Below are 228914 nucleotides of genomic sequence, written 5' to 3'. Positions count from 1 at the left end.
GCATACCATGCAGCGGCGGCCTTGCTGGAAAGCCAGCTGGACGCAGTGTTGCCATCATTCGAGGCATTCACCCGCCAGACGCTCGCGGCTCGGATCAAGGACGATCTGGGCATCGATGTCGACGCCGATCAGGTCTTTATCGACCTGCCCGAAAGCGCGACTCGGGATTTCGATATCGATCCGCAGTACGGCGTGCTCCTCCATGGCAACAGCTGGAGTGCAAGCGCTGAGCGGGTTCGGTTCTCCGTGTCTGAGTGGGCTCGTTACAACATAGATCCCAAGGATGAAGAGCTGGCGGCGCGGCTGACCTTTGCCCGGATCGATTTGCCCGCCGGTGACCTTGCAGCTGCTGTTGGCCTGACAGTCGATTACATCGCCCGAACCCTACCCCTGGTCGATATCGCTGATCGGTACCGGGCGTTGTTGGGCCGCGTGTTCCAGGCGCGTCCGGAGATGTCGCAGCTGATCGCGCCCGACGTTCTGCTCAAACCCTATGAACTGGAAATTTTGCTGGAAGGTTTTGCTGCCCTGCAAAACAAACGCTTGAGCGTTCATGGTTACCGCGTGCTTGAGTGGGCTGTGCAAGCGCGTTCCAATGCGGACCTGCGCGCAACCCAACTGCAAATGAGCTGGGTTGTTCTCAACCCGGGTCATGCGGTAAGCGGTGAAACCAAAAGCGCGACGCTTTCAGGTCTCTGCGTGATCCATCACGAGACGACAGGGACCACCCTGGTGTATTTGCCTCAAGCGCCTGATGGGTTTTCGCTGATAGAGGCCGGAAGTTTAAAAGAGGCCAAGGAGCGCTTGATCAATCGGCTCATGGGTAAACCTGCCCTTATTGAATACTTGGTGTCGCGCACAGTTCAAGAGGAGCGCCAGGCGGCTGATACGCGCTATATCGAAGAAGCGTTGCTACGTAGGTTCGACGGTTTCATCACCTTCACTCCCGCCCTTTTTCTAAAAATAGCGGCTCAGCAGGTGGATGCGCGTGCCTGGCTGATCCATGCACATATCAAGCGCGAGGCGCGTAGCAACGCAGACATCCACAGTGGACACGAGTTGCGTAAAAGCCAGGCATATATGGCGTACTTCAAGGCAATCCTGTCGTTCCTGCCGGGTTTGGGGACCCTGTTCAGCGTGCATGATGGCTGGAATGACGGCCACTCCGCAGTTGCAGCCTTCAGAGAGGGCAGAAAGTTCGAGGGCGAGGTGCTGACGGCAAGCGCATCCCTGAGCGTACTGGACATCCTGCTCTCAGTGGTGCCGGGCGTCGCCACGGTTGCCGCCTTCGCCAAGGTCGCCCGCCGCGCGACAAAATTGCGCCAGGCTGCCCGGTTGACGGGCACGTTGACCTCGGTCACGCGCAAGCGCTACGTGCTCACGTCATTCAAAGGGTATGAGGCCGACGTTTCACCGGTCGGTGCGAGCAAGCAAAACGGGGTAAACGCGGGCGCGGTGTTGAAAGACGGGCAGCTCTGGATACAACGGCAAGGCAAGTTTTACAAGGTCTACAGACGCAAAGGCGAGCAGTCACTTCGTCTGCAAAAGACGGCGGGGCAAGGGTATGAACCACCGGTGCGTCTCGACTCACAGGGGGACTGGGTTTATCACACGGATGTCGGCCTCAAGGGCGGGGTGAAATCGAGTATCGCCGAGACGCTGATTAGCGATGCTCATCCCGATGGCAGCTTTACGCGCAAGCAGGCGCGCGAGTTGCTTGATCAGTTTGCGTTTCCCGTCGATCAACAACGACGGCTTGAACTGGACGTGGCCGTACATTACCAAAGCCACAGAGCAGTTCCCGGCTGGGCAGAGGCCCATCGACGCCAACCACAAGGTCAGACAGTCGCGCCCCTGCCCATTCCCGTTGCAAACAAACGCAAGCAACCAGCACCCTCAACCAGCGAAACCAATCGCCAGCCGACGCAGCCGGTTCCGGGCACCAGCCGGAGCATCGCTGTGCCAGCAGACAATTGGAAAGGCTGGGGCCTGGAGCTGGACGAGCTGACTGTGCTGGAGCCCATTGGGCAACAGCCGCCGATCTTCCGGGTGACCGGTGCGCCTGAGCGCGAAGTCGTTGTCATGGGCCGCGAATGTTTCGATATCCTGCCTGCCGGTTCGACACAAAACCCGAGCATCGTATTTCTACGCAACCCGGCAGCGGGGAGCTCCAGAGGCAGCTTCGCAGAGTTGAACGAGGCCATCAGGCTCAACCCGTTCGATCAACCTGTGATGGCGTCTTTCAAGGCAGGCCAATGGACCGTTCACGGGCCTTTGTTTTCGAAAAAAATCCAGAGCCTCATTGCTGATATTCGCCCGGCATTTACCCCCATCTCCCAGCGAGTACTGGCGGAGAAGCTTTACGAGTTGGCCGACAGTGCCGGCCTGAGCATGACTGCCACCCGGTTGATAAATATGAAAGCGACGCTCAATGCCTGGAGGAAGGGGCATGCTGCGCCGTTGGCAAAACTCAACGATCCGCTGGCCATGCTTGATGGGGCAAGGCCTACAGGCAGCACCTATCAAAGCATGAACATCAGTTATGAAAGTTCGCTCGACACGTTTCATCGGCTGGACTTCCTGCCGGGCGATCCGTCAGACATGGCAAAGCTCAGAGGGGGGGCGGATGCGATGAGTGCCCAGGAACTGAGTCAGTTGATGGCCCGCCAGTTGACTTCGAGCGGTTACGAGCTATTACCCGGCGGGCACTTGATGCATTTCACGCCCACGTTGACGTTTCAGCGGCCCGGACTGGATCAGTTGTACATGATGAGTGTGCGCCGAGCCCACAACAGTCAGGTGACGCATGATCTACAACCTCTATCGTTGGGATTTCCGCTGTCCAGCACGTGGCTTGATGCCTTTTTGGACCGCTATGCCGGTACGTCGGTAGCGACAAGAATCGCGGCCGCCCAAGAGCAGGGGAGTCTGATCAGGCTGGTGGGCGGGACAAACACCACTCGGGTGTCGGGTGTTAGAACACAATTGTTTGTTGTCAGGGTCGCCGATGATATTTGACGGCGGCTGATGTTCAATACGCTTTTGTGGGAACGCATGGGCCGGGTTTGCTTCGCCATAACGCGCTGAACTGTCGGTTTGTTTAACCGCCAAGTCAGCGCCTCGCAAGAAGCGAACTCGTGATTTTGTGTACAAAAAAACAAAGTAATGTTTTTAGAGTTGTACGTAATGTGTTCGATGTTGTGTGCGTAAAGCTGTCGATAAGACCGTACCTATTCACCCCCCATGCACTGTGTACAATGTGTCGGTACTTTATCTGTGACTTGCACACGAGCGCCCATGAACGAACAGTTGCAGCCCCTCAAGAAACAGCCGCGAACCGTCAAGGCCGGCCGTGTCGGCACGCAGGACGACAGGGTCTACGCGCATATTTTCGAGGCGATTCTCGAACAGCGTCTGGCCCCCGGTACGAAGCTGAGCGAGGAGGCTCTCGGGGAGATTTTCGGCGTCAGCCGCACGATCATTCGTCGTGCCTTGTCTCGCCTGGCCCACGAAGGGGTTGTGTTGCTGCGGCCCAACCGTGGCGCGGTGGTTGCCAGCCCGAGCGTCGAGGAGGCGCGGCAGGTATTTTTTGCCAGACGCATGGTGGAAAAAGCGATCACTGAGTTGGCGGTCGAACACGCCACGCCTGATCAGCTTGCCCAATTGCGGCAAATGGTCAGTGATGAGCGCGACAGTTTTTCACGTGGAGACCGGGGTGCCGGGATTCGCTTGTCGGGCGAGTTTCACCTCACGCTGGCGGTGGCTGCGCAGAACGCGCCGCTGATCAGCTTCCAACGCAGCCTCGTTTCCCAGACATCGTTGATCATCGCCCAGTACGAAAACGGCAACCGTTCGCACTGCTCCTATGATGAACACACCCAGTTGATCGACGCCATCGAGGCGCGTAACACTGAGTTGGCCGTGAGCCTGATGATGCGTCACATGGATCACATCGACAGCAAGCTCAACCTCGACGAAGAGAGCGCCTCAGACGACCTGCACGCAGTGTTCTCGCACCTGCTGCAAAGCAAGAAAAAGCCGGGGCGCAGTCCGGCGGTTTAAGCAGCGGGACTTCAAGATCGCCGATGCACCAACTGCCCCGCCGAGTAGGTCTCCAGTACCGCGCGGTCGTCCCCCAGCGTGGTCAGCACAAATAATGTCTCTTCGATATCCTTGGTCTGTTTCAGGCGATAGGAGAGCAGCGGGGTGGCGTTGTAGTCGAGGACCAGAAAGTCAGCCTCATTGCCAGGGTGCAAGCTGCCAATCTTGTCTTCCAGGCGCAGTGCTCGCGCGCCGCCCAATGTCGCCAGGTACAGCGACTTGAACGGGCTCAGCTTCGCCCCCTGCAACTGCATCACTTTGTAGGCTTCGTTCAGCGTTTGCAGGATCGAGAAGCTGGTGCCTGCGCCGACGTCAGTGCCCAGGCCTACGTTGAGTTTGTGCTTCTCGGCCATCGGCAGATTGAACAGGCCGCTGCCCAGAAACAGGTTCGACGTCGGGCAGAACGCCACAGCGGAACCGGTCTCTGCCAGCCGCTGACATTCGTCGTCACACAGGTGCACGCCGTGGGCGAATACCGAGCGCTCGCCGAGCAGCTTGAAGTGGTCGTAAACGTCCAGGTAATTGCTGCGCTCAGGGAACAGCGCCTTGACCCATTCGATTTCTTTCAGGTTCTCGCTGATGTGAGTCTGCAGGTACACGTCGGGGTATTCGCTGAGCAACTGCCCGGCCAATGCCAGCTGTTCCGGGGTGCTGGTCGGAGCGAAACGTGGGGTCACCGCGTAGTGCAGGCGCCCTTTGCCATGCCAGCGCTCGATCAACGCCTTGCTGTCGACGTAGCTCGATTCGGCGGTGTCGGTCAGGTAGTCCGGCGCATTGCGATCCATCATCACCTTGCCGGCAATCATGCGCAGATTGAGCTTTTCGGCTGCTGTGAAAAACGCCTCAACCGACGCCTTGTGCACACTGCCGAACACCAGCGCGGTGGTCGTGCCGTTACGCAGTAATTCTTTAAGGAAAATGTCCGAGACTTCAGCTGCATGGGCTGGATCAGCGAACTGTTTCTCGCACGGGAAGGTGTAGGTGTTCAGCCAATCCAGCAGTTGTTCTCCATAGGAACCGACCATGCCGGTTTGTGGCAAATGGATGTGCGTGTCGATGAAGCCGGGCGTGATCAGGGCGTCAGGGTATTCGGTAATCTCGACATCGGCACCGAGCTGGCCCAGCAGGTCCGCGGCATGCCCAAGGGCGATAATCTTGCCATTTTCGACTACCAGCAAACCGTCTTCGAAATACTCATAGGACGCCTCGATCACCACCTCGGCGGGGTCGGCGATGCTGTGCAGGATGGCGGCGCGGTAGGCTTTCGTGGCGGTGTGGCTACCGGTTCTTGCAGATGCAGACGTCATAGAAGTCTCATTGAGCTTGGCTGCGGCGTGAAACCGGCAACAGGTGTGCAACAGGTTCGGCATTGCTGCTGTGATGGCCGAAGCTGGCGTTGTAGGTGGCGATCACTTCAGCGGCAATGGACACGGCGATCTCGATGGGCAATTTGCCTTTGACCTCAGCCAGGCCCATCGGGCAACGCATGCGTTGCAGCAGCGCCGCATCGAAACCGCGCTCACGCAGACGATGCTCGAACTTGACCCGTTTGGTCTTCGAACCGATCAAGCCGAAATAAGTGAAATCATTGCGCGTGAGAATGGCCGCCGTCAGCTCCAGATCCAGCTGATGGTTGTGGGTCATGACGATGCAATAACTGCCGGCGGGTAATTGCTCGACTTCATCCACAGGCTCTTCGTTGACGATCCGTGTGACGCCCTCCGGGATCAGCGCGGGGAACTCATGCTCCCGCGAATCGATCCAGCGCACCCGACAGGGCAGGCTGGCGAGCAGCGGCACCAGCGCCCGGCCGACATGCCCGGCACCGAATACCGCAATATGCGCCTGAGGCTGGCCCATGGGCTCGAACAGCAAGACGTTCACCCCACCGCAGCACTGGCCCAGGCTGGCGCCCAGGCTGAAGCGCTCCAGGCGCGTGCCCAGATGGCCATTGGCGAGCATCTCGCGGGCGATCTGCATCGCTTTGTATTCCAGGTGCCCGCCACCGACGGTGTCAAAGATCCGCTCGGCAGTGACGACCATCTTCGAACCGGCATTGCGCGGCGTCGAGCCGCGCTCGTCGATGATGGTCACCAGCACGCAGGGTTCGCCCTGGTTTTGCAGCTCGGCGAGAGCGCTGATCCAGTTGTTCATGTGCGGTCTCCTAAGCTCTTGTAGGCGCGGGCTTGCCCGCGATCAGCCCGGGGTCGCGCTCGGTCGCAGCCGTCGCGCCATGCAACGTGCGCATTTGCTCACACCCCCACAACACTCGTTCCGGGGTCGCGGGTGCGTCGATCTTCGGTTGATGTCGATAGTCGCCAAGGCTGGCAACGGCGTCCTTGATCGCGCACCAGGCGGCGATGCCGAGCATGAACGGCGGCTCGCCCACAGCCTTGGAATGGAACACCGTGTCTTCCGGGTTTTTGCGGTTCTCCACCAGCTTGATCCGCAGGTCCAGGGGCATGTCGGCGACCGCTGGAATTTTGTAACTGGCCGGGCCGTTGGTCATCAATTTGCCTTTGGCATTCCACACCAACTCTTCCATGGTCAGCCAGCCCATGCCCTGGATGAAGCCACCTTCGACCTGGCCCATATCGATGGCCGGGTTCAGCGAGGCGCCCACGTCATGCAGAATATCGGTGCGCAGCATCTTGTATTCGCCGGTCAGGGTATCGATCACCACTTCAACGCAGGCCACGCCGTAAGCGAAGTAGTAGAACGGATGCCCCCGCGCCTGGCTGCGGTCGTAATAGATTTTAGGTGTTTTGTAATAGCCGGTGCTCGACAGCGATACCTGGCCGATCCATGCCTGTTGCGCCAGGGATTCGAACGACAAAATCTGCTCGCCAACCCGCACGTGGCCATTGCGAAATTGCACCTGATCTTCGCTGACCTTGTACTGCCGTGCAGCGAATTCCACCAGCCGTTGTTTGAGAATTTCAGCGGCGTTCTGCGCAGCTTTGCCATTCAGGTCGGAACCGCTGGAGGCGGCTGTTGGCGAGGTGTTCGGCACTTTGTCGGTATTGGTCGCAGTGATCTGGATCCGGTCGATATCAACCTGGAACACCTCGGCCACCACCTGCGCAACCTTGATGTTCAGGCCCTGGCCCATCTCGGTGCCGCCATGGTTCAGGTGGATGCTGCCATCGGTGTAGATATGGATCAGTGCACCGGCTTGATTGAGGAAGCTGGCGGTGAAGGAAATGCCGAATTTCACCGGGGTCAGCGCCAGACCTTTTTTCAGCACCGGGCTGTGTGCGTTGTAAGCACGAATCGATTTTCGCCGTTCTGCGTACTGGCTGCTGGCTTCCAGTTCCGCGGTCATTTCTTCGAGCATGTTGTGCTCGACCGTCTGGTAGTAATGGGTAACGTTGCGCTCGGTCTTGCCGTAGTAGTTGGCTTTGCGCACGTCCAGCGGGTCTTTGCCCAAGTGACGGGCGATGGTGTCCATCACTTCTTCGATCGCGACCATGCCTTGCGGGCCGCCGAAGCCGCGATAGGCAGTGTTTGAGGCGATATTGGTCTTGCAACGATGGCCATTGATGGTGGCATCGCCCAGGTAGTACGCGTTATCGGCATGGAACATCGCCCGGTCAACGATGGCATTGGACAGGTCCGGCGAACAGCCGCAGTTGCCAGCCAGCTCCAGCTGAATCCCGTGCAGGCGTCCGCTGTCATCGAAGCCGACGTCGTACTCGATATAGAAGGGGTGGCGCTTGCCGGTCATCAGCATGTCTTCGACCCGGGGCAGACGCATTTTGGTCGGCTGTCCGGTCAATACGGCGATCACCGCGCACAGGCACGCAGGGCTTGCCGCCTGGGTTTCCTTGCCGCCAAACCCACCGCCCATGCGGCGCATATCGACCACGATTTTGTTCATCGACACGCCGAGTACTTCCGCCACCAGCTTTTGTACTTCGGTGGGGTTCTGCGTCGAGCAATAGACAATCATGCCCCCGTCTTCGGTGGGCATCACCGACGAGACCTGGGTTTCCAGATAGAAGTGTTCCTGCCCGCCGATGTGCAAGTTGCCCTGCAGGCGATGCGGCGCACTGGCGAGAGCACCGGTCGAATCACCGCGTTGATGAGTATGGCTGTCGAAGACGAAATGTTTTTTGCGCAAGGCCTCCACCACGTCCAGAACGGGCTCGAGGTCCTCGTATTCGATGATCGCGGCCATTGCTGCTTTGCGTGCGGTTTCCATATCCCGTGCGGCAACCGCGATCACCGGTTGGCCGACAAATTCGACGACATCAATGGCCAGCAACGGATCGCCCGGCAGCAATGGACCAATGTCCTTGAGGCCCGGAATGTCTTCATGGGTGATGGCGATGCGCACGCCTTCAAAGGCATAGCACGGTGATGTGTCGACGCTGATGATCCGCGCGTGTGCGCGGTCGGACAGGCGTGCATACACGTGCAATTGATTAGGGAATTCCAGGCGGTCATCGATGTACACCGCCTCGCCGGACACATGCTTGTCGGCGCTGTCGTGCTTGACGCTACGACCCACGCCCGTGGTCAGGTCCTGCTGAAACAGCGCGGTCATCTCGGCCTGGCTGTCTTCCAAGGTAGGGTCCGGGGCATGGTCAGACATAAGAGGTCACCCGCGTTTCAATGTGAGGCGTTTGCAACTCGATAAAATATTTGCGTAGTAGGTTTTGTGCACTCAGCAGGCGGTATTCCTTGCTCGCGCGGAAGTCTGACAGCGGGGTGAAATCCTCAGCCAGGGCTGCGCAGGCGCGCTCCACGGTGGCGGAGGTCCAGGGCGCGCCGATCAGCGCGTGTTCACAGGCAGCGGCCCGTTTAGGGATCGCCGCCATGCCGCCGAACGCAACGCGTGCATCGACGATGGCGTCATTCTCGATGTGCAAGCGGAAGGCCGCGCACACCGCAGAAATATCGTCGTCCAGTCGTTTCGACACTTTGTAGGCGCGGAATGCGTGTCTGGCGTTGGCCTTGGGCACGATGATTTTTTCGATGAACTCGCTTTCCTGACGTGCCGTCACCCGGTAGTCGATGAAGTAGTCTTCCAGCGCGAGGGTGCGGCGGATGTCGCCTTTGCACAGGACAATCTGCGCACCGAGAGCGATCAGCAGAGGCGGGGAATCACCAATGGGCGAGGCGTTGCCGATGTTGCCACCCAAGGTGCCCTGATTGCGGATCTGCAGGGAGGCGAAGCGCTGAAGCAACTCGCCGAAGTCCGGGTATTCAGCGGTCAGTGCTGCGTAGCAATCGGTCAACGAGGTGGCGGCGCCGATCTCTAGGCGGTCCTCGAAATGCTCAATACGCTTCATTTCTTCAATGTTGCCGACGTAGATCATCACTGGCAGTGTGCGATGGAGTTGAGTGACTTCCAGCGCCAGATCGGTGCCGCCCGCCAGCAGGCGCGCGTGCGGATAGGCGTCATACAGATCGGCCAGGTCGCTGACAGTCAGCGGTATCAGGCAGCGCTTGTCGCCGCTATTGAGTTCGCCGGTTTCTTTTGGTGCGATGGCCCGCAAGCGGGCGATGGTCTCTGTCTGGCGCTGATCGAACTGGTCTGGCCCGCGTTGAGTGCAGGCTTGCTCGGCGGCGGCAAGAATCGGGCGATAACCCGTGCAGCGGCACAGATTGCCGGCCAATGCTTCGTGCGCTTGATGGGCGTTGGCTTCGTTGCTGTTCTTCTGCAGCGCGAACAGCGACATGACAAAACCGGGTGTGCAGAAACCACATTGCGAACCGTGACACTCGACCATGGCTTTTTGCACGCTGTGCAGTTGGCCTTGATGCTTGAGGTCTTCGACGCTGATCAATTGTTTGCCGTGCAGCGAGGCGACGAAGGTCAGGCAGGCATTGAGGCTGCGATAACGCAGGTGCTCGGCGCCATCGTTATCGGTGCTCAATTCGCCGATCACCACGGTGCAGGCGCCACAATCGCCGCTGGCACAGCCCTCTTTGGTACCGGGCTTACCCAGATGTTCGCGCAGATAATTGAGCACGGTCAGATTGGGGTCCAGGGCATGCTCGGTGCGCAGCACCTGATTGAGTAAGAATTGGATCACGGAAGGCCCCCTCTGCACGTTATTTTTTTAATCGGCACATGAGCTGAATTTATCAGCTCTGACTTTTCGGTCAATAATGTTCTGACCTTTAAGTCAGGAAATATTGATTTCTCCGGTTTTGCCGATTAACGGTGTGTCTGATTGGTAACAAAATCGTCGAACAGTGCTCAAAGAATTGCTTATTTCGTGCCAGATTCAACCCTCATGGCCCTGCGCCATGGCTGCCCATTGCGATACACTGCGCGGCTTGTATGATTTAGCCGAAGTTGAAGGAAAACCATGACGTTCAAGGCGCCGGATAGCCTCGCCGAGCAAATCGCTCACCACCTCGCAGAACGGATCATTCGTGGCGAACTCAAGCCAGGTGAGCGCATTCAAGAGCAAAAAGTCACTCAAGCATTGAGTGTCAGTCGTGGTTCGGTGCGTGAAGCCTTGTTGATTCTTGAACGCCGCCACCTGATCGTGATCCTGCCGCGTCGTGGCGCCCAAGTGACCGAACTCAACGCGCACAACGTTGAGAGCCTGTGCGCGCTGATGAGCGAGCTGTACATCCTGCTTGCCAATGCCGTGGCCAATCGTTGGGAAACGCATGCTGATCTTGCGCCGTTTTTGCAGGTTCAGCAGCGCCTGACCGCCAGCTACGAGCGTCAGGACGTGAAAATGTTCGTTGAAGAGAGCTTCAACGTGATGCGCGCGGCCTATCCTTTCGCCAATAACCCGTACCTGCAAGAAACCGTCGAAAACCTGCAGCCGTCCATGAGCCGTAACTATTACTTGGCGCTGGACCAACGCAAGGCGGAAATGAGCGAGTACCTGACCCTGTTCGCGCAACTGCTCGACGCTGTGGTGGCACGCGACCAAACGCAGATTCGTAGCGTCCTGGGCAGCTATGCCGAGCGCAGTTGCAAGTTGGTACTGTCCGCCCTGGCTGCAGGCTAACCCTATGCGGCTCAAGTGCATCAGGCTGGCCGGGTTCAAATCCTTCGTGGACCCGACCACCGTCAACTTCCCGAGCAACATGGCGGCGGTGGTAGGCCCCAACGGCTGCGGAAAATCCAACATCATCGACGCCGTGCGCTGGGTGATGGGCGAAAGTTCGGCGAAGAACCTGCGTGGTGAGTCGATGACCGACGTCATCTTCAACGGCTCCACCAGCCGCAAGCCTGTCAGTCAGGCCAGCATCGAGCTGGTATTCGACAACTCCGATGGCACCCTGGTGGGCGAATACGCCAGCTACGCGGAAATCTCTATTCGTCGCAAAGTCACCCGCGACAGCCAGAACACGTACTTCCTCAACGGCACCAAATGCCGTCGTCGTGACATCACCGACATCTTCCTCGGCACGGGCCTGGGCCCGCGCAGCTACTCGATCATCGAGCAGGGGATGATCTCCAAGCTGATCGAGTCCAAGCCTGAAGAACTGCGTAACTTCATCGAAGAAGCCGCCGGTATCTCCAAGTACAAAGAGCGTCGCCGCGAGACTGAAAACCGTATCCGCCGCACCCATGAAAACCTGGCACGCCTGACCGACCTGCGCGACGAACTGGAACGCCAGCTCGACCGTTTGCACCGTCAGGCGCAGGCGGCCGAGAAGTACCAGGAATACAAAGGCGAAGAGCGTCAACTCAAGGCACAACTGTCGGCCCTGCGCTGGCAGGCGTTGAATGAACAAGTCGGCCAGCGCGAAGCAGTGATCGGTAATCAGGAAGTCGGTTTCGAAGCGCTGGTCGCTGAGCAGCGCAATGCAGACGCCAGCATTGAGCGTCTGCGCGATGGTCATCACGACCTGTCCGAGCGCTTCAATCTGGTGCAGGGCCGCTTCTATTCCGTGGGCGGCGACATTGCCAGGGTCGAGCAAAGTATCCAGCACGGTCAGCAGCGTTTGCGCCAATTGCAGGACGACCTGCGCGAGTCGGAACGCGCGCGACTGGAAACCGAGTCGCATCTGGGCCACGACCGCACCTTGCTGGCGACTTTAGGCGAAGAGCTGGAAATGCTTGAGCCCGAACAGGAAATCACCAGCGCAGCCGCCGAAGAGTCCGCCGCAGCATTGGAGGACTCCGAAAGCACCATGCACGGCTGGCAGGAAAAGTGGGACGCTTTCAATCTGGACTCCGCCGAGCCACGGCGTCAGGCCGAAGTGCAGCAGTCGCGCATTCAGCAGCTGGAAAGCAGCATGGAGCGATTGGGCGAACGGCAACGGCGTTTGGGCGAAGAGCGACAGTTGCTCGCCGCAGACCCCGAAGACGCGGCGATTCTCGAACTCAGCGAAGAACTCGCCACCCGCGAAATGACCCTGGAAGAGCTGCACGCCAGCGAAGAACAGTTGGTCGAGCGCCTGGAACAACTGCGCGGCGAGCTGCATCAAGCCAATCAGGCACAGCAGCAAGCCCAAGGCGATCTGCAACGCCTGAACGGCCGGCTGGCATCGTTGGAAGCCCTGCAACAAGCCGCGCTCGATCCGGGCACAGGTGCTGCCGAGTGGCTGCGCAAACAGCAACTGGCCGAGCGCCCGCGACTGGCTGAAGGCCTGCGGGTCGAGCCGGGTTGGGAGCTGGCGGTAGAAACCGTACTCGGTGCCGACCTGCAAGCGGTGCTGGTGGATGACTTCGCTGGACTGGATCTGGCCAGTTTCGAACAGGGCGACTTGCGCTTGCTCAGCCCGTCGGCCGACGTGACGCGAATCCCTGGCAGTTTGCTGGACAAGGTTGAAGCGTCAGTCGATCTGTCGGCGTGGCTGGGTCAGGTCAAGCCGGTCGACAGTCTTGAAGACGCTTTGGCCATGCGCAGTCAGCTCGGGGCAGGGCAGAGCCTGATCAGCCGCGACGGTTACTGGGTCGGTCGGCACTTTCTAAGGGTGCGCCGCGCCAGTGAGGCAGAAAGCGGGGTACTCGCTCGCGGTCAGGAGCTGCAACGCCTGGGGCTGGAGCGTGAGGAGCGCGAAGCCACCCTGGGCGCCCTTGAAGAGCAGCTTGTCACCCTGCGCGAGCAGCAGTTGCAGCAGGAAGACGCCCGTGAGCAACTGCGTCGGCGTTTGCAGGATGAGGCGCGTCAGCAAGGCGAACTCAAGGCGCAGCTGTCTGCTGGCAAGGCCAAGGTCGAACAATTGACCCTGCGCCGCACGCGTCTGGACGAAGAGCTGGGCGAACTGGGCGAGCAACGTGCCATCGAACACGAACAACTCGGCGAGTCCCGCCTGCAATTGCAGGACGCGCTGGACAGCATGGCCATCGACACCGAACAGCGTGAATTGCTCCTGGCTCAGCGCGACAGCCTGCGCGAGCGCCTCGACCGGGTGCGTCAGGAAGCCCGTCAGCATAAGGACCACGCCCATCAATTGGCGGTGCGTCTGGGCTCGCTCAAGGCGCAGCACGATTCCACCCGTCAGGCCCTTGAGCGGCTGGAGTTGCAATCCGAGCGTCTGAACGAAAAACGCGAGCAACTGAGCCTTAATCTGGAAGAGGGCGAGGCACCGCTCGAAGAATTACGCCTCAAGCTCGAAGAGTTTCTGGAAAAACGCATGGCTGTCGACGACGAGATGCGTCTGGCAAAAATGGCGCTGGAAGACGCCGACCGCGAACTGCGCGATGCTGAAAAACGCCGTACCCAGGCCGAGCAGCAATCGCAATTGGTGCGCGGCCAGCTCGAGCAACAGCGTATGGAGTGGCAGGCGCTCACGGTGCGGCGCAAAACCCTGCAGGACCAATTGCTCGAAGACGGCTACGACCTGCATGGCGTGTTGGCTACGCTGACCAGCGAGGCCAATGAAAAAGACGCGGAAGAAGAATTGGAGCGCATCGCCCAGCGCATTCAACGGCTCGGTGCGATCAATCTCGCGGCCATCGACGAATACCAGCAACAATCCGAGCGTAAACGTTATCTGGATGCGCAGAATGCCGATTTGGTCGAAGCGCTGGATACCCTGGAAAACGTCATTCGCAAGATCGATAAGGAAACGCGTAATCGTTTCAAAGAGACCTTTGATCAGATAAATAGCGGTTTACAGGCACTTTTCCCAAAAGTTTTCGGTGGGGGCAGCGCTTATTTGGAACTGACGGGCGAAGATTTACTCGATACAGGTGTGACTATCATGGCGCGGCCACCTGGCAAGAAGAACAGCACCATTCATTTGCTGTCCGGTGGTGAAAAAGCCCTGACTGCCTTGGCGCTGGTTTTTGCCATTTTCAAGTTGAACCCGGCGCCGTTTTGCATGCTCGACGAGGTTGACGCACCGCTGGATGACGCTAACGTAGGACGTTACGCCCGACTCGTGAAGGATATGTCGCAGACGGTGCAATTTATCTACATCACCCACAACAAGATTGCCATGGAGATGGCAGACCAGTTGATGGGTGTAACCATGCACGAGCCTGGGTGCTCGCGTTTGGTTGCGGTGGACGTGGAGGAAGCGATGGCGCTGGTGGATGCCTAGCGTGCAGGCCTTGTACAGCAAGGGAAATGGCGCTTTAGTGGCCCCTTTGCTATGGGAATGCGTGGTGTTATCAAGCGTCTGAAGCCGTTTGACCACTTTTGAGCGGCCGGCCCTTTGCAACAGACGGTGTAAAGTTATCTTTGGTCGTGCTAGTTTAATCACTACTTTTTCTTTTGCGTGGGTAAAACGCCTGTCAGAACATAGAGTTGGCGCCACGTTTTAAAGGGGTTTCGGCCCTTATTTTTCAGCATTTTTATTAGAGGCACTGGATTACATGGAAATCGGTCTGCGCGAGTGGCTGATCGTCATCGGCATTATTGTCATTGCCGGTATTCTCTTTGATGGCTGGCGCCGGATGCGCGGTGGCAAGGGTAAATTGAAATTCAGGCTGGACCGAAGCTTCTCCAATCTGCCGGATGACGACGAAGCCACGTCCGCCGAGCTCTTGGGGCCGCCGCGTGTGCTGGACAACCAGAAAGAGCCGCAATTGGACGAGCACGACCTGCCGTCGGTGAACGTCACTCCGCGTGATGCCAAGCGCAAACGCAAGGACGAACCACATCAGGGCGACCTGAATCTGAATCTCGATCTGGACGGGCCAAGCCTGCACGCCGGTCGCGACGATGATTTTCCGGACGAGAACAAGCCTGGGCGACGTGCAGACGATACGACGCGCCGTGCCGAAGATCTGCCGCCCGTTGAAGAAGTGCTGGTGATCAGTGTGATCTGCCGCGACGAAAGTGGCTTCAAGGGCCCTGCGTTGCTGCAGAACATTTTGGAAAGTGGTTTGCGTTTCGGCGAGATGGATATTTTCCATCGCCACGAGAGCATGGCCGGCAACGGCGAAGTACTGTTCTCCATGGCCAACGCGGTCAAGCCAGGCGTGTTCGATCTCGACGATATCGATCACTTCAGCACCCGCGCCGTGAGCTTCTTCCTTGGCTTGCCCGGCCCGCGTCATCCGAAACAGGCTTTCGACGTCATGGTGGCCGCTGCTCGCAAACTGGCCCACGAGCTCAACGGCGAATTGAAAGATGATCAGCGCAGCGTCATGACCGCGCAGACCATTGAGCATTACCGCCAGCGCATCGCCGAATTCGAACGCCGTGCATTGACCCAGCGCCGCTAAACACGCGCCGCTTAACCTGTAGGCGCACGCTTTCCCGCGAGAGGGTCGGAATGACCTTCCTGCGGTGGCGAATCAACATTGAGCAGCTTCGGCTGCTTTTTTGCTTTTCGAGAGAACACGTATGACCGCCGTCGAAACCCGAATCCTAAAGTTGCGAGCTGAACTAGATCAGCATAATTTTCGCTACCACGTCTTGGATGATCCCAGCGTTCCGGATATTGAGTACGATCGTTTATACGATGAACTCAAGACTCTAGAAGCTGAGCACCCAGAGTTAGTGACGCGCGATTCGCCCACTCAGCGGGTTGGAAGTACGGCACTTTCGGTGTTCACCCAAGTGCGTCACGAAATCCCCATGCTCAGCCTGGGTAACGCCTTCGACGAAAACGACATGCGCGAGTTCGACCGCCGTGTCGTCGTAGGCCTGGACCTGTCGGTGGGCAATGGTGGCCACGTGCAGTACAGCTGTGAGCCGAAACTCGACGGCCTGGCGGTCAGCCTGTTGTACCAGGATGGCTCTCTGGTTCGCGGTGCGACCCGTGGCGATGGCACCACCGGCGAAGACATCAGCGTCAACGTGCGCACCGTGCGTAACATTCCGCTCAAGCTTCACGGCAGCGGCTGGCCGCAAACCCTCGAGGTACGCGGCGAAGTGTTCATGTCTAAAGCAGGCTTTGAACGGCTGAATGCCAGCCAGCTGGAAGTCGGCGGCAAGACCTTTGCTAACCCGCGCAACGCAGCGGCGGGAAGCTTGCGTCAATTGGATTCAAGGGTTACAGCTAATCGGCCGCTGGAATTCTGCTGCTACGGTTTGGGTCGGGTGTCGGAAGAGTTCGCCGACACCCATATCGGCAACATGCAAAAGCTCAAGCAATGGGGGATGCCCGTTAGCCACGAGTTGAAACTGGCCAACGGTATTGACGAATGCCTGGATTACTACCGCAATATCGGCGAACGACGCTTGTCGCTGCCCTATGAAATCGACGGTGTGGTGTTCAAGGCCAACAACCTGGCCTCTCAGCGTGAACTGGGCTTCCGTGCCCGCGAACCGCGTTGGGCCATCGCCCACAAATTCCCGGCCATGGAAGAACTCACCGAACTGCTCGACGTGGAATTCCAGGTTGGCCGCACCGGAGCAGTCACGCCAGTCGCACGCCTCAAGCCAGTCAAGGTTGCGGGTGTCACCGTCGCCAACGCCACGCTGCACAACATGGACGAAGTGGCACGGCTGGGCTTGATGATCGGCGACACGGTAATCATTCGCCGTGCCGGTGACGTCATCCCGCAAGTCGTGCAAGTCATCCTCGACCGTCGCCCGGACAATGCACGTCCGGTGCATATTCCGGAAACCTGCCCGGTCTGTGGTTCCCGCGTTGAACGTACGCAACTGGTCAAGCGCAGCAAAGGCAAGGAAACCATCAGCGAGGGCGCCGTGTACCGTTGCGTCGGTCGATTGGCCTGCGGCGCGCAACTCAAGCAAGCGATCATCCACTTCGTGTCCCGTCGGGCGATGGACATCGACGGGCTGGGCGACAAGAGCGTCGAGCAGTTGGTGGATGAAGGGCTGGTGGCATCCCCGGCGGACCTCTATACCCTGAAGTTCGAACAGATCGTCGACCTCGAAGGGTTTGCCGAGGTCTCGAGCAACAAGCTGCTAAAGGCCATTCGCGACAGCAAAAAGCCAACCCTGGCGCGTTTCATCTACGCCTTGGGCATTCCCGACGTTGGCGAAGAGACCGCCAAGGTGCTGGCGCGTTCGTTGGCCTCGCTGGAGCGCATTAAACAGGCGCTGCCGGAAGTGTTGACGTATTTGCCGGATGTCGGGCTGGAAGTCGCCTATGAGATCCACAGCTTCTTCAGGGATGACCACAACATCAAGGTCATCGAGCAATTGCTTGCACGCGGCCTGGAATTGCAGGATCAGGGCGAGTTGGGCGCTGAATTCGCCGCCAGCACGACCTTGGGTGGCATGATCGACAAGCTGCACATCCCTGCGATCGGGCCGGGTGCGGCGCAAAAACTGGCGGACAAATTCGGTTCGCTGCAAGGCATCATCGACGCTGACTGGCTGGACATGCGCCAGGCCCTGGCCGAGAAACAAGCGAAAGCCGTGCGTGATTTCTTCGACATCGAAGAACACGTCCAGCGTGCACTGGAGATCGAGGCGCAACTCAACGACTTCGGCATGCACTGGCAGAGCGAGAAGAAAGTCGTCGAAGGCCTGCCGCTGGCTGGGCAAACCTGGGTCCTGACCGGGTCCCTGGAACTGATGAGCCGCGACATCGCCAAGGAAAAACTCGAAAGCCTCGGCGCCAAAGTCTCAGGCTCAGTCTCAGCAAAAACCCACACCATCGTCGCCGGGCCTGGCGCGGGCTCGAAATTGACCAAGGCCAATGAGCTTGGGCTAAAAGTGCTGGATGAAGAAGCGTTTGTGGTGTTTTTGAAGAAGCACGGTATTGCTGTGGAGTAATGGTGTTCGATCTAACGTCATCGCGGGCAAGCCCGCTCCTGCACCACATACCTGTAGGAGCGGGCTTGCCCGCGATCCAGGCGACGCGGTCTGCCTGACGCATCGCTAGTACGCCAAAAGGAGATCGTCATGTACCGCTTCTTCGAACAACTCAGCTCCCGCATTGCCGCGCCGTTTGTGGGCGAGACCAAACGTAACAGCAAAGTCTGGCTGTGCCACTGTGGACAGTCGATCTTCTTCCCTAATAGCCGGTGCCTGGCCTGTTCGGCAGCGCTGGGCTATTTGCCGGAGCAGGGTAGGTTGGTCACGCTCGAGCCGGGGCCTGATCAAAGCACTTGGTGCTTGAGCGACGAACCCGGCCTGGAGCTTTATCGACGCTGCGCCAACCTGGACACGCCTGCTGCCTGCAACTGGCTGTTTTCGGCGCACGATCAGGGTGAATTCTGTATCGCGTGCAGCCTCAATCGAACCATTCCCGACCTGTCTATTCCGGAAAACGCGGAGCGCTGGTGCAAAGTCGAAACCGCCAAGCGCCGCCTTGTCGCACAATTGATCGCGCTGGGTTTGCAGGTGATTCCGAAAGCCCAGGACGAAGATACCGGTCTGGCATTTGATTTCGTCGGCGTCGACCTGGAAGGCAAGTGCCCCTCCACCGGCCACGCCAATGGCCTGATAACCCTCAACATCGAAGAGGCCGACGACGCCCTTCGCGAAGCCATGCGCGTGCAGATGCACGAACCGTATCGGACTTTGCTCGGGCATTTTCGGCACGAAGTGGGTCACTACTATTGGGATCGTCTGATCCCCGACAGTCCCTGGGAAAGCGCTTATCGCACCCTGTTCGGCGACGAGCGCGCCAGCTATGCCGATGCCCTTGAGCACCACTACCAGAACGGCGCGCCAGTTGGCTGGCAACAGGGCTTCGTCAGCGGCTATGCCACCATGCACCCGTGGGAAGACTGGGCTGAAACCTGGGCCCACTACCTGCACATGATGGACGCCGTCGACACCGCCCTGGGTTTTGGCATGAGCGCCCGGGACATGGACTTCGACTACCCGCCATTTACGCTGGAAACCCTCTACGACCCCCAGCACCCCGGTGGTCCTGCGTTCCTTTCATTCGTCAACGCCTGGATCGAACTGGCCGGGATGCTCAACGAGCTGTCTAGGAGCATGGGCCAACCCGACTTCTACCCGTTCGTCCTGTCGCCAGCCGTCATCACCAAGCTGCACTTCATTCACTTGGTTATTCAGCAATCCGGGGGTCGGGCGGACGAGGTGCTGCAGGCGCAGTGAGGGCGTACGCACGACCCTTACCGAAGGTCGGTAGCGTCATCCTGCAATGCCAATGACAGCCGCCGCTCATAACCAATCCGTCCCCGATACGCTTCCCCCGTATCGACCCAGCCCTGACCAAGATACAGGCCAAGCGCCGCCTGATTGTCCGTATCCACTGAGAGCATCAACTGCGCCACATCAGGCCACACCGAGCGTGCCATGTCCGGGACAGCCTGCAAACAGACCTTCCCCAGACCATGGCCCTGCATCCTGCGGTCTATCTGCAAGGCATGCAGGGTGGCGGCATCCTGATCGGCCCAGTGCGGTAAAAACGGCCCGCGCTTGAGCATAAAAAAGCCGATGGGATAATCGTCGGCAATCAGTACAAAACCTTTGATATCGTCATTCGGTTTACCCTGCAGGGCATTCAGTGCGCTGTAGATGTCCCCGGAAAAGGCCTTCTGCTCTGACAACACTTCAAGGTGTTGCAATTGCTGGCGTTGAACATCCGACAGGTCTTCATAACAGACCAATTTAGTTTGCATCGATCGAATCCTGCGAGGACGCATCGCGTCACGGCCGAATAGGGTAACGCAAAAGTCCCAACGCCGGGCCCGCCGTACACAGCCGCCAGCCCCTGCCACACAAGTGCTTGAGCTCCCTCAGATTTTTAATCCAAAACCAACGGTTGTAACTTCTCGCCAGACCGGTACAATGGCGCCGTTCGCCGTCAGGTGAGCGTCGTTATGGTGACCCCATCGGTCCCCCCGCAACGATTACCCGTGAACCTGGTCAGATCCGGAAGGAAGCAGCCACAGCGGGAACATTGTGTGCCGGGGTGTGGCTGGTGGGGTTGCCTCCATAACGCTGAATTCCTCGATTAAAACAGCTAACCACTCTTTCGCTATAAGGCGATTCAAAGGGTGTTTTTTCACGTGCGGAATTCCTTCCTCGAATCGCACTCGCTGCGCAGGTCAGCGTATTGATCCGGGGGGTGTCGCTGGGACTGTGCGCCACGGTTCAGGGCACTGGCGTACGTAGGGGTAGTAGCCTTTGGCCGAGTCGCAGTAGTACCAATTGGGTGCGGGCGGAGGGCTTGATGGCGCGCCCGTCGTTATCCTTTCGGGCGGCATCGGCGGTGTCGGCTCAATCACCACCGTGGACGGCCTGTAAGGGTAGTAATAAACCGGGGCGGGGTAGTAGTAGACCGGGTAAGCGGGGTAGTAATAGGGGCTGGCAATGTGCGCGGCTTCCCAGCCCAGGCCCAAGCCAATTCCTACGCCCCACCATGCGGGGCCACCGCTGTGCCAGCCGCCGCCATGACCGCCGCCATGCGAATCGGCGGTGGCCGGTAATGAAAGACTCGTACCGATCAGAACCACGCCAATAAGCGCGCAACGTTTTATCGAGTCGATGTTCATGATGTCTACCTGATAGACGGTGTCATACCGCTTATTCTTTGCGTGTTCGGTTTTGGTTTTCTTCCATCATGGGGCTCGACATGGGCATGTGCGTGCCCCAGCCGCCGTACCCGTGCATTTTGCGGTGCATCCCGTTCCAGAACAGGTCGAATATGGTTTTTTGGTCAGTGCTCAATGTGTCATAAAATGTTTTGGTGCGAACCTGAGCCGCTTCCAGACGAGCTACATGCGCCTGCATCCAGGTGATTTGTGCGTGTAAACGCTCTATTCCGTGTGCCATTCTTTCCGGCGTTGTTTCGTCAACCATCGGTTTCGCCGCGCTCCCTTTTCCCTCATGTCCGGGGTTGTCTTTTCCCAGTTGCTGATGGGCATCTGTTATCAAGCCAGCGGACCATGTCTCCCACGCCGGCATTTGCGCTGGCGTTAGATTCAGCTTGCCCTTTAGGTCGTCCAGAGTCTGTTGTGTGTGCTTGACCCAGTCGAAATCCTGACGGTATTCGGCCGTGCCCCCTGATGGTGGCGTTTCCGGGTTAGCAAAGACGTTGGCCGATGGCAGCAGTAAAGCACTTGCTGCAATCAGTATGTATTGGCCGATCAGGCCTGCTTTTTTCATCTTCAGCTCCTAACAACGTGAGTGCTGTCTCAAGAATAGGAGTTGGTGTAAAGGGGGATTTGATCTACATCAGAAAGTAAGCACATAGAAGGGGCAGGTAGGCAGGTTCTGATCTTAGTTCGTTCTCGACTAGCGACGGTGCCGCATAGTCTTAACTGTTACTGCCTTCCAATCGCCGTCACGCCGTGCGCTGCCTAAACTTGAAGTTAAAGATATCTGCTCTGCCGTTCCGTGCAGGGCGTGGAGGTGCATCATGCGTATGGCAAAAACAGTGCAACGTAGCCTGGAACAGGCGCGCTGTGATTATGACATCGTGGCCCACCCGCACTCGGCGACAAGCCTGGAGTCCGCGCGGGTGGCCAGCGTTCCGGCAGAGCGCTTGGCTAAATCGGTGATTCTCGATGATCAACATGGGCATTACATGATGGCTGTGTTGCCCGCTGATCGGCATTTGGATTTGAGCAAAATACAAACCAGTGGGGATTGGCAGCTCACTCGCGAAAGTGGTTTGCCGCACCTGTTCGGTGACTGTGAGCGTGGCGCGATCCCGGCACTGGGTGAGGCCTATGGAATCAAGATGCTGCTCGATCCGATGTTGACCCGCCAGGAGGACATCTACCTGGAAGCCGGTAACCACCACTATCTGGTCCACATGCGCATGGACCAATACCTGAAACTGGTGCCGCATGCCGAGGTGCGTGAGGTCTGCCAGTAATGAACGCCAATGACCGCGCCAGGTTGTGCCGCTTGCGCTCAACCTGGCCCAAGGAGTGATTCATGGAATTACCTGTACATAGTCTGCCGGCTCTTTTTCAACAGCTGGGGCTTGCGGCCGACCCGGTCAGCATTGACGCCTTCCTCGCTACACATGCCCCTCTCAAGGCAGACCTTGCGTTAGAGGACGCTTTTTTCTGGAGCCCCGCACAGGCCTCTTTTCTGCGCGAGGAGATCCTTGAAGACGCCGACTGGGCCGAGGTGGTCGATCAACTTAACCTCATGCTGCGAAAGAGGGGCTGACGGCCGCCGATCATTCGGTGCGGGCCTTGCTATGCCTCGAAAAACTGCAACGCTTTGGTCAAATCCCCCATCGGCTCCTGGCCTCGGGTCAGCATTTCTTCATCCCGCTCTTTCAGCCCGTCCAGCTTCTCCAGGCCGTGCACCCGAGTGATCAGGCGCAGGATTGAGGCGGTGTCATAGACGGTGTGGTCAACAACCCCTTTGCGGGCAAAGGGCGAGACAACCAGCGCCGGAATACGTGTGCCGGGGCCCCAGCGGTCGCCTTTTGGCGGCGCGACGTGGTCCCACCAGCCGCCGTTTTCGTCGACCGCGATGACGATGACCATGTTTTTCCATTGCGGGCTGTTGCGCAGGACTTTGATGGCGCGAGTGATGTGGCGGTCTCCTGAGGCGACGTCGGCATAACCGGCGTGCATGTTGAGGTTGCCTTGGGGTTTGTAGAAGGTGACGGCGGGCAGCTTGCCCGCTTCGGCGTCGGCAAAGAATTTGTTGGTTCTGGACTCTTCACCCAAACCGCCGTCGCGCAGGCGTTTGCTGCGTTCTACGGGGTTATCGGGGCCTAGTTTTTTGAAGTAGTTGAGCGGTTGGTGGTGATACTGGAAATTCGGAATTTTCGGGATGCCGGGAGAGTCCTTGAACTGATCGATGGTGGCCTGCCATCCGCCGGCGTACCACGCCCAGTCGATGTTCTTCTTCGACAGTTTGTCGCCGATGTGGTCATGGGTCTGCGGCACCAATACGTTGGCCAGACCCGGTTTTGAGTAGTCCGGGCGCTCGGGGTCACGCAGCCAGGTCGGCCAGTACGGCGGGGCCAGGGTGTTGACCGCATAGCCGTCGGGCGTCAATGCGCTTGGACCGAATTGCGGTGGGCCGGTCATGGCGCTGGCGGGAGATTTCTCCAGAGGCTTGAGCCGCGTATCGTGCGGATTATCACTCTGCAGTGTGGCGATTTGCTGTTTGGCCGGTGAGTTCGCGGCGTCAGGGTAAAACGGCACGGTGGCGGACACCAGGTACTGGTGATTGAGAAACGAGCCGCCGAAAGCGCCCTGAAAGAAGTTGTCACACAGCACGAATTCCGTCGCCACGTCCCACAGGCGCAGGGAGTATTGGGTTTGCGCGTAATGGCCCATGGTCAGGCCACCCGAGTCTGCCCAGGCAACGAAGCTATCGTTCTTGCCACCATTGATTTGCATCTGGTTCTGATAAAACACATGCCACAGGTCGCGGGTGACCAGGCCCAACGGCAGGTCTTCGCCGTTGGGGCCCTCAAGGGCGAAAGGCGCGTTGATCAGGTGCTCTTGAAACTGGGTGTCGGCGGGGTAAGTCACGCCGTCTACGGTTTGCGGGCCTATCTGCAATATACCGCCCCATACCGGGGGCAGGGTTTCCAGAATGCTGCCGTCGCGGTCGCGTTGTTGATAGTCGTTTGTGGTGAGCGCCGCCAGCGGTTTTTCGACACCCGGGAAGTCACCGAACAAATTGTTGAAACTACGGTTTTCGGCGTAGATGACGACCACCGTTTTCACGTTATCGCGCAGTGCCTGATCCAGCGCAGCGCCGGTTAAAGGCTTGTCGTCGGGCTTGGGTGGCGGTTCGTTGCCGGACACGTAAGCGCTGAGGGTCGCGCCGACGCCAAGCGCCGCGACGCCGCCAAGGAAGCGCCGTCTGCCGGCATCGGGTAGGTTATCGCCAGCAGGCGGCTGTAACGCGTCGTCGTCTTTGTCGTTCATGGCGGTTACCTGCGTGTTTGGCTGGGTTCGTAACAAATGATTTCGGAGGAGGGTAGTCAGGCAGTGTGACGCTGATGCTACAAGGCAGGTGTGAGGGTTTTAGCGATGAACGCCGCGGTGGTCTGGGTCAGCACTTGCGGGTACTAGCGGCCCGCTGACGAACTCTGTTCGGGCTGGAGTGGTGCCTGAGTGCCATAGCGTCCAATGATCTGATCAATCTCTCCCGACATCTTCATGCGCAATAACGCACGCAGAATGGTCTGTACCGGCAGGTTCGGGTCGTTACGCACGATGCAGCCTACCGCTTGTTCTTCGACGATGGAAACACTGCGCAATTGTTTGTCCGGTGGCAGTTGACGGTTGTACCAGTTCAGCGACCATTCATCGGCCACGGCATAGTGATAACGGCCTGCCACCAGTTTTTGCAGGACTTGCTCCTGGCTGCGGGCGTCTTCACGGTGCAATTGGTGGTTGTCGAGCAGGGGTTGCAGGCGCGGATAGGTATAGCCCAGAACGGTGCCAATCATTTGTTCATTCAGCTGATCGGTGCGGATCGGGGCTGCGTTGTCAGCGGTACTGATCAATAGGTTGCGTTGGGTCATCAGCGGCAGGCTCCAGGTGTAGTCGCCGGAGAAGTTGGGTACCCAGGATTGCGCGGCGTAACAGCGAACATCGACCTCGCCGCGATCCAGCGCGCTTTGCACGCGCAGGCGGGCCAGCACATGGTATTCCGCGGGGCGGCCGACCTGTCGGGCCAGGCTCTGCATGATATCGAACAGGAAACCGGCAGTTGGCTGAGCGCCGTCGATCTGCACCAATGGCATCGACCAGCTGTCGGCAATCGAAAAGCGCAAAGGTGCCTCAGCGGCGTAGCTGAAGCACGAGCATAAGCAGGTGAGTGACAACAAAGCGCTCAATAACAGCCGCATTCGGTTCCTTTGCGTGAGCAATACGATGCGATTCAGGATGAATCCGATGCCGAAGTTTCCTCCATTTCAGCAGCGTAGTCATATTAGAGAATGACACCGGATGCAATTTTGCCCTTGCTCCGCTAGCATTGGCGGTCTTCCGCTTCCCAGTTGCGACGGTTTTCGATGAGTTATCAGGTTCTTGCACGTAAATGGCGTCCGCGCTCGTTCCGCGAAATGGTCGGCCAGACCCATGTGCTCAAGGCCCTGATCAACGCGCTGGACAGCCAACGGCTGCACCATGCTTATTTGTTTACCGGCACCCGTGGCGTGGGCAAAACCACGATTGCGCGGATTATCGCCAAATGCCTGAATTGTGAGACGGGTATCACGTCGACGCCTTGCGGGACCTGTTCGGTCTGCCGGGAGATCGACGAAGGGCGTTTCGTCGACCTGATAGAGATCGACGCCGCGAGCCGGACCAAGGTCGAAGACACCCGTGAGCTGCTTGATAACGTGCAGTACGCACCAAGCCGCGGGCGCTTCAAGGTCTACCTGATCGACGAAGTGCACATGCTGTCCACTCACTCGTTCAACGCCCTGTTGAAGACCCTGGAAGAGCCTCCGCCCTACGTCAAGTTCATCCTTGCGACCACCGATCCGCAAAAGTTGCCGGCGACCATTTTGTCGCGCTGCCTGCAGTTCTCCCTGAAGAACATGACGCCGGAGCGTGTGGTCGAGCATTTGACCCACGTGCTCACGGTCGAAAATGTACCGTTCGAAGACGACGCGCTGTGGCTCTTGGGCCGCGCTGCCGATGGGTCTATGCGCGATGCCATGAGCCTGACCGATCAGGCGATTGCGTTCGGCGAAGGCAAGGTCATGGCGGCGGATGTTCGCGCCATGCTGGGCACGCTGGATCATGGTCAGGTGTACGACGTGCTGCATGCGCTGCTGGATGGCGATGCGCGCGGGGTGCTTGAAGCTGTGCGTCATCTGGCTGAGCAAGGGCCGGACTGGAATGGCGTGCTCTCGGAAATTCTCAACGTGTTGCACCGCGTGGCCATTGCCCAGGCGTTGCCCGAAGGTGTCGATAACGGTCATGGCGACCGGGATCGGGTGCTGGCACTGGCTCAGGCGTTACCCGCCGAAGACGTGCAGTTCTACTACCAGATGGGCCTGATCGGCCGCCGTGATTTACCGCTGGCTCCAGACCCTCGGGGTGGCTTCGAGATGGTTCTGCTACGGATGCTGGCCTTCCGCCCCGCTGACAGCAGCGATGCACCGAGGCAGCCGCTAAAGCCAGTGGGGATCAACCAGGCCACAGTTGATTCCAGGCAACCAGTGGCCGGCGCGACTACCGTTGCGCCGGTAGTTGCAGCCGCCCCGGTAGCTGCCGTTGCTCCCGCTCCTGCCGAGCCTGTTGCAGCGCCGATCGTGCCTGAACCTGCTCTGGCAGAAGAAGTCGATTTGCCCTGGAATGAGCCCAAGGCCGTGCAGCCGGTAATTAAATCTGAGCCAGAGCCACAAGCCGACGTCGAGTCGATGCCTGAGCCGGAATCCGATTCCGAGCCCGTCGTCGAAACCGTTCCCGAGCCGATGCTCGACACCGTTGCCGAACAGCCGGACTTGACGCCCATGCCGATACCGGCACCCGCAAGCCCGGTTCCCGACGCGCCTGACGTGGTTGAGCCTGAGGACGTGCAGGCCGCTGCCGAGGTGGCGACGCCGGCCATGCTTGAGCCGATTCCGGAGTCAGTGGCATTCGTTCCTGCGCCCATGGAGCGTGATGACGAGCCGCCGGACGACGATGACTTCTTCGATGTGGAGGTAGACATTGACCCGGCGTCTTACAGCTACCTGGACGAACTGGCCCACGACAGTGTGACCGAGGTCGTTGAGCCCGAGCCGTTACCGGCCTTGATGCCTGCGACAGGGCTGGCGCTGGAGTGGCTGAACCTGTTTCCGAAGCTGCCGGTGTCGGGCATGACTGGCAGTATCGCTGCCAACTGCACCTTGATGGCCGTGGAGGGCGATAACTGGCTGCTGCACCTGGACCCGGCCCACAGCGCGCTGTTCAATACAACGCAACTACGCCGACTCAACGATGCCCTGAATCAATACCACGGGCGGACCTTGAACCTGAGCATCGAGCTGATCAAGCCAGAACAGGAAACCCCGGCTCAGGCGGGTTCGCGCCGCCGTGCCGAGCGCCAGAGCGAAGCAGAAGCATCGATCCACGCTGATCCGTTCATCCAACAAATGCTGCAACAGTTTGGCGCGGTGATTCGAGAGGATACGATTGAACCTGTTGATGCTCCGGCGGCTCAGACTCTTTAACTGACGTGCGTGGTGCCTGTGTGGCACTACGCAAAAATGACCCATCAATACTTGAGGTGAATTCCCATGATGAAAGGTGGCATGGCCGGCCTGATGAAGCAGGCACAGCAGATGCAAGAGAAAATGGCCAAGGCGCAGGAAGAACTGGCCAATGCCGAAGTCACCGGGCAGTCGGGCGCAGGCCTGGTCAGTGTCGTGATGACCGGTCGTCATGACGTCAAGCGCATCAGCCTGGATGACAGTCTGATGCAGGAAGACAAGGAAATCCTTGAAGACCTGATCGCGGCCGCAGTGAACGACGCTGTGCGCAAGATCGAGCAGAACAGCCAGGAAAAGATGTCTGGCATGACGGCGGGCATGCAATTGCCACCGGGCATGAAACTGCCGTTCTAAACCGTTTCAGCGTGACCCGAAGCCAGGCCCCGTGCCTGGCTTTTTTGTGGCTGCGAGGAAGGTCCGGCATGCCGAGCGCGTCCCCGGCTAATCGTGGGCAAGCCTGCGCCTGCACAGGTTGCTTTATTGGATATCGACCGAACGCCTGCCGAGCAAAGCGGTCTGCTCTGTATTAGCCTGAATTTATCGATTAAGGAACTGCTCTGATGGCGCAAGAATTGATCCTCAACCAACGCATCGTTCTGGCCTCTCGTCCCAAAGGCGCACCCACGCCAGAGAATTTTCGTCTGGAGCGTGAGGCGCTGCCTGATCTGGAGGAAGGTCAGGTGTTGCTGCGTACGCTCTATCTGTCCCTAGACCCCTATATGCGTGGGCGCATGAGCGACGCGCCGTCCTATGCCGAACCGGTGCAGGTCAATGACGTCATGACGGGCGGGGCGGTGAGCCGCGTCGAGCAGTCACGCAATGCCCATTTCAAGCCGGGCGATCTGGTCGTAGGCATGACCGGTTGGCAAACCCACAGCATCTGCGATGGTACGCAAGTGGTGTCGGTACCCAAGGATCTGCCGAGCCCTTCGATGGCCGTCGGCGTGCTGGGTATGCCTGGGATGACCGCCTACATGGGCCTGATGGACATCGGCAAGCCTAAGGCCGGGGAGACCCTGGTGGTGGCTGCGGCGTCCGGTGCGGTCGGGTCGGTGGTAGGGCAGGTGGCCAAACTCAAGGGCTTGCGTGTGGTGGGCATCGCAGGCGGTGCCAAAAAATGCCGGTACGTGGTCGATGAGTTGGGGTTTGACGCGTGCATCGATCACAAAAGTGAGCATTTCGCTGATGAGCTGGCGAAGGCCTGCGGCAATGGCATCGACATCTACTTTGAATTGGTCGGCGGTAAGGTGTTCGACGCAGTGCTGCCACTGCTCAATACCCGTGCACGGATCCCTTTATGCGGTTTGATCGCCCAATACAACGCGCAGTCGCTGCCGGAAGGGACTGATCATTTGCCGCTGCTGATGCGCATGTTGTTGACCAAGCGCGCACGGATTCAGGGTTTTATCGTGTTCGAGGAGTATGGCGATCGCCACGCGGAGTTTCTCGCCGCCATGGTCCCGTTGGTTAAAGAGGGCAAGATCAAGTTTCGTGAGGATATAGTCGAAGGGCTCGAGCAGGCGCCCGAGGCCTTTATCGGTCTGCTGGAAGGACGCAACTTTGGCAAGCTGGTCGTCCGGGTCGCTGACGCTTGAATTGACGCTAACCGGAGGCGCGGGTATAAACCGCGTCTCGTTGTTTTGTCGGACCTTTCTCATGAGCTTCAGCCCCCTGATTCGCCAATTGATCGATGCCTTGCGTACATTGCCCGGCGTCGGGCAAAAAACTGCCCAACGCATGGCCCTGCAATTGCTTGAGCGTGATCGCAGCGGCGGTTCGCGCCTCGCGCTGGCACTGAGTCAGGCCATGGAGGGCGTCGGCCATTGCCGGCTTTGCCGCACCCTTACCGAAGACGATCTTTGCCCGCAATGTTCGGATGTTCGTCGTGACGATACGCTGCTGTGCGTGGTCGAAGGGCCGATGGATGTCTATGCAGTGGAGCAGACGGGCTACCGTGGTCGCTACTTTGTACTCAAGGGGCACTTGTCGCCGCTGGACGGTCTCGGGCCGGAAGCCATTGGCATTCCGCAATTGGTGACGCGCATCGAGCAGCAGGGCACCTTCATCGAAATTATTCTCGCCACCAACCCGACGGTCGAAGGTGAAGCCACCGCACATTACATCGCCCAGTTGCTCAGCAACAAAGGCCTGATCACCTCCCGCATCGCCCACGGCGTACCGCTGGGTGGTGAACTGGAGTTGGTGGACGGCGGTACATTGGCGCATTCGTTTGCAGGACGTAAGCCAATAGCGTTGTGACAGGTCGTTCCTCGGCGCCGGTTCGAGGCGTCGGCGTGAGGACCGATTGGCGCTTGTAAACCAAGCAAGCGCTCGGTAAGTTCGCTGGACCTTCAGTGGAGCGCGCCGATGTCCGACTTTCAGGAATACTTCGACCCCAACCACCAATTGATCCGCGACGCCGTGCGGCGTTTTGTCGAGCGAGAGATACTGCCTTTCGTCGATGAGTGGGAGGAGGCCGAAGGCTTTCCGCGTGAGCTCTACCTGAAGGCGGGCGCTGCCGGGATTTTGGGCATGGGTTATCCCGAAGCGCTGGGCGGCAGTCATGAGGGTGATGTATTTGCCAAGGTCGCGGCCAGCGAAGAGCTGATGCGTTGTGGGTCTGCCGGGTTGGTTGCGGGTTTGGGTTCGCTGGATATTGGTTTGCCGCCGGTGGTCAAGTGGGGGCAACCGGCGCTACGCGAACGTGTTGCCCCGCAGGTGCTGAGCGGGGAAAAGATCATGGCGCTGGCGATCACTGAGCCAGGGGGTGGCTCTGATGTGGCGAACCTGCAAACCCGTGCGGTGCGAGACGGTGACTGCTATCGGGTCAACGGCAGCAAAACATTTATCACCAGCGGCGTACGCGCCGACTTTTATACCGTCGCAGTGCGCACCGGTGAGCCTGGGTTTGCGGGCATCAGTCTGTTGCTGATAGAGAAGGGGACGCCAGGTTTTAGCGTCGGTAGGCAGTTGAAGAAGATGGGCTGGTGGGCGTCGGACACGGCTGAGCTGTTTTTCGAGGACTGTCGGGTGCCGATGGCCAATTTGATTGGCGCGGAGAACATGGGGTTTGCCTGCATCATGGGCAACTTTCAGAATGAGCGCCTGGCACTGGCGCTGATGGCGAACATGACCTCACAACTGGCGCTTGAGCAGAGCCTGAGCTGGGCCAGGCAGCGTGAGGCATTTGGCAAACCGATCGGCAAGTTCCAGGTGCTCAAGCATCGGCTGGCAGAAATGGCCACGCAGTTGGAAGTGTCCCGCGAATTCACCTACCGCCAGGCGGCAAAAATGGCGGCGGGGCAGAGCGTGATCAAAGAAATCTCCATGGCGAAGAACTTCGCCACCGACACCGCCGACCGCATCACTTACGACGCGGTGCAGATCCTCGGCGGTTCGGGTTATATGCGCGATAGCCTGGTAGAACGCCTGTACCGCGATAACCGCATCCTTTCAATCGGAGGCGGTACGCGTGAAGTCATGAATGAGATCATCGCCAAGCAGATGGGGCTTTGATTGTGAAATTTCGGAAATCTGCAGGCGCTTGATGCACCCCTGTCGCTATCTATCGCTCAACGCAAAGTTGGTCAGACAGAAGGTCGGGATGGACATGTCTTCCAGGCGCTGAGAGCCGCCGAGTTCCGGGAGGTCGATGATTGCTGCGGCTTCGTAGACATGGGCGCCCATGCGGCGTACCAGATTGGCGGCCGCGACCAGCGTGCCACCGGTGGCAATCAGATCATCGAACATCACAATGGCGTCGCCTTCACACAGGCTGTCGGCATGCACTTCCAGCCAGGCTTCGCCGTACTCGGTCTGGTAGGCCTCGGACAACACGTCTGCGGGCAGTTTGCCTTGCTTGCGGAACAGGATCAGTGGCTTGTTCAGCTCATAAGCGACGATTGAACCGATCAAAAAGCCGCGAGCATCCATGGCGCCAATGTGGCTGAATTCGGCATCGATGTAGCGCTGCACGAAGGTGTCGATCACCAGGCGCAGGGCCTTTGGCGATTGAAACAGTGGGGTAATATCGCGAAAAACAACGCCGGGCTTAGGAAAGTTCATGACCGGGCGAATAAGGGATTTGAAACTGAATTCGTCGTAAATCATCAAGAGGATCCTGAGGCATATTGGCTGACGCTAGTCTACAGCGCAGCCGCCATGGATAGCATGCCTCAGCCTTCGATTGAGCCGCCCGCCAAGGCACAGAGCTGGATCGGATCGAGGATCTGGATTTCCTTGCCTTCGGCTGCGATCAGTTCGCTCGACTGAAAACGGGTGAACACCCGCGATACTGTCTCCACGGCCAAGCCCAGGAAGTTGCCGATTTCATTGCGCGACATGCTCAAGCGAAACTGGTTGGCCGAGAAGCCGCGAGCGCGGAAACGGGCCGACAGGTTGACCAGGAACGTGGCGATGCGTTCGTCGGCGGTCTTTTTCGAGAGCAGCAGCATCATTTGCTGATCGTCACGAATTTCCCGGCTCATGATTCGCATCAGTTGCCGACGCAATTGTGGGAGTTGAACCGACAGGTCATCGAGGCGCTCAAACGGGATTTCACACACGGAGGTGGTTTCCAGTGCCTGAGCCGATACCGGGTAGGCTTCGCTGTCCATGCCAGACAGACCCACCAACTCGCTCGGCAGATGGAAGCCGGTGAGCTGTTCTTCGCCGCCATCGCTGAGGTTGAAGGTTTTCAGCGCGCCGGAACGCACCGCATACACCGAACCAAATGGGTCGCCCTGTCGAAACAGAAACTCGCCCTTTTTCAGCGGACGACCGCGCTTGACGATGTCATCGAGTGCATTCATGTCTTCCAGATTCAAAGAAAGCGGTAGGCACAACGGGGCCAGACTGCAATCCTTGCAATGGGCCTGGTTAGGTGCGCGCAGTTTGACTGGCTCAGACATGACTTCAATCCTTGTGGGAAAACACACAGAAGCCATAAGGGTAACCCAGCGCAAGCCGTTCCGGCCAGTGCCAGCAGATTTAACGCGAGACGATAAAGCTCTCGGTACTATTGCCGATAACAAGTGATGGCCTAACTGAATCAGGAGCGCCGTTCATGTTGTCCGTCAATCTCAGTGCTTCCAGCGGCACTGGCTTTCAAGCCACCACCCCGCAAACCAGAGCCGCTACTGCAGCCGCCTCGCCCGACGAAGAGGGCACAGGCAAAGTGCCTGTGAGTGTGAAGGTCAATCTGTCCACTGCAGCGGTAGAAAAGGCCAAGGCCGCCGCTAGCGACAGCACTGACAGCACTGATCCCATCAAAATGCTGCAAAAGCGGATCAAAGAACTGCAAAAACAAATCGCCGAGGCGCAGGCACGATTGCAGGCGGTGATGTCGAACAAAAGCCTGAGCCCGGAGCAGAAGCAGACACAGGTGAGCAGTATTCAGTCGGAGTTGGCGCAATTGACGGCGGCACTGTTTACGGTCTCCGCCAGCTTGATCAAGCTTATGGATAAAAACGCCACAGCCGCTGCAAAGTAACTGATGTGTAATGCGCCCCCGTCAATCGGCAGGGGCAGCTGTATCGGGTTAGATCACCCGTGAAAAGCGTTGGCGATTTTGGTGGTTCAGGTAGGCATCAAAGACCATGCACACTGAGCGCACCAACAGACGGCCCGCTGGCAGCACGGTTATCCCCGTCTCATCGATTTCGATCAGGCCGTCGCTGACCATCGTCAGGAGTTGCGGCCATTCCTCTTTGAAATAGCCCCTGAAATCAATATTGAATGCGTATTCGATACCGGCGAAGTTCACGCTGAAATGACAGATCAGTTGCTGGATCACTGCTCGGCGCACGCGGTCGTCGGCATTGCACAGCAGGCCGCGCTTGGTGGCGAGCTGGTCGCCGGCCAGTAAGGTCTGGTAGTCATTCAGGTCGCTGCTGTTCTGGCTGTACAGGTCGCCAATCTGGCTGATTGCCGAGACGCCGAGGCCGATCAGATCGCAATGGCCATGGGTGGTATAACCCTGGAAATTGCGTTGCAACGTTGATTCTTCCTGAGCGATGGCCAACTCGTCATCGGGCAGGGCAAAGTGGTCCATACCGATGTAGCGGTAACCGGCATCCGTCAGTTGTTCGATGGTGCGTTCGAGCATTTCAAGCTTTTGCTCCGGCGCAGGCAGTTCATCCGCATTGATCCGCCGCTGGGGCATAAAGCGCTCCGGCAGGTGGGCGTAGTTGAACACGGACAGGCGATCCGGTTGCAGCGTGATGATTTCATCTACGGTGCGGGCGAAGGACTCAGGCGTTTGCTTGGGCAGACCGTAGATCAGGTCGATATTCACCGAGCGAAACTGCAGGGTATGTGCCGCTTCGATGATGGCGCGGGTTTCTTCAAGGCTTTGCAGGCGATTGACGGCGCGCTGTACCTGCGGGTCGAGATCCTGAACACCGATGCTGATCCGATTGAAGCCCAGCTCGCGAAGCAGGCCCATGGTCGACCAGTCAGCTTCGCGGGGATCGATCTCGATGCCATAGTCACCGGAGTCGTCGTCAAGCAAATTGAAATGCTTGCGCAGATGCGCCATCAGCTGGCGCAATTCGTCATGGCTGAGGAACGTCGGGGTGCCGCCGCCCAGGTGCAGCTGTTCGACCTGTTGCTTAGGGTCGAGGTGGCAGGCAATCATCTGGATTTCTTGCTCCAGACGCTGCAGGTAGGGCAGGGCCCGCCCTCGATCCTTGGTGATGACCTTGTTGCAGGCGCAGTAGTAGCAAATGTTCGCGCAGAACGGTATATGCACATACAGCGACAGAGGCCGTAGAGCCTTGCGGCTGTCGCGCAGAGCATGCAGCAGGTCAAACGCCCCTGTCTTGGTCTGGAATTGCACCGCAGTGGGGTATGAGGTGTAGCGCGGTCCCGCCAGGTCATAGCGGCGGATGAGATCGGAATCCCAACGAATGGCGTCGAGCATGCGGGTATTTCCCGAATAGGCTGGCAATGACGTCGAGTCTAGGGAGGTGTGCTCAGGGCAGTGTTGATTTGCATCAACGGCCTGCGTTCTGGCGGCAAATCGTTGACGGAGGGTCAGTTTTTTCCTGGCAGGAAGGGGGCTTAATGCCCCATCAACCAATGCTGGTGAGGCCCAGGCATCGTCCAGATTCCGAACAGGATAACCAGCAGGCCGCCGGCCATGCGCACACCGCGTTTGCGCAGCAGGGCAGTGGTGCGTTCGGCGGCAAGCCCGGTGGCGAGTAGCACAGGCCAGGTGCCCAAGCCAAAGGCGAGCATCAGCAGCGCGCTGTCGAGGGCGTTGCCCTGGCTGGCCGACCACAGCAGGGTGCTGTAGACCAGGCCACACGGCAGCCAGCCCCAGAGCGCGCCAAGCAGCAATGCGCGAGGCATGCTCGACACCGGGAGCAAGCGGCTGGCGAACGGCTGTATATGCCGCCACAGGCCGCGCCCCAGGCTTTCGATACGGGTCAGGCCGCTCCACCATCCGGCGAGATACAGGCCCATCGCAATTAATAGCAGCGATGCGATCACGCGCATGATCATCGCGCCCGGACTGTTGGCCACCGCCCAGCCCGCGAGGCCGATCAGCAAGCCAGCGGTGGCGTAGCTGAGAATTCGCCCGAGGTTGTACGCCAGCAGCAGGCGAAAGCGCCGGCTACGTTGTTCTTTGGGGATCGCCAGGGTCAGCGCGCCCATCAAGCCGCCGCACATGCCCAGGCAATGCCCGCCGCCAAGCAGGCCGAGGATAATCGCCGACACCAGCAGAGGGGCCAGTTCAAGCATGGGGCGGGGCCTGGTCTTTGTTTTCGGCCTGAGGTACCGGCTTGTGACCAGTGGCTTCTTCCATGGCGGCCAGGTGTTGAGGGTCCTGATCATCGAACAGGACGCTGTGTGCCGGACCATCGAGGTCATCGTACTGGCCGCTGTCCACCGCCCAGAAGAAGATGTAGATGGCGATTGCGACGATCAACAGCGCCGCTGGAATCATTATGTATAGAGCCGGCATGGAGCCTCCGAAGCCGGCCGCCGACTCATGTTGGCAGCGGGCGGGTGTTGAGAAGGGTGGCGTCTTGCAGGCCTTTCATGCGGGTCAGACGCAAGGCGTTCAGCACCACAGTCAACGAACTGATGGACATGCCGATCGCTGCCCAGATGGGGGTGATCCAGCCGAGCGCCGCGAAGGGCAACATAAGGCCATTGTACAGGCCTGCCCACAGCAGGTTCTCAATGATTACCCGGCGGGTGCGCCGCGCCAGGCTGAACGCATGCACCAGCGCTTGCAGGCGGTTCGACAGCAGTACCGCGTCGGCGGTGGTCTTGGCCAGGTCGGTGGCTGAGCCCATGGCGACACTGATGTCTGCTGCGGCCAGCACCGGTACGTCGTTGACCCCGTCACCGAGCATCAACACTTTGCGACCTTGCTGGTGCAGCGCTTGCAGCACCTGAAGTTTATCGTCCGGGCGCAGACCGCCATGGGCTTCGTCGATTCCCAACTCGGCCGCTACGCTGGCGACCATCGGCGAGGTATCGCCGGAGAGCAGCAGGGTCTTCCAGCCGCGCGCCTTGCACGCTTGCAGCAGCGCGGGGGCATCGGCGCGCAGGCGATCATCGAGGACGAACCATGCAAGGGCACCCTGGGTGTCGCCAAGCAGCAGCCACTGGCCGGCTTCGTCGGGCGTCGGTGGCAGCGCGCAGGCGCTGAGCTCGCAGACAAATCTCGGCTGGCCGATGCGCAAGCGCTGTTCGCCGACCAGGCCTTCCAGGCCAAGGCCCGGCGTGCTGTGGACGTCTTCTGCAGCCACCGGCGCGCGCCCGAATGCGCGGGCAATGGGGTGTTCGGAGCGATTTTCCAGGGCTGCGGCCAGACTCAGGCAACGATCGGCATCCAGTTCTCCCAGGGGGCGGATGGTGCGCAGTGCCAATCGACCCTCGGTGAGCGTACCGGTCTTGTCGAAAATCACGGTGTCGATCTGGTTCAGGCCTTCCAGTACATGGCCGCGGGTCAACAACAGGCCAAGTTTGTGCAGAGTGCCGGTGGCGGCGGTCAGCGCTGTGGGCGTTGCCAGCGACAGTGCACACGGACAGGTAGCGACCAACATTGCCAGCACGATCCAGAAGGCCCGCGATGAGTCGAGTTCCCACCAGATCAGACCGATAACGGCGGCAGCAATCAGCGACAGCAGCAGAAACCATTGCGCGGCGCGGTCGGCAATTTCCGCTAAACGGGGTTTCTCAGCTTGGGCGCGTTCCAGCAGGCGGACAATAGCTGACAGGCGTGTGTCATGGCCCAAGGCCAGAACTTGCACGGTCAGCGCGCCTTCGACATTGAGTGTGCCCGCGGTGACAGCGTCGCCTACGGTTCGCGGCTGCGGCAGATACTCGCCGGTCAGCAGTGATTCATCGATGCTGGACTGGCCCTCGAGAATCTTGCCATCAGCCGGCAATATGGCGCCGGGATGCACCAGCACCCTGTCGGTCAGGCGCAGTTCGCTGAGCAGGATTCGTTCGCTTTGACCGTCGGCGCTGAGCCTCAGGCAGGAGGCGGGCAGTAAATTGACCAACTGTGCCGTGGCCGCCGCCGTGCGTTCGCGCGCGCGGCGTTCCAGGTAGCGGCCGGCCAGGAGGAAGAGAGCGAACATGCCGACCGCATCGAAGTACAGTTCGCCAACGCCCGTGATCGACGTCCATATACCGGCGACATAGGCGCTGCCGATAGCGAGGGACACCGAAACATCCATGGTCAAGTGGCGTGTACGTAGATCGCGCACGGCGCCTTTAAAGAATGGTGTGCAGCTGTAAAACACAATGGGTGTGGTGAGAAACATCGCGACCCAGCGCAGGATGGTGTGCATCTGCGGGCTGAGATCGATATTGAATTCCGGCCAGGTGGCCATGGTTGCCATCATCGCCTGGAACCACAGCAACCCGGCAACGCCGAGTTGGCGCAAGGCCAGACGGTTTTCGCTGGCCAATTGCTCGGCGGCGCGGTCGGACTGATAAGGGTGTGCGGCATAGCCAATGCTGCGTAATTCGCTGAGCACCTGGCTCAGCGCCAACTGGCTGTCAGCCCATCGCACGAGCAAGCGATGGTTGGACAGGTTCAGTCGGGCTTCGGTCACGGCGGGTAAGCTGCGCAGGTGACGCTCGATCAGCCAGCCACAGGCGGCACAGCTGATGCCTTCCATGAGCAAGGTCGCTTCGGCCTGTTCGCCTTCATGGCGCACAAAGGGCGCCTGTATGTCGGGGCGATCGTACAGGGCCAGCTCGTCGACCAGTTGCACGGGCAACGTTTCCGGGTTGGCCGACGCTTCACTGCGATGGCTGTAATAGCTTTCCAGGCCGCCGGCGACGATAGCTTCCGCCACTGCCTGGCAACCCGGGCAGCACAGCTCGCGGGTTTCCCCGAGCACGACAGCAGTGAAACGGCTGCCGGCAGGAACCGGCAGCGCGCAGTGGTAGCAGGGGGTTGGCGTGGTCATTGCGTCAGATCAGTTTTTCAGGTCTTCCGCGCCCTGGAGTGGCTCGTCGCCCAGTTGCAGCTCTTTGCCGTTGAGGACTTGCTCTTCTTCGAACAGGCGCCAGGTTTGGCCGTTCTGCTCGCCGAGGAGTTCGACAAAGCGCCGACCTTCGACCTTGTCACTCAACTGGCCGATGTAGCGGCCAGGCTCGGACGCGCTGCGGGCCAGGGTGATCTTGCGATCCTTTTCCGGTTGCGTCGGCGAGATCAGGTTGAGCTCCACGGTTTCCGGCTGGCTGTTACCCGTCAAGCGCACGTCGGTTTCGCCGGTCAGCTCATCCAGATGCACCGAGGCGCGCAGGTTGAGGCTCTTGGCTAACAGTTCACGGTCCAGCGAGCGGTTGATGCCTTTGCCTGCCTCGTAATAATTGTCGTTGACCAGGTTGTCCGGGTTCTTGATGGCGATCGTCACCATCGACAAGGTCAGCGTCACCGAGCAGGCGAGGATGCCGATGATGATCCATGGCCAAAGGTGCTTGTACCAAGGGCTAGAGGCGTTTGCTGCGGACATGACTAACTTCTCTTAGCGAATTTGTGGGCCGATGAAACGGCTCTTGGCTTGAACGTGGGTGCCACTGTTATCGGCATCCTTGAGGGTGAAAGTCACCTCGTTGGTACTCGACGGCAGTTGCTCTGGTGCGCTCGACAATTCAACCGGCACGCTGATGATCTCACCCGCCTGCACCTTGAACTCGCGACGACCTTGCAGTTTCAGGTCAGGCAAGCCAGAGGCATCGAGAATGTAGGTGTGATCGACCTGATCCTTGTTCATGACCTTGAGGCTATAAACGTTTTCGATCCGGCCTTCGGCGTTCTCGCGATACAACACACGGTCCTTGCTGACGTCGAAACCAACCAGCGGACGCATGAAAAAGGCGGTCGCCAGCAAACTCATCATTACCAGCAGCACCAAGGCATAACCAATCAGGCGCGGGCGCAGTTTGTGCGTCGTCTGCCCGGACAGGTTGTGTTCAGTGGTGTAGCTGATCAGCCCGCGTGGGTAGTTCATCTTGTCCATGATGGTGTCGCAGGCATCGATACAGGCTGCACAGCCAATGCATTCGATTTGCAGGCCGTCGCGGATGTCGATACCGGTCGGGCAGACTTGTACGCACATCGTACAGTCGATGCAATCCCCCAGACCCTGCGCTTTGTAATCGATGTCCTTTTTCCGGGTGCCGCGTTTTTCGCCGCGACGTGGGTCGTAGGACACGATCAGGGTATCTTTGTCGAACATCACGCTTTGGAAACGCGCATACGGGCACATGTAAATGCACACTTGTTCGCGCAGCCAGCCTGCGTTGCCATACGTGGCGAGGGTGAAGAAGCCGACCCAGAAATAGGCCCAGCCATCAGCCTGTCCAGTGAAAAAATCAATGGTCAGGTCACGGATCGGGGCGAAGTAGCCGACGAAGGTCAGGCCCGTGACGAAGCCAATGATCAGCCACAAGCTGTGCTTGCTTAACTTGCGCAGGAACTTGTTGCCGGACATCGGCGCTTTGTCGAGCTTGATGCGCTGGTTGCGATCACCTTCGGTGACTTTCTCGCACCACATGAAAATCCAGGTCCAGACACTTTGCGGGCAGGTATACCCACACCACACGCGCCCGGCGAATACGGTAATGAAGAACAGGCCAAAGGCGCTGACGATCAAAATGCCGGAGAGCAGGATGAAATCCTGCGGCCAGAAGGTGGCGCCGAAAATGTAGAACTTACGCTCTGGCAGGTTCCACCAGACAGCCTGATGCCCAGCCCAGTTCAGCCAGACCGTACCGAAGTACAACAGGAACAGCCCGGCACCGCCCATCATCCGCAAATTGCGAAACAGACCGGTGAATGCTCGGGTATAGATTTTTTCACGGGAAGCGTAGAGATCGACACCACCGCTGTCTTTTTTAGGCGGCGGAGTGACATTGTGTACCGGAATCTGGTTGCTCATTAGTGCGTCCCACGGCAGTGGAAAAAGCCTCAGCCAGTGCGTGCCGACTGCGGTCAAAAGAGTGTTGCCAAGGCGCCAATGATACGCCTCTCGCTCTGGCCTAGGGGTGCGACCTTTGGTCGCGTTGGGTGAAAGCGAATGTTGGTGTAATGACCTGAATCAATTGACTTATGAATTATGGTCGATTTTTGACGGGTAGAGCGTAATGGGGGTGGCAAAAATACTGCGCTTTCGCCAATGAGTTCGCGAAGAGGCCCGTATGGATAAATCATCATTCAGCAGAAACCAAAACGGCCCCGCCAGTTTTCACTGGCGGGGCCGTTTTGTGTTGCGGTCACGCGTTCGCTTTACTCAGCGGCGGCAGCCTTGTCTCCATGGGAGAGGCTGTAGACGTAAGCAGCCAGCAGGTGAACCTTGTCATTGCCTTGCAGCAACGCCTGAGCAGGCATCTGGCCCTGACGGCCGTAACGGATGGTCTGCTGCAGTTGTGCGAAGCTCGAACCGTAGATGAACGCGCCTGGGTGAGTCAGGTTAGGTGCGCCCATTGCTGCGGTGCCTTTACCTTCTGCACCGTGGCATGCCACGCAGTTGGTAGCGAAGAGCTTCTGACCGGCAACCGGGTCGGCATTAGCGTCTTCAGGCAGCTTGCGGCCATCCAGTTGAGTGGTTACGAATGCCGCGACGTCACGTACGCCTTGGTCGCCAATCACAGTACCCCATGCTGGCATGACCGCATGACGGCCTCCCATGATGGTGGTCTTGATGGTTTCCGGCTCGCCGCCCCAACGCCAGTCGGCGTCGGTCAGGTTAGGGAAGCCATAAGCGCCCTTGGCGTCGGAACCGTGGCAAACCGAGCAGTTGGAGGCGAACAGACGGCCACCCATCTTCAGGGCTTGCGGGTCTTTGGCGACGTCTTCAATCGGCATGGACGCGAATTTGGCGAAGATCGGACCGAATCGAGCATCCGATTTAGCCATTTCCTTTTCCCATTCGTGAACGCCAGTCCAACCGGATTGGCCATTGGCGAATTCGGTTTTCTTGTCGTTGTCCAGGTAGGAATAGCCTGGCAGCAGGCCTTTCCAGTTACCCAGACCCGGGTACAGCACCAGATAGCCCAGCGCGAAGATGATGGTGCCCACGAACAGCATGAACCACCATTTTGGCAGTGGGTTGTCGTATTCCTCGATACCGTCGAAGGAATGGCCCACTGTCTCTTCCGTTGCTTCGCTGCGCTGGCCCTTGCGGGTGGACAGCAGCAGCCAGGTCAGGGCGAAGATGGTACCCAAACTGAGGACTGTGACGTACAGACTCCAGAAAGTAGTCATTCTTTGTTACTCCTAGAAGCTTGCTCTTGCTCAACGTGTTTGATGGCTTCGGGGTCATCCGCGAAGGGCAGCAAAGTTGCTTCGTCGAACTCTGCCTTGCGTCGTCCGCTGAATACCCACAATGCCAGGCCGATAAAAGCCACCATCACTACGACGGTGCCCAGGCCGCGAATCATCCCCATATCCATCAATATCACCGTTTGCTTTTGATGATGGTGCCCAGACCTTGCAGGTAGGCGACCAACGCATCCATTTCAGTTTTGCCTTTCACAGCAGCACTCGCACCGGCGATGTCTTCGTCGGTGTAAGGGACGCCGAGCGTACGCAAGACTTCCATTTTTTTCGGGGTGGCCTTGCCGTCGAGCTTGTTTTCTACCAGGAACGGGTAGGCAGGCATTTTCGACTCGGGCACTACGTTGCGCGGGTTGTACAAATGCGCGCGCTGCCAGTCATCGGAGTAACGACCGCCGACGCGGGCCAGGTCCGGACCGGTACGCTTGGAGCCCCACAGGAACGGGTGGTCCCAGACGCTTTCACCAGCGACCGAGTAGTGGCCGTAGCGTTCGGTTTCAGCACGGAACGGACGAATCATCTGCGAGTGGCAGCCGACACAACCGTTGGCGATGAAAATATCGCGGCCTTCGAGTTCCAGTGCCGGGCGAGGCTTCATGCCTTCGACCGGTTTGTTGGTCACGTCCTGAAAAAACAGGGGGACGATCTGGGTCAGGCCGCCGATGCTGACGGCGATAACCATGAAGAAGGCCAGCAGGCCGATATTCTTCTCGACTACTTCGTGTCTCATCAGTGAGCTCCAACTACAGCGATCTGAGCGGCGGCTTCAGCTTCAGCCGGGTTCGAGGCGCGTACGGTGCGGAACACGTTGTAAGCCATGAACAGCATGCCGCTGGCGAAGAATGCACCACCCAGTGCGCGGACGATGAAGCCCGGATGGCTGGCTTGCAGTGCTTCGACGAAGGAGTAAGTGAGGGTGCCGTCGTCGTTGATCGCACGCCACATCAAACCCTGGGTGATGCCGTTGACCCACATCGAAGCGATGTAAAGAACGGTACCGATGGTAGCCAGCCAGAAGTGGGTGTTGATCAAGCCAACACTGTGCATCTGAGGACGACCGAAGATTTTCGGGATCATGTGGTACAGCGAACCGATCGAGATCATCGCTACCCAGCCGAGAGCGCCGGCGTGTACGTGGCCGATGGTCCAGTCAGTGTAGTGAGACAGCGAGTTGACGGTCTTGATGGCCATCATCGGGCCTTCGAAGGTCGACATGCCGTAGAACGCCAGCGATACGACCAGGAACCGCAGAATCGGGTCGGTACGCAGTTTGTGCCATGCACCTGACAGCGTCATCATGCCGTTGATCATGCCGCCCCAGCTTGGCGCCAGCAGAATCATCGACATCGCCATGCCCAGCGACTGAGCCCAGTCTGGCAGAGCGGTGTAGTGCAAGTGGTGCGGGCCTGCCCAGATGTACAGGGTGATCAGTGCCCAGAAGTGCACGATCGACAGGCGATAGGAGTAGATCGGACGCTCGGCCTGCTTCGGAACGAAGTAGTACATCATCCCCAGGAAGCCGGTGGTCAGGAAGAAACCTACCGCGTTGTGGCCGTACCACCACTGGATCATCGCGTCAGTCGCACCGGAGTAGGCCGAGTAGGACTTGAAGAGGGTCACGGGCAGCGAGGCGTGGTTGACGATATGCAGCATCGCCGTCACGAGGATGAAGGCGCCATAGAACCAGAGGCCCACATAAATGTGCTTGGTTTTGCGCTTCATGATGGTGCCAAAGAACACCACAGCGTAGGTTATCCAAACGATGGCAAGCAAAATGGCGAGAGGCCATTCCAGTTCGGCGTATTCCTTACTCGTGGTGTAGCCCAGCGGCAACGTAACGCCTGCACCAACGATTACTGCTTGCCATCCCCAGAAGTGGAAGGCAGCCATGCTGTCGGAGATCAGTCGCGTTTGGCAGGTTCGCTGCACGACATAGTAAGAGGTGGCAAACAGCGCACAACCGCCGAAGGCGAAAATCACCAGGTTTGTGTGCAATGGGCGTAAGCGTCCAAAAGTCGTCCACTCGAGGCCGAGGTTTAACTCGGGCCAAACAAGCTGTGAGGCGATAAAGACACCAAGCCCCATGCCAAGGATCCCCCAGACCACCGTCATGATGGCGAACTGGCGGACTACCTTATAGTTATAAGCAGTCGGACTGATTGCTGTGCTCATTCTAAGGTTCCACGGTTTGGGTGTTTTTTAGGGATAAAAAAGCGGCCGCAGTATGGAGAAAGCGAGTTGCCATTGCAATGCGATCAACGCCTTGCAACTGCTTCCTGAAGCTGACTCTGCGGTCATTTCAGCATGGTCAGGGAGCCGTTAGGCGCAGTGACGAAATGCCGCAGTGGACGAAAAAAAGTGAGGGTTCCAGGCTGGCGGAATGCTGCGGGCAAAGGACGAAACAAAACGCAAAACCAACAACCCACGGACCATAGCCGCTGTAGATGAGCCTTTTTGCGCAAGTTATCGAGCACCATCGCCGAAAACATTCGTATCACTTGACCTGTGGCCCACTGTTGGCAGTCCACTATGCGGGCAAGCTTAGTCCTGAATGTCGGGAGTGGGAAGGTGTACTAACGACGGGTGCGACACTTGGTCGCGGAGGGGAAGGGGGTTGCCGCTCCTGTAACAGGAGCGGCATTCACGCACAGCCCAGAGATTGTCCGGGTTGCTGAATCGTTATTGTGCCTTGGCTACGGGCGCCTCTTGCTGAGCATTACCTTGAGACAGGCTATACACATAGGCGGCTAACAACTGCACCTTGTCGTTGCCCAACTGCTCGTTCTGCGCAGGCATCTGACCTTGACGGCCATAACGGATAGTCTGCTGCAACTGGGTCAGACTGCTGCCGTAGATGAAGCCGGCCGGTTGCGTCAGGTTCGGCGCCCCCATTGCTTGCGTGCCTTGACCTGTTGCGCCGTGGCAGGCTACGCAATTGGTGTTGAACACTTGCTGTCCGGCTTCGACATTGGCGGTTTCATCCGCTGGCAATGGCAGTCCTGCGAGGGAGTGGCGTACATACGCTGCGACGTTTTTCACCCCTTCCTCACCGAGAATCGGACCCCAGGCTGGCATGCCGGCTATACGGCCACCCATGATGGTGGTCTTGATAGTGTCGGCGCTACCGCCCCATCGCCAAATGGTATCTGTCAGGTTGGGAAAGCCATAGGCACCCCGGGCATCCGAACCGTGGCAGACGGCGCAGTTGGAGGCGAACAGGCGTCCGCCCATCTTCAGCGCTTGTGGATCTTTGGCGACTGCTTCCACGGGCATGGCAGCAAATTTGGCGAAGATCGGCCCAAACTTGGTGTCAGCCTTGTCCATTTCTTTTTGCCATTCATTGACACTGGTCCAGCCATTCGCATAGCCGGGCAGCACGCCTTTCCAGTTGCCCAGACCCGGGTAGAGGATCAGGTAGCCGACCGCAAACACCAGGGTTGCGGCAAACAACATGAACCACCATTGGGGCAGTGGGTTGTCGTACTCCTCAATGCCGTCGAAGCTGTGACCCATGGTCTGATCGGTACTGCCTTTGGTTTCGCCCTTACGGGTGCCGATCAGCAGCCACGTAAGGCCGATCAGGCTGCCGATGGTCAGTACACAGATGTAGGTACTCCAAAATGTGGTCATCGCTGGGTACTCCGCTCAACAGGGTGCTCTACAACAGATTGTTCTTCAGCGTGAGATGGCAGCGGTTCGTCCGCGAAAGGCGCCATGCGCGCTTCAGCGAACCCCGGATTGCGTTTACTGTTGAAGACCCAAAAGGCCAACCCGATAAATGCGATTGCCACCACCAACGTGCCAAGACCGCGTAAGTCTCCGATATCCATGGCTTACCTCTTGCTCTTGATCGAGGTGCCGAGTACCTGCAAGTAGGCAATCAGTGCATCCATCTGGGTTTTGCCCTTGAGCGTTGCAACGGCTCCGGCAATGTCGTCGTCGGTGTAAGGCACGCCGAGGCTACGCATGGTTTTGAGCTTGGCTTCGGTATGGCTGCTGTCGACAGGTTCGTTCACCATCCATGGATAGCCAGGCATCTTCGACTCAGGCACTACGTTGCGCGGGTTGTACAAATGCGCGCGCTGCCAGTCATCGGAGTAACGACCGCCGACACGGGCCAGATCAGGCCCGGTGCGCTTGGAACCCCACAGGAACGGGTGGTCCCAGACGCTTTCGCCGGCGACCGAGTAGTGCCCGTAGCGTTCTGTTTCAGCACGGAACGGACGGATCATCTGCGAGTGACAACCCACGCAGCCGTTGGCGATGTAGACATCGCGACCTTCCAGTTGCAGCGCGGTGTAGGGCTTCATGCCTTCAACCGGCTTGTTGGTCACGTCCTGAAAGAACAGCGGCACGATTTGTGTCAGGCCACCGATGCTCACAGCCAAGACCATCAACAGCATCAGCAGGCCGACGTTTTTCTCGATTGTTTCGTGTTTCATGGCGAACTCCTCAGGCCATCTGCGCTGCGGCGGCAGCTTCGGCAGGCACGGAGGCCCGTACGGTGCGCCAGGTGTTGTAGGCCATCAGCAACATGCCGCTGAAGAAGATCGCGCCGCCCACCAGCCGCACGATAAAGCCGGGATGGCTGGCCACCAGGGTTTCGACGAACGAGTAAGTCAGCGTGCCGTCTTCGTTGACTGCGCGCCACATAAGGCCTTGAGCGATACCGTTGACCCACATCGAGGCGATGTACAGCACGGTGCCGATAGTTGCCAGCCAGAAGTGGGCGTTGATCAAGCCGACGCTGTGCATCTTTGGCCGGCCGAAGATTTTCGGAATCATGTGGTACAGCGCACCGATGGAAATCATCGCTACCCAACCCAAAGCGCCCGCGTGGACGTGACCGATGGTCCAGTCGGTGTAGTGGGAGAGGGCGTTGACGGTCTTGATCGCCATCATCGGACCTTCAAAGGTCGACATGCCGTAGAACGCCAGTGACACGACCAGGAACCGCAGGATCGGGTCGTCGCGCAATTTATGCCAGGCGCCCGAGAGCGTCATCATGCCGTTGATCATGCCGCCCCAGCTTGGCGCCAGCAGAATCAGTGACATAACCATACCCAGTGACTGAGCCCAGTCCGGCAGCGCGGTGTAGTGCAGGTGGTGCGGGCCAGCCCAGATGTACAGGGTGATCAGCGCCCAAAAGTGCACGATCGACAGGCGATAGGAATACACCGGCCGTTCAGCTTGCTTAGGAACGAAGTAGTACATCATCCCCAAAAAGCCTGCGGTCAGGAAAAAGCCTACGGCGTTGTGTCCGTACCACCACTGCACCATCGCATCAGTCGCCCCGCCATACACGGAGTAGGACTTGGTCAGGCTGATGGGGATCTCCATGTTGTTGACGAGATGCAGAATCGCCACAGTGATGATAAAGGCCCCAAAAAACCAGTTACCGACATAGATGTGCTTGGTGGTGCGCTTCTTCAACGTGCCGAAGAAGACGATGGCGTAGCTGACCCAGACGATGGTGATCAGAATGTCGATCGGCCATTCCAGTTCGGCGTATTCCTTGGAGCTGGTATAACCCAGCGGCAAGGTAATGGCGGCCAACAGAATCACCAACTGCCAACCCCAGAACGTAAACGCCGCCAGTCGGGGCGCGAACAGTTGGGTCTGGCAGGTACGTTGCACCGCGTAGTAAGAGCTGGCAAACAGCGCACAGCCGCCGAACGCGAAAATCACCGCATTGGTGTGCAGTGGGCGCAAACGACCAAACGTGGTCCAGGGTAAGTTGAAGTTAAGTTCAGGCCATACCAATTGCGCGGCGATAAAAACGCCGAGCCCCATTCCGACGATGCCCCACACCACCGTCATAATGGCAAATTGGCGGACCACCTTATAGTTGTAGGCGGTACTGTTAGTTGTGTTCATTTAGGTGTGTTCCCATCTTCTTTGGTCCGGATCAGAGGTCCGAGTCATAGCACCGAGTTATAGGCAGACTAATCAAAAGCGAGGTAAGCATGAGAGAAGGGCTAAGTGCCGGTATTGACGGGGATCAATGCGAACTACTGGCGCGAACTAATGGCTGGTTATGGAGTCCCGCTCCTCAGAGGGTTTTTGACACGTCGCCGACCCTGATCCTGGCCCATGGCGCAGGCGCACCCATGGACAGCGAATTCATGACCGACATGGCCGCACGCCTTGCCGTGCGGGGCGTCAACGTCATGCGCTTCGAATTTCCCTACATGGCCCAACGACGTCTCGATGGTCGCAAACGCCCGCCCAATCCGCAGGCGCAGCTGCTCGACTGTTGGCGCCAGGTCTATGCCCAGGTGCGACCTCACGTCGCGGGTCGCCTGGCTATCGGGGGGAAGTCCATGGGCGGGCGGATGGCCAGTCTGGTGGCCGACGAGCTGGGCGCAGATGCGCTGGTGTGTCTGGGTTACCCGTTCTATGCCGTGGGCAAACCGGAAAAACCTCGGGTGGCGCATTTGGCGGCGATAAAAACGCAGACATTGATCGCGCAAGGAGAAAGGGATGCGCTGGGGAATCGGGACGCGGTAGAGGGATATGAATTGTCCAACGCTATCGACATGTATTGGGTGCCGACAGGCAATCACGATCTTAAACCCTTGAAGTCGTTGGGTGTGAGTGGCGATGCGGTGTTGGATCAAGTGGCCGATAAGCTGGTAGATTTTTTGATGAAGTAGTCCGTTAAAGTGTTAGGCCTGCGGCATGGCAGGCTTAACACTTGGAACTTGGCCGTTCAATCAGCCCTTCATGCCGAACGCGTGAGCCGCTTCCCCGCCAAAACCGACGTCTTTAAGTACTATCTTTCGGCCATCCCGGGGAAAGATCGCCCAGCGTTTACCTAAACCGGCAGCGTCCGCAGCCCAAGCGCGGCTATCTCGGCCTGCTTCGTAGCTTAGCCCCGGATCACCGCCATAATTGGCACGTAATGTATTCCAGTCGGCCAACGAAGGCATGCGCGCACCCGCGCCGTTTACCGGTTTCATAGCTTCGGTGTAGGTGTGGAAGATGAAGAACACAAACGTCAGGACATTCGAGGTTTTCACGTTATAGCTGACGCGTTGACCCGCGCTGTCAGTGACGATGATAGCGGCAGCGCCATTGCCGACCGAGATGACTCGTCCCGTCGCGTCGACCTCCGCAATCGTTGGTGCGCTGGACTGGTAATGGTAAGGCGCGACCCCACCCGAAGCCACTCGCTGGGCGAACGCTCCGGCAGGTGGAAACTTCGGCGTGGCCGCCGTTCGCAAGTGCCGAGCGCTCAGCACCAGTTCAGAGGTGTCGATGATCAACGGAGGCTTGGTAGCGGCCACGACTTTGAACGCAGTCGCCGGCGAAACCAGCGGCAAAGCATTGTTACGAGTCGCCTCGTAAGTGACCTGAACTGCGCCATCGGCACTGCCGATCACAACGGATTTTGGCACGACGAATTCAATCTTGGCCGCGGTGCCGGCCTCTTTCGCAGGGGTTGCGTGGTTTTGAGGACCGGCCCATTTAACGACGATGCTGTCTTTTCCATCGATGCCGGTGTAACGGGGGACTGTTACCAGCACGCCGTAACCAGGTACGTTTTCCAGGTGCATGATGTTATTAACGTCTACACCTGCGACAGCCGGCTTGGGAAGGTGCGAGAGGGCTGTGTCGATCAGCAAATCAAGGACGTTTGACTGTTCGATCGTGCCGTCGACGCGGGTGACTACATAATAAATCTGCACCTTATTGCCGAGGTCATTGGCAACTATCGTTCCCGGAAAAATCACCAACAACTCTTGCCCTGCTTGACTGGCGGAGATGCTTTTATCTTTAGCGTAACTTCCGCCTGGCGATTGCCATGACACGGTCACGAAATCGCCTTCCTTCAGATTCGCGCTGGCGTCAATGGCCACTGTCGCGCCTTTGAACGTATCGACAGGGTCAAGGGTGCCATCTTCTTTGGCTTCCTTAACTGTTGGATCGGGCAGATGAGTGATGACCGCGGTGCTGATTGTGAGTGGCAGAGTTTCCGAGGCAAGCGTGCGATTGCCACGTACCACCTCATACCGCACAGCAACGCTGCCGTTGAGGTTAGCGTCCACGTAGTGCTTCTTGACCCGGAAAATGACGTCCTTGCCCGACGTGCCGCTGTTGAGTGTTGTGCTGGCGCTGTAACTGGCGTCCGGCGCGCTGCCATCCCAATACAGCGTGACATTATCCAGCGGCGCCATACCTGTGTAGGGCCGAATACGGACCACGGCCTCAAGCACGATGTCCGTTGGATCAAGCACGCCATCGGCACTTGCGCCATCGACAGAAGGGGACGGTAACAACGCGCCCCCACCAGCGCTGACCTGCACCTGCAGCGAAGGCGACTTGAAAAACGCCCGGGCGAACGTAGTCACTGTGTAATAAAGCTCAAGCGTACCGCCCGCCAGCGCGCTGACTTTATCGTCAGGGATCAAAAACGCTACTGTCTCGCCCACATCATCGCTATTGAGGTTTTTCACCTCTTCATGAATCACATTGGCACCGCCAGCCGTCTTGCCCATCCACACCAGAGTGACGTCATTGCCATCGGCCATGAAGTAATACGCTGGCACTTGGGCGATGACATTGTGCGCCGTCGGGTCGAGCACACCGTTATTCTCCTCCGCGGCAGGCAACTTCGGTGGCGCCAGCACCTGAGCCTCACCCACGATGGTCAGCGGCAGGCTCTTGGAGCGCTGCTCCTCGCCGGACACTTTCCTGACCTTGTACTTGAGCCGCGCCCGGCCTTGGGCAATCGGCTCGAATTGTTCATTGGGAATCAGGAACTGCACAAACCCGATGGACGTGCCCACCGGTTTCATCTCGACATAAGGGTCCAGCCCCAACCCTTCCGCCGTGTTGCGCTCGACGGTGAAAGTGATTTCGTCCGTGGCATTGATCCCCGGATAAGACAGCACCAGCGCCTGCACATCGGCCCCGGCGAGGGTTGCAAGGTTCAGCTCCATATTGGCCGCTTGTGGCGCAACCGGGGCGGGGAGAGTGGCGTTGCCGACTTCGACTTCGACATGCGTCGGGAGTGACCAGCGCGACCAGTTGTTTACGACGTCTCGAACTTCGTACATCACCACCAGTGTGTCGGAGTCGCCCGCGCCAATAATGGTTTCTCGGGGGATCGACACGCTGATGAGTTGACCCGCCGCTGGAAGCTCATCCAGCGAGTGCCTTACGGGTGTCCCGTGCCAGAAAACGGTGATCGCATCGTGGATCTCCATGTTTTGATAGGCTGCAATGTTGACCGTCACCTGATCGAGGTCTCCGTTACCGATAGTGCCCTCGGGCGTTATCGTGCACAGGCTCAGGTTCTCATTGGTGTAAGGCGTGTCAGGCGTGTTATCAATGCCGCCGGGGACCGTCAGTTTTACGGTTATTGGCAGGCGTTCGGATTCATTGCGCGTGCCGCCCACCAGTCTTTTTACCGTATACCAAGTGTCTACCCTATAGTGTGGATTACTGTCCGCAGGGGGCACGATGTACCGTTGATCCACCGGTAGCGTGACAAAAGAGCCCGTCCCTTCGGCAGTATCGCCAGGTTTAACCGTGTAATTGGCAATCGATCCTTCCTGATCGCCCCAAAACAACTCGATGTAGTCACTGTCCATCATGCCAATATAAGGACCGATTCGGATCAGCACAGGGACCGAAGGATCTAGCGTGTCGAGGTGACCGATACCGCTGGGATCGTTAGTGCTGTGCAGCTTTGGTTTTGCCAGCAATGTTGCTTGTTTTAAAGAAGCCATATTGTTACTCACTGGGTAAGTGTTAGTCACAATAAAAGTGGGCCGCTGTTCGGCGGCCCACGCGAGATCAAGGCTTTGCACAGCCTTCGCCAGGGGTGACCATATCAATAAAGACTTTTGCAATACCGGAAGTGGCAGGGCCGGTAATACTGCTGACTTTAAACATGGCTTCGGCGCGACCGAAACAAATAAGACGCAGGTTCGCATCCGGCACGGTGAACTCGTAATCTTCGCGAGTTTGTTGTTCGGTCAGTGGCTCGGTGGTAAAGGTGTACGTTGCTTCTGGTACTTGCGGGCCTTCGAACAAACCTTTCCATCCCAGGAATGTAAAGTTTAATACGTCGCCCGTTTTAATATTCTCGTAAGGCTTGACCAATAAAGTGGCGCCATCGGGGTTGAGGATCGCCCCAATACCGCCGTTTTCAGTCACTCGCTGGAACTCCGGTGGCTGCAGACCGTTTTCGCCGCCTGGCAACTCGCCCTTGCGTCTCACAATCACGCTTTGAGACGCCGAATAGGTTGTGTTGGGATTACCCGTATGCGTCACGGTGTAATTGACCCGAATGTCCGTGCCGGTGCCTTCGTTAGAGATCAACGCGTTAGGAACCGTCAACGACAGGTCTGCTGCCGCCGTGACATCGGAAAGCTTGATCCGGTATAGCACCGGCACCGGCTGCTGCCCCCAGAACAGGCTGATTTGATCGTCTTCAATAAACCCGCTTTTCCAGGCGATGATGGCAGTGGCCGGTTGCAGATAGTCGTTTTCGTCGATCACGTTGTCGGTATCGTCGGGGTTGGCGCTCGCCCCACGGATGATCGGTTTTTCAGGACTCACAGGACCTGGAAGATCCAGCACGACATTGACGGTCTTCACTGCGGAAGTGCCAAACAACAGGGTGTTGCGACGCACTTCGTAGTACACGTCTACGTCGCCATCAGGTGTTAATGCGACGGTGGCGTAGTTCACCAGCAGGGTGAAAATAGGGTCTTCGTTTTCGTCTCCTGCCTCAACAGACTGCATCGGCAGGCTATTGGCACCCCAATATAGCGTAACCTCATCACCCGGTTGCACACCGTCGTACGCAGGAATGTCTACGCTCACAGACTGCTTCGCGTCGGCATCGCTGATAACACCGTCATCGGCTTGAGCGATAATCGGCGCGGGCAGATCGACTGCGGATTCATGCAGTGCAAGTTGGAACGCCACCGGTTCTGAATCCACTGAAATGTTACCGGCACGATCAGTGATGACGTAGTACACGTCCTCTTTGATGTCGCCCAACGCTTCCAGAAAGGCGCGGGTAAACCCGATCATGATCCGCTCAGGCTGCGTGCCACCGCCGGGTACTTCGGCCTGTTGCACGGTATGCTCCGGACCTTTCTGGCCTGCCCAGTAAGTCTGGATGACATCACCCAGTTTGATGTCGAAGTAGGCAGGCACCTCACCGACCAACACATCCGCCATCGCGGTCAATTCGTCCGAGGTCAGGCCATCGTTAACGGCCCTAGGGAAAATCAGCGGCGACAGCAGCGACCCGCCTGGCGCTTGTCGGTCGAACACGATCGGAATCGCTGCTGACATATTGGGCGTACCGCCAATAAAACGCTGAGAGTGGTACGCCACTGTGTGGTTACCATCCTGCGCACTGGTCAAAGTATCAACTGGAATATCCAGGGACAGTTCAGTGCCAGGGACCGGGTTAGCGCGAAGTTGCTCACGCCCACCGATGAGTGAGTTGTCCAACAGCAATTGGTAGTAGTCACCCTCGACAGCATCGTCCCATACAGGGAATGTTACAGGGACTGGTGCGGTCAATAGTGCAACGGGTAAAAGGCCGTCGACCAATGCAGTGGGCAGTACCGGTGGAACTAATGCACGCGGTGCGCGATGTGAATGACGGCGAATCAAAGCATTTGAAGTACACATGGTTACTCTCCTGAGTGAGTGCGCGGTGTTCTGCTGAAGAGCAGTTTTCCGCGTTTTTTGGGCAATAAAAGCCCGACAACTTTTAGGGTTAAAGTTGCGTGGTTAACAATGTATAGGGCCCGTTATCACACGGGATAATGGCGGTTAGATAAAGGCTATAAAGTCTTTATCTGTCATCGAACTAATAGAGGTTTCCGTGAGCTGTCAACAATGGGTGGTAAATAAATAGTTTTTTCTGATCTGCCGAACAGCAAATTCGTTCAGCACCCAGGCGCAGGCGTACGCATATCGACATAAGTGCCCGCCTTTAATGAACTCGCCTGCCCATGGGTATTGATCACCTCATAACGCGCTTCCGCTCGGCCCCGCTGGTATGTCTGTTTAACAATAGCGTTTTTGTGTTCTTGGTTTTGCATGTCGCTTCTCCTGATGTTTGAGCCAACAGTCGCTGTCGCGTTATCGATAGCGGCTCATAAGTGTTCGTCTGAAAACATTGCGTTGGGAACAGGTCCCACAGCCATCGGGTGGTACATAGTTATGGGTGTGCTGCCTAAAATCGAACCAATAGCAATTGAGTGTGATTGTCAAGTGCTCGAATTTTATTTTTGGAACTCGTAGCAGGCGCTCACGCGGAATACCCGCTGTCTGTAAGACTCATATTTCAACTTCTTCAGATGTGTCCTACAGGAATAATATCCATAACGCTCTTCAGGGCTGAATGCGAACTCTAAAATAGGGTGAATTCATTTTTTGAGGAGTTGTATATTGAAAAGGATTGGTTCGTGCCACCCGATTTTCCGGATAGGGTTGAGCGCGGCAGGCGTTTCGTTGGGGGCTTCGTTGAGCCTGTACGCTGTCGCTGAGGACGCTACTGTTAGCGCTGCGTTAGTCCGGTTTTCCAGTGCGCCTAGTGGAAACCAAGTGTTGGCGAGAGATCCTAAAACATTGAGGCTCGTAGTTGATGGCATTATATGGAATGTGGATGGGGCGACACCGCAAGATTCATATGAGGTTATAAATGAAGGAACGTTGAACGTTGATGGCGCCGCTGTGGCTGGTGTGAAAACTACAGAATCGACAGTTAATTTAAATAACAGTGTCGTTGAAGGGGAGCTCAAAGCATATGGCAGTACGGTCAATATAAATAATTCCAGGCTTGTAAGTGAGACTGAAGCTTTAATAATGTCTAGAGGCGCGCCTGAAGTCCCTGATAGGTCAGTGGTCTCGGTTAAAAATAGTCTCCTCTCCGGAACTAGCGCTGGTGCGTCAGTCGGCGGGCATAGCATTTTGTTTCTCGATAATTCATCTGTCCTTGGTGTTGGAGTGGGGGGTGATAGCTTTGGTATTAGGTTGGGCGGTTCAACTTTGGACGCGAGGTCCGAGAGTATTATTAGTGGGGGGGGGTAATGGGCTCTACATTGGCACGGATTATGGAGTTCCTGGTTCTGGTTCTGGTGAAATCATACACATCGGGGAAAGCACGGTGTTAATTGATAACTCAACCGTTCAAGGTGTCAATGGCGCAGCTATTAGAGTTTGGGCGCCTAGACTACCTTTTACTATCGCCGACATCACTATTCAAAACCACTCAACCCTCTTGTCCGGTAACGGCAATCTGTTGGAAGTCGACGGTGGCAGCACCGCCAACTTCACCGTCGACAACAGCACCCTCACCGGCAATCTCGTTGCTGATGACACCAGCACGCTGAATGTAACCCTGCAAAACAACGCGCAACTCACCGGCGACGTGATCAACGGCAATAATCTGTCGATCAATTCCGGCGCGCAGTGGCAGATGGTGGGTGATAACGCAGTCAAAACGCTGAACCTCAACGGCGGCGGGGTGAGCTTTGGTGCGGACGGGTTTCATACGTTGTCGCTGGGGCAGTTGTCCGGTAGCGGTACATTTGCCATGAACATCGATCTGGATGCTGGTGTCGGTGACTTATTGGAGGTCAATGGGCAGGCCAATGGCGACTTCACGCTCAAAGTGAAGAACACGGGTGTTGAACCGGTGTCGCCCGACATTCAGCCCTTGCAGGTGGTCCATACCGAAGGTGGCGATGCGCAATTCAACTTGCTGGGCAATCGGGTGGATTTGGGTGTCTTTTCCTACGAACTGGAAAAGCAGGGCACCGACTGGTTCATTGTTGGTGATGGCAGAACCATCAGCCCCTCAACGCAGAGTGTGCTGGCCTTGTTCAACGCTGCACCAAATATCTGGATGAGCGAGCTGTCGACGTTGCGCAGTCGCATGGGTGAAGTGCGCACCAGCGGCGAGGGTGGCGGCTGGATTCGGGCGTATGGCAATCGTTTCAACGCCACGACCGGGGCAGGTGTCGATTATGAACAGCGGCAGAGCGGTATGTCGTTCGGTGCGGATGCGCCGATTCCGGTGAGTAACGGTCAGTTGCTGATCGGTTTGCTCGGTGGGTACAGCAAGTCTGATCTGGATTTGAGCCGTGGCACCTCGGGCAATGTCGACAGCTACTACGTCGGCGCTTACGGTACCTGGCTGTCGGAGGAGGGCTATTACGTTGATGGTGTGCTCAAGCTCAATACGTTCCGCAACGAGTCTGAAGTGGCAATGAGCGACCAGACCAAATCCAAGGGCAATTACACAAACACGGGTATCGGTGGATCGGTGGAAGTCGGCAAGCACATCAAGCTGGCCGATGACTTCTTCCTTGAGCCTTTTGCACAGATGGCGGCGGTGGTGATTCAAGGCGATCACTACACCCTGGACAACGGTCTGGAAGCGAAGAACAACCGCACTCAGTCGGTACTGGGCAAGGTGGGTACCTCGGTCGGTCGTAACATCGCGCTCAAGGATGGTGGGGTACTCCAGCCCTATGTGCGTGTTGCTGTCGCTCACGAGTTTGCGCGCAGCAACGAGGTGAAGGTTAATGACACCCGTTTCAACAATGACCTGTTTGGCTCGCGTGCCGAGTTGGGCGCCGGGGTTGCGGTATCGCTGTCGAAGAACCTGCAAGTGCATGCCGACTTCGACTACATGAAGGGTAATAATGTTGAGCAGCCGTGGGGGGCGAATGTGGGGGTGCGGTTTGCTTTTTGATGGGGTGAGCCCAAGCGCTTCGTGGTTCTGAAGCCCTGCGTGTAAAAACCCCCGATGATCGCTCACCGGGGGTTTTTCTTTACATCGTCAATGCTGCGGCGGCGGGCGTCGCTGCTGTTTACGTCTGATGGATCGCCCTCTGTTGCGTTGTTTGACGCTGGATCGGTAACAGCTATGCACGTTCAGATGGAGGATCGCGGAGGTGCCGATTCGTTGCCCGTCGCGATTGATGTCGTAACACACTTCGACTTTGCCCTGCGGGGCAACGTTATCGGTACTGTACGAGACCCATTGCATCCCAATGATCGGATCGTTGATGTGTTCTTCATCCAGCGTCTGGATGGGGTAGGTTCTGCTGCCCCACAGCAGGTGGAATTCATCCCCGGGTTTCAAATAGGAAGAGCCAGGTATCAGTACGTTGATCCCTGCTTTCATCTGCGCTTCCGAGACTGACTTGGGGTTGATCCCTTCCAGCGAGGGTGGCTCCAGGTGGGTGGAGATGAGGACGGCAAGCTCGCCCGACGAGCTATCTTCAGCCCGAAGCACGTGGGCGTATGTAAAGGCCATTTCCCCGGTTGATGAGGTCTTCGGGGCGCCGTCCGAATGCTCAGTCGGCAGGTGCGTCCCGAGAGGAAGGCCTGGTTTAGTGGGGCTGTCTCGTCGAGCCGGACGCGTACCCTGCGTCGTAGGCTTTTTAGGCTTGAAGGGAGGAGGGCCAGGCGGCTTTTGATCATCCATATTCAATGCTCCTTACAGTGCGGACATAAACGTTGATAGTGCTGCGACACAATATTTATAAGCTGCAATGGCGATTTATTCCTGGAGAATTACATTGCTTCGTGTAACGAAACTCGGGTTTGGTTAGAAGACTACACGGTTGTTGCTTGGTTTTCCGCCATTGATTTCATATTATGAACAATTGATGCCATGTGTGACTCGTTAGTATTAATTAGGTGCGTGCCGACGTAATAGGATGTTCGCCGGACTGTCAAGCGAAGTAGCCCATTCGGATAACCAGTTAGTTTGAGCGGCGTGAAGAGTGTAGGACGTAACCTACACGTGCGGATTAATTCCTACGCGTACAAAGGAAGATACTTATTTTTAGTAAAAATAAACCCCTGAGTGATAATCCGCCAGGGTTTTGTTGGTGCGTGAAAAAAGAGAGGAGGAAGGAGTGTCTTATAGTTGCAGCGTTAAGGTTACACAGTGCGAGGCGATGGATGTATTGTTTGCTCGGTCAGTGACGAAGTAGTCAATTGTTACTTCGTCATCGTTCTGCGCTTGCAGGAATGGACGATCAAACTGGATTGTTAGTGTCGCGCTGTTCTACGCCTCGCCAAACTGGGAAGCGAACGAGGATATCACTTTCAAGATCCACCGTTTTAATAAGACCATCGTTACCTGCGACAGGCACGACGGGTGCACTCAATCCATAGTTACTTTCGTTGTTCATTGTTGATCTCCTTGCAGTATGGGTAGCCAATAAATCTGCTTCTACCGTCGATAATTGATTGTTCAGGCAGCGATACCTAATGGCCTACTCTGGGGTGGTAATTAGTTATTGCTTTCGCTAACTTTGAATCAACTAATAGAGGTGGCAAGGTTCTGTCAAGCTGTTCGAGTGGGCCTGTCGTGTTGTTGTGGTCTACAAGCCGTTCAAATGCCGTATTTCAGAAACGTCCTGCATTTCCTAAACGCCACCCAATAAAAAACCCCAACAAACAAAGTCTGTCAGGGTCTTTTTACAACACATGACCTATTACCGATTAAAGCGTTCCACCAGCGAATACTGAGACCGCGCGGTGCTGGTCAGCTCTTCGCTCAGCACGGCCGAGCGGCGGGCTTCGTCGGAGGTTTTATCGGCCAGTTCGGCGATGGTGGTGATCTTGCGGCTGATTTCCTCGGCGACGGCACTTTGCTCTTCGGTGGCGGCGGCGATTTGGGTGGTCATGTCCGTGATGTTGGCCACCGCGTCGCTGATGCCCACCAGCGCCTTGTCTGCTTCCATAACCCTGGCAACGCCTTCTTCGGCCTGGCGATGCCCGGCGTCCATGGTTTGCACGGCATTATTGGCGGTTTTTTGCAGTTTGGCGATCAGGCTGTGAATCTGCCCGGTGGACTCGGTGGTGCGTTGCGCCAGTTGGCGAACTTCATCGGCGACCACCGCAAAGCCCCGGCCCATTTCCCCGGCGCGTGCCGCTTCAATGGCGGCGTTGAGCGCCAGCAGGTTGGTCTGGTCGGCGATGCCTTTGATGACATCGACCACGCTCCCGATTTCGTTGCTGTCTTTGGCCAGTTGCGTCACGGTCAGGCCGGTTTCACCGACCGCGGTGGACAGGCGCTGAATCGCTTCGCGGGTTTCACCTGCGATATCACGGCCTCGACGGGTCAGTTCGTTGGCTTGTTGGGTGGCATCGGCCGTGCGCTGCACGTGGCTGGCGACTTCCTGGGTGGTGGCGGCCATCTGGTTGACGGCGGTGGCCACTTGCTCGGTCTCGACACGCTGACGCTCAAGCCCATCGGAGCTGGCGTGAGCGAGGGTGTCGGATTGACGGGCCTGGTCGTTGAGGTCTTCGGCGGAGGCCTGCAAGCGGGTCAGGCAGGTTTTCAGGCGAGCTTGCTGGCTGAGGATCGACATTTCCAGGCGCGCTTGTGGCCCACGGCTGTCGGTGTACATTTGGGCAATCAGCGGGTCGGAGGTGGTTTGTTCGGCCAACTTCAACAATCGCTTGATACCGCGCTGCTGCCAGCTCAAACCGAGCAACCCCAAGGGAACCGACAATGCAGCGGCGAGGGCGAAGCCCCAATTGGAGTTAAGCCAGGCGCCGATCATGAAGCTTAATTGGCTGACCAGGATGAACGGTATCCAGTCCTGAAGGACGGGTAGCCATTTGTCCCGACGAGGAATAGCCGATTTTCCGTTATTGATACGTGAGTACAAGGCTTCAGCGCGACGGATCTGCTCGGCGGTCGGTTTGACCCGAACCGATTCATAGCCCACCACCTGATCTTTTTCAAATATCGGTGTTACGTAGGCGTTAACCCAGTAGTGGTCGCCGTTTTTGCTGCGGTTTTTGACGATCCCCATCCATGGCTGACCCTGCTTGAGGGTGTTCCACATGTGGGCGAAAACTGCCGAGGGCACGTCTGGGTGACGGACGATATTGTGCGGTGCTCGAACCAGTTCCTCGGCGGTGTAACCACTGATTTCAACGAAAGCGTCGTTGCAATAGGTGATTACGCCCTTGGCGTCGGTGGTGGAGATCAACCGCTGTTGAGCGGGAAACGTCCGTTCGCGCTGGGTGATGGGCTGGTTATTACGCATGAGCTTTCGAGTCCGCTGGGCTTTGGCGGGTTATCGGCCAAGGCGCTGGTAAATTGAGCAGGTTTTTGAGTGACCGACGAGTCGCAGGTTTTGACATGAACCGGCCTTTGATCGCGACGCTCATTATCGATCAAACATCGGGTAGGTAAACAGGCTGAAATGCACCAGATTCAAACCAAAGTGAGTGATGACCGCCGCCTGTAGACCGCCAAAACGGTAGGCCAGGCCATAGCCTATGCCAGCAAACCCTGACATTAGCACCCATTGCCAGCCTGCGCCCATGTGAGCCAGACCAAACACTGTCGCTGCTGCGGCGATGGCCAGCGCGCTGCCATAGGGCAGTTGTTTGAACAGACGGTGAAAGTTGCCCTGGATATAGCCGCGAAACAGCAGCTCTTCGGTCAAGGTCACCAACAACAGATTATTGGCGATCCACAGCCCGCTTTGCGCCGGCCATTTCGGTGCCCACGTGATCATGCCCAGCGAGACTGCGGCCAGCATGCAGGCCGTGCTGGTGGCAACCAGCGCGATGGCACTGACGGTGGCTGATCGGGTGAAACCTGTGCGGGTCAGCACCCACGGGCATATCCATAGAATCCAGAAGCCGATGAGCGGCTTGTCGAGGTTCAGGTACATCGAAAAGGGTGCAGCCTCGGGCGTGAACCGCACGCCGGCTATCACGCGCGCACTGTAAAAACCCGGCAACCAATGGGTGGCCAGCGCCAACGCCAGCAGAAGAAACAGCCCGTGGCCGAACGTGCGGACATAGGTGTCGCTGAACTGCGAGACGCACAGGCCCGCCATGATCAGCAGGGCGATGGACAACGAGGCGAACAGGCTCAGATAACCGTAGGCCAGCGCCATGCCGTACCCGAGGGTGAGTAACGTTAATCCTGTCCAGCGCAATGCAGGCATGGGGAAGCTCCTTGTGACCATTCAAAATCCGTTTAGGCGCGGATTCTACCGTTGAATGGTGCGCAAGCCTGTCAGACGCAGCAAGGATATTTCCGATGATCAGGGGAGGGAGATTCCAGTTTTTTCGTAAGGGGCTTCTGAAAGACGGATTACTGCGTGGTTGCGCCCCAGTGAAGGCGGGGCGCAATCATTCATGTGATGTGTTCTATAGGCAGGGTTACCGCCAGGCGTCCTCCTGCTAACAGGACTGTTCAGCTACGAAGCAATCAGCTGGCGCAGCACGTAGTGCAAAATCCCTCCGGCCTTGAAGTACTCAACCTCATTCAATGTGTCGATCCGGCACAGCACGTCGAAGGTTTCCTGGCTGCCGTCGTTACGGGTGATGTTCAGTTTCAAACTCATTCCCGGATGCAGTTCGGTCTTGGTCAGGCCGGTGATGTCGATTTTTTCGTTGCCGGTCAGTTTCAGCGTTTTGCGGCTCTGGCCGTTCTTGAACTGCAGCGGCAATACGCCCATGCCCACCAGATTGGAGCGATGAATCCGCTCGAAGCTTTCGGCAATCACGGCTTTGACCCCCAACAGGTTGGTGCCTTTGGCCGCCCAGTCACGGCTTGAGCCCGTGCCGTACTCTTGCCCGGCGATCACCACCAGCGGCGTGCCGTCGGCTTGATAACGCATGGCTGCATCGTAAATCGGCAGTTTTTCGCCGGTCGGCACATAGAGGGTATTACCCCCTTCTTCGCCCCCGAGCATTTCGTTGCGGATGCGGATGTTGGCGAACGTGCCGCGCATCATGACTTCATGGTTGCCGCGACGGGAGCCGTAGGAGTTGTAGTCCCGTGGCTCTATGCCTTTTTCGCTCAGGTAGTGGCCTGCGGGGCTGTCGGCTTTGATATTGCCTGCGGGGGAGATGTGGTCGGTGGTCACCGAGTCGCCGAGTAGCGCCAGGATGCGTGCGCCCGATACATCCTCGACCACGGGCGGAGGGCCGTCGATATCGTCAAAGAAAGGTGGGTGCTTGATGTAGGTAGAGTCATCCTGCCAGACATACGTCGCCGCCTGCGGTACTGCAATGGCTTGCCATTGCGCGTCACCGGCGAATACCTCGGCGTACTCCTTATGGAACATGGCGGTGTTGACGTTTTCTACCGCTGCGGCGATTTCCTTCTGGCTTGGCCAGATATCGCGCAAGTAAACCGGCTTGCCATCCGAGCCGTTGCCCAGCGGTTCGCTGCTGATATCGATGCGCACGGTGCCGGCCAAGGCGTAAGCCACTACCAGCGGCGGGGAGGCCAGCCAGTTGGTTTTTACCAGCGGATGCACGCGGCCTTCAAAGTTACGGTTGCCGGACAGGACCGAAGCCACGGTCAGGTCTGATTGTTGAATGGCTTTCTCAATCGGCTCGCGCAGTGGCCCGGAGTTACCGATGCAGGTGGTGCAACCATAACCGACTAGGTCAAAGCCCAGTTTATCGAGGTACTGGTTCAGGCCAGCGGCCTTATAGTAGTCAGTGACCACTTTCGAGCCGGGTGCCAACGAGGTCTTGACCCAAGGTTTGCAGGTCAGTCCCTTTTCTACCGCTTTTTTCGCCACCAGCCCGGCAGCCATCATCACGCTGGGGTTCGAGGTGTTGGTGCAGGAGGTAATCGCGGCGATCACCACGGCGCCATTTTTTAGCCGATAGGTCTGACCTTCGTGTTCGTAGTCCGCTTCGCCGATCAGGTCTGCGCTGCCCACGGCAACACCACCACCGCCCTCGCTTTCCAGGCGGCCTACTTCCTTGCCGGTGGGTTTGACTTGCAGGCCGAGGAAATCGGTGAATGCTTGCGCGACATTCGGCAGTGAAACTCGGTCCTGTGGACGCTTCGGCCCGGCGAGGCTGGCTTCGACGCTGCCCATGTCCAACGCCAGGCTGTCGGTGAATACCGGTTCCTGACCGGCCAGGCGCCACAAACCCTGGGCTTTGCTGTAGGCCTCCACCAGTTTTACGGTCTCGGTCGAACGTCCTGACAGGCGCAGGTAATCCAGGGTTACATCGTCTACAGGAAAGAAGCCGCAGGTGGCGCCGTATTCCGGGGCCATGTTGGCGATAGTGGCACGGTCAGCCAATGGCAGGTCCGCCAGGCCGTCGCCATAAAACTCGACGAATTTGCCGACCACGCCTTTCTTACGCAGCATTTGCGTGACGGTCAGCACCAGGTCAGTGGCGGTGATGCCTTCCTTGAGCTTGCCAATCAGCTTGAAGCCGATCACTTCAGGAATCAGCATCGACACCGGTTGGCCGAGCATCGCGGCCTCCGCCTCGATCCCGCCGACGCCCCAGCCGAGAATGCCGAGGCCGTTGATCATGGTGGTGTGGGAATCAGTGCCGACCAGCGTGTCGGGGAAGGCGTAGGTGTGGCCATCTTCATCCTTGGTCCAGACCGTGCGCCCGAGGTATTCCAGATTGACCTGGTGACAGATCCCGGTGCCCGGCGGCACCACGCTAAAGTTGTCGAACGCGTTTTGGCCCCAACGTAGAAAGGCATAACGCTCGCCGTTGCGCTGCATTTCGATGTCGACGTTCTGGCCGAAAGCGCTGGCATCGCCGAATTTGTCGACCATTACCGAGTGGTCAATCACCAGGTCTACCGGGGACAGCGGGTTGATGCGCTGGGGATCGCCACCGGCCTTGGCGACGGCCGCGCGCATCGCGGCCAGATCGACCACTGCAGGCACACCGGTAAAGTCTTGCATCAGCACCCGCGCCGGGCGGTATTGAATCTCGCGATCCGAGCGTCGCTCGGTGAGCCAGGCGGCCATGGCCTTGAGGTCGTCGCCGGTGACAGTCTTGTTGTCTTCCCAGCGCAGCAGGTTTTCCAGCAGCACCTTGAGTGACATCGGTAGCTTGCTCAGGTCGCCGAGGGATTTAGCGGCTTCCGGCAGGCTGAAATAGTGGTAGGTCTTAGTGTCGATTTCTAGTGTTTTGAGGCTTTTCAGGCTATCGAGGGAGGGCATGAAATAACTCCTTTACGAGTCCGCACGGTGCGGACCAGGGAATCGAGCAGAGTCTTAAACTAGCTCTGATGGGGCGTTCTGGCTAATGACATGAGTATTACTGGACCGCAGAGCGGAGCCAGTGGTTCCTGATTCCGCTATCATGCGCCGGTTTTAAGCGTTGGGGCTGACCCCGAGCGCCGCGCAGCGGCTGAATGTTTCGCCGCTGCCCAGGAGAATTGAATGAACACCCTGTTTATGCACTGCCGGCCTGGCTTCGAAGGTGAAGTCTGTTCCGAGATCGCCGAGCACGCTGCCCGTCTGAACGTGGCGGGTTACGCCAAAGCCAAAACCAACGCCGCCTGTGCCGAGTTTGTATGCACTGAGGAAGATGGCGCCGAGCGCTTGATGAAAGGGCAGCGCTTCGCTCAGTTGATCTTTCCCCGGCAATGGGCGCGTGGCGTTTTTCTCGATTTGCCGGAAACAGACCGCATCAGCGTGATTCTGGCTCAGCTCGCGAACTTCCCGACCTGTGGCAGTCTGTGGCTGGAGGTGGTCGATACCAATGATGGCAAAGAGTTGTCGAACTTCTGTCGCAAATTCGAAGCGCCTTTGCGCAAGGCGTTGACCCAGGCCGGCAAGCTGGTGGAAGACGCGAGCAAACCGCGCCTGCTGCTGACCTTTAAAAGTGGACGCGAAGTATTTCTCGGGATGGCGGACGCGGACAACTCGGCGATGTGGCCCATGGGCATTCCTCGCCTGAAGTTCCCCCGGGAGTCGCCTAGCCGTTCGACGTTGAAACTGGAAGAAGCCTGGCACCATTTCATCCCTCGCGATCAATGGGATGAGCGCTTGTCTGGCGAGATGACTGCCGTCGATCTGGGGGCCGCACCGGGTGGCTGGACCTATCAATTAGTCAGGCGCGGCATGCTGGTGACGGCCATCGACAACGGTCCCATGGCCGAAAGCTTGATGGACACCGGGCTCGTGCAGCATTTGATGGCCGACGGTTTTACCTTCAAACCGCGTCATCCGGTGGACTGGATGGTCTGCGATATCGTCGAGAAGCCTGCGCGCAACGCTGCGTTGCTGGAAACCTGGCTGGGCGAAGGCTTGTGTCGGGAGGCGGTGGTTAACTTGAAGTTGCCGATGAAGCAGCGTTATTCGGAAGTGCGGCGTTTGTTGCAGCGCATTGAAGAAGGCTTCGAGGCCCGGGGCATCCGGGTCGAAATCGGCTGCAAGCAGCTGTACCACGATCGTGAGGAAGTGACGTGCCATCTGCGGCGCCTGGATGGCAAGCGGCGTTGAATTAACCCTGTGGGTTTCCACGGGGTTTGGCTGAATCAAATGAATTGAGCGACAATGCCCGCCTGTTTTTGGAGTGTTTTATGTCTGAACCCATCGATACCTTGCCGGTTGACGCCATCCTCGACGCCAGCGGCCTTAATTGCCCGGAACCGGTGATGATGTTGCACCAAAAGGTTCGGGACCTGCAGGCGGGTGGTTTGCTCAAAGTCATCGCCACGGACCCGTCGACCCGTCGCGACATCCCCAAGTTTTGCGTGTTCCTCGGGCATGAACTGGTCGAGCAACAGGCAGACGGCGGCACCTATCTGTACTGGATTCGCAAAAAGCTGGATTGATGCGCAACCGCCTGCAATTACTTGTAGGAGCGGGCTTGCCCGCGATCCACTTGATTCGCAGTGCCAGACATACCCCTATCGCAGGCAAGCCAGCTCCTACAAAAGTCGGTCGGTGGCTAAGCTTTTGAACTGATCCGAATCCGCTTGCGCGCGCTGCCGGTCAGGCGGATCGAGAGCATCAGCGCTGCGCAGGTCAGTCCGACGATCAGTCCTTGCCACAGTCCGGCTGGACCGCTGGCGGCACCGAGCAGGTCGGTCAGGCCCAAGGCATAACCCACCGGCAAACCAATCCCCCAGTACGCGAACAAGGTCAGGATCATCGTCACGCGAGTGTCCTGATAACCGCGCAGGGCGCCCGCGGCGGTGACTTGGATCGCGTCTGAAAACTGGAACAACGCCGCAAACACAATCAGCGACGCCGCCATCTTGATCACCACCGGGTCGGCGGTATAGATCGTCGCGATGTATTCACGCGAGAGCATCATCAAGCTGGCCGAAAAGCACGCATAGGCCAAGGCTGTCGCCATCCCGACCCCGGCCGTGAAGCGCGCTTCCCGAGGCTGGTTACGCCCTAATGCCTGACCGACGCGCACGGTCACGGCCATGCCCAGCGAGAAGGGGATCATGAACACCAGCGAGCTGAAGTTCAGGGCGATTTGATGCCCTGCCACCACGTTGGAGCCGAGGCTGCCGATCAGCAGTGCGATCACCGCAAAGATGCTCGATTCCGCGAACACAGCGATGCCGATGGGCAGGCCGATATCGATCAGGCGCTTGATCGCGGCCCATTGCGGCCACTCGAAACGGCTGAACACTTCGCTGGCTTTATAGACCACTGCGCGCCGCACCCAGCCAGTCATGCCCAGTAAAATGGCCCACATCACAATGGCCGTGGCCCAACCACAGCCGACACCGCCCAAGGCTGGCATGCCGAAATGGCCATAGATGAAGATGTAATTCAGCGGAATATTCAGCGCTAGACCACACAAGCCGAGCACCATGCTTGGGCGGGTTCGGCCCAGTCCGTCGCTGAAGCAGCGCAGCACGTAAAACAGTGCCGTGGCGGGAAGACCGCTGGCAATCCCCCGGAGGTATTGCATGCAGGGCTCGATCAGCACCGGGTCGACTTTCATCAGGTGCAGCACCGGTTCGGCGCTCAACAACAACGTCGACGCGATCAGCCCGACCGCCAACGCCAGCCACAATGCCTGACGCACCAACGCGCCGATTTCTGCGGTATGACCGGCCCCATGATGTTGTGCAACCTTGGGCGTGGTCGCCAGCAGGATTCCGGTCATCAACAGGTAAACCGGCACCCAGATTGAGTTGCCCAAGGCCACGGCTGCCAGATCCCGTGGGCCGACACTGCCCGCCATCACCGCATCGACGAAGCCCATGGCGGTGTAGGCCAACTGTCCGATCATGATCGGTAGCGCCAATGCCAGCAGCGTGCGCAGTTCCAGGCGTACCCTCGCCGGACGGGTCAGGGGGGGTGTAAGCATTGTTGCAGAGTTCACAATAAATCCAGAAGCTGACGCAGAAAGCCGGTCATTCTACACTCTTGACGCAAGAGTCAGGAATCGAAGTTGTGCAAGACGATGGCTGGCCTAGTGAGGGGCCTAGCGCCTACACTGCCGCCGACCTCAGGGAGCTCATCATGCGAATTGTTGCCGACGAAAATATACCGCTGCTCGATGCCTTTTTTGCCCAGTACGGTGACATCCGCCGTCTGCCAGGACGCTCACTCGACCGCGCCGCCGTTGCGGATGCCGACGTATTGCTGGTGCGCTCGGTGACCCAGGTTGATCGGGCACTGCTCGAGGGCAGCCCGGTACGCTTTGTCGGTACATGTACCATCGGTACCGATCACCTGGATCTGGATTACTTTCAGGAGGCCGGAATTCAATGGTCCAGCGCCCCCGGTTGCAACGCGCGCGGGGTAGTCGACTACGTGCTGGGCAGTTTGCTGACCCTGGCGGAGATCGAAGGCGTTGATCTGACTCAGCGCACCTATGGCGTGGTCGGTGCCGGAGAGGTCGGCGGGCGACTGGTCAAGGTGTTGCGCGGGCTAGGCTGGAATGTGCGGGTCTGCGATCCACCCCGTCAGGCGGCAGAAGGCGGCGACTTTGTCAGCCTTGAGCAGGTGCTCGAGCACTGCGATGTCATCAGCTTGCACACGCCGTTGAGCAAGGCCGGTGATCAACCGACCTGGCACCTGTTCGATCACTCGCGTTTGCAGAAGCTCAAGCCCGGCAGCTGGTTGATCAACGCCAGCCGGGGTGCGGTCGTGGACAACGCAGCCTTGCGTGAGGTCTTGCTTGAGCGCGAAGACCTGCAAGCGGTGCTTGATGTCTGGGAAGGCGAGCCGCAGGTGGATGTCGCGCTGGCCGATTTGTGTGTTTTGGCCACGCCGCACATCGCCGGTTACAGCCTTGATGGCAGGCAGCGCGGAACGGCGCAGATCTATCAGGCGTTTTGCGCATACCTGGGGCAAACACCACGGATTAGCCTGGACGACCTGTTGCCAAAACCCTGGCTGGCGCAGGTCAGCCTGAATGCCAACAGCGATCCAGCCTGGGCGCTGGCCATGCTGTGTCGTGGGGTCTATGACCTGCGCCGCGACGACGCAGACTTTCGCCGCAGCCTGATCGGCGATACAAACAGTCGCCGCCTGGCGTTTGATGCGTTACGCAAACACTACCCTGCTCGCCGTGAAATCGAAGGGCTGGCCGTGAATATCCAGGGTGAGTCGGCGCAATTGCAGCGGATCGTGACAGCGTTGGGTGCGGTGCTGGTTTAAATCACACACCCTGCGGAGATACCTATATCGCAGGCAGAAAAAACCCGGCATCAAGGCCGGGTTTAAAAAACTGTGCAGCATCAATCTTGTTTTACGGGTTTGACCCAATGTTTGTCGCATTCTTGACACGCGACCTGAACCATCTCTTCGGTGATCAGTATCTCGCGTCCATCCTTGTCAAGAATGGCGCCCCCGACAGGCAAGGTCGGGGTGGCTCGAACGACCGGTACGTGATTGGTGCTGTTTTGCAAGCTCATGGCCTGTCTCCTCATCAGGTTGTGCGCTTCAAAGTAAACCCGCTTGATGACCGCGCTGTGACATTCCTTCAGCGCATTCAAACGGCAGCCCAAGTCCAGCAGAAATGATTAAAAACTGCCAGCAGTGCGTTAGACCAAAACTGTCTAACCCTTATAGAGCAACGACATATCAACGTTGACCCGGCGTGACTGCCCAGGCTCATTTCAGCGCAGGCAACGTTATCGAGGGATTCGCCCGCGCCGCAGGTGTAGGCTCTCTGACTCAAGTCTTTTCGGCAGGCAGGTCACCTCCATGGTTTCAGTGTTTTCCAGTCGCCAGCGCAATGCCATTCGTCTGGCCGTGCGTTTTATCGCGCCGTATCGCTGGCAGTCGCTTGGCGCTTTGCTGGCCTTGATCGTGACTGCCGGTATCACCTTGTCCATGGGCCAAGGCATTCGCCTGTTGGTGGATCAGGGATTCATGACCCAGTCGCCGCAGTTGCTCAACCGTTCGATCGAGTTCTTTCTGCTGCTGGTGGTGGGGCTCGCGGTTGGCACCTTTGCCCGTTTTTATCTGGTGTCATGGATTGGCGAGCGGGTGGTGGCCGATATCCGCAAGCAGGTGTTCAATCACCTGATCAACCTGCACCCAGGCTTTTATGAAAACAACCGTAGCTCGGAAATTCAGTCGCGGCTGACCGCCGACACCACGTTATTGCAGTCGGTGATTGGTTCGTCGTTATCGATGTTCCTGCGCAACCTGCTGATGGTCATCGGCGGCATTGTCCTGTTGTTTTTCACCAACCCCAAGCTCACCAGTATCGTGGTCGTGGCCCTGCCGCTGGTGGTCGCACCGATTCTGATTTTCGGCCGTCGGGTGCGCAGTTTGTCGCGCTTGAGCCAGGACCGGATTGCCGATGTCGGCAGTTATGTCGCCGAAGCGTTGGGCCAGATCAAAACCGTGCAGGCCTACAACCATCAGCAGCAGGACAAACAACGCTTCGCGGTGACTGCGGAAGAGGCGTTCGACACCGCGCGCAAACGCATTTTGCAGCGTTCATGGCTGATCACCCTGGTCATCGTTCTGGTATTGGGCGCCGTGGGGGTGATGCTCTGGGTGGGCGGTATGGACGTGATTGCCGGGCGTATTTCAGGGGGAGAACTGGCTGCGTTCGTCTTTTATAGCCTGATCGTCGGCAGCGCCTTTGGCACCCTGAGTGAAGTCATTGGCGAATTACAGCGCGCGGCGGGTGCGGCTGAGCGGATTGCCGAGCTGCTGCAGGCCCCCAGTGAGATCGAGCCGCCGGTCAGTGATCTGCTGCATCTGCCGGAACGGGTCAGTGGGCGCCTGACCCTGGAAGACGTGAGTTTTGCGTACCCGTCACGGCCCGAGCGTAATGCGATCGATGGTTTTAGCCTGAGTATCGAGCCAGGCGAAACCCTGGCACTGGTGGGGCCTTCGGGTGCGGGAAAGTCGACATTGTTCGATCTGCTGCTGCGTTTTTACGACCCGCAAACCGGACGTATTCTGGTCGAAGGGTTGCCGATTACCCAGCTTGATCCACTGGACTTGCGACGCTGTTTTGCCATGGTTTCGCAAACGCCCGCGCTGTTTTTTGGCAGTGTCGAAGAGAACATCCGCTACGGCAATCCCGACGCAACCGACGAGCACGTTCAGGCCGCCGCGAGGATTGCCCACGCTCATGAGTTCATTTTGCAGATGCCCGAAGGCTATCAGACCCATCTGGGCGATGGCGGGCTTGGGCTGTCTGGCGGCCAACGTCAACGTCTGGCGATTGCCCGAGCGTTGTTGGTCGATGCGCCGATTCTGTTGCTGGATGAGGCAACCAGCGCGCTGGATGCCCAGAGCGAACACCTGATTCAGCAAGCCCTGCCGAGTCTGATGAAAGGCCGCACGACGCTGGTGATTGCCCACCGCCTGGCCACGGTACAAAACGCCGACCGTATTGCAGTGATCGATCAGGGGCGTTTGATTGCGGTCGGCACCCACCACCAACTGATCGCCAGCAACCCGCTGTATGCACGGCTGGCGGCGTTGCAGTTCAATGCGCATCAGGAGGCGGTGGTTTGAAAAGGTGACGCGTAGCGTCACTCGATCACGCGTGACTCAGCGGTATTCACACAGGTAAGCGCTGTCTTCAAGCACTTCCAGATTGAATTTGCTGTTGGCCGGTACATTGAACTGGCTGCCGGACGTGAAGGTTTCCCACACGTCGCTGTCCGGCAGTTTGACTTTCAAGGCGCCGGAGATGACGTGCATGATTTCACGCTTGCTGGTACCGAACTCGTATTTGCCCGCCGCCATGACGCCGATCGTGGCATCGCCTTCCGCCTGACGGAACGCAATCGATTTCACAGTGCCGTCGAAGTATTCGTTGACTTTAAACATGGGCGATTCCTCGAAGATAAGGGTTACAAAAGATCGCTCAGTATGCCGAACGTATAAAAGGCCGTCATCCGCTTTAAAAAAGGCGTCACGTCGGCAGGCTATTCATCACGTGGGAAGTATCAGTGGCAGGAGTCGTGCTGTATTGCGTGCGTCCACCAGCGCCCGGTGCTGCTGCCCGTTGAATTGCATGCCAGCCAGTTGTAACGCGCCGTTCAAGCCCAGTGGGCGTTGCAGTTTGCGGGCCTCGATAAAACGTTGTTTGAGGTTGATGTGGGGCAGGGTGCTCAAGGCGCTGGTCAGCTGTTGCTGCTGCCATTCCTGCTCCAGTTGCCGTCGATCGTACTCGCCCCAGCTGGCCCACCCTTCCAGGCGTGGCAGGTGATGGCTTAGCCAGCGTTCGAACTGCGGCCAGACGCTGGTCAATGGCGCGGCGTTGTCGATATTGACCTGGCTGATGTGCGTCAGCTCCCGGCAAAAGCGGGTCAACTGCGGGCGGCGTAAAGGTCGCACGAAACGCTCGAAGTGATCCAGCTCGCGGCCGTCCTGGTTGACCAGGCTCACACCGATCTCAATGATCTCCATCTCGGCCAATGGCCAGCCGCCGTCCTCTGTTGTGGCTTCCAGATCAATCACCAGCCAGTGCGGCATATCAAACTCCGATCAAAAAGCGCTAAGGTGAGTTGAGCGTAGACACAATCAGCCTGCTACGTCCAATGGCGCAACCTCCAGCAATACCTGGCGGTTTTTTACCTGATCACCTTGAGTCACGTGCAGGCGACGAATAATCCCGTCGATTCCGGCTTTGAGCGGGTGTTCCATCTTCATGGCTTCGAGCACCAGTAACAATTGGCCCTGGCTGACGGTCGTCCCTTCGCTGACCAGTACATCGACAATCGCTCCGTCCATGGGGGCTTTCAGGGTGCCTGAGTGAACGTTGATCTGGCTTTTGACAAGGGCGTGGGTCAGGTCGAGTACGTGTAGATTGCCTGAGTTGCTGTGCAGCCAGAGCGTGTCGGCGTCCAGATGATAGGCATGCCGACGACGCACACCGTCAATCTCGATATTCGCCCGGCGGCCGTCGGTATCCAGCACGTGCAGGCTGATCAGCGTTTCCGCCACCCGCACGTCCAGGCGCTCACCGTTCTGACTTAGCGCCACGGCGAATGTGTGTTCGCCGTGTCCCAATTGATAGTGTGACGGGCCCGTGGCGTTGTTGCGCCAGCCTGCACGCTGGGCGGGATGTGTCTTGGCCGAAGCGAGATAAAACAAGGCCGCGGCCACCGCCAGTTCAATGGCGGTGGGCGAATGAGGGTGCAGGCAAGGGGCGTCGGTGAAGTGATCGCCGATAAACCCGGTGCTGACAGCGCCCGCGACGAACTGCGGGTGTTGCAGCAAAGTGGCCAGCAGTTGTTGGTTGCTGTTGATGCCCAACAGCACGCAATCTTCCACCGCTCGCAACAGCTTGCGTCGGGCCTCTTCACGTGTGGCGCCGTGGGCGATGATTTTGCCCAGCATCGGGTCATAGAACGGGCTGATGTGCTGACCTTCCAGTACCCCATGATCGACCCGCACACCGTCACCCTGCGCGGGTTGCCAGTGCACGATCTGCCCGGTCTGGGGCATGAACCCCTGCGCCGGGTCCTCGGCGTAAAGCCGCACTTCCATCGCGTGACCCTGGGGTTGAATCTGCTCCTGACGCAGCGGTAAAGGATCGCCTGCCGCCACTTGAATCTGCCAGGCCACCAGATCCTGGCCGGTGACCATTTCGGTCACCGGGTGTTCGACCTGCAAGCGCGTGTTCATTTCCAGAAAATAGAACCGCCCACGTTGATCAAGCAAAAACTCCACAGTGCCCGCGCCGACGTAATGCACTGCGCTGGCGGCCTGTAACGCCGCTGCGCCCATGGCGGCACGCAGCTCCGGGGTCATGATCGGGCAAGGCGCTTCTTCGATGATCTTCTGATGCCGACGTTGCACCGAGCAGTCACGTTCGCCGAGGTGAACCAGATTGCCGTGGCTGTCGCCGAAGATCTGCATTTCCACGTGACGCGGTCTGATCAGCGCCTGTTCGAGAATCAGTTCGCTGGAGCCGAAAGCGTTGTGCGCTTCCGACCGTGCGGTGCGCAGGTGTTCGAGCAGGTGTTCGGCTTTTTCCACCAGGCGCATGCCCCGGCCACCACCACCGGCACTGGCCTTGATCATCAGTGGGTAGCCAATCCGTTCAGCTTCGCGGCCGAGGCTGGCATCGTCCTGCGCGGCGCCTTGATAGCCCGCGATGCATGGCACGCCAGCCTCGATCATCGCCAGTTTGGACAGGCGTTTGCTGCCCATCAGCGTGATTGCTTCCACGCTGGGGCCGATGAAGACCAGACCCGCCGCCGCGCAGGCCAGGGCAAAATCAGCGTTCTCCGACAAAAAACCATAACCGGGATGAATCGCATCGGCACCCGTGCGTCTGGCGGCGTCGATGATCGCTTCGATGTTCAGGTACGACTGCTGCACGTGCGCCGGGCCGATGCACACCGCTTCATCTGCCAACTGCACGTGGCGTGCGTGCGCATCCGCTTCGCTGAACACTGCCACGCTGCGATAGCCCAGACGGTGTGCGGTGTGCAGAACACGGCAGGCAATTTCGCCGCGGTTGGCGATGAGGATTTTGTTGAAGGCTGGCATTCGTGGCGTCCTTTTTCCGGGTGTCTAGAAGCTGCTTTTCGCCCACGCGGGTTCGCGTTTTTGCATGAAAGCCAGCGTGCCTTCCACACCTTCGGTGCTGACGATTGCAGTGCTGAACGCTTCAGCCGCCTGATCCAGCAGGGAGCCGAGCGGCACATCAGCGGTGGCCAGCAACAAGGCTTTGGTGGCGGCATTCGCACCGGGTGCACAGCGCAAGACCTGCTCCAACACATCGCTCAAGCGTTCGGCCATGGCTTGCGCGTCGCGTTCGACAAAGTGCACCAGCCCCAGGCGTCCGGCTTCTTCGCCATCAAAGCGCGCGGCGGTCAGCGCCAGGCGCCGGGTCTGAGTCAGGCCGATGCGCTTGACCACGAACGGGGCGATTTGCGCCGGGATCAGACCGAGGCTGGTTTCTGGCAGACCGAATTGCGCCTGATGATGGGCAATGGCGACGTCGCTGACGCAGGCCAGGCCAAGGCCGCCACCCAGCACCGCGCCTTCCAGCACCGCGACCACCACCTGCGGGGCTTTTTCCACTTCTTCCAGCAGCGCGCCAAATGCGCGGTTCAAATCCTTGTAAACCTCGGCGCCCTGGCCTCGGGCGTTGGCCATGTCCTTGATGTCGCCACCGGCGCAGAAGTGCCCGCCGGCACCGCACAGCACCAGCGCCCGCACCTGTGGGTCTTCGCGCACCCCGGCCAGCACAGCGCGCAGTTCGCCGACCATGTGCAGGCTCATGGCGTTGCGGCTTTCAGGCCGATTAAGGGTGATGTGCAGCACGCCGCCGTGGCTGTTCAGCAGCAGGGTGTGGCACGTGGGCAACAGGCTCATGCTTTTTTACCGGGCAGGATGCTCATCAGTTTGCAGATAATCCCGAGCATGATTTCGTCGGCGCCGCCGCCAATCGATACCAGGCGCACATCGCGATAAGCGCGGGAAACCGGGTTGTCCCACATAAAGCCCATGCCGCCCCAATATTGCAGGCAACTGTCGCTGACTTCGCGGCCCAGTCGTCCGGCCTTGAGTTTGGCCATTGATGCCAGTTTGGTCACATCGCGGCCCTTCACGTACTGCTCGGTCGCCTGATAGACCAGGGCCCGCAGGCATTCGATTTCGGTTTGAAGTTCGGCCAGGCGGAAGTGGATCACCTGATTGTCGATCAGCGCGTTGCCGAAGGTTTTGCGCTCGCGGCAGTACTCGATGGTGCTGTCGATGCAGTACTCCAGGCCCTTGATCATGTTGGCGGCACCGAACAGACGCTCTTCCTGGAACTGCAGCATCTGCATCATGAACCCTGCGCCTTCGTGGCCGATGCGATTGCGTTGGGGGACGCGTACGTTATCGAAAAACACCTGGGCGGTTTCCGAGCTGCGCATGCCGAGCTTGTCCAGGTGTGGGCTGAGGCTGATGCCGGGGCTGTTCATAGGCACCATGATCAGCGATTTATTCACATGGGCTTTGTCGTCCGAAGTGTTGGCCAGCAAGCAAATGAAGTCGGCGCTCGGAGCGTTGGTGATCCACATTTTGCTGCCATTGATCACGTAGTCGGTGCCGTCTTTTTTCGCACAGGTCTTGAGCCCCGCGACATCGGAACCAGCGCCGACTTCGGATACGCCAATACAGCCGACCTGTTCGCCGGTGATGGCCGGGCGCAGGAATTCTTCGCGCAACTCATCGGAGCCAAAGCGCGCCAGCGCGGGGGTGCACATGTCGGTCTGCACGCCGATGGACATCGGGATGCCGCCGCAGTGGATGGTGCCAAACTCTTCGGCGGCGACGATGGAGTAGCTGTAATCCAGGCCCATGCCACCAAACTGTTCGGGTTTTGAAATGCCCAACAGACCCAGTTGGCCGGCTTTCTTGAACAGCTCATGGATCGGGAAACGGCCCGCTTTTTCCCATTCGTCGACGTGCGGATTGATCTCCTTGTCGACAAAATTACGCACGGTACGCCGCAGTGCTTCGTGTTCCTGGGTGAAGATCATTTTTATTGTTCTCCTTTGGAAATCGCCTACGGGTTCAACATTAAAATCGCGCCACGCCGAAGCTATTCGGTTGCAGCGGTCTCACCGCCGCTTCCTGACAAATATCCAGCAGATAACCGAGCAAGGTTCGGGTATCGCGAGGGTCGATCAGGCCGTCATCCCACAGGCTGGCCGTGCCGTACAGCGCCCCGGACTGACTGTCGAGCTTCTGTGCGGTCACCTGTTCCAGCATGTCGAGCATCTTCGGGTCCGGGTCGAGTCCGGCTTTGATGTGTTTGGCCTCGGTGACGATGCGCAACACCTTGCCGGCCTGGGCGCCGCCCATCACTGCGGTTCGGCTGTTGGGCCAGGCAAAGATGAAGCGCGGGTCCAGACCTCGGCCGCACATAGCGTAGTTGCCCGCGCCGTAGGAACCACCGACCACAATGGTCAGTTTCGGCACCCTGGCATTGGCCACCGCCTGAATCATCTTCGCCCCATGCTTGATCACACCGTGTTGTTCGGACTCGGTACCGACCATGAAACCGGTGGTGTTGTGGAAGAACAGTAGCGGCGTCTGGCTTTGGTCGCACAGCTGAATGAATTGCGCGGCCTTGCTCGCGCCTTTGGGCGTGATCGGCCCGTTGTTGCCGATAAATCCGCAGGGCTGGCCTTCAATCTGCAAATGGCCGCAGACGGTTTGCTGGTCGTATTCGCCTTTGAATTCGAGGAACACCGAACCATCGGCCAGGCGGGCAATGATTTCACGCACGTCGTAGGGCTTTTTCGGATCGTGGGGGATCAGCCCGAGCAACTCGTCGATGGGGTAGCGCGGTGCTTGGTAAGCCGGACGTGCGCGCATTGGCAACTGGGCATTCCACGGCAACAAGGCGATGATTTCGCGCACGATGCGCAACCCATCGGCGTCGTTTTCCGCCAGATACTCTGCGGTACCGGCAATTTGCGCATGCATCTCTGCGCCACCCAGCGCTTCATCGGTCGCAATTTCACCGGTCGCCGCCTTGAGCAACGGCGGACCGGCGAGAAACAGTTTTGCCTTGCCGCGCACCACCACCACGTAATCCGACAGTCCCGGCTGATAAGCGCCGCCAGCCGTGGAGGAACCATGCACCACGGTGATTTGCGGCAAGCCCATGGCCGACATCCGCGCCTGATTGGCAAACCCTCGCGCGCCCTCGACGAAAATCTCCGCCGCGTAGTTGAGGTTGGCGCCGCCGCTTTCGGCCAGGGTCACCACTGGCAGTTTGTTTTCCATGGCGATTTGTTGCAGGCGCAGGGATTTTTTCAGACCGCTGGGGGAAATCGTGCCTCCCCGGATAGCGCTGTTATTGGCGACCACCAGCACACGCACCCCGGACACATAACCGATGCCGGCAATCAGCCCGCCACCGGCCTGGCTGCCGTCCTTGTCGTCATGCAGTTTGTAGCCGGCCAGTGACGCCAGTTCGAGAAACGGCGCGCCGGGGTCGAGCAACAGGTTCAGGCGCTCGCGGGGCAACAGCTGGCCGCGTTTGTCGAATTTGGGCTTGGCCTCAAGGGCTTTGTCCAACAGCACCCGTTCAAGCTGGCGCACCTGCGCGATACTCGCCAGCATGGCCTCGCGGTTCTGCGCAAAGCTCGTGCTGTGGCAATCGAGCTGCGATTCAATCACCGGCATGCGCTACTCCTTGTCCTTCAAGACATCGGGCAGACAGGCGCGATGAAAGCCGTTATACGACGTGCTGTTCTGCGCCTTGTGCAATGGCCAGGCGCGACTGCCAAGGCTGGCGGCACCATCAATGCGCAGGGTGCTGCCGCTGATGAACGCCGCCCCGGGACTGAGCAGAAACACAATCGCCGCGCTGACCTCGGATTCGGTGCCAATACGCTTGAGCGGTACATGCTCGCGCAAGGTGGGAATCACTGCCTTGAACGCACCTTCATACGTATCCATGCCGCTGGAGGCTATCCATCCCGGTGCCACTGCGTTGACGCGTACTCCGGCATAGGCCCATTCAACCGCAGCGGTTTTGGTGAGGTTTTCCATGCCTGAACGGGCGGCACCGGAATGGCCCATGCCGGGCATTCCGCCCCACATGTCGGCGAGCATGTTGACGATGGCGCCACCGTGCCGGCTCATGGATTGATTGAATACCTCGCGCGCCATCAGGAAACCACCGACCAGATTGGTGCGCATCACGGTTTCGAAACCCTTCTGATTGATTGAGGCCAGTGGGGCGGGGTATTGGCCGCCGGCGTTGTTGACCAGCCCATGAATCGGCCCGCGCTCGGCAATCACCTGGGTGACCAGCGCCTTGACCCGATCTTCTTCGCGGATGTCGCACACCTGCCAGCTGACCTGACCGCCGTCTTCGCTGATCTCGGCGCTCACCTGCTCGAGTTTCGCCTGCTTGCGCCCGACCAACACCACATGGGCGCCAAGGGCTGCCAACTCGTGGGCGGTGCAACGGCCGATACCGCTGCCGCCACCGGTGACCACATGGGTCTGGCCGCGGAACAGGTCGGGTCTGAAGACCGAATCGTATGCCATGCATCACCCCTTCTTATTGAGTGTCCGGATCGCTTTCCGGAAATTGCTGGCCATCGACCTGATCGGCAATGCTTTGCGGCACCGGGATCTGGATTTCCAGCAGTTGCTGAGCGAACGCTTTGCCCTGCGGGTCGATACGCAGGCTGGCGACTCCGCCACCGCCGAGGGCGTTTTCCAGGAGGAAATTCAGGCTGTGGCTGCCGGGGAGATACCAGCGCTCGACCCGACCATGAATCGGGTCGAGGACATGGCTCATCCAGTCCACGACCACCGCGCTGCTCAGGGTTTCGGCGATCCACGGCAGGTACTCAGGGCGTCGCGCCATGACCCCGATATTGCTGTGGTTGCCTTTGTCACCGGAGCGCGCTACCGCCAGTTTTACCAAGGGCACGCTGGCATCGGCACGGCCATGAGGTTGCGGCGGTTGCAGGTCCAGGGGCAGTGCGCTTGGGTCGAACCTCTGCTGGGGCGGCAGCTCGAAAGGACTGCGCTGGCCATCGATGTCGATTTCCAGGCGGCAGGCGGACTTGTCGATCAGGAATGAGAACAGGCGAATGACCGGGTACACCGTGGGCCGGCCGCCAACGATGCCCGTGAGCCCCGGCGCCATGCCTGTGGCGGCCTGCGCGATCTCGCGGGAGAACAGGATCAATGCTTGTTTTTCGGGGTGACGCACCGCCAGTTTGATCACCACTTCGCGAGTGTCGTGCCGTTGGCCGTGGGGGCCATAGGTGGCTTCGCTGCCCAGCAGTTCGATGTTCACTTCGCTATAGGGTGGCCAGCCGCGTTGGCTGAACAGCTCATTGGTTTTGTTGATAATTGCCTGGCCGACGCGCTCGGCTTTTTTTACCGCATCGATTCCGGCGATCAAGCAACTGGCCGTGCAGCGGAAACCGTCCGGGTACGTCGCGCAAACCTTGTATTGGCCGCTGGGCGCCAAGCCGCGAGCGCCCTCGACGCTGACCCGGTTGTCGCCCACTTGCTTGAGTCGGACGTGGGTGAAGTCGCACACCACATCAGGCAGCAGGTAGGCCCGTGGGTCGCCGATTTCGTAGAGCAACTGTTCACCGACACTCAGCGGTGAGATCAACCCCCCGGAGCCGGCGGGTTTACTGACGATGAAGTGACTGTCAGCGCTGACTTCAATGATCGGGAAGCCGATATGTTCGTAGTCCGGCACGTCCTGCCAGTCAGTGAAGTTGCCGCCAGTGCACTGCGCGCCACACTCGATGATGTGGCCGGCGAGGGCGGCGTGGGCCAGTTTGTCATGATCCTGCCAGGACCAGCCGAACTCATGGACCAGCGCTGCACTGACCACTGCGCTGTCGACCACTCTGCCGGTGATGACGATATCAGCGCCCAGTCGCAGCGCTTCGACAATGCCAGGTGCACCGAGATACGCATTGATGGACACGCACATCGGCGGCAGGGGCGCGCCAGTGAACATTTCGTGAACGCCCGCGCCGCTCAAGTGCTTGAACTGCGGCTGCAGATCATCGCCGAGCAGGACAGCGATCTTCAGGTTGACCCCCGCGCGCAGGCAGGCTGCGTGCAAGGCTGCTGCACAGGCAAGGGGATTGACCCCGCCCGCGTTGCTGATGATCCTGATCTTTTGCTCGGCGATCTTTGGCAGAAGCGGGGCGAGCACTTCGATGAAGTCGGTGGCGAAACCCGCGTCCGGATTTTTCATCCGGGCCCCGGCCAGCAGCGACATGGTGATCTCGGCCAGGTAGTCGAACACCAGATAGTCCAGTCTGCCGCCATCCACCAGCTGCGCGGCCGCCGTGCAGGTATCCCCCCAGAAGGCGCTGGCGCAACCGATACGCACGGTTTTGGACATGACAGACCTCGTAGACGATTGACTGTGCATCAGAGACTACCAAGCAAGCGCTTGGTTTTGAAAGCCCCAACTTAAAATAATTGCTTTACGTGGCACCCGAGCGCTTGCTTGGTGTGCCGCACAGGCATAAATTGCGCGCGCCATATGCCAACTTCCAAGAGGAACCTCACCGTGGACGAGCAAAAAGCCTTGAAGGTGATGCGCGAGTTGGTGGACGGTGGGCACATCACCGATCCCGATAGCGCCCGTGGCAAACTGCTGCAGGTGGCCGCTCACCTGTTTCGCAACAAAGGCTATGAACGCACCACCGTGCGGGACTTGGCTGGCGCTGTAGGCATTCAGTCCGGAAGTATTTTTCATCACTTCAAAAGCAAGGACGAAATCCTGCGCTCAGTGATGGAAGAGACCATCCGCTATAACACCGCCTTGATGCATGCGGCGCTCGCCGACGCGGGCACTGTGCGCCAGCGGGTGCTAGCGCTGATTCGCTGTGAGCTGCAATCGATTATGGGGGGCAGTGGCGAGGCCATGGCAGTACTGGTCTACGAGTGGCGATCGTTGTCGGAAGAAGGGCAGGTTCACGTGCTGGCCTTGCGCGACCTCTACGAGCAGCTCTGGCTGCAAGTACTGGGAGAGGCGAAAGAGGTCGGTTATATCAAGGGCGATGTGTTTATCACGCGGCGCTTTCTAACGGGCGCCTTGTCGTGGACCACCACCTGGTTTCGCGCTGAAGGCAGCATGACTCTTGATCAGTTGGCGGATGAAGCACTGATCATGGTTTTAAAATAACGGTGAAACCTGCCAGCGAGTGCGATTTGAAAGCACTTTGACATTGTCTAACAGGCCGAAAACGCATAGCTTATCCACATCCAGTTACCTGAGGTGTGCCGTGTTGATGTCTTCGCCTTCGCGGACGGCTTACCGAACTTTGTTTTTGGCTATCAGTACGTTATGGGCCAGCGAGGCGTGTGCCGTACAGCAGGTCCGTATCGGTGCGGCGCATTTTCCGCCTTACACTGTTCGCCCCGAAAAAGGCGAAGACACCGGTTTGTTGCCGCAGTTGGTCATTGCCTTGAATGCAGCGCAAAGCGACTTTCAGTTTTTGCTCGTGCCGACGTCCATTCCGCGGCGCTTTCGTGATTTTCAGGACGGCCGGATCGACATGGCTATCTTCGAAAATCCGGATTGGGGCTGGAAGAGTATTGCGCACGTCAATGTCGATATGGGCCTTGAAGACGCTGAAATCTTCGTCGCCAAGCGTGAAGAAGGGCGCACACAAAACTACTTCGATGACTTGCAGGGCAAGCGCCTGGCCTTGTTTAGCGGCTATCACTATGCGTTTGCCCGCTTCAACGCCGACCCCAAATTCCTGGCCGAACACTACAACGCGACGCTGACGTACTCCCATGACAGCAACTTGCTGATGGTGCTGCGCGAACGGGCTGACATTGCCCTGGTGACGCGCTCGTACCTGAGCGATTTCATGGCGCGTAATCATGATAAGGCCCGCCAGTTTTTGGTGTCCGAGCGGGTCGATCAGGTTTATCGGCATTACGCCTTGCTGCGTCCGCAGGCGCCTATTACGGGGGAGCAGTTCAGCCAGTTATTGCAGCAGCTTCGTGATAACGGGCAGATGTTCAAGATCTTCCAGCCGTACCGAATCGCGGTCACATCGCTACAAAACAATCACTCAATCGCTGCGGACGGAATGCATTAATCCCGCTATCAGATGGGTAGAGCGTTGTTTTCGCAGGCAAGCCTGCGAAAACGGTCACGTGGGTCAACGATCCTTCGCGTCTTTGGCATCCATCTCGGCGTTGCGTTCATGAACGCGCTTGAGCTGCTCATCGGTCAAATCAACCTTTGTAGCGGTATCGCGCAGCATCAACAGACCACCGACGATCGAGCCAATGGCAACGATCAGAATTAACCAGGCATACCAGGGCATAGGGCTCTCCTTGAAGTGATATCACTTTGAGCAATCTATATTGCCAGTGGTTCAATTCTAGGCGCCCTGTGCCCGGTTTGTTAGCGGCATGCGCGTTGTCAGCGACTTATAGACCGGTCAACATTGCATCGGCTGACGCATCGGCGCGCAGTTGGCTGGTGAGCAGGAAATATCTATTACCGATCACCGGGTCCCGAAAATCGACCGGTTCGGCTACAATGCGCGCCGATTTCGACTTGCCTGAGAGCCTACTCATGTCCGCCTGCCAGACTCCTATCATCGTCGCCCTGGATTTCCCTAACCGTGACGCCGCGTTGAAACTGGCCGATCAGTTGGACCCGAAGCTGTGCCGGGTCAAAGTCGGTAAAGAACTGTTCACCAGTTGTGCGTCGGACATCGTCGAAACCCTGCGTAACAAGGGCTTCGAGGTGTTTCTCGACCTGAAATTTCACGACATCCCCAACACCACGGCGATGGCAGTGAAGGCCGCTGCGGAAATGGGCGTGTGGATGGTCAATGTCCATTGTTCCGGTGGTTTGCGCATGATGGCGGCCTGCCGTGAAGTGCTTGATCAGCGCAGCGGGCCAAAACCGTTGCTGATTGGGGTCACTGTGCTGACCAGCATGGAACGTGAAGATCTCGCGGCTATTGGTCTGGACGTCGAACCGCAGGTGCAGGTGCTGCGTCTGGCCGCGTTGGCGGAAAAAGCCGGTATGGACGGTCTGGTGTGCTCGGCACTCGAAGCCCGAGCCCTGAAAACTGCCCATCCTTCTTTGCAACTGGTCACGCCCGGCATTCGTCCGGCAGGCAGCGCCCAGGATGACCAACGCCGCATCCTGACCCCGCGTCAGGCGCTGGACGCCGGCTCTGACTACCTGGTCATCGGCCGTCCCATCAGCCAGGCCGCCGACCCGGCAAAAGCGCTGGCGGCGGTCGTGGCTGAGTTGGCGTAAAAGCTATTCGCGAGGCGTCTGTTCAGGCGCCTCCGATCACACCTTCAACACCAGTTTTCCGAAGTTTTCACCCTTGAACAGCTTCATCAGGGTTTCGGGGAACGTTTCCAGACCCTCGACGATGTCTTCCTTGCTTTTGAGTTTGCCTGAAGCGAGCCAGCCGGCGATTTCCTGACCGGCTGCGGCGAATTTGGGGGCGTAGTCCATGACCACGAAGCCTTCCATGCGCGCACGGTTAACCAGCAATGACAGGTAGTTGGTCGGGCCTTTGACCGCTTCCTTGTTGTTGTACTGGCTGATGGCACCGCAGATGATCACCCGTGCTTTGGGCGCCAGGCGGGAAAGAACGGCGTCGAGGATATCGCCACCGACGTTGTCGAAATACACGTCGACGCCTTTCGGGCATTCACGTTTGAGGCCCGCGTTGACGTCTTCATTCTTGTAGTCGATGGCGCCGTCGAAACCCAGTTCATCAATCAGCGACTGGCATTTTTCTTTGCCCCCGGCGATGCCGATTACGCGGCAGCCTTTGATTTTGGCAATTTGTCCTGCAACGCTGCCCACCGCACCTGCGGCCCCGGAAATCACCACGGTCTCACCGGCTTTCGGCGCGCCTACGTCCAGCAGGGCGAAATAAGCGGTCATGCCGGTCATGCCCAGCGCGGACAGATAACGCGGCAGTGGTGCCAGTTTCGGGTCTATTTTGTAGAACCCCTTGGGCTCACCGAGAAAATAGTCCTGCACCCCCAGCGCGCCCTGCACGTAATCACCGACGGCAAATTCAGGGGCCTGTGAAGCGATCACTTTGCCTACGCCCAGCGCGCGCATCACGTCACCCAGATTGACGGGTGCAATGTAGGACTTGCCTTCATTCATCCAGCCGCGCATGGCCGGGTCCAGCGACAGGTATTCGTTCTTGACCAGAACCTGACCTGCCGCCACTTCGCCGACAGGCACTTGCTGGAAGGTAAAGTCGTCGCGACTCGCGGCCCCGGAAGGGCGCTTGGCGAGCAGGAATTGGCGGTTGGTCTGGGCAGTCATGGCAGGCACTCTTTTAGACAGGAAGGAGAGAGAACACGCCTACGTGATAGTCGTTGACCGCCGTTCCGGCAAGGTTTGTCTGTCTGGCGAATGCAGGCTGATCCAGTTGGGTGATGAGCCCTCGCTGGCTTAATCACTCTGGCGCATACGTGCATAACCGGGTCTCTGATAGTGCTGACGTGCGCCTGCGGGGGATGGCTAGACTGCGTCACTATTCAACCGTCAGAGGACAATTACATGAGCATGACTTTTTCCGGTCAGGTGGCCTTGGTCACGGGCGCTGCTGCGGGCATTGGTCGCGCGACCGCATTGGCCTTCGCTGAGCAGGGCTTGAAAGTGGTGGTGGCAGACCTGGACAGTGAGGGCGGGGAAGGCACGGTTGAATTGATTCGTGCCGCGGGCGGCGATGCAGTGTTTGTGCGCTGCAATGTCACGAAGGAAACTGAAGTGCGCCAGTTGATGGAGCAGGCCGTGAGTACGTATGGCCGCGTCGATTATGCCTTCAATAATGCCGGCATCGAGATCGAAAAGGGCCGCTTGGCCGAGGGCAGCGAAGCCGAGTTCGATGCAATCATGGGCGTCAACGTCAAAGGCGTCTGGTGGTGCATGAAGTACCAATTGCCGCTGATGCTCGCCCAAGGCGGCGGGGCCATCGTCAACACAGCGTCAGTGGCCGGCCTTGGCGCTGCGCCAAAGATGAGCATCTACAGTGCGTCGAAGCATGCCGTGATCGGCCTGACCAAGTCGGCCGCGATTGAGTACGCGAAGAAGAAAATCCGCGTCAACGCCGTCTGCCCGGCAGTGATCGACACCGACATGTACCGTCGCGCCTATGAAACCGACCCGAAAAAAGCCGAATACGTGGCCGTCATGCACCCGGTCGGTCGTGTCGGCACTGTCGAAGAAATCGCCAGCGCTGTGCTGTACCTGTGCAGCGATGGCGCGGCCTTCACCACTGGCCACGCGTTGGCGGTGGACGGTGGGGTGACCGCGATTTAGGACCCACCAATCCTTGGTAGTACGCGCTCACGCTTGCGCGCGCTGATCGGCTAAGCTCGCCTCCTGTAGTGGTCTATGTGTCAGGAGTGAGTCGATGGATTTCATGTGGTTTGCCTACCCACTGGTCAGTGCCTTGGTGCTGATCATTATCGACCTGACCCTTTGGCAGTGGGTTGACCCACGGTATGTTCGCTGGAAGATGGCGGTGCGGCTGGGCCTGTTTCTGTTGTTCAGCATGGCATTGCTGGATGCCGGGTTAAGCCCTCTGTTTCCGGTGCCGGATGCGGTCCTGCCACCCCGGCACACGCTGGCGACCGTGCTTGCGATTGCCTGGTGGCTTTATGGCGCGCGAACCCTGACCGTATTGGCGGTGGTGATTCTGGAGCCCCGGATCGGTGGCAAGGGGCATTTGCTGCAAGACCTGATGGGCGCGATTATCTTTCTGGTCGCCGTCGTCGCGGCTGCCGCGTATATCCTCGATTTGCCAGTCAAAGGCTTGCTGGCGACGTCGGGCGCGGTGGCGATCATCCTCGGTCTGGCTGTGCAGAGCACGCTGGGCGACGTATTTTCCGGGATCGTGCTCAACGCAACCAAACCCTTTCGGGTCGATGACTGGATTCGCGTCGACGACATAGAAGGCAAGGTAATCGAAATTGATTGGCGCTCAACCCATCTGCTGACGTCCGAAGGCAGCATGGCGGTGATTCCCAACGCGATGGCGGCCAAGACCCGGATCGTCAATTTCAGCCGTCCCGATCACTTCCATTCCGTGACCCTGACCGTGGAGTTACCGGTACGCTTGCGCCCCAGCCTGGTGCTGGACTCGCTGGAGAAAGCCTTGCAGGGCTGCCGCGAACTGCTGGCAAAACCGAAAGCCGGGGCCGTAATCAAGGCGTCCGGTCTGCGCTCCGTGGAGTATGAAATCACCGGCTACGTCAAATCCAGGGACCGTCGCAGCGCGGTGAGTAATCAGCTCTATGACTTGATTTATCGCCAGTTGGCGGCGTCCGAAACCCTGCGTCAGGATCAGATCAAGCCTGCGACGCGGCAGTCGGCGGTGCTCAACACCGTCGGGGTGTTGCGCATGCTCAGCGATGAAGACCGTGCCGAACTCGAGCGCCACATGCACTTGCGCTCGTACCCTGTCGGCGCGGTGATTCTCGCTCAGGGTGTCGTCCCCGATGCGCTGTTGATCATTGAGTCCGGGGTAGTGACGGCGGCCGTTGAGCGGCCCGATGGCTGGCTTGAGGTTGGGCGCATGGGGCCGGGCGAACTGATCGGTGAAACCGGTATTGTCGACCAGTCGGTCAGCCTGGCGCGGTTCAGCGCGATGACCGACTGCATGGTCTATCGCATCGAAAGCAAAGACCTTGAGCCCTGGCTGGATGAGCACGGTGAATTGCGCGGCGCTCTGGCGGGGTTGGTACGCTTCCGCGCGCAGGCTCGGGCGACGATGATTCAGCACAAGCCCGTGGATGTAGGGCCGAACGGTTTCCTGCAATGGTTGCGCAAAAGCGTCACTCGCTTTCAGCCGGGTAACGAGCGCGGGCCGACGGACAAACTCAGTTGAATCGCCACAGCACAAACGTTCAATTCTCAAACCGCTGACTGACGCATATTGAAGCCTCGCCCTGCTAATCGACAGCGACGAGGTATGCACAATGTCCAACGCCGCCCCGGATGATGTGGTGACGCTGGTGGTTCGCCATCGGATCAAAGCTGGCGCCGAAGCGCAATATGAAGCTTGGCTGCGCCGGACAGTCAGCATTGCGGGCCGTTACGACGGCCATTTGGGTGTCGATATCATTCGCGGGCATGGCGCGGGCCTGCGTCTGTTCACCTGTGTTCTGCGCTTTCGCGACACCGACTCGTTGCAACGCTGGCTCGATTCCAGCGAGCGGCGCGGTTTGATCGAGGAGGTCAGCCCGCTCTTGGCTGACGGCGATCAGACTGAGATCAATCGACAGAGTGAGTTCTGGTTCACACCCGCTGATGTTGCCAGCCCGCCGCCGCGCTGGAAGCAAGCCGCGGTGACGTTTTTGGTGATCCTGCCGCTGAGCATGCTGGTGCCCTTGTTCTGGAAGCCGATTCTGGGAAGGCTGCCGGCGCTGGACGCCCTGTTGAGTTATCTGATCGGCAACGTGGTGATCACTCTGAGCATCGTCCTGCTGGTGGTTTACCTGTTCATGCCGTGGGCCACGCGCATGTTCGCGCCCTGGTTGCGCGCTGCTTCAAACCCTCCTGACGTCGATGCCAAGCACCCGTCAAGCGAGGTCAAACCATGAGCACTACGGCCTTCCATGTTGACGATGAGGGGGACACGAATGAACGCTGATCTGATTCTGTACAACGGCCATTTCCACACGGTTGATCGCGACCTGCCCACGGCCAGTGCGGTGGCCATTCATGGCGGGCGCTTCGTCGCGGTGGGCGATGAGGCTCAGGCCATGGCCCTGCGCGGCACAGGCACTCAGGTGATTGACCTCAAAGGCCGCTCGGTGATTCCCGGCCTGAACGACTCGCACCTGCACCTGATTCGGGGCGGTCTGAACTACAACCTGGAACTGCGTTGGGAAGGCGTGCCGTCGCTGGTCGACGCGCTGCGGATGCTCAAGACCCAGGCCGAACGCACGCCCGCGCCGCAATGGGTGCGCGTGGTGGGTGGCTGGACCGAATTCCAGTTCGCCGAAAAACGTATGCCCACTCTCGATGAGCTGAATAAGGCCGCGCCGGACACACCGGTTTTCGTCCTGCACTTGTACGACCGTGCCTTGCTCAACCGCGCGGCCTTGCAGGTGGTGGGTTACACCCGTGATACGCCGAACCCGCCGGGTGGGGAAATCATGCGTGATGCCAAAGGTGAACCGACGGGCATGCTGGTGGCGCGGCCCAACGCGATGATCCTGTATTCGACCTTGGCCAAGGGGCCCAGGCTGCCCCTTGAATATCAGGTCAATTCGACCCGCCAGTTCATGCATGAACTCAATCGATTGGGCGTGACCAGCGCTATTGATGCGGGCGGCGGTTATCAGAATTACCCTGACGACTATGCGGTGATCCAGCAGTTGGCCAAGGACCGGCAGCTTACGGTGCGCATTGCTTACAACCTGTTCACCCAGAAGCCCAAAGAAGAACTGAGCGATTTCAAGAACTGGACCAGCACTTCGCACTACGGCCAGGGTGACGATTTTTTGCGGCACAACGGGGCAGGGGAGATGCTGGCGTTCAGCGCCGCCGATTTCGAAGACTTTCTCGAACCACGGCCAGAACTGCCCGTGGGGATGGAGCAGGATCTGGAGCCGGTGGTGCGGCATTTAGTGGAGCAACGCTGGCCGTTTAGGCTGCACGCCACCTATAACGAGTCCATTTCGCGAATGCTCGACGTCTTTGAACGGGTCAATCGCGACATTCCTTTTGATGGCTTGCCCTGGTTTTTCGACCATGCCGAAACCATTACTCCGAAAAATATTGAACGCGTGCGGGCCTTGGGTGGCGGGATCGCGATTCAGGATCGCATGGCCTTTCAGGGTGAGTACTTCGTTGACCGCTACGGTGCCAAGGCGGCCGAAAACACGCCGCCGATCCAGCGCATGCTTAGCGAAGGCATTCCGGTAGGTGCGGGCACCGATGCCACGCGGGTGTCGAGCTACAACCCCTGGACTTCGCTGTACTGGCTGGTCAGCGGGCGCACCGTGGGCGGGCTTGAGCTGCACCCCCAAGGTTTGTCTCGGGAGATCGCGCTGGAACTGTTTACCCATGGCAGCGCCTGGTTTTCGGCTGACCAGGGCCAGAAAGGCCAGATCAAGGTCGGGCAACTGGCGGACCTGGTGGCGCTTTCGGCGGACTATTTCAGCGTCGACGAAGAGGCGATCAAGTGGATCGAGTCGGTGCTGACCGTGGTCAATGGCGAGGTCGTGTATGCCGTTGGCGACTTCAGCACGTTGGCGCCGCCCAGCCTGCCGGTGATGCCGGACTGGTCGCCGGTGGTCAAGGTGCCGGGTCACTGGCGTCCCGCATCACCACTACTGGCTCAGGTGCATCAGTGTGCCGGCCCTTGTGCAGTGCATGTTCACAGCCACCAGCAGGCACGTCTGTCGTCGGCGCCGGTCAGTGACTTCCAGGGCTTCTGGGGGGCTTTTGGCTGCTCATGCTTTGCGTTTTGAGTCGCCGTGTTCTAACGCGCCGCGCGCTGAAATGGAATGAAGAAAAGGTGACAACCCTGTGCCGTGGCTGGCTGCGGCGCTGATCGATAAGCCACACTGGAGTAACCCCATGAGCAACGTGACCCCCTACAAGCGCCTGGACAAGGATGATGCCGTTGTCCTGATGGTCGATCATCAGACGGGCCTGATTTCACTGGTTCAGGATTTTTCCCCTAACGAGTTCAAGAACAACGTATTGGCGTTGGCCGACATTGCCAGGTTCTTCAAATTGCCGACCATTCTGACCACCAGTTTTGAGCAGGGCCCCAACGGCCCGCTGGTGCCGGAACTTAAAGCGATGTTCCCGGACGCGCCCTATATTCCGCGTCCCGGGCAGATCAATGCCTGGGACAACGCTGATTTCGTCAAGGCCATCAAGGACACCGGACGCAAGCAGCTGATCATTGCCGGGGTGGTGACGGATGTCTGCGTGGCGTTTCCGACCTTGTCAGCCATCGCCGAGGGCTTTGATGTGTTCGTGGTCACCGACGCGTCGGGAACGTTCAACGAAACCGTGCAGCAAGCGGCCTGGCAGCGAATGACGGCGGCCGGCGCGCAACTGATGAACTGGTTCTCGGTGGCCTGCGAACTGCATCGCGACTGGCGCAATGACATCGAAGGCCTGGGTCATCTGCTGTCCGAGCGTCTGCCCAACTACCGCAACTTGATGAACAGCTACGCGGCCAAGAAGTAAGCCCGAAGCGTCTTGTTTCAGGGCTGACCATGCTCACGCGCTGAGTGGGCATGGTCAGGCTACCGATCGTCCCCTGAGCCCACCCTCACGGTTCAAGCAGCTACCCTCAGGTTTCCGTGAATACTGGAGGCTCAGGCATGACCCTTAAGCAAGGCAGTGAGCCTGTCCCTGATCTCGTGTCGCCGCACCTGTACTCCGAACGGCTATCGGTGCGTCGTGCCAAGGAGTTGATCGCCAACCATCTGTCTGAAGGGTTGTCAGTGGCGCGCATCGCAGAGGCGTGCGCGTTGTCACGCAGCCATTTCTCCCGCGCCTTCAAGCAAAGCACCGGCATGGCGCCCCATGCCTGGCTATTGCAGATGCGTATAGAAAAGGCCAAAGAAATGCTGGCGAGCGGACAGCATTGTCTGTCGCACATCGCGCTGGACTGTGGTTTCGCCGATCAGGCGCATTTCACCCGGGTTTTTTCACGACGGGAGGGTACGACACCAAGTGCCTGGTGTCGCATGCGCCCTTGATGGGACCTTAGCTGGCAGCGGCCGAGGCTGTATCGCGAGACACATACCGTTCCAGTTCGGAGATCCCGGTTGGCAGGTCCAGAGAAGCGCCGGCATGGCGCATGCTCGACCCCAGGGCGTGCAAGGTGCGGAACAGGTTGTGCACGCGGCTTTGCTCACCCATCTGGCCGATACGCACGATATTGAGGCCGAACGAACCGGAGATTTCGACCCGGTGTACGGCTGTCATGTGGCTTCTGACCAGGTCAGCGGAAACGCCTTTGGGAACGTTGATGCCGATCACCGAGTTGAGGCGCACTTCTTCCGGGACCAGGAGTTCCAGTCCCATGGCTTCCATCCCTCTTTGCAGGGCTTTGGAGCACAGCTCATGCCGGTGGAATCGACGCGGCAGGGTTTCTTCGCACACCAGGTGCAACGCTTCATGCAGCGCCAGAATGCCGGAAACCGGTGCGGTGTAGTGATAGGAGCGCTGGTTCCAGAACTTGTCTGCCAGCAGTGCGTCGAGGCACCAGTGGGCAATCGGCTGTTTGCGCGCTTCAATTCGCGCCCAGGCGTAGTCGGAAAAGGCCAGCAGCGAAACGCCGGGAATGGACGACAAGCCTTTTTGTCCGCCGGTGATGACTGCGTCGACTTGCCACTCATCCATGTCGAACGGCATGGTGCTCAAGGTGCAAACCGCGTCGACAATCACTGCGCAGTCGTAGGAATGCGCCAGTCGCGAAATCGTTTCCAGATGGCGGTTATAAACGGTATTCGAGGTCTCACCCTGGACAATGGTCAGCGTGCGGAAATCACCCTGCTTCAAGTATTGCTCAACGATATCGGGGTCGGCCGCCTGATTGTCCGGGACCTCCATGATGGTGACTGCACCGCCGACACGGGATGCCATCTCGGACATACGACGGCTGAAGTAGCCATTGCAGATCGACAGCACCTTGCTGCCCGGGGTCACCAGGTTGCAGATCGCCATTTCCATTGCCGCTGAACCGGGACCGGCTACACCCAATACATGCTTGGACGCGGTCTGAAAGACGTAGGCGCCCATGTCCTTGACCTGGTCGATCACCTGATTCATCACATCGCCCAGGTGATTGATGACGATGGAGTTCGCATAGGCCACTTTGTGCGGCAGCGGTACAGGGCCCGCGCCCATCATCAGCAACGGTTCCTGGGGTAGAATTTGATCGAGCGCGATGATGGAAGCCGGGATTTTAATGTTCATGAACGTTCTTTATGGGTCGATGAAATAGGGGCGCTACCTAAGCAATCTAGCGCTGTATCGGACGCTGCTGAGCATACCTCAACGAGGGTGGTGAGTTCATGCCCTGGGTTTTGGGTGACAAGAAACGGCGGTTCGATTTGTGGTTAACTGTTTTTTTCAAATCAGGGAGCGGTGAATAGCAATGGATTTTCATCACACTCAAGAACACAGCGGTTTACCGACACTGCACCCGCAACGGCTTCGAGTCGGGGATGCGGTTGCGCTGGTGTCGCCTGCCGGGCCGGTGGCTCAGGCGCGCGTCGAGATGGCGGTCAAGGTGCTCAGCGATTGGGGCCTGCGACCACGCATCTATCCCCATGCGCTGGAGAAATACTCGTTTCATGCGGGCAAGGATGAGCACCGTGCTGCGGACTTGAACGACGCGTTGGCCGACCCCGAGATCCGTGCGGTCATCTGCAACCGCGGTGGTTATGGTGTGCAGCGCATTATTGAACACCTGGACTTCGATGCGGTAAGGCGAGACCCCAAGCTGGTGCTGGGATTTTCCGATATCACGGCCTTGCATGCAGCGCTCTGGCGTAACGCGCGGTTGGCCAGTATCCATGGTCCGGTGGCTGCGCAGCTTGAGCGGGGCGGCCTGACGAATAGCAGCGTAAAACATACGTTGATGAGCGCCGAACCGGTGCTGGTCAGGGCCGATCCTGCCGAAGCCACGGTGAGTGTGCGCAGCACGGGTGTGGCTCAAGGGATTTTGTTGGGCGGTAACCTGAGCATGCTCAGTACCTCCATTGGTACGCCATTTATGCCCGACCTGAACGGCGCGATCCTGCTGGTCGAGGACGTGGCCGAAGCGGCGTACCGTGTCGATCGAATGCTCACGCATCTGCGCAATTGCGGCATCCTGCAGCGTCTGGCGGGCGTGGCGGTGGGGCAGTTCAGCGAGCCCGCAGGCGCGGCAGGGCAGATCAGTCTGGCGGATGTGCTCAACGAGCGTCTGGGCGATCTCGGCATTCCGCTGCTGGGTGGGCTGTCCATCGGCCACGGCGACCCCAACATTGCGGTGCCACTGGGCACGCACGCCATCCTCGACGCTGATGCCGGCACCTTGCTGGTGGCAGCGGCCTGCCGTTAAAGAAAGGCGCGGCGTGAAGTCGAAGATCGTTGTCAGGGGTGAGTACCTTGCCAAAGGGTGACGATCAGCCGATAAAGTTCACGTGCCAGCCGACACTAAGCGTCCTGAAAACGACTTGCACGTAGCTTTTTGCCATTATTCAGGCGCCAAAGGCTTGTGCTGAGTCGGGTCCGTTGCGAATCTGCATGATTCCAGGATGGCTTAATGAATGGCCTGAACGCCTTTTGGTATTCGAACGGGGATTGAGCGCTATGATTTCGGCCGTGCAAGCACGTTTTGCCAACCTCGGGATGGCGAAAAAACTGGGGGTGGGTTTTATCCTCGTATTGCTGCTGACCGCCCTGGTCGCTGCCATTGGCGTTTGGTCGCTGCAGAGCATCAGCCTGCGTTTCAATGGCCTCAAGCAAATGTCGACCCTCAATAGCGGGCTGCTCAAGGTGCGCTTGCAGGAACAGGATTACGCCCTGCACAGCGACCCGAAAGTGGCGGATGATTTACGTGCGGGCGTCGACGCATTGCAGGCCCTGGCTGAGCAGCTCAAGGGTGAGTCGGCCGCCAACCAGACCATGATGAGCCAGGTGCAAACTGCGCTCACGGCCTACCGCAAATCCTTCGATCAATTTGTCGAGATCAGCCAGAGCAAGGACCTTTCCCTGGAAATGGCTAGTTGGTCGGTGTCCAGCGTTGCTAATAATCTGGATGTATTGCAAGCCGGGCTGGCCGATGACGGCACCTACGCGCTGAAGGACTCCCAAGGTCAGCAGGGTGCAGAGTTCATTGCGCAAGCCAATCAGGTCAGCCAGGTGTCACGGTTGATGTTGCAGGCGATGGATGAAGCGCGGGTGCGTCTGGACCAGAGTCGTAAAACAGGCTCGGGTGAGACCCCCAAAGAAGGCAAGATCGAACAGGCTGACCAGGCACTTGCGTTGGCCGAACAGCTCAAAGGCGTGGTCAAGGACTCCGGTTACCTGACCGTGCTGGGCGAAGTCAGCACGCACATTGGCAACTTCACCGAAAAACTCACCGAATACACCGGTCTGCTTGCCAACGAAGCGCAGGTCTATCAGCAACTTGCCGACAATGCCAAACAGGTCGTGCAGCGGGTCAATGAGGCATACAGCGCCGAAGATCAGGCGATGCAGGCGGAGCTCAAAGCCAGCTCGCTGCTGATTATCGGCTCCTCGATGCTGGCGTTATTGGTCGGTTTGATCGCCGCCTGGGTCATTACTCGCCTGATCGTGGCACCGTTGCGCAGCGTGATCCGCGTCGCCCAGCAGATTGCGTCCGGCGATTTGAGCGCGACGGTGGAGGTTAAACGCCGCGATGAAATCGGCCAATTGATGCTGGCCATGCAGCAGATGGGCGCGGGTCTGAGCGGCATTGTCAGCGGCCTGCAAGCCGGTATCGAGCAATTGGCGACGTCGGCTCATTCGCTGTCGGCAGTCACCGAACAGACCAACCTGGAGGTCAGTAGCCAGCGGGAAGAAACCGAGCAGGTCGCCACGGCCATGAATCAGATGACGGCGACGGTGCATGACGTGGCACGCAATGCTGAGGAGGCCGCACAGGCCGCGCAGACTGCCGACGACAAAGTCGAAAGCGGTCAGCAGGTGGTTCGCCAGAGCATGCAACGAATCGAAGCGCTTGCCAGTTCCGCCAGCTCCGCCAGCCACAGCATCGAGAACCTCAGTGCAGAGATCCAGAACATCGGCAAAGTCCTGGGTGTGATCAAGAGCGTCGCCGAGCAAACCAACCTGCTGGCGCTGAATGCCGCCATTGAGGCCGCGCGGGCCGGGGAGCAGGGACGGGGTTTTGCGGTGGTCGCCGATGAGGTGCGCGCGCTGGCCAAACGGACTCAGCAATCAACCGAAGAAATCGAGCGACTGGTCGGTAGCCTGCAGAGCGGGGCGCAGTCGTCCGTGGCGCAGATTAAAAACAGCGGCGAGTTGGTGAAAATGGCCGTCAGCGATGCGTTGCAGACCGAAAGTGCCCTGGGCAGCATCGCCGTCGCGGTGTCCTTGATCCAGCAAATGAACCAGCAGATCGCCGCCGCTGCCGAGCAGCAAAGCTCGGTCGCCGAAGAGATCAATCGCAGCGTCACCAGCATCCGTGCCAGTGCCGATCAATCAGCCCTTGCGATGCAGGGGAATGCGGCGTCAAGTATCGAGCTGGCGCAATTGGGGACTGAACTGAAAGGCATGGTCGGACACTTCCGGCTTTAAATAGGCGAAGGGTTGATGCGGAACACCTGAGTTACCGCATCAGCCCTTACGGCTATTCAGGATCATCAGCGTCAGCACCCCGGCCACAATCCCCCAGAATGCCGAACCGATGGAGAACAGTGTCAGGCCTGATGCGGTGACCATAAAGGTGATCAGCGCTGCCTCACGCTCCTTGGGTTCGTTCATGGCGACGGTCAGGCCATTCATGATCGAACCAAACAGGGCCAGCGCGGCAATCGATAACACCAACTCTTTAGGCAAGGCCGCAAACAACGCCGCCACGGTTGCGCCAAAGACGCCAGCGATGGCATAAAAAACGCCGCACCAGACCGCCGCGGTGTAGCGCTTGTCACGGTCTTCGTGGGCATGCGGGCCGGTGCAGATGGCGGCGCTGATCGCGGCCAGGTTGATGCCGTGCGAGCCAAACGGCGCCAGTAGCAACGATGCAATGCCGGTAACCGAGATCAGCGGGGAGGCCGGTACGGTGTAGCCATCGGCGCGTAGAACAGCGATGCCGGGCATGTTTTGCGAGGTCATCGCCACCACGAACAGCGGGATACCAATACTGATGGTCGCCGCCAGCGAGAACGATGGTGTGGTCCACACAGGTGTCGCCACTTCCAGCGCAAAACCACTGAAATCAAGAAGCCCCAGTAAACCCGATATCACCGTGCCGGCAATCAGCGCTGCAAGGACCGCGTAGCGCGGTGACACGCGCTTGATCAGCAGATAGCTGAAAAACATGCACAGCACCAGGCCAGTACGGTGTTGCGCGGCGACGAAAATTTCACTGCCGATCTTGAATAAAATCCCCGCCAACAACGCCGCTGCGAGTGACGCAGGTATGCGCTTGACCAGCCGCTCGAAACTGCCGGTAATGCCGCACAGGGTGACCAGTACCGCGCACGTGATGAAGGCCCCGATGGCTTCGCCGTACGACACCCCGCCCAGGCTGGTGACCAGCAGCGCTGCGCCGGGCGTCGACCAGGCGACGGTGATGGGTGTGCGGTAGCGCAGAGACAGACCAATGCTGCAAATCGCCATGCCGATAAACAGGGCCCAGATCCAGGAAGAAATCTGGGCGCTGGTCAAGCCCGCGGCTTGCCCTGCCTGGAACATCAGGACCAATGAACTGGTGCAGCCAGTCATCATCGCAATGAAGCCCGCGACCACGGCAGAAGGTGAGCTGTCGGCCAATGGCCGCAGGCGGGTAGGGGTGATGGCGTCGGTCATGCTGGTTTTCCTTAACGGCGTCCGGTCAAGCCATAAGCCTAAACGCAGTCGTTACCCGGTGTTGCAATACAGCAATCGTCACAATTAGCCGTACAGTCGCAATTGATACCATCAAATGCGTCAGCTGTATCACTCGGATGTTAGACGCTCGACAGGGATTATCGCCCCTGTCTGGCGGGCTTGCCCCAGTGCTTTGTTCACGGCCAGCCAACCATCAACCGCCGCTTCGCCCGCTTCAGCAAACACCCGTTGCAGGAGCTCCACCTGTTCGTGACGCAAGGCCTGCTCGAATGCAATGCCTTCATCCGTCAGGCCCAGCAAGCGTTTGCGCTTATCGACGTCAGGCGCGACGCTGTGCACCAGGCTCATGTCGATCAATTGGCGCAAGGGCGTATTGAGTGCCTGCTTGCTGACACCGAGCACCGACAGCAACTCTTTCACGCTCAAACCCGGATAGCGGGCGATGAAAAATACGATGCGTTGGTGCACGCGACTGAGGCCGCGTTGCGCGAGCATTTCGTCGGCTTTGGCGGTGAACGCCTGATAGCCGAAAAAGAAGGCTTCCATCGCCGATTGCTGAGTTATTTTATTTTTAAGGTCAATCATATTGACGTATCTAGGCCCGGTATCGTAATTTCGGTCAAGCAGTTTGACGTATTTCTATTTAACTTCGCTACGGGTGACCTCCATGGCTTTCTCCGAACGTGTCTCGCGCCTTAAAAGTTCTTTGATTCGTGAAATTCTGGCTGCGGCCCAACGTCCGGAAGTGATGTCGTTCGCCGGCGGGCTGCCCGCAGAAGCCATGCTGCCCCGCGTTGAATGGGCTGACATGCCACTGGCTATGGGTCAATACGGCATGAGCGAAGGAGAGCCCGCTTTGCGCGAAGCGCTGGCCGCTGAAGCCCGCGCCTTGGGCGTGCCGTGCGAAGCCAGCCAGGTGCTGATTGTCAGCGGCTCGCAGCAGACCCTCGACCTGGCGGCCAAGCTGTATATCGACAAGGGCACCGAGATCCTCCTCGAAGCACCGACCTACCTGGCCGCCCTGCAGATTTTTCAGCTGTTCGGTGCCGATTGCATCACCGTGCCCTTGCAGGCCGATGGCCCGGACCTGGTCGCTATGCGCGAGCGTCTTGAGCAGCACAAGCCTGCATTCGCTTACCTGATTCCGACCTTCCAGAACCCGTCAGCCGTACGCTACAGCGAAGCCCGTCGCGATGCCGTGGCGGCCTTGCTTGATGAATTTGATGTCACCCTGATCGAAGACGAACCCTATCGCGAACTGAATTTCGACGGCGGCAGCGCGACCCCTATCGTCAGCCGCCTGAAAAAGGCCAGTTGGATTTACACCGGCACCATGTCCAAAACCCTGCTGCCTGGGCTGCGCGTGGGTTACCTGATCGCGACGCCGGACTTGTTTCCGCACTTGCTTCGGCTGAAACAATCGGCCGATCTGCACACCAACCGGATGGGTCAGTGGCAGGCTCTGCAATGGATAGGTACAGACCATTACCGCAACCATTTGGCGGAATTGCGCGACTTTTATCGCGTGCGGCGTGATGCTTTCGAGGCAGCCCTGCAAGAGCATTTCAGCGACCTGGCCGATTGGAACAGTCCGCAGGGCGGCCTGTTTTTCTGGTTGACCCTTAAAACGCCTTTGGACACCCGTTCTCTGCTCAAACCAGCGCTGGCCCAGGATGTGGCGTTTATGCCGGGTGAGCCGTTTTTCGCCGATCCGGACGCCAACCCCGGTTATCTGCGATTGAACTTCAGTCATATCGACCCCCTGCGTCTGGGTGAGGGTCTCAAGCGGCTGGCCGCAGTGGTTCGCCAGGCACAGGTCGCTGAAGCGGCGTGATGCATTCATGAATACGCAGCAAGGGAGAAGGGTGATGTACACAGTTTACGGCGACTACAACTCAGGCAATTGCTACAAGATCAAATTGATGCTCAACCTGTTGGGCATCGAGTACCAATGGGTGGCAGTGGACATCCTTAACGGTGAAACCCAGACCCCCGAGTTTTTGGCAAAGAATCCCAACGGCAAGATCCCGGTCCTGGAGCTTGAGGATGGCACTTGCCTGTGGGAATCCAATGCGATTCTCAACTTCCTGGCCGACGGCAGCGCCTATCTGCCCAGCGAACCACGCTTGCGCACGCAGGTATTGCAGTGGCAGTTTTTCGAACAGTACAGCCATGAACCTTGCATCGCGGTGGCTCGCTTCATCCAGTTTTACCTCGGGCTACCAGAAGAACGCCTGGCGGAATACCACGCCATGCAAAAAGCGGGATACCGAGCACTCGCTGTCATGGAACAGCAACTCAAGCGCACGCCGTTCCTGGTAGGAGAAACCTTCTCCATCGCTGACATCGCGCTTTATGCCTACACCCACGTCGCTTACCAGGGCGGTTTCGACCTTGCCCCGTACCCGGCGATCCAGCAATGGTTGGGCCGAGTGGCCGAGCAACCCGGCTATATAGGGATGCTGGATTAATCTGAGCCTGGGTTAAAGACAAAAAAGCCGGTCTGCAACGAGCGACCGGCTTTTTTATGTCTGGAGTTTTCGGTGGCGATATAGGCCTTTGTCTGGGCATTGATACTGTTCTAGTCTGCGCGGCCGTTTGGCTCAGGCTGAACGTTATTTCTGGAAGAAGGAGTATCGATTTTGCGTTATTTGATAACGGCCGCCATGGCGATGGGGCTTGGGTGGACAAGTGTGCAGGTTGTGTTGGCTGACGACTGCAATGCGAATCAGGCAGCCATGAACGCGTGTGCGGGCACTGACTTGTCCAGACTTGATGCGGACCTGAATACCCAATACCAGGCGCAAATGGCTTACTTGAACACGTCGACGCAAAAGCAGGCGCTCAAGGACGCGCAGCGCAAGTGGGTCGCGTTTCGTGATGCCGATTGTATGTATCAAGTGGGCAAGCCAGAGGACTCTGGTTCGATCTGGCCGTTGCTTCAGTCGCAGTGTCTGGCTGCACATACCCAATTGCGAGTGGAACAGTTGAAAGCCTACGTGGCCTGTCGGGCTGAGGGTTGCCCGAAATAAGCCTCCGCAGGCTGGCCTGCGAAGGCTCCAGCGCAGTGCGTCTCAAACCTCGGCTTCAAACCGCCGCGAAGCGCTGCTGCAAGTAGTCGATGATGACCTTGGATTCATACATCCATACGGTCTTGCCGCCTTCTTCGATGCGCAGGCACGGTACTTTGATCTTGCCGCCTTCTGCGAGCAGGGTCTGGCGATCGACTTCGTTGTTTTTCGCATCACGCAAGGCCACGGGAACGTTCAGGCGGCGCAAGGTGCGACGGGTCTTTACGCAGAACGGGCAGGCGTTGAACTGATACAAGGTCAGGTCTTGAGCCGACAGATCGACGGAGGCCTGGGCGGCAGGCGTGCGCTTTTTCTTGCTTGGGCGAGTCAGGAAATCAATGAAAATGATGAGTTGGCCCAGACCAACCCTTAATGCCTTGATGAACACGGTGACGCCTCGCAGTAGGGGGATGAAACGGAGGTGAGATCGCTCAGGCGCCGCAGACAAGAAATCTGGACGGCCCCTGCACAGCGAATCACTTGATCAAGCTGAGAAATTCACTGCGGGTCGCCGCATTTTCGCGGAATTCACCGAGCATCACCGAGGTGATCATCGACGAGTTCTGTTTCTCGACGCCGCGCATCATCATGCACATATGCTTGGCTTCAATGACGACTGCGACACCCAGAGCACCGGTCACTTGCTGAATCGCATCGGCGATCTGGCGGCTGAGGTTTTCCTGGATTTGCAGGCGGCGGGCATACATGTCGACGATCCGCGCGACTTTCGAAAGGCCGAGTACTTTACCGTTCGGGATGTAAGCGACATGAGCCTTGCCGATAAAAGGCAGCAAATGGTGTTCGCACAACGAGTACAACTCGATGTCCTTGACCATGACCATTTCACTGTTGTCGGAGCTGAAGAGGGCACCGTTGGTGACTTCTTCGAGACTTTGCTCATAGCCTCGACATAGATACTGCATGGCTTTGGCAGCACGTTTTGGCGTATCGATCAAACCTTCGCGGGACACGTCCTCGCCGAGCTGACCCAGTATCGCGGTGTAATTCTGTTCCAGTGTCACAGGGCTGTTTTTCCGTACGGGTTTCAGGGCGGTACATTTTGTGTCTGTACCAGATGTGTACCAATCAGGCTTGTTTCGAGCTTTCCGAGTTCGCGCCAGTCGGTGCTGGCGTTTATCCATCGGGCGTACGTGGATAGTAACATTTGCACGCTGCGGCCGAGCTGATTGGCGATGAATGCAGGGTCCATGCCCGCCATGAGGCACATGGTAGCGTAGGTGTGACAGCAGTTGCACGGTCGACGCGATCTGTACGCCGACGGCACAGAGCCCGGCGCCAGGCCTGGCGGAATGGAAGACAGTGCCGTCAGTCTGCTTTGGACGCAGGTGCCTGTCAGGCACAGGATGGATTGTTGATAAAACTCAATAACGCTCCAGCCTCGGGGCGTAAAACCACCATAGCAGTGGGAGGCTCGCTGTCAGATGCGAGAAATCAATGAGTCCATAAAGAACGCGAGGAACCGCCATGAACGATTTAAATCTACGCCAGGATATTTTGGATGAGCTTGAATTCCAGCCGAACATCGATGCCGTCCACATCGGTGTAGCCGTAGAGAACGGCGTCGTGACACTGACAGGTCATGTCACAAACTATGCACAGAAAATCGCGGCAGAGCGGGCCGTCAAGAGCGTCAAGGGTGTTCGAGCCATTGCCGAGGAAATCGAAGTGCGTTTTCCGAGCGACTTCGTCGTCGCGGACGACACCATCGCCTCCAGGACGCTGGATGTCATCAGTTGGAACACCGAAGTTCCGGATGACCGGATCAAGGTCAGGGTTCAGGCGGGCTGGGTGACGCTGGAAGGCGAAGTGGACTGGCAATTCCAGAAAGAAGCCACTGAACGTGCAGTGCGCAAACTGTCCGGTGTGAAGGGCGTCACCAATCTGCTCACGCTCAAAGCACGGGTAAATGCTGCGGACGTTCAACGCAAGATCGAAGATGCACTGAAGCGCAATGCTGCCGTCGAGGCTCACGGTATTCACGTCAAGGTCACTGGCGGCACCGTGAGACTCGAAGGCAAGGTTCATCTCTGGCTTGAACGCCAGGCAGCTGAACAGGCGGCATGGTCCGTCCCTGGCGTGTACAAAGTTGAAGATAAGCTAACGATTGGTTGATGCTCGGGGGGCCAGACGACGCTCTCCCTGTTCGTCCGGCCCCACGCTATCGAAAGGAGTACGTTAATGAGCGAGAGAAGGCGAGAGCATCTTCGGCGTATTGCACTGGAGTTAGAGACGCTGCGCGCGAGCATTCATCAGCTAAAGGCGGAAGAAGACGCCGGTTCCGAGCTTTTGCCCGGCAATAACACGGTCAATCGCCATCACGCGCTTGAACACGCTTTTGAAGATTTGCGCGATTCCATTAATCACATGGAGGAAGTCTTGGCGGCCCTGGCCGAGGCCACGGGGGAAGTTTAAAGCCGCCTTCAGCCACCAGGCATTTACCTAACCTTTACAGTCATCGGTTGGCGATACGCGTGCCGTTGATGTCTGAAGTATCAGGTAACAAATACCTGTCGTGAAGAGAGTGAATGTATGGTGAGTCGAGTAGTGAAGCTGGCGATTGTGGTGGCGGTATTGTCGTCCATGTCAGGCTGTTTCTTTGGACCTTGGCATGACGGTCATGGACACGGTCACCGTTACTATGAGGGCGACCGGCGTTGATCGGATCGGATCTGATTCAGTCAGGCTGTGACACTCAAGCAGCCTGACAGGTCCGCAATCACTGAAGGCTGCGACTCAAGGAGTTACTCGTCGCGGCCTTCCATCATGGTTCGTTTGAGCATGACGTAAACGGCACCCGCGCCGCCGTGTTTAGCCAGGCAAGAGGCAAAGCCCAGCACCTGCGAATGCTGGCGCAGCCATGTGTTGACGTGGCTTTTGATCATCGGGCGTTTGCCATCCAGGCGCACCGCCTTGCCATGGGTCAGGCGCACGCAACGAACTTCCAGCTTGGTCGCTTCGGCCAAAAACTCCCAGAGTGTTTCCCGCGCCACTTCGACGCTCATGCCGTGCAGGTCCAGGCCACCCTCGAAACTGATCTGCCCGAGTTTAAGCTTGCGCATCTGACCTTCCTGGACGCCATCACGAGCCCAGCTCAACACGTCCTCCGGGCCAACGTCGATCACGAATTGGTCTGACAGGCCGTCTACGGTCACCGAGTCAGTGCGCACAGTGGCAGCCTGACGCAGTTTGGCCAGGTGCTTACGGTCGGCTTTGGGTTTGCCGACGTCTGCGTGATCGTGCTTGATCGGCTTTACGCCGCGGATCTCGTTTTTAAACAGGGAAAAATCGTCGTCTTGCATCTAAGCCTCCGCGCAGGAGGGCTAGTTTACCTGCGTCACGCCTTGCTCGGCGTGACTAAAACGTTATCGCTGTGCCCGGTTGCGTTTTCAATGAGCGATACGAAGAGGGTTCATGAGCCTCAGTCGTGCTTCTTCATCAGGTGCGGCGCCATGTTCAGCTCGCTGGGGCGACGCAAGCGACGACGGCAGCGACGCCATATCGAGACGCCGACATACAGCAGGAACAACCCGATCGCCACCACGAGACTCGCTCCGCCCGGGCTGGCATTGAGCTCGCCCAGTGCTGGCGGGTGACCGATCAGGCTGGCAATGCCGGCCATCACCAGTAAGACGCCACTGGTGGCCAACAGTGCTGCAAATGCGGCGCCGAAGCGCATCCGCCAGTTGCTTGGGCCTTTTGGGCGCAAGCGACGAGCATCGAAACCATCGGATATCTTCATTCCGATTTCCTCTCAGGGTATCGGCGCTCTGACCAGTATATGACCTGGTGGTTCCCGTTTTAGCGGGAATCAAGGGCTATGGGGGTGATTAATGGATGGGCGGTTACATCAAGTTCGTCACCTTGGCAGAGGTAACGCAGGTGTTTTTCAGGAACTGCCGAAGCGATGAGGCCGGGTCAGCTCCTGATGAATCAAGCCGGAGTCAGATCAAATCCTTGGTCAGTGCAAGCGTGGCGAAGTTGTCCGCCATGATCGCCATCTCGGTCTGATGAACCATTTTGGCGCTGATCACGCCCTGCTTGCTGGGCAAGTCGCGGGTTGCGCAGGCGTCTTCCACCAAGGTGCAGCGATAACCATAGTCTTTGGCTGCGCGTACGGTGGTGCTGATGCTTGAATGGCTCATGAAGCCACACACGATCAGGTCCAGAGGCCCCAGGCGCTGCAACAGTTCGTGCAGGCCGGTGCCGTGGAAGGCGTTTGGCAGGAGTTTCTCGATGACCGGCTCTTCGCCTTGAGGCAAGAGCTGGGGAAGGAACTTGCCGCGCTCACCTTGCGGATCGAACAGACCGCCCACGGTGCCAAGATGGCGCACATGCACGATAGGTCGACCTGCGGCACGGGCAGCGTCCACCAGTTGGCAGATATTGGCCACGGCCTCATCAACGCCTGTCAGCGCCAGCGGACCACTGACGTACTCCTTCTGCGCATCGATAATGATCAGGCTGGCATTGCTCAGATTAGCCGGCGCGTAACCACGGCCACTGAGTTGAAACATCGTTTTTGGGTCGGACATCTGGGGCTCCTGGATGTGGGGCTTTTGTGACATTGTCCTCTGGCTGAGCGGTTCTGTGAATGGCAACGATTGGAAGTGGCGTGGTTATTGGGCTGCAAGCCATCGGACTGTTTGCGATTCATGTCATTTTGCCTTCAAAGTGGCTGCGAAGGCCTCGCAGGTCGCCTGCTGTCGAGGGGCGATCAATCGTCTTCAGGGCATCGTTTGTTCAGGCCATGGCTGATAGAATCGCCCGTCGTTTTTTCAAGGAGCATGCCCCCGTGATCACTTCCCGCCTGCGCACCCTGCGCGACCATATCCGTTGGGCCGTCAGCCGTTTCCATGGGGAAGATCTGTTTTTTGGTCACGGTACCGACAATGCCTGGGACGAAGCCCGTCAGTTGGTGCTGGGGGCTGTGCATCTGCCGTGGGAAATTGCCGACAGCTACCTGGATTGCCGTCTGGAGGACGACGAGCTGGTTAATCTGCAACGCTTGCTCAAACGCCGCATCGACGAACGCATCCCAACCGCTTACCTGCTGGGGGAAGCGTGGTTCTGTAGCCTGTCGTTCATCGTGGACGAAAGGGTTCTGATCCCTCGCTCACCGATTGGTGAGTTGATTGAAAAACGTTTCGAGCCGTGGCTGCCAGTAGACCCGGCACGCATTCTTGACCTGTGCACGGGCTCCGGTTGTATCGGCATTGCCTGTGCATTTGAATTCCCCAACGCTGAAGTGGTGTTGGCCGACCTTTCTTTCGAAGCGCTGGAAGTGGCGAATCAGAACATCGAGCGTCACGGCGTGGATGAGCGCGTCTACACCGTGCAAGGTGATGGTTTCGACGGTTTGCCGGGGCAGCGTTTCGACCTGATCGTCTCCAACCCGCCTTATGTCGATGCCGAAGATTTCGCCGACATGCCGGATGAATATCAACATGAGCCGGAGCTGGCGCTGGCCTGTGGCGACGACGGACTGAACCTGGTGCGACGCATGCTCAGTCAGGCGGCGGATCATTTGACCGAGAAGGGCTTGCTGATCATCGAAGTCGGCAACAGCCAGATCCATGTCGAGGCGCTGTACCCGGAAGTCGACTTCGCCTGGCTGGAGTTCGAGCGGGGAGGGCATGGCGTGTTCATGTTATCGGCCGAGCAATGCCGCGAACATCAAGCGTTGTTCGCTTCACGGGTTTGATCGTAATGAGGGGGGGCGTGATACGGCGCCTTCGAGAAAGTGAGAACCCCGGTAAGTTTAGATTTATCGGGGCATCGTCGACCTCAATCCCCAAGTATCTGACGGTGCTTTCAAGTTTCATGTGACCCAGCGGGAGTTGGACGGCCCTTAGATTCTTCGTTCTACGATAGATCAGGGAGACCTTCGTTCGCCGTAGCGTGTGGGTGCCGTACATGGCTGGGTCAAGACCAATGTTTGTTACCCAGGCTTTGACTGTTCGAGCGTATTGCCTGGTGGAGAGATGATCTGAGCCGTGGATCCAGCTCTGAAACAGGCAGTCCTCGTTAGTGGTTTTCATGGCTTGTCCTCCACCTTGAGGGAGTACAAGAATGGATCAGTTGCGGTACACGGTCGCTAACCGGCCAGAAGCGGCTCCTCGACATCCGCGCTTACGGTCTGCCAAAGTATCAACCGCATGCCTCGCCCCTCGCAAAAGAGACCTTCATGATCCGGCCAGCTCAAGCAAAAGATGAGCCTACTATCAGACATTGCGCTGAACAGGCCTATGCTCGCTATGTTCCCGAAATAGGTCGCAAACCCGCTCCAATGACTGCCGACTTTACGGCGCAGATCGCGGCAGGCATCGTCTACGTGGCCACTGATGAAGACGCCACCTTCCAGGGTTTCGTGGTGTTTTATGCCCAGGAGGAACATGTCCTTCTGGAAAATGTGGCCGTCCTGCCCAGCGCAGCTGGACGTGGGGTAGGTAAATCACTGATCAGCTTCTGTGAAAACGCCGGCCGACAGCTCGGAATGAATGCGGTGCATCTTTATACCAACGAGATGATGACCGACAACCTCTCGATTTACCCCAAGCTTGGGTATGTTCAAGTGGCGCTACGCACCGAGCACGGTTTCAAGCGCGTCTATTTCGAAAAAAGCTTGGTCTCATGAAGCTTGACGGTGCATCACGTCCAGCTAATTGCGACCGAGCCGTAGCGTTGGGTTATAGGACCGCTAGGGCAGCAATCGACCCAGGCTGTGTAAAAACGCATGCGCCGTTTTGAAGTGTGCGTTGCTACGTAAAATCTGCCAGCGTTTGGTTAATCTGCAGACCGAAAATTTGCGTAGGAACGCGGTTTTCGCTCCTGTCCTGACTGTCAAACCTGCTCTAAAACGTTTTCACACAGTCTGGACCCATGGCGGACGTTAGCGAAAGGCTGCTTTCGCCAGTTTCAGCCACTCGATACCGCTATCCAATCTCCCGGCAATCGAGTCCTTCCGATCGCATACAAGATCAATTTGTTGGTCATCTTCTTGAGTGACCTTTACGGATGCCATGCGACACGCGGTATGATCGGCGACCAAGTGCCCCAAACGAGGCGCCTTATCAGCGGCCAATCAACCGAACCATGGAAAAAACCTTTAGCGTCTCCGATTACCTTTCCTATTTGGCGGAAGGGCTAGTGCACAATTTCAATCGAGCCGGCGCCGCGACAACGCCTGGGCTGGTGGGAGGGGCGCGCGAGACTGAAGTACGCCGACAATTGACCGCTCTTCTCCCAGAAAAGGTCACCGTTGCGACGGGATGCGTGATTGATACATATGGCGCGACTTCGGCACAAACGGACGTGATCATCCACGAGAAAGACAACTGTCCGGTTTTTTCAATCAATCAATCCCCTGAAGCTACTTACATCCCGTGTGAAAGTGTCGCTTCGATCGGCGAGATCAAAAGTGACCTTGGGACCAAAGAGCTCGAAGACGCAGTCTGGAAGATCAGGTCAGTCAAGCAACTCCGAAGAGCGGTAAATGATCCAACCTGCTTTCGACAATTCGGGAGCTCGCTAAAGATGCAGGGCGCGCCGCAAGAGATGTTTGACCCGGATAACAAGACCTCCGATGCGCCGTATGGGTTCATCCTTTGTAAGAGCTTCGCACTCAAGCCGGAAACGTTGGTGAAAAACTATTGGACGGCTTGCTCGAATGGGGCGCCGCAACACTCACCAAACGTCTTGGTTTCGCTCGCTGACGGCGTCGTAATGTTTGTAAATGCACAAGGTCAATTTTTGCGCAATGCGCAGGGTGCGACACGCGCCGCGATGTTTCGTCATCCAGGAGGTGACTTCCAATATCTACTCAGCGAGCTTATCCATGCTTGCCAAAACGGACGTACCAGCGACGTTCTGCCTCACTATCGCTATGTGTTAGGTGCGCATGCGAATTCTGGCGTTGAGTGCCAATACTATCCGCTCAGCTAGCATTGCCGACTTACCTAACGACCGCTTCGGGCTGAAAGGATTTTGCTGCGAGCGACCGCTTTTGATGGAAGGTGACTTGTCGCCTCGCGCAGCATATGCCCATATGCCCATATGCCCATATGCCCATATGCCCATATGCCCGTAAGCCCGTAGCCGCGCCCCCCAACATGAGGTGCTCTGCGCCCACCTTTATGGTGATAGCCGATGTCCGCCTTGATCTACGACTTTAACGATTCCTTCAGCGATTCGTAGTCCTTATCAATTTGTTTCAAGTGCACTCTGGCGTTAGCTTGTAAAACTGAAAACCCCGTAGCGCCCAACTTTAGACGCAGCGCATGATCTTTCTGATCGATGCTTTCTAGTGTTTTCACAATCTCCGGATGCTTGTGTGGGCCTTGTAGAAGGGTTTCGACCGCGGAGCCAAGAAACACCATCTGATCAGTTAGGCTGAGCATGGCAAGAACCCCCTTGCTTGACCCAAGTTCATGCATGGGAACCCCTTGGAGAGCCTTGACGACGCCCTCAATTACGACTTTGTTATACACCTTGTAAATCTGATAGTTATTGCCTGTAGGCCATTCCATCGCGTCTATCGCGTTACGAATATTACACGCATGCGTATGGGCGGCCTCCACAATGGCAAAAATGGTTTTACGCTTTACCGATGCAGCGTGATTGACCGGAGTTTTCGAAACCAAGATCACAATCACTAATGCCAAAATTGATCCAATTGCCTGAATCCATGCAGGGGCTCCCTCCTTGGACAAAATCTCGCAAGTCTTCTCCCAGAATAGGTGCCAGTCAAAGCTCATCTCTCATCTCCATATGGGCTGCCAGGCAGACTACCACCTAAGCAGGAATGGTTTTAGGTGCGAAGTCGCATGCTGTGATAGTTAGTTCGCTGTGGGGTGAAATCAGAGCCGCGCTAACTGTCTGCTTTTGGCCGATTTCTGCCTGTCGCCACCTCAGCTATGGGTCGATTGCAATCCTTCATGATAGGAAAAATGAAAAGCTGGATTATTATCAAATCCAGAATTTTCAACCCATTTAGTCCTGTTTTTCGTCTGAAATGGTATCGACAGAGTAAACAGCAGGTTCGACAGCTGCTCAGGGATATGCCAGAAAGTACTCGCAAGACATTGCTTTTCTGGCGCGTGAGATAGTTATAAATAGAAAGCTTTCCTCAGCGAGGCCTTTTCCTAGCTAGTGGCTACAAGCTATCATGAACGATCCAAGGACTGTCATGCGTTCGTACGCATGAATGCAGCATGAAGCAAAGGTATATCTTGCAATGAGCCAAAATCCGCGTGAAGAAAAAATTCTGCTGAGCCGAGCGCAATCAGCTGTCGAGAAGAGACGACGTCAGCGAATCGTTAGCATGGCTGTGCCAGGTGTTGTAGGGGTGCTGACTTACTTAGCAAACTCTGCATTCGGTTATGACCGTATCATGTATGCTGTCTTAAATTTAGCTGCAATTATGATGATTGGTATTTCCGCAACTTATGCTATATATAACTATTTGCAGACTGGTTTCAAATTTTCTAACGAAGACGATGTTGCATTTGAACTGGAGAAGCTCAATTCCGAGGATTCGCTGGTCGAAAAAAATTCCAGCTTGGCAGATGAGGTTGCATCTCTCAAAAAAGAATTTGAGACTCTTAAGCATTCGCAGCCGGCAATAGATGAAAACTCTAGAGCCGAAATTCTACAGATGCTGCGAACAAGCATCATGGAGCAGGCCAACTCTGATTTAGCGAAAGAGCACTACGCTAAACTTAAGCTAGAAGCTACGGAGAGCTTAAAACTTCGCAGGGTAGATCATGGTTTTGAGCTAAGCCGTGAAAGGCTGTTAAAGGAAATTGACTCTTTGGGACGTCGCGGAAGTCTCAACTTGGGGGTTGGCGGCGCGGTAACTATGATTGGCCTGATACTGCTCGGAATGACAGTATTCTATGAGGTTTCAGATGTAAAAGATCTATTAGGCATGGCGTCGCATTATGTGCCAAGATTGTCTTTGATTATTCTTATAGAAATTTTTGCATATTTCTTCTTGAGTTTATACAAGGCGGGCTTGAGCGAAATAAAATATTTCCAGAACGAATTGACGAACCTAGAAGCCAAACAACTGGCGTTGCAGGCTGCTTTGGAAACTAACGAAAGCGCCACAATAAGTTCCGTGATCTTCAAGCTTTCGGAAACCGAACGAAACCACATTTTGAACAAAGATCAAACCACAATAGAACTTGAAAAGGCTAAGCTGGATAGTGAGTCCAAGGTGGCCTTTGGTAAGTTTGTGGCCGACTTTTTTCAAAAGGTTAAGCCATCAAGCTGATTGGCCTCGCTGCATTGAAAGTGGCCGCGTAGTTTTGGTGGCCTTTCTATACCCAAGTCGGCTGCGCCCCTCGTGAGAGGCAGCAATCGACCCAGGCTGTGTAAAAACGCATGCGCCGTTTTGAAGTGTGCGTTGCTACGTAAAATCTGCCAGCGTTTGGTTAATCTGCAGACCGAAAATTTGCGTAGGAACGCGGTTTTCGCTCCTGTCCTGACTGTCAAACCTGCTCTAAAACGTTTTCACACAGTCTGGACCGGGAGCGGACAAGCACGCAAAATAAAGCTGTCCCCTTTTCCGCTAGCCAAGTGTTTTTTTTCGGGCGCTACGGTACTGTGCGCCTGTTTTTACCCACGCTCAGGGAATGAATATGAAAGTAGGGATTGCTGTAGCTCTTGTGGTCGTTGCAACCGCTTGCTCCGCAGAAGATTTGAAGGAATTCAGGTTCGATGCGCCGCCGCCAGTTGCTCAGGAAGGTACCCCAGTTACCTGCGCTTTCAAGGATTTCAAGACACCTGCCGGAATGGTTGTGTACGCGGCGGGCGGCTATTCGGGGCGCGAGCTGCCGTTTCAGATTGACCAAAGCGGCCATCAGGCCACTCAGTTCGACATCGCCGTTAACAGCCCTGAGCAACCGGTTGCGTTAATACTCGGTGCATACGAACCGACGGTGTGGAATATCGGCTGGACCAAGGGCACGAAGATCGCGGCGGTTTACGTCTCGGGGTATCACCGCCAAGGCGTGGCTGGATTAGATTCCAAGGTACCCGTGCTCAACAGCAGTTACGACAACAAAGGCCCCTGCGCTTATTTCTACATGGGCAAAGAGCAAAACACTGCGCTGAATCCATTGTCGCGCCAGTTGTTCGGTCAGCCGGTAGAGCTCGTTTATCCAGCCAATAAGTCAGGCAATATTTTGATCGGCCAGCCACTCAGCACGGACTCCAAACTCGTAACCTCGACGGCAACATCCCCCGATTCCTTTCAAGACAAGAACGCGCCGCTGGCCGGCAAGGCGGGTATCGAGGATGCGATCGCCAATGGCTTGCTCCGCGCTGCCACCAATGAGGATGCCGAGGCATGGGTGAATGCTAAGATCGCCAACATGCCCGAACGTGATGTACCGCCGGTGGCGGGAGTAGGGACACCGCGCCCGACAGCGCCTACCTTGTTCAACGCCTATGTCGTCCTTAAGGCCTTTGCCTACCCGGCCGGCTTGTACGGCGGAAATGCCGCGACGTTTTTTATTCCCAAGGGCGTTCCAATGCCGAAAGGGCAGCCCGGCCATTCAGCTGTGTATGACTTCAATTCGCTGCGTTGTATTGGGGCGCTGTGCCGGTAAAACTGAGTCGGTAGAAAAACCCTGTAGATGCCTGCTTCTGGGCCGTTCTCTGCCGGTCGTCACTACGGCGCCTGCTGGTCAAGTCCATGCAATTACGCAATCTGACGCACCACCACCGATAACAACACACAATCGCAACCTGGTTTTCTGTGCGACAGCGCGGCGTCGAAGACTCGGTGGGGCCTCCTGACGCAAGGGAAACCTAACGGTGCGTAGCGATCCAGATCAGTAGCCCAGCCTGGAATACCGCGAACGCCACCAGGCAAGCGATGGTGAAGCGCAAGCTGCTGTCTTCGCGTTTGAACCGGGTGACGGCCTCATCCTGCTTGCGCAGTTTGACGTCTTGCTCCTGCAAGTTCTGTTCTGCTTGTTGGAGCATATTGGCGGCGTCGAGAATCTCGACCATCTGGACTTTTTCGCTGTTCCAGGTATTAAGCAGTTCGCCGACGTTCACCGCTTTGACGCTGCCCTTCATGTGTTGGGCATCCTCGTACGTAACGTCGAAGCCCTGAGTGCGCAGGAAGTTATCCCGGCGCAGGCGCGTGTCTTCGTTAAGGGCGTCTTTACTGGCGAGTGCACTTTCGTCGATCTGGTAGTGCGACCATCTTTTTTGTGCCCAGTGAATGCCCTGAGCCATCAGAAAGCGCCCGAGGCCACGATTCCACGGTTCTATCTGCAACCCCGGCTCGGGGCTGAAACGCACCCGATGAGTGGCATGATCGACCCAGACGTCCAGGTGATTTTGCTCTTTGCGTACGCGTTGCGCAGGTAATTGGACGTCCATGCGCAACAGGCTGTGTTCTCTATCGTGGCGCTCGGCACGGCCAAACTGCACGAAGCGCAATGGGCGGCCACCGGTGGCCCGGTCGGTCGGCAGTGGCGCCAGACGCAGCATTTGAAAATGTTCCGGTTGAACGTCCGCCCACGGCAAGCTCGCAGGATCCGGCGCAACGGCTGCGTTTTCGGCTTCAACTTCAGCGTCGGGTGTGGCTTGAGTGTCGGTCATGTCAGCAATCCTGTGGCCCAGGCACCAAGCAGCAAACTCAGTGCCAGCCATCCGCTATCGGCCGTTTTTTACAGGACTGAAGGCGATTGGCCGGTTTGGTTTACAGGCAAGCGTATTACGCGGCAGGCAATGCGCCTATAAAACGCAGGATCCGCGTTGAAAGCTCGCTGGCGAGTGGTAACTGCGGGTCTTTGTAGGAGGCCAACTGGCGTTCAATGTCGTTGGGGACAATGCGCAATACATGGTTCATGCCGTCGATCAGCGCGAGCTCCGCGTCGGGTTTGGCCGCCTGGAGACGCTCGGCATCACCCACCCCCACCTGAATGTCGTTACGACCCTGAATGATCAGCGCCGGAACCTGCAGTTTTCCGAAGGCGGCGGCGGGGTCCTGGCGGAACAACGAAATCAGATACGGCTGCACGCTTGGGCGGAACACCACGTCGAGAGCGGGGGGCACGTTGTCATCGGTGTGGCCGGCCTTAAGCGAGTCGATCAGCTGTTCGCTACGCTGCAGCAAGGGCGGGGGCAATCGGTATTGCAGTTGTTCGCGCAACACTTGATCCACCGGGCGCCCGGTGCCCGCGACAGAAATGACTGCCGCAGCCCCAGCTTGCTCTGCGGCGAGGGCGGCGACCAGTGCGCCTTCGCTATGCCCCAGGAGAACCAGGCGCCCGAGGCGTGGGTCGGTCTTGAGCATTTTCCCCCAGGCCGCTGCGTCGGCGACATAGGCTTCGATGCTCAGGTTGCGCTCATCGGGCGTGGCCGCTTTGCTCGCGGCGACGCCCCGTTTGTCGTAGCGCACGCTGGCGATATTGTGTTTGGCGAGGACTCTCGCCAGAAGCTTCATGCTGTCGTTACGACCGCCGTCGGTATTGTTGCCATCACGGTCGGTGGGACCGGAGCCGGCGATGATCAATACCACGGGGACAGGGGCGTCGGATCTGGGCAGCAACAAGGTGCCAAACAGCTCGCCGGTTCCGGTGTCGAGACTGATGGGACGTTGCAATACGCTGGGTGTGGCTGCCTGGGCAAGGCCTGTCAGCAGGGGCAGGGTCACGGTAATAGCACGAATTAAAGTGGTGACTCGTAACATCGGTAGGCCATCATCTGTTCAAGTGCCGATTGGACGCGTCAACGCGGATAAGGTTCGGCAATACGCTTGAAGGATGAACTACTCAGGCAGCCTGCGTATACTGGCGTGCTTGCGGTTTTTGATTGATAAACAGACCGTTTGATTGTTTTGGCTTATTTTCGCGGAGCGTCCTGCATGTCCGGCAATACCTACGGCAAGCTGTTCACTGTTACCACTGCTGGTGAAAGCCACGGCCCGGCACTGGTCGCTATCGTTGACGGCTGCCCGCCAGGGCTTGAGCTCTCGCTGGAAGACTTGCAGTTCGATCTGGATCGCCGCAAGCCCGGCACGAGCCGCCACACCACGCAACGCCAGGAGGCCGATGAAGTCGAGATCCTCTCTGGTGTGTTCGAAGGCAAGACCACGGGTTGCCCCATCGGCCTGTTGATCCGCAATACGGATCAGAAGTCCAAGGACTACTCGGCAATTCAGGACCTGTTTCGCCCGGCGCACGCCGATTACACCTACCACCACAAGTACGGCCTGCGCGATTACCGCGGCGGCGGTCGCAGTTCGGCCCGTGAAACGGCGATGCGCGTGGCGGCGGGTGCCATCGCCAAGAAGTACCTGGCTAGCCAGGGCATTCAGATTCGCGGTTACATGAGCCAGTTGGGCCCGATTGAAATCCCGTTCAAGACCTGGGAGTCGGTGGACCAGAACGCGTTTTTCTGCCCGGACCCGGACAAAGTGCCGGAGCTTGAGACCTACATGGACCAGCTTCGTCGGGATCAGGACTCAGTCGGCGCCAAGATTACTGTGGTTGCAGAAGGCGTTAAACCGGGGTTGGGCGAGCCGATTTTCGACCGCCTGGACGCCGAACTGGCCCACGCGATGATGAGTATCAATGCGGTCAAGGGTGTGGAGATTGGCGCCGGTTTCGCCAGTGTCGCCCAGCGCGGCACCGAGCATCGCGACGAAATGACGCCACAGGGTTTCCTGTCGAACAACGCCGGCGGCATTCTGGGCGGGATTTCGTCGGGGCAGCCAATTGTCGTCCATCTGGCGCTCAAGCCGACCTCAAGCATTACCACGCCAGGACATTCGATCGATGCCCATGGCAACCCGGTCGACGTCATTACCAAAGGTCGTCACGACCCCTGCGTCGGTATCCGCGCCACGCCCATCGCTGAAGCCATGATGGCCATCGTGTTGATGGACCATTTCCTGCGCAATCGCGGGCAGAACGCCGATGTTCAGGTGTCGACGCCTGTTCTGGGCCAACTGTAATGCTCGACGACGGTGATGCAGCCACGGCGGTTTAGCCGTGGTTTCACTTCCCCAAGGGCAGATACCTTACTGGCGATTGTCCAGTTTCTATCTGTTCTACTTCGCGTTGCTGGGTTCGACGGCGCCGTTTCTGGCGCTGTACTTCGATCATCTGGGGTTTTCCAGCGCACGCATCGGTGAGCTGGTGGCCATCCCCATGCTGATGCGCTGCGTTGCCCCCAATATTTGGGGCTGGCTGGGGGATTACACCGGGCGCCGTCTGGCGATTGTGCGCTTTGGGGCGATCTGTACGCTGCTGACGTTTTCCCTGATCCTGTTCGACAAGAGCTACGCCTGGCTGGCAATGGTCATGGCGTTGCATGCGTTCTTCTGGCACGCCGTATTGCCGCAGTTCGAAGTCATCACCCTGGCCCATCTACAGGGACAGACCGCCCGCTACAGCCAGGTCCGGCTATGGGGTTCCATCGGTTTTATCCTCACGGTGGTGGCGCTGGGCCGGCTGTTCGAGTGGTTCAGCCTGGACGTTTACCCGCAGGCGCTGCTGTTGATCATGGTCGGTATTGTCGCCAGCAGTTGGTGGGTGCCCAACGCGCAACCCGCGCCGTCGACGCACAGGCTGGCCGGTGGTGGCTTTCTCAGACAACTCGCCAGTCCTGGCGTTCTGGCTTTTTACGCCAGCGTTGCATTGATGCAGTTGAGCCACGGCCCTTATTACACCTTCCTGACCCTGCATCTTGAGCATTTGGGCTACAGTCGCGGCCTCATCGGTCTACTCTGGGCATTGGGCGTCGTGGCCGAAGTACTGATGTTTTTGTCGATGAGCCGGATTCTGACGCGGTTTACCCTTCGCCATGTGCTCATGGCGAGCTTTTTACTGGCTGCGTTACGTTGGTTGCTGCTGGGCAATTTCGCCGAACATTTGTCTGTATTGTTGTTTGCCCAGATCCTGCACGCCGCGACGTTCGGCAGTTTTCACGCGGCGGCCATCCATTTTGTACAGCGCAGTTTCGGCCCTGACCAACAGGGCCAAGGCCAGGCGCTGTATGCCGCGCTTGCCGGCACTGGCGGTGCCTTGGGTGCTTTGTATTCTGGTTATAGCTGGAATGTCTTGGGGCCGAACTGGACCTTCAGCATTGCCAGTCTTGCGGCGCTCGCCGCCGCCGTCATGATTGCGACACGAATGAAAGAGGACAGGGCATGACCCGCGAACAACTCGCTCAGGAAATCATCGACGCCGGGCGTTTTTTGTATGGCCGTGGCTGGTCGCCAGCCACCAGCAGTAATTATTCGACACGGCTGTCGGCGACCACCGCGTTACTGACGGTGTCAGGCAAGCATAAAGGTCAGTTGGGCCAGGATGACGTGCTGGTCACCGACCTGTCCGGCAACAGCCTGGAGCCGGGAAAAAAGCCTTCTGCCGAAACCTTGCTGCACACCCAGTTGTATCGCTGTAAGCCTCAGGTAGGCGCAGTGCTGCATACCCATTCAGTCAATGCGACCGTGTTGTCGCGCCTGACGACGGGTGATCGGGTGGTGTTCGAAAATTATGAACTGCAGAAAGCATTTGCGGGCGTGGTGACCCATGAATCAAAGGTTATCGTGCCGATTTTCGAAAATGATCAGGACATTGCCCGATTGGCGGCAAAGGTCCAACCTTGGCTCGACGCCCATCCCGATTGCCCCGGCTACCTGATTCGTGGTCACGGCCTGTACACCTGGGGCGCGCGAATGAGCGATGCATTACGTCAGATCGAAGCGTTTGAATTTTTGTTCGAGTGCGAGCTCAAGACTCGCGCTCTACTGAACCGTTAAGGAATTGCCGTCATGAGCAGCTTGTCCGTTTATCACGTTTCCACTCCTGATTTGCCGAACAAAGTATTGACCCATCTGGAAGACATCGCTTCAACCCTGGCTGAACATGGCGTCGGCTTCGATCGCTGGCAAGCGACGGCACCCGTCACGCCGGGTGCGTCCCAGGAAGAAGTGATTGCTGCGTATCAGGTACAGATCGATAAATTGATGACCGAGCGCGGTTACGTCACGGTGGATGTGATCAGTCTTGACCGCGACCATCCAAAGAAAGCCGAACTGCGCGCGAAGTTTCTTGATGAGCACCAACATGCCGAAGACGAGGTACGGTTCTTCGTGGCCGGACGTGGTTTGTTCACGCTGCACATCGACGACTTTGTGTATGCCGTGCTGTGCGAGAAGAACGATCTGATCTCTGTCCCGGCGGGCACTCGTCATTGGTTCGACATGGGTGAGCATCCGCATTTCGTGGCGATCAGGTTGTTCAACAACCCTGAGGGCTGGGTGGCAACGTTCACCGGCGAACAGATAGCCGACCATTTCCCAAGGCTTGAAGACTAAAGTCCCGGAGTTTCCATGCCCATTAAAGCTGTTCTTACCGATATCGAAGGCACCACCAGCGCGGTAAGTTTCGTGTTTGAGGTGTTGTTCCCTTACGCAGCCAGGCACTTGCCGGACTTTATTCGTCAAGAGGCCACTCAGCCTGCGGTGGCTTTGCAGTTGCAAGCGGTGCGCCAGGAGATCGACGAACCCCAGGCTGATGTCGAGCGTGTGATCGAAGTTTTGCTGGAATGGATTGCTGAAGACCGTAAAGCCACGCCGCTCAAGGCGCTGCAAGGCATGGTCTGGGAGCAGGGCTATCGAGCTGGCCAGTTGAAAGGCCATGTTTACCCGGATGCGGTCGAGGCGCTCAAGCGCTGGCATCAGGAAGGTTATGAGCTGTATGTCTACTCGTCTGGCTCGATTCAGGCTCAACAGCTGATTTTTGGCTGCTCTGAAGCGGGTGATCTGTCGGCGCTTTTCAGCGGCTATTTCGATACGACGTCCGGGCCCAAGCGTGAGCCGCAGTCGTATCGCAGCATTGCTGCAGCAATAGGTCGACCGGCGGATGAGATCCTGTTTCTGTCCGATATCGTCGAAGAACTCGACGCTGCGCAACAAGCGGGCATGCCCACCTGTGGGCTGGTTCGCAATGGCGGCGAGTTGGTTGGACACGCCAATGTCGCCAGTTTTGCGGTGATTGACCTGTCGGCTTTCTAAAAAGCTTTGCTTGACGTCTGCCTGGCTTCCTTGCAAGCCCTTTGACTGCAATTGCCCAGAGTAGAGGGTGATTGCAGTCGATCATACGTCATGACTTTTATTATGATTGTGCGAAGTGTCTGTAGGCGTTTTCTTATTGTCTTGTAAGAAGTGGCTTGTTGGTAAGTAAGTAAACCCTGTTTGTAATGTCTTATATTTTTTAATGCCTTTTACTGTGCAACTCTTTGTCGATCGACTCCCGAATGTTTTATGTCGGGGGTAAAGGGAGATGACCATGGGAAGTGCAGTATCAGTAAACGCCGATTTGACCCAACTCATTCAACAGATGGTGGTCAGCATTACAGAACTCAATGGCGACAAAGCCATCGAAAATGCCTTGGGTTGGTTAAGGTGCCAATGCTCTTGTGATCGGGCCATGCTGTATCAGTTCAAAGGGACAGTGTTGCTGACCTGCATTACTTCTAATGTGGACAGTGTCTGGAGCGACCTCTACCGTCATGGGCGATTGATGATGGACGATCCAGTGATCCGCAATTATCGCGAGCACTTGGGCTTCATGGACTGGGACAATGCGTTCGAACGTCATCCACCGACACCAACCTACAAAGAGGTGGTCCAGGATTACCGACTGATGCCCGGCGCCTCCTACGGCTATTCCAATGAGGCCAGCGTCCAGCAAGGTGTTGTCACCGTGTGTTCACTCAACGCGATGAGCCGCCCGCTCAACGATGAAGACAAGTACCTGTTGAGCAGTCTTGTCCCCATTCTGCATATGGCCGGCAAAGGCCGAAAGCTGCACGCCAAGGCGCTCACCGAAAAAGAGCTGGAAGTACTCAAGTGGGCGCGCGCAGGCAAGACAGCGTGGGAGATCAGCGTTATCCGTGCTATTTCCGAAGCCACGGTGAAGTACCACTTCAAGAGTATTTATTCCAAGTTAGGCGTTTCCAATCGAGCGCAGGCGGTGGGCGAGGCGCTTTGCCAAGGCATTATTAAATGACTCAGCCCAAAGGGGTGGCGACCACGCCCGGCATCAGCATGTCGATGTGATAGCCCTGACGGCCATCCCCCACCGCAATGTGCAGGCCTTCGATGCCTTCGTTGAGTTGGGAGTTGATGCGGTAGTCGATCTTGTCGGCAATGCTGGCGTTGACCCCGAATGCACACTCGGTCAAGTGCAGCCCACGGGGGCCAGTGGCTTCGGTCAGCAATGCACAGTAGTCGCGAGCGTTGACGGTAAAGGACCTGACCTGACTGTCGACGATGATCGCCGTGGCGCCATGGGCAGCGACAGCCTGGGCCAGGCTGACCAACGATTCGATCAATCGGGGTGGGATGGACGGATCATGGTAGCCGCGAGCGCAAAGGATGCCGGAGACATTGAATTCGCCATCAAGGATGAAGGTTCGAGGTTCATCCGGGTCCATGTGGGTGTAATGGACTTCCAGCAACTCAGCCAGCGGGAATATATAAAAGCCCCTGGACGCCTGAATGTCTTCCTCGATCATCGCGTACGGCGCGGCCTCATTAACGATGCGCAATGTACCGCGTGTGTTGTCCCCGGTCAGGCGCAACACGTGATGCTCATCGAGCAGCGACAGCAATTGCTCCTGCTTGCGCATGGCCAGGCGATAGTCGCTGGAACAGATTAGGTCGAGGGTGTAGATCCCGCTTTTCAGCGAGGGGTCGAATGCATGAGCCTGGGTATACAGCGTCTGCCCTGATTGGCAGCGGGCCGCCAGTTGTTGCAGCGATTCGGTTGCTTCTCTGCTGAACGTGATGCACACACTGTTGGCAGGCAGACTGCTGAGTTCGTTGATCAACAGGGCATTGATTGATTGATGTTGTGCGTGGGCAATCAGTGCGCTGGAGTCTGTCAGTAAACTGATATCGTGTGAGCCAAAAAAGTGTTCGAGGTGTTTTAAGTTATTCATTGTTATGTACTCGGCCGTTAAAAAAAACATGCCATGGCGATAGCGTCATGGCATGCCTGATTGCGTTAAGCGGTTATACACATCACCACTTGGTCAGCGGGTAATAGCCGAAGGTGTTCTGTTGAGTGGGTTTGATGCGCTTGAGTGTTTGCGTGTTCATACGGTTTACCTGTTAGTTAAGTATCAGGTACGTCATGTACCTGGCAGGGAAACCTTATGATGAATGTGACACGAATAAAACTATCCGGTCGGGCAGGTGCGCAGTGTTCAGGAAGGGTATTAACTGTTGCGGTGGGCCTCTATGGGTGCGCACATGCAACAAGGCCGTGGACGCTGAATGTGCGCCTACGGCCTTGTTCGCTAATGCTTATGCCGCGCTGAATGGACTCAGCGTGCGTAGTAGGTCGGCAGATCGAAGCGGTGCTGACTCTGCAGCATGGAGAGTGCTGGCAATTCACTGGCTTGTGCAGCCAGGTCTCGGCGAATCGCGCTGATCACCCACTGCAGCTGCACGGCGGTGTGCAGTTGAGCGTAGGACACCGAACGACGGATCTGCTTGCCTTCGCTGTTGCGCAAACTCAGCAACACTCCGCCATCTGGACGGGCTTGGGTGGTGACTTCGAACTCGGAAAATACGGATGCAAATTTTTCTTGAATGAAAGTCATGTCTAGCGGCTCCATTGCTCATGGGATAACAAGCGTGGAGTGATTAGTGCAGTGTCTGTGCCAGTCTCGGACTTTGTATAATACTCAACAAAATCAATAGCTTAAAAAAACTCATGTTTTTTTGAATCGTGCAAAGTGCATGAATGGCTATCGAGCATCCTGCATTTTGCCGGGAATACAGGGGCGATGAAGTTTGGCGGAGGTTCTAACGATCAGCAGTTTTATGAGGCGTGCTGAGGCTAGGACAGCGGTCAGGTGGATTAATCCCATCCATGCGCCAACGCTTTATGTAGGGAGATACAAAACTTTTCAAATTCATCGTGTACACCCTTTGAACGGCTGACGTACTTTCTTTGAAGTTGCGGCAGGGATGTCACCGCAACGCTCGCGCCTAAAACAAAAAATAGAATCACGCGGCTACGAAGGGGCAACCATGAGTCATAGCGACATGATCACGTGGGCCATGATGGCCCGTAAGCTTCCTTCGATTGCCAGGGCGCTGCCACGGGTGATCAAGGGCATGAAAATGTCCAATGTCACCAGGGCCGATCAGCCGTGTGGCCTGGGCTGGACTTTTGAACGCGCGGTGTTGCGCAACCCGCAGGGCCCGGCACTCCTTTATAAAGACTGCGTATTCACTTACGAGCAGGTCAATCAATGGGCCAATCGCATCGCCCATCACCTGATCGGTCAAGGCCTCTGCAAGGGGGATGTGGTCGGGATTTTCATCGAAAATCGTCCTGAGCTATTGGTGCATGTGCTGGCCGTGGCCAAAATCGGTGGCGTGTGCGCGATGCTCAACACCTCGCAAACTCAGGGTGTGTTGGTGCACAGCCTGAATCTGGTGAAGCCGCTGGCGATTATCGTCGGCGAGGAATTGGTGGCGGTTTACGATGCCGTGCGCACCGAGGTCGCCATCGACGCGGGTAAAACCTTCTTCGTCGCCGATCAGGACACCAGCAGGGATGCAGGGCAGGCCCCGGAGGGCTACATCAATCTGGCGCGGGTCAGCGCTGAGGAATCCCCGGCAAACCCGATAACCACCCAGCGCATCTACTTCAATGATGCGTGCTTTTATATCTACACGTCCGGCACCACCGGTTTGCCCAAGGCCGGAATCTTCAAGCACGGTCGCTGGATGAAAACTTACGGTGGTTTCGGCATGATCGCGTTGGATATGCAACCTGACGACATTGTTTATTGCACCTTGCCGCTGTATCACGCTACCGGCCTGAATGTGTGCTGGGGCTCGGCGGTGTGCGGTGCGTCGGGTTTTGCGATTCGGCGCAAGTTCAGTGCGAGTCAATTCTGGAGTGATACGCGAAAGTTCAAGGCGACCACGATTGGTTATGTTGGCGAACTGTGCCGCTATCTGATGGACCACCCGGAGCAAAATAACGACGCGGACAATCCAGTGCGCAAGATGATCGGTAATGGTCTGCGTCCCGGGGTCTGGGCCTCGTTCAAAAATCGCTTCGCTGTCGACCATGTCTGCGAGCTGTACGCGGCCAGTGATGGCAATATCGGCTTCACCAATGTCCTCAACTTCGACAACACCGTTGGCTTTTCCCTTCAAGCCTGGACGTTGGTGGAGTACGCCCATGAAAGTGGCGCGCCCATCCGTAACGCTGATGGCTTCATGCAGAGGATCGGGAAGGGAGGGCAGGGGTTGCTGCTGGCGAAGATCGATGAAAAAGCACCGCTGGATGGCTACACCGATCCTGAGAAAAACCAGAAAGTGATCCTCTGTGACGTGTTCGAAAAGGGTGATCGGTACTTCGACACCGGGGATCTGCTGCGTGATATCGGTTTTGGTCATGTGCAATTTGTCGACCGGCTGGGCGATACCTATCGCTGGAAGGGCGAAAACGTATCGACCACCGAGGTCGAGAACATCATGCTTCAACACCCTAAAATTTCTGAAGTCGTGGCGTACGGTGTCGAGATCATGAACACCAATGGTCGCGCCGGAATGGCGGCGATCACCCCGGCAGAGTCGCTGGCGACCCTGGACTTTCAGGAGTTGCTGCAGTTCGCGAAAAGTCAGATGCCGTCCTACGCAGTACCCGTGTTCCTGCGCGTGAAGGTCAAGATGGAAACCACGGGTACCTTCAAGTACCAGAAGACCCGACTGAAGAACGAGGCCTTTGACCCCAGCAAAACCGGGGATGATCCGGTTTACGCCTGGTTACCGGGTTCAGACACCTATGTGCCGGTAACGCCCGATGTGCTGCGGGATATCCATGCTGGCAAGTTCCGCTATTGAATTTGGCTATGGACCACATACCTTGACCCTGGGCGGGCAGCTCTGGAAACTGGCTGGCATTAGTTGATTCCAACTGCCTGCGCCGTTCAAGGAGTACACCATGTCAGATCATTCCAAACCGGCTGTCGATGCCACATTAATGACCGATGACGAGGCCCTGGAGTTTGCCGAGCAGGTATTTGATGTTGCACGCAAAGGCGACGCATTGATGCTTGGGCGTCTACTGGAAAAAGGTCTTACCCCCAATTTGCGCAACCACAAGGGCGACACCTTGTTGATGCTGGCCAGCTACCACGGTCATCTGGACAGCGTTCGGGTGTTATTGGACTTTAAGGCTGATCCTGAAATTCGTAACGACAACGGTCAGAGCCCCATTGCCGGTGCGGCGTTCAAGGGTGACCTGCCTGTGGTCAAACTGCTGGTCGAAAATGGCGCCGACGTCGAAGGCGCTTCTGCGGACGGGCGTACCGCACTCATGATGGCGGCCATGTTCAACCGCACCGCAATCGTCGATTACCTGCTTTCTAAAGGCGCCAACCCTCATGCGCAGGATGCCAACGGCGTCACCCCATTGGCCGCTGCGCAAACCATGGGCGCCGTGGACACTGCCGAGCAATTGAGCAAGCTCAACGGCTGATCGTTCCGGGGGAGCGTTAATCAAGGCCTTACCAATAGAGCCCCGACGGATTTCCAGCTATCCTTCGCGCCTTGTTTTCGCGCCCCCTATTCGCCTATTGTCAGGACAGCCCATGAAGAACCAACTCATAGAATTAATCAGCAAAATCAGTTCGGGTTGCATGGGCGAGGAAGAAATCGCGCACATCGCCGCTGAGGCCGCCCAGGCCTACGCCGATCCCCAAGCGTTTCTCGCGGCCAACCCTGACATCAACTACGACGACAGCTTCCCCATCCCGTTGGGCGAATGGGTCGTGGTTGGCAGCTTGCCGGAGACCGTATTGTTTCAGGCCGACAGTTACATGGACCTGTTCGCACAGATCGTTGAATCCTTCGGTCAGGAAGTGACCTTCAACATCAAACCCAAGCAATTGGCCAAGACCGAAGCATTGACCGCTCTCAACCGTATTCAGATTCAACTGAGCAGCATGAATAGGGAGAAGGGCGGTTACGTACTGATGAACCTCAGCCAGCCATTGGACGATGAACTGCAAGCGGTGCTGGTCTATGGTCAGGATCAGGATCGGGTGATCGAGTTGTCGGCGGCGGTGGGCATCACGGCAGCGCCTTCACTGGAAGCCCTGCGCATTGCCTTGCATGTTTGATCGGCGCATGACTGTGGTCCGTGGGCGCGAAAAATAAGATGCTGGCGAAATGGAACCCTCTCTGCGCGCAACTATCCTAAGCAGAGAAGTATTCAATTAGGAGCAACACCATGGGTTCCACGTTTAATGGTCTGGTCGGTCTGATCATCCTTGCCCTGGATATCTGGGCAATCCTCAATGTATTGAAAAGCGGCGCCGAAACAGGGATGAAGATCCTGTGGGTATTGCTGATTGTGCTGCTACCGGTTTTGGGCTTGATCATCTGGGCGATTGCCGGGCCGCGCGGTAACGTGCGCCTCTGACCCGTTTGACCTGACGCTGACGTACCCATAAAGCGCCTGACTGCTGATTGCAGTCAGGCGCTTTTTGTTTTTCAGGCCCTGGCAGCATGGGCTGATCAATAGAGGTTCGACCTGTCATCTTCTGCGACGTAGAATGCCCGCCTTTCTCAGGGGCAGCGCTTTTACTAAAAGCGGCTCACTGTCCGTTGCTATCAGCATCCACCAGGGGGTTACCCATGAGCGATTACCAAGAGACGTTGTATGAAGGTTACGGCCAGCGCTTCCGTATGGAAAAACTGCTGCACGAAGTGCGCACCGAGCATCAACATCTGGTGATCTTCGAGAACCCGCGCATGGGCCGGGTCATGGCGCTCGACGGCGTTATCCAGACCACTGAAGCCGATGAGTTCATCTACCACGAGATGCTCACTCACGTACCGATCCTCGCCCACGGCGCCGCCAAACGCGTGCTGATTATTGGTGGCGGCGATGGCGGCATGTTGCGCGAAGTTGCCAAGCATCGCAGCATCGAACACATCACCATGGTTGAAATCGATGGCACCGTGGTCGAGATGTGCAAGCAGTTCTTGCCGAACCACTCGAAAGGCGCTTTTGAAGATTCGCGCCTGAATCTGGTGATCGATGACGGTATGCGCTTCGTGGCGACCACCGAAGAAAAGTTCGACATCATCATTTCCGACTCCACCGATCCGATTGGCCCGGGCGAAGTGTTGTTCTCCGAAAACTTCTACGAGGCCTGCCGCCGCTGCCTGAACGAAGGCGGCATTCTGGTCACCCAGAACGGCACGCCTTTCATGCAGTTGACCGAAGTGCAGACCACCGCCGGTCGCCTGCGCAGCCTGTTCCCGGACTGGCACTTCTACCAGGCCGCGATCCCGACTTACATCGGCGGCGCCATGACCTTCGCGTGGGGCGCAACCAATACTGACTACCGCAAACTGCCTTTGGAGACGTTACGTCAGCGTTTCGCCGGCAGCGGTATCGTGACGCGCTATTACAATCCTGAAATCCATATCGGTGCCTTTGCATTGCCGCAGTATGTTTTGCAGGCAGTCAACAAGCCAAGCAACGACTGAGTCGCTACGCCGTCTGACAGCAGTGCTGTTGATGGCGATAGAGGTGCGACGGGGCACTGTCAGGCAAAACGTCAGTGCCTTTCGTCCCAGAACTGCCGGGTCAGTTCACGGAGAGTGGATGCCCTCCATTACGTGACTGACCTGCAGGCCCAGACGTTCCAACAAGCAGGTTCTTGGCATCTCTGCTTACATATCTGCAGGGTCAAGCGACGAAATTTTCACGCCTTGTCACAGAAAATCACGCGCGCTTATCTGTCCTGCCGTCGCGCCAACCCTTGTCGCAGCGTGGCAGCGACTCAATATTTTACAGGCGCCGCCGTCGACGATGAGGCGCGCGTGCATTTGAACTTCAACCTGAATCCAACGGATCCTAGAACACCATGGCCAAACCGGACGCCCTGAGTCATCAGCACGCCTCGTCGCGCTTGCTGCAACCCACCGTCAAATCACATCTGGCTTACACGCTGCTGAGCGGTTTGGTCTTGATGGTGATGTACAGCCTGCTGCGAGTCGCGCTGCTGGTTTATAACCGCGAAATGATTGGCGAAACCCCGGCGTCGACGTTTATCGAGGCCATGGGCAACGGCCTGCGCTTCGACTTGCGCCTGACGGTGTACCTGATTATCCCGATGCTGCTGGTCCTGTTCAGCTCCAGGCTGATGGCTGTGCGTTGGCTGTTTCGTACCTGGTTGACGCTTGCGGCCAGTGCCACGATGTTCCTCGGCCTGATGGAAATGGACTTCTACCGTGAATTCCATCAACGCCTGAACGGGCTGGTGTTCCAGTACGTCAAGGAAGACCCGAAAACAGTACTAAGCATGCTTTGGTATGGTTTTCCGGTGGGGCGCTACCTGTTGGCGTGGGCCGCAGCCACCTGGCTCCTGAGCCAGGCCTTCAAGGGTGTGGACCGTCTGACTCGCACACGTCGCCAGCTTGATGTCAGCACGAGCAGCAACCGCTCGGTCGCACCGTGGTACCTGCGTATCGGCGTACTGATGGTCTGCCTGATGATTACGGTCGTCGCCGCCCGCGGCACCCTGCGTCAGGGACCGCCGTTGCGTTGGGGCGATGCTTACACCACTAATTCGAACTTCGCTAACCAGTTGGGCCTCAATGGCACCTTATCGCTGATCGCTGCGGCCAAGAGCCTGACGTCCGATCAACGCGCCAATATCTGGAAGGCCACGCTGCCGCAACCGTTGGCGCAACAGACTGTGCGCGACATGTTGCTGACCCCGAGTGACAAGCTGGTTGATCCCGACACGGCTGTTGTACGCCGCGACTCCTTGCCGCCAGTGGAAAAAACACTGCCGATTCGCAACGTGGTGGTGATTCTGATGGAAAGCTTCGCCGGTCATTCGGTGGGGGCTTTGGGCAGCGATGCCAACATCACGCCATACTTCGACAAGCTGTCCAAGGAAGGCCTGCTGTTCGACCGCTTCTTCTCCAATGGCACGCACACCCACCAGGGCATGTTCGCGACCATGGCCTGCTTCCCTAATCTGCCAGGCTTTGAATACCTGATGCAGACCCCGGAAGGCAGCCACAAACTGTCGGGTCTGCCGCAGCTTCTAAGCGCCCGCAAATACGATGATGTCTACGTCTACAACGGCGATTTCGCCTGGGACAACCAGTCTGGTTTCTTCAGCAACCAGGGCATGACCACGTTCATCGGCCGTAATGACTTCGTCAATCCAGTGTTCTCGGATCCGACGTGGGGTGTGTCCGACCAGGACATGTTCGACAGAGGCGCTCAGGAGCTGAAAGCGCGCGAGGGTGGAAAGCCTTTCTATGCGTTGTTGCAAACCCTGTCCAACCACACACCTTACGCTTTGCCGGCAGAGTTGCCAGTCGAGCGGGTTACCGGGCATGGCACGCTGGATGAGCATTTGACGGCCATGCGTTATGCCGACTGGGCGCTGGGGCAATTCTTCGAGAAAGCGCGTAAAGAGCCTTACTTCAAGGACACTCTGTTCATTGTTGTCGGGGATCATGGCTTCGGCAACGATCAGCAAGTCACCGAAATGGACCTTGGGCGCTTTAACGTACCTATGTTGATGATCGGTCCTGGTGTCCAGGAAAAATTCGGTCAACGCAGCAGTATTGTTGGTACCCAGATCGATATCGTGCCGACCATCATGGGTCGTTTGGGCGGCGAATCGCGTAACCAATGCTGGGGTCGTGACTTGCTGAACCTGCCTGAAGGCGATAAAGGTTTTGGCGTGATCAAACCATCGGGAGGAGAGTTGACCGTCGCGCTGGTGACCGGCGATCGCATCCTGATCGAGCCCAAAGAGATGGAACCTCGCGTGTATCAATATGAGCTGGGCGCCAAGCCCCACGCGGAGCTGATGCCTCAACAAGCTGATTTGCCACAGCTAAGGCTGAAGCTGGAAAGCTTCCTGCAAACCGCAACCAAAAGCCTGATGGACAATACCGCGGGCGTGGTCGACAACAAGCCGCACTAAGCGAGCGGCGCACTAAAAAAGAGGCCCTTACCGGCCTCTTTTTTTGTCCGCTCGGCAGCCAAAACAGTGGAACGAATACTGGATTTTCAGGGTCCAGATTATGTAAGCCGCTTTCTTCGGCTTCGCTGAGGAGACATAGATGAAACAGTGGACCATTACTTATCTTGATAAAGACGGCGTCCGACAAAGCCTTGAGTTTGGCAGTGAGCAACGGCCAGATCTGGAGACAGCGGCAGACTACCTGCGCGAGGTTTTGTACCCCGTGGTCGATAAACTTGATCTGAACGACCTTGACGGCCGGGCACCCGAGCCGACGGTAAAATCCCTGAAGGCACTGAACAGCGTGCAAATTATCTCGGTCACTGAAACTCCTTGAATTATACCTTTGGCCATTGCTTGATCTGCCATTTGGCACAGACGGCCGATAGGGTTACTCTGCAAATGAGGCCGAAGCAGAATTGCCTTGGCTTCCTCCATGTCGATGCCCGGTCTACCTGATAGATCCGGCCTTGTCAGCTACATGCTTGGCTCCTGGCGACAGAGTATCTGTTGCGGAGCGACCACCAATCGGCGGGTCGCGTTGGGAGTGTTGAAACTCTATCTATCGTTGCATAGGAGGACGTTTCATGAGCACAGCCTATCAAGAGGACATCAGCAGTAACGTACTGCGCCGCATGAAAGAGGGCGGTTTTGATTTCGCACGTATCCATCCCATCGAGTTTTATGCCGTTTTCCCGGATGAGGAACGGGCACGGCAAGCGGCAGGGCAGTTTCGTGGGGAATCCTTGAACGCGCAGGTCAGCGTCCGTGATGACGGGGCATGGCATCTTCAATTGAGCAAAGTGATGTACGCCACGTATGGCGGGATCGATGATTTCGAGCAAGACTTTCAAACGGTGATTACGCCGCTGGACGGTGAGGTCGAGGGGTGGGGCGTGACTCAGGAAATCAAGCGCTTTAATTAACGCCTGAGGATGTCCGCGTTTTAACCCCCTTACCGGCTGACCTTTTGTCAGCCGGTTTTAGTTTGTGGGTTCTAACTGTTAGAGGCACTATCGGGTGTGTTGTGAAACAAAACCCACCTGTGAAATCAACTCTGGCTATGCTGGTAATAGACAGTGATATTGAAGGACGCTTCGCAATGAGGCGTAGGTGAATATGTTGGGGCGGTTACTGCACAGGAATGGTGCGGTTGCGTTAGGGGATTTATCCAACTGTTTGATATTTAAGCGTTTATGCCGATGGCACGGGCCTTGCGAAGGCCCTTGGTGTCCGTGGTGACAAGGAGTACGGCATGATCCGCACCTTTTATGATGAGATGTACGATGCTGGCGGCCTGGTCCGTCCGCATTATCGGGAGTTTGCCCGTTGGCTGGGTGAGACGCCGCCGGAGCTTTTGGCTCAGCGCAGGCGCGAAGCCGACCTTTTGTTTCATCGTGCCGGGATTACGTTCACGCTGTATGGGGACGACCAAGGCACTGAGCGGTTGATTCCGTTCGATACGATTCCGCGCAGTATTCCGGCCAGCGAATGGCGGATTGTGGAACGCGGCTGCATTCAGCGGGTCAAGGCGTTGAACATGTTTCTCGCCGACCTGTATCACGATCAACGGATTATCAAAGCCGGGATTATTCCCGCCGAACAGGTGTTGGCCAACGAGCAATATCAGTTGGCAATGCAGGGCCTGAATCTGCACCGTGATATCTATTCGCATATTTCCGGTGTTGATCTGGTGCGTGATGGCGACGGCACTTACTACGTGCTCGAAGACAACTTGCGCACGCCCAGCGGCGTCAGTTACATGCTCGAAGATCGCAAGATGATGATGCGCCTGTTCCCGGAGCTGTTCGCCGCTCAGCGCATTGCGCCCATCGATCATTATCCGAACATGCTCCTCGACACCCTGAAAAGCTCCAGCCCCATCGACAATCCGAGCGTGGTGGTCCTGACTCCCGGACGCTTTAACAGTGCCTTTTTCGAACACGCCTTTCTGGCGCGGGAGATGGGTGTCGAGTTGGTGGAAGGGGCTGATCTGTTCGTGCGCGATGATCGCGTCTTCATGCGTACGACTGACGGGCCTAAAGCCGTCGATGTGATCTACCGGCGCCTGGATGATGCATTTCTCGACCCGCTGGCGTTTAACCCCGACTCGATGCTCGGCGTCCCGGGCCTGCTTTCGGCCTATCGCTCGGGCAATGTGGTGCTGGCCAATGCCATCGGGACCGGCGTGGCAGACGACAAGTCGATCTATCCCTATGTGACGGACATGATCCGTTTCTATCTGGATGAAGAGCCGATTCTGCAAAACGTGCCAACCTGGCAGTGCCGCAAACCGGAAGAGTTGTCCCACGTGCTGGCGCATCTGCCGGAACTGGTGGTCAAGGAAACTCAAGGCTCGGGTGGTTACGGCATGTTGGTCGGCCCGGCGGCTTCGGCAGCTGAAATCGAAGTGTTCCGTGCCCGTCTGAAAGCCAAGCCCCACGCGTATATCGCACAACCCACTTTATGCCTGTCGACCTGTCCGACCTTTGTCGAGAACGGCATCGCCCCGCGCCATATCGACTTGCGCCCATTTGTTCTTTCCGGCCGTGAAACCCGGGTAGTCCCGGGCGGCCTTACCCGAGTAGCCCTGCGCGAAGGCTCCCTTGTGGTGAACTCGTCCCAAGGCGGTGGAACCAAAGACACCTGGGTGGTTGAGGATTAAGGATGCCTGCCAATGCTAAGTAGAACTGCCTCGGATTTGTATTGGATGTCGCGTTATCTGGAACGAGCGGAAAACCTCGCGCGGATGCTCGACGTCAGCTATTCGCTGTCGCTGATGCCCCAGGATGGGCGCGGCGATGGTCTGGATGAAATAGCCATGCCGCTGTTGATTACCGGCACGCTGGACGATTATCTGGAGCGCTACGGTGAGTTGCACGCCGAACGCTTGCTGCATTTTTTCGCCCTGGATGCGACCAACCCGGCCAGCATTTACAGCTGCCTGGGCGCCGCTCGGGCCAGCGCTCATGCGGTGCGCGGACGAATCACGGCGGACATGTGGGAAAACATCAACGCCACGTGGCTTGAAATACGCGGTATCGCCGAACAGGGCTTGAGTCGTTACGGCATGAGCCGTTTTTGTGAGTGGGTCAAAGAGCGTTCGCACCTGTTTCGGGGGGCGACCTACGGCACCATCATGCGTCACGATGCGTTCCGCTTTATCCGTCTGGGGACGTTTATCGAGCGCGCCGATAACACCCTGCGCATGCTCGACGCCCGTTACGAGATGCTCGAAGTGCTCGGGAAAAACACCGAAGCGATCTCTGACAGTTCGGCGCACGGCTACTATCAGTGGAGCGCCTTGTTGCGCGCCTTGTCGTCGTTCGAGGCGTACACCGAGCTGTATCGGGATGCGCCGGGTGCGCGTCAGGTCGCCGAATTACTGCTGTTGCGTGCCGACATTCCGCGCTCGTTGCGCGCCTGTCTGGAAGAACTCGATCAGATCCTCGCGAGCCTGCCGGGCGCCAATGGCCGTCCGGCGCAGCGCTTGGCCGCCGAATTGGACGCACGTCTGCGCTATACCAGCATCGATGAAATTCTGGGTGAAGGCCTGCATGAATGGCTGAATGAATTCATTCCGTTAGTGGCCCAATTGGGTAACGCTATCCACACTTCATACCTGGAGGCTGCATGAGACTCTCAATTAGCCACGAGACCACTTATCACTACGAAGATCAGGTCCGCGCCAGCATCCAGTATTTGCGTCTGACGCCTCACGACAGCGAACGTCAGCATGTGCTCAGCTGGCAGCTCACCTTGCCGCGCCCGGTGCGCGCGCAGATCGATCCGTTCGGCAATATCCTTCATGTGTTGACGCTGGATGAGCCCCACGAAGCGATCATTATCGGTGCCCGTGGTCAGGTTGAAATCGACGAGAAGCGGGAGGCTGAGCATGAAAGCCAGTCAGCGCTGCCGTTTCTGCGTTTTACCCGCCTGACTGAAGCCGATGAAGCCATACGTGCCTTTGCGCTCAAGCAGTGCCACACACGCAAAGACCGCAATGCCTTGATCGACTTGATGCACGGTCTTAACCAACACATGACTTACAGCCCCGGTTCGACAGAAGTCGATACCAGCGCCGCTGAAGCGTTTGCCGGCCGTTCAGGCGTTTGCCAGGACCACACCCACGCGTTCCTGGCGTGCGCCCGTAGCCTGGGGGTGCCAGCGCGTTATGTGTCAGGTTATCTCTACAGCGAAAACAGCGAGCACCTGGCCAGTCATGCCTGGGCGGAAGCCTGGATCGACGACGCCTGGTACAGCTTCGATGTGACCAATCAACTGTCCCGGCCTGAGCGTCACCTCAAGCTGGCGGTGGGCCTGGATTACCTCGACGCCTGCCCGGTACGGGGTATGCGTCGCGGCGGTGGCTGCGAGCAGATGCACGCCAAAGTGTTCGTCTCGCCGATGTTGCTGGTGCAGCAGCAGTAACCACCCTGAGCGCGGTGTGCCAGCCACACCGCGTCAGCTTCTTCGCCAGTACGTCAGCGCCTACAGCGTGGATGCCGCCGTTCTGCGTTGCGCCATGTGCCTGAGATACCCAATCAGTTGATCCAGCTCACCATCGGACAGCACCGCTGTCGAGATGGCGGGCATTTTTGCCTGTGGCCATTGGCGCAGGCTTTGCGGGTCACGGATGTAGCGTTTGAGGTAGTCCCCCGCGAAGTACTCAATGGGGCTGTGCGGCTGATTCAGGTCAGGACCTAGTTGCGAGTCGCCAGCACCGTTGAGGCGATGGCAGGCAAGGCAGTTTTTCTGAAACAGCGCAAACCCTTGATTGATCGGATCATTGGCAGCCAATGCCCGGTCCGGCAGCATCATTGGGAAGCGTTCAGCCACGGACGCTAATATTCGGACTTTATTGACCGCGAAGGGCCATTGTTCGGGGCTGATGTTGCCGGCTTTCGGTTCGGTCCACACCAGATAAAACGGACCGGGGCTTTGCTGGTTTTCGCCCAGCGTGGGCCACGGGGCTGTCGGGTCTTCGATGGCCAGCCACGCGCGTGCGCCAGTGCTCTCAAGCAAAGGCCCGGCCGGCATCTCGGCGGCAAATCCATCCGTGGCCACGGCCTGAAGATGATCCTTTGCAGTAATGCCCCCAAGCAACGCCGCCATTGGCACTGCGCGATAGGTCATGGCGCGTTTGTAGGAAACATCCTCGGTGATTTGGATCTGTTGCGCCTGCGGATGCTTCAGCAACTGTGCGGTGTCCCAAATATGGACCCCGTCTGGGAGTTCGACGATCAATTGAGCGGCTTGAACGACGCCCACGTGACTGATAGCAAAGCAGCAGAACAACGGTATGAACGCTAACCACTGACGCATAAACCCATCTCCATCAATTCAGGCTGGAAGATTGGCACAGATGCGCTTTACTCGACAGCGTATCGAACACCTTGCGTTGGCAGGGCAAAGACACGCTCAACCGAACAGACGGGTCATGTTCGGCACAATCAATAAAAGGGTAGTGGCGAACACAATAAGCCCCGCCTGACGAACTTTCGAATGTTTAAACATGGCTGACTGCCTTTTGTTGTTATTCCTGAGCTACTAAAGCTCTCCGATTTCCTAATGCATGAACCGGGCAGCTGGCAAAGGTGATACACGCGAACAGGTGTCCCGGCAGACCCGGCAACTCAGACGCCTACTGTATTTTTTTGGCGTCCGCCTGTTACAGGGTTAACCTTAGGACCCGCGTCACGTATGGCTTAGATCAATTTCGTATCACTTCAAAAACGATATTGATTAAACGTACTAAGGCTCATCGCCAGCTTCCGAATACCGCCTCTGCTAGACGCTTTGAATGCCTGTGATACAGGTTTGTTAGTCAGCTACCGTTCGTCTGAGCGAGGCGGTCAAGGCTAATGAGCGCTTCGGTCATTGAATCAGCTCGGGTGACGTTTAAGGTGTCGGTACAGGAATCCACTTTCCACCGCGCTCCGAGGACCTCATGACTGAAGCTTTGATTTTCGATGCGGTACGCACGCCCCGTGGCAAAGGCAAGCCGGGTGGTGGGCTGTACAGTGTCAAGCCGGTGAACTTGATGGCCGGGTTGCTGGTTGCCCTGCAGCAACGCAACCAACTGGACACCCGTCAGGTCGATGACATTGTTCTGGGGTGCGTAACGCCGGTGGGGGATCAGGGCGCGGATATTGCCAAGACGGCTGCACTGGTCGCCGATTGGGACGTCAGCGTGGCGGGGGTGCAGATCAACCGGTTTTGCGCCTCGGGCCTGGAAGCGGTCAACCTGGGCGCGATGAAAATTCGCTCTGGCTTTGAAAACCTTGTGGTGGTGGGCGGGGTCGAGTCGATGTCACGCGTACCGATGGGCAGCGACGGCGGTGCCTGGGCGTTGGACCCGCAGACCAACATGCACTGCCATTTCACCCCGCAAGGGATCGGTGCCGACTTGATTGCGACGATGGAAGGCTTCAGTCGCGGCGATGTCGATGCTTATGCCTTGTACTCACAGCAAAAAGCCGCCCGTGCTCGCGCCGATGGCTCGTTCAACAAATCCCTGGTGCCGGTAAGAGACCAGAACGGCACGCTGCTGCTTGATCACGATGAGTTCATTCGCGCCGACTCGACCCTGGAAGGGCTGGGCAAGCTCAAGTCGAGCTTCGAAATGATCGGCCAGATGGGATTCGATGCCACCGCGCTCCGCGTCTACAGCCATGTCGAGCGTATCAACCATGTTCATACCCCCGGCAATAGCTCCGGGATCGTTGATGGTGCGGCAGCCATGCTTATCGGTTCCGCAGCCAAGGGCCTGGCGTTGGGTCTGCGCCCTCGAGCACGCATCGTCGCGACTGCGGTGACCAGTGCCGACCCGACCATCATGCTTACCGGTCCCGCGCCAGCGACTCGCAAGGCCTTGGGTCGCGCCGGATTGAAGGTCGAGGATATCGACCTGTTCGAAGTCAACGAAGCGTTCGCCTCTGTGGTGCTCAAGTTCATCAAAGACATGGACATCAGCGCCGACAAGGTCAACGTCAATGGCGGCTCCATCGCCATGGGCCACCCGCTGGGAGCAACGGGGTGCGCGATCCTCGGCACGCTGCTCGATGAGCTGGAAGCTCGCCAACTGCGCTATGGCCTGGCGACACTGTGTGTCGGCGGCGGCATGGGCATTGCCACCATCATCGAACGTTATTAAGCCTGTCTCCCGACTTCACCAGGATTTCTCTATGACCTCCGCCATGACTGACGCCATCCATTATGAGAAGGGCCAGGATCAGATTGTCGTCCTGACCATCGATATGCCCGGCCAGACCGCCAACACCATGAACGCGGTGTACCGCGATGCAATGGCCAGCATCGTCACCCGACTGAACGCCGAGAAAGACACGATTGCCGGGGTGGTCATCACCTCTGCGAAGAAAACCTTTTTCGCCGGTGGCGACCTCAACGAACTGATCCAGGTCGACAAGGCCCGTGCGCAGTGGTTCTACGAGATGGTCCTGGACCTGAAGGCGCAGCTGCGCACGCTCGAAACCTTGGGCAAGCCGGTGGTGGCCGCCATTAATGGTGCCGCGCTGGGCGGCGGTTGGGAGATCTGCCTGGCTTGCCATCATCGCATTGCCCTGGACAGCAACAGTGTTCAGATCGGCCTGCCGGAAGTCACCCTCGGCCTCCTGCCGGGGGGCGGCGGGGTCGTGCGGATGGTGCGCATGCTCGGTCTGGAAAAAGCCCTGCCATATTTGCTTGAAGGTAAAAAAATCGGTCCGCAACAGGCACTGCAAGCAGGCCTGATTGACCAGATCGCCAGCGACCGCGACGACATGCTGGCCAAGGCCCGCGCGTGGATCGTCGCCAATCCGTCCGCGAAGCAACCTTGGGATGTGGCCGGGTACCAGATACCCGGTGGCACGCCCTCACACCCGAAAGTCGCGCAAATGCTCGCCATTGCGCCGGCGATCCTGCAAAGCCGTACTCAGGGATGTTTCCCTGCACCTGAGAAAATTCTGTGTGCTGCTGTAGAAGGCGCACAGGTGGATTTCGATACGGCGCAGATCATCGAAACACGCTACTTCACCGAACTCACCACCGGTCAGGTCGCGAAAAACATGATCGGCACCTTCTGGTTTCAGCTCAATGAAATCAATGCCGGTGGATCACGCCCCACAGGTATTCCGGTTAATCAGACCAAAAAAGTTGGCGTGTTAGGCGCCGGCATGATGGGCGCGGGCATTGCTTACGTGAGCGCGTCGGCAGGTATCGAGGTGGTACTCAAAGACGTCAGTCAGGCCGCTGCTGAGAAGGGCAAAAGCCATTCTGCCACATTGCTGGACAAGAAGGTCTCCAGTGGGCGAATGACCGCCGAGCAGCGGGATGTGATTCTGGCCCGCATCCTGCCCACGGAACTGGATGCCGATCTGCACGGTTGTGACCTGATCATCGAAGCCGTGTTCGAGGACCGTGCGCTCAAAGGCACTGTCACGGCGGCAGCGGAACGGGTTGCCTTGCGTGACGCTGTCATGGCGTCCAATACCTCGACCTTGCCTATCAGCGGCCTGGCGAAGGCGATTGTGCAAGAGAACCGGTTTATCGGCCTGCATTTCTTCAGCCCGGTGGACAAGATGCAACTGGTGGAGATCATCAAGGGTGCCAACACCAGCGATGAAACCCTGGCCCGGGGTTTCGATTACGTCCTGCAAATCAAGAAAACCCCAATCGTGGTCAACGACAGTCGGGGCTTCTTCACCTCGCGGGTGTTCGGAACCTTTACCAATGAAGGCATTGCCATGCTTGGCGAAGGCGTATCGGCGGCGATGATTGAAACCGAAGCGCGCAAGGCCGGTATGCCCGTAGGGCCGCTGGCAGTGTCCGATGAAGTGTCGTTGAGCCTGATGAGCCACATTCGCCAACAGGCGCGCAAGGATCTTGAGGCCGAGGGTAAACCCGTGCCGCAACACCCTTCGTTCGCGGTGGTCGACCTGATGCTCAATGAGTACAAACGCCCAGGCAAGGCCGCAGGCGGTGGATTTTATGACTACCCACAAGGCGCGCCCAAGCATTTGTGGCCGGAACTGAAATTACGCTTCGAAAAAAACGATGGGCAGATTGCCGCGCAGGATGTGCGCGATCGCTTGCTGTTCATTCAGGCCATCGAAACCGTGCGTTGCCTGGAGGAGGGCGTGCTGTTGTCCACCGCCGACGCCAACATTGGGTCGATCTTCGGCATCGGCTTTGCCGCCTGGAGCGGTGGCGCGCTGCAATTCATCAACCAGTACGGGCTCAAGGATTTTGTTGCTCGCGCGCAGTATCTGGTCGAGCAGTACGGTGAGCGTTTCGAGCCACCGGCGCTGTTGCTGGATAAAGCTGCGCAGAACCAATTGTTTTAAGAGCACGCGCGAAACTGGAGTGGACGAATAGTGCGTGGGCACTTGCCTTGATGTGGTTATTCAAGGCAGGCTTTGCCCGTGCACTATTGCCTTTACCGTGTCAGGTACTTTTTATGTCGTTACGCATCTGCATTCTGGAAACCGACGTCCTGCGTCCGGAGTTGGTCGATCAATATCAGGGTTATGGGCAGATGTTTGAACGGTTGTTTTCGCGTCAGCCGATTCCGGCAGAATTTAGCGTCTACAACGTGATGCACGGTGATTACCCTGCTGCTGATGAGCGTTTTGACGCGTATCTGATCACCGGCAGCAAAGCCGACTCATTCGGCAGCGACCCATGGATTCAAACCCTGAAAACCTACCTGCTGCAGCGGTTCGAGCAAGGCGACAAGCTGCTGGGTATCTGCTTCGGCCATCAATTGTTGGCGCTGCTGTTGGGTGGCAAAAGCGAACGTGCCCACCAAGGCTGGGGCGTTGGTACGCACCGTTATAAATTGGCCCCGGCGACACCGTGGATGAGTCCGGCTATCGACGAACTGACGTTGCTCATCAGCCATCAGGATCAAGTCACGGTACTCCCGGAAAGCGCTACCGTAATCGCCTTCAGCGAATTCTGCCCGTTCGCCGCGTTCCACATCAATGATCAAGTGCTGTGCTTCCAGGGTCACCCGGAGTTCATCCACGATTACTCTCGCACCTTGCTGGAAATCCGCCAGCAGCACCTGGGTGAGCAGATCTACAACAGCGGCATCGCCAGCCTGGAACACGACCACCACGGCACGACAGTGGCCGAATGGATGATGCGTTTTGTGGCGCACAAGCCTGAAACACAGGTGGATTGAGAGGTAATCGCACCTGCTCTGTTGCTGTCGAGCAGGTGCGCTACAACCATCCCGAGCGCTTGAAGCTGGCATATAACCCCACGCAACCCGTCGAGATAAACCCGAGCACCGCGAAATAGCCGTAATGCCAACCGAGTTCCGGCATGTTCTGGAAGTTCATCCCGTAGATCCCCGCAACCGCCGTCGGAAACGCCAAAATCGCCGCCCAGGCTGCGAACTTGCGCTGCACGATGCTTTGCCGCGAGGACTCCAGCAATAGACCGATTTCGATGGTCTGGCTGGCGATGTCGCGCAGGTTGGCCAAATCTTCCATTTGCCGGGTGACGTGAATTTCCACGTCGCGAAAGTACGGGCGCATGTTCTTGTCGATAAACGGGAAGCTCAGTTTTTGCAGTTCTTCACCAATCTCCACCATGGGCGCCACGTACCTGCGTAACCGCAGCAGATCGCGGCGCAGACTGTGAATGCGCTGAATATCGACTTCGTTCATCGCGCCGCTCAGCACACCGTGTTCGAGTGCGTCGAGTTCGCCGTGGATAGCCTCGGTAACGGGTTGATAGCACTCTGTGACGAAGTCGAGGAGCGCATACAGCACGAAATCTTCACCATGCTCGAGCAGCAACGGCCGCGCTTCACAGCGCTGGCGCACCAGCCCGTACGACTTCGAATGGCCGTTACGGGCGGTGATGATGTAGCCCTTGCCAGCGAAGATATGCGTCTCGATGAATTCGAGCTTGCCGTTTTCGCGGACAGGGGAATACGTGACGATGAATAATGCATCGCCAAAGGTTTCGAGCTTCGGTCGGCTGTGTGTCTCAAGTGCATCTTCGATGGCCAGTTCATGCAAATTGAACTGACGTTGTAGATTGGTCAGTTCCTCGGCATTGGGTTGTTCCAGGCCAATCCAGACGAAATGTCCGGGCTTCGCAGCCCATGCGGCACCCTCGTCCAGGGTAATGTTGGTGACTTTTTTTCCGGCGCTGTAAACCGCGGCAGCAACGACTCGGCCCATAGTGGTATCGCTTCTTCTTTTTTGGATGGCAGTGGCACGTAGCGCTTAGCTTAACGTGGTCTGCCTGGTCAGAGTCAGCAATATCGTGCGGGTTCGCGGGCAATAAAAGGCCCGACTCAACGGGCCTCGAGCAATTGTTTGTCCATGGCGGCGATACAGGTTTGCATCTGCTCGCGGCAGCGGGCCATCAGTATGGGCACGTCATCCAGGCTCAAGCCTACGGTCGGGATGGCGGGCAATGAGCGAATCATTATTCGGGTCGCGCGCCAGCGATTGAGTTGCATGTGTTTGATGTAGCTGCTGACGCATACCTGCACGATAGGCACTCCGGCAGCGATCGCCATTTGGAATGCACCCTTTTTGAACGGCAGCAAGTCTTCTCCGAGGTTGCGCGTGCCCTCCGGGAAGACCCATATAGAGGTGTCTTTGTGCTGCAAGGTGTCGGTCGTGGTCAACATCGACTGCCGGGCTTTGTGGGCGTTGCCGCGATCAATCAGGACATTGCCCGCCAACCAAAACAACTGACCAAACAATGGCACCCATTTCAGGCTTTTTTTGCCGATACAAACGGTGCGTGGAGGGACCACATTGCCGAGGACAAACAGGTCGTAGTTCGACTGATGATTGGCGATGATCACGCACGGTTGCGATTGCTTGAGCAACGGGCCCATTTCGGCCTTCAGGCGCAAACGTAAAATACACATCGCAGGCCGGGCGTAAATGCGCGCGCATAAACGACTGTTGTCCGGATTGAACGGACGGCACAGCCCTAACAACACGCCCAGTACACCCGCTGCAATAAAGTGCAGGCCCATTAACAACATGCGAAACACCAACAGCATCAACTGGCCCACCAAGACAAAAGGTGGCGCAGTGTACGGATGTGCACTGGGGACGGCAATTGCCGAGCGGGGCTACTCAGGGGTGATTGTTTGAGGAGATATTTCTTGTGCCGGGACAGGCTTGCGCTAGAGCGGTTGGTTGAAAAGCCTGCGTAAAAAATCAGGCTTTTTCAACCGATTAAAGATCAAATCACTGAGTGTTGTTGATCCAGCACGATGGACTGGTCGAGAGCCTCAAGCAGCGCCTTGCGCACTTTCAGCTTGGTGTTCTTGTGCGCGACCATGTTGAGTTTCTTCAGTTGCAAGGCCGCTGTGCGTGCGGCGCTTTGCAGCTCTTCGGCGCTGACAACCTTGTCGAGGAAACCTGCATCCAGAGCGCCTTTTGGATTGAACATCTCGGCGTTGATCACCGACCGATGGAAGGCCGATTTGCTCAGGCGATCACGCGCCAATTCGATCCCGGCATGGTGCATGGTCATGCCGATCTGTACTTCGTTCAAGCCGATGCTGAACGGACCGTCCACGCCAATCCGGTAATCCACCGACAAGAGCAAAAATGCGCCTTTGGCCACCGCGTGCCCAGGGCAGGCAACCACCACCGGGAACGGGTGCGCTAAAAGCCGGCGAGCAAGAGTCGAACCGGCGGTGACCAGGCTGATTGCATTCTCAGGGCCGGACGTCATCACCTTGAGGTCATAGCCGCCCGAAAGAATCCCCGGCTGCCCGGTAATGATCACCACCGCGCGATCCTGTTCGGCCTGATCCAGCGCCGAGTTGAACGCTGCGATCACCTCCGGGGAAATAGCATTGACCTTGCCATTGCTCAAGGTCAGCGTGGCAATACCGTCTTCCAGGTGGTACGAGATCAGATCACTCATGACGCGATTCCTTGTGTTTAAGTGGGGCAGACGTTACCCACCCGCGACGCCAAGGTAAAGCGCTATGGATGACTGGTGAGTCAGGATTTGAGCCTGCCTCAGCGCCGAATCACTGGATAAAACGCGCTGCCGCAACGGTCAGTAGTGCGCGTGCGGCAACACGTTTTTTCAACGATGGATCACCTTGAGGCTCATCACTCCTCGATATCGTTCAGCTCGCAGTACTCCGCCCAGTTCATGCCGAGTGTTTCGGCGACTTGTTTATGGGCTTCAAGGCGCATTGTCTTAAGTTGTTCAGGCGACTCTGCAACCAGTTGCAACGCCAGCTCCCAAGGCTCGATACCTTGAGACTCCGCCTCGTCCTCGAAGGCCCAATGGGTCTGTTGCTTTTGTTCCTCGGGGCTCAGGTTTTCGATCTCTTCCTGCAAGAAAGAGTTGGTAGCGAGAAATTTCGCCAGCGCGACTTCGTTCCACTCTAATGCGTTCATGCTTCGTCTCCTCTGGCAGATTAACGTCGAGCTATGCGACAACCGGCGTTAGGTTACACCGGAAACGACTCTCGGTCGTCGTACTGAGTGAGGATCAACTTCTGAACCATGGATCCCGATCCATGATCACTTCTTGGCCTAGTATTGGAATGGACGGGCAGCGTCCAACCCTGCGGCGAGTATGGGGCTTTAGGGCGGCTGCCAAGTTGATACAAGGAAGGTGCACAGTGAGCGTTCAAGCAGCGCCGGAGGTTGCCATGAGATACCTGTCGATACCCGAAGAACACTGGGCCACAGTCACATCCGCTGTGGAAGAGTCAGCCCAGCTAAAAAAATATGCTGCCAGGTTGACGGCGAGGCTGAAGGCGCTTTTCGATGACGACCACTCCAGACAGACACTGGGGGTGACCTTCGAAATTCTTGGGGATGGCACTGCCTGGCATATCGAGTCGCCGTTCGGCGTAGCCAGAGCCCATTTCAGGGTGTTCACCCGTGAAACCGGGTTGTACGGGAAGTATGTGATTCAAAAGCTGAACAACGACCCTGAGGATGAGCCGTTTTGGCATCAAGTGTGGGCACTGCGTATCACCCTGCAAGGCCTGGTCCATCCCGGAGATGAAGGGGGTGAACTGATCAGCCTGAGGGCTTCGCTTTCAAACCGGTCAGACGACGCAATCCTGCATTTGGGGCTTTCCCTGCTCTATTCGTTAGGGCAGGAATAGCGCCAAAAAAGCCGGCCAGCTCACCATCAGGCCTTTCAGTCAGGTTCCGCCTCGCCCTCGTCGGTGGGTGCTTCAGGGCTATACGCCGGGGCAGAATGAAAAAGCCCGGCGCTGGGCCGGGCTATAGCGAGCGCGTCGACAGATCAGGCGTCGCGCGCGATCAATCAAAAACGACTCAGTCGTGTTTATGCTTGTTGCGCTTGTGGCCGTGTCTTTTCCCGTCGGATCGATTATTGCCGCCGTCATCGGCCATGTTGTTGCCAAGGGCTCCGCCTGCCGCACCGCCGAGGCCTGCACCGATGGTTGATCCGGTCGTGCCGCCGAGCTTGTTGCCGATTATCGAGCCACCCGCCGAACCGATACCGCCGCCAATGGCCGCTTCGGTTTTGTTGCCTCTTTTAGCGCCTACAGCACTGCCTGCCGCACCGCCGACACCTGCTCCAACCGCCGCCCCAGTGCTTCCGCCCATCTGTTGACCGATGACATTTCCCAGCGCGCCGCCAAGCCCGCCACCAATAGCAGCAGTGCCATCTCCGGCAGCCATGGCACCTTGAGCAGCAAGAAGCCCTAAAACTAGTACGGGCAGTGTCAAACGCATGATTTCAACCTCAAAAGATAGGTACAACGTTGTGGGTTAGTGCAGTAGGCAAACAATGAAAAAGCCCGGCGCTGAGCCGGACTAGATGACGAGGCAATACAGTGTCTCGCGCAGAGCGTTGACACGATACAGGATTGGCGGGTCGTCCATCGTCTCTATGCATGTCGTCCTCTGTTCGACGCATACAGGCTATTTGCAGGAATGAAACTTATTTGAACAAAGTTGAACGGTTAGAAGGAGACTGATGCATGATGAGTATCATTCAAACGGGTTGCCATCATGACCACGCGAGCCTTCATAAGGATGTTGATGGTTTTGGGAGTGCTTTGGCTGGGCCTGGTATGGGGCATGGTCACTTGGCTGTCTGCGTCGGATCAGGGAGATATCTCCTGGAGTGTGTTAAGTGCCCACCATGGAGTGAAGCCATCTGAAACTCGCATTTCCCCCGCGCGGTCTTGATGCATTCCAGTGGCGTGTGAGGAACGCGTGCCTGGCTGATTGACAGAGTACGCATGAAAGTGTGGCAGCCCCCCACCGTCCACGGACAGAAGCGGCTATTTCAACCCCGCCATCTTCCGGTCACTGGCCTGACTGAACAGCGTTTCCAGCTGATCGATATCCTTGGGCTGCATTGCCTTGAGGCAGACGATACCCAGGACAAAGCCTTCAGCGATCCCTCCAGCCATCGTCGCATCGATAATTCCAGTCGACTGTTCAATGCGCGTGATGATGTCGGCGGCCTGAATTTTGATCGGTAGAGGAATGTTCATTTCTTCGAGAGTCATGGGTGGCCTCCTGTATAGAAGGCTGAGCCTAGCAAATTTGATTGGGTGCCGGTCGAATCCAGTGACCCTGTCCTTGATCAGCCCTTTGAGCAACGTGCCAGTCGCTCAAAGGTAGTGTGCGGAGGGCGGGGCTTACTTCAGATTGCCGCTGAGAAACTGCCGCAGCCGCTCGCTTTGGGGGTTGCCCAGTACGTCCTCGGGTGCTCCCTGTTCTTCGACCAGCCCTTGATGCAGAAACAGCACCTGGTTTGACACTTTGCGAGCGAAGCTCATTTCGTGGGTGACCATGATCATGGTGCGGCCCTCTTCGGCCAGCCCCTGAATGACCTTGAGCACTTCGCCAACCAATTCCGGGTCGAGCGCCGAGGTGGGCTCGTCGAACAGCATGACCTCCGGCTCCATGGCCAAGGCCCGGGCGATGGCGACGCGCTGTTGCTGACCGCCAGAGAGAAACGCCGGATATTGATCGGCGACACGGGACGGCAGGCCAACCTTGTCGAGATAGCGTCGCGCCCGATCCTCTGCATCCTTTTTGCTGACCCCCAGCACTCGGCGCGGGGCCATGGTGATGTTCTCCAGCACGGTCATGTGGCTCCACAGATTAAAGTGCTGGAACACCATCGCCAGACGGGTGCGGATTCGTTGCAGTTCAGCGTCGTCGGCGACGCGCATGCCGTGTCGATCACTGATCATGCGAATCTGCTGGTCGTCCAGGCTCATGTTGCCGCTGTTGGGTGTTTCGAGAAAGTTGATACACCGTAGAAACGTGCTCTTGCCCGAACCGCTGGCGCCGATCAGGCTGATCACATCACCGGTTTTGGCTTTCAGCGACACGCCTTTGAGTACTTCGTGGCTGCCGTAACTTTTATGCAGGCCGTCAATGGTCAGTTTGTACATGTGTGCAAGCATCCTCAAGAGGGAAGTAGATAGCCGCTGCGGGTGCAGTTGACGTCCTAGTGAGCCGGGCCAAGAAACGCCAGCCATCGGTGTTCTGCCAAGCGGAACAAACCGACCAGTGCAAAGGTGACGCTCAAGTAGATGAGTGCGGCAATTCCGAACGATTGGAAGGTCAAAAAGGTCGCCGAGTTGGCGTCTCGTGCAATTTTCAAAATATCCGGGATGGTCGCGGTAAAGGCCACGGTGGTCGAATGCAGCATCAGAATTACTTCATTGCTGTAGTACGGCAACGAGCGGCGCAGTGCCGACGGCATGATCACATAGGCATACAGCTTCCAGCCGGTCAGGCCATAGGCCTTTGCCGCTTCGACTTCGCCGTGGGCCATGCTGCGGATTGCTCCGGCGAAAATCTCCGTTGTGTAGGCGCAGGTGTTCAGGGCAAAAGCGAGAATCGTGCAGTTCATCGCATCGCGAAAGAACGCATCGAGCACTGGCTGAGCGCGAACTGCGGCGATGCTGTAGATCCCCGTATAGCAAATCAGCAGTTGGATATACAGCGGCGTACCGCGAAATAGATAGGTATAGAACTGAACCGGCCAGCGTACCCAAACGTGGGTTGAAACCCGGGCAATCGACAGCGGGATCGACACCAGAAAACCGATGAAGATCGAGGCGCTGAGTAGCCACAAAGTCATGGCCAGCCCGGTGATGTGATAACCGTCGTTGTAAAGAAACGGTTTCCAGTATTCCTGTAGAAGCTCGATCATCGTACCGCCTCCCGGGAGCCTGCGGCATAACGGTATTCCAGCCTGCGCAGGACATAGTTCGAAGCGCTGGTAATCAGCAGGTAGATCAAGGCAGCGAGTACCAGAAAGTAGAACAGTTGGTAGGTGCTTTTGCCGGCATCCTGGGCGGCCTTGACCAGATCGGCCAAGCCGATGATCGAGACCAGTGCGGTGGCTTTGAGAATCACCATCCAGTTATTGCCGATGCCGGGCAGGGCGAAGCGCATCATTTGCGGGAACACCACGAAGCGAAAGCGCTGGCTGCGGCTCAAGCCGTAGGCCGTTGCGGCTTCCATCTGCCCGCGAGGCACGGCGAGGATCGCACCGCGAAAGGTCTCGGTGAAATAGGCGCCGTAGATGAACCCCAGGGTAATGATCCCGGCGCTGAATGAGTCGATCTCGATATAGTCCCAGTCCAGCGCCACGGTGAGGTTGCTCAGCCAGGTTTGCAGGCTGTAGAAAATCAGCAGCATCAGGACCAGATCCGGCACCCCACGAATCAGGGTGGTGTAGAGCTGCGCTGGAATGCGCAGCAGGGACGAGCTGGACAGCTTGGCACTGGCGCCGATCAGACCGAGTAGAACGCTTAGCAGTAGCGACAGTATCGATAGTTTGATGGTCATCCAGGTGCCTTCCAGCAACAGGGGGCCAAAGCCCTTAAGGCTGAAAGCTGAAAGTCCCAGAGTATGCAATAGGTTTTCGAACATTGGTCAGGCCCTTGGCAAGCAAAAAAGCGCCCATCTTGGGGACGGGCGCCGGGGCGTTATTTGCCGCTGTAGAGATTCATATCGCCGAAGTGTTTTTTCTGGATCTCTGCATATTTGCCATCGTCGTGTAACGCCTTGATGCCTTTATCCAGCAGTATCTTGAGGTCTTTGTTGCCTTTCGAGATGCCGATTGCGGTTTTTGCCGGCAGCAGTGGATCGTTGATTGGCGTGCTGACTTCGAAACCTGCACCGGCTGGTGATTTCAAAAAGCCCAGTTCAGCTTGCAGCATGTCTTGCACGGCAGCATCGAGGCGGCCGGAAGTCAGGTCGGCATAAACCTGGTCCTGGTTTGCATAGGCCTGGGTTGTTACACCAGCCTTGTCCAGTACGGCCTTGGCGTAGGCTTCCTGAATGGTGCCTTGCTCATAGCCGACTTTCTTGCCTTTGAGTGTTGCAGTGTCGGCGGTTACGCCGGCGCCTTTCTTGAACACCAGTGCAGTCGGGCCGGAGAACAGTTCTTCGGAGAAGTCGATCACCTTCATCCGCGCATCTGTAACGGTCATCGACGAGATAACACCATCGAATTTGTTGGCTTTCAGGCCTGGAATCATGCCGTCGAAATCGCTCTCGACCCATTTGCATTTAACGTTCAGTTCGGCGCAAATCGCATTACCCAGATCGATATCGAAGCCCACCAGGCTGCCATCGGCGGCTTTGGACTCGAAAGGTGCGTAGGACGGATCGACGCCGAAGCGCAGTTCCTTGTACTCCTTGGCCAGCGCGGAACCGGTAGCCACCATGCATAAGGTCAGTGCGGAAAGGGTCAGTAATGTTTTTTTCATTATTCAATTCCTAAAATCAATATGAGCGCTTGTGACGCATAAGTACTGTTACGGGAACGCTTATGACGCTATGAACGTAGAAATTTCCGAACCAAAATCCCGAGCCAGGGTTTTAAAACAAACCTGTGCGTCGACCCTTCTGGCGCTTACGCATCTGCACACATGCTTACTTGTACGTACAAGCCTATGCAATCAGGCGGCCAACTCGCTGGGTGGGAGCTCAAGAACGTTTTAGAAATAGCTGGGAGCTCTCTAGAACGCGGTTTTTGAGAGGGTATAAAATTTATCGAAGGTTCTTGAAACGCGCTTGCTGCTGTTACCGAGGCAGGGTTTTAGCCCAGGCTGGGGCGTCCGGTAACAATTTGAAATGAGCGAGTGCGAGGGATTACGTTCGGTAGACGGGGTCGTTACGGGCTGAGTTCGAGTAGTAAACCGAGGATGAGCGGGAGTTGATGTCAGCAGTGACGACTGATCAATGACGCCCTCTGGCGTGAGTGGATCGCACTGATATGCTTTTGGCGTTCGAAGGTATGACCCTGGCGCTGGAGGGGAGTGGCTTATGGAGCCAGCCCAGGCAAATTTCTTCGACTTCTACCCAATTATCGCCAGGTGACAGGCAACAGCGCTTGAAGGCCAGGCACACACCTTGCTGATCGAGCATGGCAAAATTTCGATATTTATGGCGCGGGGCGAATAGAGACCATAAAAATTGCACTTTGAATCCCTCCTTAGTGACCCTTTGTGTATAGACGATTTAAAGGATGTGGAGCATTTTTCTCAGCGTGAAAAGGTAGGTTGTGTTTGATCGGCAGGACGCCGGGGAGGGGGCCTAAAGCGGACTAGTCCGGGCTGAAAGTCGTCTTTTTTGCCCTAAAAATGCCCTAAATAAACGGACGGAAACGAAAAAGCCCCGACTTTCGCTAGGAAAATCAGGGCTTTAGCGTGTTTCTAATATGGCGGTGAGGGAGGGATTCGAACCCTCGATACAATTTCTTGTATACACACTTTCCAGGCGTGCTCCTTAAGCCTCTCGGACACCTCACCGTATCTCGTCAAACCATTCAGTCTGTCGAGGCGCGCTAATGTAGTCGAAACCTTTGACGAAGGCAAAAGTTTTTTTCAGAATTTTCATGTGCTTAAGCAAATTATGCGGTCATCGGCGTAGTGATCGGCACAGATACGACTCGGCCCCGGCGTCTGTTCGAAGTCCGGGGCCGAGTCCAGGGCTGTCCTTCAACAGGGATCAGGCGCCGAAGCCGCCGTCGATGGTCAGGCTTGCGCCAGTGATGTAACCGGCTTCCGGGCCTGCCAGGTAGGCGACGAAACTGGCGATTTCTTCGGCTTTGCCGTAGCGACCGACTGCGATCAGGGGGATCAGTGAGTCTGCAAAGTCACCTTCGGCCGGGTTCATGTCGGTGTCGACCGGGCCAGGCTGGACGTTGTTGATGGTGATGCCGCGCGGGCCAAGGTCGCGGGCCAGGCCCTTGGTCAGGCCGACCAGCGCCGCTTTGCTCATGGCGTAGGGGCCGCCACCGCCGAAGGGCATGCGGTCGGCGTTGGTGCTGCCGATGTTGATGATGCGACCACCTTCCGTCATGTGCCGTGCGGCTTCCTGGGAGGCGATGAATACACTGCGCACGTTGATGGTCAGGGTTTTGTCGAAGTCTTCGAGGCTGAAGTCTTCCAGTGGCGCGATGGCCAGAACGCCTGCGTTGTTGACCAGAATGTCCAGTTGGCCAAAGGTGTCGACGGCGGTTTTCACGGCACGACGAATTGCTTCGGCATCCGCGCTGTCGGCCTGGATGGCCAGCGCTTTGCCGCCCTTGGCGGTGATGCTGTCTTGCAGTTCCCGGGCTTTGGCGTGCGAGCTGACATAGGTGAAGGCTACCGCAGCGCCTTGTTCTGCCAGGCGTTTGACAATGGCTGCGCCGATGCCGCGAGAGCCGCCTTGAATAAGGGCCACTTTGTGAGTGAGGTTCGCTTGAGGGGTCATGCTGTTCTCCAAAGGTTCAGTGGGTAGGTCGTTGGTGGCCAGTATCAACGGCTGATTGCATCCTGAGTAGCGGGTAGTTGCGCTAGTCTGTGTAAACCAAAAGTTTAGAGTGGCGACATGGAAAGCTTCAGCAGCATCGAGTGTTTCGTCCGCAGTGCGGAGGTCGGCAGTTTCGCCGAAGCTGCGCGCCGTTTGAGTCTGACGCCAGCAGCGGTGGGCAAGAGTGTCGCCAAGCTGGAAGCCCGACTCGGTGTCCGGCTGTTCCAGCGCAGTACGCGTCGCCTGACCCTCACAGAAGCCGGTCAGCGCTTCCTCGGTGAGGTCAGCGCAAGCCTCAATACCATTCAGAATGCCGTCGCTAATCTGGCCAGCGTCGAGGGGCAGCCGGCTGGCACGCTCAAGGTCAGCATGGGCACGGTTTTTGGTCGCCTCTATATCGTGCCCTTGCTGGGTGAATTCCTGCGGCGCTTTCCGGCGATCACGCCAGACTGGCACTTCGATAATCGTCAGGTGGATTTGATTGGCCAAGGCTTCGACGCGGCCATCGGTGGTGGCTTCGATCTGCCTCAAGGTGTGGTCGCGCGCAGGCTCGCACCGGCGCATCGGGTGTTGGTCGCGTCACCAGCGTATCTGGCTGAACATCCAGCCCTGGTCAACCCGCAAGACTTGCAAGGGTGCGCGGGAATTTTGATTCGTTCGCCGCAAACGGGACGTGTACGTTCCTGGCCACTGACCAACCGGGCACAGGAACACAGCCCGCTGAACCTGACACTGCGCATGACCATGAGCGATTCGGAAGCAGCCTGCGCCGCTGCCGAACAAAGTTTGGGCATCGCGCTGGTGAGCATGCCTTTCGCTGCGCCGTATTTGCGCGACGGCACCTTGCTGCGAGTGTTGCCAGAGTGGTACGTCGATGACGGCAACATTTCGCTGTACTACAGCGAACATAAGCTGCTGCCTGGGAAAACCCGGGCTTTTGTCGATTTTGTAATCGAGCAGTTTGCTCAACAGAAACTGGCGCAGGTGTTTAGCGCCCTATGACGGGGCCCACAATGAATATTCATGCCAAGCGTTTTGCACGACACCACTGGAAAACTGGCTGCGTGCCGATTCCATAACGCAGGCGGTGGTTGTTGGCGTAGCGACTAACAACTCAGTGGAGTCGACCGCGCGCAGTGGCGGCAATCTGGGGTTCGAGGTGCTGGTGCCTCACGATGCCTGTTTTACATTTGATCAGGCCGACTTCTTTGGCGCTCCGCATGCGGCACAGGAGGTACACGCTATGTCGTTGAGCAACCTGCATGGCGAGTATGCGACGGTGCTGTCGACTGCTGAAATTCTTGCTGGGATGAGTCGGGCCTGATGAGGCTGGCACCCACGAATGCGGAATATCGGGATACCAAGAGAGGGGCGAGCGTTGCGTTTTATGCAAATATGACGGGCGCGAAAAGGTCAGTCGAAGACCTGAAAAGGCGATTCGGGAGTTTAACAATTGGACGGTAATTTTTCTTGATGAATGTCGTGTCCCCACTGGAGGCCTATCAACAGGCCATAGATGAGCAAGGATTCAAGCCCGATGCGGCGCAGTTGAAGGCCGTTCGGTTGTTGCAGGAATGCTACGTGGCGCTGCACGAGAGCAAGCACCGGTCGCCAATCAAGGGTGTTTACCTGTGGGGCCCCGTAGGGCGAGGCAAGACCTGGTTGATGGACCGCTTTTACGAGAGTTTGAAAGTGCCGGCCCGACGCCAGCATTTCCATCACTTCATGCGTTGGGTGCATATCCGGTTGTTCCAGCTAACCGGCACGGCCAACCCGTTGAGAGCGCTGGCCCGCGAACTGAGTCAGGAAGTGCGGGTGCTGTGTTTCGATGAACTGTTTGTCAGTGACATCGGCGATGCGATCATTCTGGGTGGCTTGTTGCAGGTGATGTTCGAGGAAGGCGTGGTGCTGGTGTCCACCTCCAATCAACCGCCGGAGCAGCTGTATGCCGATGGCTTCAACCGCCAGCGGTTGGTTCCGGCCATCGACGCGATCAACCGTGACATGACGGTGGTGAGCGTCGACGGTGGCGAAGATCATCGTCTGCATCCGGGGCAATTGCATCAGCGTTATTGGCTCAGCCAGCCGGATCAGCCGAGCGTTCTGGGTGACGTGTTCAAACGCCTGAGCGCGGGTCAAACGGTGTCGAGCGAGCCGGTCGCGTTTGGCCGTCGCAGCGTGAATGCGGTGCAGCACAGCGAGAAGGTGCTGTGGTGCCGTTACGCCGACGTCTGTGAACAGCCGCTGGCAGCGATGGATTTCATTGATTTGTGCGACCGATTCTTGGTGATTCTGATCAGCGAAGTGCCTGCGCTGAGCGCCAAACAGCGCGAAGGAAAAATCGCCCGAGGGACTGAGGACGCGGCCGTGCAGGTCGCCGCCGGTGATCGGGAACTGCCGCAGCTGTCAGTGCATGACGACGGTGTGCGGCGCTTCATCGCGCTGGTCGACGAATGCTATGACCGTCGCGTGCCGTTGTATGTCGAAGCGCAGGTGCCGCTTGAGCAGTTGTACACCGAGGGTTATCTGGCCTTTGCCTTCCGCCGCACCCTGAGCCGCCTTCAGGAAATGCAGCTGGAGCGGTTCGCCCCCTTATGATCGGTGCACCCTCTGATCGCGCTATTGCTATCCATATCGTGCATGTCTCAACCGTTCAGCACGAAACGGATAGAGGTCTGCACTAAACGGATATTGCGCAGACCGCTGGATTTCTAACCTTGGCAGGCCTTGATAACAACAATAAAAGAGTCCCGCCATGCGAAAAATAGACGTCCACACCCTGGTCGACGAGGCCAGGTTCAATCGCTTTCATTGGTTGGTGCTGTTCTGGTGCGCCTTGATCATCATTTTTGACGGTTACGATCTGGTGATCTACGGCGTGGTATTGCCGGTGTTGATGGTCGAGTGGGGGCTGACACCCTTGCAAGCTGGCGCATTGGGAAGCTATGCGCTGTTCGGCATGATGTTCGGTGCGCTGTTCTTCGGCCCGCTTTCGGACAAGATCGGGCGCAAGAAAGTCATCGCCATCTGCGTCACGCTGTTCAGCGGTTTCACCGTCCTGAACGGCTTTGTCACCAACCCCACCGAATTTGGCATCTGCCGCTTTATCGCTGGCCTTGGCATCGGCGGCGTCATGCCCAATGTCGTGGCGTTGATGAGCGAATACGCACCGAAAAAAATCCGTAGCACGCTGGTAGCGATCATGTTCAGCGGCTACTCGGTGGGCGGCATGTTGTCCGCTGGTTTGGGCATCGTGTTGTTGCCGCGTTTTGGTTGGCAGTCGGTGTTTTTCGTCGCTGCGATTCCGTTACTGCTATTGCCGCTGATTCTCTGGTTTTTGCCGGAATCGGTGGGCTTCATGGTCCGCGAGGGACGCAGGCAGCAGGTCGCCCACGTGCTGCAACGCATCGAGCCGGGTTACACCGCACAGCCCGATGATCAGTATCAGATGGCTGCGATAAAAGCTGACGGTGCCCCGGTGTTGCAGCTGTTTCGCGAAGGACGGGCGCTCAGCACTCTCATGCTGTGGGTCGCCTTTTTCTGCTGCCTGCTGATGGTTTATGCGCTCAATTCCTGGCTGCCGAAGTTGATGGCCAGCGCCGGTTATGGCCTGGGCTCAAGCTTGATGTTTTTGCTGGTACTGAACTTCGGCGCGATATTCGGCGCTGTTGGCGGTGGTTGGCTGGGCGATAAATTCAACCTGCAGCGAGTGTTGGTGGTGTTCTTCGCCATCGCCTCGGTGTCCATCAGTCTGTTGGGGTTCAACAGCCCGGGCTGGATGCTCTACAGCCTGATCGCGATTGCCGGTGCGACCACCATTGGTTCGCAGATTTTGCTGTACGCCATGGGTGCGCAGTTCTACGCGCTCGCCATCCGCTCCACCGGATTGGGTTGGGCCTCGGGCGTGGGGCGTAGCGGCGCCATCGTCGGCCCGATTCTGGGTGGCGCGCTGTTCGGTATTGGCCTTCCGTTGCACTACAACTTCATGGCTTTCGCAGTGCCTGGCGCAGTGGCGGCGCTGGCGATGTGCTTCGTCTATCGGCGCCAGGTATCGCCGGTAGTCGCACCGGTGGAGATCCAGGTTCGGTCCTGATCGTGTGCTGGAGCTGCGTATTGCCCGAGACATCGCTTTTTGTCGAGCAACGGAAACCATGAAAACACTGATCAAAGACTTCTCCCTGTCCGCTGCCGTCGCCGGCTTTATCGCGACGATCATTTCCTATGCAGGGCCATTGGTGATCATCTTCCAGGCGGCGAAAAGCGCAGGACTGCCTGCCGATGTGCTGTCGTCCTGGGTTTGGGCGATTTCCATTGGCAGCGGTGTGTTGGGCATTTACTTGAGCCTGCGTTTCAGGGTTCCGGTGGTGATCGCCTGGTCGGCGCCCGGCTCGGCGTTGTTGGTGGCGCTGCTGCCGGGCATCAGTCTGAATGAGGCGGTGGGGGCGTATATCGTCTCCAGCCTGATCATTCTGCTGGTGGGTGTGTCCGGCGCATTTGACCGCATCGTTGGCAAACTGCCTGCGGCGATTTCGGCCGCGATGTTGGCGGGGATTCTGTTCAGTTTCGGCACCCAGCTGTTTGTGTCGATGAAGGACAAGCCGTTCATGGTGTTGGCGATGTTTGTCACCTATCTACTGTTCAGGCGCATGAAACCACGATATGCGGTGTTGGCTGTGCTGGTTGTGGGCTGCGTGATCGCTGTGGCGGCCGGGGAGTTGAACCGCTCTGCGCTGGTGATCGATGTGGCGAAACCGATGTGGATCAGCCCTGAATTCAGTTGGCATGCGTTGCTCAATATCGCCTTGCCGCTGGTGATGGTGGCGTTGACCGGGCAGTTCGTGCCGGGCATCGCCGTATTGCGCAACGACGGTTACCACACGCCTGCCAGCCCGATCATTGCCAGCTCGGCGCTGGGCACGTTGTTGCTGGCGCCATTCGGTTGCCACGGGCTGAACCTGGCAGCGATCACCGCGGCCATCTGCACGGGGCGTGAGTCTCATGAAGACAAGAGCAAACGCTATGTCGCCGGAGTGATGGGCGGGGTGTTGTACCTGTTGCTGGGCATCTTCGGTGCGACCCTGGTGTCGATCTTCAGCGCTTTCCCCAAGGCACTGATCGCGGCACTGGCCGGGCTGGCGTTGTTTGCCGCTATTGCGGGCGCATTGGCCGGGTCCATGGCCGAACCCAAGGATCGCGAAGCCGCACTGATTACCTTCCTGGTCACGGCATCAGGCATGTCATTGCTGGGGCTTTCGGCGGCGTTCTGGGGCTTGATCTTCGGGCTCCTGGCACACCTGTTATTGACGTTTGGGAGAGTGAAAAAAGCCGGGGCGCTAGTGGCCCCGGTACAAGCAAGGTAGCAAGGTAAAAAGGTACGGATCGGGAGCGTCCGTTACTCGCATCAATCCATCGATCTCTGACTGACTGTCGCGGTTTTTAAACCCACGCCACGGTATAGGGATCGTTTGACCTAATAAAAACAAGAGTGACCCTATGAAAAACAGTGCGAGCGTCATCGGAATAATGGTTTCAGCGGCGGTGGCCGGTAGTTTTTGCGAAGTGGCGCGTGCAGACGAAAGTGCGTTCTTCAAGGACTCGACGGCAACCTTGCAGGCGCGTAACTACTACTTCAGCCGCGACTATTCCGGCATCGTCGGCCCCAACAAACAGTCAAAGGCCGAGGAGTGGGCACAGGGCTTCATTCTCAACATGAAGTCCGGCTACACCGAAGGGGTCGTGGGGTTCGGGGTGGATGCCCTCGGCACACTGGGGATCAAACTCGACAGCAGTCGGGATCGGGTGAAGACCGGCTTACTGCCCTTGCACACCGACGGCCAATCCGCCGACGAATACAGCGAGGTGGCTGGCACACTGAAAATGAAAGTGGGCAAGACCGAACTGCGTGTGGGTGAACTGCAACCCAATCTGCCCGTACTGGCGTTCAGCGATATCCGCTTGTTGCCGCCGACCTATCAGGGCGCCAGCGTGGTCTCCACGGATATTGAAGGCTTGACTCTTAATGCCGGTCAATTGCGCTCTACCAACTTGCGTGATTCCACCAATGACCAGCAGATGTATGCACTGATCAATGACCCGATCAACCCACGGCGTATCGCCAATATCACCTCCGATCGTTTCAACTACGCGGGTGCTGACTACACCTTCAACGACAAGCGCACCACGGTCGGCATCTGGCAGGCCCAGCTCAAAGATATCTACCAGCAACGCTTCTACAACCTCAAACACATCGAGCCGTTCGGCAGCTGGAAACTGGGGGCGAACCTGGGCTTTTACGACGCTCAGGATGATGGGCAGAGCAAAGCGGGCAGCCTCGACAACCACGCGTTTTACTCGCTGATGTCCGCCGCCCACGGGGGGAATACCTTTTACGTCGGCTATCAGGCGATCAATGGCAAAGACGGCTTCTTGCGTATTGGCGACAACATTGCGCCATTGGGTAACGAAGTACCGACTTATGAGTTCGCCGCCCCTAAAGAGCGCTCCTGGCAACTGCGCGACGAGTACAACTTCGCCGCCATTGGCCTACCGGGTCTGGTGGTTGGCGCGCGCTACCTCAAGGGCGATAACGTCAATACCGGGCGGGGCTTCGAAGGCAAGGACTGGGAGCGTGATCTGGACATTGGCTACGTGATCCAGAGCGGACCATTCAGGGATGTGGGCATGCGCATTCGCAACGCGACAGCGCGTTCCAACTACCGCACCGACATCGACGAAAATCGGCTGATCCTGAGCTATACCATCAAGCTGTTCTGATCCGGACGTTGCTGTCGGAGTCCTGATGGGCTCCGGCAGCGACACCTCACGAGGCGTTTCTGCGGCGATGGGCCAGCAAGTGCTTGCTGCCTTCAAACATCAATACCAGCACGGCCAGCCAGATCGGCAGGTATGTCAGCCATTCGTCACGGCCGATACTTTCCCCCAGCAGCAAGGCGACGCCGACCAGAAGTACGGGTTCAACATAACTGAGCAGGCCGAACAGGCTGAAGGCCAGCATGCGACTCGCAAGAATATAACTGACCAGTGCTGAAGCGCTGATCATGCCCAACAGTGGAATCAACAGGTACAGCCTTGGATGTTCGGCGACGGCGCTGGGGTCACCGTCGAGGATGAACCAGATTGCGATGGGCAGCAGCAGGGTCATGTCGAACCACAGACCGCCGAGATTATCGTTGCCCAACCTACGCCGTAGCACGAAATACATTGGATAACCGAGGGCCACCAACAGGGTTTCCCAAGAGAAGCTGCCGACCCGGTACAGCTCATTGGCGACGCCGATCAGGGCAAAAAAAGCGGCTATTTTTTGCAGCCGTGACAGGTGTTCGCCGTAGGCGATTCGGCCGGTCACGATCATCGTCAGTGGTAATAGAAAATACCCCAGTGACACTTCCAGGCTTCGGCCATGCAGCGGTGCCCACATGAAGAGCAGGAGCTGCGCACCGAGCAGCGTCGAAGACAGCAGCATGCCGATCAGCAGGGTCGGCTTTTTTCGCAGGCGTCGGCCGATTTGGCAAACCAGCGGCCAATCACCACTGATAATCATGAACAGCGTTACGCAGGGCACGGTGAGCAGCATGCGCCAACCGAAGATCTCTTCACCACTCAGAGGGGGCATCAGCGAAGTATAGAAATACATGACCCCGAACAGGATCGAGGCCATAACCGACAGTACAACACCTTTTGACACAAGATCCTCGCGCGGCTTCAAGCTTTTATAGGGAGCTTGTTTTGTGAAGGGCTCTCCGGTTTTAACCTTGAGAGAAGCGGCGCACAGTCTAGCTGATCCTCCATGGCAGGACAGGACGGACTCCGTTCAGCTTTCCTGTGAATCCGGAACGAAACATTTGGTTAGGCCGTGAGCTTTGTTAGGCTGCTGCGATTGCCCGGTTGAACCTGCCCGGGGTTATCGAAGGACGCCCCATGACGGCCATCAGCACCGCGGCACCGGTTATCCCGGGCCGAATGGAACAGTTTTCCACGCGTATCGGGTTTTTTATCGCCGGGTTCGGCATCGCAGCGTGGGCGCCGTTGGTGCCCTATGCCAAGGCGCGGGTCGGGCTGAATGACGGGACTCTCGGGTTATTGCTCCTGTGTTTGGGGGTCGGCTCGATCATCGCCATGCCGTTGGCAGGGGCGCTCGCGGCGCGGTTCGGATGCCGCAGTGTCTTGATCGTCTCCAGCGTGTTGATTTGTCTGTGCCTGCCCTTGCTGGCGTCAGTTTCCAGTCTGTCGTTGCTGGTGGCGACGCTGTTCGTGTTTGGCGCGAGCATGGGCGCACTGGACTGCACGGTGAACATTCAGGCGATCATCGTCGAACGGGCCAGTGGCAAGACCATGATGTCGGGCTTTCATGGCTTGTTCAGCCTGGGAGGGATCATCGGTGCTGGCGGGGTCAGTGGCTTGCTCAGTGCGGGTGCTTCGCCGTTGATCGCGATGTGGGTGGTGGTTGCCTTTATGGTCATTGCCCTGCTCAGAGCCTCGCCGCATTTCCTCACCTATGGCAGCGAAAGCGATGGCCCGGCGTTTGCCGTGCCCCACGGCGTGGTGCTGTTTATTGGTTTGCTGTGCTTTACCGTGTTCCTCACCGAAGGCGCAATGCTCGATTGGAGTGCGGTGTTCCTCAGTTCCTTGCGTAATGTCGATCCGTCTTATGCCGGGCTGGGCTATGCGGTGTTCGCCCTGACCATGACCCTCGGCCGGTTTTTTGGCGATGCCATCGTTCGTCGAGTCGGGGCCAATCGCGTCATTATTCTCGGCGGCCTGTGCGCAGCGCTGGGGTTGGCACTGTCTACACTGATCCCCTCGTGGGAAGCGGCGTTGCTTGGTTACGCGCTGGTCGGTGCCGGTTGTTCCAACATCATTCCAGTGCTCTACAGCGCTGTCGGTCGACAAAAGGTCATGCCAGAAAACGTGGCTGTCCCGGCGATCACCACCCTGGGGTACGCCGGGATTCTTGCAGGTCCAGCGCTCATTGGCTTCATCGCCCACGCCAGCAGCCTGAGCCTGGCCTTTCTGATTGTCGCCGTGTTGCTGCTGGGTGTTTCGGTGAGTGGGCGTATCTTGAAGGTATGAACCACTAAGGTTCAGGACCTTGGTGTCGTTGGCAGCGACGACGCCAACAGATCACCGATCAACACGTAGTGCGGTGCCTCCGAGGGCAGCTGCGCTGCGAATTCGCCAATGACTTCCTGGGTCAGGCTGACGATGTCTTCAACCAGCTCCATGCCCGCGCCGGTACGCCAACTGGCGACGATGTCCATGGCAGGCGGCAGGGGAACGTCATGGATCAGGGTCAGGACGCCCTGCGCCAGTTCTCCACGCACCAGCGCTGCTGGCAATGCACCGATGCCGAAGCCGTCGCGCACCAGGCGGGTGATGGCGGAGGCCGAGTTCACGCAATTGATGCGCTGCGTCACGATGTTGGCTGTGTGCAGCATGTTCAGGATGTCCTGGTGCGGGCGTGAGTTCCGCGAAAAGGTCACGATACGCTCCAGCGACAGCTCTTCGAGCGAGGCGTAAGGCCGGTCATAGGCCGAGCCGGTCGGCACCACCCAATGCATCGGGTAGCGGGCCAGTACCGTGTTGCGCACCGAGTCGAAGCGCAGCACATCAGTCTGGAAAATAATGTCCTGATAACCCTTTTCCAGCTGCACGCACAGGTTGCTGGCAGTGTCGGCCGTCAGTTCGATCTCCAGCGCCGGGTAACACTTCATCAGGCGTGTTACCAAAGGGCTGAGCCAGGTGTGTATCACCGTATCCATCGCCCCGATACGAATCCGCCCGCGTACCTGTCGCGGGTCCTTGATCGCGTCTTTCATGCTCTGCATCGTGTCCATGATGTGTTCGGCGTATTCCAGTACACGCAAACCTTCAGTGGTCAGCGAGACCCCCTTGGAATCACGAACGAACAGGCGCACACCCATTTCATCCTCCAGGGCGGCAATGCGGCTGGAAATAGACGCCTGGGTGCTGAACAGTTTCTCTGCCGTGAGCCTGAAGCTTTTCAGGCGGGCGACCCAGACGAAGGTTTCCAGAAATTTGAGATTCACCGAGTCGGTTCCTTGCTGTTTAAGGGTGTAGCGGGTTTCGCATGCCGCAGAGACAGAGTGAGCGTCACCGTGTAGGGGTAGCACTGACCCTTTGGAAATTGCAGGTTATATGCCAGCACCTCTACAGAAATTGTTATGGGGTATAGCGGTTTTTTCTCGTTGGACACAGCTGTCGGCGTACCGAAAGATTGCTGGAGAATGAGAGAGGACTCCATGAATAACAACAATCAAAACTATGTTTGCATCGCTCCGTACCTCTGGTGGTTCACAGGATGATTATTCGACGTCTGGCCTGAGCCTTGTCACCTGACCCACAGAACGAGATCCTTATTATGCAAACCGCTATTAACCTCTGGCCGCTGCTGGGCGTGCTGGTCATCGTCATTGGCTTCGTGCTGCGCTTCAATCCGATGCTGGTGGTCGCCCTCGCGGCCGTGGTCACCGGTTTTGCCGCGAGCATGCCGTTGGACACTATTCTTGCGACCATCGGCAACGGGTTCATCAAAACCCGCACCTTGCCCCTGATCATCCTGTTGCCGCTGGCGGTCATCGGCCTGCTGGAGCGCCACGGTTTGCGTCTGCATGCGCAAAGCTGGATTGCCCGGTTCCAGAGCGCGACGGCCGGTCGCCTGTTGATTGCTTACCTGTTTGTCCGCGAAATCACTGCTGCGGTGGGGCTGACAAGCCTGGGCGGGCACCCGCAGATGGTCCGACCATTGTTGGCGCCCATGGCTGAAGGCGCTGCCGAGGCGCGGTTCGGCAAGCTGCCGGAAGCAGTGCGTTTTCGATTGCTGGCGCTATGCGCGGCAACGGACAACGTCGGGCTGTTCTTCGGCGAAGACATATTCGTCGCCTTTGGCGCTATCGCCTTGATGCACACCTTTCTGCTGGGCTCGGGGATCGACGTTGACCCGATGCACATTGCGTTCTGGGGTATTCCAACGGCGATCTGTGCGTTCGTGATCCACGCCATACGGCTGCATCGCTTTGATCGATTGTTGGGACGTGAACTGCAAGCCAGCCCGGCTGTGAAGGAGCTTGCGCAATGATCATCTCGATTCAATACCTGTACTGGTTGGCGGGGGTGATTCTGGCGATCACCTCGGTCATGACGCTCACCGATAAAAGTAATCCGAAGCGCTGGAGCACCGGTTTATTCTGGGGCCTGTTCAGCATCGCGTTTCTGGTGGGCGAGCAGTTGCCACCCGCGCTGGTTGGCGTCGGTGTGCTGGCGATGGCTGCCATCGCCGGGTGCGGCGGGGTTGGGATGGGTAAACATCATGACCTGCCCGACAAGGCTCGTCGGGCAAGCGCCGGGCGCTTAGGCAACAAACTGTTCATCCCGGCACTGGCGATTCCGCTGGTGACTGTGATCGGCGCGGTCTTTCTGAAAAACGTCAAATTCGGCGACGTGGCCTTGCTTGATCCGGCCAACAGCACCTTTGTCTCGCTGGGCATCGGCTGCCTGATCGCGCTGTCGTTGGCGTGCTGGCTGACCCGCGACACCCCGGTGCAGGCGATGCGTGAGTCACGCCGTCTGACGGAGGCGCTGGGGTGGGCGCTGGTACTGCCGCAAATGCTCGCCATGCTCGGGCTGTTGTTCAATGACGCAGGCGTTGGCAAGGCGGTGGCGCACCTGGCCACGGCCTACATCAACCTCGACTTCCGCTTGGTGGCGGTGATGGTCTACGTGTTGGGCATGGCCCTGTTCACCGTGGTCATGGGCAACGGTTTCGCCGCCTTTCCAGTGATGACGGGGGGTATTGGCGTGCCCGTACTGGTCGGCATGTACGGCGCCAACCCTGCGGTGATGGCTGCCATCGGCATGTTCTCCGGTTACTGCGGAACACTGATGACGCCCATGGCCGCCAACTACAACATTGTCCCGGCGGCGTTGCTGGAGTTACCGGACAAGTACGCGGTGATCAAGGCGCAGATCCCCATGGCGCTGGCGATGCTGGTGGTCAATATCGTGTTGTTGTACGTGCTGATGTGATGTTTTAAATCACCCGGCAACGCTGCTCTGTTTGAGTACGAACGGTTTCTCCACCGGAGCAGCGGCGCTGGCAGGTGTTCTACCGGACTTCAACAGCGTTTGAATCGCCTGGCTGTAAGCTTCACGCCCCAGGCTCATGCTGTTGTTGTGTGTGCCGCCAGGGACCAGCAACAAGCGTTTGGGTTCTCGGGCGGTCTGATACAGCTCTTCACTGAAGCGCGATGGCACATAAGGGTCATCCATGCCGTGCACGATCAGTACCGGCATGTGGATCTCAGCGATTTTGTCGATGGAATCGAACTTTTGCGACAACAGCCAGCGCACCGGCAGCGACGTGTTGGCGACAGCCGTCGCCACGTCAGCGAGGGTGGTGAAAGTGGATTCGATGATCAGCCCCCGCGCCTGCTTTTTACCGCCGTCGCGTTCAGCATCGCGACCCAGTTCGGCGGCCAGATCAATCGCCACGGCACCGCCCAGTGAATGGCCGTACAGCAGGCGTTTTGTGGCGTCGGGCTGCAAGGTTTTCAGACGCGCCCAGGCGATGCGTGCATCCTCGTACACCGAGGTCTCCGATGGTAGTGACCCCAGGCTCTGACCGAAGCCGCGGTAGTCGATGGCCAGTACAGAGAAACCCATGGCATGCAGTTGCTCGATGCGGAAAAACTGGCCCGTCAGGTTCCACCGTGTTCCGTGCAGGTACAGCACAGCGGGCGCGCTGGCTTTAGCTGCTGGCCACCACCAGGCATGGATGTTTTGCGAGTCGCCAAAATTTGGCGCCTTGAGTTCCAACTCTTCAACGTCGGCTGGCAAACCGTGATACCAACTGGCGGTGCCTGGCTCGATCTGGAACAGCAGCGTGCGCTCTTCGTGCTTAAGCACCGAGCAACTCAACGGCATGCCGAGGATCACCAGCGTCATGCATAGCAGCCTCAACCAGTGGGCTTTGAGGCGCGAAAAAAATAACGTCGGCATGGTGTGTCTCGGCGTTGAAGGTCGTCAGTCGATGGATTGGCCTTAGTGCGCAACAGCTGGCGAAGGCGGCGTGTCAGGCATACACGCGTCATGTGGATCGCAGGCAAGTCTCCCACAGACCTGTGAAGGCGCAAACGTGTTCGCGAAGCTTTTGCAGCTGCACTCATTACAGCCCTTTGCCCACTAGCACTGGATCAGCGCGATAAAGGGTCGGCTCCATCTGCTTGAGATACTCCACTTTCGGCAGGTCATTGATGATGATGTAGGGACTGCTCGGGTTCAACGTCAGGTAGTTCTGGTGGTAGGTTTCGGCCGGGTAAAACGCTTTGTTGTTTTCAATCCGGGTGACGATGGGTGCGTTGAACGCTTTGGATGCGTCAAGTTGGGCGATGTAGGCCTTGGCGATTTTTTCCTGCAGCGGGTTCTGCGGGAAAATCGCCGAGCGGTATTGGGTGCCGCTGTCGGGGCCTTGTCTGTTCAATTCGGTTGGGTTGTGGGCCACCGAGAAGAACACCTGCAGCAAGCGTCCATAAGTGATTGTTGTCGGGTCGTAGGTGATCTGTACCGACTCCGCATGCCCGGTGTCGCCGGAACTGACCTGACCATACTCTGCCGTGTTGGCGGCGCCGCCCGCGTAACCGGACACCGCGTTCTCGACGCCGCGCACGTGCTGGAATACGCCTTGAACACCCCAAAAGCATCCGCCAGCGATTACGGCCACTTCGCGGTGGGCGGTGCCGACAGGCTCATCCAGAGCGGGTGGGGCGATGGCAACGGCTTTTTCGGCCGAACACGCGGTTTGCGACAGGCCCAGTAGCAAGGTGATCAGGCTGACGCCAGCCAGTTTCAACGGCAACCACGAAGTCGATCTCTTTTCGCCCACTGTAGAAGTACTCATTTTTTTCATCCTCACGTTCATCATTGAGAAAATCGCACGCTGTGAAGGCAGAACCACGTGATCAACCGAATGTAAATGCGTAGGCCTGGACGCCGGGGTCGAGGAATTCAATGGCAAAGGTGTGATCGATAATGGGTCCTGCCTGGCGTACCAGTTGATAAAGGCGCTGTTCGGTCACCGTGCCGTCACCATTGGGCGCGATGTCAGTACCGTGATCCTCACCGGGCGCCGTGCCGTCGATGCTGACCCGAAAGCGCACAGGTTTGCCGTCGGGCCCCGGGCCGAGAACCAGGTGCAGGTCTCGCGCATGAAAGCGATAGACGATACGGCCGGGGGCGTGTTCAAGGACGACCTGTTCAGGTTTGGCCGTCCACGTGCCGACCAGTCCCCATTGGTTCAGGAGCGGTTGCACCGGGGTGACGTAGGTCTGGGCCTTGTCCGCCACTTCATCGCCTGCCGACGCGAAGTTCTGTGCACGCGCGTAACCCAGATAGGTTTCGGGCGAGCTTACCTCCGCATCATCTGCGGCCATCTGGACGCCTTGAGCATCGGCAGCCGTGACCATGCCTCGGGCAACATTTGTATGGCCGGCTTCTGCCAGCAATTGTTGGATGACGCGCTCAGACTGCGCGTAGTTACCCTCACCAAAATGGTGGTAACGAATATTGCCTTGAGCGTCGATAAAGTAATGCGCTGGCCAATACTGATTGTTGAAGCCACGCCAGATCGCGTAGTCGTTGTCGAGGGCGACCGGGTAATCGATGCCCAGATCACGCACCGCTTTGCGCACGTTATCGACGTCTCGTTCAAACGCAAATTCGGGCGCGTGCACGCCGATCACCACCAAACCCTGATCATGGTATTTCTTCGCCCACGCGTTGACGTAAGGCAGGCTGCGCAGGCAGTTGATGCAGGAATATGTCCAGAAGTCGATGACCACGACTTTGCCCTTCAGCTCTGCGGCGGTGAGCGGGGCAGAGTTCAGCCATGTAACTGCGCCGGAGAGGTCGGGCAACGAGCCTTCTACTGGCAGTTTCAGGGCTGAGTCGGCGACGTCCTTAAGACTCACGCTCATCGTGGCGCCGCTCGGACTGCTTTCACTTGGTGCAACCGGTGACAGGGTATTGAGCAGCTTTTGCTCAAGTCCGGCTGTCGCCACGGTGGATACTTTGGTCAGCAGCCCTGTGTCCAGCCCCAGAGCGATAGCAACGACGCCGATTAGCATGGCGATACCCAGGCCTCGACGCAGCCATTCGCCGGCACCCAATGAGCGTTTCATGGCGGTAAACAGCTTGCCGCCGATGAGCAAGGCAAACGCGAGCGATGTGGCAGCCCCTGCGGCATAGGCCAACAGCAACAGGGTTGTGCCAACACTGGCGCCATGCAGCGCCGCGCCGGTGAGTACCAGGCCCAGGATGGGACCGGCACAAGGCGCCCATAACAGACCGGTGGCAACCCCGAGTAAAAACGATGATTTGATGCTGGGTGGGCCACCCGGTGTTTGTGCCGATTGGGAAAGACGGTCTCCCGCCGAGACCAGCGGGCGTGTCAAACGCTCGGCCAAATGGGGCATCAACAGGGTCAAGCTGAAGAATGCCATCAGCGCGACGGCCAGCCAGCGTCCATATTGGTTGGCCTGCACCACCCAGCCACCGCCGACGGCCGCCAGGGTGGCGACCGCTGCGAACGTCAACGCCATGCCGCACAATAGCGGCAGGCCACTGCGCCGGAACGGCTCGCCTGAGCGGGCGAAGACGAAGGGCAGCACCGGCAGAATGCAGGGGCTGAGAATGGTCAGCACGCCCCCTAGGTACGACAAGATGATTAATAGCATGTGGCTGAATCCTTTTTAGTCGCTGTGGGCTGAGTCATGGCTCATGCCGAACCAGGCTTGAATGTCATGGCCACGCCGTTCATGCAGTAGCGCAGCCCGGTCGGTTCGGGGCCGTCATCGAACACATGGCCCAGATGGCCGCCGCAACGACGGCAGTGCACTTCGGTGCGGACCATGCCAAGCGCCATGTCGCGTGTTTCTGCGACGGCATGTTCGAGCGGGGCATAAAAGCTTGGCCAACCGGTGTGACTCTCGAATTTGGTGCTGGAGGAAAACAACTCAAGCTGGCACCCGGCACAGGCAAAACGTCCGCTCCGGTGTTCATTGTTGAGCGGGCTGCTGCCGGGCCGTTCGGTTGCGCTATGGCGCAGCACCTCGAATTGATCTGCCGAGAGTAGCGCGCGCCACTCGGCCTCGGTGTGGGCCACCTCGAAGACTTCGCTGGCCCTGGCCGTTCCGCCTGACGTCGCGGCGAGGGCGCGCCAGTTGAGGAGTCCTGTCGCCGCAAGGGCGACGCCAGCCGTGCTGCAAAAAAGAAACCAGCGTCTGGATTGCATAGGGATCACCTGGAAGGCGTGGGCGTTGTGTCATTGTTTTTCGCGCGCAGTCACCAAGTCCTCACGCAAAGTTAAATTAATTGTGATAAATGGATTCGATGGAATCTTGCACAATGGCGTTCCCGCCGCGTCCCCCGCGCGCCGGCGTCACCTATTCCAGAAGGCTGATAATGGATGCGCCCAAACGTGTATTGATTGTCGAAGATGACCTGCAGCTCGCAGGCCTGCTGCGCCTGCATTTGCAGGACGAGGGCTACGCAGTGACGCATTGCGCCGATGGCAATGCCGGGCTGGCGCAGCTTGAACAGGGCGGTTGGGATGCCCTGATCCTGGATTTGATGCTGCCGGGCGTGGACGGTCTGGAGATCTGCCGGCAAGCCCGTGCGATGGCTCGCTATACGCCAATCATCATCACCAGCGCCCGCTCCAGCGAGATGCATCGGGTGCTTGGGCTCGAACTCGGCGCTGACGATTATCTGGCCAAACCCTTTTCGATGCTGGAACTGGCGGCGCGGGTCAAGGCGCTGCTGCGCAGGGTGGACGCCCTGGAAAAAAACATGAGGACGGTCGCTGGCAAGATCGAGCTCAACGGGTTGTCGCTGGACCCTGTGACGCGTCAGGCCGAGGTCGATGGCAAATACCTCGAACTCACGCCGCGTGAATTCGACCTGTTGTATTTCTTTGTGAAAAATCCCGGGAAGGTTTTTTCCCGCATGGACTTGCTCAATCAGGTGTGGGGCTACAAGCACGATGGCTATGAACATACCGTCAACACCCACATCAATCGTCTGCGTGCAAAAGTCGAGGCTGATCCGGCGGAACCCAGTCGCATCCTGACCGTGTGGGGGTTGGGTTATCGTTTCTCGCCGGACCGCGTGAGGCCTGCTGAATGAACCTGACGCTGTTACAGCGCCTGTCCGTGGCGTTCGCGATCTTGCTGTTGGCCTGTTGTGGGGCGTCGGCCTGGTTGCAGATACGCGCCAATGACTTGCATGAAAAAGAGGTGGTGCAAGGCTTGTCGCGTGGTTTGGCCGACAGTATTGCCCGCGACAACAACATGATCGGCGCCAGTAATCTCAAGGTTGAGGACATCCGCAGGCTGTTCAGCAAATTAATGAACGTCAATCCCAGCGTCGAAGTCTACTTGCTGGACAGCACCGGCCGTATCACCGGGGATGATGCGCCAGCCGGGCATCTGAAGCGCGACCGCGTCGACCTCAAACCTTTGCATCGCTTGCTGGACGGACAGCCACTGCCGATCCTCGGCGATGACCCGCGCAGTGTCGACGGGGAGAAGGTTTTCAGTGTCACCGCGCTGCGCGATGGGAGCCAGGACCTGGGCTATCTCTACGTGGTACTGATGGGTGAGGCACATGACCTCATTTCTGCTCAGGTGGCTGCCAGCTCGGTGTTGCGCACGACGTTATGGTCCATGGCGCTGGTTGCGCTGCTGGGGCTTGTGGCAGGGCTGATGGCATTCCGGATGATTACCCGGCCACTGCGTCGACTGACCGACACCATGCGCCATTTCGATACCCAGGCGGAACCGGTCGCGTTGCCGGTAACCGCAGAAGATGGGGCCAGTCGACGCGATGAAATAGCCGTGCTTGAGGCCAGTTTTAGCCAGATGGCGGCTCGGATTGCCGAGCAATGGCGCACCCTGACGCAGCTGGATCAAGACCGACGCGAACTGGTGGCGAATATTTCCCATGACTTGCGCACGCCGTTGGCGTCGTTGCATGGCTATCTGGAAACCCTCTCGTTCAAGGGCGCAACACTGAACGAGGCCGAGCGACAGCGCTATCTCGCTGCGGCCTTGAGTCAGAGCGACAACGTACGTCAACTGGCGCAGGCTTTGTTCGAGCTGGCCCGGCTGGAGCATGGCGCCGTGCAACTGGTGGTCGAAGATTTTTCGCTCTCCGACTTGATTCAGGACGTCTTTCAGAAATTCGAATTGATGGCTGAAGCCAGGCAGTCGCGGTTGGTGGCGGTATTACCGCGCTCGTCGTCCATGGTGTCGGCCGACCTGGGCATGATCGAGCGGGTACTGACTAACCTGATCGACAACGCGATCCGGCATACCCCCTCGGGCGGGACCATCGAGGTGGCGCTCAAGCATGAGGCGGGCAAAGTAATCGTCACGGTCAGCGATACCGGGCCGGGTATTCCCGCACGACTGCTGGAAAACCTGTTCCGACGGCCTTTCAGTCAGGCGGGCGACCGGCGCTCCGGTGGCCTTGGGCTGCTGATCGTTCGGCGCATTTTGCAACTGCACGACGCTCAGATTCGTCTGCTGTCCGCGCCCGGAAAAGGCGCGACTTTTTGTTTCGAACTGACGGCGGCGGGGGCTTAGCCGAGCGCCGGTGCCGCGTCGTCGGTTGTCACTTCGGGCGCATCCGGCATCAAGGTTGCGATCAGCGCGCGCACCGTGCCCGGCAAGGCGTCCAGTTCGCGGACCAGGATACTGCGCTCGCGAATCGCCCAGGGTTCGTCGAGTTCGACAATCGCCAGTTGCATGGTGCGGCTGTGCCGGGCAGCGGCAGACTCGGGAATGATGCCAATGCCCACGCCGGCTTCGACCATGCGGCAGATGGCCTCGAAGCTGGACACCTGAATCCGCAGCGACAGGTTTTGCCCCAGCCGCTCGACATGGTCACGCAGGAAACTCAGGAGCGTGCTGCCTTCGTGCAGGCCAATATGCTGGAAGGCCAGGGTCTGTTTGAGGGTCACCGGTTTCGGCCCGGCCAGCGTATGCCCCACGGGGACGGCCAGCACCAGACGGTCGGTACTGAAGTGCATCACCTGTAAGCCAGCGGCTTCCACCGGACCGGCAATAATGCCCATGTCGGTGGTGCCATCGAGCACGCCGCGCACGATGTCCCGCGAAAGGCGTTCCTGCAGGTCGACGGTTACCCCTGGTCGTTTCGCCAGAAAACCTGCCAGCACTTCCGGCAGAAACTCGGTCACTGCTGTGGTGTTGGCGAAGATGCGGATGTGCCCGGCTGAATCGGTGCCGTAGCGGGTGAATTCGGATTTCAGGTAATCCACTTGGCGCATCACCAGTCGCGCATGCTTGAGCAGGCGATGACCGGCGGGTGTCAGCTCTACACCACGGCTGTCACGGTACAGCAGGCGAGTATCGAATTGGCTTTCCAGTGCCTTGATCCGGGCGCTGGCCGCCGCCGGTGACAGAAACGCTCGCCGCGCACCCTGGGTCAGACTTGGCGATTCGCCAATGTGGATGAACAGGCGCAGGTCAGCCAGATCGAAGTGCATCATCGTCTCCCATTTTTATTAGCGTTCAGCATTTATGAACGCTGGCTTACGAAAATGCAAATTCTCAGAATGCCCAGCGCCTTGCATTATCCCGGCATAACAACAACTGCCCAGGGGTAACCCGCATGAGCGTTTCAGCTAGCAGCACCGATTTCACTGCGTGGATCGGTCGCACCGAAGAAGCCCAGGATCACCTGAGTCGCAATTTGATCAAACGTATTGCTGCCACCTTCGGTGAAGATATTCCCGCCGATGGCGACGCGCTTCCGCCTCTGTGGGCCTGGTGCTTCTTTCAGGAACCGCTGGCGGAGTCCCTGCTGGGCACTGACGGTCATCCAGCACGCGGCGGCTTTCTGCCCCCAGCCGATAACCGCAATCGCATGTGGGCGGGCGGTCGTATCGAGTTCTTCGAACCGCTGCGGGTCGGCGCCGACGCCCATAGGCTGTCGACCATCACCCACATCGAAGAAAAGCACGGCCGTACTGGCGCGTTGTTGTTCGTCACCGTGCGCCACGATTACTCCCAGGACGGTCGATTGGCGATTCGCGAAGAGCAGGACATCGTTTACCGCGAGCCCAACCCGCCGAAGCAAAGCAGCGGCGAAGCCGTTCCCGGAGGCGACTGGAGCGAGACTGTCGTGCCGACCTCGACGTTGCTGTTCCGCTATTCCGCCGTGACCTTCAACGGCCACCGTATTCATTACGACTACCCGTACGTCACCGGCACCGAAGGCTATTCCGGCCTGGTGGTGCACGGTCCGATGATCGCCACCTTGAGCTTGCGTGCGTTCTGCCGGGCCAACCCTGAGGCGCGTCTGCGCCGTTTCGCCTATCGCGGCGTGCGCCCGTTGATTGCCCCGCAACCGTTCAGCGTGGGTGGTCGCCTGCTTGAACCTGGCAAGGCGCAGTTATGGGCCGGCAATGACGCCGGTATCGCCCAAAGCGCTGAAGTCGATTTCGACTGAATCCAGTGGACAGTCCCGTTAGATAAGCCCGTGTCCGTGCAGACCCATGAGAGCCAATCGATGAACCCCAACGATAACGAAGAACTGAATGCCATCCGCGAAGGCGTGCGTGCCCTGTGTGCTGAATTCGACGCGGCTTACTGGCGCAAGGTCGATGAAGAGAAGGGCTTCCCTGAAGCGTTCGTCAAGGCGCTGACCGATGCCGGCTGGCTGGCGGCGCTGATCCCGACTGAATACGGCGGCTCAGGCCTGGGTCTGGCCGAAGCGTCGGTGATCCTTGAGGAAGTGAACCGCTGCGGTGGTAACTCCGGCACCGTTCACGGCCAGATGTACAACATGTTCACCCTGTTGCGCCACGGCAGTGAGGCCCAAAAAAGCTATTACCTGCCGAAACTGGCCAGCGGTGAGTTGCGTCTGCAATCGATGGCCGTCACCGAGCCCACCACCGGCACCGACACCACCAAGATCAAGACCACTGCGGTGAAGCAGGGCGACAAGTACGTTATCAATGGTCAAAAGGTCTGGATCTCCCGAGTCCAGCATTCGGACCTGATGATCCTGCTGGCGCGCACCACACCGTTGGCTGACGTAAAGAAGAAATCCGAAGGCATGTCGATCTTTCTTGTCGACCTGCGCGAGGCCATTGGCAACGGCCTGACCGTTCAGCCCATCGCCAACATGGTCAATCACGAGACCAACGAGTTGTTCTTCGACAACCTGGAATTGCCTCTGGACAGCCTGATCGGCGAGGAAGGCAAAGGCTTTCGCTACATCCTTGATGGCTTGAATGCCGAGCGCACGCTGATTGCCGCCGAATGTATCGGTGATGGCCGCTGGTTCATCGAGAAAGCCAGCGCTTATGCCCGAGATCGGGTGGTGTTCGGGCGGCCCATCGGGCAGAACCAGGGCGTGCAATTCCCGATTGCCGAAGCGCACATCGAGATCGAAGCCGCCGACCTGATGCGCTGGCGCGCCTGCGAGGAGTACGACAGCGGCAAGAATGCCGGGGCCAGCGCCAACATGGCCAAATACCTGGCGGCCAAGGCGTCCTGGGAAGCGGCCAATGCCTGCCTGCAAACCCACGGCGGTTTCGGTTTCGCCTGTGAATATGATGTGGAGCGCAAGTTCCGCGAAACCCGCCTGTATCAGGTCGCGCCTATCTCGACCAACCTGATTCTGTCCTACGTCGCCGAGCATTTGCTCGACCTGCCACGCAGTTTCTGAGGCGCCGATCATGAGCCATACCCAAGCATTGGCCGGCTTCCTGGCCGACCTGAACGACGAGCAGGTGCCAGACGCCGTGCTCGACCGCACCGAAGACTTGTTTCTCGACTGGCTGGGCTCGGCGCTGGCCAGCCAGGGTTCGCACCCGATCCCGCTGTTCGAGCGTTATGCGCAGCGCATGGGGCCAGCCGATGGCCCGGCGAAAATTCTGGTGAACGGCCGTGGCACCTCGGCGTATTTCGCCGCGCTGGTCAACGCTGCTTCTTCGCACCTTGTCGAGCAGGACGACCTGCACAACAGCTCGGTGCTGCACCCGGCTACGGTGGTGTTCCCCGCCGTGCTGGCGGCGGCTCAGGACCTGGGCAAGTCCGGTCGCGAGTTGTTGCTGGCCTCAGTGGCCGGCTATGAGGCCGGAATTCGCATCGGCGAGTTCATGGGCCGTTCTCACTACAAGATTTTCCATACCACGGCCACGGTCGGCACCCTCGCGGCCGCCGTTGCGGTCGGCAAGTTGCTGGGCTTCGACAAAGAGCAGTTCATCAACCTGCTTGGCAACGCGGGCACTCAGGCCGCCGGGTTGTGGGAGTTTTTGCGCGACGCCGCCGACTCGAAACAACTGCACACCGCCAAAGCTGCTGCCGATGGTTTACTCGCGGCGTACATGACCCTGGATGGCCTGACCGGCGCGCGCAATATCCTCGAGGGTGATCAAGGCATGGCCGCAGGGATGTCCAGCGATGCTGATCCGAGCAAGCTGTCCGACCGGTTGGGCAGCCGTTGGGCGCTGGCCGAGACCTCGTTCAAGTTCCACGCCTCGTGCCGGCACACCCATCCGGCCGCCGATGCGTTGCTGCTTCTGATGCAGCGCGAGGGCCTGACCCACGATCAGATCGAGCATGTCACCACCCGTGTGCATCAGGCCGCTATCGATGTGCTGGGACGGGTTGTGGTTCCGCAAACGGTGCATCAGGCCAAGTTCTCGATGGGCGCAGTACTCGGGTTAATTGCAGTGCATGGCAAAGCGCAATTGACCGAGTTTCAGGCGTTTGCCCTGACTGACCCTGCCGTGGCAGCGTTCCGTGAGAAGGTCAGCATGGTGCTGGACAGTGAGGTCGACGGAGCCTATCCGGCGCGCTGGTTGGGGCGTGTGATCGTCACCACGATGGACGGCCGCACCTTGGCCGCAGCCATCGACGAGCCCAAGGGCGATCCAGGCAACACCCTGTCGCGGCCTGAGCTGGAAGACAAATTTCAGCGTCTGCTGGCGTTTTCTGGCGCACGCACGCCGGAGCAGGGCCGAGCGCTGATTGAAAAGGTCTGGCGGCTGCGCGATGCGGCGGAGGTAACCCTATGACGACTCAACCAGCCAATCCTCGTCCGCTGGACGGGATTACCGTGGTCAGCCTCGAACACGCGATTGCAGCGCCTTTCTGCACCCGGCAACTGGCTGATCTGGGGGCGCGAGTGGTGAAAGTCGAACGTCCCGGCAGCGGCGATTTTGCCCGGGGCTACGACGAGCGCGTGCGTGGCCTGGCATCGCACTTTGTCTGGACCAACCGCTCCAAGGAAAGCCTGACCCTGGACCTCAAACAGGACGAGGCGGAGGATATTCTTCAGGCCCTGCTCGGCAAGGCTGATGTCTTGGTCCAGAACCTGGCACCGGGTGCTGCGGCGCGCATGGGGTTGTCGTTCGAAGCGCTGCACGAGCGCTTCCCTCGGCTGATCGTCTGCGACATTTCCGGCTACGGTGAAGGCGGGCCTTATGAAAAGAAAAAGGCCTATGACCTGCTGATCCAGAGTGAGGGTGGCTTTCTGTCGGTGACCGGCGGGCCGGGTGAAGACCAGATGGCCAAAGCCGGTTGCTCTATCGCCGACATCTCGGCGGGCATGTATGCCTACAGCGGAATTCTGTCGGCGCTGTTGCTGCGCGACAAAACCGGCGTGGGCAGTCGCATTGACGTGAGCATGCTGGAAAGTCTGGTGGAGTGGATGGGCTATCCGATGTATTACGCCTTCGAAGGCGCCCAGCCGCCACCGCGTGCCGGCGCTTCGCACTCGACAATTTATCCGTATGGCCCGTTCCCGACCAAGGGCGGCGACACAGTGATGCTGGGTTTGCAGAACGAGCGCGAGTGGGCGCTGTTTTGCGAGAAGGTGTTGCTCGACACCGCGCTGACCACCGATGAGCGTTTTTCGGCGAACTTCAAACGGTCGGAAAATCGTGAGGCGCTGCGCCAGATCATTGTCGATGGTTTCGCCCAACTGACGGTGGAAGAGGTCGTGACCCGGCTGGAAGTGGCGCAGATCGCCAACGCCAGGGTCAACGATATGCAGGGGGTGTGGGAGCACCCGCAACTCAAGGCCCGCGACAGCTGGCGCGAAGTGGACAGCCCTGCTGGCAAGCTGCCGGCATTGCTGCCGCCAGGGCGCAACGCTGCCTTTACCCCGCGCATGGACCCGGTGCCGGGGCTGGGTCAGCACACCGGTAGTATTTTGGGTGAGCTGGGTTTTTCGGCTGAAGATCAGGCGCGGCTGCAGGCGGCTGGGGTGGTCTGAGACCGCCGCGCCGCGTTGATCCCATCGCGAATGAATGTGCTCCCACAGATTAATTGGGCCTCCCCAAGAAAGAGGAATAACCATGTCCGGTTCCATTGTTCGCTCCGCGCTGTTCGTGCCCGGTAGCCGACCCGAGCGATTCGTCAAGGCGCTTGCTGCGGGCGCCGATGCGGTGATTGTTGATTTTGAAGATGCGGTGGAAGAGTCGCTCAAGCGCCAGGCACGCGACAATTTAGCGGCCTTTCTGAACAGCACTCCGCAGGCCTCGGTCTGGGTTCGGGTCAATGCCCCGGATCACGCCGAACACTTCGCTGATCTGGCGTTCTGCCAACGCTATGCAGGGGTTGTCGGGGTGTTGCTGCCCAAGGTTGAAAGTTCTGCCCAGGTTGCCGCCGTGGCGGCCACCGGCAAGCTGATCTGGCCGATCATCGAGAGCGCTCGTGGCCTGTTGGCGTTGGCCGAGATTGCCTGCGCCAAAGGCGTTCAGCGCTTGTCGTTTGGCAGCCTGGACCTGGCGCTGGACCTAAACTTGAGCAACGGCACTCAGGCTGCACAATGTGTACTCGATCAGGCGCGCGTCTTGTTGTTGCTGCATTCGCGTGGTGCGGGGTTGTTGCCTCCCCTCGATGGTGTGCACCCGGCCATCGACGACCCAGAGGGGCTGCACCAGTCCGTTCGCCATGCTTATGAGATGGGTTTTGCGGGCGCCCTGTGCATTCACCCGAAACAGATTCCGGTGATTCACCAAACCTTGGCCCCGTGTGCTGAAGACCTGGCTTGGGCGCAGCGCGTGCTGGACGCGGGTGCTCATGGCGCAGGCGTATTTCAAGTCGACGGACAAATGGTCGACGCGCCGGTCTTGCTGCGAGCTCAACGATTATTGGCCCTGACACTTGTCTAGAGGTTAAGAGCGGCCTACGACTTTAGTCGCAGTCTAGTTGTACGATGACTGCTTTGGGTCAATAGTCTTCGAGGGTTTATCCCCACGACACAGGGGCTTCAGAGTCGACCATGGGTACAAAGTGCCAGCGTTCAGCTAAACCAAACGCTGGATTATAAAAATGCAAATTCTCTAAACGCGCGGCCTTGTGCATCTTTGTACCAGCGCTTTAAAAGCTCCCTCAAAAATAATCACAACAATAAAAAGGTGAAATCGATGTTGAAGGTGACCCGCGCGCTCCTATGCGCCGCCGCAGTGTCCATCGCCAGCCTGACGCAGGCAGCCGACCCCATAATCATCAAGTTCGCTCACGTCGTGGCTGAAAACACGCCCAAAGGGCAGGGCGCCTTGCTGTTCAAGAAACTCGCCGAGGAGCGTCTGGCGGGCAAGGTGAAAGTCGAGGTCTATGCGAACTCGTCACTGTTCGGCGACGGCAAGGAAATGGAAGCATTGCTCTTGGGTGATGTGCAGTTATTAGCTCCGTCCCTGGCCAAGTTCGAGCAGTACACCAAACAGGTGCAAATCTTCGACCTGCCGTTCCTGTTCAATGACCTGGCAGCGGTCGACCGCTTTCAGCAAGGTCCGCAGGGCAAAGCCTTGCTGACCTCCATGGATGACAAAGGCATTCACGGGCTGGCCTATTGGCACAACGGCCTGAAACAACTCTCCTCCAACCAGCCTTTGCGCGTGCCTAAAGATGCACGCGGCCTGAAGTTCCGGGTCCAGGCGTCCAGCGTGCTCGAAGAGCAATTCAAGGCCGTACACGCCAACCCGCGTAAATTGAGTTTCGCCGAGGTCTATCAAGCGTTGCAGACCGGTACGGTCAATGGCACCGAGAACACGTGGTCGAACTATGAAAGCCAAAAGGTCAATGAAGTGCAGAAGTACTTCACTGAATCCAACCACGGCTTGATCGACTACATGGTCATCACCAACTCCGGGTTCTGGAACGGCCTGCCAGTAGATATCCGCACCGAGCTGCAAAAAATCCTCGACGAGGTCTCGATTGAAGTGAACAGGCAAGCTGAAGCGCTGAACCAGAGCGCCAAGCAAAAAATCATCGACGCCAAAACCAGCGAAGTCATCGAACTGACCTCCGAGCAACGTGCTGAATGGCGAAAAGCCATGCTTCCAGTGTGGGAAAAATTCTCGGCTGAAATTGGTCCTGATCTGATCAAAGCTGCTGACGACTCCAACAAAGCACCTTGATGTTTACCGACAGCTGATCGGTACAGGCAGCAATGTCTGCGCGGCCGTTCTGATCTGAGGCCGCTCTCTCTACGTTCGGAGAACTTCTATGCAATCGCTGACGCGACTTTGGGAGCACCTGGAGGAAGCCGTTATTGCCTTCCTGCTGGCCGCCATGACCCTGGTTACATTCGTCTACGTGATGTTCAACAACATCTATACGTTTTTTTACACCCTGAGCGACAAGTGGGTGGTGAGCAGCGCTTTTTTCTCAAGTATCGGTGATCACTTGATGGGGATTGCCCAGGAAATGACCTGGAGTGTGGCGCTGACCAAGGCGCTGTTCGGCTGGTTGATTTTCTTCGGCATGTCCTACGGGGTGCGTACCGCCGGACACCTGGGTGTGGATGCATTGGTCAGGCTGACGCCACGGCGCATGCAACGCCTGCTGGGAATGCTCGCGTGCGTGTGTTGCCTGGCGTACGCAGGGTTGTTCGTGGTGGCCAGCTACAAATGGGTATCGGCCGTGTTCATCGCCAATATCGGTGCCGAAGACCTCGATCAGTTCGGCATTAAGGTGTCGTACATTGCCGCGATCGTGCCCCTTGGTTTCGGCCTAGTGTTCATCCGGTACGTAGAAATTTTCTGGCGCATCTTCACCCATCGTCAACTCGGTCTCGGGTTGGCAGATGAGGCGGCTGAAGCGAGCAAACTCGCCAGTTCGACCGAGGAGCACCACTGATGACGGTTCTTTGTCTGTTCCTGCTGTTGTTCGTTTTCATGTTCCTGGGCGTGCCTATCGCGATTTCGCTGGGCCTGTCCGGGGCGGTTTCCATCCTCTTGTTCAGTCAGGACTCACTGAGTTCGCTGGCGATCAAGCTGTTTGAAACGTCGGACAGTTACACCTTTCTGGCGATCCCGTTCTTCCTGCTATCGGGCGCGTTCATGACCACCGGCGGCGTCGCGCAACGCCTGATCGACTTTGCCAACGCTTGCGTCGGGCACATTCGTGGGGGGCTGGCGATTGCCGCTGTGCTGGCCTGCATGTTGTTCGCGGCATTGTCTGGCTCCTCTCCAGCGACGGTGGCCGCCGTCGGCTCCATCGCAGTGGCAGGCATGGTGCGCTCCGGTTATCCAAAAGAGTTCGGCGCAGGCATCATCTGTAACGCGGGGACACTGGGCATCCTGATCCCGCCGTCCATCGTCATGGTGGTGTACGCCGCCGCGACTGAAACCTCGGTGGGCAAGTTGTTCATCGCCGGCATTGTCCCTGGCATTTTGCTCGGTGTGATCCTGATGGTGGTGATCTACATCGTCGCCAGGGTCAAGAAGTTACCGGCACAGCCACGGGTCAGCTTTCGTCAGTGGTTGCACACCGCACGGCGTGCATTCTGGGGCTTGCTGCTGCTTGTGATCATCCTCGGCGGTATCTATAGCGGCATGTTTACCCCGACGGAAGCGGCGGCGGTGGCGGCAGTCTATTCAGCCTTCGTTGCGTTGTTCGTCTATAAGGACATGCGGTTCCGTGACTGCCCGAAAGTGTTGATGGAGTCCGGGCGGCTGTCGATCATGCTGATGTTCATCATCGCTAACGCCATGCTCTTTGCCCACGTCCTGACCACCGAACAGATTCCGCAGCAAATCACGACATGGGTGATCTCCGAAGGCCTGACGCCCATTGGCTTCCTGATCATGGTCAACATCGTATTGCTGGTAGCAGGCAGCTTCATGGAACCGTCGGCCATCGTGTTGATCCTGGCACCGATTTTCTTCCCGATTGCCATGAAGCTGGGCATCGACCCGATCCATCTGGGCATCGTCATGGTGGTGAACATGGAGATCGGTCTGGTGCATCCACCGGTGGGACTGAACCTGTTCGTCACCTCGGCGGTAACCGGGCTGACCCTCGGCCAGACTATCCGGGCCGCCATGCCGTGGCTGATGATCCTCCTGGCGTTCCTGATCCTTGTGACCTACGTACCCTTCATATCGATGGCCTTGCCCAATTGGCTAGGGATGCCTTGACCCGTTACTGAGAGCGCAGTGCCTTGACCCCTGTGAGCTTAGGTTCTCAGGGGTTTTTTTAGTAAGGATGTAGTTGCTCTATCCTTCGCATATAGTGTCCTTAATATGCGTGTGCTCCTGATGCTTCGAGAGGTTATCCAACTATGTTCCTTCATCGCCCCCTGGAAGAAAAAGACATCCCGGTTATCTGTGGATTTCCACAAAGTGTCGACGAGCTGTTTTATATGTTTCCCAAGGCTACTTATCCGCTGACACCGCACCAGCTAAAAGAGGCCACCGCCCACTGCTCCGACTCCACCGTGATTGAAATGAATGGCACCGTGGTCGGTTTCGCAAATTTCTCTCGCTGGCAGTTTCGGGGTCGTTGTTCGCTGGGCAATGTCATCATTTCCCCCAGTGCCCGCTCGCGGGGTGTGGGGCGTTACCTGATCGGCTACATGATTGACATCGCTTTCGATAAGCACGAGGCCCAAGAGCTGACTGCATCGTGTTTCAACCACAACGTCCCTGGCCTGTTGTTCTACCCCAAGCTCGGCTTTCAGCCGTATGCCGTGGACGAGCGTCAAGACAAGCATGGCGCCAGGGTCGCGCTGATTCATCTGCGGCTCGCGAAAAACGAGTTGTAACGCTCGCGTGAAAATAGCCGACGGAAGGTGGTCTGATGAGTGACGTATTTTTTTATTTTTTATGAGGGAAATGTGGTCAAACGGATGTGCGCGGTCGGTATTGTTGGCAGCCGTAAAAGATGAAACGTTTCTTCCATACATTTTATACATCAGGCCGGTTCAATTGATTGTGTACACCCTCGTTAACATGGCATTGCCCCGCACAGGGGGCGGGTATAGAGTTAAGGACGTTCAAGTAATAGACGCCGTTTATTTGACGACCATGGATGAAGTCCTTGTACCTTAATAAATAGAAGTGGCCAGTGTCATCTTGACCCGGCCTGCTGCGAGGAGGCTGCACATGATTGCGTACAGGCTTTCCACACTGGAATTACGAGGTATCATCGAACGCGCTTTTTTGCCGTTGCGCTGCAAGTGCACTGTGGCGCCTGATTATTCATTGACCGTTCAAATTTCCGACCCTCAATCCGACCGGGTCGATTTGATCGTCACGGGTATCTCTCTGGACAGGCTTAATAACAGTCGGGATATATGCGAACTGGTGGCTGAGCTGCGTTATGACCTTGCTAACCATGGTCAACTGCATGCACAGGCCCGCTACGCCGGGTGAGGCTCGCCCCTGCGCCAGGGGACTGGGTTTGAGTACGGCCGGCTGCGTCACGCACGCTAAACGTGTGGGTGTTACTCCCCTGTTTCAGGGGCGCAGTCCGTGTGTAAGCGTCCGCCATCATGTCTTGCGTAACTGCCAAGGCACGGCAACTACTCCTTAATATCACTTGCCCGCCGCATCGGCGCGCGAACAGGTGTTCCCGATAGGCATATGGAGCATATAAAACAGCGAGTGATGCTGTGAGTAGACTAATGCCTTCCTGATCTTCGTTGTGCAAGGCACTGACGCTAACCCGTCTCTTTTCCTCGGCCCTTTCAGTTCCAAACGACAGGGTTATGGCGATCCATTCGATCTCCCGGCAGCGATAAGCCGTAAGGGAGAAGACCGTAACTGGACTCCTCTTTTTTAATGCATAAAACCCGCTGATTTTTCCCTGTCATTGCAAATTGCATGGTCAGGTGACATGCAAAAATTTTAACTCATTGAAATGACATAATTTATTTAAGCGCGCGACTGGCACGGTAACTGCAATTTTTTCGATAGTTGTAATGCCATTTTTCATGTCGGGAGAACAATAATTATGACCAGATCCTCTGATACTTATATTTCCGTGGACGAGTCGCGCATGCTCTCAGGCGTTTCCTGGGGGGCAATATTTGCCGGGGCGGCGGGTGCCGCGGCATTGTCGTTGATTCTGGTATTGCTCGGTTTCGGTCTGGGGTTCTCGGCGGTGTCGCCATGGGCCGGTAGCGGCATCAGCGCCACGGGCTTGGGTATTTCGACAATCGTCTGGCTGGCCTTCACGCAAATCGTTGCTTCCGGCATGGGCGGTTATATCGCCGGTCGCTTGCGGGTGAAGTGGTCGAACATGCACGGCGATGAGGTGTACTTTCGCGACACCGCCCATGGCTTTCTTGCCTGGGCCGTTGCAACCCTGGTGACCGCTACCTTGGTGGTTGGCTCGGTGAGCAGTATTGTCAGCGGCGGTGTGCAGGCCGGTGCCAGCGTGGCGTCGGGTGCAACCAGTGCAATGACTCAAGCTGCCGGCAGTGCTGCCAGCAACAGCCGCGGTGACGATTATGGCTACTTCGTTGACAGCCTGTTCCGCGATGATCGCCCGACGGTGGTCAGCGATGACGCTGCGCGCGGCAGCGTAACCCGGATCTTCGTCCATACGCTGAGAAGCGACGGCCAGTTGGCTGCTGAGGATCGGACCTACCTGGGTCAATTGGTCGCCCAGCGCGCCAACCTCAGCCAGGCCGATGCCGAGCGCCGGGTTGACGAGGTGGTTGGCAAAGCTCGCAAGGCCTTGGATGACGCCAAACTCGCAGCCAAACAAGCCGCTGACACCGCCAGAAAAGCCGCCGCCTGGACTTCGTTGTGGATGTTTGTCGCGCTGCTCTGCGGTGCGTTTTTTGCCAGCTTCGCAGCGACCTTTGGTGGTCGCCGCCGAGATACGGTGGTGTATCTCGACACCGAAGCCTATGTCCCTTCAACTTCACTCCCACCTGTTCGCTAAGCCAGGAGAATGACCATGCGCTCATTACTGCTGTTTTTCCTCGGTGTGCCAATCCCGATCATCATCCTGATCGCTTTGTTCATGCATTGATGGACTGACGCTGCTGCTCAAAGCCGCTTTCCCGTAAGGAGAAGCGGCTTTTTGTTGTTGTGTGTCCCTACTTCAGGACTAGACATTTCTCCCTCATTTTTCCTGCGCCCGTTCCATGCCACGCATGCCTATGATTCCTCGTGCCAAGTCGATTATTTAAAATAAACTTTTGCATGTAAATGGTGATGTTTGGGCGTCAAAAAAAAATACCTATACCTATCATGTGCTTAAGTAATAAGTGTAACGTTTTTTGTAATGAGTCTGGAATTTGACACTTTCCTGAAATTTTGAAATTATTGATCGAGGCTTTTGGCGCCTAAGCCAGCACCTAGGTCGGGCCTGTTTGCCTCTTCTGTTACAGGGCGAATCGTTGAACCGCGGTGAGGATGTTTCTTTGTAACGTAACACCGCAATGCCTGTTTAAAAGGGCATCCAGTTTTGTCCCTGGCGGTAGCGTTGTCCGCGATAAAGGCACATAAGTTATCAAGTAGCAGCTGTCGAGTAACGCTGCATGTATCCGCGCGGCGCAGAGGAACAAGCGTCACCACAGGCCCATCAATGATGGCTTGCGCCAAGGCGTTCTTGTTTACCCCTCGTTAGTTAATAGTTAGTCCCCTCTTTCATTCTCTTCTATTCACACACGACGCTAACGATTATCCCTGCATTTTTTAGGGCGGACTTAACACGTCGCTCGGACCACAAAAAGACGACCTGAATTCAAACACGGAGTAAATCATCATGTATGGAGATCGACTGGAAGTAGTCTGCGGTTGTGTGGTGGGGGGGGCTGGCCCAGCGGGCATGGGGCTGATATTCAATGCCTTGAAAAGCGGAGCCTTGCCTGATTTAACGCGCGATGGATTGATCATCGTCGACGCCAGTCCTCATCCGGGGACCGGCAGACTGGGGGAATACCAGATTACCGCCAACTCTGTGGGCGATGTATTTCTCGATTGCCTGCGTGATCCGGCGTTGCGCGAAGTGTTTGAGCCGTTGGAACACAGCGCGGCGTATTGGCGCATCCGCGATCAGGCTTTCGTCGCGCCACGGCTGTCAGACGTAGGGGAGCTGCTGGCAGAAGCGTCGAAACTGGTGCTGGATTTTATCGTTCAACGTTATGACGTTCAGGTGTGGAGCAGCGCCACGATCACCGATGTGGTTAGCGACGATGATGAGTTTCAGGTCTGGGTCGAACACGAAGGGCGTGCTCAGGCGATTCTGTGTCGTACGCTGGTACTCAACCTCGGTGGCCGTCAAGATCCGCAGCATCTACTTGACGCGCTGGCAGATCAGGGGCTATCGCTGCCTCCGTCGGCCAGTATTCAAAGTGCCGATACATTGCTACGTATGAGCGCCTCAGAGTTGCGCGAACATTTTGCGCCGACCCTTGCCGAAGGTGGGCGATTCACCGTAGTCGGTGGTTCTCACAGTGCTTTTTCCGTGTTGGAAAACCTCGGCAGCGCACTGCAAAGCGTCGGTCTGGAAGAGATGACATTGGTGCATCGCTCGCAAATCCGCTTGTTTTATGAAAGTGCCGATCAGGCATTGGCGAACGGCTATGAGTTTGATCCAGTCGATGATATTTGCCCGGTATCGGGCCGGGTCAACCGGTCCGGCGGCTTGCGTTATCGCGCTTTGGACGTCGGTCGGGACATTCTTGAGCGCGGCCGAATAGGTGCGGACGGGGTCCGTGTCCATCTCTTGCAAACCCTGAATGGCCCTGCCCGGCAGTATGAACGTGCGAGCCAGGCGTTGGCTGAATCGAATGTGGTGGTGCAGTGCACGGGTTATCAACCTCGGATACCTGAACTCAAATACGCCGACGGCACGCCGATCACCCTGCGCGAGGTGAAGGGCGGCCTTGATTCCGACCCTTCGGGCTGTCCTCTGGATCTGGCGGGGCGGCGCTTACACGGTTTGTATCTCTTCGGCCTGGGCTCAGGGCTTGGGATTGATCCGCGTCTAGGCAGCGAGCCTTCATTCGACGGGCGAATCTATGGCGTCTGGCAGTTTCATAACGACGCCAGTCGCGCTGTCATCGAGGCTATATCTGCACGATTGAAAGCAGCAGCAGTGGCTGAACGGGTGATCCCCAACCGCAGCCTGAGCGAGCGTTTAGAAAGTGGCTTGCCACTTTTCTGGCCTGGCCTCGCGCCCTTCAAAATATAAGAGGCATTCAGCGTTGAGCTGACGCTCTCGTCCCGAGTGGTCTTTGGCTACTCGGGTTTTTTTTGCCTGCGATTTAGTGCCTGGGGTCAACTGATGAGGGGGCTTGTCTGTTGTTGAATAGCGTTTTTTATCATCTATTCTTACCTTTCATGCAGACCCTCTCAACGGCTCGGCAGAGGTTGGACAGCCATGCGCATTTTGATCGTTGGAGCCGGTGCGATCGGCGGTTACTTTGGTGGACGACTGTTGGAGGCGAAGCGGGACGTGACGTTTTTGGTCAGGCCTCGTCGCGCCGAAGAACTTGAACGTGACGGGCTGATCGTGCGAAGCCCGCTGGGCAATGTCGATTATCCTGATCCGCCTTATGTCCTCAGCCAGGCGCTGGACACACCCTACGACCTGATTCTCCTGAGTTGCAAGGCCTACGATCTCGATGCAGCGATGGAGTCTTTTGCAGCTGCGGTGGGGGCTGAAACGATGATTCTGCCGCTGCTCAATGGCATGGCGCATCTTGACCGCCTGGCCGCACGCTTCAGCCATATCAATGTATTGGGTGGGCAGTGCCTGATCTCTGTGGACCGCGATGCGTCGGGCACCATCGTGCACCTGAACGACACCAACCAATTAACATTCGGCGAACTGGATGGGCAAGTGACCGCACGTATTCAACGCGTGACGGATGAATTGGCCGGTGCGGGTTTTGAGGCTAATCTCAGCTCGAGCATCCTCCAGGATATGTGGGAGAAATGGTGTTTTATCGCCACCGGTGCTGGCATTACTTGCTCCATGCGCTCGACGGTCGGTGATGTGCTCGCTGCGGGTGGTGAGTCACTGGTGTTGAGATTGCTGGATGAGTGCGCCGAGATCGCCGCTAGCGCCGGTTACCCGCTGCGGCCGCAGGCGCATGAGCGCTTTGTGAATATGTTGACGACGCCCGGGTCGAAGATGACCTCTTCCATGCTGCGAGACATCGAACGTGGTGCCGCCATCGAAGTCGAGCATATGTTCGGTGATTTGGTCGCACGCCGTGACGCGGCTGGACTGTCGACAGCAGATTTGTCGGTTCTTGAATTCGCCTACACTCACCTTAAAGCCTACGAAGCACGGCGCTTGCGCGAACATTGATCTCCAGCCCATGTCCTCCAGACAATATCGAGCGCCGGCATGCCCCGGCTCCTATCACGAATCGATCTGCTGGCGCCCGTGAGTGGTGATCGGGTTACCCGATTCACCGACTGTGCGGGTTGGCCAGGCAGAAATAACGAACCTTTTCCAGGAGCGAGTCTCATAACCTTACGATCACTGCAGGTTTAACAGAGGTGACAACATGCCGGTCAAACATAATTTGCTCAAGGATTTGAATATCACCAAGGAAGAGATCACCAAGCTCAGAGACGCCGACGACAGGCTCAGCCAACTGCTCGAATCCTACAACTCGATAGACGCTGAAGTGGTTGACGCCGAATCCGGGTCAGCCGGAAACGTTACTGATGAACAGCTCAGGAAACTCAAGGAAAAACGCCTGCATGTGAAGGACAAGATCGTCAAGCGTCTGACGTCTCCGGACTAAGGCTGCGAGCTCGTCGTTCCGGGCACGGCGGCACGGGTACCCCATCTCCCGGTCATCATTGAGTAGGGTCGGGCTTGGTTGACCAACGCAATACCAGTGCATTCGAGCGTCTGACGATACGCAGCGGGCTGAAACGCCATAACCGCTCGGCACCTTCCAAGGTGCTGGGGGTGACTGAGTCGAGAATAAGCTCCACGTCGCCTGTCATTTGCAGCAGGTCGCCTGTGGTGAAATCGACAAACACCAGGCCTGCTTTTGGATTGAGAACAAAGTTACCCAAGGTGTTGAAGAACATATTGCCGGCGAAGTCTGGAATCGTCAGCGTGCCGTCCTCATCCAGTCGCACGAAACCTGGTTTTCCTCCTCGGTGGGACACATCCACCTGCCGCCCGCTCGGGGTGTCGTCGACGTAAGACGCGACAAAAAAAGAATCTGCGCTGCTGATCAGATCGCGCGCGTCGGTATCCAGCTGCTCCATCCATTGAGCTGTTGCCGGACGTGAGTCACTGCGGATGCCGAGTTGCCGCTGTTGAATATAGCGCGGGCAATTCCCGTAACTCTGCTCGACGGAAATGTCGAAGCTGTGATCGTCGCTGCGTTTGAGGGTGCCATTAAGCCGGTTGCGTCGACGGGTCAGCAAATCGATCCCTAACAAACCGACGGCCTGGCCATCCTCCATGCCCCTGTCTGCCGGGTCACTGGCATCACGTGGTAATTGCAGGTGCAGCCGGTACGGATCGATAGCTTGCATAAAGCCTGGCTCATCGTCGCGAAGGGTGGTCCACACATCCCCTTCGGGATCGACCGTGCCGAGCACGACGAAGGGTAACTGCGGGTAGAACGCGCGGTGCTGCTCAATGATCTGATCACGGATGATCCTGCTGCCCAGTTCGCCCATTCGCTCGGCCACGCCGACGTTGTGCTGCAAGGCGCGTTCACCTGCGTGCCAGGGTGAGCGAGGGCGTTGGGGTTGTTCGGTACTCATGGTAAATCACCTCCCACACCGTGGATGGGCGCTGCTCAGAGCGCCCATGCGCCGGTCATCAAGCCAAACCTTTAAACCCTGGGGTCAGGCAATTGCGGCCAGACCTGCGGGTGTTTTCTGAAAGGGAACAAAGCCTGGTAACGCTTCGATCCGAACCAGCCACCGGTTTATCCGAGGATAGCCTGCGAGGTCGACATTGCCTTCAGGGGCTTGAGCGACGTAGCTGTATAGCGCGACATCAGCCAGTGTGGGATAGGGGCCTGCGACGATCCAGTCATGGTCGGCTAACGTCGACTCGATCAGTTTCAAGATGGCATGAGCGCGTTGGATTGTATCCTCGGCATTGAACGGGGCGCCGAATACGGTAATTAAACGCGCGGCTGCCGGACCGTAGGCGATTTCCCCTGCGGCGACAGAAAGCCAGCGTTGAACGCGTGCCGCTTCAGCGGCGGACTCGGGCAGCCAATCGGTTGTGCCGAATTTTTTAGCCAGGTAAACCAGGATCGAATTGGCGTCGCTAAAAAAGACACCGTCGTCGTCGAGCACCGGAACCTGACCGAACGGGTTGAGCTTGAGAAACGCTTCGGACTTATGGGCGGCGTTGGCAAGGTCGACGTCGATCAGCGAGTGCTCTATACCCAGCAACGACAGAAACAGACGAACGCGATGGGAATGGCCGGAGAGTGGGTGGGAATAGAGCTTCATGGCAATCACCTTTAACGGGCTGTATGGAATGGATCGTTGTGTTGTGGTGATGATGCTAGTGCTCGCAGGTGCTTGAATAAATGCTGTAAAGGGAAGATGTTTACTCCGTAATTCGGAGTAATAAGCGAGGCGGGTGATGGACACGGTTCAAGCGATGCGCGTGGTGTTGGCGATAATCGAGCATGGCAGCCTCACGGCTGCCTCGGAAAAGCTCGATGTCTCGCTGCCGACGGTGGTCCGGGTATTGGCCTCCACGGAGCAGCACTTGGGTGTGCGCCTGTTCGAGCGCACCACCCGACACGTGCGGATCACGGAGGAGGGCAAGCTGTACGCCGACGTCTGTCGCACGGTGATTCGGGAAATCGGCGATATCGAGGATGTGTTTCGCGACAAGGAGAGTGAACCCAGCGGTCCCTTGTCGATTACGGCCCCGGTGCTGTTCGGTCGTCATCACGTGGCCCCGGTACTCAACGGGTTCATGGCTCGCTACCCCAAGGTGACAGTGAACTTGAGCCTGATCGACCGGGTGACTGACTTGCTGGAAGAAGGGATCGACGTTGCGGTGCGGATCGGCCACGTTACCGCCCCGGATCTGGTGGTGTCTCGCGTGGGGCAAGTGCGCCGTTATCTGTGTGCCAGCCCTGCATTACTGGCTGAGCTTCGGACCATCAAGACGCCGGATGACCTCAACGGTGCGCCCTTCATTTGCCTTGCCGGAGTGCTCGGGGGGACCCAGTTGATGCTGCAAGAGAACGGCAAGCCATTGTCGGTGAAAATAACCAATGTCCGCATGACCACTAATAACGGAGACACGGCTATCTCTGCCTGTCTCAGTGGGTTGGGGATCGGTTTTTTTCTGTCCTACCAGGTCCAGGACCTGATAGATGCCGGGCAACTGGAAAGAGTGCTGATTAATTACCAGCCCGAACCATTGCCGGTTTCGCTCGTTTATTTGCCATCGCGGCGGGTGTCGATTCGTTCGCGAGCGTTCATCGCCTGGGCGAAGGTGAAACTCGGCGAGCGGCTGATTCGTTTTGCAACCCCGGAGCGCTCGCCTTGACAGCTGATCGCCAGCCGCACGGAAAAAGCCGGACGTGCTTGTTTTCACAGACACACGTATCCGAGAGTGATCATTAATCGCGGGGGGAGAAAAGTAAAAAAACGGCGTCATCACGACGCCGGACAGCGGCTCTGCCCAAAGAGGGCAGAGTGCTCAGGAGCGGGGATGCACTTTCGAATTCATTGGGGGTCTTGGTGGGGTGCGATCTCGGCCTGGATACGTTTGTAAATTTCTTCACGATGCACAGAAACATTTTTTGGAGCATTGATACCTAGCCGGACCTGAAGGCCCTGAACGCCAAGAATCGTAACGGTGATGTCGTCACCAATGTTTATGCTTTCGCCTACTTTTCGGGTGAGTATCAACATGATCTTTTCCTTGATGGCCTCTTGAAGCGCCTCTGCCAAGAGGCTGGCGTGTGCCTTGGGTGTGATTGTTGCCGAGTACATCCGAATGCGTCCATCCCTAAGACGTCATAAGTGCAAATTTAATTCCCTTGAAACGCACATCTGGCATCGAGTCGCCCCGCAAGTGGACGAATAGTGCACCTGCTTGGTGCTTGCGCGTCTGATCATTATCCCTCAAACGCCAACGATTGCTGACTATTGTGGTGAAAAGAGTGGCAAAGAGCGCAAAAAGCCAGCGGCGCTTAAAGGTCTTTATAGTGTGGCGCTATTGTTGCCCAAGGCCGTTTTAGAGGCCGTCAAGAATTCAAGGCAGGCCATTGCCAGTCACGTGGCTCGCTCAGCCCGTACATGAGAGAGGTTGCCCGTTTCAATGCAGGTCTATCGCGAATCCGTTCGCGATAGATGGGGCAGTCAAACCACCAGTGACAACAATAGAATGAAGATCAATCCGACCACCGACAGAATGGTTTCCATCGCGGTCCAGGTTTTGAAGGTTTCGGCGACGGTCATGTTGAAGTACTGCTTCACCAGCCAGAAGCCCGCATCGTTCACGTGCGACAGGATCAGCGAACCTGCACCCGTTGCGAGCACCAGCAGTTCGCGGTTCACCCCAGGGATCATGGCCACTACTGGCGCGACGATACCTGCGCCGGTGATGGTTGCGACTGTTGCGGAGCCCGTCGCAATGCGGATTACCGCAGCGACCAGCCACGCCAGCAGGATCGGCGAAATTTCCGCACGGACCGCCATGTGGCCAATTACATCACCCACGCCGCTGGCGACCAGCATTTGTTTAAAACCACCGCCCGCGCCGACGATCATGACGATGGCCGCGACAGGCGCCAGGCTCTGATCAAGCAGCTTCATAATCTGCTGGCGGGAGAAACCGCGCGCGGCACCAAACGTGTAGAACGCCAGCAACAAGGCGGCGAGGAGGGCGGTGATCGGGTGACCGATCAGGTCCATCCAGACCCGGATAATGCTGGTGTCCGGCAGCACGATGTCGGCCAGGGTTTTGAGCAGCATCAGAAACACCGGCAGCAGGATCGTGACCAGCGTGATGCCGAAGCCCGGCAGATTTTCGGTTGTCGACTCCTGTGCGATCTGGTCCATCAATTCTTTTGACGGAGTGCCAGGAATGTAGCGTGAAATCCACTTGCCGTAGATCGGCCCGGCGATCATCGCGGTGGGCAGCGCAATGATCAGGCCGTAGAAAATGGTTTTACCAATGTCGGCATTAAATACGCCAATCGCCAGCAGCGGACCCGGATGCGGCGGGACCAGCCCGTGCACCGCGGACAGCCCTGCCAGCAGAGGAATACCGATTTTGACAATCGATAATCCGGTCCGTCGAGCCACGATGAATACCAGCGGGATCAACAGGACGAAGCCGATTTCGAAGAACAGCGGGATGCCCACCAGGAACGCTGAAAACATCATCGCCCAGTGCACACGGTCCTTGCCGAACAGCCGGACCAGGGTGCGCGCGATCTGGTCGGCGCCGCCTGAGTCAGCCATCAATTTGCCGAGCATGGTGCCCAGCGCCAAGAGGATGCCGACGAAGCCGAGAACGCCGCCGAAGCCGTCCTGGAACGACTTCATAACCTTGTCCACCGGCATACCTGAGGTCAGGCCCAAAAAGCCCGAGGCGATGGTCAGCGCGACGAAAGGGTGAACTTTAAAGCGGGTGATCAGCAGCACAAGGCCGATGATGGTCACCAGTGCATCGACGAGCAGGTACGTCTCTTGGGTCATGCCGAACATAGGTGCGTCTCCAGTTGTCTTTGTTTTTTGGAGCTACTGATGAGTGTGGCGTTCAATTCCGTTTGCAGGGTGCAAGACAGCGCTATCTTTTGCGTTCACGCCTTTATTTTCGTGGCCACGAAGCTTTCCACCAGGCGGCGGCTCGTTCTCCCAGCGTATCGACGGGGAGGGTCGCATCCACCACCAGCGTCAACGGTTCGCCATAAGGGGGTTCGAGCGTCGCGAACTGGCTGTCCACCAAGCTCGCCGGCATGAAATGCCCCGGGCGGTGTTCACAGCGCTCGATTGCCAGTTCCTTGCTCAGTTCGAGAAATATAAAACCCAGCCCCGGCACCGCCTCGCGAAGCTTTTCGCGATAGCTGAGTTTGAGCGCAGAACAGGTGACAATCGGACGCTCACCGTTACGCAATGCGGTGGCCATTTCTTCGCCCAGGCGGACGAGCCAACCGGCACGGTCTTCATCATTGAGGGGGATGCCAGCGCTCATCTTTTCGATGTTGGCGGCAGAGTGGAAGGCGTCACCTTCGATGAGTCGACCGTCGCTGCGCAGGGCGATGGCGGCGCCGATGACGCTTTTGCCGCATCCGGCGACACCCATTACGACGAGGGCGGAAATAGCAGTATTCATAATTACCTCAGCGAGAGACAGCGCTGTCTTTGTCGGCTTGAACAAAAGGCCGGCCAGGCTGTTTCCAGTTCTTGTCATTGTTATGGGCTAATCGGTCAATCATCGGACCATGCATACGTTGCTCGTGACCGTTAAGTACGAATAAAGCGTTGCGAGGTTCCGTGAGACAGCGCTACCTTAGAGCGCATTCGCCATCTTTGGCAACCCCTCTGAGTTATTGGCAGCACATGACACGCATTGGTTCCCGCTCCACGGGTCGTCCGACCCTAAATGAAGTTGCGCGGCTTGCCGCTGTTTCACCGATTACCGCTTCCAGGGCGCTACGCGGTATCGCCACAGTCGCGCCAGAGCTGGTAGAAAAAGTCCGGGCTGCCGCACAGAGCCTGGGGTATGTCGCTAACCCGGCCGCTCGCGCATTGGCCTCATCGCAAAGCCAGACGGTGGTGGTGCTGGTGCCGTCGCTGACCAACCAGTTGTTTATTGAAACCCTGGAAGCGATTCAAGGCGTATTGCGCACGCGTGGCCTGGAAGTGGTGATCGGCAACTATCACTACTCGCCCGTCGAGGAAGAGAACTTATTGCGCACCTACCTGGCCAATCGGCCGCGGGGGCTGTTGTTGACCGGTTTCGATCACACGCCTGCCGTGCGCCAGTTACTGGCCGCCAGCGGCGTACCCTGCGTGCACATGATGGAGCTTGATCCGGCGCGGGGTGCTTATTGCGTGGGGTTCTCTCAGGAGCAAGCCGGTGCTGAAGCGGCCAGGCATCTGCTGGGGCGCGGTCGTCGGCGCCTGGCCTACATTGCGGCGCAACTCGATCCCCGGGTGTTGCAGCGCGGCGAAGGTTTTCGGCGTGTCCTGCGCGAGGCTGGACTCCATGAGCCGGCACTCGAAGTGATGTCGCCGCTGCCTTCGTCCATTGGTCTGGGCGGTGAGTTGTTTGCGCAATTGATGGAGACCCATCCGGACGTTGATGCGGTTTTTTTCTGCAACGATGACTTGGCCCAAGGGGCGACCCTGGAAGCCCTGAGGCGGGGTATTGCCATTCCCGAACGCGTGGCGCTGATCGGTTTCAACGACCTGCCCGGTTCTGCGCACATGGTCCCGCGCCTGACGTCGATCCGCACGCCACGCGAAGCCGTCGGTCAACGGGCCGCGCAGCTGTTGCTCGGGTTGATGGAAGGGGTTGCGCAGGTGCCGCAGGTGGACCTGGGGTTTGAATTGGTGATGCGGGAAAGTACGTGACGCCAAAGCCCCACTGAAAAATATCGGCTGTTTTCAATCATGGGGGGAGCGAACTCATTCGCTCCCCACATGGTTTGCCCTAGCCCTGCTGTTTTTTAAACGCCAACCGGAACTCATGCAGCAACGGTTCGGTATAGCCGCTCGGTTGTGCACACCCTTTGAACACCAGTGCGCAAGCCGCCTGGAAGGCGATGGAGGCGTCGAAGTCGGCGGCCATCGGCCGATACAGCGGGTCCCCGGCGTTTTGCTGATCGACGACCGCCGCCATACGCTGCAGGGTTTCCAGCGTTTGCGCTTTATCGATCACGCCGTGGCGTAACCAGTTGGCGATGTGTTGACTGGAAATCCGCAGCGTTGCTCGATCTTCCATCAGGCCGACGTTATGAATGTCCGGCACCTTGGAGCAGCCCACGCCTTGTTCGACCCAACGCACCACATAGCCCAGCAGGCCTTGAGCGTTGTTTTCAACTTCCTCGCGAACCTGCCCGGCAGTCCACTTGGCGTCGGCCGAGACAGGAATCGTCAGCAGGTCGTCAAGGATTTGCTCGCTGGCACTGGCCAGGTCGACCTGTTCCAGCTCCTCCTGAATCGCCCGTACATCGACCTTGTGATAATGCAGCGCGTGCAAAGTGGCCGCAGTCGGTGAGGGCACCCATGCGGTGTTTGCACCGGCCTTGGGATGACCGATTTTCTGCTCGAGCATGTCGGCCATCAAGTCTGGCATCGCCCACATGCCCTTGCCGATCTGAGCTCGACCACGCAGACCGCACGCCAGGCCCACCAGCACGTTGCTGCGTTCGTAGGCTTTGATCCACGGCGTGTTTTTCATTTCGCCTTTGCGCAGCATCGCGCCAGCTTCCATCGAGCTGTGCATCTCGTCGCCTGTGCGGTCGAGGAAGCCCGTGTTGATGAAGGCAACCCGCGCCGACGCCGCACCAATGCAGGCCTTGAGGTTGACGCTGGTGCGTCGCTCTTCATCCATGATCCCCATTTTCAGGGTGTTGCGCGGCAGCTTGAGGAGGTCTTCGATGCGGCTGAACAACTGCTCGGCAAACGCGACCTCGGCCGGACCGTGCATTTTCGGTTTGACGATGTACACGCTGCCGGTGCGCGAATTGCCACGCCGGGCCAGGTCATGCACAGCAATCAGGCTGGTGATCACGCCATCGAGAATACCTTCCGGGATCTGGTGGCCTTCGCCGTCGACAATCGCCGGGTTGGTCATCAAGTGGCCGACATTGCGTATGAACAACAACGAGCGACCGTGCAGGGTGAGCGTGCTGCCGTCGGCAGCGGTGTATTCGCGGTCGGCGTTGAGGCGACGGGTGATGGTTTTGCCGCCTTTCTCGAGGTCCTCGGTCAGGTCGCCCTTCATCAGGCCTAGCCAGTTGCGGTAGACCGACACCTTGTCATCGGCGTCCACGGCGGCGACCGAATCCTCGCAGTCGATGATGGTCGATACGGCCGCTTCCATCAGCAGGTCTTTCACCCCAGCGGCGTCGGTGCGGCCGATGGTGCTGTTGGCGTCGATCTGGATTTCGACATGCAGGCCATTGTTCTTCAGGAGGATGGCGGTCGGTTGCAGTGCCTGGCCCTGGTAGCCAACGTATTTTTCTGGCTGCTTGAGTCGAGTCTGGATGTCGTCGGTCAAGGTGATCAGCAATTGGTCGCCGTCTATGCGGTAGCTTTTTGCATCGACATGCGAGCCATTGGCCAGCGGTGCTGCTTCGTCGAGAAAGGCACGGGCGAAGGCCACGACTTTGGCACCGCGCACAGGGTTGTAGCCCGCGCCTTTTTCCGCACCTTCGGTTTCAGCGATGGCATCGGTGCCATACAGCGCGTCATACAGCGAGCCCCAGCGGGCGTTCGCGGCGTTCAGGGCGTAGCGGGCATTCACCGCAGGCACCACCAATTGCGGGCCGGCCTGGCTGCTGATCTCGATGTCGACGTTGGCGGTGCTGGCTTGCACGTTGGCCGGCTGCGGTTGCAGGTAGCCGATTGACTGGAGGAACGCGCGATAAGCCGGCATGTTGCTCACCGGGCCGGGATGAGCGCGGTGCCAGGTGTCCAGCTCAGTCTGCAACCGATCACGTTCGGCAAGCAGGGCACGGTTCAGCGGTGCCAGTTCATGCACCAGGGCATCGAAGCCGGTCCAGAACGCATCACGGTCCAGACCCGTGCCCGGCAGCACGTCCTCATCGACAAAACGTTGCAGGTTTGCGGCCACTTTCAGGCGCTGGCAGTTAACGAAATCAGTCATCTCGGGGTCTCCAATCGTGGGAGCGAAGGTATTCGCAAAGGCGGTCTGGTCTATTCGGCTTACTTGCCGTTCAGGCTCTCAGCGCCGGCTTTTGCAATCTGTGCATCCTGATCAGCCTTGACCCCGGACACGCCCACGGCGCCAATCACCTGACCATCGACAATCACCGGCACGCCGCCTTCGAGGGAGGTCAGCAGGGGGGCGGACAGGAAGGCGCTGCGCCCGCCATTGACCATGTCTTCATAACCTTTGGACTCACGACGGCCCAGCGCTGAGGTGCGGGCTTTTTCGGTGGCGATGTAGGCGCCAATTGGTGCGCAGCCGTCCAGACGTTCCAGGGCCAATGGATGGCCGCCGTCATCGACCACCGCGATGGACACTGCCCAGTTGTTTTTCTGCGCTTCAGCGCGAGCGGCGGCGAGGATCTGGCTGACTTCGGTCTGGCTCAAAATGGCTTTGGTTTTCATGTGGCTCTCCAATAGGGCAGCAATAGGGGCTGTAATAAAAAATTATGCAGTCGATTAGTGCAGCGCTTCTTCGACCAGTTCGATCCAGTGCCTGACCGGGGTCCGGCCAGCGCTGTCCAAATGGGTCTGGCAGCCGATGTTGGCGGTGACAATCACCTGTGGCTTGCCGCTCTCCAGCGCATTCATCTTGTTGTCGCGCAGTTGTCGCGACAGCTCGGGTTGGGTCAGTGAATAGGTGCCTGCCGAGCCGCAGCATAGATGGCCGTCGGGTACTGCGGTGAGGTTGAAGCCTAGCCGGGTGAGCACGCTTTCGACTGCGCCACCGAGCTTTTGTGCGTGCTGCAAAGTGCAAGGGCAATGGAACGCCAGACGCAGGTCACTTTCGACCCCGAGCTTCTCCAGGGGCTCATCGCGTAGCACTTCCACCAGGTCACGGGTCAGGGCACTGACCCGTTGCGCCTTGGCAGCGTAGGCCGGATCGTCTTTGAGCAGGTGCCCATAATCCTTGACGAACGCGCCACAGCCGCTGGCGGTCTGGACGATGGCTTCGGCGCCGCTTTCAATGCTTGGCCACCAGGCGTCGATATTGCGACGGGCGCGGTTCAGGCCTGCCTCCTGTGCATTCAAATGGTAATCCACTGCGCCGCAGCAACCGGCCTGGCTGATCGGAGTAACACTGATCCCCAAGCGATCCAGTACTCGCGCTGTGGCGGCGTTGGTATTGGGTGACAGTCCAGGCTGTACGCACCCTTCGAGCATCAATACACGCCGCGCATGCTGTTGGGTCGGTCGCGCCTTGGCCGGGTGCACCACGCGAGGCAACTTGATGGCGAGTGATTCAGGCAGCAGGGGACGAAAGGCCTGGCCGAGTTGAACCAGCGTCTTGAACAGCGTCGGATTTGGCACCACCGCACGCAAACCCTGACGTAACAGGCGCTCGCCCAGTGGACGAGGAACGGCGTCATCCACCACGGCACGGCCGATGTCCAGCAGGTTGTGGTAATCGACGCCGGAGGGGCAGGTGGTCTCGCAGTTGCGGCAGTACAGGCAGCGGTCCAGGTGCAGCTGGGTTTTTTCGGTAACGTGGTGGCCTTCAAGCACTTGCTTGATCAGATAAATACGCCCGCGTGGGCCGTCCAGTTCATCACCCAGCAACTGATAGGTCGGGCAGGTGGCGTTGCAGAATCCGCAATGCACACAGGTGCGCAGGATGCTTTCGGCCTCTTCGGCACGCGGCAGGCGTTTGGCATGTTCACTCAACGTGGTCTGCATGGCTTAGATCTCTGCGTACATTCGGCCCGGGTTGAAAATCCCCTTCGGGTCGAGTTGTGCCTTTAGTTGGCGGTGATAGCGCAGCAACGGGCTGCCCAGCGGCTGGAACGGGCTGTCGCTGACGCCATGGCTGTAGCAGGTCGCGTGGCCGCCGACTTCGCTGACAATGGCGCGAATGGCTTCAGCCTCCGCATCGGATTTCAGCCAGCGCTGGGCGCCGCCCCAATCGATCAATTGCTCGCCGGGCAAGGCGAGGGTGCCGGTGTTATTGGGCAGCGACAGGCGCCACAGTGGCTGGCTTTCGTCGAAAAACCCCAGGCACTGTTCATTCAATTCGCGCCAGTAAATAGGGTCAAGCAATTCACCGCCGAGGCGATCATGGGCAGCAGCCACCGAACCTTCGCCGCCTTCCAGGCGCAGACGCAGCACGCGGCCATCATGGCTGGCGCCGCTGATTGGCAACGGCTGCTGGCCCCATTCGGCCAGTTTTTGCAGCGCGAGTTCAGTGTCCATTTCCAGAGCAATGCTGATGCATTGACGCGGTTTTGGCAGGACTTTGAGCGACACTTCGGTGAGCAGGCCGAGGCAGCCATAGCTGCCAACCAACAACCGGGACAGGTCGTAACCGGCCACGTTTTTCATCACCTCGCCGCCGAAGCGCAGGTGCTTGCCCAGGCCGGTGATGACCCGGGTGCCGAGGACGAAATCACGTACCGAGCCGGACCAGGGCCGACGTGGCCCTGACAATCCGGCTGCGACCATGCCGCCGACCGTGGCGTCGCCTCCAAAGGACGGCGGTTCGCACGCCAGCATTTGCCCGGCAGCTTCCAGTGCGGCACACAGCTCGCTCAACGGCGTACCGGCGCGGGCGGTAATCACCAGCTCAGTCGGGTCATAGGTAACGATGCCTCTGTGAGCGCGGGTGTCAATGATTTCGCCAGCGACCTCGCGTCCCAGGAACGCCTTGCTGTTGCCCCCCTGAATACGCAGGGGTGTGGCGTTTTGCAGTGCCTGATTGACCTGTTCCAGCAACGCAGCGCTGGCGTCGATATTCTGTTGGGCAGGCATCAGAAACGCTCCAGTTCAGGGAAGGGCAACTGCCCCAAATGCACGTGCATGGCACCGAACTCGGCGCAGCGATGCAGGGTCGGAATATTCTTGCCAGGGTTGAGCAAGCCGCTTGGGTCAAACGCCGCTTTCACCGCATGAAACAAGGTCAGTTCGTCGCTGTTGAACTGGGCGCACATCTGATTGATTTTCTCGCGGCCGACCCCGTGTTCGCCGGTGATGCTGCCACCGACCTTGACGCACAGTTCGAGGATTTTGCCCCCCAGGGCTTCAGCGCGGTCCAGTTCGCCGGGCTGGTTGGCGTCGAACAGAATCAGCGGGTGCATGTTGCCGTCACCCGCGTGGAAGACGTTGGCTACACGCAGTCCATATTCCTCGGCCAGCGCCGTGATGCCCTTGAGCACCCCCGGCAATGCTCGGCGCGGGATGGTGCCGTCCATGCAGTAATAATCCGGCGACAGGCGCCCGACCGCCGGGAAGGCATTCTTGCGCCCGGCCCAGAACCTGACACGCTCGGCCTCATCGCGGGCCAGACGCACTTCGGTTGCACCCGCTTTTTCCAGTACGGCGCGAACCCGGTCGCATTCGTCGTGGACATCGGCTTCGACGCCGTCCAGTTCGCACAGGAGGATGGCTTCGGCATCCACCGGGTAGCCTGCGTGAATAAAGTCTTCAGCGGCGCGAATCGCCAAGTTGTCCATCATCTCCAGTCCACCGGGGATGATGCCTTCGGCAATAATGTCGCCCACTGCGCGCCCGGCTTTTTCCACTGAGTCGAAGGCGGCCAACAATACTTTGGCGACCTGCGGTTTGGGCAGCAGTTTGACCGTGACTTCAGTGATGATGCCGAGCATGCCTTCGGAACCGGTGAACAGCGCCAGCAGGTCAAAGCCTGGCGAGTCCAGGGCGTCGGAACCGAGGGTCATGCGTTCGCCTTCGACGGTGAGAATGTCCACCTTGAGCAGGTTGTGCACGGTCAGGCCGTACTTCAGGCAATGCACGCCACCGGCGTTCTCGGCGACATTGCCGCCGATGGAGCAGGCGATCTGCGAGGACGGGTCCGGTGCGTAATAGAGGTCATAGGGTGCGGCGGCCTGGGAGATCGCCAGATTGCGCACGCCGGGTTGCACACGGGCCAGGCGCGCGGCCGGGTCGATCTGCAGAATCTGGTTAAAGCGGGCCATGACCAGCAGCACGCCTTTTTCCAGCGGCAGGGCGCCACCCGACAAGCCAGTACCCGCGCCACGGGCGACCACGGGAACCTTGCGCTCGTGGCACAGCTTGAGCAGGGTTTCTACCTGTTCGATGCGCTGGGGCAATACCACCAGCATTGGCGTGGTGCGATAGGCGGAAAGACCATCGCACTCATAAGGCTTGAGCTCTTCTTCGCGATGGAGGATGTCCAGATCGGGCAAGTGCTCGCGCAGGGCCAGGAACAGTTGGGCTTTATCAACGAGAGGCAATACACCGTCGACACGTTCGTCGTACAGAATGTTCATGGTGGGCTGACAACCCTGAGTTGTTGTTATTGAAGACCGATTTACGGCCTTGACTGTCTTGCATGATTGGCCGCTGAGGCTTTACTGTCCATGACTTATAAGTCTGGTCGAACCAGTTGTTTTTTCTAGGTGATTGCTGGTTTTTTTAAAAACACTTATTTTTCAATAGCTTGAAATTATTGTTGAGCATTCTTGGTTGAGTATTTATAGCTGGTCATACCAGTGGAGGTTGCATGGCTAACACTGCTTCGACGCGCGCGCCGCAGGTCGCCGATGTTGTGTGTGAGCGCATCGAGCGTTTGATCGTCGATGGCGTGTTGAAAACCGGACAGATTTTGCCGTCCGAACGGCGCCTCACGGAAAAACTCGGCGTGTCCCGCACCGCCTTGCGTGAGGGCCTGAAACTGTTGCGGGCCAGAGGCATCATCGAGACCGAACAGGGCAAGGGCTCGTTCGTCGCTCAACTGTCGAGCCACACCGCCACGTCGCCCTTGATGCACCTGTTCGGCTCGCAGCCGCGTACCCTTTACGACTTGTTCGAAGTGCGCAGCCTGCTGGAAGGGGAGTCCGCGCGGTTGGCAGCCTTGCGCGGTACCGATGCCGACTTTGTATTGATCACGCGCAGCTATGAAGCGTTGATCGCCGCCCACGACCAACCGCTCGACGCCTCAGGTCATGCGCGACTGGACCATGCCTTCCACCTGGCGATCTGCGAGGCGTCGCACAATCCGGTGCTGGTGCAAACCCTGCGTTCGTTGACCGATCTGTTGCTCAACACTGTGTTTGCCTCGGTCAACAACCTGTATCACCGCGAACCGCAAAAACGCCAGATCGACCGGCAACACGCGCGCCTGTACAACGCCGTCACGGGCCGCTTGCCTGAACAGGCGCGCAAGGCCGCCATTGCCCATATCCAGAGCATTTGCGAGAACCTCAAGGAAATTGAAAACGAAGAGCAGCGTCTGGTGCGCTCCACGTTGCGGCTTGAGGGTTGGGCATGAGCGACTTGACATCGAAGGGTATCTGCCGCAATTTACGCATTGCGTAACGCAATTACGAATATAACAAGCAGACACGTCTCCGATGGCTATCATTAACGGAGAACGTGCGATGAAACAGGCAGGCCCCCGTGGATCTATTTACGTACTACCGCTCAACCTCAAGTTACCGGGTGCGTATCGTGTTGGCCTTCAAGGGGCTGGCGTTCAATGCGATCCCGGTGAACCTGATTCGCGACGGTGGCGAGCAGCTCAAGCCTGAATACAAGGCCATCGACCCGCAGGGCAGGGTGCCTGCGCTACGGGTGGAGACGGGCGAAGTGATCATCCAGTCGTCGGCAATCATCGAGTACCTGGAAGAGCGCTATCCACAGCCGCCACTGCTGCCTACGGACCTGATCGAGCGAGCGCAGCAGCGGGCTGTCGCCGCGCTGATCGGTTGCGACATTCATCCGCTGCACAACGTGTCGGTGCTGAACCGGTTGCGGGGTCTGAAGTGTGAAGAAGCTGACGTTGCCGCCTGGATCGGTCACTGGATTACTGAAGGCTTCAGCGCAGTCGAGGCGCTGATCGGTGATCAGGGCTTCTGTTTCGGCGAGCCAGGACTGGCGGACGCGTACCTCTTGCCGCAAATCTATGCGGCCCGCCGTTTCAACGTCGATCTGACCCCGTATCCAAAAATTTGCCGGGTCGAACACCTGGCGCTGCAACATCCGGCTTTCCAATGCGCGCATCCTGATGCGCAACCCGACAAGCCAGAGTGATCCATTCAACATGAAAATACTGGGCTTACAATTGATCTTCGGAGACTTCCTCGCCCGCAGTGTGCGAGGGATTTCCTGTGCTCCTCCCGCTGGAGAGTGATGTTCGCTGCGTGCTTCCCACTCTCTATTTGCAAGGAGCCAGACCATGGCTGATCTCTACGAAAACCCGATGGGCCTGATGGGCTTTGAGTTCATCGAATTCGCCTCGCCGACCCCGAACGTCCTAGAACCCGTGTTCCAGATCATGGGCTTCACCAAAGTTGCCAATCACCGCTCCAAGAACGTGTCGCTCTATCGTCAGGGTGAGATCAATCTCATCCTCAACTGCGAGCCCCACAGCGTCGCCTCCTACTTCGCGGCTGAGCACGGCCCGTCGGTGTGCGGTATGGCGTTTCGGGTCAGGGATGCGCAAAAAGCCTACAACCGTGCGCTGGAGCTGGGCGCGCAACCGGTTGAAATCGCCACGGGCCCGATGGAGCTGCGTCTGCCGGCAATCAAGGGCATTGGCGGTGCGCCGCTGTACCTGATCGACCGGTTTGGTGAGGGCACGTCGATCTATGACATCGACTTCAATTTCATCGAAGGCGTGGAGCGTCATCCGGTGGGGGCGGGCCTGAAGTTCATCGACCACTTGACCCACAACGTCTATCGCGGTCGCATGGCGTATTGGGCGAACTTCTACGAGAAGCTGTTCAACTTTCGGGAAATTCGCTATTTCGACATCAAGGGCGAATACACCGGCCTGACCTCCAAAGCCATGACCGCTCCGGACGGCATGATCCGCATCCCGCTGAACGAGGAGTCTTCCAAAGGCGCGGGCCAGATCGAAGAATTTTTGATGAAGTTCAACGGCGAAGGTATTCAACACGTCGCGTTCTTCACCGATGACCTGATCAAGACCTGGGATGCCTTGAAAGCCCTCGGCATGCGCTTCATGACCGCGCCGCCGGAGACGTATTACGAGATGCTCGAAGGGCGCCTGCCGAACCACGGCGAGCCGCTGAATGAACTGCAAACCCGGGGCATCCTGCTGGATGGCTCATCGGATGGCGGCGAGCGTCGGCTGTTGCTGCAGATATTCTCGGAAACCCTGATGGGGCCGGTGTTCTTCGAGTTCATCCAGCGCAAGGGCGATGATGGTTTCGGCGAAGGCAACTTCAAGGCGCTGTTCGAATCCATCGAGCGCGATCAAGTGCGGCGCGGTGTGTTGAAGGCCGAGTAAGGCACCGTTAATCGCGTTCCCCTGTCGGCGCGGGCTTGCCCGCGACCGGCTGACTGCCCCCCATCCGGTCGCTGATGGCCTGAGCTGTTTTCAGCAGTTGTCTGGCCGCTGAATCCTGTACCTCTGCGGTAAACACCGACGCCGAGCCGACGACGGTCAGCACACCTGCCAGTTTATTGCCCACAGCGAAGATCGGTGACGACACGGCATTCACGCCTGCCATCAACAGGCCGTGAATCTGATGCACGCCGGTGCTGCGAATCTGTTTGATGTGCAGGTCGACTTCTTTGAGTTGTCGCGCATTCAGCCGTGTGGACTCGGATTCGCGTAGTTCAGCGGTTTCATTGGCGGCAAGAAAGGTATTAAACACCAGCCCGGTGGACGAACCGAGCAGCGGCAACACTGAGCCAATCTGGGTCACCAGCGTCACCGCGCCGATGGATTGCTCGACATACACCACGGTGGGGCCTTTGTTGCCCCATACCGCGAGGAAGCAGGTTTCGTTGAGTTCATCACGCAGCGCGACCAGATGCGGCGCCGCGATTTTCAATACGTCCAGCTGCCCCAATGCGGCCAGTCCGACCTGCAATGCTTCGCGTCCCAGGCCATAGTGATTGGTGGTGACGTCCTGTTCGGCGAAACCTCCGGCCACCAGCGCTTGCAGGTAACGATGGACCTTGCTCGCGGGCATGCCCACGTGTTCGGCGAGCTTTGACAGCGAGGTAGAAGGCGCGAGCTCGGCCAGCGCCTTGAGCACGCCGAGCCCGACCTCGGCCGCTTGAACTTTTTGCTGCCGTCCACTTGCTGGGCTTTCGATTTCCGCTGTCATGAAGAGGTGCGCGCCGGTCTGAGAAGGCTGCTTTATAGCTTGACCTCACCACAAACTCAAATTACGTTATGCGTAATCTAATTACGCTTGATTGAATCCTCGTCGCAAGCGTTGTCGACGCCACCTCACACCCACATAACAAGAGGTCGAGATGCACACAGCCCACTCTCCTGAAACCCTGACCTATCAACGTGGCTTCGGCAATGAGTTCAGCAGTGAAGCACTGCCCGGCGCATTGCCGGTCGGACAGAATTCCCCGCAAAAACACACGCACGGCCTGTACGCCGAGCTGCTATCGGGCACGGCCTTTACCGTGCCGCGCGCAGAAGCCCGACGTACCTGGTTGTACCGGATCAAACCCTCGGCCACCCATCCTCGCTACGAGCGACTGGCGCGGCAGATACTGGGGTTGGAATCCGGGCCAATCACCCCCAATCGCCTGCGCTGGAATGCCTTCGATATCCCGACGCAACGTACCGATTTCATCGACGGTTTGATCAGCCTGGCCAGCACTGCGGCGGCCGATCAGGCCGAAGGTGTCAGCGTTTACGTCTACTGCGCCAACGCGTCCATGGACCGGGCTTTTTTCAATGCTGACGGCGAGTGGCTAATCGTGCCTCAGTCGGGTCGCTTGCGGATCGTCACTGAACTGGGCCTGTTGGACATCGAGCCGCAGGAAATAGCGGTAGTGCCACGCGGGCTCAAATTCAGCATCCAGCTGCTTGACGCTACAGCACGCGGTTATGTCTGTGAAAACCATGGCTGCGCCTTGCGCCTGCCGGAGCTGGGGCCGATTGGCAGCAATGGGCTGGCCAATGCCCGGGACTTCCTGGCGCCGGTCGCACAGTTCGAAGACCGGGATGAGCCGGTCGTACTGGTGCAGAAATTCCTCGGTGAGCTGTGGGTCACACAGCTCGACCATTCGCCGTTCGACGTGGTTGCCTGGCATGGCAACAACGTGCCGTATAAATACGATCTACGTCGTTTCAACACCATTGGCTCCGTGAGCTTCGATCACCCGGACCCGTCAATTTTCACCGTGCTGACCTCGCCTGGCACTGTGTCTGGCCAGGCCAACGTCGATTTTGTGATTTTCCCGCCGCGCTGGATGGTGGCTGAAAAGACCTTTCGGCCGCCCTGGTTTCACCGCAACCTGATGAACGAATTTATGGGGCTGATCGACGGTACCTACGATGCCAAGGCTGAAGGCTTTGCCCCTGGCGGTGCGTCCCTGCATAACTGCATGAGCGCCCACGGCCCGGACAACATCACGGCAGAAAAAGCTATCACCGACGACCTCAAGCCGCACAAGATCGACAACACCATGGCGTTCATGTTCGAGACGGGCAAAGTGCTGCGTCCCAGCCGCCATGCCCTCGACTGCCTGCAACTGCAAACGGATTACGATGCCTGCTGGTCAGGCATGGCCAAACACTTCGATTCGGGAACCCCGCAATGACCACTTCATCGAATCCCCTTAGCTGGGTGACGTCCGCCAACGGCCACTCCGATTTCCCCCTGCAAAACTTGCCGCTCGGTATCTTCAGCCATTCAGGTCTGAGCAAGCGCGGTGGTGTTGCCATCGGCGAGATGATTTTCGACCTGCGTGCTGCGCTGGATGTCGGTTTTTTCAACGGCGCGGCGCGTGATGCTGCTGAAGCCGCAAGCCGTGATCAGCTCAATGATTTCTTTGCTCTGGGCGCGCCAGCCCGCCAAGCCCTGCGCAACGAACTGCTGCACCTGCTGGATGAAAACAGCCCGCAGCTGTCGCGTTTGCGGCCATTGGCCGACACCGTGCTGCACCCGATGTCCGAGTGCCAGATGCACGTGCCCGCGCGTATCGGTGACTACACCGATTTTTACGTCGGCATTCATCATGCGCTGAACGTGGGCAAGCTATTCCGCCCGGACAATCCGTTGCTGCCTAACTACAAATACGTGCCTATCGGTTATCACGGTCGCGCCTCGACCATCTGCATCTCGGACACCCCCGTCAAACGCCCCAATGGCCAGACCTTGGCCCCGGGTGCGAGCGTTCCCAAGTTCGGCCCCAGCAAGCGCCTGGATTATGAGCTGGAGATGGGCGTATGGATCGGCCCGGGCAATGCGATTGGCGAGGCGATTGCCATTGGCGAGGCGGCCGAGCATATCGCTGGCTTCTGCCTGCTCAATGACTGGTCGGCGCGGGACCTGCAAGCGTGGGAATACCAGCCACTGGGTCCGTTTCTGTCGAAGAGTTTTGCCACCAGCATTTCTGCCTGGGTGGTGACGGCTGAGGCGCTGGCGCCATTCCGTATCGCACAACCGGCCCGACCAGAGGGCGATCCGCAGCCGCTGGCGTATTTGTTCGATGCCGCTGATCAGCAGGGCGGGGCGCTGGATATCGAGCTTGAAGTGTTGCTGCTCACCGAACAGATGAAAGCGCAGGGCATCGCGCCGCATCGCCTGACGCTGAGCAATACCCAAAACATGTACTGGACCGTTGCACAAATGGTCGCGCATCACACGGTCAATGGTTGCAAACTTCAGCCGGGAGATTTGTTCGGCACCGGCACCTTGTCCGGTCCGTTGGCAGGGCAGTTCGGCAGCCTGCTGGAAGTCAGCGAAGGTGGTAAACACGCACTGACATTGCCTAGCGGCGAAAGCCGACGCTTCCTTGAGGATGGCGATGAAGTCATCTTTCGCGCGCGCTGCCACCGTCAGGGTTACGCCTCCATTGGTTTTGGCGAATGCCGGGGCACGTTGCTAGGGGCTTGATACAGCCCGTGCTTTTACGGGTTTTTGGCCGGGCAAGAAGAGTACGCGAGGCGCACTGACCATCGCGCCTCACGCTTGCCCGTGGCCTCGATCACAAGGCTGACTCAAGCCTCATCTTCTCCACGGCGTGCCACATCCGAACGCCTTCGGGTCGGCCGGCCTCCGAGCAAGCCTTCCTGGTCAAGAAGCATGTCGTCAATCTGTAGACCCTTATCGTCAATGCGGTACAGGCGCAGCTCATCCGAGTGGGCACTGGCTCGGACCTTGACCACTGCCATAATGCGCAGCAAGCGGCTTTGGACTTCAATATAGCGCTGGACGATGATGGCGTCGGTCAGGAAGGCCGTGCCGTATGGGCTGAAGCGCAGGTCGGTGTAACGGTCTTCAAGTTCGGAGGTCATCAACACGCTGACACCGGCACTGGTCAGCGCAGTGACCATACGTGACAGTGATTCGCGGAAGTCGTCACGGAATGTCGGTGCCAGAGCGAGCTCGAAGCCCGACAGGGAATCAATGACCACACGGGTGGCCTTCAGGCGCTTGATCTCGCCCAATAGTAGCTGGACGATTTCGTCGATGGACATGTCTGGTGCGTGACTGTCTACCAGACCTACCTTATCGCTCTTGATCAGGCGTGCCAGCGTGGCGTTCTGTGAATGGTTGGGGCGCTGCTCGAACATCGCAATCACGCCGGTCTCGCCTGTACGTGCACCTTCAGCGAGGAAGGACGCCGCCAGAATGCTTTTTCCGGAGCCGGATGGACCGGCGACCAGCAAGGAATATCCTTGGGGAAGACCACCACCGAGCATTTCGTCCAGATGGGGGATGCCCATTTTCAAGCGCGGCGGTACCACATTTTTTGACAGAACATCCTGTTTCTTGACGCTGATGGCTGCCGGTGCGAAGACTTTGATGCCCGAGGTATCAATGCGGAAAGTGTGCAGCCCGGGCAATGTTGGCTGGCCGCGCATTTTCATGATTTCCATCTTGCGCACCATGGAGTTGCGCTGCACGCTTTGCCGTAGCCAGATCAAGCCATCGGCCACGGTGAAAATCGGGTTGGTGTCGGTCTCGGTAAAGTATTCACCAATCAGGAAGGTGGTCGCCTGCCAGGTGGTCATCAACATGCCCAGTTGCTGAACGAACTGAGGCAGGTTGTTGTTCGGGTTGTCCTGGGTCCGGCTTGCCAGCACCACTGACCGGAAGGAGTCTACGAAAACCAGCGCCGGACCGTGGGCTTCGACCTCTGCAACGATACGCCGCAGTACTTCATCCAGATTTCCTGCCAGCGTATCATCGGCCAGGTTGATATAGCGGATCGAGCGGTTGATCGCTTCACTATCGAAAAAGTCGAATTGCTGTTGATAACGCAGCATCTTCAGTGGTGGCTCGCCTAGCACCGTGAAGAAAAGGGCCGGGCGCTCAGGTGTCGCCAGGGCGAACATCATCTGATGGGCCAGCGTGGTCTTGCCGCAGCCGGGAGGACCGGCGATCAAGTTGAACGAAAACTCCGGCAATCCTCCGCCGAGAACCTCGTCAAGTCCAGGCACTCCGGTTGCCAAGCGGTTGATTGTCACTTTGGTGGTCATGGCGAGGTATCCTGCGCGGGAGTGCCGCTCAAAGAATTTTCCCACACGGAACGAAGTAAATGCTCGGTGAGCGAGGGCCCGACCAACGTGGTCAGTAGCTCGTAGAAGGTCTTCAATAGCTCTTCGCCGAAAAGACAGGCTTCTGTGCTGTTTTGCTTAACAAGCACGGATTTTAGTTCAGTCAGATCTATGGCGGTCCGCACGTGTTCATGCGTGCCAGCCAGGCGGGGATGAGTGGAAGCACACAGGTAGAGACTGCGGCGATAGAGCGCGACAACCCCTTGCTGTCCGATGATGGGGGTCAGGGCTGCGTCCATTTCTTGCAATGTCGCAACAATCGCTTCAGCGATATATGCGGGGTCGGTTTTGTTACCGACTCGGTGCGCCAGAGAAGCTACGATCTGACGGCTCTCTTTGCTGTCCGTGGACATGGCTCACTGATTCATTGTGTTGAGCGTGTAATACTACACTTTCCATAGTCGTCAGCCCACCATCAGGTGCGGTATTTCGTACCTGCCCAAAAACAGGTCCAGTGCCGATTCAATCACCGACATCTGGGCGGCAGGGGCCAAAGCCGGAGCGCCCAGGGTTATCTGCGGCCAGAAAGCGAACGCTTTGAGCAATGCATGAATCTGAGTGGCGGCGAAACTCGGGTCTACCGCTTTGAAACGGCCGTCTGCCTGGGCGGCGCGGATCCAGGCGGTAAAGCTTTCTTCGCGCTCATTGAGGCGGGAGACCATGTTTTGCGCGCGCTCTGGGGAGTGGATCGTCGCGGCAATGGCCACTCGTGCCAGGTCGAGAAAGTTGCTGTCAGCCAGCATCTGCATTTTCGACGCCAGTAGCTCTTGAAGCTGATCGCGCAGCGGGCGCTCAGGGTGATAGGTCATGTCCAGCCGATCGGCGCTGCTGATCCATAACTGCTGGAGAATTTCGGAGAAAAGCTCCTCTTTGCTCGGGAAGTGGTTATACACCGTGCGTTTGGACACCTCCGCCAATGCGGCAATTTTGTCCATGCTGGTGACTTCGAACCCATTGGCGCGAAACTCGGCAATAGCCGCCTGAACAATGGCTTCACGTTTACGGTCGGTCAGGCGTAGAGGGGCTTTCATAGGTTCGCTTCAGACAGGCGGAGTGAAAATTTTTACACTCGGCAGTTTACTGGTCATCTGACATGTTGCAAGCTTGAAACTACACTGTGTAGTGTAGTTACTTCTGATCTTTATTCTCGCTGCCATCCTCATGCGTGTGGATGCAGGAACCTCCATCCGCCCCTTGGAGTCAGTTTGTCATGACCAAGCCACCACGAGATTCAGATGACGTTGCCCGATCACGGGCCTCTCGACTGCATGAGGGACGTTATCGCAACCACGCGCCGATGAACCGGATGGGCTTTCTCAAGACGTTGCGTATCTTTTGGAACGCCCTCGTTAACAAACCGGCGCATACCCGGCCCGTGGGCGCGATTCCGGTGCAGACCCTGTCGCGCCAGCAGTTGTTGGCAGCGCCCAATAACAGCGTTTTCCGTCTTGGGCATTCCACGGTGCTGCTCAAGTTGCGCAATCAGTTCTGGCTGACCGACCCGGTGTTCGCCGAGCGTGCTTCGCCAGTGCAATGGGCTGGGCCGCAACGTTTTCATCAGCCGCCTATCAGCCTTGAAGAGTTGCCGCCGCTCAAGGCGGTGATCCTTTCACACAATCATTACGACCACCTCGATCACATGACGATCAAAGCGCTGGCGCATAAAACCGAGCATTTTCTGGCGCCTGTCGGCGTGGGTGACACCCTTATCAAGTGGGGCGTTCCGGCGCAAAAAGTGCGGCAACTGGACTGGTGGGAGTCCAGTGAAATTGAAGGCATGCGTTTTGTTGCCACGCCATCGCAGCACTTTTCCGGTCGTACACTGCGTGATGGAAATCGTTCGTTGTGGGCATCGTGGGTGATGATCGACGACGATCAGCGGATCTTTTTCAGTGGCGATACCGGTTACTTCGATGGCTTCAAACACATCGGCGAGCAGTACGGGCCGTTTGACCTGACCTTGATGGAAACCGGTGCCTATAACGTCGACTGGCCGGACGTGCACATGCAACCCGAGCAAACCCTGCAGGCCCACATCGACCTGCGTGGTCGCTGGTTGTTGCCGATCCACAACGGCACGTTCGATCTGGCGATGCATGCCTGGCACGAACCCTTCGACCGGATTCTGGCCCTGGCCTGGGAAAAGAACATAGCCATCAGCACACCGCAAATGGGCCAGCCGTTCTACCTGCAATACCCCAGTCGCGGGCATGCATGGTGGCTGGGCGTGGAGGGGGTGATCGAAACTTACAGCCCGGACGCTGCCGAACCTCAGGGCCACCGCCGACATGTTTGAGTCCTCAGGTGCCTGAGGACGCTACAGGGTGGAGGTCAGCTCCACACTGAAATTCGATTATCGAATACCGCTACTGGCCTCAGCGGCTCAAGCCGAGCCGCTCGTGCCATTGCTCAAGGGATTCTTCCGGGTAGCCGTCGAACTCCTTGTCGCCGGGCTGCACATTGACCTCGACCCAGGATGCTTTTGAGTCGAGCAGTATGTGCGTGTGTTCCGGTGGCACCGGTAGCGGGGTATCGATGGCCGAAGCGAACGGGTGAATCAGCGTTGGCCAGTCCGGGCTGAACAGCCACAACCCGCTGCCGCAGAGCTTGCAGAAATGCCGTTCGGCATTGCTGATATGCGTCTGATGGTCGTGCCTCATTCGTGCGTGATAGATGGCGATATGTTCGCGCCCGTTGACCTTAAGGCTGCGTGCGTCACCGCCAAGGTTGATCGAGTAACCGCCGCCGCCCTGAGTCTTGCGGCAGATTGAGCAGTAACAGCGCTGATAGGGATACGGATGAGCGCTGTTGAGGCTGAACTCGACCGCGCCGCAATGGCAGGAACCTTCCAGATGCATGGCAAAACCCTCCTTGAGCCAACGTTGACGGGGTGCCACTTTTTCTGCACACCTAACGTCTAGACAAGCAGATTGAGGCTTTTGCGTGATGGCGTTCGTCGGGTGAGGCGTTTCTAGCGGCGAATGCGCCGACAGGAAATGTCGGGATTCTTCCTGACGCCGACTAAAGATGCCGCAGTAGCAGTCGATAGATCTAGCGGTCGTACGATGACTTACCTCGTATGCGTCCTGCCCCTAATAAAAAGAGCCTACGGTCATGAACCTACGCAATTTGACCATCGCCCGCCGAGCGGGCCTTGGTTTCGCTTTGATTTCCCTGCTGGTTGCATTGCTTGGCTGGTTCGCTTTGGTACAAATGTCGACGATTCGCCAGAGTGAGGTGGCGGTCGAAAGCAAGTGGATGCCCAGCATGCGCGTGGTCAACGATATTCGTGAACTGATGCTGCGTATCCGGACTATTTCCCTGCGCATGGCCCTGGACCCGGACTCCAGGAACATCAGCCAATACCGCAGCCAGATGGACGTGCGTCATCAGGACCTGACGAAAAAACTCGAGACCTTCGCCGGGTTCATCAATACCCCGGAAGAGCGGGCGCTGAACGATCAGTTCAAGGTATCGCTGGCCGACTATCAAAAAGGCATCGCGCAGTCTTTTACCCTGGCTGAACAAAACAATCGAGACGCCTTGGTCAAACTGCTGCTGGTGGACATGAAGCAGATCGTCGACGGCTCCGGTAAGCAGCTCGCAGATCTGGGTGATTTTTATGCCCTGCATGTGGATCAGGAGGGAGTGACCGCCGAGGCGCAATACAACCACTCGCGCACTATCGTCCTGATTTTTGTGGTCGTTGCGGCATTGGGCACCATCATGTTGGCGCTATTGCTGACCAAAAGTATCGTCGGGCCTCTGGAGGAAGCAGTGGAGGCCGCCGAGCATGTGGCCAAGGGTGATTTGACCCAAAACATCCGCATCGTCGGCAAGGACGAAGTGACGCGCTTGCTCCAGGCGCTGGCGCTGATGCAAGGTAATTTGCGCACGACCCTGCGCCAGATCGGTAGCTCGGCAACGCAACTGGCGTCGGCAGCCACTGAGCTCAATACGGTGACGGAAAACAGCAACCGCGGCCTGCAACAGCAGAATGCCGAGATCGAACAAGCCGCCACGGCAGTCAATGAAATGACCTCGGCCGTGGAAGAGGTGGCACGCAATGCTGTGTCGACGTCCGAAGCGTCCACCCACTCCAATGATTCAGCCAAGGCGGGGCAGGCAAGGGTGGTCGACACCGTTGAAGCGATCCAGTCACTGTCGACGAACGTGCAGGCTACCTCGACGTTGGTGCAGAATCTGGCCGACCAGTCTCAAGACATCGGCAAGGTGCTTGACGTGATCCGCTCGATTGCCGAGCAGACCAACTTGCTGGCCTTGAACGCCGCCATCGAAGCCGCACGCGCTGGTGAGTCCGGTCGTGGTTTTGCGGTGGTCGCCGATGAAGTGCGGGCACTGGCTCACCGCACTCAACAGTCGACGCTGGAAATCGACAAAATGGTCTCAGCCATGCGCAGCGGTTCTGCGCAAGCGCTGGAGTCGATGCACACTAGCCGTGATCGCGCCAGTTCGACCCTGCAACTGGCTCGGGGCGCCGGCGAGTCGCTGGCCGACATCACCGAGTCGATCAACCAGATTTCCCAACGCAACATGGTCATCGCGAGTGCTGCTGAAGAGCAGGCGCAGGTTGCCCGCGAAGTTGATCGCAACATCGTCAACATCCGCGACCTGTCCCTGCAATCGGCCACGGGGGCCCATCAGATCAGCACGTCCAGCCATGAGCTTTCGCGTTTGGCCGCAGAGTTGAGTGAGGTGGTGACGCGGTTCCGGGTCTGAGACGTCGGCTGATGGTATGTGACGTTGCGTGACATACCGGCCCTTGCCCAGGCCAACGTCGGCAAGCATGATCTGGCCTTTAGATCCTGCTCATCGACAGAGGTAAAACAACAAATGGATGAGGGCAAGCGCGGATTCAGCAGTTGGTTGCAGGCACCGGGGCATACGGCCTGGCTGACGATGGAAGGCAATAGGTTGCTGGCTTTTGCCAAGGCGGCGCAGGTGCCACAAGGCTTCGGCAATCTGAATGACCGGGGATGTCTACCTGATAATGCCCGGGCCGAAACCATGAACACGGCACGGATGACCCACAGCTTTGCCCTTGCCCATATTCGCGGTATTCCCGGCTTTGCCGCGCTGGTCGATCACGGAATTGCGGCGCTGAGCGGTCCGTTGCGCGATGCCGAGCAGGGCGGCTGGTTCGCGACACCTTTGTGCGCGGGAGCCAAAGCCGGCAAAGCGGCTTACCTGCACGCGTTCGTCGCGCTGGCGGCCAGCTCGGCGGTGGTGGCGGGGCGTCCCGGTGCGGACGAATTGCTGGCCGAGGCTATAGGCGTGTTGGAAAACCGGTTCTGGAGCGTTGAAGAAGGCGCGATACGCGAGTCCTTCGCCCGAGACTGGAGCAATGAAGAAGCCTATCGCGGTGCCAACAGCAACATGCACGGCACCGAGGCGTTCCTGGCGCTGGCCGATGTCACCGGCGACAGCAAGTGGCTGGACCGCGCGTTAAGTATCGTCGAGCGGGTGATTCATAACCATGCCGCCGCCAATGACTTTCAGGTGGTTGAGCATTTCAGCCTGCACTGGCAACCGCTCCCCGATTACAACCAGGACAACCCTGCGGACGGTTTTCGGCCCTTCGGCACCACGCCAGGGCATGCGTTCGAATGGTCGCGTTTGTTGCTGCACCTTGAGGCCGCACGTCAGCGTGCAAAGCTGCCGACGCCACCCTGGTTGCTGGAGGACGCCAAGCGTCTGTTCGCCGGTGCCTGTCGCCATGGTTGGGACGTCGATGGCGCACCCGGCATCGTCTACACCCTGGACTGGGAAAATCGTCCGGTGGTGCGTCATCGCCTGCACTGGACCCACGCGGAAGCCTGCGCATCGGCTGCGGCACTGCTGCGGCGTACAGGGGAAAAACAGTATGAAAACTGGTATCGACGTTTTTGGGAGTTCAACGAAACGTTCTTCATCGACCGCGAACGTGGCAGCTGGCGCCATGAATTGAACCCGCACAACCAACCCAGTGCGGATATCTGGCCAGGTAAACCGGACCTCTACCATGCCTATCAGGCAACCTTGCTACCGGTATTGGCCTTGGCGCCAAGTCTGGCTACCGCCCTTGCACGATTGGGTTGAAGGCCCTAGCGCAGTCTGATCCAGGTCGGCGCAAGAGATTCAACTCAGGGTCGACACCTCAGGCGATTTTCGCCGTCAATCTGATGATCTGCCGGGCGAAAAAGCTCCCCGTGGCGATCACGCCAAACAGGCGCAAGGTCTGCATCGCGAGCACGAAGCCGACATCCGAGTGAGTATCGACGGCAATGATCGACATGGCGTCCAGGCCGCCGGGGCTGGTGGCGAGATACACCGACAGAAAGTCCTTGTCCATCAGCTCGGCGATCAACCAGGCGGACAGCGAGCACAGGAAGATCACCAATAGCGAGCCGCAGATCATGGCTGGCAGACGCTGCCATACATAGCGAATCGTCGCGCGGTCGAAGCGCAGGCCGATGTAGCAACCAATGGCGCCATAGGCAAGTGCCAGCAGCCAGGGCGGCAGGGTAATCTGTAACAGCCCGCTCAGTTGCAGGGCGCCACCGATCAGTAGCGGCAGCAGCAACGCGCCGGCGGGGATCCGCGTGCTCAGCACCACACCGACCACGATCGCCGCAACGCTGAGGATGATATTAAGTACATTCGAACCCTGCAGTGCCACGGCGCTGCTTTGGATCTCGTGACCGCCGCTTTCCACGCCGAGCAGGCCGCTGACCAGTGCGCCGACCATCACCACGCACACCACGCGCACGTATTGCATGGTCGCGACCACCCGCGAATCCGCGCCATAGTCTTCGGACAGGGTAACCATCGCCGAAGCAGCACCTGGCGCGGTGCCCCATGCTGCGGTACTGCCTTCTATGCCAGCAAAGCGCACCAGCCCAATTCCGACCACCGCGCTTAGCAGGACAGTCAATGCCGTGGCGAACAGCATCACATGCCAGGACTGAGCGACAGTGGTCAGCACTGAAATCGTCATGGCGTGCGCCACCAGCATTCCGACACAACCCTGACTCAGGCGAAAGGCTTGCCTGTGCAGACGGATCGACGCGCCGGATACGCCAAACAGAATTGCCGTCAGCATCGGCCCAAGAAACAATGCAGCGGGGATTTCACAGAACTTGAGCAATTGACCGAAGGCGCCTGCCAGCAGAGCCAAACCGAGCCATTGGACGAGTGGGGGTAGCGTATGCAGCGATAGAGCGGAAGCGCGTGACACAGACGTTCTCCAAGGCGCTGGCTTTCCTCATGGACTATTTGCCAACGCAACGAGGAGTAGTATCGACAGTGCAATCGATCAAGTCTATTTTCTAATAGTCTTGAATCGATAACTTTAGTTGATCAATAGGGATCTTCGCGATCTCACTTATTACTCAGGCATGGGCAGACCACGCTATTAATTCGGGATGCAGGGAGGGAGGCGGACTCGATGAATGTTGACCCACACGCAGCGGAACACATGTCAGTGCAAACAACGGCACCTCTGTTTTTTACCGAAACGGAACCTCATTTCGGCGGTGATCAATCGCCGTTGAATGATTCCGACGCCGATGACGACAGCGACCCGGAGGGTGACCTCGACCTCGAAGAGTTGGGTCTGGAAGAGTTCATTGATGCGGAAAAACTCGACTCGACCATCAGCGGGGATGTGGGGTCGTCTACCTTGAGTTGATGCGTATCAGGCAATCCGGGTTGTCCCCGACACAGATTGCCTTGAGGTCACGGCTGTTTATGGCCCACCAGATACTGCGCCAGACCTGCCGTAGCCTCTTCTGCTGTCTCACTGGCGCCGGCCCATGTACACGCCAGCATCAAGTTGCGCGGCAGGCCGAAGTCTTCCACCACAAAGCCTTGGGCATCGACCCCCTGAGCATCATGGGCCACCAGCGCGCGCAGTGAGTCGACCTGATCGAAGTAAGCCCACACCGGTTTGCCCAGCCCCACCGCCATGCCGACTTCGAAGGCGGTACCCGAGTCCGGCTCCAGGCCGCGAAATACGTTCAGGTTGGCAAGTATCGCCGTGCAGCGCTGGATCATCTCGATATTCATCGAGCAGATCAGGCGCGCGGTTGCCTCCGGAGTCAGACCGGGGGTGACCTCATTGTCAAACGGATACAGCCCTTGCATGCCGTGGGCGGCACACAGCGCCTTGAGGTAACGGCCATGCTCGATGGCGTCCGGCCTGAAGACATCGAAGCCGGCCAGATAGATGAGTGGCGTTGTGTTCTGGTTCATGTCGGTACCTTGAGATCGTACGTAGGGCAATTCTATCGTCAGTTGCGGTGGTCGCACGTCACCTCTGTACACCGCTGATCAGTCGAACGCAGTGGGTGTAAATGCAATGCTGGAATCTGTATGGATAACCAGTATCCTGACGACTTCCAAAAAAACGTTGCGTGAACCTCAAACCGTGAACACCTCGCCCCTCGAAAATCCGTTTTATTACCTGGAAAACTTCCATCAGGTGCTGGAGTGGATCGCCCAGCGTTATGACGATCTGCTCGATGAGCAGGAACGGCAATTTATCGTCGATTTTGCCGGTTTACCGAAAACGGCTCAGGGTTTGCTGGTGCGGATGGTCATGCGCAAGGGCACATTGTTTCGGGCAAGCAAGTTGAGCTATTCGGAACTTGGCGCGGTGCGGGACGCGGTCATGCCGTTGCTTGAGAATGGCTGGGTTGATCAGCACCCGGCCATCAGTCTGGAGGCGTTATTCGCGTTGCTGCGCAAGGCAGAGTTGACTGTCTGTTTCCAGGCCCATGCGATAAAAAACGCAGAGAAAAAGACCGACCTGTTGACGCGACTGCAGCCGCACTACGAACAGCCGCAAACGCTGGAGCAGTGGTTTGTCGGGTGTGAAGACGTGATCTTCGGCCTCACTGTCATGCCCATCTGTGACCGATTGCGGTTGCTGTATTTTGGCAACCTGAGTCAGGAGTGGTCTGAGTTTGTGCTGGCTGACCTGGGTATCTATCGCTACGAAAAGGTCGAGTTTTCTCTGGATTCCCGAGGCCTCACCGCGCGGGCGGACATCGATACTTGCCTGCACTTGCATGCCTGCCGTCAAGGGCTTGAGGAGGGCAATGACCTGCCGGACCTGGCCCGGCAGATCATCGCCATCGGCACCGATAATGCCTGGCTGCGGATGCGCCGGGCCAAACTGTTGTTCCGGATCGGCCAGCAGGCGGAGCGCATTCAGGATTGGCCGCTGGCGTTGAGTGTGTATCAGCGATGTGACTACCCTGGGGCGCGTTCACGGCGACTTCGGGTGCTGGAACTCAGTGCCGACTATGAGCACGCCATGGCCTTGCTCGAACAGGCACAAGCGGCGCCTGAAAGTGACGCCGAAGCGCAGCATCTATTGCGGATCCTCCCGCGTTTGCAGCGCAAGCTGGGTTTGCCGGTCGAGCGTCAGCGGCGCACGCGAGCCTTGAGTCGACTTGACGTGGTGGTGACGCCCTCGGCGGATACCTCTGTTGAGCGCTTGATCCAGGTGCATCTGGGCGATCAGGCAGGGCCGGTGCATTACGTCGAGAACACGCTGATCAATTCATTGTTTGGCTTGCTGTGCTGGCCGGCGATTTTTGCGCCGCTGCCGGGCGCGTTTTTTCACCCGTTTCAGAGTGCTCCCAGCGATCTCTACAGCCCGGATTTCTATCAGCGCCGGGCCGGGTTGTTCAGCGAGTGCCTGGAACAGCTGGATTCGGATGCCTACAAGACCACCATTCGCCAGCATTTCAAAACCAAGCACGGTCTGCAATCGCCTTTCGTGTTTTGGGGCAGCCTGTCAGAAGAGCTGCTGGCACACGCGCTGCATTGTTTGCCCGCGGATCACCTGAGGCATTGGTTTCGGCGTCTGCTACTGGACATCAAGGCCAATCGCACGGGTATGCCGGACCTGATCCAGTTTTACCCGGACGAGCAGCGCTATCGGATGATCGAAGTCAAAGGGCCGGGCGACCGTTTGCAGGACAACCAACTGCGCTGGCTGGATTTCTGTGCCGAGCATGGGATGCCCGTGGTGGTGTGTTATGTGCAGTGGGCACCGGTGGTCAGTCCGGTGCTGGCCGACTGAGTCACCGGGTGTTTTGGCTAAACGCCAAAGACTGCGCCAGCAGTGACGGGCGTTTCTTGCTGCATGTTGCTCATGAACGATTCCAGGCGTGAGCGCAGCCAGCGTTCGGCCGGGTCGGTGTCATTGATGCTCAGCCAGACCATCGACAGGTCGAGGGTCGGCGTCATGAAGGGCAGGGGCTCATCGAACAGCAGGCTGGAGGCGGCCGACATAGCCGTTGCCGTGTAGTCGGGCAAGTTTGCCAGCAAGTCGGTCCCCGCCATCAGTGCGGGCAAGGTGCTGTATTGCGGAATCGCCAGTACCACGTGGCGCTTGCGGCCAATCGCCTTGAGCCATTCGTCAGCAAAACCGCTGACATTGGCGATGTGGGAGACCACGACGTGCGGGCGTGAACAGTACTCATCCAGGGTCAGCGGGGTCGATGATGCGTCGGCGCGCAGCACCCTTGGCTTGGTTTGCCTGAGCAGCTTGCGCTTGGCATTGGCCGGCAGCTCACGGGTCTGGCTGACGCCGATGGTGATCTCTCCCGAGGCCAGCATGTCCGGGATGCGCCAGGAGTCCACATGCTTGATCACGCACACGATCTGTGGCGCTTCCTGGCGCAAGGCGCGCAACAAGGGCGGCAGGAGGCCAAACTCGACATCGTCGGACAGGCCTATGCGAAAAGTCATGGTGCTGACTGCGGGATCGAAGTCGTGGCTCAGGCTCAGCGCCACTGACATGGCGTCCAGCGCAGGCGACAGGTGCAGGATGATTTCCTCGGCCCGTGCGGTCGGTTCCATGCGATGGCCGATTCGGATAAACAACGGGTCGCTGAACAATATTCGCAAGCGGTTAAGTGCAGCGCTGATCGTCGGCTGCCCGAGAAAAAGTTTTTGCGCGGCCCGCGTCACATTGCGCTCTTGCATCAGGGTTTCGAAGACCACCATCAAGTTGATGTCAGCCTTGCGCAATTCATTGCGGTTCATCAGTTGCTGCCCCCAGATCTACACCCATCGCGCGATCGCAGGCGACAGTTTAGGAAACTGCATCGCCCCCCGTCTACAGCGGGCTTGAGCGGCTTGGGCGCGCACTCGAGTCCATTGGTTGTAGATGAGTCCTCCGAACAGGGAAAAGTCCCACTGATCTTCTCTGCTGAGTCCGACAGACTCCCTGCACACTTTCATTCAGGCTTCGCGTCCTCAAAACCTGAATGGAGGAGTCCTGATATGGCCAAAAGCACATTGAGTGACGGCCCCTGCTGCGAAATCAATAAATTGATCGTGCAGGTCACCGGCAATCAGCATTCCACCCGTCAGCGTCTGGCCATCTACGACAAAACCGGCGCTCAACGCCTGGATGCCCTGACAGGCGAAGACCGGCCTGAAACCCAGGACAGTCCCTATTTCACGGCCAGCGCCCTACACGTCTGGAACTGGAAAAATCACTACACCCACCGCCTGTGGCTGGAAATCGACTCGGTCGACGGCAGTCCCATTCGCCTGCTCTTGCCCGAGGTCGCGATCACCCTGCGCCAGTTCGACGCGCAGTGGAACCAGATCGTGCCAGTGGTGCCCTTCGTCGCGTTACCCGGTGCCAACAGTGCTCACGATCACGGCACTCCAGTGTTGTGCCGCGCAGGGTTCATTTATGTCTTTTTGAGCGACCGGCTGTGGCGCGAGCTGGAGGTGCGGGTCGCAGACGAACACACCACTTACCACGACATCGACCTGAACCGTTATCGCATGGGCGACGAGATTGAGGAGGGCCCTCGACTGGCCAGTGGGCAGGCGCTGGAAGACATCTGGCTGCCGTCCAGCTGGAACGATCATCAGGTGTCGCCGCAGCTCTGTTTCAGCGAGGTTCAGCTCAGCGGGCCGCGCTTGCGACGTCTTGAGCAAGACCCGGCGTTGCGTGCACAACGCTGCCAAAGTCCGGACTTGCGCAGCTCGCAAGACAAGGTCAAGCGTGTCTTCCGCGACAAACCGGATGGCGTGGCGATGCTTGAAGCCTTCAGCGCATTCGACGCCTATGACGCGGCCAACCAGTCTGCGGCGGGCGCGGCGCATGTCGCCAGGCTCAACCTCAGCTCGCACGCCTTCCCGGTCAGCCTGGTCGCCCCGCAACGCGCCCGCCAACCCGGTTACGAATGGCTGCTCGACCAGCCGGCCCGCTACCTGTGCGACCTGAGCGGGCAGTTCCCGGTGATTGCCTTGAGCGCAGCGCGCCAGCATGTGGTCCGCTGTGAAAAGGGCGAAGTTGCCTATCGGCCCACCTCCGTAGAAACCGGCGCCTGGACCCATTGGCTGGAACAGGTGTGCGATCCCGAAACCCAGATCGCCGATGAGTTCTGGCAAGCGCAGCCAGCGGTGGCTGATGTGCTGTTAAGTGCACGAAAACGCGAGCTGTACGGCGTGCTGCTGCACGACGCGCACTATCGGCTGCGTCACGTACAGACGCGGATTCACGACCAGCAGCACCTGCTGCACCTGTGCGCCCAGCGCGCCAGCCATTACGCCCATCACGCCAGCGCGCTGCTGGTGCAACAACTGATCGTGCCGCAGACCTTGGGTGGGCAGAAAAATCCGCTGCACCAGGGTATGGAGAAGCTCAAGGATCAGGGCCGACTCGACATCAATCGCTTCACCGCCACCGGCGAACGAGCGCAACTCTGGCGCCAGCTGGACATGAGTCAGGCGCTGTTGAGCGACGCACTCCAGCAACCGGAAACCGAGCAAACCCTGGCCGATCACCTGAGCCTCGACGGCTTCGACTACGTCGCCGCCATGCACTTCGTCAGCCGGCTGTTCGCCAGCCTCGCCCTGACCCCCGCGCAAATGGACCCCTTTGCGGTCAACGGCGATGTCACTGACGCGGTGACCGGCATCAGCCTCTACAGCCCCAAGGCCAGTGTCGGGCAACAACTGATCAGCCGAATGGCCAATGACGAAGGGCATGCGTTGCATCGGATGCTGTGGCCTGACCTCGCACAGCAGGATATGGAAGCGCCGTATGTTCAGCCCGCGGTCGCAGACATCAATGACGGCAATGGCCTGTTTCGGCCGAACGCGCTACTTGGGGCCGTCAGCAGCGACGCCGTCGATGCCAGGCAACTCAATACGTTCGACGCCCATTTGCTGGCGGGTTTGCTGGACAGCGGCAGCCTCAACAACACCCTGACCGGCACCCTGAAAGTCGTCGCGGCGACCTTGATCAGCTTCCACGAGAACCTGCAAGGCTCGGTGGATGTGGCGGAACAGGCGCTGCACACGACGCAGCACATTCCGGTCCCTGGCACCGAACGCCCCGCCCCGGCGCTGAACATGCGCCAACGTCAGCGGGCCTTGGCGCAACTGCGCAGCATGCTGCCGGGGGCCTTTGGCGATGCACACTTCATGCGCCACCAAGAGGCGAGAAACAAGAATTACTACGTGTTCGGCCTGACCGACCTGCCGGAGATACCAGAACGCCTGCGACGGCCTCACCTCGACTATCGAGGCCCCTCCGGGTTGTCGAACGTTGGCCAGGAGCACTACCGCACTGGAGGCGACCTGCGAGCCAATACCGTCGTCATCGCCATGCCCCGCGATCATCGGATGGCGCGACTGATCAGCGGCGTGAACCAACGGGTCAATGCGGCGTGGCAACTGAATATGGCCGAGCAGGTCACCACCAAGGGAACGGCCATACAGGATGCGGTGAAGAACCGGAATGCATTGCAGAGCGAGTGGATGTATCGGGCGCTGAACTCGACGCCGTTTGCGGCGGCGGTGGGGATGTTGGAGTTGTGGAATTTGAGGAATGAGTGGAACAGTCGAGAACTGACCTATAGAGAGAAGGGAGGGGGCAGGGTTGGATTAGGTCTATTAGGCGCTGGAGCTGATTTAACAATTGCGATGGAAGCTTTAACCGTAAAGCTAGTAGGTAGCCAATCTGTTCTAGCCGCAGGTCGTAAAACGTTGTTTACCATCTCCGAAGCTTCCGCAGAGCAAATGCTGGGTTCATTGAGCAAACGCTTCGTGAAAAAATTCTCGGCCCGCTTACTCGGTCAGATTGCAGCAGGAGCAATTTTTGTCGGCCTGAACCTCTACGACGCCTGGCATGCCTATCAATGGGGAGATGATGCCATGTGGGGCCATCTGCTGATGGCCGCAGGCGGCCTGACCAGCATCGCAGGCACCCTGATGGTCGGCGGCAGCACCTTCCTCGGCTTGGGCCCTGCAGGCTGGGTCAGCTTGATATTGATCAGCGTCGGCGCGGGCATCGCCTACTGGCTTAGCAGCAACGCGGTCGAAGACTGGCTCAGCGCGGGTCCCTTCGGTCCCGCCAGTGAGCGGATCCCCCACCTGCAAGATCCCCAGCAGGCCTTCTATTACCTGATCAGCCTGTTTGCCGATATCCGAATCACCATTGGCAGCAATCCGGACCACGAATTCGCCCCCAAAATCAATGACGGGAATCCGGTGCCCTTCAGCGTGCGGAAGGCCAACACTTGCATACTTATCGAGAGCAATCTGCCGGGGCTGCTGAGTCAGGAACTCCATACTCTGGTTGAATGCAGGCAGCAGGTAACGGAAGCGCATTACACGTTGCGCCATGAATGGAGTCACGAGCGCAGTTCGCTCACCCGAGAGAAATCTGTCGCCTATCGTTCAAGGCTCAATGGGATAGAGGTATTTGTCACGTTGCCGCGCAACCAGCCTGCGGAACCCTCAAAAAGCCGGCCGGCCGAGATCTATCGCTGGCTGGTCCGTGCTCAATTGTCATTTAACGATGGCAGCCGCACCTGGGTGTTCCCCGCACCACCGCCCAAGGACCCGACCCCGTTCGGTCCGGTCCACGCCAAACCCAATTTTGAAAAAGGCGAACACCTTTTCTGGGCCGACGAAATCACCCATAAAGCGGTGAGCGACGAATGACTACCATGAGCTCGTCTTACTACGCGCCTACAGCCTATCGCTCTGATCAGATCCCCAAACAACCGCCTTCGGCAGAGCGTTCGTGGATCCGACGCGTTGCCAAGGTGCGTCTGCCATGGGGGATGACACGGGAAGTTGCACCTGATGACTTTCTGGTTGAACGTAAACCCAGCAGCCTACGTCGCCAGGAGAACAGGGTAAAAGAGCGAGAGGAAAAGTTGGCATTGGGTACTTATGTTCCGGCGCCTTATGAACATGTTGATTTTCATGACAGGGAGGATCATGAACGTTTCAGGTTTGCTTTATGGTCTAGACGTTCGCACTTCTGGATATACATATATGGAGGAGGGAAGTTTTTTACTTGGTTTATGATCCCTCTAATCCTATTTGCTTACGTTGGCATAATCACTATTGATACGGGAAAAAGCTGGGAGCACACCTCAATAGAGTTCCTTCCTTTCGTATGTTTTTTTGTTTTGCTTCCCGCCTGTTGTTGGGCACTTGCCTCACTAGTCATCCGCTACTTCCCCCACCTCTGGGTCAAACCCTCCCGAGGCCCGATCTGGGAAATCAACCGTCGCACGGGCCTTGTCACCCTGTTTGATTACGACAACCACGGCGAATACAAAAAGAACGGCACTATCGGTGAACTGACTGCGCCGTTCTATGAGTTCGACGCCTATATCGCCACGACCCCTGATCGTCAGGGTCTGCCGATGAATGCGCTGTACATAGCCCACCGCTATCGCGACATCGTCATCAACTTCGGCGCGCTGGTTCCTCCGGGCGCTGGCGAGTTGTGCTGTGCCATGTGGGATTTTCTGCAGAACTACATGGACACCAGCCGCCCGTTGCCCGACTTGCCGCGTTACGAAGAATTCCGCCACCTCGACCCTGTGACGGCCGAATACGACCGCGAAGTCGGCCGCAATCCACGGTTGTGGATCGACATGGATGACGAAACGTTTGAAGGGGCTCTCTACCACGCGCGCGGCCAGATCGATCAGATCGACACCTTCCGCCGTCCGAACCTGATGGCGCGGTATGTGGAGTATGTCGATTGAGTGAGCACCGTCAGGCGGTTCATACAGGTACCCTAACGTGATAGGTTGTGCGGCTGGCGCAGAGTCGTATTTTTGTTAAAATTTAAAGTTGTTATAAAACAGCAGCTTAAAATTTATTCGAGTCATTTTGATAGCGTGACGATAAGTCTTGATGACCACAATGGAGTCGTAATGACTAACCCTCTACTGTTGGCATTGGTGCCGCTGGTCGCCGATCTTTCCCGCGAATTGCCAGATGATGAGCGCTATCGACGCCTGCTGCGCGCCCTGCGTCAGATACTGCCATGCGATGCGGTGGCGCTCCTCAAGCTTGAGGGCGATGTGCTGATTCCGTTGTCGGTAGAAGGGTTGAGTCCGGACACGTTGGGTCGACGATTCAAGGTTGAGGAACATCCTCGACTCAAGCTTCTTCTTGAAAGCCGTGGCCCGACCCGGTTTTCCACGGATTGCGGTTTGCCTGACCCTTACGATGGTTTGGTCGAGGGCCATCAGGGGCACCTGGAAGTCCATGATTGCCTTGGCTGTCCGCTGTACCTCCAGGACAAACCCTGGGGCCTGATTACCCTGGATGCGTTGGACCCGTCGAGCTTTGGTAAGGTCGATCTGGACAATCTCGAAGCCTTCGCCAGTCTGGCTGCCGCGACAGTGATGGCCAGTGAGCGGATCAACCAGCTGGCGCGCAGTTTTGAGGATCAGCGCCAGTTGGCTGAGGTCTACAAACGTGCGGCAGGCGGGCGCCGGCCGCGTGAGCTGATTGGTCAGAGCCCTGTTCACAAAGGCATGCAGCAAGAGATTCAACTGGTGGGCAACAGCGCGTTGTCGGTGTTGATCACCGGGGAAACCGGCGTGGGCAAAGAGCTGGTGGCGGAAGCCATTCACCTGCACTCGCCACGGGCGCAGAAACCGCTGATCAGCCTCAATTGCGCGGCGCTGCCTGAGCTGCTGGTCGAGAGTGAGTTGTTCGGTCATGTCAAAGGCGCTTTTTCTGGCGCCGTCAGCGGGCGTGGCGGTAAGTTCGAGCTGGCCGACGGCGGCACGATATTCCTCGACGAGGTTGGCGAGTTGCCGCTGCCGGTTCAAGCGAAGTTGCTCAGGGTGTTGCAGAGTGGTCAGTTGCAGCGCGTCGGTTCCGATCAGGAGCATCATGTCGACGTGCGAATCATTGCCGCCACCAACCGCGATCTCGCCGAAGAGGTGCGCGCCGGTCGTTTTCGTGCAGACCTCTATCATCGGCTGAGTGTCTACCCGTTACGGGTGCCGCCGTTGCGTGAACGAGGGCGGGATGTGCTCCTGCTGGCGGGGTTTTTTCTTGAAGAAAACCGCGCGCGCATGGGGCTGCGCAGCTTGCGTTTGAACCAGGATGCTCAAAAACTGTTGGTGAGCTATTCATGGCCAGGCAACGTCCGCGAGCTGGAGCATTTGATCAGCCGCGCCACGCTAAAGGCCTTGTCCAGTCACGCCGAGCGTCCGCGCATTCTCACCATTGATGCCCAAGCGCTGGGCCTGGACGAGGAAGTCCCTGTGGTGGAACCGGTCACGATTGGCGACGCGCCCAAGGTCAAGGATGGCGAGGATTTGAAGGCGTCAGTCGATGCCTATCAGAAAGTACTGATCAGTGAGGCGTTGACCCGGCATCAGGGAAAATGGGCTGATGTCGCCCGTGAACTCGGCCTGGATCGTGCCAACCTGAGTCGCCTGGCCAAACGACTGGGCATTCGTTGAGGTAGGCCGTCAGGCACCAACGCCGTCAGCAGGTATAAGGCTCAGCGCGGGTCGACTTGAATCCCGAAGCCGTTTTTGGCCTCACTGACAATTCGAAAATGCTGGGTTTCACCTTCCTTCAGCTGAATGGCCAGCTCGCGGTGCAGGTGTCCCTTGCTGCAGAAAGAGTCGTCCTTTTCATCAATGCCGATGCCGACGATGCGTGCGCCCGGTGGCACCTGGAAGTTGGCAGCCTCACCGATACCGATACGCGCGGCGACCTGCCGATCTATCAGGAAGGCCAGGTAACAACCACCGCCCAGCATGCCAATGTCGCGGTCTACTGCGATCTGGCCGCCACCCGTGATGGGTTGTTGGTAGGCCAACAGCCGATCATTTGGGACGTGGGTGACTTTTTCCGGGGCCGCACGAAAAGATGAACATCCAGTCAGCACCAGCAGGGGAAGCACTAAGCAGATCAATCGCATTGAGGCTTCCTTGGGCAACTGACGGGCGGGGATGCTGCTGGAACTGTAGCTCAGATTGAGGCTGTCGATACTCATCCCTTACTTGCGTAAGGCGATCGTTTTAAACCGGCGGCAGACTCAGTGAACCGTCGCTCAGCGAACGCTGCATCAGTACTGTATCGACCCATCGACCATGCTTGAAGCCGACCGACTCAAAGACGCCGACCCGATGGAAGCCGAGCCGCTCATGCAAACGAGTCGATGCATGGTTTTTGCTATCGCCGATGATCGCGATCATCTGTCGCCAACCGCCTCGAGTACAGCGATCAATGAGTTCGCCGAGCAATGTCAGGCCGATGCCGTGGCCTCCCAATCCGTCGCGGACATAGACCGAATCCTCGACGGTAAAACGGTAGGCAGGACGCGGTCGGTACAGTGTTGCATAGCCATAACCGACCACCTCTCCAGCCAGTTCTGCGACCAGATACGGCAGCCCTTTTGCTAGAACGTCAGCGCGCCGCTCGATCATTTGGGGCACGCTGGGGGCTTCCAGTTCAAAGCTGGCGATACCGCCTATGACGTGCTGCGCGTAGATGCTTTGCACCGCTGACATATCGTCTTCGCAGGCATCACGCACGACCGGAATGTGGTTCATGTTCACTTCTCGTCTGATTCAATGATGGGCTTAGCCTGACGCTGCCCTGTCGATACACGCTGACGAATCCGCGGCCGCCAGCAACACCTCAATCCCTCAAGCGCTCAACCAACACCGGCAACAGCTGTTCGCAGGACGCTTCGATTTTCAGGTCCAGAAAATCGTCAGCGCGGGTCTTGCCGAAGTTGATGGCGATCAGCGGCTTGTGCTGTTCAGCCATCGCGCGGCACAAACGAAAGGCCGAGTAGGCCATCAACGAAGAGCCTACCACCAGCAATCCTTCTGCCTGCTCGACACACCGGGCGGCCTTGGCTGCGGTGGCCTGGGCGACGTTTTCGCCGAAAAAAACCACGTCCGGCTTTAACCGCTCACCGCTGCAGGAGGGGCAGCGGGGGATCTTGAAACGCGCTTCGAAGGCCGGGTCCAGTAGCGTATCGCCGTCGGGTGCCTGGGTGGCGTCGACCCCCGACAGGTAGGGGTTTTCCGCTTCCATGACGAGCTGGATCGCCTGGCGATCAGCACGCTGATCGCAATCCAGGCACACCACACGGTGCAGGCTGCCATGCAGCTCAATCACTTCGTGACTGCCCGCCTGATCATGCAGCGTGTCGACGTTCTGGGTGATGAGCCCGGCGATGAGCTGCTTCGTTTGCAGCGTCGCCAGCGCGTCATGGGCAGCGTTTGGCCGAGCTTGCCGGATGCGTGGCCAGCCCAGCATGGCACGCGCCCAATAGCGCCGCCGCGCTGCCGGCGCACTGAGGAACTCCTGGTACATCATGGGGGCTTTGCCCCGACGCACACCCTCGTTGTCACGGTAGTCCGGAATCCCGGACGGGGTGCTGATGCCCGCGCCCGTCAGGACCAAAAACTGCTTGTTGGCCATCAGTTGGTAGAGCATCTCGAGACGGTCGCTGACCTGCCTATCGATCATGTTGAAGTCTCCGATAAGGTCAGCTTAATCACCGCGAATGTACTGCTCCAGTTGCTGAATCAGGTCAGCCTGCTCGGCAATGGCTTCTTTAACCAGGTCGCCAATGGACAGCAAACCCAGCAGTTTTCCGTCTTCGACAACGGGCAAATGGCGCAGGTGTCGATCGGTCATGATGCCCATGCAGGTGTCGATGCTTTGATGGGAATCCACGGTCAATACAGGCGTACTCATGATCTCGCTGACGGACGTGCCTTCCGAGGACCGTCCCTGGAGGACGACCTTGCGCGCATAGTCACGCTCGCTGATAACGCCTACCACCTGGCCGTTCTCCATCACGGGTAGAGCACCGACATTTTTCTCGGCCATCACCTTGAGCGCTTCCAGCACCTTTTGATCGGGGGCGATGGTGTGAACTTGCTGGTTTTGCTTGGCTTTCAACTTCAGCAGTTGCGCAACGGTCTTCATGCAAGCCTCTCCAGTGTTGTTTTGGGGTGGCCGTGAACCGGCCTGACAGGGGTCATACAGAATCGTAGAGAGGAGCCCGCAGGGCAAGGGCTAAAACGGCATGCACACGACTGAAAAACGTCATCCGGGCTGCTCTCAATACTTGCTCAGCGCTTCAAAGCCTGAAATGACATCGAATAACTCTTCGTCAATCGCACTTTGGCGCAGACGATGGAAGTCCCGGTTGAGATCCTCCAACAGCTCGCCGATGTTTTTCTCGGCGCGCTGCATGGCCGCAAGACGGCTGGCATTTTCGCTGGCCAGCGATTCGGCGCAGGCTCGAAACAGTGAGACAAAAAGATACTCGCGGATTAACGCCGGGAGGGTTTGGTCTGTGCCATTGATCACTTCGGGTCGGTTTTTGGACGGCCAGTGATTGGCTGCCAGATTACGCCGCCACTTTTCGTCCAGCGGCAATAGTCGCTGGCTTACGGGTGCATAAATCGCACCTGGCTGTGGACGGTTGTGGAACAGGTACACCTGAGAGATCTCGCCCTGTTCGCGGCGGGTTTGCATTTCGAGCAAAATCTGCCCGACCAGAGGCGTAATCGCAGTGATGGAGCTGGGCAGAACGAAGCTTTGACCCAAACGTAAATCGCTGTCCGCCAGACGTGACTGAATGCGCTCGCCGACCGCCCAGACTCTTTTATCTCCTGGCAGCTTGCCCAGCTCATCGATAACGAATTCGACCAGAACATCGTTGAATTGGCCGACCAACCCCTGGTCGGAACCGAAGACGATAACCCCAATCCCTTCATTTTTTTTCTGTACGGCCCCTTGGTCAGCAGTCGCCTGACGCTGGAAACAGGCCATCAGGCCCAGCTGTACGGTGCGATAGTAGTCATTCAGTGAGCTGACCGCGTTTTCATACTGACCGATGTTCGATGCCGCCATGGCTTTCATTGTGCGCACAACGGATTCTAGGTCTGCAGCACCGGTGATTTTACGACGCAGGTTGGCGGGGGTGTCGCTCACGGCGCACTCCCGGAGTCTGCCGGGGGTTGCAAGTGCGCCAAGGCATTGCGCGCGATCTGAATAATCGCAGCCCGGTCGGCGTCACTCAGTTTCTCATCCCCATTGAAACGTGATCTGACCTCGACCGGGATGGCCCCTGTAGCCTCACACACCGCCTGCTCGGCCTGGACCATCTGTTCAAGCGGCACTTTATCGAAGCATCCCGCGGTCAACGCCAGCAGAACCGCAATTTGCTCGGGCACCGACAACGGTGCGAATTCCTGTTGTTTGAGGCATGCACGGATCCGCAGTCCATGCGCGATCAGTTGGCGAGAGTCGTCATCGAGCCGGGCGCCAAAACGGGAAAAAGTTTCAAGCTCCTCGAATTGGGCATAAGCCAGCTTGAGGTCGCCGGCCACGGCTCGATAGACGCCCCGTTGCGCCTTGCCGCCCACGCGGGAAACCGACTTGCCGACATCGACTGCCGGCAGCACGCCGAGTTCGAAGAGCGCTGGAGAGAGGTAGATCTGCCCGTCGGTTATGGAGATCAAATTCGTCGGGATGTAGGCGGAAATATCCTGTGCTTCGGTTTCGATGATGGGTAAAGCCGTCAGGGAACCACCGCCGAGCTCGGAGCGCAAATGAGTCGCACGCTCCAGTAAGCGCGAGTGAATGTAAAAAATATCGCCAGGGAACGCCTCGCGACCGGGTGGCCGGCGCAGCAGCAGAGAGAGCTCACGGTAGGCGCGAGCGTGGTGGGTCAGGTCGTCGTAGACCAACAGAACGTCGCGGCCCTGCTCCATGAAGTACTCGGAAATGCTGGTCGCAGCATACGGCGCAATGTAGGCGAGGCCTGGCGGGTCGTTGCCTTCGGTGACCACCACCACGGTATACGCCAGCGCACCTTGTTCACGCAGGGTAGCGATCACTTTGGCGACGCCGGAGGCACGTTGGCCGATGGAGCAATACACGCACAGAACATTCTGATCGTGCTGATTGAGGATGGTCTCCAGAGCAATCGCGGTTTTGCCGGTTTGCCGATCACCCAGGATCAGCTCGCGCTGACCGCGTCCGACCGGGATCAGTGCGTCAATCACCTTGATGCCGGTTTGCAGGGGGGCGGTAACCGGTGCCCGATCCATGATGTGCGCGGCTGGACGCTCAATCGGCAGCCGGGCGCTGGACAAAAGGGGCCCAAGGCCGTCCAGCGGCTGACCCGTAGGGTCGATGATACGACCGATCAGGCCATCGCCGACTGGTACGTCCACCACATGCCCACAGCGCTCGACCTCATCGCCAGCGTGCAGTTGCGAGTAGTCACCGAGCAGCACGACGCCGATTTCGTTCTCGTCGATATTGAAGGCGATGCCATGGATATCGCCTGGGAATTTCACCAGTTCCTCGAAGCCGACACCGGGCAAGCCGGAGACCTTGGCGATGCCGGACGCAATGCTGGTGACCCGCCCGACTTCCTTTGGTCGCAACTGATGGACAAAGCCTTCCCGCGCTTCACCCATGACAGTAAAGGCCGTCGCAAAGACATCCTGAAGGCGCTCGATGCTCATGTGACTTGCCCTTCTTTCAGGGGGGTGGCCTTCACCTCCGTCCGGGCGTGGACCTGCTCCTTCGTGTCCAGCAGCTCGCTGATGCCCTTTTCCATGGCCGCCAGATACTCCGAGATACTCCAGGCTACTTTTTGCCCGGCTGCGCTGAGTTCGATACCGCTCACCAAGTCCGGGGCGGTCTCGAAGTGAACGTCAGCGCTCACTGCCAGGAGCGTGTTGATGGCTGCTTGCGCGGCAGTGCGTTGCGCCTCTGGCAACTCGAAGGCAGTGCGCACGATGACCGGTTCTGCCGATGCCTTTAGCGCTGCCACCAAGCCTTGCTTTTCCTCAGTGCTCAACGTATTCAGACGATTGACGAAGGTGTCGACCATGCGCTCTTCCAGGGTCGTCCCGGCCAGGTCTTTCAGGGTCTTACGGGCAATGGCAAAAACTTCTTTCTGAGTACGCCGCCCCACTTCGTCATGCAGGCGGCGAGATTCGCTCTGCAGGGTTTCCAGATGTTTGGCACTCAAGGCCGTGGCGGCCTGGCGTGCGTCATCGAGAAGGCGCTGGCGCTCTACATTCGCCGCGGCTGCTGCCTGTTGCAGCAGCCCAGCCCGTTCCTTGTCGAATGTCACGTTTTTTTGCAAAAACTCATCGCGCTCCTTGTTGGCCTCGGCTTCTTTCGCCTCGGCATCCGCCAATTGCGCCGCAATGCGCTGTTCTCGCGCATCGATAGCCGCAAGGATCGGGTGATAAAGGAAGCGCTTCAACAACCACATCAGGATGAGAAAGTTGAGCGCTTGAGCACCGACAGTGAACCAATCGATGAGCATGATCTATTTTCCGGCGACCTGAGCGATGGCGTGATTCCAGAACGGATTGGCGAACAGAAGAATCATCGACACCACGAAGCAGTAAATCGCCACCGACTCGACCATGGCCAGGCCAACAAACAGCGTTCGGGTAATGGTCGCGGCAGCATCAGGTTGTTGCGCCAACGACGTTAACGCCGTCGCCACTGCGCGTCCTTCGCCAAGTGCGGGGCCAATACTGCCGATGGCGATGGTCAGCCCCGCAGTGATGATGGAAACCACTGCAATAATCGTCATGCTATCCATGGTAATTCCTTCCTGGGTTCAAGTTGTCGAGTCGGGGACGGGTTCTGGCGAGCGTGATCGTGTCGCTGCCGCGATGTAAACCGCTGCCAGAATGCTGAAAATGTAGGCCTGGACCATGCCGGTCAATAACCCAAGCGCACTGAGGGCAATGGGAAAGAGGAAGGGGGTGATGGTTAGCAGGATGGCGAGAATCATCGTGCCGCTCATCATGTTGCCGAACAGACGGGCGGCCAGTGCCAGGGTGCGCGAGAGTTCGCTGACGATGTTAAAGGGCAGCATGATGAAGGTTGGCTTCGTGTAAGCGCGCAAGTACTCGCCCAAACCGCAATCGGCGATGCCAAACAGGGGCACAGCGATAAACACGCAGATTGCCAGCGCGGTTGTCGTCGACAGCGATCCGGTGGGTGGCTCGTACCCGGGCACTATCGTAAATAAAGTGGCACTCGCCACAAACAGAAACAGCGTCCCGACAAACCCAAGGTATTTGCGTGGCTGGATGAGGCCAACCTCACCTAGCTGCGTGGTAATGCCGGTGACGACGATTTCCAGCAGATTCTGCCAGCCGCTGCGCTCCAGTCCACGAGACAGTCGGCGGGTCACCAGTTTTGAACCCAGCGCGAGGAACAGCATCAGCGCCCATGTGAAGGCGATAGTGGCGTTGATCTTGAAAAAACCGTATTGCCAGTAAATGATGTCGTCCGGGCTAAGGTGCATGGCGGTCCTCCGTGAAACGCAGGGCTGGTCGAGTCAGTCGTGTAACGAAAAACC

Annotated in this window: 207 protein-coding genes, 1 tRNA gene, 1 other RNA gene and 6 pseudogenes (2 of these 215 running past the window's edge); 106 read left to right on the top strand and 109 right to left on the bottom strand. The window is 58.0% G+C overall.

The features are described from left to right. Both AC1MEA_RS25340 and AC1MEA_RS25335 read left to right on the top strand, forming a co-directional pair. Nucleotides 1-3018 carry the 3' portion of a dermonecrotic toxin domain-containing protein gene (locus tag AC1MEA_RS25340; RefSeq protein WP_480916266.1) on the top strand. Its footprint begins 1056 nt before the window's first position, so 3018 of the gene's 4074 nt are visible here — the last part of the coding sequence; its start codon lies off the left edge, out of view; its stop codon occupies nt 3016-3018. A 279-nt stretch (nt 3019-3297) separates the two neighbouring features. After that, nucleotides 3298-4062 (top strand): GntR family transcriptional regulator, encoded by a 765-nt coding sequence (locus AC1MEA_RS25335; RefSeq protein WP_480916265.1) that lies wholly within the window; start codon nt 3298-3300, stop codon nt 4060-4062. 11 nt (nt 4063-4073) lie between these two features. On the opposite strand, the gene guaD is transcribed toward AC1MEA_RS25335, so the two are convergent. The 4 genes from guaD to xdhA are packed head-to-tail and all read right to left on the bottom strand — an operon-like array spanning nt 4074 to nt 10145. After that, nucleotides 4074-5408: a guanine deaminase gene (guaD, locus tag AC1MEA_RS25330; RefSeq protein ID WP_480916264.1), complete on the bottom strand. Its 1335-nt coding sequence runs from the start codon at nt 5406-5408 to the stop codon at nt 4074-4076. Between the two features lie 7 nt (nt 5409-5415). Next, complete coding sequence (xdhC, locus tag AC1MEA_RS25325; protein WP_480916263.1) at nt 5416-6255, bottom strand: xanthine dehydrogenase accessory protein XdhC; 840 nt, start codon at nt 6253-6255, stop codon at nt 5416-5418. A 10-nt stretch (nt 6256-6265) separates the two neighbouring features. Further along, nucleotides 6266-8698 carry a xanthine dehydrogenase molybdopterin binding subunit gene (gene xdhB, locus AC1MEA_RS25320; RefSeq protein WP_480916262.1) on the bottom strand — a complete coding sequence of 811 codons (2433 nt, stop codon included), beginning with the start codon at nt 8696-8698 and terminating at the stop codon, nt 6266-6268. Continuing rightward, nucleotides 8691-10145: a xanthine dehydrogenase small subunit gene (gene xdhA, locus AC1MEA_RS25315; protein WP_480916261.1), complete on the bottom strand. Its 1455-nt coding sequence runs from the start codon at nt 10143-10145 to the stop codon at nt 8691-8693. The genes xdhB and xdhA overlap by 8 nt, the downstream gene beginning before the upstream one ends. Nucleotides 10146-10424: 279 nt before the next feature. Here xdhA and AC1MEA_RS25310 point away from each other — a divergent pair, with 279 nt between their 5' ends. The 5 genes from AC1MEA_RS25310 to AC1MEA_RS25290 all read left to right on the top strand — a co-directional run bounded on the left by AC1MEA_RS25310 (nt 10425) and on the right by AC1MEA_RS25290 (nt 19472). Next, nucleotides 10425-11084 carry a GntR family transcriptional regulator gene (locus AC1MEA_RS25310; protein ID WP_219060496.1) on the top strand — a complete coding sequence of 220 codons (660 nt, stop codon included), beginning with the start codon at nt 10425-10427 and terminating at the stop codon, nt 11082-11084. A gap of 4 nt (nt 11085-11088) precedes the next feature. After that, nucleotides 11089-14577, top strand: a complete 3489-nt coding sequence (gene smc / locus AC1MEA_RS25305) for a chromosome segregation protein SMC (protein WP_480916260.1) — start codon at nt 11089-11091, stop codon at nt 14575-14577. Nucleotides 14578-14851: 274 nt separating this feature from the next. Continuing rightward, a complete protein-coding gene (gene zipA / locus AC1MEA_RS25300; protein ID WP_219060498.1) occupies nt 14852-15706 on the top strand; it encodes a cell division protein ZipA in 855 nt (284 codons plus the stop codon). Between the two features lie 121 nt (nt 15707-15827). Further along, a complete protein-coding gene (ligA, locus tag AC1MEA_RS25295; protein WP_480916259.1) occupies nt 15828-18176 on the top strand; it encodes an NAD-dependent DNA ligase LigA in 2349 nt (782 codons plus the stop codon). A gap of 129 nt (nt 18177-18305) precedes the next feature. Beyond that, nucleotides 18306-19472: a zinc-binding metallopeptidase family protein gene (locus tag AC1MEA_RS25290; RefSeq protein ID WP_480916258.1), complete on the top strand. Its 1167-nt coding sequence runs from the start codon at nt 18306-18308 to the stop codon at nt 19470-19472. Nucleotides 19473-19489: 17 nt separating this feature from the next. On the opposite strand, the gene AC1MEA_RS25285 is transcribed toward AC1MEA_RS25290, so the two are convergent. Then, the gene (locus tag AC1MEA_RS25285) at nt 19490-19999 is read right to left on the bottom strand and encodes a GNAT family N-acetyltransferase (RefSeq protein ID WP_480916257.1); all 510 of its coding nucleotides are present in this window, start codon (nt 19997-19999) and stop codon (nt 19490-19492) included. A gap of 211 nt (nt 20000-20210) precedes the next feature. On the opposite strand from AC1MEA_RS25285, the gene ffs reads away from it, so the two are divergent. Beyond that, nucleotides 20211-20307: signal recognition particle sRNA small type (ffs, locus tag AC1MEA_RS25280), an RNA gene on the top strand. A gap of 121 nt (nt 20308-20428) precedes the next feature. Here the strand turns inward: ffs and AC1MEA_RS25275 are convergent. After that, nucleotides 20429-20875, bottom strand: a complete 447-nt coding sequence (locus AC1MEA_RS25275) for a hypothetical protein (protein WP_480916256.1) — start codon at nt 20873-20875, stop codon at nt 20429-20431. Between the two features lie 31 nt (nt 20876-20906). Beyond that, nucleotides 20907-21488, bottom strand: coding sequence for a Spy/CpxP family protein refolding chaperone (locus tag AC1MEA_RS25270; RefSeq protein WP_480417715.1), 582 nt, complete (start codon nt 21486-21488; stop codon nt 20907-20909). A 253-nt stretch (nt 21489-21741) separates the two neighbouring features. On the opposite strand from AC1MEA_RS25270, the gene AC1MEA_RS25265 reads away from it, so the two are divergent. Further along, nucleotides 21742-22203, top strand: coding sequence for an aminoacyl-tRNA deacylase (locus AC1MEA_RS25265; protein ID WP_219060504.1), 462 nt, complete (start codon nt 21742-21744; stop codon nt 22201-22203). A 62-nt stretch (nt 22204-22265) separates the two neighbouring features. Beyond that, nucleotides 22266-22505, top strand: a complete 240-nt coding sequence (locus tag AC1MEA_RS25260) for a DUF2789 domain-containing protein (protein ID WP_449633174.1) — start codon at nt 22266-22268, stop codon at nt 22503-22505. A gap of 29 nt (nt 22506-22534) precedes the next feature. Here AC1MEA_RS25260 and AC1MEA_RS25255 read toward each other — a convergent pair whose 3' ends face one another. Beyond that, nucleotides 22535-24235: an acid phosphatase gene (locus AC1MEA_RS25255; RefSeq protein WP_480417714.1), complete on the bottom strand. Its 1701-nt coding sequence runs from the start codon at nt 24233-24235 to the stop codon at nt 22535-22537. A gap of 143 nt (nt 24236-24378) precedes the next feature. Continuing rightward, nucleotides 24379-25164, bottom strand: coding sequence for a substrate-binding periplasmic protein (locus AC1MEA_RS25250; protein ID WP_480417713.1), 786 nt, complete (start codon nt 25162-25164; stop codon nt 24379-24381). A gap of 165 nt (nt 25165-25329) precedes the next feature. Here AC1MEA_RS25250 and dnaX point away from each other — a divergent pair, with 165 nt between their 5' ends. The 5 genes from dnaX to AC1MEA_RS25225 all read left to right on the top strand — a co-directional run bounded on the left by dnaX (nt 25330) and on the right by AC1MEA_RS25225 (nt 31038). Next, nucleotides 25330-27483 (top strand): DNA polymerase III subunit gamma/tau, encoded by a 2154-nt coding sequence (dnaX, locus tag AC1MEA_RS25245; RefSeq protein WP_480417712.1) that lies wholly within the window; start codon nt 25330-25332, stop codon nt 27481-27483. Nucleotides 27484-27549: 66 nt separating this feature from the next. Then, nucleotides 27550-27876: a YbaB/EbfC family nucleoid-associated protein gene (locus AC1MEA_RS25240; protein ID WP_219060509.1), complete on the top strand. Its 327-nt coding sequence runs from the start codon at nt 27550-27552 to the stop codon at nt 27874-27876. Nucleotides 27877-28082: 206 nt separating this feature from the next. Continuing rightward, a complete protein-coding gene (locus AC1MEA_RS25235; RefSeq protein ID WP_480417711.1) occupies nt 28083-29117 on the top strand; it encodes an NADP-dependent oxidoreductase in 1035 nt (344 codons plus the stop codon). Between the two features lie 61 nt (nt 29118-29178). Further along, nucleotides 29179-29781, top strand: a complete 603-nt coding sequence (gene recR, locus AC1MEA_RS25230) for a recombination mediator RecR (RefSeq protein ID WP_219060511.1) — start codon at nt 29179-29181, stop codon at nt 29779-29781. 108 nt (nt 29782-29889) lie between these two features. Continuing rightward, nucleotides 29890-31038, top strand: coding sequence for an acyl-CoA dehydrogenase family protein (locus AC1MEA_RS25225; RefSeq protein ID WP_480417710.1), 1149 nt, complete (start codon nt 29890-29892; stop codon nt 31036-31038). Between the two features lie 45 nt (nt 31039-31083). On the opposite strand, the gene AC1MEA_RS25220 is transcribed toward AC1MEA_RS25225, so the two are convergent. Continuing rightward, the gene (locus AC1MEA_RS25220; protein ID WP_480417709.1) at nt 31084-31632 is read right to left on the bottom strand and encodes an adenine phosphoribosyltransferase; all 549 of its coding nucleotides are present in this window, start codon (nt 31630-31632) and stop codon (nt 31084-31086) included. Between the two features lie 65 nt (nt 31633-31697). Further along, a complete protein-coding gene (gene fnr / locus AC1MEA_RS25215) occupies nt 31698-32432 on the bottom strand; it encodes a fumarate/nitrate reduction transcriptional regulator Fnr (protein WP_449633181.1) in 735 nt (244 codons plus the stop codon). A 155-nt stretch (nt 32433-32587) separates the two neighbouring features. Here fnr and AC1MEA_RS25210 point away from each other — a divergent pair, with 155 nt between their 5' ends. Further along, the gene (locus AC1MEA_RS25210) at nt 32588-33013 is read left to right on the top strand and encodes a hypothetical protein (protein ID WP_480417708.1); all 426 of its coding nucleotides are present in this window, start codon (nt 32588-32590) and stop codon (nt 33011-33013) included. A gap of 48 nt (nt 33014-33061) precedes the next feature. Here AC1MEA_RS25210 and hemN read toward each other — a convergent pair whose 3' ends face one another. The 14 genes from hemN to ccoN (AC1MEA_RS25140) form a co-directional block, all read right to left on the bottom strand. Beyond that, on the bottom strand, nt 33062-34444 hold the full coding sequence (gene hemN / locus AC1MEA_RS25205; protein WP_219060516.1) for an oxygen-independent coproporphyrinogen III oxidase: 1383 nt from the start codon (nt 34442-34444) through the stop codon (nt 33062-33064). A gap of 140 nt (nt 34445-34584) precedes the next feature. Then, complete coding sequence (locus AC1MEA_RS25200) at nt 34585-35268, bottom strand: sulfite exporter TauE/SafE family protein (RefSeq protein WP_219060517.1); 684 nt, start codon at nt 35266-35268, stop codon at nt 34585-34587. Next, nucleotides 35261-35491: a cbb3-type cytochrome oxidase assembly protein CcoS gene (gene ccoS / locus AC1MEA_RS25195; RefSeq protein WP_322179894.1), complete on the bottom strand. Its 231-nt coding sequence runs from the start codon at nt 35489-35491 to the stop codon at nt 35261-35263. The genes AC1MEA_RS25200 and ccoS overlap by 8 nt, the downstream gene beginning before the upstream one ends. 25 nt (nt 35492-35516) lie before the next feature. After that, nucleotides 35517-37964, bottom strand: a complete 2448-nt coding sequence (locus tag AC1MEA_RS25190; RefSeq protein WP_480417707.1) for a heavy metal translocating P-type ATPase — start codon at nt 37962-37964, stop codon at nt 35517-35519. 9 nt (nt 37965-37973) lie between these two features. Beyond that, the gene (locus AC1MEA_RS25185) at nt 37974-38513 is read right to left on the bottom strand and encodes a FixH family protein (RefSeq protein ID WP_219060520.1); all 540 of its coding nucleotides are present in this window, start codon (nt 38511-38513) and stop codon (nt 37974-37976) included. A gap of 12 nt (nt 38514-38525) precedes the next feature. Further along, the gene (ccoG, locus tag AC1MEA_RS25180) at nt 38526-39941 is read right to left on the bottom strand and encodes a cytochrome c oxidase accessory protein CcoG (protein ID WP_219060521.1); all 1416 of its coding nucleotides are present in this window, start codon (nt 39939-39941) and stop codon (nt 38526-38528) included. A 347-nt stretch (nt 39942-40288) separates the two neighbouring features. Next, complete coding sequence (ccoP, locus tag AC1MEA_RS25175; RefSeq protein WP_219060522.1) at nt 40289-41266, bottom strand: cytochrome-c oxidase, cbb3-type subunit III; 978 nt, start codon at nt 41264-41266, stop codon at nt 40289-40291. Beyond that, nucleotides 41263-41454 (bottom strand): cbb3-type cytochrome oxidase subunit 3, encoded by a 192-nt coding sequence (locus AC1MEA_RS25170; protein ID WP_219060523.1) that lies wholly within the window; start codon nt 41452-41454, stop codon nt 41263-41265. Before AC1MEA_RS25170 ends, ccoP (AC1MEA_RS25175) begins: the two co-directional genes overlap by 4 nt. A gap of 5 nt (nt 41455-41459) precedes the next feature. Then, nucleotides 41460-42068, bottom strand: coding sequence for a cytochrome-c oxidase, cbb3-type subunit II (ccoO, locus tag AC1MEA_RS25165; RefSeq protein ID WP_480417706.1), 609 nt, complete (start codon nt 42066-42068; stop codon nt 41460-41462). Further along, a complete protein-coding gene (ccoN, locus tag AC1MEA_RS25160; RefSeq protein WP_480417705.1) occupies nt 42068-43510 on the bottom strand; it encodes a cytochrome-c oxidase, cbb3-type subunit I in 1443 nt (480 codons plus the stop codon). Before ccoN (AC1MEA_RS25160) ends, ccoO (AC1MEA_RS25165) begins: the two co-directional genes overlap by 1 nt. A 507-nt stretch (nt 43511-44017) precedes the next feature. Beyond that, nucleotides 44018-44968, bottom strand: a complete 951-nt coding sequence (gene ccoP, locus AC1MEA_RS25155; RefSeq protein ID WP_219060526.1) for a cytochrome-c oxidase, cbb3-type subunit III — start codon at nt 44966-44968, stop codon at nt 44018-44020. Next, nucleotides 44965-45168, bottom strand: a complete 204-nt coding sequence (locus AC1MEA_RS25150) for a cbb3-type cytochrome oxidase subunit 3 (protein WP_219060527.1) — start codon at nt 45166-45168, stop codon at nt 44965-44967. Before AC1MEA_RS25150 ends, ccoP (AC1MEA_RS25155) begins: the two co-directional genes overlap by 4 nt. A 3-nt stretch (nt 45169-45171) precedes the next feature. Next, on the bottom strand, nt 45172-45780 hold the full coding sequence (ccoO, locus tag AC1MEA_RS25145) for a cytochrome-c oxidase, cbb3-type subunit II (RefSeq protein WP_219060528.1): 609 nt from the start codon (nt 45778-45780) through the stop codon (nt 45172-45174). A gap of 10 nt (nt 45781-45790) precedes the next feature. Beyond that, nucleotides 45791-47215: a cytochrome-c oxidase, cbb3-type subunit I gene (gene ccoN, locus AC1MEA_RS25140; RefSeq protein ID WP_449633186.1), complete on the bottom strand. Its 1425-nt coding sequence runs from the start codon at nt 47213-47215 to the stop codon at nt 45791-45793. Nucleotides 47216-47304: 89 nt separating this feature from the next. Between ccoN (AC1MEA_RS25140) and AC1MEA_RS25135 the strand changes: the two genes are divergently transcribed. Continuing rightward, nucleotides 47305-47994 carry an alpha/beta family hydrolase gene (locus tag AC1MEA_RS25135; protein ID WP_480417704.1) on the top strand — a complete coding sequence of 230 codons (690 nt, stop codon included), beginning with the start codon at nt 47305-47307 and terminating at the stop codon, nt 47992-47994. 60 nt (nt 47995-48054) lie between these two features. On the opposite strand, the gene AC1MEA_RS25130 is transcribed toward AC1MEA_RS25135, so the two are convergent. The 3 genes from AC1MEA_RS25130 to AC1MEA_RS25120 all read right to left on the bottom strand — a co-directional run bounded on the left by AC1MEA_RS25130 (nt 48055) and on the right by AC1MEA_RS25120 (nt 53418). After that, the gene (locus tag AC1MEA_RS25130; protein ID WP_480417703.1) at nt 48055-51075 is read right to left on the bottom strand and encodes a hypothetical protein; all 3021 of its coding nucleotides are present in this window, start codon (nt 51073-51075) and stop codon (nt 48055-48057) included. Nucleotides 51076-51142: 67 nt separating this feature from the next. Then, a complete protein-coding gene (locus AC1MEA_RS25125) occupies nt 51143-53002 on the bottom strand; it encodes an addiction module component (RefSeq protein ID WP_480417702.1) in 1860 nt (619 codons plus the stop codon). 260 nt (nt 53003-53262) lie between these two features. After that, a complete protein-coding gene (locus AC1MEA_RS25120; RefSeq protein WP_480417701.1) occupies nt 53263-53418 on the bottom strand; it encodes a hypothetical protein in 156 nt (51 codons plus the stop codon). A gap of 766 nt (nt 53419-54184) precedes the next feature. Here AC1MEA_RS25120 and AC1MEA_RS25115 point away from each other — a divergent pair. Beyond that, a pseudogene (locus AC1MEA_RS25115) lies at nt 54185-56078 on the top strand (autotransporter outer membrane beta-barrel domain-containing protein). A gap of 87 nt (nt 56079-56165) precedes the next feature. Here the strand turns inward: AC1MEA_RS25115 and AC1MEA_RS25110 are convergent. The 5 genes from AC1MEA_RS25110 to acnA form a co-directional block, all read right to left on the bottom strand. Next, nucleotides 56166-56816, bottom strand: a complete 651-nt coding sequence (locus AC1MEA_RS25110; RefSeq protein ID WP_480417700.1) for a hypothetical protein — start codon at nt 56814-56816, stop codon at nt 56166-56168. A 559-nt stretch (nt 56817-57375) separates the two neighbouring features. Then, a complete protein-coding gene (locus AC1MEA_RS25105) occupies nt 57376-57531 on the bottom strand; it encodes a hypothetical protein (RefSeq protein WP_219060537.1) in 156 nt (51 codons plus the stop codon). A 306-nt stretch (nt 57532-57837) separates the two neighbouring features. Beyond that, nucleotides 57838-59403, bottom strand: coding sequence for a methyl-accepting chemotaxis protein (locus AC1MEA_RS25100; protein ID WP_219060538.1), 1566 nt, complete (start codon nt 59401-59403; stop codon nt 57838-57840). A 123-nt stretch (nt 59404-59526) separates the two neighbouring features. Continuing rightward, a complete protein-coding gene (locus tag AC1MEA_RS25095; RefSeq protein ID WP_480417699.1) occupies nt 59527-60318 on the bottom strand; it encodes a CPBP family glutamic-type intramembrane protease in 792 nt (263 codons plus the stop codon). Between the two features lie 255 nt (nt 60319-60573). Further along, a complete protein-coding gene (acnA, locus tag AC1MEA_RS25090; RefSeq protein WP_480417698.1) occupies nt 60574-63315 on the bottom strand; it encodes an aconitate hydratase AcnA in 2742 nt (913 codons plus the stop codon). Nucleotides 63316-63537: 222 nt separating this feature from the next. On the opposite strand from acnA, the gene rlmM reads away from it, so the two are divergent. Both rlmM and tusA read left to right on the top strand, forming a co-directional pair. Then, nucleotides 63538-64602 carry a 23S rRNA (cytidine(2498)-2'-O)-methyltransferase RlmM gene (gene rlmM, locus AC1MEA_RS25085; protein WP_480417697.1) on the top strand — a complete coding sequence of 355 codons (1065 nt, stop codon included), beginning with the start codon at nt 63538-63540 and terminating at the stop codon, nt 64600-64602. An 80-nt stretch (nt 64603-64682) separates the two neighbouring features. Continuing rightward, nucleotides 64683-64937 carry a sulfurtransferase TusA gene (tusA, locus tag AC1MEA_RS25080; protein WP_219060542.1) on the top strand — a complete coding sequence of 85 codons (255 nt, stop codon included), beginning with the start codon at nt 64683-64685 and terminating at the stop codon, nt 64935-64937. Between the two features lie 116 nt (nt 64938-65053). Here the strand turns inward: tusA and AC1MEA_RS25075 are convergent, their stop codons facing one another. Beyond that, a complete protein-coding gene (locus AC1MEA_RS25075) occupies nt 65054-66439 on the bottom strand; it encodes an MATE family efflux transporter (protein ID WP_480918219.1) in 1386 nt (461 codons plus the stop codon). A 155-nt stretch (nt 66440-66594) separates the two neighbouring features. On the opposite strand from AC1MEA_RS25075, the gene pdxB reads away from it, so the two are divergent. Next, nucleotides 66595-67737: a 4-phosphoerythronate dehydrogenase PdxB gene (gene pdxB / locus AC1MEA_RS25070; protein ID WP_480417696.1), complete on the top strand. Its 1143-nt coding sequence runs from the start codon at nt 66595-66597 to the stop codon at nt 67735-67737. An 80-nt stretch (nt 67738-67817) separates the two neighbouring features. Here the strand turns inward: pdxB and AC1MEA_RS25065 are convergent, their stop codons facing one another. After that, the gene (locus tag AC1MEA_RS25065; RefSeq protein ID WP_219060544.1) at nt 67818-67994 is read right to left on the bottom strand and encodes a PA1571 family protein; all 177 of its coding nucleotides are present in this window, start codon (nt 67992-67994) and stop codon (nt 67818-67820) included. 292 nt (nt 67995-68286) lie between these two features. On the opposite strand from AC1MEA_RS25065, the gene AC1MEA_RS25060 reads away from it, so the two are divergent. Further along, nucleotides 68287-70065: an ABC transporter transmembrane domain-containing protein gene (locus AC1MEA_RS25060; RefSeq protein ID WP_480417695.1), complete on the top strand. Its 1779-nt coding sequence runs from the start codon at nt 68287-68289 to the stop codon at nt 70063-70065. Nucleotides 70066-70101: 36 nt separating this feature from the next. Here the strand turns inward: AC1MEA_RS25060 and ppnP are convergent, their stop codons facing one another. The 8 genes from ppnP to AC1MEA_RS25020 form a co-directional block, all read right to left on the bottom strand. Then, nucleotides 70102-70383, bottom strand: coding sequence for a pyrimidine/purine nucleoside phosphorylase (ppnP, locus tag AC1MEA_RS25055; RefSeq protein WP_219060546.1), 282 nt, complete (start codon nt 70381-70383; stop codon nt 70102-70104). 105 nt (nt 70384-70488) lie between these two features. Continuing rightward, on the bottom strand, nt 70489-71031 hold the full coding sequence (locus AC1MEA_RS25050) for a 3'-5' exonuclease (protein WP_219060547.1): 543 nt from the start codon (nt 71029-71031) through the stop codon (nt 70489-70491). 48 nt (nt 71032-71079) lie between these two features. Beyond that, nucleotides 71080-73056, bottom strand: coding sequence for an acetyl/propionyl/methylcrotonyl-CoA carboxylase subunit alpha (locus tag AC1MEA_RS25045; RefSeq protein ID WP_480417694.1), 1977 nt, complete (start codon nt 73054-73056; stop codon nt 71080-71082). Nucleotides 73057-73080: 24 nt separating this feature from the next. Then, on the bottom strand, nt 73081-73887 hold the full coding sequence (locus tag AC1MEA_RS25040) for an enoyl-CoA hydratase/isomerase family protein (protein ID WP_480417693.1): 807 nt from the start codon (nt 73885-73887) through the stop codon (nt 73081-73083). Next, entirely contained in the window at nt 73884-75041 is a 1158-nt protein-coding gene (atuD, locus tag AC1MEA_RS25035) for a citronellyl-CoA dehydrogenase (RefSeq protein WP_480417692.1), read from the bottom strand. The genes AC1MEA_RS25040 and atuD overlap by 4 nt, the downstream gene beginning before the upstream one ends. 40 nt (nt 75042-75081) lie before the next feature. After that, a complete protein-coding gene (gene atuC, locus AC1MEA_RS25030) occupies nt 75082-76698 on the bottom strand; it encodes a geranyl-CoA carboxylase subunit beta (RefSeq protein ID WP_480417691.1) in 1617 nt (538 codons plus the stop codon). Nucleotides 76699-76701: 3 nt separating this feature from the next. Next, nucleotides 76702-77571 (bottom strand): SDR family oxidoreductase, encoded by an 870-nt coding sequence (locus AC1MEA_RS25025; RefSeq protein WP_480417690.1) that lies wholly within the window; start codon nt 77569-77571, stop codon nt 76702-76704. A 13-nt stretch (nt 77572-77584) separates the two neighbouring features. Beyond that, nucleotides 77585-79411 (bottom strand): acyclic terpene utilization AtuA family protein, encoded by a 1827-nt coding sequence (locus tag AC1MEA_RS25020; RefSeq protein ID WP_480417689.1) that lies wholly within the window; start codon nt 79409-79411, stop codon nt 77585-77587. 171 nt (nt 79412-79582) lie between these two features. Here AC1MEA_RS25020 and AC1MEA_RS25015 point away from each other — a divergent pair, with 171 nt between their 5' ends. After that, nucleotides 79583-80200, top strand: coding sequence for a TetR/AcrR family transcriptional regulator (locus tag AC1MEA_RS25015; RefSeq protein ID WP_480417688.1), 618 nt, complete (start codon nt 79583-79585; stop codon nt 80198-80200). Between the two features lie 106 nt (nt 80201-80306). After that, the gene (locus AC1MEA_RS25010) at nt 80307-81128 is read left to right on the top strand and encodes a substrate-binding periplasmic protein (protein WP_480417687.1); all 822 of its coding nucleotides are present in this window, start codon (nt 80307-80309) and stop codon (nt 81126-81128) included. A 63-nt stretch (nt 81129-81191) separates the two neighbouring features. On the opposite strand, the gene AC1MEA_RS25005 is transcribed toward AC1MEA_RS25010, so the two are convergent. Together AC1MEA_RS25005 and AC1MEA_RS25000 are read right to left on the bottom strand one after the other, a co-directional pair. Further along, nucleotides 81192-81359 carry a DUF2897 family protein gene (locus AC1MEA_RS25005; RefSeq protein WP_219060556.1) on the bottom strand — a complete coding sequence of 56 codons (168 nt, stop codon included), beginning with the start codon at nt 81357-81359 and terminating at the stop codon, nt 81192-81194. A gap of 106 nt (nt 81360-81465) precedes the next feature. Beyond that, complete coding sequence (locus tag AC1MEA_RS25000) at nt 81466-81615, bottom strand: hypothetical protein (RefSeq protein WP_219060557.1); 150 nt, start codon at nt 81613-81615, stop codon at nt 81466-81468. Here AC1MEA_RS25000 and pyrF point away from each other — a divergent pair. Next, nucleotides 81614-82312, top strand: a complete 699-nt coding sequence (gene pyrF / locus AC1MEA_RS24995; RefSeq protein WP_449633204.1) for an orotidine-5'-phosphate decarboxylase — start codon at nt 81614-81616, stop codon at nt 82310-82312. The genes AC1MEA_RS25000 and pyrF overlap by 2 nt on opposite strands. 36 nt (nt 82313-82348) lie before the next feature. Here the strand turns inward: pyrF and AC1MEA_RS24990 are convergent, their stop codons facing one another. Next, on the bottom strand, nt 82349-83353 hold the full coding sequence (locus tag AC1MEA_RS24990) for an NADP-dependent oxidoreductase (protein ID WP_480417686.1): 1005 nt from the start codon (nt 83351-83353) through the stop codon (nt 82349-82351). Nucleotides 83354-83590: 237 nt separating this feature from the next. Between AC1MEA_RS24990 and AC1MEA_RS24985 the strand changes: the two genes are divergently transcribed. The 6 genes from AC1MEA_RS24985 to AC1MEA_RS24960 all read left to right on the top strand — a co-directional run bounded on the left by AC1MEA_RS24985 (nt 83591) and on the right by AC1MEA_RS24960 (nt 89766). Beyond that, nucleotides 83591-84352, top strand: a complete 762-nt coding sequence (locus AC1MEA_RS24985) for an SDR family oxidoreductase (protein ID WP_480417685.1) — start codon at nt 83591-83593, stop codon at nt 84350-84352. Nucleotides 84353-84446: 94 nt separating this feature from the next. Then, nucleotides 84447-85922, top strand: coding sequence for a mechanosensitive ion channel domain-containing protein (locus AC1MEA_RS24980; RefSeq protein ID WP_480417684.1), 1476 nt, complete (start codon nt 84447-84449; stop codon nt 85920-85922). Nucleotides 85923-86013: 91 nt separating this feature from the next. Continuing rightward, nucleotides 86014-86637: an antibiotic biosynthesis monooxygenase gene (locus AC1MEA_RS24975; RefSeq protein WP_480417683.1), complete on the top strand. Its 624-nt coding sequence runs from the start codon at nt 86014-86016 to the stop codon at nt 86635-86637. 39 nt (nt 86638-86676) lie between these two features. Further along, nucleotides 86677-88515 carry an amidohydrolase gene (locus tag AC1MEA_RS24970; RefSeq protein WP_480417682.1) on the top strand — a complete coding sequence of 613 codons (1839 nt, stop codon included), beginning with the start codon at nt 86677-86679 and terminating at the stop codon, nt 88513-88515. A gap of 109 nt (nt 88516-88624) precedes the next feature. After that, on the top strand, nt 88625-89248 hold the full coding sequence (gene ycaC, locus AC1MEA_RS24965) for an isochorismate family cysteine hydrolase YcaC (protein ID WP_219060564.1): 624 nt from the start codon (nt 88625-88627) through the stop codon (nt 89246-89248). A 137-nt stretch (nt 89249-89385) separates the two neighbouring features. Next, nucleotides 89386-89766 (top strand): helix-turn-helix domain-containing protein, encoded by a 381-nt coding sequence (locus tag AC1MEA_RS24960; RefSeq protein ID WP_449633211.1) that lies wholly within the window; start codon nt 89386-89388, stop codon nt 89764-89766. A 7-nt stretch (nt 89767-89773) separates the two neighbouring features. On the opposite strand, the gene AC1MEA_RS24955 is transcribed toward AC1MEA_RS24960, so the two are convergent. After that, nucleotides 89774-90988 (bottom strand): pyridoxal-phosphate-dependent aminotransferase family protein, encoded by a 1215-nt coding sequence (locus AC1MEA_RS24955; protein ID WP_219060566.1) that lies wholly within the window; start codon nt 90986-90988, stop codon nt 89774-89776. Nucleotides 90989-91169: 181 nt separating this feature from the next. Between AC1MEA_RS24955 and AC1MEA_RS24950 the strand changes: the two genes are divergently transcribed. The 3 genes and pseudogenes from AC1MEA_RS24950 to AC1MEA_RS24940 all read left to right on the top strand — a co-directional run bounded on the left by AC1MEA_RS24950 (nt 91170) and on the right by AC1MEA_RS24940 (nt 94342). Continuing rightward, nucleotides 91170-92120, top strand: coding sequence for a S66 peptidase family protein (locus tag AC1MEA_RS24950; RefSeq protein ID WP_480417681.1), 951 nt, complete (start codon nt 91170-91172; stop codon nt 92118-92120). Between the two features lie 185 nt (nt 92121-92305). Further along, nucleotides 92306-93433: pseudogene (locus AC1MEA_RS24945) on the top strand (HAMP domain-containing protein); the annotation flags it as partial. Between the two features lie 27 nt (nt 93434-93460). Further along, on the top strand, nt 93461-94342 hold the full coding sequence (locus AC1MEA_RS24940; RefSeq protein WP_449635546.1) for a methyl-accepting chemotaxis protein: 882 nt from the start codon (nt 93461-93463) through the stop codon (nt 94340-94342). 39 nt (nt 94343-94381) lie between these two features. On the opposite strand, the gene AC1MEA_RS24935 is transcribed toward AC1MEA_RS24940, so the two are convergent. Further along, entirely contained in the window at nt 94382-95575 is a 1194-nt protein-coding gene (locus tag AC1MEA_RS24935; RefSeq protein ID WP_480417680.1) for a benzoate/H(+) symporter BenE family transporter, read from the bottom strand. 129 nt (nt 95576-95704) lie between these two features. Next, nucleotides 95705-96181: a MarR family transcriptional regulator gene (locus AC1MEA_RS24930; protein ID WP_480417679.1), complete on the bottom strand. Its 477-nt coding sequence runs from the start codon at nt 96179-96181 to the stop codon at nt 95705-95707. An 82-nt stretch (nt 96182-96263) separates the two neighbouring features. Here AC1MEA_RS24930 and AC1MEA_RS24925 point away from each other — a divergent pair, with 82 nt between their 5' ends. The 3 genes from AC1MEA_RS24925 (at nt 96264) to AC1MEA_RS24915 (ending at nt 98628) form a co-directional block, all read left to right on the top strand. Further along, a complete protein-coding gene (locus AC1MEA_RS24925; protein WP_480417678.1) occupies nt 96264-97430 on the top strand; it encodes an aminotransferase-like domain-containing protein in 1167 nt (388 codons plus the stop codon). Nucleotides 97431-97464: 34 nt separating this feature from the next. Then, nucleotides 97465-98067 (top strand): glutathione S-transferase family protein, encoded by a 603-nt coding sequence (locus AC1MEA_RS24920; protein ID WP_480417677.1) that lies wholly within the window; start codon nt 97465-97467, stop codon nt 98065-98067. A gap of 195 nt (nt 98068-98262) precedes the next feature. Beyond that, a complete protein-coding gene (locus tag AC1MEA_RS24915) occupies nt 98263-98628 on the top strand; it encodes a lysozyme inhibitor LprI family protein (protein ID WP_480918218.1) in 366 nt (121 codons plus the stop codon). 55 nt (nt 98629-98683) lie between these two features. Here AC1MEA_RS24915 and AC1MEA_RS24910 read toward each other — a convergent pair whose 3' ends face one another. The 3 genes and pseudogenes from AC1MEA_RS24910 to AC1MEA_RS24900 form a co-directional block, all read right to left on the bottom strand. Next, nucleotides 98684-99055, bottom strand: a complete 372-nt coding sequence (locus AC1MEA_RS24910; protein ID WP_480417676.1) for a glutaredoxin family protein — start codon at nt 99053-99055, stop codon at nt 98684-98686. Nucleotides 99056-99143: 88 nt separating this feature from the next. Then, a complete protein-coding gene (gene folE / locus AC1MEA_RS24905) occupies nt 99144-99689 on the bottom strand; it encodes a GTP cyclohydrolase I FolE (RefSeq protein ID WP_219060575.1) in 546 nt (181 codons plus the stop codon). Between the two features lie 23 nt (nt 99690-99712). Then, a pseudogene (locus tag AC1MEA_RS24900) lies at nt 99713-99937 on the bottom strand (site-specific integrase); the annotation flags it as partial. A 215-nt stretch (nt 99938-100152) separates the two neighbouring features. Here AC1MEA_RS24900 and AC1MEA_RS24895 point away from each other — a divergent pair. Further along, nucleotides 100153-100800, top strand: coding sequence for a BON domain-containing protein (locus AC1MEA_RS24895; protein ID WP_480417675.1), 648 nt, complete (start codon nt 100153-100155; stop codon nt 100798-100800). A 66-nt stretch (nt 100801-100866) separates the two neighbouring features. After that, nucleotides 100867-101100: a hypothetical protein gene (locus tag AC1MEA_RS24890; protein WP_480417674.1), complete on the top strand. Its 234-nt coding sequence runs from the start codon at nt 100867-100869 to the stop codon at nt 101098-101100. Nucleotides 101101-101429: 329 nt separating this feature from the next. Here the strand turns inward: AC1MEA_RS24890 and AC1MEA_RS24885 are convergent, their stop codons facing one another. The 3 genes from AC1MEA_RS24885 to AC1MEA_RS24875 form a co-directional block, all read right to left on the bottom strand. Further along, nucleotides 101430-101987 (bottom strand): Smr/MutS family protein, encoded by a 558-nt coding sequence (locus tag AC1MEA_RS24885; RefSeq protein ID WP_480417673.1) that lies wholly within the window; start codon nt 101985-101987, stop codon nt 101430-101432. Nucleotides 101988-102106: 119 nt separating this feature from the next. Next, nucleotides 102107-102427 (bottom strand): hypothetical protein, encoded by a 321-nt coding sequence (locus AC1MEA_RS24880; protein WP_449633222.1) that lies wholly within the window; start codon nt 102425-102427, stop codon nt 102107-102109. A gap of 202 nt (nt 102428-102629) precedes the next feature. Beyond that, a complete protein-coding gene (locus tag AC1MEA_RS24875) occupies nt 102630-103220 on the bottom strand; it encodes a cysteine hydrolase family protein (protein WP_480417672.1) in 591 nt (196 codons plus the stop codon). Nucleotides 103221-103480: 260 nt separating this feature from the next. Here AC1MEA_RS24875 and prmB point away from each other — a divergent pair, with 260 nt between their 5' ends. Then, nucleotides 103481-104389, top strand: a complete 909-nt coding sequence (prmB, locus tag AC1MEA_RS24870; RefSeq protein WP_219060582.1) for a 50S ribosomal protein L3 N(5)-glutamine methyltransferase — start codon at nt 103481-103483, stop codon at nt 104387-104389. A gap of 70 nt (nt 104390-104459) precedes the next feature. Here the strand turns inward: prmB and AC1MEA_RS24865 are convergent. Next, a pseudogene (locus tag AC1MEA_RS24865) lies at nt 104460-104714 on the bottom strand (tyrosine-type recombinase/integrase); the annotation flags it as partial. A gap of 158 nt (nt 104715-104872) precedes the next feature. Here AC1MEA_RS24865 and AC1MEA_RS24860 point away from each other — a divergent pair. Beyond that, the gene (locus AC1MEA_RS24860) at nt 104873-105322 is read left to right on the top strand and encodes a GNAT family N-acetyltransferase (RefSeq protein WP_480417671.1); all 450 of its coding nucleotides are present in this window, start codon (nt 104873-104875) and stop codon (nt 105320-105322) included. Nucleotides 105323-105780: 458 nt separating this feature from the next. Further along, complete coding sequence (locus AC1MEA_RS24855; RefSeq protein WP_480417670.1) at nt 105781-106629, top strand: DUF6602 domain-containing protein; 849 nt, start codon at nt 105781-105783, stop codon at nt 106627-106629. 218 nt (nt 106630-106847) lie between these two features. Here the strand turns inward: AC1MEA_RS24855 and AC1MEA_RS24850 are convergent, their stop codons facing one another. Next, on the bottom strand, nt 106848-107441 hold the full coding sequence (locus AC1MEA_RS24850; protein WP_480417669.1) for a hypothetical protein: 594 nt from the start codon (nt 107439-107441) through the stop codon (nt 106848-106850). Between the two features lie 479 nt (nt 107442-107920). Between AC1MEA_RS24850 and AC1MEA_RS24845 the strand changes: the two genes are divergently transcribed. Next, a complete protein-coding gene (locus tag AC1MEA_RS24845; RefSeq protein WP_480417668.1) occupies nt 107921-108961 on the top strand; it encodes a hypothetical protein in 1041 nt (346 codons plus the stop codon). 367 nt (nt 108962-109328) lie between these two features. After that, nucleotides 109329-110300 carry a hypothetical protein gene (locus AC1MEA_RS24840; RefSeq protein WP_480417667.1) on the top strand — a complete coding sequence of 324 codons (972 nt, stop codon included), beginning with the start codon at nt 109329-109331 and terminating at the stop codon, nt 110298-110300. Nucleotides 110301-110502: 202 nt separating this feature from the next. On the opposite strand, the gene AC1MEA_RS24835 is transcribed toward AC1MEA_RS24840, so the two are convergent. Beyond that, entirely contained in the window at nt 110503-111306 is an 804-nt protein-coding gene (locus AC1MEA_RS24835; protein WP_219060586.1) for a hypothetical protein, read from the bottom strand. 115 nt (nt 111307-111421) lie between these two features. Continuing rightward, complete coding sequence (locus AC1MEA_RS24830) at nt 111422-112399, bottom strand: alpha/beta hydrolase (RefSeq protein WP_480417666.1); 978 nt, start codon at nt 112397-112399, stop codon at nt 111422-111424. 174 nt (nt 112400-112573) lie between these two features. On the opposite strand from AC1MEA_RS24830, the gene aroC reads away from it, so the two are divergent. The 6 genes from aroC to AC1MEA_RS24800 all read left to right on the top strand — a co-directional run bounded on the left by aroC (nt 112574) and on the right by AC1MEA_RS24800 (nt 117731). Next, complete coding sequence (gene aroC, locus AC1MEA_RS24825) at nt 112574-113665, top strand: chorismate synthase (RefSeq protein ID WP_449633228.1); 1092 nt, start codon at nt 112574-112576, stop codon at nt 113663-113665. A gap of 61 nt (nt 113666-113726) precedes the next feature. Then, complete coding sequence (locus tag AC1MEA_RS24820; protein ID WP_480918217.1) at nt 113727-114866, top strand: MFS transporter; 1140 nt, start codon at nt 113727-113729, stop codon at nt 114864-114866. Beyond that, on the top strand, nt 114863-115477 hold the full coding sequence (locus AC1MEA_RS24815; RefSeq protein WP_480417665.1) for a methylthioribulose 1-phosphate dehydratase: 615 nt from the start codon (nt 114863-114865) through the stop codon (nt 115475-115477). Before AC1MEA_RS24820 ends, AC1MEA_RS24815 begins: the two co-directional genes overlap by 4 nt. A 12-nt stretch (nt 115478-115489) precedes the next feature. Next, the gene (locus AC1MEA_RS24810; RefSeq protein WP_480417664.1) at nt 115490-116035 is read left to right on the top strand and encodes a 1,2-dihydroxy-3-keto-5-methylthiopentene dioxygenase; all 546 of its coding nucleotides are present in this window, start codon (nt 115490-115492) and stop codon (nt 116033-116035) included. 15 nt (nt 116036-116050) lie between these two features. Further along, the gene (gene mtnC / locus AC1MEA_RS24805; protein ID WP_480417663.1) at nt 116051-116734 is read left to right on the top strand and encodes an acireductone synthase; all 684 of its coding nucleotides are present in this window, start codon (nt 116051-116053) and stop codon (nt 116732-116734) included. Between the two features lie 274 nt (nt 116735-117008). Next, nucleotides 117009-117731 carry a helix-turn-helix transcriptional regulator gene (locus AC1MEA_RS24800; RefSeq protein WP_480417662.1) on the top strand — a complete coding sequence of 241 codons (723 nt, stop codon included), beginning with the start codon at nt 117009-117011 and terminating at the stop codon, nt 117729-117731. A gap of 1 nt (nt 117732) precedes the next feature. Here the strand turns inward: AC1MEA_RS24800 and AC1MEA_RS24795 are convergent, their stop codons facing one another. Next, nucleotides 117733-118665: a CgnE/CgnB domain-containing protein gene (locus tag AC1MEA_RS24795; protein ID WP_480417661.1), complete on the bottom strand. Its 933-nt coding sequence runs from the start codon at nt 118663-118665 to the stop codon at nt 117733-117735. 387 nt (nt 118666-119052) lie between these two features. Further along, the gene (locus AC1MEA_RS24790) at nt 119053-119331 is read right to left on the bottom strand and encodes a DUF3509 domain-containing protein (RefSeq protein WP_219060594.1); all 279 of its coding nucleotides are present in this window, start codon (nt 119329-119331) and stop codon (nt 119053-119055) included. 433 nt (nt 119332-119764) lie between these two features. Here AC1MEA_RS24790 and AC1MEA_RS24785 point away from each other — a divergent pair, with 433 nt between their 5' ends. The 11 genes from AC1MEA_RS24785 (at nt 119765) to AC1MEA_RS24735 (ending at nt 131193) form a co-directional block, all read left to right on the top strand. Continuing rightward, nucleotides 119765-121597 carry a long-chain-acyl-CoA synthetase gene (locus AC1MEA_RS24785; protein WP_480417660.1) on the top strand — a complete coding sequence of 611 codons (1833 nt, stop codon included), beginning with the start codon at nt 119765-119767 and terminating at the stop codon, nt 121595-121597. Between the two features lie 100 nt (nt 121598-121697). Next, nucleotides 121698-122234: an ankyrin repeat domain-containing protein gene (locus AC1MEA_RS24780; RefSeq protein WP_480417659.1), complete on the top strand. Its 537-nt coding sequence runs from the start codon at nt 121698-121700 to the stop codon at nt 122232-122234. Nucleotides 122235-122346: 112 nt separating this feature from the next. Then, a complete protein-coding gene (locus tag AC1MEA_RS24775; protein ID WP_219060597.1) occupies nt 122347-122877 on the top strand; it encodes a hypothetical protein in 531 nt (176 codons plus the stop codon). Between the two features lie 110 nt (nt 122878-122987). Then, the gene (locus tag AC1MEA_RS24770; protein ID WP_219060598.1) at nt 122988-123179 is read left to right on the top strand and encodes a PLDc N-terminal domain-containing protein; all 192 of its coding nucleotides are present in this window, start codon (nt 122988-122990) and stop codon (nt 123177-123179) included. Nucleotides 123180-123394: 215 nt separating this feature from the next. Next, nucleotides 123395-124255 carry a polyamine aminopropyltransferase gene (speE, locus tag AC1MEA_RS24765; RefSeq protein ID WP_219060599.1) on the top strand — a complete coding sequence of 287 codons (861 nt, stop codon included), beginning with the start codon at nt 123395-123397 and terminating at the stop codon, nt 124253-124255. A 380-nt stretch (nt 124256-124635) separates the two neighbouring features. After that, the gene (locus AC1MEA_RS24760; protein WP_219060600.1) at nt 124636-126723 is read left to right on the top strand and encodes an LTA synthase family protein; all 2088 of its coding nucleotides are present in this window, start codon (nt 124636-124638) and stop codon (nt 126721-126723) included. Between the two features lie 139 nt (nt 126724-126862). Beyond that, a complete protein-coding gene (locus tag AC1MEA_RS24755; RefSeq protein WP_480417658.1) occupies nt 126863-127099 on the top strand; it encodes a hypothetical protein in 237 nt (78 codons plus the stop codon). A 250-nt stretch (nt 127100-127349) separates the two neighbouring features. Beyond that, nucleotides 127350-127688, top strand: a complete 339-nt coding sequence (locus AC1MEA_RS24750; protein WP_219060602.1) for a ribonuclease E inhibitor RraB — start codon at nt 127350-127352, stop codon at nt 127686-127688. Between the two features lie 329 nt (nt 127689-128017). Beyond that, complete coding sequence (locus AC1MEA_RS24745) at nt 128018-129427, top strand: circularly permuted type 2 ATP-grasp protein (RefSeq protein ID WP_219060603.1); 1410 nt, start codon at nt 128018-128020, stop codon at nt 129425-129427. 12 nt (nt 129428-129439) lie between these two features. After that, nucleotides 129440-130399 (top strand): alpha-E domain-containing protein, encoded by a 960-nt coding sequence (locus tag AC1MEA_RS24740; protein WP_219060604.1) that lies wholly within the window; start codon nt 129440-129442, stop codon nt 130397-130399. Then, entirely contained in the window at nt 130396-131193 is a 798-nt protein-coding gene (locus AC1MEA_RS24735; protein ID WP_219060605.1) for a transglutaminase family protein, read from the top strand. The genes AC1MEA_RS24740 and AC1MEA_RS24735 overlap by 4 nt, the downstream gene beginning before the upstream one ends. A gap of 60 nt (nt 131194-131253) precedes the next feature. Here the strand turns inward: AC1MEA_RS24735 and AC1MEA_RS24730 are convergent, their stop codons facing one another. After that, a complete protein-coding gene (locus tag AC1MEA_RS24730) occupies nt 131254-132087 on the bottom strand; it encodes a cytochrome c (RefSeq protein WP_480417657.1) in 834 nt (277 codons plus the stop codon). Nucleotides 132088-132712: 625 nt separating this feature from the next. On the opposite strand from AC1MEA_RS24730, the gene AC1MEA_RS24725 reads away from it, so the two are divergent. The 3 genes from AC1MEA_RS24725 to AC1MEA_RS24715 all read left to right on the top strand — a co-directional run bounded on the left by AC1MEA_RS24725 (nt 132713) and on the right by AC1MEA_RS24715 (nt 136948). Continuing rightward, nucleotides 132713-133918, top strand: coding sequence for an acetyl-CoA C-acetyltransferase (locus tag AC1MEA_RS24725; RefSeq protein WP_480417656.1), 1206 nt, complete (start codon nt 132713-132715; stop codon nt 133916-133918). Nucleotides 133919-133961: 43 nt separating this feature from the next. Beyond that, entirely contained in the window at nt 133962-136106 is a 2145-nt protein-coding gene (locus AC1MEA_RS24720; RefSeq protein ID WP_480918216.1) for a 3-hydroxyacyl-CoA dehydrogenase NAD-binding domain-containing protein, read from the top strand. 113 nt (nt 136107-136219) lie between these two features. After that, complete coding sequence (locus AC1MEA_RS24715; RefSeq protein WP_480417655.1) at nt 136220-136948, top strand: amidotransferase; 729 nt, start codon at nt 136220-136222, stop codon at nt 136946-136948. A 40-nt stretch (nt 136949-136988) separates the two neighbouring features. Here the strand turns inward: AC1MEA_RS24715 and AC1MEA_RS24710 are convergent, their stop codons facing one another. From AC1MEA_RS24710 to AC1MEA_RS24695, 4 genes are all read right to left on the bottom strand, one after another. Further along, nucleotides 136989-137960, bottom strand: a complete 972-nt coding sequence (locus tag AC1MEA_RS24710) for a magnesium and cobalt transport protein CorA (RefSeq protein WP_480417654.1) — start codon at nt 137958-137960, stop codon at nt 136989-136991. Nucleotides 137961-138076: 116 nt separating this feature from the next. After that, nucleotides 138077-138802: a 1-acylglycerol-3-phosphate O-acyltransferase gene (locus AC1MEA_RS24705; protein ID WP_480417653.1), complete on the bottom strand. Its 726-nt coding sequence runs from the start codon at nt 138800-138802 to the stop codon at nt 138077-138079. 185 nt (nt 138803-138987) lie between these two features. Further along, entirely contained in the window at nt 138988-139680 is a 693-nt protein-coding gene (locus tag AC1MEA_RS24700) for a crotonase/enoyl-CoA hydratase family protein (protein WP_449633241.1), read from the bottom strand. A 194-nt stretch (nt 139681-139874) separates the two neighbouring features. Beyond that, entirely contained in the window at nt 139875-140168 is a 294-nt protein-coding gene (locus AC1MEA_RS24695) for a DUF6388 family protein (protein ID WP_219060613.1), read from the bottom strand. A gap of 227 nt (nt 140169-140395) precedes the next feature. Between AC1MEA_RS24695 and AC1MEA_RS24690 the strand changes: the two genes are divergently transcribed. Further along, nucleotides 140396-140890 (top strand): hypothetical protein, encoded by a 495-nt coding sequence (locus AC1MEA_RS24690; RefSeq protein WP_449635544.1) that lies wholly within the window; start codon nt 140396-140398, stop codon nt 140888-140890. 175 nt (nt 140891-141065) lie between these two features. Here AC1MEA_RS24690 and AC1MEA_RS24685 read toward each other — a convergent pair whose 3' ends face one another. The 8 genes from AC1MEA_RS24685 to AC1MEA_RS24650 form a co-directional block, all read right to left on the bottom strand. Then, a complete protein-coding gene (locus AC1MEA_RS24685; RefSeq protein WP_219060615.1) occupies nt 141066-141488 on the bottom strand; it encodes a glycine zipper domain-containing protein in 423 nt (140 codons plus the stop codon). 554 nt (nt 141489-142042) lie between these two features. Further along, nucleotides 142043-142273 carry a hypothetical protein gene (locus AC1MEA_RS24680; protein ID WP_219060616.1) on the bottom strand — a complete coding sequence of 77 codons (231 nt, stop codon included), beginning with the start codon at nt 142271-142273 and terminating at the stop codon, nt 142043-142045. Between the two features lie 132 nt (nt 142274-142405). Beyond that, nucleotides 142406-143170, bottom strand: coding sequence for an ABC transporter ATP-binding protein (locus AC1MEA_RS24675; protein WP_219060617.1), 765 nt, complete (start codon nt 143168-143170; stop codon nt 142406-142408). A gap of 56 nt (nt 143171-143226) precedes the next feature. Continuing rightward, on the bottom strand, nt 143227-143937 hold the full coding sequence (locus AC1MEA_RS24670) for an ABC transporter permease (protein ID WP_219060618.1): 711 nt from the start codon (nt 143935-143937) through the stop codon (nt 143227-143229). Then, a complete protein-coding gene (locus AC1MEA_RS24665; RefSeq protein WP_219060619.1) occupies nt 143934-144662 on the bottom strand; it encodes an ABC transporter permease in 729 nt (242 codons plus the stop codon). Before AC1MEA_RS24665 ends, AC1MEA_RS24670 begins: the two co-directional genes overlap by 4 nt. 56 nt (nt 144663-144718) lie before the next feature. Further along, complete coding sequence (locus tag AC1MEA_RS24660; RefSeq protein ID WP_219060620.1) at nt 144719-145504, bottom strand: transporter substrate-binding domain-containing protein; 786 nt, start codon at nt 145502-145504, stop codon at nt 144719-144721. A gap of 954 nt (nt 145505-146458) precedes the next feature. Beyond that, nucleotides 146459-146548, bottom strand: a tRNA-Ser gene (locus AC1MEA_RS24655). A gap of 199 nt (nt 146549-146747) precedes the next feature. Continuing rightward, complete coding sequence (locus AC1MEA_RS24650; protein ID WP_480417652.1) at nt 146748-147497, bottom strand: 3-oxoacyl-ACP reductase family protein; 750 nt, start codon at nt 147495-147497, stop codon at nt 146748-146750. A gap of 117 nt (nt 147498-147614) precedes the next feature. Here AC1MEA_RS24650 and AC1MEA_RS24645 point away from each other — a divergent pair, with 117 nt between their 5' ends. From AC1MEA_RS24645 to AC1MEA_RS24620, 6 genes and pseudogenes are all read left to right on the top strand, one after another. Continuing rightward, on the top strand, nt 147615-148538 hold the full coding sequence (locus AC1MEA_RS24645) for a LysR family transcriptional regulator (protein ID WP_449633251.1): 924 nt from the start codon (nt 147615-147617) through the stop codon (nt 148536-148538). 28 nt (nt 148539-148566) lie between these two features. Further along, nucleotides 148567-148860, top strand: a pseudogene (locus AC1MEA_RS24640) (isochorismatase family protein); the annotation flags it as partial. 149 nt (nt 148861-149009) lie between these two features. After that, the gene (gene zapE / locus AC1MEA_RS24635) at nt 149010-150134 is read left to right on the top strand and encodes a cell division protein ZapE (protein WP_480417651.1); all 1125 of its coding nucleotides are present in this window, start codon (nt 149010-149012) and stop codon (nt 150132-150134) included. Between the two features lie 157 nt (nt 150135-150291). Then, on the top strand, nt 150292-151629 hold the full coding sequence (locus AC1MEA_RS24630; protein ID WP_480417650.1) for an MFS transporter: 1338 nt from the start codon (nt 150292-150294) through the stop codon (nt 151627-151629). Nucleotides 151630-151687: 58 nt separating this feature from the next. Further along, nucleotides 151688-152896 carry a benzoate/H(+) symporter BenE family transporter gene (locus AC1MEA_RS24625; RefSeq protein WP_480417649.1) on the top strand — a complete coding sequence of 403 codons (1209 nt, stop codon included), beginning with the start codon at nt 151688-151690 and terminating at the stop codon, nt 152894-152896. Between the two features lie 133 nt (nt 152897-153029). Further along, nucleotides 153030-154310, top strand: a complete 1281-nt coding sequence (locus AC1MEA_RS24620) for an OprD family porin (protein WP_449633255.1) — start codon at nt 153030-153032, stop codon at nt 154308-154310. Nucleotides 154311-154356: 46 nt separating this feature from the next. Here AC1MEA_RS24620 and rarD read toward each other — a convergent pair whose 3' ends face one another. Continuing rightward, nucleotides 154357-155241, bottom strand: a complete 885-nt coding sequence (rarD, locus tag AC1MEA_RS24615; RefSeq protein WP_480417648.1) for an EamA family transporter RarD — start codon at nt 155239-155241, stop codon at nt 154357-154359. Nucleotides 155242-155474: 233 nt separating this feature from the next. On the opposite strand from rarD, the gene AC1MEA_RS24610 reads away from it, so the two are divergent. Further along, the gene (locus AC1MEA_RS24610) at nt 155475-156626 is read left to right on the top strand and encodes an MFS transporter (protein WP_449633257.1); all 1152 of its coding nucleotides are present in this window, start codon (nt 155475-155477) and stop codon (nt 156624-156626) included. Nucleotides 156627-156637: 11 nt separating this feature from the next. Here AC1MEA_RS24610 and AC1MEA_RS24605 read toward each other — a convergent pair whose 3' ends face one another. Then, nucleotides 156638-157603: a LysR family transcriptional regulator gene (locus tag AC1MEA_RS24605; RefSeq protein WP_480417647.1), complete on the bottom strand. Its 966-nt coding sequence runs from the start codon at nt 157601-157603 to the stop codon at nt 156638-156640. 332 nt (nt 157604-157935) lie between these two features. Here AC1MEA_RS24605 and AC1MEA_RS24600 point away from each other — a divergent pair, with 332 nt between their 5' ends. Both AC1MEA_RS24600 and AC1MEA_RS24595 read left to right on the top strand, forming a co-directional pair. Then, the gene (locus AC1MEA_RS24600; protein WP_219060629.1) at nt 157936-158652 is read left to right on the top strand and encodes a DUF969 domain-containing protein; all 717 of its coding nucleotides are present in this window, start codon (nt 157936-157938) and stop codon (nt 158650-158652) included. Beyond that, nucleotides 158649-159599 (top strand): DUF979 domain-containing protein, encoded by a 951-nt coding sequence (locus AC1MEA_RS24595; RefSeq protein WP_480417646.1) that lies wholly within the window; start codon nt 158649-158651, stop codon nt 159597-159599. Before AC1MEA_RS24600 ends, AC1MEA_RS24595 begins: the two co-directional genes overlap by 4 nt. 9 nt (nt 159600-159608) lie before the next feature. Here the strand turns inward: AC1MEA_RS24595 and AC1MEA_RS24590 are convergent, their stop codons facing one another. From AC1MEA_RS24590 to msrB, 4 genes are all read right to left on the bottom strand, one after another. Beyond that, nucleotides 159609-160571, bottom strand: a complete 963-nt coding sequence (locus AC1MEA_RS24590; RefSeq protein ID WP_480417645.1) for an alpha/beta hydrolase — start codon at nt 160569-160571, stop codon at nt 159609-159611. A 166-nt stretch (nt 160572-160737) separates the two neighbouring features. Continuing rightward, a complete protein-coding gene (gene msrA / locus AC1MEA_RS24585; protein WP_480417644.1) occupies nt 160738-161469 on the bottom strand; it encodes a peptide-methionine (S)-S-oxide reductase MsrA in 732 nt (243 codons plus the stop codon). A 61-nt stretch (nt 161470-161530) separates the two neighbouring features. Then, nucleotides 161531-163303, bottom strand: a complete 1773-nt coding sequence (locus tag AC1MEA_RS24580; RefSeq protein ID WP_480417643.1) for a cytochrome c biogenesis protein DipZ — start codon at nt 163301-163303, stop codon at nt 161531-161533. 41 nt (nt 163304-163344) lie between these two features. Then, nucleotides 163345-163860: a peptide-methionine (R)-S-oxide reductase MsrB gene (msrB, locus tag AC1MEA_RS24575; protein ID WP_219060633.1), complete on the bottom strand. Its 516-nt coding sequence runs from the start codon at nt 163858-163860 to the stop codon at nt 163345-163347. A gap of 170 nt (nt 163861-164030) precedes the next feature. Between msrB and AC1MEA_RS24570 the strand changes: the two genes are divergently transcribed. Both AC1MEA_RS24570 and AC1MEA_RS24565 read left to right on the top strand, forming a co-directional pair. Continuing rightward, nucleotides 164031-164753 carry a response regulator transcription factor gene (locus AC1MEA_RS24570; protein WP_480417642.1) on the top strand — a complete coding sequence of 241 codons (723 nt, stop codon included), beginning with the start codon at nt 164031-164033 and terminating at the stop codon, nt 164751-164753. Further along, on the top strand, nt 164750-166213 hold the full coding sequence (locus AC1MEA_RS24565; protein ID WP_480417641.1) for a sensor histidine kinase: 1464 nt from the start codon (nt 164750-164752) through the stop codon (nt 166211-166213). Before AC1MEA_RS24570 ends, AC1MEA_RS24565 begins: the two co-directional genes overlap by 4 nt. On the opposite strand, the gene AC1MEA_RS24560 is transcribed toward AC1MEA_RS24565, so the two are convergent. After that, nucleotides 166210-167136, bottom strand: coding sequence for a LysR family transcriptional regulator (locus tag AC1MEA_RS24560; protein ID WP_219060636.1), 927 nt, complete (start codon nt 167134-167136; stop codon nt 166210-166212). The two genes, AC1MEA_RS24565 and AC1MEA_RS24560, sit on opposite strands and share 4 nt — an antisense overlap. A gap of 125 nt (nt 167137-167261) precedes the next feature. On the opposite strand from AC1MEA_RS24560, the gene AC1MEA_RS24555 reads away from it, so the two are divergent. The 14 genes from AC1MEA_RS24555 to AC1MEA_RS24490 all read left to right on the top strand — a co-directional run bounded on the left by AC1MEA_RS24555 (nt 167262) and on the right by AC1MEA_RS24490 (nt 182618). After that, complete coding sequence (locus AC1MEA_RS24555; protein ID WP_480417640.1) at nt 167262-168101, top strand: HTD2 family dehydratase; 840 nt, start codon at nt 167262-167264, stop codon at nt 168099-168101. Between the two features lie 60 nt (nt 168102-168161). Continuing rightward, entirely contained in the window at nt 168162-169325 is a 1164-nt protein-coding gene (locus AC1MEA_RS24550) for an acyl-CoA dehydrogenase family protein (RefSeq protein WP_449633271.1), read from the top strand. A gap of 10 nt (nt 169326-169335) precedes the next feature. Continuing rightward, nucleotides 169336-170679 carry an MmgE/PrpD family protein gene (locus tag AC1MEA_RS24545; protein ID WP_480417639.1) on the top strand — a complete coding sequence of 448 codons (1344 nt, stop codon included), beginning with the start codon at nt 169336-169338 and terminating at the stop codon, nt 170677-170679. Then, entirely contained in the window at nt 170676-171881 is a 1206-nt protein-coding gene (locus AC1MEA_RS24540) for a CaiB/BaiF CoA transferase family protein (RefSeq protein ID WP_449633273.1), read from the top strand. The genes AC1MEA_RS24545 and AC1MEA_RS24540 overlap by 4 nt, the downstream gene beginning before the upstream one ends. Before the next feature lie 82 nt (nt 171882-171963). Continuing rightward, nucleotides 171964-172782, top strand: coding sequence for an HpcH/HpaI aldolase/citrate lyase family protein (locus tag AC1MEA_RS24535; RefSeq protein ID WP_480417638.1), 819 nt, complete (start codon nt 171964-171966; stop codon nt 172780-172782). A 255-nt stretch (nt 172783-173037) separates the two neighbouring features. After that, complete coding sequence (locus AC1MEA_RS24530; protein ID WP_480417637.1) at nt 173038-174030, top strand: TRAP transporter substrate-binding protein; 993 nt, start codon at nt 173038-173040, stop codon at nt 174028-174030. An 88-nt stretch (nt 174031-174118) separates the two neighbouring features. Then, the gene (locus AC1MEA_RS24525) at nt 174119-174751 is read left to right on the top strand and encodes a TRAP transporter small permease (protein WP_219060642.1); all 633 of its coding nucleotides are present in this window, start codon (nt 174119-174121) and stop codon (nt 174749-174751) included. Further along, nucleotides 174751-176034, top strand: coding sequence for a C4-dicarboxylate TRAP transporter large permease protein DctM (dctM, locus tag AC1MEA_RS24520; RefSeq protein WP_219060643.1), 1284 nt, complete (start codon nt 174751-174753; stop codon nt 176032-176034). The genes AC1MEA_RS24525 and dctM overlap by 1 nt, the downstream gene beginning before the upstream one ends. Before the next feature lie 143 nt (nt 176035-176177). Continuing rightward, nucleotides 176178-176660, top strand: a complete 483-nt coding sequence (locus AC1MEA_RS24515) for a GNAT family N-acetyltransferase (RefSeq protein WP_219060644.1) — start codon at nt 176178-176180, stop codon at nt 176658-176660. Nucleotides 176661-177000: 340 nt separating this feature from the next. Then, the gene (locus tag AC1MEA_RS24510) at nt 177001-177270 is read left to right on the top strand and encodes a DUF1652 domain-containing protein (protein ID WP_219060645.1); all 270 of its coding nucleotides are present in this window, start codon (nt 177001-177003) and stop codon (nt 177268-177270) included. 580 nt (nt 177271-177850) lie between these two features. Then, nucleotides 177851-178789: a hypothetical protein gene (locus tag AC1MEA_RS24505; RefSeq protein ID WP_219060646.1), complete on the top strand. Its 939-nt coding sequence runs from the start codon at nt 177851-177853 to the stop codon at nt 178787-178789. Between the two features lie 828 nt (nt 178790-179617). Next, nucleotides 179618-181048 carry a pyridine nucleotide-disulfide oxidoreductase gene (locus AC1MEA_RS24500; protein ID WP_480417636.1) on the top strand — a complete coding sequence of 477 codons (1431 nt, stop codon included), beginning with the start codon at nt 179618-179620 and terminating at the stop codon, nt 181046-181048. A 189-nt stretch (nt 181049-181237) separates the two neighbouring features. Then, complete coding sequence (locus tag AC1MEA_RS24495) at nt 181238-182173, top strand: ketopantoate reductase family protein (protein ID WP_480417635.1); 936 nt, start codon at nt 181238-181240, stop codon at nt 182171-182173. Between the two features lie 202 nt (nt 182174-182375). Then, a complete protein-coding gene (locus tag AC1MEA_RS24490) occupies nt 182376-182618 on the top strand; it encodes an HP1242/YdcH family protein (protein ID WP_219060649.1) in 243 nt (80 codons plus the stop codon). Between the two features lie 55 nt (nt 182619-182673). Here AC1MEA_RS24490 and AC1MEA_RS24485 read toward each other — a convergent pair whose 3' ends face one another. Both AC1MEA_RS24485 and AC1MEA_RS24480 read right to left on the bottom strand, forming a co-directional pair. Further along, nucleotides 182674-183603 (bottom strand): pyridoxamine 5'-phosphate oxidase family protein, encoded by a 930-nt coding sequence (locus AC1MEA_RS24485; protein ID WP_480417634.1) that lies wholly within the window; start codon nt 183601-183603, stop codon nt 182674-182676. Nucleotides 183604-183687: 84 nt separating this feature from the next. Beyond that, entirely contained in the window at nt 183688-184308 is a 621-nt protein-coding gene (locus AC1MEA_RS24480; protein WP_480417633.1) for a glutathione S-transferase family protein, read from the bottom strand. 136 nt (nt 184309-184444) lie between these two features. Between AC1MEA_RS24480 and AC1MEA_RS24475 the strand changes: the two genes are divergently transcribed. Next, a complete protein-coding gene (locus AC1MEA_RS24475) occupies nt 184445-185368 on the top strand; it encodes a LysR family transcriptional regulator (RefSeq protein ID WP_219060651.1) in 924 nt (307 codons plus the stop codon). 179 nt (nt 185369-185547) lie between these two features. On the opposite strand, the gene csrA is transcribed toward AC1MEA_RS24475, so the two are convergent. From csrA to AC1MEA_RS24460, 3 genes are all read right to left on the bottom strand, one after another. Then, nucleotides 185548-185736: a carbon storage regulator CsrA gene (gene csrA, locus AC1MEA_RS24470; RefSeq protein WP_219060851.1), complete on the bottom strand. Its 189-nt coding sequence runs from the start codon at nt 185734-185736 to the stop codon at nt 185548-185550. A gap of 450 nt (nt 185737-186186) precedes the next feature. Next, nucleotides 186187-187539 (bottom strand): GntP family permease, encoded by a 1353-nt coding sequence (locus AC1MEA_RS24465; protein ID WP_480417632.1) that lies wholly within the window; start codon nt 187537-187539, stop codon nt 186187-186189. Between the two features lie 103 nt (nt 187540-187642). After that, nucleotides 187643-188137, bottom strand: coding sequence for a gluconokinase (locus AC1MEA_RS24460; protein ID WP_219060852.1), 495 nt, complete (start codon nt 188135-188137; stop codon nt 187643-187645). 257 nt (nt 188138-188394) lie between these two features. On the opposite strand from AC1MEA_RS24460, the gene gntR reads away from it, so the two are divergent. Then, nucleotides 188395-189411 carry an HTH-type transcriptional regulator GntR gene (gntR, locus tag AC1MEA_RS24455; RefSeq protein ID WP_219060653.1) on the top strand — a complete coding sequence of 339 codons (1017 nt, stop codon included), beginning with the start codon at nt 188395-188397 and terminating at the stop codon, nt 189409-189411. A gap of 79 nt (nt 189412-189490) precedes the next feature. Here gntR and AC1MEA_RS24450 read toward each other — a convergent pair whose 3' ends face one another. The 5 genes from AC1MEA_RS24450 to glcD are packed head-to-tail and all read right to left on the bottom strand — an operon-like array spanning nt 189491 to nt 195977. Continuing rightward, on the bottom strand, nt 189491-191671 hold the full coding sequence (locus AC1MEA_RS24450; protein WP_480417631.1) for a malate synthase G: 2181 nt from the start codon (nt 191669-191671) through the stop codon (nt 189491-189493). A gap of 59 nt (nt 191672-191730) precedes the next feature. Then, nucleotides 191731-192138 (bottom strand): heme-binding protein, encoded by a 408-nt coding sequence (locus AC1MEA_RS24445; protein ID WP_219060655.1) that lies wholly within the window; start codon nt 192136-192138, stop codon nt 191731-191733. 54 nt (nt 192139-192192) lie between these two features. Beyond that, entirely contained in the window at nt 192193-193410 is a 1218-nt protein-coding gene (gene glcF / locus AC1MEA_RS24440; protein ID WP_480417630.1) for a glycolate oxidase subunit GlcF, read from the bottom strand. 3 nt (nt 193411-193413) lie between these two features. Continuing rightward, nucleotides 193414-194478 carry a glycolate oxidase subunit GlcE gene (glcE, locus tag AC1MEA_RS24435; RefSeq protein ID WP_480417629.1) on the bottom strand — a complete coding sequence of 355 codons (1065 nt, stop codon included), beginning with the start codon at nt 194476-194478 and terminating at the stop codon, nt 193414-193416. Continuing rightward, nucleotides 194478-195977 (bottom strand): glycolate oxidase subunit GlcD, encoded by a 1500-nt coding sequence (gene glcD, locus AC1MEA_RS24430; protein ID WP_480417628.1) that lies wholly within the window; start codon nt 195975-195977, stop codon nt 194478-194480. Before glcD ends, glcE begins: the two co-directional genes overlap by 1 nt. 233 nt (nt 195978-196210) lie before the next feature. On the opposite strand from glcD, the gene glcC reads away from it, so the two are divergent. The 3 genes from glcC to hppD all read left to right on the top strand — a co-directional run bounded on the left by glcC (nt 196211) and on the right by hppD (nt 198961). Further along, on the top strand, nt 196211-196978 hold the full coding sequence (gene glcC, locus AC1MEA_RS24425) for a transcriptional regulator GlcC (protein ID WP_449633285.1): 768 nt from the start codon (nt 196211-196213) through the stop codon (nt 196976-196978). 128 nt (nt 196979-197106) lie between these two features. Further along, entirely contained in the window at nt 197107-197739 is a 633-nt protein-coding gene (gene maiA / locus AC1MEA_RS24420; RefSeq protein ID WP_480417627.1) for a maleylacetoacetate isomerase, read from the top strand. A 145-nt stretch (nt 197740-197884) separates the two neighbouring features. After that, complete coding sequence (gene hppD, locus AC1MEA_RS24415) at nt 197885-198961, top strand: 4-hydroxyphenylpyruvate dioxygenase (protein WP_480417626.1); 1077 nt, start codon at nt 197885-197887, stop codon at nt 198959-198961. A gap of 7 nt (nt 198962-198968) precedes the next feature. Here hppD and AC1MEA_RS24410 read toward each other — a convergent pair whose 3' ends face one another. Then, entirely contained in the window at nt 198969-199790 is an 822-nt protein-coding gene (locus AC1MEA_RS24410) for an IclR family transcriptional regulator (RefSeq protein WP_219060662.1), read from the bottom strand. Nucleotides 199791-199941: 151 nt separating this feature from the next. Here AC1MEA_RS24410 and hmgA point away from each other — a divergent pair, with 151 nt between their 5' ends. Both hmgA and fahA read left to right on the top strand, forming a co-directional pair. Further along, nucleotides 199942-201249 (top strand): homogentisate 1,2-dioxygenase, encoded by a 1308-nt coding sequence (gene hmgA / locus AC1MEA_RS24405; RefSeq protein WP_480417625.1) that lies wholly within the window; start codon nt 199942-199944, stop codon nt 201247-201249. Beyond that, a complete protein-coding gene (gene fahA, locus AC1MEA_RS24400; protein WP_480417624.1) occupies nt 201246-202547 on the top strand; it encodes a fumarylacetoacetase in 1302 nt (433 codons plus the stop codon). The genes hmgA and fahA overlap by 4 nt, the downstream gene beginning before the upstream one ends. Nucleotides 202548-202651: 104 nt before the next feature. Here the strand turns inward: fahA and AC1MEA_RS24395 are convergent, their stop codons facing one another. From AC1MEA_RS24395 to AC1MEA_RS24385, 3 genes are read right to left on the bottom strand one after another with little or no spacing between them, the layout of a single operon-like run. After that, nucleotides 202652-204136 carry an ATPase domain-containing protein gene (locus AC1MEA_RS24395; RefSeq protein WP_480417623.1) on the bottom strand — a complete coding sequence of 495 codons (1485 nt, stop codon included), beginning with the start codon at nt 204134-204136 and terminating at the stop codon, nt 202652-202654. Continuing rightward, on the bottom strand, nt 204133-204567 hold the full coding sequence (locus tag AC1MEA_RS24390; protein ID WP_480417622.1) for a hypothetical protein: 435 nt from the start codon (nt 204565-204567) through the stop codon (nt 204133-204135). The genes AC1MEA_RS24395 and AC1MEA_RS24390 overlap by 4 nt, the downstream gene beginning before the upstream one ends. A 51-nt stretch (nt 204568-204618) precedes the next feature. Further along, nucleotides 204619-205245 (bottom strand): TetR/AcrR family transcriptional regulator, encoded by a 627-nt coding sequence (locus AC1MEA_RS24385; RefSeq protein WP_480417621.1) that lies wholly within the window; start codon nt 205243-205245, stop codon nt 204619-204621. A 179-nt stretch (nt 205246-205424) separates the two neighbouring features. Between AC1MEA_RS24385 and AC1MEA_RS24380 the strand changes: the two genes are divergently transcribed. Next, complete coding sequence (locus AC1MEA_RS24380; protein WP_480417620.1) at nt 205425-206510, top strand: MBL fold metallo-hydrolase; 1086 nt, start codon at nt 205425-205427, stop codon at nt 206508-206510. 79 nt (nt 206511-206589) lie between these two features. Here AC1MEA_RS24380 and AC1MEA_RS24375 read toward each other — a convergent pair whose 3' ends face one another. Next, nucleotides 206590-207072 carry a GFA family protein gene (locus AC1MEA_RS24375; RefSeq protein ID WP_219060668.1) on the bottom strand — a complete coding sequence of 161 codons (483 nt, stop codon included), beginning with the start codon at nt 207070-207072 and terminating at the stop codon, nt 206590-206592. A gap of 256 nt (nt 207073-207328) precedes the next feature. Between AC1MEA_RS24375 and AC1MEA_RS24370 the strand changes: the two are divergent. The 3 genes and pseudogenes from AC1MEA_RS24370 to AC1MEA_RS24360 all read left to right on the top strand — a co-directional run. After that, nucleotides 207329-208048 (top strand): annotated as a pseudogene (locus tag AC1MEA_RS24370) (MCP four helix bundle domain-containing protein); the annotation flags it as partial. Nucleotides 208049-208090: 42 nt separating this feature from the next. Beyond that, nucleotides 208091-208954 (top strand): methyl-accepting chemotaxis protein, encoded by an 864-nt coding sequence (locus tag AC1MEA_RS24365; protein WP_374028601.1) that lies wholly within the window; start codon nt 208091-208093, stop codon nt 208952-208954. A 114-nt stretch (nt 208955-209068) separates the two neighbouring features. Further along, nucleotides 209069-210313, top strand: coding sequence for a D-mannose isomerase (locus AC1MEA_RS24360; RefSeq protein WP_480918215.1), 1245 nt, complete (start codon nt 209069-209071; stop codon nt 210311-210313). A 58-nt stretch (nt 210314-210371) separates the two neighbouring features. Here AC1MEA_RS24360 and AC1MEA_RS24355 read toward each other — a convergent pair whose 3' ends face one another. Next, nucleotides 210372-211451, bottom strand: a complete 1080-nt coding sequence (locus AC1MEA_RS24355) for an AbrB family transcriptional regulator (protein ID WP_219060670.1) — start codon at nt 211449-211451, stop codon at nt 210372-210374. 210 nt (nt 211452-211661) lie between these two features. Here AC1MEA_RS24355 and AC1MEA_RS24350 point away from each other — a divergent pair, with 210 nt between their 5' ends. Beyond that, nucleotides 211662-211904: a hypothetical protein gene (locus AC1MEA_RS24350; protein ID WP_219060671.1), complete on the top strand. Its 243-nt coding sequence runs from the start codon at nt 211662-211664 to the stop codon at nt 211902-211904. Between the two features lie 47 nt (nt 211905-211951). Here AC1MEA_RS24350 and AC1MEA_RS24345 read toward each other — a convergent pair whose 3' ends face one another. Next, on the bottom strand, nt 211952-212467 hold the full coding sequence (locus AC1MEA_RS24345; protein WP_480417619.1) for a nucleoside 2-deoxyribosyltransferase: 516 nt from the start codon (nt 212465-212467) through the stop codon (nt 211952-211954). A gap of 175 nt (nt 212468-212642) precedes the next feature. Here AC1MEA_RS24345 and AC1MEA_RS24340 point away from each other — a divergent pair, with 175 nt between their 5' ends. After that, nucleotides 212643-214307: a VRR-NUC domain-containing protein gene (locus tag AC1MEA_RS24340; RefSeq protein WP_480417618.1), complete on the top strand. Its 1665-nt coding sequence runs from the start codon at nt 212643-212645 to the stop codon at nt 214305-214307. 17 nt (nt 214308-214324) lie between these two features. On the opposite strand, the gene AC1MEA_RS24335 is transcribed toward AC1MEA_RS24340, so the two are convergent. Beyond that, complete coding sequence (locus AC1MEA_RS24335; RefSeq protein WP_219060674.1) at nt 214325-215275, bottom strand: LysR family transcriptional regulator; 951 nt, start codon at nt 215273-215275, stop codon at nt 214325-214327. A 240-nt stretch (nt 215276-215515) separates the two neighbouring features. On the opposite strand from AC1MEA_RS24335, the gene AC1MEA_RS24330 reads away from it, so the two are divergent. The 3 genes from AC1MEA_RS24330 (at nt 215516) to norR (ending at nt 221991) form a co-directional block, all read left to right on the top strand. Continuing rightward, a complete protein-coding gene (locus AC1MEA_RS24330; protein ID WP_480417617.1) occupies nt 215516-219205 on the top strand; it encodes a hypothetical protein in 3690 nt (1229 codons plus the stop codon). A gap of 5 nt (nt 219206-219210) precedes the next feature. Continuing rightward, nucleotides 219211-220269, top strand: coding sequence for a hypothetical protein (locus tag AC1MEA_RS24325; RefSeq protein WP_480417616.1), 1059 nt, complete (start codon nt 219211-219213; stop codon nt 220267-220269). A 171-nt stretch (nt 220270-220440) separates the two neighbouring features. Then, nucleotides 220441-221991, top strand: coding sequence for a nitric oxide reductase transcriptional regulator NorR (norR, locus tag AC1MEA_RS24320; protein WP_219060675.1), 1551 nt, complete (start codon nt 220441-220443; stop codon nt 221989-221991). Between the two features lie 41 nt (nt 221992-222032). Here norR and AC1MEA_RS24315 read toward each other — a convergent pair whose 3' ends face one another. The 10 genes from AC1MEA_RS24315 to AC1MEA_RS24270 form a co-directional block, all read right to left on the bottom strand. After that, nucleotides 222033-222458: a 3-isopropylmalate dehydratase gene (locus tag AC1MEA_RS24315; protein ID WP_480918214.1), complete on the bottom strand. Its 426-nt coding sequence runs from the start codon at nt 222456-222458 to the stop codon at nt 222033-222035. Nucleotides 222459-222558: 100 nt separating this feature from the next. Then, nucleotides 222559-223092, bottom strand: a complete 534-nt coding sequence (locus AC1MEA_RS24310; protein WP_480417615.1) for an N-acetyltransferase family protein — start codon at nt 223090-223092, stop codon at nt 222559-222561. A gap of 88 nt (nt 223093-223180) precedes the next feature. Further along, a complete protein-coding gene (locus AC1MEA_RS24305) occupies nt 223181-224023 on the bottom strand; it encodes an NAD-dependent protein deacetylase (RefSeq protein ID WP_449633302.1) in 843 nt (280 codons plus the stop codon). Nucleotides 224024-224047: 24 nt separating this feature from the next. Then, a complete protein-coding gene (locus tag AC1MEA_RS24300) occupies nt 224048-224488 on the bottom strand; it encodes a CBS domain-containing protein (RefSeq protein WP_219060678.1) in 441 nt (146 codons plus the stop codon). A gap of 135 nt (nt 224489-224623) precedes the next feature. Beyond that, nucleotides 224624-225502: a F0F1 ATP synthase subunit gamma gene (locus AC1MEA_RS24295; RefSeq protein ID WP_480417614.1), complete on the bottom strand. Its 879-nt coding sequence runs from the start codon at nt 225500-225502 to the stop codon at nt 224624-224626. Beyond that, nucleotides 225499-227046 carry an alternate F1F0 ATPase, F1 subunit alpha gene (locus tag AC1MEA_RS24290; protein ID WP_480417613.1) on the bottom strand — a complete coding sequence of 516 codons (1548 nt, stop codon included), beginning with the start codon at nt 227044-227046 and terminating at the stop codon, nt 225499-225501. Before AC1MEA_RS24290 ends, AC1MEA_RS24295 begins: the two co-directional genes overlap by 4 nt. After that, a complete protein-coding gene (locus AC1MEA_RS24285; protein ID WP_219060681.1) occupies nt 227043-227861 on the bottom strand; it encodes a F0F1 ATP synthase subunit B family protein in 819 nt (272 codons plus the stop codon). The genes AC1MEA_RS24290 and AC1MEA_RS24285 overlap by 4 nt, the downstream gene beginning before the upstream one ends. A 3-nt stretch (nt 227862-227864) precedes the next feature. Then, nucleotides 227865-228146 (bottom strand): F0F1 ATP synthase subunit C, encoded by a 282-nt coding sequence (locus AC1MEA_RS24280; RefSeq protein ID WP_219060682.1) that lies wholly within the window; start codon nt 228144-228146, stop codon nt 227865-227867. An 18-nt stretch (nt 228147-228164) separates the two neighbouring features. Then, nucleotides 228165-228860 (bottom strand): F0F1 ATP synthase subunit A, encoded by a 696-nt coding sequence (locus AC1MEA_RS24275; RefSeq protein WP_219060683.1) that lies wholly within the window; start codon nt 228858-228860, stop codon nt 228165-228167. Next, nucleotides 228850-228914 carry the final stretch of an ATP synthase subunit I gene (locus AC1MEA_RS24270; RefSeq protein ID WP_219060684.1) on the bottom strand. Its footprint extends 235 nt past the window's final position, so only the last 65 of its 300 coding nucleotides appear in the window; its start codon lies off the right edge, out of view; it ends in the stop codon at nt 228850-228852. The genes AC1MEA_RS24275 and AC1MEA_RS24270 overlap by 11 nt, the downstream gene beginning before the upstream one ends.

It is taken from the genome of Pseudomonas sp. ASL8, assembly GCF_056680355.1.
This window is presented reverse-complemented; position numbering and strand designations above follow the sequence as displayed.

Coding starts and splice junctions, on each gene's coding strand:
- AC1MEA_RS25335 (WP_480916265.1), top strand. CDS start 3,298: ATGAACGAACAGTTGCAGCCCCTCAAGAAACAGCCGCGAACCGTCAAG.
- guaD (WP_480916264.1), bottom strand. CDS start 5,408: ATGACGTCTGCATCTGCAAGAACCGGTAGCCACACCGCCACGAAAGCC.
- xdhC (WP_480916263.1), bottom strand. CDS start 6,255: ATGAACAACTGGATCAGCGCTCTCGCCGAGCTGCAAAACCAGGGCGAA.
- xdhB (WP_480916262.1), bottom strand. CDS start 8,698: ATGTCTGACCATGCCCCGGACCCTACCTTGGAAGACAGCCAGGCCGAG.
- AC1MEA_RS25310 (WP_219060496.1), top strand. CDS start 10,425: ATGACGTTCAAGGCGCCGGATAGCCTCGCCGAGCAAATCGCTCACCAC.
- smc (WP_480916260.1), top strand. CDS start 11,089: ATGCGGCTCAAGTGCATCAGGCTGGCCGGGTTCAAATCCTTCGTGGAC.
- zipA (WP_219060498.1), top strand. CDS start 14,852: ATGGAAATCGGTCTGCGCGAGTGGCTGATCGTCATCGGCATTATTGTC.
- ligA (WP_480916259.1), top strand. CDS start 15,828: ATGACCGCCGTCGAAACCCGAATCCTAAAGTTGCGAGCTGAACTAGAT.
- AC1MEA_RS25290 (WP_480916258.1), top strand. CDS start 18,306: ATGTACCGCTTCTTCGAACAACTCAGCTCCCGCATTGCCGCGCCGTTT.
- AC1MEA_RS25285 (WP_480916257.1), bottom strand. CDS start 19,999: ATGCAAACTAAATTGGTCTGTTATGAAGACCTGTCGGATGTTCAACGC.
- AC1MEA_RS25275 (WP_480916256.1), bottom strand. CDS start 20,875: ATGAACATCGACTCGATAAAACGTTGCGCGCTTATTGGCGTGGTTCTG.
- AC1MEA_RS25270 (WP_480417715.1), bottom strand. CDS start 21,488: ATGAAAAAAGCAGGCCTGATCGGCCAATACATACTGATTGCAGCAAGT.
- AC1MEA_RS25265 (WP_219060504.1), top strand. CDS start 21,742: ATGCGTATGGCAAAAACAGTGCAACGTAGCCTGGAACAGGCGCGCTGT.
- AC1MEA_RS25260 (WP_449633174.1), top strand. CDS start 22,266: ATGGAATTACCTGTACATAGTCTGCCGGCTCTTTTTCAACAGCTGGGG.
- AC1MEA_RS25255 (WP_480417714.1), bottom strand. CDS start 24,235: ATGAACGACAAAGACGACGACGCGTTACAGCCGCCTGCTGGCGATAAC.
- AC1MEA_RS25250 (WP_480417713.1), bottom strand. CDS start 25,164: ATGCGGCTGTTATTGAGCGCTTTGTTGTCACTCACCTGCTTATGCTCG.
- dnaX (WP_480417712.1), top strand. CDS start 25,330: ATGAGTTATCAGGTTCTTGCACGTAAATGGCGTCCGCGCTCGTTCCGC.
- AC1MEA_RS25240 (WP_219060509.1), top strand. CDS start 27,550: ATGATGAAAGGTGGCATGGCCGGCCTGATGAAGCAGGCACAGCAGATG.
- AC1MEA_RS25235 (WP_480417711.1), top strand. CDS start 28,083: ATGGCGCAAGAATTGATCCTCAACCAACGCATCGTTCTGGCCTCTCGT.
- recR (WP_219060511.1), top strand. CDS start 29,179: ATGAGCTTCAGCCCCCTGATTCGCCAATTGATCGATGCCTTGCGTACA.
- AC1MEA_RS25225 (WP_480417710.1), top strand. CDS start 29,890: ATGTCCGACTTTCAGGAATACTTCGACCCCAACCACCAATTGATCCGC.
- AC1MEA_RS25220 (WP_480417709.1), bottom strand. CDS start 31,632: ATGATTTACGACGAATTCAGTTTCAAATCCCTTATTCGCCCGGTCATG.
- fnr (WP_449633181.1), bottom strand. CDS start 32,432: ATGTCTGAGCCAGTCAAACTGCGCGCACCTAACCAGGCCCATTGCAAG.
- AC1MEA_RS25210 (WP_480417708.1), top strand. CDS start 32,588: ATGTTGTCCGTCAATCTCAGTGCTTCCAGCGGCACTGGCTTTCAAGCC.
- hemN (WP_219060516.1), bottom strand. CDS start 34,444: ATGCTCGACGCCATTCGTTGGGATTCCGATCTCATCCGCCGCTATGAC.
- AC1MEA_RS25200 (WP_219060517.1), bottom strand. CDS start 35,268: ATGCTTGAACTGGCCCCTCTGCTGGTGTCGGCGATTATCCTCGGCCTG.
- ccoS (WP_322179894.1), bottom strand. CDS start 35,491: ATGCCGGCTCTATACATAATGATTCCAGCGGCGCTGTTGATCGTCGCA.
- AC1MEA_RS25190 (WP_480417707.1), bottom strand. CDS start 37,964: ATGACCACGCCAACCCCCTGCTACCACTGCGCGCTGCCGGTTCCTGCC.
- AC1MEA_RS25185 (WP_219060520.1), bottom strand. CDS start 38,513: ATGTCCGCAGCAAACGCCTCTAGCCCTTGGTACAAGCACCTTTGGCCA.
- ccoG (WP_219060521.1), bottom strand. CDS start 39,941: ATGAGCAACCAGATTCCGGTACACAATGTCACTCCGCCGCCTAAAAAA.
- ccoP (WP_219060522.1), bottom strand. CDS start 41,266: ATGACTACTTTCTGGAGTCTGTACGTCACAGTCCTCAGTTTGGGTACC.
- AC1MEA_RS25170 (WP_219060523.1), bottom strand. CDS start 41,454: ATGGATATGGGGATGATTCGCGGCCTGGGCACCGTCGTAGTGATGGTG.
- ccoO (WP_480417706.1), bottom strand. CDS start 42,068: ATGAGACACGAAGTAGTCGAGAAGAATATCGGCCTGCTGGCCTTCTTC.
- ccoN (WP_480417705.1), bottom strand. CDS start 43,510: ATGAGCACAGCAATCAGTCCGACTGCTTATAACTATAAGGTAGTCCGC.
- ccoP (WP_219060526.1), bottom strand. CDS start 44,968: ATGACCACATTTTGGAGTACCTACATCTGTGTACTGACCATCGGCAGC.
- AC1MEA_RS25150 (WP_219060527.1), bottom strand. CDS start 45,168: ATGGATATCGGAGACTTACGCGGTCTTGGCACGTTGGTGGTGGCAATC.
- ccoO (WP_219060528.1), bottom strand. CDS start 45,780: ATGAAACACGAAACAATCGAGAAAAACGTCGGCCTGCTGATGCTGTTG.
- ccoN (WP_449633186.1), bottom strand. CDS start 47,215: ATGAACACAACTAACAGTACCGCCTACAACTATAAGGTGGTCCGCCAA.
- AC1MEA_RS25135 (WP_480417704.1), top strand. CDS start 47,305: ATGAGAGAAGGGCTAAGTGCCGGTATTGACGGGGATCAATGCGAACTA.
- AC1MEA_RS25130 (WP_480417703.1), bottom strand. CDS start 51,075: ATGGCTTCTTTAAAACAAGCAACATTGCTGGCAAAACCAAAGCTGCAC.
- AC1MEA_RS25125 (WP_480417702.1), bottom strand. CDS start 53,002: ATGTGTACTTCAAATGCTTTGATTCGCCGTCATTCACATCGCGCACCG.
- AC1MEA_RS25120 (WP_480417701.1), bottom strand. CDS start 53,418: ATGCAAAACCAAGAACACAAAAACGCTATTGTTAAACAGACATACCAG.
- AC1MEA_RS25110 (WP_480417700.1), bottom strand. CDS start 56,816: ATGGATGATCAAAAGCCGCCTGGCCCTCCTCCCTTCAAGCCTAAAAAG.
- AC1MEA_RS25105 (WP_219060537.1), bottom strand. CDS start 57,531: ATGAACAACGAAAGTAACTATGGATTGAGTGCACCCGTCGTGCCTGTC.
- AC1MEA_RS25100 (WP_219060538.1), bottom strand. CDS start 59,403: ATGCGTAATAACCAGCCCATCACCCAGCGCGAACGGACGTTTCCCGCT.
- AC1MEA_RS25095 (WP_480417699.1), bottom strand. CDS start 60,318: ATGCCTGCATTGCGCTGGACAGGATTAACGTTACTCACCCTCGGGTAC.
- acnA (WP_480417698.1), bottom strand. CDS start 63,315: ATGCCCTCCCTCGATAGCCTGAAAAGCCTCAAAACACTAGAAATCGAC.
- rlmM (WP_480417697.1), top strand. CDS start 63,538: ATGAACACCCTGTTTATGCACTGCCGGCCTGGCTTCGAAGGTGAAGTC.
- tusA (WP_219060542.1), top strand. CDS start 64,683: ATGTCTGAACCCATCGATACCTTGCCGGTTGACGCCATCCTCGACGCC.
- AC1MEA_RS25075 (WP_480918219.1), bottom strand. CDS start 66,439: ATGCTTACACCCCCCCTGACCCGTCCGGCGAGGGTACGCCTGGAACTG.
- pdxB (WP_480417696.1), top strand. CDS start 66,595: ATGCGAATTGTTGCCGACGAAAATATACCGCTGCTCGATGCCTTTTTT.
- AC1MEA_RS25065 (WP_219060544.1), bottom strand. CDS start 67,994: ATGAGCTTGCAAAACAGCACCAATCACGTACCGGTCGTTCGAGCCACC.
- AC1MEA_RS25060 (WP_480417695.1), top strand. CDS start 68,287: ATGGTTTCAGTGTTTTCCAGTCGCCAGCGCAATGCCATTCGTCTGGCC.
- ppnP (WP_219060546.1), bottom strand. CDS start 70,383: ATGTTTAAAGTCAACGAATACTTCGACGGCACTGTGAAATCGATTGCG.
- AC1MEA_RS25050 (WP_219060547.1), bottom strand. CDS start 71,031: ATGCCGCACTGGCTGGTGATTGATCTGGAAGCCACAACAGAGGACGGC.
- AC1MEA_RS25045 (WP_480417694.1), bottom strand. CDS start 73,056: ATGCCAGCCTTCAACAAAATCCTCATCGCCAACCGCGGCGAAATTGCC.
- AC1MEA_RS25040 (WP_480417693.1), bottom strand. CDS start 73,887: ATGAGCCTGTTGCCCACGTGCCACACCCTGCTGCTGAACAGCCACGGC.
- atuD (WP_480417692.1), bottom strand. CDS start 75,041: ATGATCTTCACCCAGGAACACGAAGCACTGCGGCGTACCGTGCGTAAT.
- atuC (WP_480417691.1), bottom strand. CDS start 76,698: ATGCCGGTGATTGAATCGCAGCTCGATTGCCACAGCACGAGCTTTGCG.
- AC1MEA_RS25025 (WP_480417690.1), bottom strand. CDS start 77,571: ATGGCATACGATTCGGTCTTCAGACCCGACCTGTTCCGCGGCCAGACC.
- AC1MEA_RS25020 (WP_480417689.1), bottom strand. CDS start 79,411: ATGTCCAAAACCGTGCGTATCGGTTGCGCCAGCGCCTTCTGGGGGGAT.
- AC1MEA_RS25010 (WP_480417687.1), top strand. CDS start 80,307: ATGTCTTCGCCTTCGCGGACGGCTTACCGAACTTTGTTTTTGGCTATC.
- AC1MEA_RS25005 (WP_219060556.1), bottom strand. CDS start 81,359: ATGCCCTGGTATGCCTGGTTAATTCTGATCGTTGCCATTGGCTCGATC.
- pyrF (WP_449633204.1), top strand. CDS start 81,614: ATGTCCGCCTGCCAGACTCCTATCATCGTCGCCCTGGATTTCCCTAAC.
- AC1MEA_RS25000 (WP_219060557.1), bottom strand. CDS start 81,615: ATGAGTAGGCTCTCAGGCAAGTCGAAATCGGCGCGCATTGTAGCCGAA.
- AC1MEA_RS24990 (WP_480417686.1), bottom strand. CDS start 83,353: ATGACTGCCCAGACCAACCGCCAATTCCTGCTCGCCAAGCGCCCTTCC.
- AC1MEA_RS24985 (WP_480417685.1), top strand. CDS start 83,591: ATGAGCATGACTTTTTCCGGTCAGGTGGCCTTGGTCACGGGCGCTGCT.
- AC1MEA_RS24980 (WP_480417684.1), top strand. CDS start 84,447: ATGGATTTCATGTGGTTTGCCTACCCACTGGTCAGTGCCTTGGTGCTG.
- AC1MEA_RS24975 (WP_480417683.1), top strand. CDS start 86,014: ATGTCCAACGCCGCCCCGGATGATGTGGTGACGCTGGTGGTTCGCCAT.
- AC1MEA_RS24970 (WP_480417682.1), top strand. CDS start 86,677: ATGAACGCTGATCTGATTCTGTACAACGGCCATTTCCACACGGTTGAT.
- ycaC (WP_219060564.1), top strand. CDS start 88,625: ATGAGCAACGTGACCCCCTACAAGCGCCTGGACAAGGATGATGCCGTT.
- AC1MEA_RS24960 (WP_449633211.1), top strand. CDS start 89,386: ATGACCCTTAAGCAAGGCAGTGAGCCTGTCCCTGATCTCGTGTCGCCG.
- AC1MEA_RS24955 (WP_219060566.1), bottom strand. CDS start 90,988: ATGAACATTAAAATCCCGGCTTCCATCATCGCGCTCGATCAAATTCTA.
- AC1MEA_RS24950 (WP_480417681.1), top strand. CDS start 91,170: ATGGATTTTCATCACACTCAAGAACACAGCGGTTTACCGACACTGCAC.
- AC1MEA_RS24940 (WP_449635546.1), top strand. CDS start 93,461: ATGCTGGCCATGCAGCAGATGGGCGCGGGTCTGAGCGGCATTGTCAGC.
- AC1MEA_RS24935 (WP_480417680.1), bottom strand. CDS start 95,575: ATGACCGACGCCATCACCCCTACCCGCCTGCGGCCATTGGCCGACAGC.
- AC1MEA_RS24930 (WP_480417679.1), bottom strand. CDS start 96,181: ATGATTGACCTTAAAAATAAAATAACTCAGCAATCGGCGATGGAAGCC.
- AC1MEA_RS24925 (WP_480417678.1), top strand. CDS start 96,264: ATGGCTTTCTCCGAACGTGTCTCGCGCCTTAAAAGTTCTTTGATTCGT.
- AC1MEA_RS24920 (WP_480417677.1), top strand. CDS start 97,465: ATGTACACAGTTTACGGCGACTACAACTCAGGCAATTGCTACAAGATC.
- AC1MEA_RS24915 (WP_480918218.1), top strand. CDS start 98,263: ATGGCGATGGGGCTTGGGTGGACAAGTGTGCAGGTTGTGTTGGCTGAC.
- AC1MEA_RS24895 (WP_480417675.1), top strand. CDS start 100,153: ATGAACGATTTAAATCTACGCCAGGATATTTTGGATGAGCTTGAATTC.
- AC1MEA_RS24890 (WP_480417674.1), top strand. CDS start 100,867: ATGAGCGAGAGAAGGCGAGAGCATCTTCGGCGTATTGCACTGGAGTTA.
- AC1MEA_RS24885 (WP_480417673.1), bottom strand. CDS start 101,987: ATGCAAGACGACGATTTTTCCCTGTTTAAAAACGAGATCCGCGGCGTA.
- AC1MEA_RS24880 (WP_449633222.1), bottom strand. CDS start 102,427: ATGAAGATATCCGATGGTTTCGATGCTCGTCGCTTGCGCCCAAAAGGC.
- AC1MEA_RS24875 (WP_480417672.1), bottom strand. CDS start 103,220: ATGTCCGACCCAAAAACGATGTTTCAACTCAGTGGCCGTGGTTACGCG.
- AC1MEA_RS24860 (WP_480417671.1), top strand. CDS start 104,873: ATGATCCGGCCAGCTCAAGCAAAAGATGAGCCTACTATCAGACATTGC.
- AC1MEA_RS24855 (WP_480417670.1), top strand. CDS start 105,781: ATGGAAAAAACCTTTAGCGTCTCCGATTACCTTTCCTATTTGGCGGAA.
- AC1MEA_RS24850 (WP_480417669.1), bottom strand. CDS start 107,441: ATGAGCTTTGACTGGCACCTATTCTGGGAGAAGACTTGCGAGATTTTG.
- AC1MEA_RS24845 (WP_480417668.1), top strand. CDS start 107,921: ATGAGCCAAAATCCGCGTGAAGAAAAAATTCTGCTGAGCCGAGCGCAA.
- AC1MEA_RS24840 (WP_480417667.1), top strand. CDS start 109,329: ATGAAAGTAGGGATTGCTGTAGCTCTTGTGGTCGTTGCAACCGCTTGC.
- AC1MEA_RS24835 (WP_219060586.1), bottom strand. CDS start 111,306: ATGACCGACACTCAAGCCACACCCGACGCTGAAGTTGAAGCCGAAAAC.
- AC1MEA_RS24830 (WP_480417666.1), bottom strand. CDS start 112,399: ATGTTACGAGTCACCACTTTAATTCGTGCTATTACCGTGACCCTGCCC.
- aroC (WP_449633228.1), top strand. CDS start 112,574: ATGTCCGGCAATACCTACGGCAAGCTGTTCACTGTTACCACTGCTGGT.
- AC1MEA_RS24815 (WP_480417665.1), top strand. CDS start 114,863: ATGACCCGCGAACAACTCGCTCAGGAAATCATCGACGCCGGGCGTTTT.
- AC1MEA_RS24810 (WP_480417664.1), top strand. CDS start 115,490: ATGAGCAGCTTGTCCGTTTATCACGTTTCCACTCCTGATTTGCCGAAC.
- mtnC (WP_480417663.1), top strand. CDS start 116,051: ATGCCCATTAAAGCTGTTCTTACCGATATCGAAGGCACCACCAGCGCG.
- AC1MEA_RS24800 (WP_480417662.1), top strand. CDS start 117,009: ATGGGAAGTGCAGTATCAGTAAACGCCGATTTGACCCAACTCATTCAA.
- AC1MEA_RS24795 (WP_480417661.1), bottom strand. CDS start 118,665: ATGAATAACTTAAAACACCTCGAACACTTTTTTGGCTCACACGATATC.
- AC1MEA_RS24790 (WP_219060594.1), bottom strand. CDS start 119,331: ATGACTTTCATTCAAGAAAAATTTGCATCCGTATTTTCCGAGTTCGAA.
- AC1MEA_RS24785 (WP_480417660.1), top strand. CDS start 119,765: ATGAGTCATAGCGACATGATCACGTGGGCCATGATGGCCCGTAAGCTT.
- AC1MEA_RS24780 (WP_480417659.1), top strand. CDS start 121,698: ATGTCAGATCATTCCAAACCGGCTGTCGATGCCACATTAATGACCGAT.
- AC1MEA_RS24775 (WP_219060597.1), top strand. CDS start 122,347: ATGAAGAACCAACTCATAGAATTAATCAGCAAAATCAGTTCGGGTTGC.
- AC1MEA_RS24770 (WP_219060598.1), top strand. CDS start 122,988: ATGGGTTCCACGTTTAATGGTCTGGTCGGTCTGATCATCCTTGCCCTG.
- speE (WP_219060599.1), top strand. CDS start 123,395: ATGAGCGATTACCAAGAGACGTTGTATGAAGGTTACGGCCAGCGCTTC.
- AC1MEA_RS24760 (WP_219060600.1), top strand. CDS start 124,636: ATGGCCAAACCGGACGCCCTGAGTCATCAGCACGCCTCGTCGCGCTTG.
- AC1MEA_RS24755 (WP_480417658.1), top strand. CDS start 126,863: ATGAAACAGTGGACCATTACTTATCTTGATAAAGACGGCGTCCGACAA.
- AC1MEA_RS24750 (WP_219060602.1), top strand. CDS start 127,350: ATGAGCACAGCCTATCAAGAGGACATCAGCAGTAACGTACTGCGCCGC.
- AC1MEA_RS24745 (WP_219060603.1), top strand. CDS start 128,018: ATGATCCGCACCTTTTATGATGAGATGTACGATGCTGGCGGCCTGGTC.
- AC1MEA_RS24740 (WP_219060604.1), top strand. CDS start 129,440: ATGCTAAGTAGAACTGCCTCGGATTTGTATTGGATGTCGCGTTATCTG.
- AC1MEA_RS24735 (WP_219060605.1), top strand. CDS start 130,396: ATGAGACTCTCAATTAGCCACGAGACCACTTATCACTACGAAGATCAG.
- AC1MEA_RS24730 (WP_480417657.1), bottom strand. CDS start 132,087: ATGCGTCAGTGGTTAGCGTTCATACCGTTGTTCTGCTGCTTTGCTATC.
- AC1MEA_RS24725 (WP_480417656.1), top strand. CDS start 132,713: ATGACTGAAGCTTTGATTTTCGATGCGGTACGCACGCCCCGTGGCAAA.
- AC1MEA_RS24720 (WP_480918216.1), top strand. CDS start 133,962: ATGACTGACGCCATCCATTATGAGAAGGGCCAGGATCAGATTGTCGTC.
- AC1MEA_RS24715 (WP_480417655.1), top strand. CDS start 136,220: ATGTCGTTACGCATCTGCATTCTGGAAACCGACGTCCTGCGTCCGGAG.
- AC1MEA_RS24710 (WP_480417654.1), bottom strand. CDS start 137,960: ATGGGCCGAGTCGTTGCTGCCGCGGTTTACAGCGCCGGAAAAAAAGTC.
- AC1MEA_RS24705 (WP_480417653.1), bottom strand. CDS start 138,802: ATGCTGTTGGTGTTTCGCATGTTGTTAATGGGCCTGCACTTTATTGCA.
- AC1MEA_RS24700 (WP_449633241.1), bottom strand. CDS start 139,680: ATGAGTGATCTGATCTCGTACCACCTGGAAGACGGTATTGCCACGCTG.
- AC1MEA_RS24695 (WP_219060613.1), bottom strand. CDS start 140,168: ATGAACGCATTAGAGTGGAACGAAGTCGCGCTGGCGAAATTTCTCGCT.
- AC1MEA_RS24685 (WP_219060615.1), bottom strand. CDS start 141,488: ATGCGTTTGACACTGCCCGTACTAGTTTTAGGGCTTCTTGCTGCTCAA.
- AC1MEA_RS24680 (WP_219060616.1), bottom strand. CDS start 142,273: ATGACTCTCGAAGAAATGAACATTCCTCTACCGATCAAAATTCAGGCC.
- AC1MEA_RS24675 (WP_219060617.1), bottom strand. CDS start 143,170: ATGTACAAACTGACCATTGACGGCCTGCATAAAAGTTACGGCAGCCAC.
- AC1MEA_RS24670 (WP_219060618.1), bottom strand. CDS start 143,937: ATGATCGAGCTTCTACAGGAATACTGGAAACCGTTTCTTTACAACGAC.
- AC1MEA_RS24665 (WP_219060619.1), bottom strand. CDS start 144,662: ATGTTCGAAAACCTATTGCATACTCTGGGACTTTCAGCTTTCAGCCTT.
- AC1MEA_RS24660 (WP_219060620.1), bottom strand. CDS start 145,504: ATGAAAAAAACATTACTGACCCTTTCCGCACTGACCTTATGCATGGTG.
- AC1MEA_RS24650 (WP_480417652.1), bottom strand. CDS start 147,497: ATGACCCCTCAAGCGAACCTCACTCACAAAGTGGCCCTTATTCAAGGC.
- AC1MEA_RS24645 (WP_449633251.1), top strand. CDS start 147,615: ATGGAAAGCTTCAGCAGCATCGAGTGTTTCGTCCGCAGTGCGGAGGTC.
- zapE (WP_480417651.1), top strand. CDS start 149,010: ATGAATGTCGTGTCCCCACTGGAGGCCTATCAACAGGCCATAGATGAG.
- AC1MEA_RS24630 (WP_480417650.1), top strand. CDS start 150,292: ATGCGAAAAATAGACGTCCACACCCTGGTCGACGAGGCCAGGTTCAAT.
- AC1MEA_RS24625 (WP_480417649.1), top strand. CDS start 151,688: ATGAAAACACTGATCAAAGACTTCTCCCTGTCCGCTGCCGTCGCCGGC.
- AC1MEA_RS24620 (WP_449633255.1), top strand. CDS start 153,030: ATGAAAAACAGTGCGAGCGTCATCGGAATAATGGTTTCAGCGGCGGTG.
- AC1MEA_RS24610 (WP_449633257.1), top strand. CDS start 155,475: ATGACGGCCATCAGCACCGCGGCACCGGTTATCCCGGGCCGAATGGAA.
- AC1MEA_RS24600 (WP_219060629.1), top strand. CDS start 157,936: ATGCAAACCGCTATTAACCTCTGGCCGCTGCTGGGCGTGCTGGTCATC.
- AC1MEA_RS24595 (WP_480417646.1), top strand. CDS start 158,649: ATGATCATCTCGATTCAATACCTGTACTGGTTGGCGGGGGTGATTCTG.
- AC1MEA_RS24590 (WP_480417645.1), bottom strand. CDS start 160,571: ATGCCGACGTTATTTTTTTCGCGCCTCAAAGCCCACTGGTTGAGGCTG.
- msrA (WP_480417644.1), bottom strand. CDS start 161,469: ATGAGTACTTCTACAGTGGGCGAAAAGAGATCGACTTCGTGGTTGCCG.
- AC1MEA_RS24580 (WP_480417643.1), bottom strand. CDS start 163,303: ATGCTATTAATCATCTTGTCGTACCTAGGGGGCGTGCTGACCATTCTC.
- msrB (WP_219060633.1), bottom strand. CDS start 163,860: ATGCAATCCAGACGCTGGTTTCTTTTTTGCAGCACGGCTGGCGTCGCC.
- AC1MEA_RS24570 (WP_480417642.1), top strand. CDS start 164,031: ATGGATGCGCCCAAACGTGTATTGATTGTCGAAGATGACCTGCAGCTC.
- AC1MEA_RS24565 (WP_480417641.1), top strand. CDS start 164,750: ATGAACCTGACGCTGTTACAGCGCCTGTCCGTGGCGTTCGCGATCTTG.
- AC1MEA_RS24560 (WP_219060636.1), bottom strand. CDS start 167,136: ATGCACTTCGATCTGGCTGACCTGCGCCTGTTCATCCACATTGGCGAA.
- AC1MEA_RS24555 (WP_480417640.1), top strand. CDS start 167,262: ATGAGCGTTTCAGCTAGCAGCACCGATTTCACTGCGTGGATCGGTCGC.
- AC1MEA_RS24550 (WP_449633271.1), top strand. CDS start 168,162: ATGAACCCCAACGATAACGAAGAACTGAATGCCATCCGCGAAGGCGTG.
- AC1MEA_RS24545 (WP_480417639.1), top strand. CDS start 169,336: ATGAGCCATACCCAAGCATTGGCCGGCTTCCTGGCCGACCTGAACGAC.
- AC1MEA_RS24540 (WP_449633273.1), top strand. CDS start 170,676: ATGACGACTCAACCAGCCAATCCTCGTCCGCTGGACGGGATTACCGTG.
- AC1MEA_RS24535 (WP_480417638.1), top strand. CDS start 171,964: ATGTCCGGTTCCATTGTTCGCTCCGCGCTGTTCGTGCCCGGTAGCCGA.
- AC1MEA_RS24530 (WP_480417637.1), top strand. CDS start 173,038: ATGTTGAAGGTGACCCGCGCGCTCCTATGCGCCGCCGCAGTGTCCATC.
- AC1MEA_RS24525 (WP_219060642.1), top strand. CDS start 174,119: ATGCAATCGCTGACGCGACTTTGGGAGCACCTGGAGGAAGCCGTTATT.
- dctM (WP_219060643.1), top strand. CDS start 174,751: ATGACGGTTCTTTGTCTGTTCCTGCTGTTGTTCGTTTTCATGTTCCTG.
- AC1MEA_RS24515 (WP_219060644.1), top strand. CDS start 176,178: ATGTTCCTTCATCGCCCCCTGGAAGAAAAAGACATCCCGGTTATCTGT.
- AC1MEA_RS24510 (WP_219060645.1), top strand. CDS start 177,001: ATGATTGCGTACAGGCTTTCCACACTGGAATTACGAGGTATCATCGAA.
- AC1MEA_RS24505 (WP_219060646.1), top strand. CDS start 177,851: ATGACCAGATCCTCTGATACTTATATTTCCGTGGACGAGTCGCGCATG.
- AC1MEA_RS24500 (WP_480417636.1), top strand. CDS start 179,618: ATGTATGGAGATCGACTGGAAGTAGTCTGCGGTTGTGTGGTGGGGGGG.
- AC1MEA_RS24495 (WP_480417635.1), top strand. CDS start 181,238: ATGCGCATTTTGATCGTTGGAGCCGGTGCGATCGGCGGTTACTTTGGT.
- AC1MEA_RS24490 (WP_219060649.1), top strand. CDS start 182,376: ATGCCGGTCAAACATAATTTGCTCAAGGATTTGAATATCACCAAGGAA.
- AC1MEA_RS24485 (WP_480417634.1), bottom strand. CDS start 183,603: ATGAGTACCGAACAACCCCAACGCCCTCGCTCACCCTGGCACGCAGGT.
- AC1MEA_RS24480 (WP_480417633.1), bottom strand. CDS start 184,308: ATGAAGCTCTATTCCCACCCACTCTCCGGCCATTCCCATCGCGTTCGT.
- AC1MEA_RS24475 (WP_219060651.1), top strand. CDS start 184,445: ATGGACACGGTTCAAGCGATGCGCGTGGTGTTGGCGATAATCGAGCAT.
- csrA (WP_219060851.1), bottom strand. CDS start 185,736: ATGTTGATACTCACCCGAAAAGTAGGCGAAAGCATAAACATTGGTGAC.
- AC1MEA_RS24465 (WP_480417632.1), bottom strand. CDS start 187,539: ATGTTCGGCATGACCCAAGAGACGTACCTGCTCGTCGATGCACTGGTG.
- AC1MEA_RS24460 (WP_219060852.1), bottom strand. CDS start 188,137: ATGGGTGTCGCCGGATGCGGCAAAAGCGTCATCGGCGCCGCCATCGCC.
- gntR (WP_219060653.1), top strand. CDS start 188,395: ATGACACGCATTGGTTCCCGCTCCACGGGTCGTCCGACCCTAAATGAA.
- AC1MEA_RS24450 (WP_480417631.1), bottom strand. CDS start 191,671: ATGACTGATTTCGTTAACTGCCAGCGCCTGAAAGTGGCCGCAAACCTG.
- AC1MEA_RS24445 (WP_219060655.1), bottom strand. CDS start 192,138: ATGAAAACCAAAGCCATTTTGAGCCAGACCGAAGTCAGCCAGATCCTC.
- glcF (WP_480417630.1), bottom strand. CDS start 193,410: ATGCAGACCACGTTGAGTGAACATGCCAAACGCCTGCCGCGTGCCGAA.
- glcE (WP_480417629.1), bottom strand. CDS start 194,478: ATGCCTGCCCAACAGAATATCGACGCCAGCGCTGCGTTGCTGGAACAG.
- glcD (WP_480417628.1), bottom strand. CDS start 195,977: ATGAACATTCTGTACGACGAACGTGTCGACGGTGTATTGCCTCTCGTT.
- glcC (WP_449633285.1), top strand. CDS start 196,211: ATGGCTAACACTGCTTCGACGCGCGCGCCGCAGGTCGCCGATGTTGTG.
- hppD (WP_480417626.1), top strand. CDS start 197,885: ATGGCTGATCTCTACGAAAACCCGATGGGCCTGATGGGCTTTGAGTTC.
- AC1MEA_RS24410 (WP_219060662.1), bottom strand. CDS start 199,790: ATGACAGCGGAAATCGAAAGCCCAGCAAGTGGACGGCAGCAAAAAGTT.
- hmgA (WP_480417625.1), top strand. CDS start 199,942: ATGCACACAGCCCACTCTCCTGAAACCCTGACCTATCAACGTGGCTTC.
- fahA (WP_480417624.1), top strand. CDS start 201,246: ATGACCACTTCATCGAATCCCCTTAGCTGGGTGACGTCCGCCAACGGC.
- AC1MEA_RS24395 (WP_480417623.1), bottom strand. CDS start 204,136: ATGACCACCAAAGTGACAATCAACCGCTTGGCAACCGGAGTGCCTGGA.
- AC1MEA_RS24390 (WP_480417622.1), bottom strand. CDS start 204,567: ATGTCCACGGACAGCAAAGAGAGCCGTCAGATCGTAGCTTCTCTGGCG.
- AC1MEA_RS24385 (WP_480417621.1), bottom strand. CDS start 205,245: ATGAAAGCCCCTCTACGCCTGACCGACCGTAAACGTGAAGCCATTGTT.
- AC1MEA_RS24380 (WP_480417620.1), top strand. CDS start 205,425: ATGACCAAGCCACCACGAGATTCAGATGACGTTGCCCGATCACGGGCC.
- AC1MEA_RS24375 (WP_219060668.1), bottom strand. CDS start 207,072: ATGCATCTGGAAGGTTCCTGCCATTGCGGCGCGGTCGAGTTCAGCCTC.
- AC1MEA_RS24365 (WP_374028601.1), top strand. CDS start 208,091: ATGCAAGGTAATTTGCGCACGACCCTGCGCCAGATCGGTAGCTCGGCA.
- AC1MEA_RS24360 (WP_480918215.1), top strand. CDS start 209,069: ATGGATGAGGGCAAGCGCGGATTCAGCAGTTGGTTGCAGGCACCGGGG.
- AC1MEA_RS24350 (WP_219060671.1), top strand. CDS start 211,662: ATGAATGTTGACCCACACGCAGCGGAACACATGTCAGTGCAAACAACG.
- AC1MEA_RS24345 (WP_480417619.1), bottom strand. CDS start 212,467: ATGAACCAGAACACAACGCCACTCATCTATCTGGCCGGCTTCGATGTC.
- AC1MEA_RS24335 (WP_219060674.1), bottom strand. CDS start 215,275: ATGAACCGCAATGAATTGCGCAAGGCTGACATCAACTTGATGGTGGTC.
- AC1MEA_RS24330 (WP_480417617.1), top strand. CDS start 215,516: ATGGCCAAAAGCACATTGAGTGACGGCCCCTGCTGCGAAATCAATAAA.
- AC1MEA_RS24325 (WP_480417616.1), top strand. CDS start 219,211: ATGAGCTCGTCTTACTACGCGCCTACAGCCTATCGCTCTGATCAGATC.
- norR (WP_219060675.1), top strand. CDS start 220,441: ATGACTAACCCTCTACTGTTGGCATTGGTGCCGCTGGTCGCCGATCTT.
- AC1MEA_RS24315 (WP_480918214.1), bottom strand. CDS start 222,458: ATGCGATTGATCTGCTTAGTGCTTCCCCTGCTGGTGCTGACTGGATGT.
- AC1MEA_RS24310 (WP_480417615.1), bottom strand. CDS start 223,092: ATGAACCACATTCCGGTCGTGCGTGATGCCTGCGAAGACGATATGTCA.
- AC1MEA_RS24305 (WP_449633302.1), bottom strand. CDS start 224,023: ATGATCGATAGGCAGGTCAGCGACCGTCTCGAGATGCTCTACCAACTG.
- AC1MEA_RS24300 (WP_219060678.1), bottom strand. CDS start 224,488: ATGAAGACCGTTGCGCAACTGCTGAAGTTGAAAGCCAAGCAAAACCAG.
- AC1MEA_RS24290 (WP_480417613.1), bottom strand. CDS start 227,046: ATGAGCATCGAGCGCCTTCAGGATGTCTTTGCGACGGCCTTTACTGTC.
- AC1MEA_RS24285 (WP_219060681.1), bottom strand. CDS start 227,861: ATGCTCATCGATTGGTTCACTGTCGGTGCTCAAGCGCTCAACTTTCTC.
- AC1MEA_RS24280 (WP_219060682.1), bottom strand. CDS start 228,146: ATGGATAGCATGACGATTATTGCAGTGGTTTCCATCATCACTGCGGGG.
- AC1MEA_RS24275 (WP_219060683.1), bottom strand. CDS start 228,860: ATGCACCTTAGCCCGGACGACATCATTTACTGGCAATACGGTTTTTTC.